The sequence below is a fragment of the Actinoplanes italicus genome (genome assembly GCF_003001815.1).
Lineage (GTDB): Bacteria > Actinomycetota > Actinomycetes > Mycobacteriales > Micromonosporaceae > Actinoplanes > Actinoplanes italicus.
On record NZ_PVMZ01000002.1, the window covers coordinates 112,173 to 338,903 of the forward strand.

Genomic DNA, 226,731 nt, shown 5'->3' on the forward strand with positions numbered 1-226,731 from the left:
CTGAGTCCGCTGATGGCGGAGAAGGCGCCGATGGGGCTGATCGGTGAGGTCAAGGTGATCACTTCCCGAGGTTGATCGCGGCGGTGTACGACTCGCGGGCGCGGTCCACGACCGAGAGGTTCGCCTGGTAGGAACGCTGCGCCATCATGAGCTGGGCCATCTGGTCGCCCATGTCGATGTCCGGCCGGCGGACGTAGCCCTCGGCGTCGGCGAGGGGGTTGTCCGGCTCGTGCGCCAGGATCCCCTCGGCGCTGCCGTAGTGGATGCCGGCGACCTCGGCGCCGTTGCCGTCCTGCGCCGCGCGGGCCGCGACGTAACGGGCCTGGAATGCGTTCTCGCTGGTCCGCGTCGTGGTGTTGATGTTGGCGATGTTGTCGGACACCGCGTCCAGCCACTTGCGGTAGACGGTGACGCCGCTGCCCGCGACGCCGATCGCGTTGAAGATACTCATCCTCAGGCCCCCTTGATGGCTTCGCGCAGCAGGCTGTACTTGCCGTCCATCGCCCGGATGGCGAGGTTGTAGCGCATCGTGGTGTCGATGTGCGACAGCGTCTCCTGGTCGAGGTTGACGTTGTTGCCGTTGAGCCGGGTCGGCTCCAGCGACGTCAGCACACTCGGGGTGACCCCGGCCGGTGAGCGGCCCTGGGTGACGGCGCTCTGCAGCGCCTCCTCGAACTTGACCTTACGGGCCCGGTAGCCGGGGGTCTCGATGTTCGCGATGTTGTTGGCGATGGCCGTCTGGCGGGCGGCGAGGCCCGAAATGGCTACGCGCAGTGAAGACGACGAGCGGTCGTCGAACAAGGTTGTCTCCTCGGTTCGATCCGTTCCTGTCGCCGATCCTTGGCTTGGGGAAGATGAGCAATCCGTGCTCGTACCCTGCAGTTCGGCGAGCTCGCCGATCCGCTGAGTCCCAAGCGGTTGCCGGAAGGTTGCACGCGAAAAGGTCCCGGACCCCGTGCGGGGTCCGGGACCTTCGAAGTCCGGGACTACATGGCGCAATCCAGATATACGGGACGCTTTACCGCCTCGCCGGTCTCGATCCGGGAGGTCACCGCCATCTGCTGGCGATTCGCGGTGAGCCGCCGGGCGATCTCCTCGGCCACCGCCAGCTGGCGGGTGAGGATCCCGTCGGCCCGCGGCTTGAGGTCCAGCGGCAGCGCGCCCAGCTCGGTGGGAGGCCGCCACAGGTTCGACGGCGGCGTCTCGGCCATCCGTCGCTCGTCGGCGAGCATCGTCTCGACCGCGAGGACGTCCATCTCCAGGTCGTCGAGCGCCGCGGTCCAGGCGGCCCGCCAGTCGATCGCGTTCGACGTGGCAGTACTCATGTCGAGGCCGAGGCGGCGTCGCGCCACGCGTCGCGCAGCGGCTCCAGCAGCGTCCGGCAGGAGGCCACACGGTCGGCGTCCCGCTTGATGTTCGCACCGATCAGCTCGGTCAGGATGAAGCCGTACAGACTCGCCAGGCCGGGAGCACCCTCCCAGGCGTCCACGTCGAGAGTGACCCGCAGCTCGAGGACGATCTCCTGCGCGTGGGTGATCTTCTCGTTGGCGAGGACCCGGTCCTCGTTGCGGAGCGCCTCCTCACCGTGCATGAGGTCGAGGATCAGGCGGTCGTACAGCATGATCAGCAGTCGCGCCGGCGAGGCCGTGTTGATCGAGTCCTGAAGATAGCGGTCGCGGAGGTTCGGTGCGCTCATGGAAGTCCCTCGGTCGATGGCGGGCGGTTGACGGCGGGTGAAGGTCGTCAGCCCAGGCTCGCAATCTGGCCCGAGAGCCAGCTCGACTGGTTGTTCAATTTGCCGAGCGAGGTCTCGAGCGCCGCGTACTGCCGCTGCAGAGCCTCGCGCCGGGACAGCAGACGGACATCCCAGTTGCTGATCTGGCCGTTCAGTGACTCGATCTCGCTCTTGCGGCCGGTGATGACGTCGGTGACGGTTCCCGATTGCTTGTTGGTGAGAATCTTCAGGTTGCCGCCGAAGGTGATGCCGGCTTCCTGCGCCAGGGCGGGGTCCTCAGCGAAGGTCTCGCGGAACTTGGATTCCTTGTACTGCAGCAGGCCGTCCTGATCGAGGCTGATTCCGAGCCGGCTGAGCGATGGGCCGTTCGTGCCGAAGTCGAACGGTTCGGTCACCACCTTGCCGTCGGCGTCGAGCGTCCTCTTGACGGTCAGACCGTTGCTGATCTCGCCGAGCAGGTTGCCGACCATCTGCCGGATGGTGAAGTCGCCGGTCAGCGGCGAGCCTTTTCGGGTCTCCGGGTCGAACGCGGTCTGGGTCTTGATCTCTTTGAGCGCCTCGTTGGTGGAATCGACGAAGGCCTGGAACTTGGCGGAGATCGCGGCCACGTCGACCGTCGAGTCGACGGTGACGTCGTCCTCCACCTTCGAGACCGTGAGTGCGACGCCGGGCATGACCCCGTTGAAGGTGTTGGTGCTGCTCGTGACCTTGTAGGCGGTGGCGCCGCTGTCCGGGTTGACCTCGATCACGGCGTCGGTGGCGACGGTGGTGGCCGGATCGGTGGCCACGCCGCTATCCGGGTCGGTCAGCCCCAGGCCGTTGAACCCGACCAGCTCGAACCCGTTCTCAGCGCCCGCCTTCGATCCGGTGAGTTGAAGGATGCCCTCGTTGCCGTTGGTCTTGACGACATAGGCGCGGACGCCGATGTCCTTGCTGTTGATCGCCGCGGCCAGGTTCTCGGCTGTGGGAGCCGGCGGCGGTGTCCCGTCGAGCGTGATGGTGTGGGTGGCCGTGGGCGAGGCGACGCCGGTGCCGTCGTTACTTCCGATCCTGATGTCGAACGACGAGGGCAGTACGTTGTCGGCGGCGGTGTCGACCCGCAGAATCGTGGACTGGGCGCGGGCCACCGACTTCACGTCGAAGGTGATGCTGCCGGCCATGCCGTTGAAGCCGCTGCCGCCCGTGGCCTTCACCGACTCGGAGCTCGACTCGGCCTTCATCGTGCGCCAGGTGTCGAGCCGGCCGAGGCTGTCGGCGGCCGACTTGGCGGCCTTGAGCTTGGTGTTGATCGTCTGGTAGGCGGAGACGGCGGTCTGGGCGGTCTCGACCTTGGTTTTGAGTTTCGTCTGCGGGGCGGCCTCGACCTGCATCATCTGCTGGATCATCGAGGAGGTGCTGAGACCGCTGACGAGACCGTCGACAGAGCTGGCCACGGGAACCTACTTTCCTACCGAGGATCACTACGGAATGGGGGTAGCCGGCTGGGCGTGCCGGCTACCCCCACCTCTTCGGTCGTTGGTGCTCAGGATTCAGTTGCTGTGAGTCGCTATTCGGTTGTTCAGCGGAGCAGCGACAGCACGTTCTGCGAGGCCTGGTTCGCCTGCGACAGCATCGAGGTGCCGGCCTGGGTGAGGATCTGGTTGCGGGTGAACCCGACCATCTCCTGCGCCATGTCGGTGTCGCGGATACGCGACTCCGACGCGGACAGGTTCTCGACCGCCACGTTGAGGTTGTTGATGGTGTGCTCGAAGCGGTTCTGGTGGGCACCCAGCTTGGCCCGGGTGTCCGAGACCGACTGGATGGCGACGTCGAGCGCCTCCATCGCCTCCGCGGCGCCGGTCTTTCCGCCGTTGTTCGCGGCGGTCTTGGTCAGGTCCAGGTTGCTCAGGCCGAGCGTCTTCGAGTCGATCTTGCCGAGGCCGACGTTCAGGGTCTCACCGGAGTTGGCACCGATCTGGAACGCCCCCGGCGTCGCGTTCCCCTTGGGGTCCGACGGGCCGGAGATGCCGAGGTCGCTGGCGGTGAGTTCGAAGTCGGCCGTGCCGGAGGCCGTGAAGGTGGTCTCGCCGGTCGACGCGTTGAACTCGGCCGTGAGTTCGACCGTCAGGTCGAGGCCCTCATTCTTGATGGCTGTGGAGATGGCGCTGTTGACCTGCGACGCGAGTGCCTGCGGGCTGAGCGCCTTGTTGTTGGCGTCCACGGTGGAGACGTCCGCGAGGGTGAGCGTCGTCGTGCTGCCGTCCTTCCCGGTGACCGCGAGCGTCATGCCGGTCAGCGGCGTAGTCAGGCCCCCGACGCCGGAGACGGCCGGGGTGGGCGGGGTGCCGGTGGTGGCCGCGGTGCCCGCGAGGGTGCCGGACTTCTCGGCCACCATGCCGAAGGACCCGTCGAGCAGCTTCGACTTACCGAACGAGGTGGTCTCGCTGACTCGGTCGATCTCCGAGGCGAGCTGCGAGAACTCGGCGTTCGCAGCCTTCTTCGCGCTCTCGTCGAGGGACGCGTTGTTGGACTGCACGGCCAGGTCGCGCATGCGCTGGAGCATGCTGGTGACCTCGTTGAGCGCACCCTCGGAGGTCTGCACGACGCTGATCGCGTCCTGAGCGTTGCGGACCGCGACCTTGAGGCCGCCGGTCTGCGCACGCAGGCCCTCGGAGATCGAGAGGCCGGCCGCGTCGTCTGCCGCCCGGTTGATGCGGAAACCGCTGGAGAGCTTCTCGAGCGACTTCGACATCTGGTTGTCGGTGACCGACAGGTTCCGGTAGGCGTTCTGCGCAGCGATGTTCTGGTTGATGCGGAGACCCATGGGTGATTCCTCCTTGACTGGGGTCTTTTGCCGGCCCGTCCATGAGCCGTGGTCGTACGCCACATCCCATCGGCGGGTCGCCGAGAGGCCATGAGAATTCTCCGAGATTTTTTCGGGCTTTTAGGGCGAACCGGAGAAGTGCTGATCGGGGGAAACCGCTCAGCGGCACGGCGGATGTGCCGACCTGTCCGAATGAGCGGGTCCGCCGAGGGGGTGAGCCCGACGAGCTGTACGACGGAGGACCGGGTGAGCCTGACCGACCTGGCCAGTGTCCTCTGGCGCTCACGCGAGCTGCTGGAGATGCTGCTGTTCAAGCTTGAGGAGGAGCAATTGCTCCTCGCGTCCAACCGGTCCCGCTGGCTCAGCCACGCCACCCGTGAGGTGGAGGTGGTCCTGGATCAGATCAGGCAGACGGAGGTCATCCGCGCGGCGTACTCCCAGGAGGTCGCCATCGAGCTGGGCCTGTCGGCCGACGCGTCGCTCGGCGAGCTGGCCGACGCCGCGCCGGACCCCTGGTCGGAGCTGTTGCACCAGCACCGCAAAGCCTTCCTGATGTTGACGTCGGAGATCCGGGCCCTGGCCGACGTCAATCGCGACCTGCTCACCGCGGGACAGCGCGCGGCTCGCGAAACCATGCTCGCGTTCGCTGAGACTGTGGAAACGTACGGACCGCAGGGCCAGACCGTCAGCGGCGCCGTGCGGCGCCCCACCCTGGTTGATGAGGCGATCTGATGGGCAGCACATTCGGCGGACTCAACACGGCACTCACGTCTCTGTACGCGCAGCGCAGGGGCCTGGACGTCACGGGCCAGAACATCGCGAACGCCAACACCGAGGGGTACACCCGGCAGCGCGTCGTGATGCATGCGCAGAACGCCAACCTGGTGCCCGGCATCTACGCGACCACCGACGCGGTCGGCAGCGGGGTCACCGTCTCCTCGGTCGAGCGGCTGCGCAACTCGGCGCTCGACCATCGGAGCTACACCGAGCACGCGAACTCGGCCTATCACAACGAGCGGGCCGGGGCGCACGCGCTGATCGAGGACGTCTTCGGGGAACCGAGCGACACCGCCCTGCAGGCCCGGCTCCAGGACATGTGGGACGGCTGGAACGCGGTCGCCGCCAACCCGTCGCAGAAAGCGCCGAAGGCGGCTCTGCTGGAGCAGGCGACCACGGTCGCGGCCTCCCTCAACGACGCGGCCGGTGCTCTGAACAGTCAGTACGAGTCGACCAGGGCCGGGTTGGAGACCTATGTCGGCGAGGTCAACAAGACGGCTGCCTCGATCGCCCGGCTGAACCAGGAGATCGTGGTGGCCACCCAGGCCGGCCTGCAGGCGAACGAGCTGATGGATCAGCGGGGCATGCAGATCCAGAAACTCGCCGAGCTGGCCGGTGCCACGGCCACGGAAATGCCGAACGGCGCCACCAGCGTCTACATCGGAAGCGCCCAGGTGGTCGCCGAGTTCAACTCCCGGACGATCGCCATCGCTCAGCCGGCCGCGAACCGGATCGAGGATCTGGCCAACTACAACGTCAGTCTACGGTGGACGGATCTTCCGCCCGAGGTGTCGGTGGACGTCGGCGGAACCATGGGTTCGCAGGTGGAGCTGCTCGCGAGGGACGGCACTCTGGCCGGCTGGTCGAAGCGGCTGGACGACGTGGCCACGACACTGGCGACGACGGTCAACAGCGTGCACAACGGCACGGCTCTGGACGCCGACGGCAACCCGATGCCCGCCTACGGGGTGGACGGTAGCTCCGGCCTCGACTTCTTCGTGGAACGCAACGGCCGCGTGGACGCCGACGGCCGTCCGGTGATCAACGCCGCGACCATCACCGTCAATCAGGACCTGTTGAACAACGTCGACAAGCTCGCGGTCTCGTCGGGTGACCCGACCGGTCAGGCTCCACCGGGACTCAAGGTGCTGGACGGCAACCGCGCGGACGCCCTGGCCGACCTGGCCGACTCCCGTACCGGGGCCGACGCGACGTACCAGCAGCTGATCGGCGACCTCGGGGTGGCGTCGCAGTCCTCGATCCGTCGCCGTGACATCCAGAACGCCGTGACCGATCAGGTCGACGCCGCGCGGGACGCCGAATCCGGGGTCAACCTCGACGAGGAGATGACCAACCTGCTGACCTACCAGCGTGGATACGAGGCGGCCTCCCGCGTGCTGACGACGATCGACTCGATGCTCGACCAGCTCATCAACCGCACCGGTCTGGTCGGCAGGTAAGGGGGAGACCTGATGAGTATGAGCCCGCGAGTCACCGAGAGCAGTACTCGCACCCGGACGATGGCCAGTCTGCAACGGAACCTGGGCCGGACGCAGGAGGCGATGGACCAGATCTCCAGCGGCAAGCAGCTGCGCCGGCCGTCGGATTCACCGACCGGCACGGTGACCGCGCTGCAGTTGCGCGGCGAGGTGCGTGCGAACAAGAAGTACTCGGTCAACGCCGACGACGCAATGGGCCGGCTCGGCACGGTGCAGGACACCCTGCAGAGCGTCACGGACCGCCTCCAGAAGGTGCGTCAGCTGACCCTCGAGGCGTCGAGCAGCGGCGGGCAGAGCACTCCGGAGGCGAACCGGGCCCGGGCGGTGGAGATCGAACAGATCAAAGGAACTCTCGTTCAGTACGCGAACACAAAGTACCTGGATCGGCCCGTGTTCGGTGGGTCCACTCCGGACGCGACGGCGTACACCACGGGAGGCACGTACGAGGGCGAGATAGCCGGCGAGACGCTACGTGCCATCGGTCCCAACGCCAAGGTGCGAGTCGAGGTCCGTGGGCCGGAGGTGTTCGGCGAGGAAGTCGTGCAGGACGAGAACGGCAACGACGTCACGAACGAGGCACAACTCTTCCGAGTCCTGGACCGGCTCTCGACGGCCATGCGCGAAGGAGATTACAAGACCATCCAGACTGGCCTGGAAAACCTCGATAAAGCCACTGAAATTGTGAAGTCAACCCTTTCCGACGTTGGCGCCCGATACAATCGGGTTACACAGATGAAGCAGTCCGCAGAGGATCGCTTGATGTCCGTGTCGTCGCAGCTGTCCGATATCGAGGATGTCGACCTGCCCAAGGCGATCATGGAATTGCAACTCCAGCAGACCTCGTATCAGGCCGCCCTGGCCGCCACGGCCAAGGTGATCCAGCCCTCGCTCATCGATTTCCTGAGGTGACCATGACTACTCGCACCGCGTCCCGACCGATTGAGGCCACCATGACCGACCCGTCGCTGGGGTTGCCGACCATCTCGATGGCGGTGCCCATGCCGGGTTTCCCGGGGCACCGGGAATTCGTTCTGGTGCGGCTCAACGACGACGGTCTGCTGTACGCGTTCACGTCCATCGAGAACCCGGAGCTCCGCTTCCTGGTGGCCCCGCCGGAGCCGTTCTTCCCGGACTACGCCCCGGAGATCGAGAACGCGGTGTTCGCGGCCCTGAACACGAAGGACCCGGACCGGCTGCTGCTGCTCACGGTCATCACGGCGAGCGAGAACGAGACCACGGCCAACCTGCTCGCACCGATCGTGGTGGACCGCGACAGCATGCGTGCCATGCAGGTCGTCCTCTCCGGGTCGGGCTACCCGGTCCGGGCGATCATGAACCGGCACTTCTGACCCTCCCTCGGCGGGCGCGGTCGCGTTAACCTCGCGGCCGCGCCTTTGCTGTGGCGTTCCATGGATGGAGGAGGGCACCGATGCTTGTGCTGACCCGCCGGGCCGGCGAGAGCGTGATGATCGGCGACGACGTCGTCATCACGGTGCTCGAGGCGCGTGGTGACGTCATCCGGTTGGGCATCCAGGCTCCGCGGGACGTGCAGGTGCACCGCGAGGAGGTCTACCGCGAACTGCAGGAGGCCAACCGGGCGGCCGCGTCACCCACCGAGGACGCCGTCCACGCGCTCACCAGGATGCTCGAGAAGCCGGATACGCCGGACTGACGAAGACGAGGACAAACGCCCGCCGCGATCATCGCGGCGGGCGTTTCTAGCTCCTGAGCTGCACCGGCCGCTGACCCCGGAGACAACGTCCGGGCCGCACTCTCATCATCGGCGGGAGAGACCCGTCCCTGTCAGCCGGGGAGAGAGTGTGGGCGCAGAGCGCGAATCAGTGATCGGTGGCGGTGCGGTCGGCACGGCCTGCGCACTGGATCTGGCGGTGGACGCGCACGTGCACACCGGGTTCGCGGCCGGCCGGGATGCCGTCGGTGTGGTGGTCTCGGCCGCGGACCAGGTTGGCCTGACGGCACTGACCTTCGCCGACCAGGCCGGCCCGGAGACCACGTGGCTGTCGGCGTACGCCGACGCCGTGCGCCGGGCCCGGCACCGTACCGAGATGACCCTGCGGGTCGCCGCCGAGGTGGAGGTGGTCCGCCCGGACGGCTGGCTGGCGCTGCCGCCGGACCTGGCCCCGCTGGACGCGCTCTCGGTGGCGGTCTCCGGCCTGCCGGTCGAGGGCGAGCTGTTCACCCCGCGCGAGGTGCGCGACCGTCTGGACACCGGCCGGCTCGTCCCGGCGCAGGTGGCGGAACTGCTGGTGGCGGCGACCGTGAAGGGCCTGGAGCGGGCGTCCCGGTACGTGCCGGCGCAGCTGGCCCGCCCGCTGACACTGCTGGGTCAGGCCGGTCTGGACGACTCCGCTGTCACGCCCGAGCTGATCGCCGAGCTGGCCTCCGCGTGCCGGACCACGGGATCGGTGGTCGAGGTCAGCGAGGCCTGGCGCAGCCCGTCCCCGCGAGTGGTGGAGATGCTGCTCGACGCGGGTGTCCCGGTGGTGCCGGCGAGCGACGCCCGGTACGCCGTCGAGGTGGGTCGCTGGCACTACCTGCGACGTGTCTGAGTAGAACAGCGAAACCGAACACGATTGGCACTCGTCTCCGTACTCTCTGTCATGCCAGCACTTCAGCATGGGAGAGTTGCGATGAGCATGGTTCAGCAGGCTATCGAGGTCAGTGCCCCCGTCCACACGGTGTATGAGCAGCTCGCGGCGTTCGAGAACTACCCCCGTTTCATGACCGGTGTGCGGCAGGTGACGTCGATCGGTGCCGACCAGACCCACTGGATCATGGACGTCGACGGGAAGCGCCGCGAGTTCGACGCTCAGATCATCGAACGGTCGCCGGACGAACGGGTCTCCTGGTCGACCATGGAGGGCCCGCTGCTCGCGGAGACGATCACGCTGCGCCCGATGGGTGAGACGAAGACCCAGGTCGTCGCCCAGCTGGAAGCGGACATCGCCTTCCTCATGCCCAGCGACCGGCACGGCCAGGAATCCCTGAACCGCCGCCTCAAGGCCGACCTGACGACGTTCAAGGGTCTGGTGGAGAGCGGCGTGTTGGGCGGCCGGCCGATCCCGCACAGCGGCGTGAGCACCAGGCCCCTGTCCGGGCGGCAGCACACCCTGATCCCCGGCGTCGGTACGGACACCCCGTCGCCCGCCGCGGTGGCCGCGCGCATCCGCAACCGCAACGCCGGTTCCGGCCCGGGGGCCGGCTGGGACAACGGCGCTGTCGGCACCGCCAGGATGGGCGGCCACAGCACCGGCACCGACATGTGGGGCAACGGCGTGATCAACGAGGAAGAGCGCGGTTGAGTGAGCTGTATCTGACTGCTTCGCGGGCCCGGTGACGTTCACGTCGCCGGGTCTCTTCGTTCAGCTGGCGGCGGCCTCGAGGGTGACCACCATGCGGGCTCCGCGCGGTTCGGCATGCTCGTAGCGGACCGACCCGCCGTTCGCCTCGACCAGGTGCCGCGCGATGAACAGGCCGAGCCCGGCGCCCCGGATGAAACGCCCGAACAGATTGGGCAGCACGTCGGCCGGGATGCCGGCGCCGCTGTCCTGCACCGCGAGGCGTACCGTCCCGCCGTTCTCCCGGCCGGCCTCGATGTGGATCGGCGGCGCCCCGTGGGTGAGAGCGTTCTTCAGCAGGTTCTCCACCACGACGGTGAGGTGGCCGCGGTCGGCGAGCGCCGCCACCTCCTCGTCGATGACGATCTCGACGTCGCCGCTGCCACTGGTGTCCCCGCAGACCGTCTCGACCACCTCGAGCAGGGGCACCGGCACGCGCCGGGCGGTGACCGTCCCGGTGTCCAGGCGGAAGAGCAGCTGGAGGTCGTTCATCATCTTGATGAGCCGCCGGGTGTTCTTGTCGATCTTCGTGGCCAGCTCGAGCCGGATGTCCTCGGGCAGGTCGGCCCAGTCGGCGCAGAGCAGTTCGGCGAGGCTGGCGATCGAGCTGATCGGCTGCGCCACGTCGTGGGTCAGCATCGAGGTCAGGTCGTTCTTGAAGGCCAGGGCCGCGGCCAGCTCTGCGTTGCCGCGCTCCAGCTCGGCGGCGTGCTCGGTGAGCGCCTCTTCGGCCTGTTTGCGCTCGGCGATGTCGATGTAGGTGGCCACGTACCCGCGTGGGGTGCCGGCCGCGTCCGGGATGGCCGCCATGGTGGCGAGCACCGGGACGCCGGTGCCGTCGGCGCGGGGCAGCAGCCAGTCGCCGCCGGTGCCGGGTGGCGGGAGCGGCGGCGCGTCCTCGGGCGGGTGGTCGTGGCCGGTCAGCTCGCGCCAGCGGCGGTTCACGTCGATGACCCGGTAATTGGCGTCGAGGACCATGACGGCCTCGTTCATCGACTGCAGCAGGGTCTGTGCGAAGTCCTGCCGCTCCTTCAGCTCGGCCACGAGGTGCCGTTGACGCTGGTCGGCGTCGTCCAGAGTGCGGACGAGATAGGCGAGCAGGGCGAGCAGCGCGAGGGCGGCGAGGATCACGCCGGTGCTCACTGCGGCCACCGGGCGGCTTGAACCGGTCCGCGCGGCGAACGCGCTGACCAGGGCGGCGACGATGGGAGCGGCGATCAGGGCGGGCGCCAGCCGACGGACGGCGGCGCGCGGCCCGGTGTCGTCGAGGGTGTGCAGCGGTCCCGTCTCGGGCCGGGCCAGGATGGTGCCCGTGGCCAGGCAGAGCAGCGCTCCGGCCAGGTAGGGCGGCATGACGCTGTCCGGTCCGCGGCCGGGTGGGAAGGCCGGTTCGAAGAGTCGGGGCACCAGGGCGACCAGCGCGATGATGGCGGCGCCCAGCAGTAGTGGGTCGGCGACCCGGAATGCGATCCCGCCGCCCTGCCGGGGCACGCGCAGATCCAGGCAGGCCAGGGCCAGCCCGGATAGGGCGGTGGCCACCGCCGCGGCGGGATGGGTGTCGAGGGCGGCGGCGCCCGCGCCGGTGGCGGCAAGCGCGAGCAGCGCCGCCGCCACGGCACGTAGCCGACCGGCACGAACGCCGGTCACCGGGATCACCTGGAGCATCAGGGCGATTCCGGCCGGAATCAGGGCCGGCGCGGGCCCGGTGCCGGACGTGTGCAGGGCGCCGAAAACGGCGACCGTGACTCCGGCGCACCCGGCGGTCAGCCGGGACAGCCTGCCCACGTCACGCGCCGCGATATGCACAAATACCCCCAAGACGTGAGGGAAAGAGCATAACGCGGGCCACCCGGGTGAGCGGTTACTTGCCCGCCCAGTCGAAACCGTCCTCCAGGCGGATCTTGCTGGCCACCTTGGCGATGTCGGCGCGGTGACGGTTGGCGTGGTGCCCGCAGAAGGCCAGGTCCCCACCGCTGGTCAGCACGACCTCCAGCTTGGCGGCCGCCCCACAACGATCGCAGCGCTCGGTCATCTCACCGACGGTGTCGATCTCGGGCGACAGCAGTGCGGTCATATCGCTCTCCTTGCTCGGTAGCGGTAGTCGGTAGCGGTGCAGCGGTGCTGACAGCGAGAAGTTCGGCCCTCCGCACGGTCGGCTTAGAGGTTCGAGGTGTGATCCGGCCGCCGGAATCGTGCAACCGGGCCACAACTCACACGAACCCGAGGGCGCTACCGGCCCTCTCCAACATTGCCCTCAGCTGCTTTCGGCATGCCCCCCAGGCCGGAATGAAAAGACGACCTGAGAACACGACCGAGAGGACCCACTTCATATGTTCGGTAACGACGCCCGCCGCCTGTCCATCCGACTGACCGTTGCCGCGAGCGCCGCCACCGTCACCCTCTGGGGTCTGACCGGGCCGGCCGTCGCCGCGCCGGTCGCGCCCGCAGTGGGAACCATCGCCGGGGCCGGCGTGGAGGGCGCCATCCCGGGTAGCTACATCGTCGTCCTGAAGCCCGGCTCCGAGGCTTCGAGCGAGCTGGTCCGCAAGTACGGCGGCAAGGTCGCCGACGACTACCGGTCCGCCGTGCGCGGCTTCCACCTGGAGGCCACCGCCGGCCAGGCACGCCGCCTGGCCGCGGACCCGTCCGTCGAGTTCGTCGAGCAGGACGCCACCATCACCACCACGGCCGTGAAGGCCACCCAGGCCAAGAAGCTCACCTGGGGTCTGGACCGCCTCGACCAGCGCAAGCTCCCGCTGTCGAAGTCCTACACCTACAAGTCCGCGTCCGCGGTCACCGCGTACGTGATCGACACCGGCGTCCGGGTCGGCCACAAGGAGTTCGGTGGCCGGGCCGGCAACGGGTGGGACTTCGTCGACGGCGACGCGGTCGCCAACGACTGCCACGGGCACGGCACGCACGTCGCCGGCACGATCGGCGGCGCCACCTACGGCGTGGCCAAGGACGTCAAGATCGTCGCCCTGCGGGTGCTCGGCTGTGACGGCTCCGGCTCGTTCTCCGACTTCGTCGCGGCCGTCGACTGGGTGACCAAGAACGCCAACCGCCCCGCCGTGGCGAACATGAGCCTGGGCGGTCCGGTCAGCAAGGCGCTCGACGCGGCCGTCAAGCGTTCCGTCGACAGCGGTGTCACCTACGCGGTCGCCGCCGGCAACGAGAGCAAGAACGCCTGCAAGGGCTCGCCCGCCGCGGCTCCGGACGCGATCACGGTCGGCGCGGTGGACTCGGCCGACGCCCGGCCCGCCTTCTCCAACTACGGCAAGTGCCTGGACATCTTCGCTCCCGGCGTGGACATCAAGTCGGCCGGCAAGGCCTCGGACACTGCGGTGCAGACGATGAGCGGCACCTCGATGGCGTCGCCGCACGTGGCCGGCGCGGCCGCCCTCGCCCTCGCCGCGCACCCGGACTGGACGCCCCGTCAGGTTCGTGACGACCTGGTCGCCAACGCCGGTTCGGGCCTGGTCCGCAACCCGGGCAAGGGCTCGCCGAACCGCCTGCTCTACACCGGTCACCTCAACACCAACTGAAACCCGGCTGTGTCGCACCGCTGTCTCAGCGCCGCTGAGACAGCGGTGGCGCACAGCCACGAAACGCCGTACGCCGGGCCACCCGGGCGGATAGCGTGAGAGCGACCCCAGCCCGAGGAGGACCCAGATGTCCGAGGCGCCGGTCGCCGAGAGGCCGACAGTCCTGGTCGTCGACGACGAGGAGGATCTGCGCGACATCATGCGCCGCATGCTGGAGCGGCGCGGGTACACCACGTCGGCTGCCGGCGATCAGGACGAGGCCATCTCGATCTGCCGCGATCATCCCGGCAAGATCGACGCGTTGATCACCGATCTGACCCTGCCCGGTGCTTCCGGGGGCGACCTGGCGAAGACCATCCGGGACCTGCGTCCCGGCATCGGCGTGGTCTTCGTCTCCGGACTGCCCAAGGACATCGCGGTCAGTAAGGGCGAGATCGGCGAGGACGACGTGCTGGTGAAGAAGCCGTTCACCGCCGACGCCCTGCTCGAGGCGCTGAAGTCGGCGATCGGCGGCGACTAGGCCGACGGGACGGGCCAGGGGAGCGTCAGCTCGCCGAGCCGCCACCGGGCCGGACCGTCGAGCACCGGCCAGCCCTCGGCGCGCATCCGCCGGACCGTGGCCTGCCAGCGCTGCCTCGGCCCGAACGGCGTCGCCTCGGTCTCCCACGCCCGGCTCAGCGCCCGCAGCAACTCGTGCACCGGATGACCGGGCACGTTGTGGTGGATCAGAGCCTTCGGCAGCCGTTCGGCGAAGACCGCCGGATGCTCGAACGCCGGCAGCCGCGCCGACAGGGTCAGCGTCGACGGGACACCGTCCTCGACGACCGTCCAGGTGGCGATCCTGCCCAGCTCGTCGCAGGTGCCCTCGACCAGCAGCGCGCCGGTGGCGGTCATCGTCCGCCACGCCGCGGCCACCTCGTCCTCGGCGTACTGACGCAGCACGTTGAACGCCCGCACCACCACCGGCGTGAGCCCGGCCAGCTCGAACCCGCCGCGCCGGAACTCCAGCCACGGCGGGTCCGCGAACGGCAGCGCGTCGCTCACCCGTACCGGATCGATCTCCAGACCGACCACCGCGACGTCGGCGCGCACCGAGGCGGCGAGACGGTCCCGCAGCTCCACCGCCGTCACCGGGGTGGCGCCATAGCCCAGATCGACCACGAGCGGCTGCGCCGCTTCCTTCAAGAGCCCACCGCATCGGTACGAGATGAAGTTGTCCACCCGCCGGAGCCGGTTCGGGTTGGTCGTGCCCCGGGTGATCGCACCGATCGGCCTGACCACCGTTACTGCTCCCGGTGCACCTTGTGCTGCGCGGCCTGGGCGATCGGCCGGACCACGAGCCGGTCGACGTTGACGTGCTGCGGGCGGGTGGCGGCCCAGGCGATGCAGTCGGCGATGTCGTCGGCGACCAGCGGCTCGCTCACCCCGGCGTAGACGGAGTCGGCGCGCCCCTGATCGCCGCCGAAGCGGTTGAGTGCGAACTCGTCGGTGCGCACCATGCCGGGGTCGATCTCGATCACCCGGACGGGCCGGCCGCAGAGTTCCAGCCGCAGTGTCCCGACGAGGGCGGTCTCGGCGTGCTTGGCCGCGACGTAACCGCCACCGCCCTCGTACGGCGTGAAGGCCGCCGTGGACCCGACCGTCACGATCGTGCCGCGGCCGCTCGCCTCCAATGCCGGCAGCAGAGCCTTGGTGACCCGCAGGGTGCCGAGCACGTTCACGTCGTACATCCATTGCCAGTCGTCGACCGACCCGGACTCCACCGGGTCGGCGCCGCGGGCGCCACCGGCGTTGTTGACCAGGAGGGTGACCGGAGCGCCGAGCCCGGCGACCGCGGTGGCGAGATCGGCCACCGAATCGTCGGAGGTGACGTCGCACTCGATCGCGGTGGCGTTCGCGCCGATCTCCTTGACCAGCGCTTCCAGCCGGTCGGCGCGCCGTGCCGCGACCACGACGTGGTATCCCTCCCCGGCCAGACGGCGTGCCGTCGCCGCTCCGATCCCGCTCGATGCCCCGGTGACCACTGCGATGTTCTGCATATCCCGATTCTCGTCCATGAGGAGATTCCCGCCGCGCGATCAATGACCTGGATCACCCCGGGTCGGCTGTGTGGTGGTTCGCGGTGGGCCGATGGGGAAGATGAACCTTGGCGTAACAACAATTCTGTATATCCGACACACGAGGGAGTCAGCGTGGCTGAGCTACGGGCCGGCGGCGGATGGCCGACTCCCCGCCGGATCGCCACCCTCTCCGTGCACACCTCGCCCCTGGAACAACCGGGCACCGGTGACGCGGGCGGCATGAACGTCTACATCGTGGAGATCACCAAGCGGCTCGCCGAGCGCGGCGTCGAGGTGGAGATCTTCACCCGCGCCACCGCCGGTGACCTGCCGCCGGTCGTCGAGATGGCGCCGGGTGTGCACGTGCGTCACGTCACCGCGGGGCCGTACGAGGGCCTGGCCAAGGAGGAGCTGCCGGCTCAGCTGTGCGCCTTCACCAACGGCGTGCTGCAGGCCGAGGCCGCGCACCCGCCGGGCCACTACGACCTGATCCACTCGCACTACTGGCTGTCCGGGCAGGTCGGCTGGCTGGCGCGGGAGCGCTGGGGCGTGCCGCACGTGCACACCGCGCACACCCTCGCCAAGGTCAAGAACAGGTTCATCGCGACCGGTGACCGGCCCGAGCCGAAGGCCCGGGTGATCGGCGAGGAGCAGGTGGTCGCGGCGTCCGACCGGCTTGTGGCCAACACCGGCTTCGAGGCGCAGGACCTGATCACCCACTACGAGGCCGACCCGTCCCTGGTCAGTGTCGTGGAGCCGGGCGTGGACCTGCGGCGGTTCCGGCCGGGCGCGGCGGACCGGGCCCGGTTCGGTCTGCCCGAGCGCGGCCGGATCATCGCCTTCGTGGGTCGCATCCAGCCGCTCAAGGCGCCGGACGTGCTGATCGCCGCGCTGGCCGAGATGCGGGCCTCCGGCTCCGACGCCACCCTGGTGATCTGCGGCGGCCCGAGTGGCAGCGGCCTGGACCGGCCGTCCTCGCTGATCGAGCTGGCCGCGACGCTCGGCGTGACCGGATCGGTGGTGTTCCTGCCCCCGCAGACCGGCGACGACCTCGCCGCCCTCTACCGGGCCGCCGATCTGGTCGCGGTGCCGTCCTACAACGAGTCGTTCGGCCTGGTGGCGCTCGAGGCACAGGCCTGCGGTACGCCGGTGGTGGCGGCCGCGGTCGGCGGTCTGGTCACCGCGGTGCGCGACGGGGTCAGCGGCGTGCTCATCGACGGTCACGACCCGAGGGACTGGGCGAAGGTGCTGGACCGGCTGCTCGACGCGCCGGCCCATCGGCACCGTCTGGCCGCCGGCGCGGTCGTCCACGCGTCGCAGTTCTCCTGGAATCGCACGGCCGACACTCTGCTACAGGTCTACCGTGACGCGGTGGCACAGCATCGGGCGCTGATCACGGCGCGACTCGAAAGGGCGTCCTGCGCATGGTGACCGAACTGATCGAACGGGCCCTGTCCGAGCGGGAGCTCGACTGGGAGGCGACCGGCGACGGGTCCTATGTGGTCACGCTCCCCGGCACGCACAAGCTGAAGACCGCCTGCAACCTGATCGTCGGCGAGCACTCGCTGCGGATCGAGGCGTTCGTCATGCGGCGGCCCGACGAGCGGCACGAGGACCTGTGGGCCTGGCTGCTGCGCCGTAACGCCCGGATGTACGGCGTCGCGTTCTCTATCGACACGGCCGGTGACGTCTACCTGACCGGACGGGTGTCGCTGAAGGGCCTGGACGCCGACGAGCTGGACCGGTTGCTCGGATCGGTGCTCACCTATGCCGACGAGTCGTTCGACACCATGCTGGAGATCGGCTTCGGTACGTCGATCCGCCGTGAATGGGACTGGCGCGTCAAACGGGGTGAGTCGACGGCGAACCTGCAGGCGTTCCGGCATCTGATGGAGGACGCCGACTGACCCGCGGCGACGCTTTCTGATCATCAAGAGCCGTCTATCCGTACCGCCCGGTCCATTGTGGTGTTGCGGTGGGTAATCGCGATCCGATCGTGTTCTTCACCGATCGTGTCCGTCGCCGATGTGTGGATCGCGAGCGCCCTGGGTACTGCCAGTCTCCTGGCGATGTCCTGAGGATTCCCTGGAGCTCTGGGAGTCTGGTTCGACGGCCGTCTAGACTCGTGCGCCCATTTGCCGCTGCCGGGTTACTGAACGGTAGTTGTCGTGATTTCTTCCCATCCGAGAGAACCCGGAAGAGTGATTGGGTACTCGTCCGATCGGTTGGTAGTTGGTGAATGTGACGGTTGAGACAGATGTCGACACGAAATCGGCTTGTGAGGGTTGCACGCCCCAACTAGCGTGGTCGATGGACGCCGAGCCGTTAGTTCGGGGAACGGGTCGATCAGCAATGATCGCCGCGGATCGGCGTTTGGGGACGGGTGGCATGAGCCGTTGGGGGACGGCGCGACCCGAGACCGGCGGTAAGTGCGGGCGGCGCCTATGGGGATGGGTGTCGCCCGCCGCCGCCGGCGCTTTTGTTTCCGGCTTGTTTCTGCCGTTCACTTATTGGTCATGCTCGGATCGCTTTCTGTCGATGCACCCCGGCTAATGGGCACGACGACTGCAGAAATCCGCTTTCCCGCCAAGGCGACACAGCCGGGGTTGATCTTCAGGCGATGGCCTCCGCGCGAGCGGACTCCTCCTCCTGCGCGATCCGCAGCCGCATCGCCCGCCGGGCCCTGGCCGGACCGGCCGTCAGGTGACCCGCCGCGACCACGACGCACAGGACGAAGCAACCGCCCCAGAGCACGGCGCCACCGGCCTTCTGCAGGACCAGGCCGCCCAGGATCGGGGCCAGCGCGGTGCCGGCGGACCAGGCGAGCGAGTTGAGGCCCTGGTACCGGCCGCGCAGGCTGGGCGGGGCCAGGGCTGCCACGGTGGCCGCGTTGCTGGGGGACTGCAGCATCTCGCCCAGCGTCCAGATGATCACTGTCAAGGCGTACATGATGGGGGTCTCGGCAAGAGCGACCAGCCCGAAACCGGAACCCATCAGCAGTGCCGCGACCGCCAGGACCTTGGCGCTGTCCCGGCCCTCGATCAGTTTCGGGACGAAGAGCTGACCGGAGACGATCAGAACGCCGTTCACCGCGATGACCGTGCCGTATGTGGCGGCGGTGTGCCCGTCGGCCAGCATGCTGATCGGCAGTGTCGACAGGTGCTGCAGGACGACCAGCACCACGATGAAGGTGAGCAGCAGGTAGACCGCGTAGTTGCCGTCGCGCAGCGCCGTGCCGAGGCCGCCGGGCTCCGCCTTGCGCCCCGGGCTCCGGGCCGGACGTGTCTCAGCCAGGAAGATCGCGGTGATGGTCGCGGTGATCAGCGTGGTGGCCGCGTCGCCGGCGAAGAGCAGCAGGTAGTCGACCTTCGCGGCGAAGCCCGCGATGACGGCCGCGAGGGCGAAACCCAGGTTGATCGCCCAGTAGTTCAGCGAGAACGCCCGGACCCGGTCCCGTTCCGGCACGATGTCGATCATCATGGCCGAGAAGGCCGGCCGGACCGCCTCGGAGAAGAGGCCGAGGAGGAAGGTCGCCACGGCGATCTGCGGGTACGTCTGCGCGAACCCCAGGGCCAGCATCAGCGCGGCCGCGCCGAACTGTGCGATCAGCATGGTCGGGCGACGTCCCCAGCGGTCGGCCAGGACGCCGCCGCCGAGCGTGCCGATGGCGCCGCCGACACCGTAGAAGCCCAGGATCAGGCCGGCCTGGCTCTGCGAGAACCCGCGCTCGGCGGTCAGGTAGATACTCAGGAAGAGCACCGCGAACGATCCGACCCGGTTGATCAGGGTGCCGGTCCACAGGAACCAGAACTGCCGGGGCAGTCCACCGGCGGCCTGCCGTAACCAACCTCGCACGATCGTCTCCCCGTAAGTAGTCGGCGCCGTTTATTCCCTTACATCCGACGTTGCGGCGCAAGCGGGTTTCGGTGTGGTGGCGGACACGTACCGGGTGGCCCGCACAGGCGGCCACGGCTCGGGGGAAGATGTGGTCATGACTGGAACACTGGTGCTGCTGCGGCACGGCAACAGCGAGTGGAACGCCAAGAACCTCTTCACCGGCTGGGTCGACGTGGACCTGGACGCCAAGGGTGAGGGTGAGGCCCGGCGTGGCGGCGAGCTTCTCAAGGAGCAGGGGGTGCTGCCCGACGTGGTGCACACCAGCCTTCTTCGGCGTGCGATCCGGACCAGTGAGATCGCGCTGCACATCGCGGACCGGCACTGGATCCCGGTGAAGCGTCACTGGCGCCTCAACGAGCGCCACTACGGCGCCCTGCAGGGCAAGGACAAGAAGCAGACTTTGGAGACGTACGGCGAGGAGCAGTTCATGCTCTGGCGCCGGTCGTACGACGTCCCGCCGCCGCCGATCGAGGCGGACTCGGAGTACTCCCAGGGCGGCGACCCGCGTTACGCCGACCTCGCCCCGGAGACCCTGCCGAAGGCGGAGTGCCTGAAGGATGTGCTGGTGCGGGCCCTGCCCTACTGGTACGACGCGATCGTCCCCGACCTGCGTGCCGGCAAGACGGTCCTGGTCGCGGCGCACGGCAACTCGCTGCGCGCGATTGTGAAGCACCTCGACGACATCTCCGACGAGGCGATCGCCGGCCTCAACATCCCGACCGGCATCCCGCTGCGCTACGACCTGGACGACAACCTGCGCCCCATCACCAAGGGCGGCACCTACCTCGACCCGGTAGCCGCCAAGGAGGCCGCCGCGGCGGTGGCCAACCAGGGCAAGAAGTAACAACGACGGGAGCCGGGACACCCCCGTGGTGCCCCGGCTCCCGGATCTCCGGGCTCGCGCCCGAGATCGACCTCAGTCCTCGCTGACCACCGTCTCGCCCGTGACCAGGTAGATCAGGTGCTCGCCGATGTTGACGGCGTGGTCGGCGTAGCGCTCGTAGAAGCGGCCCAGCAGGGCGCCGTCGATCGCGGTCTCCGCGCCGTACGGCCAGTCGTCGGCCAGCATGATCTTGAAGAGGGCGCGCTCGAGGTCGTCCATCGCGTCGTCGTCGGACTCGAGCTGGGCCGCGCCCTCGGCGTTCGGCTTGGCGATCAGTGTGGTGATCTTCTCGGCCATCTGGTCGGCGACCTCGGCCATCCCCTTGAACGTGGGCCGCAGCTCGGCCGGCACGGCCGGTGACGGGTGACGCCGGGCGGCGGTCTTCGCCACGTGTTCGGCCAGGTCGCCCATCCGCTCCAGGTCGGCGCCGATGTGCAGCGCCGTGATGACGCGTCGCAGGTCGGACGCGACCGGCGCCTGCCGGGCGATGGTGTCCGCGACCTTCAGCTCGACCTGCTCGTAGATCGCGTCGACCTCGGAGTCGCGTTCGATGACCGACTGGGCGGCCTTCAGGTCGGCGGTCAGCAGCGCCGACGTCGCCTTGCGCAGCGCCGCGCGGACCGACTCCGCCATCGTCACCAGCAGGCGGCTCACCTCGACCAGATCGGCCTGGTACTCCTCGCGCATGTCCTCAAGTCCTCTTTCCCTGGCGGCGGCCGTTGTGCCGCGACCCAGGCTATGGGCGTGGGACAGCCGCAACATGAACACCGGTGAACGAGGGCGGGCCTGGTGGTGAACATTATTCGACGTGCGCCCGATTTGCCGTAATGGCCCTGTGGTTCAGGTAAACAATGACCCTACGATCGCGGGGTGGAGTGGGAATACGCCGTCGGCATGGTTTCTGCCGCGCTCGCCGTCGGTGTGGGAGCGGGGCTGGTCCTTGCCCGGATTCGCCGACCGGGTGGATCGGTCCTGGGCGGGTCCCCGGAGGGGAGAACCGCCATCGAACCGGACGACGACCGCCCGGCGGGCAAACACGGCCTGAAAGGGCTCGGCCGCAAGAGTCTCGACTCGCTACGGGTGGGTGTCGTCGTCCTCGACGCGGACGACCATCCGGTGCTGGTCAACCCGGCCGCCCGTGCGATGGGGCTGCTCCGTTCCGGCGGGGCTCCCGGCACCATCGCGGCCCATCCGATCCTGCGCACCCTGGCCGGTCAGGTCCGGCGCACCGGTGTACGCCGGGAGGTCGAGCTCGATCTTCCGCGGGGCCGGGCCGGCGGCGGGCACGCCCCGCTCGGGTTGCACCTGCGGGCCGTGGCGCTGAACGCGACCCACGTCGCGGTCGAGGCCGCGGACGTGACCGAGGCGCACCGGCTGGCCCGGGTCCGCCGTGACTTCGTGGCGAACGTGAGTCACGAGCTCAAGACTCCGATCGGCGCGCTCCAGCTGCTGGCCGAGGCGCTGCTCGACGCCACGCAACTGCCCGAGGCGGCTCTTGAGTCGCAGTCCGAGGACCTGCTGGCGGCGCGGCGCTTCGCCGAGCGCATCCATCACGAGTCCGCCCGGATGGGGCGTCTGGTGAACGAGTTGCTCGAGCTGACCCGGCTGCAGGGTGCGGAGCCGCTGCCGAACCCGGAGCCGGTCTCGCTGGACTGGGTGATCGCCGAGGTGGTCGACCGCACCCGGACGACGTCGTCGGCGAAGGGCATCGAGATCACGTACGACGGGGCCAAGGGCACCATGGCGTACGGCAACGACAGCCAGATCGCCACCGCCGTCACCAACCTGGTCGAGAACGCCATCGCGTACTCGGGCGAGGACACCAAGGTCTCGATCACCATGCGTAACAGCGACGACTGGATCGAGATCGACGTCACGGACCAGGGCATCGGTATCGCCCCGCAGGACGTCGAGCGCGTCTTCGAACGGTTCTACCGCGCTGATCAGGCCCGTTCCCGGTCCACCGGCGGCACCGGCCTGGGCCTCGCCATCGTCAAGCACATCGCCACCAACCACGGCGGCCGCGTCGACGTGACCAGTTCACTCGGTGACGGTTCTACGTTCACCCTGCGCCTACCGGCGCGACCCCCGGAAGCCCCCTCGTCGTCACCGACGGCGATTGAGATCGAGTCCGGTGTGGCCGGGCGCTGAGCCCATCCACCGACGACGGAAGGAACTTCATTGGCCCGCGTGCTCGTGGTCGAAGACGAGGAGTCGTTCTCCGACGCCCTGTCGTACATGCTGCGCAAAGAGGGTTTCGAGGTGTCGGTCGCAGCGACCGGGACCTCCGCCCTGACGCAGTTCGACCGGACCGGCGCCGACATCGTGCTGCTCGACCTCATGCTGCCGGAGATGTCCGGTACCGAGGTGTGCCGGCAGTTGCGGCAGCGTTCGGCGGTACCGATCATCATGGTGACCGCCCGGGACAGCGAGATCGACAAGGTCGTCGGTCTGGAGATCGGTGCGGACGACTACGTCACCAAGCCGTACTCGCCTCGTGAGCTGGTCGCCCGGATCCGTGCGGTGCTCCGCCGGCAGGGCACCGAGGCTGCCGAGGTCACCACGCCGACCCTGGCGGCCGGCCCGGTCCGGATGGATGTCGAACGCCACGTCGTGACGGTCGACGGCGGTGGGGTGCAGCTGCCGCTGAAGGAGTTCGAGCTGCTCGAACTGCTGCTGCGCAACGCCGGCCGGGTGCTCACCCGCGGCCAGCTGATCGACCGGGTGTGGGGCGCCGACTACGTCGGTGACACCAAGACCCTGGACGTGCACGTCAAGCGGTTGCGTTCCAAGGTGGAGCCGGAGCCGTCGGCGCCGCGTTACATCGTCACCGTTCGAGGACTCGGCTACAAATTCGAACCGTGATCAATCCTTGCCTGTTGACATCCTGTCATGGGACTATGGAGTGGTCGGGTGGCCCGCCCGTGATCGGGTCACCCGACGCTTCTCGGCGCTTGCCGGGTGGATGGCGACCAGGCCGGCCCTGAGCCGGTTCGCGCAGAGCTCGGCCAGCTTCTCGTAAGCCGCCACCCCGACGAGCTCGGTCAGCTCCGGGCCGTAGGTGACATACATCGGCTCGGTCCCCACGTGAGCGTCCGGCGACGATGTGCACCACCAGGCCAGATCGTGGCCGCCCGGCCCCCAGCCGCGCCGGTCGAACTCACTCAACGTGGACTGCAGCAGCTTCGTGCCGTCCGGGCGGGTGATCCAGTCCTGCTCGCGGCGGACGGGGAGCTGCCAGCAGACGTCCGGCTTGTACTTGAGCGGATGCACACCGTCCCGCAGCGCCTGCGCGTGCAGGGCGCAGCCACCGCCGCCCTCGAAGCCGGCCTCGTTGAGGAACACGCAGGGGCCGTCGGCGGAGCGGGTGGCCGTACGTCGCGCGGGTTTGCTGCCGTCGACGGTGTCCACCTCGGTGTAATTCTTGAACCCGCGACGGTAGTGCTGCCAGGTCTGCGGCGTGAGTTTCGCTGCCGCCGCCTTCACCCGGTTCTCGTCGTCCGCGTCGGTGAAGAACGCCCCGTGCGAGCAGCAGCCGTCCTCGGCGCGGCCCGGCAGGATGCCCCGGCACGCGGAGCCGAACACGCAGGTCCAGCGGGAGAGGAGCCACGTCAGGTCGGCCCGGACCAGGTGCTGCTCGTCGGCGGGATCGAGGAACTCGATCCACTCGCGAGGGAAGTCGAGCGGTACTTCCCGGCGTGGTGTCGCGCGGCTCATCCGGCTCAGCGTACGCCCACCGGTGGATCATGACCGTTTAGAGCTGATATATCCGGCCCTGTTGCACGCGGCTACGCTTGGGGGCGTGACTTCCCGCGTACCCGTGCTTCTCTCCAGCTCCTCGGTCTTCCCGGAGCCGACCGCGGCGGCGTTCGAGATGGCGGCCACGGTCGGCTACGACGGTCTCGAGGTCATGGTGTGGACCGACGCCGTCAGCCAGGACGCCGGCGCCCTCAAGGGGCTGGCCGACCACTACGACGTGCCGGTCCTCTCGGTGCACGCCCCCTGCCTGCTCGTGACCCAGCGGGTGTGGAGCTCCGACCCGTGGGAGCGGCTGTCCCGCGCCGCCCAGCTCGCCGAGACGCTCGGCGCGCCGACCGTGGTCGTGCACCCGCCGTTCCGCTGGCAGGGTGATTACGCGCGCAACTTCGCCGAGGGCCTGATGAGGGTCCGTGGCCGGCACCCGGATCTGACCTTCGCGGTGGAGAACATGTTCCCGGTCAAGATGGCCGGCCGCTGGGTGGTGCCCTACAACCCCGGCTGGGACCCGACCGAGACCGGCTTCGACGCCTACACGCTCGATCTCTCGCACTGTGCCGCCAGCCGCATCGACGCGCTGGAGATGGCCGACAGGATGGGCGCCGGCATGCGGCACGTGCACCTCGGCGACGGGACCGGCGAGGGCCGCGACGAGCACCTGGTGCCGGGCCGGGGCAATCAGCCCTGTGCCGAACTGCTGCGATCGCTGGCCGGCCGCGGGTTCACCGGCTCGGTGGCGCTCGAGATCAACACGCGCAAGGCGGCGAGCCGGCCGGCCCGTGAGGCTGACCTGCGTGAGGCGCTGGAGTTCGCCCGGCTGCACCTCGAGCCGAGCAAAGCGGTCACGCAGGGGTGAGGTTCTCCGCGGCGCGCTTGCGGGCGCGGTGCGCCGCCACGTGCGACCGGGTCGCGCAGCGCTCCGAGCAGAAGCGGCGGCAGTTGTTGGACGACGTGTCGAGATAGACGTTGCCGCAGCGTTCGTCGGCGCAGATGCCGAACCGGGCGCTGCCGTACTCGCAGAGCCAGACCGACAGGCCCCAGACGGCGCCCGCGAGGTACTCGGCGCTGACCGAGGAACCGCGGCTGGTCACGTGCATGTGCCAGTCGCTCGCGTCGTGACCGGAGATGCGTGGCTGCACCGGGTACGCCTCGAGGAGGCCGTTCAACTCGCGCACGGCCTCGTTGTCCTGTCCGGTGGTGCCGAACTCGAAGACCTCACGCAGCCGGCGCTGGGCGCGGCGGAACGTCACCAGGTCCTTCTCGGCGACCTGGTCGCGCATGTATGCCTGCTCGCCGGAGAACAGGGCCCGCAACCCGGCGAGATCGTCCAGGCCCGCGTTGACGAGGTCGATCGCGGTCCGGGCGTACGCATCGAAGTTCACCCGACAACGGTAGCCGCACCGGGCCCGATGGGGCACGTATGTGTTGCCCGGCGTCCGGACCAGGTCCGAAGGTTACGCTCGGCGCATGCTCCGTTCCCTGTTTCTCGCCGCGGCCGGCTCCGCCCGGATCGGGCGCCTTGTCGAGTCCGCCCCGGTCAGCCGCGGCATCGTGCAGCGCTTCGTCGCCGGGCAGAGCACCGACGAGGTTCTGCAGGTCAGTCGCGAGTTGGCCGACGACGGCCTGACCGTCAGTCTCGATCATCTGGGTGAGGACACCCGGACCATAGAGCAGGCGGTGGCCGCCCGCGACGAGTACCTCTCGGTCCTCGGACGGCTCAAGGGCGCCGGACTCACTCCGGCGGTCGAGGTCAGCGTGAAGCTCTCGGCCCTCGGCCAGAGGATCGACGAGAAATTGGCGTACGAGCACGCGCGCGCCGTCTGTGCCGCGGCGGCGGAGGCCGGCACCACCGTCACGCTGGACGCCGAGGATCACGTCTCCACGGACGCCACCCTGGAGACCCTCGTCGAGCTGCGCCGCGACTACCCGTCGACCGGCGCCGCTCTGCAGGCGCACCTGCGCCGGACCGAGGGGGACTGCCGGGAACTGTCCACGGCCGGCTCGCGGGTGCGGTTGTGCAAGGGCGCCTACGCGGAGCCGGAGTCGGTGGCGTTCCAGTCCGCGCTCGACGTGGACAAGTCGTTCGTGCGCTGCCTGAACATCCTGATGTCGGGGGAGTGCTACCCGATGGTGGCGACCCACGACCCGCGGCTGATCGCGATCGCCGAGGACCGGGCCCGCTGGTTCGACCGTTCCCCCGCGGAGTACGAGTTCCAGATGCTCTACGGCGTCCGCCCCGAGGAGCAGTCCCGGCTGCTGGGCAACGGCCACACGGTGCGGATCTACCTGCCGTACGGCGCCGAGTGGTACGGCTACCTGATGCGCCGTCTCGCCGACCGCCCGGCGAACGTGGGCTTCCTGGCACGCGCGGTGACGTCTCGGAAATAAAGGTCCATACCACCACGTATCCGGCGTGTCGGGCTTGACTTTTTCTGGGCATTTCACGGAACGTATCGCGTTGGTCACAGCCGTATCGATACCGTTCTGATGACACGCACGTCGTCCCCGCGGCGTCCGGGAGCCACCGGCCGCGGCGGATCGTGCCAGTGAGAGGATCGGTGCGACGAGATGACGGGTCCAGCCCAGACCGAGGAACGACTCTCGGAGGTACGGTTTCTGACCGTGGCCGAGGTGGCCGCGCTGATGCGGGTTTCCAAGATGACCGTCTACCGGCTCGTGCACGGCGGTGACCTCACCGCTGTCCGGGTCGGACGTTCGTTCCGGGTGCCCGAGCACGCGGTGCACGAGTATCTTCGCGGCGCCTTCTCGCAAAGCGCCTGACGACCGGGGTCGTGTTGGCCCGACGGGAACGTGCCGGTACGCTGGACCGGTTGGTTCCCGGGTCTACGCGCGCCGTGCACATGGCGCCGCTGCTCCGGGCGCCGTCCCAGTCCGGGGCCGGCCGTGCGCCGGGCCCACCCAACATGGTTTCTCGAGAGGCTTTTCGTATGGGCTCCGTGGTCAAGAAGCGCCGCAAGCGTATGGCGAAGAAGAAGCACCGCAAGCTGCTGCGCAAGACCCGCGTCCAGCGTCGCCGTCTCGGCAAGTGACCGCCGGCCGGGTTGAATTCCCGGCTGTCGGCGGCACTTGCCGTCTGTTAGAGGCCGCGCATCGAAGGGTGCACCCGTGGTGACCTCACCGCCCAGCGTCGTCGTGGTCACCGGAGTCAGCCGTTTTCTCGGCGCTCGGGTGGCCGCCCGCCTCGCCGCGGATCCTCGTATCGACCGTGTCGTCGGTCTGGATCCGCACGACCCGCCTGCACGCCTTCTGGGCCTGCTCGAGGGGGTCGAGCGGATCCGGGCCGACGCACGTGCGGCCACCGAGGCCATCGCCGATCTCGGCGCCGAAGCCGTCGTGCACCTGGCAGTGACCAGCGTGCCCGACGCGAAGCACGGCGGCCGCGCGGCGATGAAAGAACAGAACGTCATCGGCACCATGCAGGTGCTGGCCGCGGCCCAGGGTGCGCCCGGGCTGCGCAAACTCGTGGTGCGTTCGTCCACCGCCGCCTACGGCGCCTCGTTCCGCGACCCGGCGGTCTTCACCGAGGACACCGAGCCGCGCGCCGTGCCGCGTGGCGCGTTCGCCCGAGACATCCTCGACATCGAGGGGTACGTCCGCGGATTCCGCCGGCGCCGGTCCGAGGTCGCGGCGACCGTCCTGCGCTTCGCCCCCATGATCAGCTCGTCCGCTGAGACGTCGCTGACCCGCTACTTCGCACAGCCCGTCGTGCCGACCGTGCTCGGCCGCGACGCTCGGCTGCAGTTCGTGCACGTCGAGGACGCGCTGGAGATCCTGCACCGCGCGGTGACCGAGGACCACCCGGGCACCTTCAACGTCGCCGGCTCCGGTGTCCTGATGCTCTCCCAGGCCGTGCGCCGGGCCGGCCGGATCTCGCTGCCGCTGCCCGAGCCGGCCCTCTCCACCGGCGCGGCCATGCTCCGCAACCTCGGCGTCGAGCAGATCGGCATGGACCAGATCGACCTCTTCGTCCACGGCCGGGTGGTCGACACGACCCGCCTGGTCCGGGAGTTCGGCTTCACCCCGCGTACCACGGTCGAGGCGTTCGAGGAGTTCATCAAGACACACGCGGACGGTTCCACGCTGACCGCGGACCGGCTGGCCGCGGCCGAGAACGCGATCCTGGACGGCATCCGCCGGGTCCGGGCCGCGGCGGCCGAGACCTCCCCGGCTGCGGGACGGGAGACGCCGTGAGCCAGGACGAGTACCGCGACATGCTGCCCGGCCACACCGAGTTCAAGCTGCCCGAGCCACCACCGGTGCAGCGGGTCAACGGCCGGCGTCCGATTCCCGAGAAGGGCGAGCCGATGCCGCAGGCGCCGGAGCCCACCACCGCTGCGGCCACCCTGGACGTCTGGGACCAGCGGATCGCCGACGGCCTGGCCTTTCTGCGGCGGCGACTGGCCGGGGCGTACGAGGTGGACGAGTTCGGCTTCGATCCGGAGCTGACCGATGCCCTCTTCCACCCGCTGCTGAAGATCCTTTACCGCGACTGGTTCCGGACCGAGGTGTTCGGCATCGAGAACGTGCCGGCTGACGGCAGTGCGCTGGTGGTGGGCAATCACTCCGGCACGATCGCGCTGGACGCCCTGATGCTCACCGTCGCCATCCGCGACAAGCACCCGGACAACCGGCACCTGCGCCTGCTCGGTGCCGACCTGGTCTTCCGGATGCCGGTGATGAGCGAGATGGCCCGGGCGGCCGGTGCGACCGTCGCCTGCAACCCGGACGCCGAGCGCCTGATGAACTCGGGTCAGCTGGTCGGCGTCTTCCCGGAGGGCTTCAAGGGCATCGGTAAGCACTTCTCCGAGCGTTACAAGCTGCAGCGCTTCGGCCGCGGCGGGTTCGTGTCGGCGGCTCTGCGCACCGGTACCCCGATCGTGCCGGTCGCGATCGTCGGTGCCGAGGAGATCTATCCGATCCTGGCCGACCTCAAGCCGCTGGCCCGCCTGCTCGGTATTCCGTACTTCCCCGTCACCCCGACCTTCCCCATGCTGGGGCCGCTGGGCATGGTCCCGCTGCCGAGCAAGTGGCTGATCGAGTTCTGCCCGCCGATCCCGACCGCGCACCTCACCGAGTTCGCGGACGATCCGCTGGTCGTCTACAACCTCGCCGATCAGGTACGCGAGACGATCCAGGCGACCCTGCACGAGTTGCTGGAGAAGCGGCCGGACCCCTTCGGGCCGTGAACGTGAGTGAGTGCCAATCTTCTGGAGCCGCCCACCCGTCCGTCCTATAGTGACGGTTGAGGGGCGGCCCCGGAGTGTTGAGCTCCGGCACCGCCCCTCGCCACGTTCTCGAGCAGGCCGTTCCTGATCAGAAAAGGTCGCCGAGCAGTCCGCCCAGGACTCCCTCGTCCTCTTCGCTCTTCGGTTTGTCGGTCGTGCCGAAGGGCTCGGCCGGTGCCTGGGTGTCGGTGCCGTCCGTGGCGGTCGGCGTCGCACCCGGGGCGGTGGACTTGCCCGGCACGACGGTCTGACCGGTCGTTCCCGGGTCCGCCGTGGCGCCCGACTTGGTCGGCTTCGGCGTCGTGGCCTGGCCGTTCTGCCGGTTGCCGGTCTTGCTGTGACCACCCTGCGGTGACGTCGCCGCGGTGTCACCGTCATCGGTGGCCGGGCAGTCGCGCAGCTTGGGCCCGAGCGCGTCGGAACCGGCCGTGGTGACCTTGTCGCAGCCCAGTCCGGATCGCAGGGCCTCGGCACGGTCGACGACGTCCTTCAGCAGGCCCAGCGACACGGTCGCCCGCTCGCGGTTGGCCGCGGAGAGCTTCTCCAGGGCCGGCGCGAACGTACCGCGCTGGTCACCGACGAAGTCGTCCAGTGTTGCCAGCGGCTTGCCGTTGCGCTGGGACACCGCCGACGTGGTGAGCAGCCGGACTCCCTTGCGGGTGTCGGCGTCCATGTCGTCCAGCACCAGCGCGAACTCCGGCTCGTCACCGGCCATCGCGACCGCCTCGGAGAGCCGGGTCCGAGCGAAGTCCAGCGACAGCTGCCCCCGCGTCACGTCGGATCCGGCGATCGCCAGCTGGGCGCGCTCGGTCTGGCGTTTGACGCTGTAGAGGGCGTCGCCTGGCGACGCGCTCTCGCTCGCCGCGGAGATCCCCGACACGGCCATCGCACCGGCGGCGACACCGATGACGATCGCCCCGCGGGCCCGGATCCGGCGGCCGAACAGTGAACGGCGGCCGGCGGGTTCGACGACGGGTTCGGGATCGGCTTCGGCGGCGGTCCGCCCGATGCCGTCCCGCTCGGCCGTGGCGACCAGCATGGCGCGCAGGCCGACGCGGAACTCGGAGTCGACCGGTGCGCCGGGCCCGGCAGTGGAGAGCCGGTTGCTTATGGCGACCAGCCGGTTGATCTCCTCGTCGGCCTGCCCACGACTGTGGTGCCGACGGGCGCCACCGGCGTCGTCGATAAGTTCCGCGAAGCGCTCGGCACTCCGGGAGTTCGGGAATGCGAACTTCACCGTGGGCACCTCCCCTCGCTCGTGACTGTCTCGCCGGCCTGCGGGCCGGCGTCGGCGACCGGACCGTGTGCCACGGTCCCGGGTCGCATCCGGACAAACGCGCGACACGCGGCCCCGGTTACGGGTGCGAGGCGTTGCCATCGGGTATCGGAGATCGACATCTTCGGGTGTGCGATCAAGATTGGAACCCGTCGGGCAGGAGCCGGTTCAGGGCGCGGACCGCCCGGTACTGCAGGGCCTTGATGGCACCCTCGTTCTTGCCCATGGTCTGCGCGGTCTCGGCGACCGAGAAGCCCTGCAGGAACCGGAGCACGATGCATTCCTGCTGCTCCGGGTTGAGCTGCTTGACCGCGGTGAGCAGGGCGACGTTGGTGATGTGGTCGACCACCGCGGACTCCGGGCTGCCCTCCGGGCCCCGGTCCTCGCGGTCGGCGTCGAGCACGTCGCCGGTCGTCACCTCGAGGCGGTAACGGCCTGACTTGAAGTGGTCGGCGACCAGGTTCCGGGCGATGGTGACGAGCCAGGCGCCGAGGTCGCGGCCCTGCCAGGTGAAGCTGCCGATGCGCTTGAGCGCACGCAGGAACGTGTCCGAGGTGAGATCCTCGGCGAGCTGCCGGTTGCCCACGCGGAAATAGACGAACCGGAAGACCGTGTCGACGTAACGGTCGTAGATCAGGCCGAAAGCCTCGGCCTCGCCGGCCTGGGCGCGTTCGACCAGGGCCCACACCTCGGCCGCGGGGTCGCCCCGGTCGGGCCTGGCCTTGGGTGGCGCGGACTCGGTCGGCGGGCCGGTGGTGCTCTGGGTCGGGAGGACCACGGTGTGGTCGCCGGCGACGGTCTCGCCCTCACCGATGTTGGAGCGCTGGCCCGCGGTGGGCTGCGCCGGTGGCCGTGGTGCGCCGGCCCGGCCGCCTCCGTTGCCCTTGCCGGCGTGCGGTGACGCGACGGCGGGCGGTCCGTTCAACGGGCGCCGGCTGCCGGTCTGCTTGGAGCTGTCGCCCCGGATGGCGTTGACGATCATCCCTCCTGAATCCCGCAGGGCGTTCAGGCCCTCGGTCAGCGCGTGCCGGGCCGCGATGACATCGCGGTGGTACGAGTCGTCCGCGTACACATGAGTCACTGCGCCTCCTCAGCCCGGCGGGCCTCCGGCGACAGTGAATCCGTCCCGCCAGACGTGAATTCACCGTAATTCCGTGCTTTGTAGGGCACAGCGGCCTCCTCGGGATGAGGGTCGGTCACTCAGAACAAAGTGGTCAATCACAACAAAATGGGTGAGCAACCGGCAAGAGTGCCAGCCTGCTTCACCCGTTGGTGTGTATTCCGTTACACAGAGCGGAAGTATTGCCGACTTCGGACACGAGGAGTCGCACACCGTGTGCGCTGAGCGCAAAGCCGCGAAACGCGCAGATCACGGCAACCCTCGTCAAGGTCACCATGGCGGAACAAGCCGCATCCCGGACGGACCGCCTGTCCGACACCCCGGTCGGGAGCCGTTTGTGCCAGACTCGGGCCTCGTGGAGGAACCCGCCCGTGACCCGGTCGCCGAGGCCGCCGGACGTCGCCCCGACCGGCTCGCACTGATCGCCGGCGACACCGTCGTCACCTGGGCGGAACTGGACACCCGGGTGTCCGCTGCCGCCCGCTGGATCGCTTCCCGCACCGCCCCCGGCGATCGAGTGGCGTTGCTGCTCGGCAACACCGTCGAGTTCGTCGTCGTCTATTTCGGAACGTTGCGCGCCGGCCGTGTCGCGGTGCCCCTCAACCCCGGCTACACCGCCGACGAGCGCGAGCACGCGATCACCGACTCCGGCGCCGCACTGATCGTGGACGGACCGCCGGACACCGCGGGAACGGGCGACACGCCAGCTGTACCGAAAAGTAATGATCTTGCGGTTTTGCTCTACACCTCGGGCACCAGCGGGCGTCCGAAGGGCGCGATGCTCACCCACGCCGCACTCGCCGCCAACCATGACCAGCTGGATCGCATCGATCCACCGGTGGTCGGCCCGGACGACGTGGTACTGCTCGCCGTGCCGTTCTTCCATGCCTACGGGCTGAACACCGGGCTCGGCAGCGTCGCACACCACGCGGCGACCGGCGTGCTCGCCGAGCGTTTCGACCCGGCGGACTCCCTCGAACTGATCGCACGGCACTCGGTGACCGTCGCGGTCGGGGTGCCGGGGATGTATCAGGCCTGGCTCGGGCGGCCCGGAGCAGCCGAGGCGCTGCGTGGTGTGCGGACAGCGGTGTGCGGCGCGGCGCCGCTGGACACCGGCGTCGCGACGCGCTTCCGCGAACTGACCGGCAGGGCCATCCTGATCGGGTACGGCCTGACCGAGACCGCCCCGGTGCTGACCACGACCGCGGTGAGCGACCGGGACAAGCGGGGCTCGATCGGCCGGCCGCTGCCCGGCGTCGAACTGCTGCTGCGGACGAGCTCCGGATCCGAGCTGTGGCGCGACGGCACCGCCTCGGTCGACGAGGACCTGGAGGTCGCCGGGTCGGCCGGCACCGACCCCGGCGAGATCGTGGTGCGCGGCCCCAACCTGTTCCTCGGGTACTGGCCGGACGGTCGCGAGGGCCCCGGGCCGGACGGCTGGTGGCCCACCGGGGACGTGGCGTACGCCGACGGCGACGGCGACCTGGTGCTGGTCGATCGGATCGGCGAGCTGATCCTGGTGAACGGCTTCAACGTCTACCCGGCGGAGATCGAACGGGTGCTGATGGCGCATCCGCGGGTGACCGGGGTGGCCGTGGTCGGGGTGCCGGACACCGTGACCGGGCAGCGGCCGCACGCGTACGTCACCGTCATCGGTGACCCCGCGCCCACCCCGACCGAGCTGCAGGTGTACTGCGCAACCCGGCTGGCCCGGTTCAAGCTGCCCGGTGTCGAGCTGGTGGACGGGTTGCCGCGAACGGTGATCGGCAAGGTACGGAAGAGGGACCTGTGAGACTGACTCTGATCAGCCGGGTGGGCTGCCACCTGTGCGAGGTTGCCGAGCAGACGCTGGACCGGATCGCGCCCGGTGGGTGGCGCAAGGTCGACGTGGACTCCGACATCGAACTCGAGCGTGAGTACGGCGATCGCGTGCCCGTGCTGCTGCTGGACGGCAAGGAGCACGGCTACTGGCGGATCGAGGAGGAGCGCCTGCTCCGGGATTTGGCTCGACAGCCCGGTGAGCCCCGCCTGTAGGTTCTGGCGGGTGACTGAAAAGCATCTCGTCTGGGACTGGAACGGAACCCTTCTCGACGATCTTCATCTGGTCGTGTCGTCGAGCAACGTCGCCTTCGCCTCGGCCGGCGGCCGTGATGTGGACGCGGACGAGCACCGGCGGGCCTTCCGGCGTCCGGTCGCCGACTTCTACGCGGAGATGCTCGGCCGGGCGATCGACGAGGAGGAGTTCGGCCGTCTGGACCAGATCTTCCACGACGCGTACCGCGTGGGACTGACCGACGTCTCACTGGCCGCCGACGCGCAGGCCGCCATCAAGGCCTGGCCGGGCAGCCAGTCGCTGCTGTCCATGTGGTTCCACCACGAGCTGGTCCCGGCGGTCGACAGCTACGGGCTGAGCGGCCTGTTCGCCCGGATCGACGGGCTGCAGGCCGAGCTGGGCGGCGGGTTCAAGGCCGCACACCTAGCCGCCCACCTGGCCGAGCTCGGCGTGGCCGGCGCCGACGTGGTGATGATCGGCGATTCGCTCGACGACGCCGACGCGGCCGAGTCGGTCGGGGGCCGGGCGGTGCTCTACGCCGGCGGGTTCACCGATCCCGCACGGTTGCGTGAATCCGGCCGTCCGGTCGCCGACACGCTGGTAGAGGCGGTAAAGATGGCCATGTCACTCTGAGCTGAGTGGCCCTGGCGGGGTAGGAGCGGTAATACTCGACAGGTCGGCCCGACTAACACAGCCGGGTCGATCTTGTCCAATTGTCCCGACAAGATCGCGATTTGTGCACGCCTTCACAAGCGCCTACTCTGTGACTCCGACGAGCCCCGCTACCACAGCCACCCCACGAGGGTTTCACCGGTATCGCACAGACAGGGCTCACCGCAGGTTCGCCTCGTCGGCACGGAGTCAGATGAGCCAGCAGCGTCACGGAAGCACGCCCGGCGGAGCCGATGGCGTCCCGGCCTTCCCGGATCTCCCGGAGGCGACCATCGCGCGACTTCCGGAGTACCTGCGCGCCCTCCATCACCTCGCCGAGACGGGCGCCGAGACGGTCTCCAGCGAGGGACTCGCCGCGGCCGCCGGGGTCAACTCGGCCAAGCTCCGCAAGGATCTTTCGCACCTGGGGTCGTACGGCACTCGCGGCGTCGGATATGACGTCGCGCTGCTCATCGACCAGATCGAGTACATCCTGGGTCTCGACAAGAACCGTGCGGTCTGCCTGGTCGGCGTCGGCAACCTCGGTCACGCGCTGGCCGGCTACGCCGGATTCGCCAGCCGCGGCTTCCGGGTGGTGGCGCTCTTCGACGCCGACCCGAAGAAGGTGGGCGAGGAGATAAACGGCCTCGCCGTGCGGCACATCGACGATCTGGAGCGGGTCGCGGTGGAGGAGTCCATCGCGATCGGTGTGATAGCCACTCCGCCCGGCACCGCCCAGGCGGTCGCCGACGCGCTGGTCGCGGCAGGTGTGACAAGCATCCTCAACTTCGCCCCGGGGGTTTTGTCGGTGCCGTCCAACGTCGATGTCCGTAAGGTGGATCTCGCCATCGAGCTGCAGATCCTTTCTTTTCACGAGCACCGCAAAGCGTCCTTGACCGCGCTGCCCGGCGGCCGGGCACCCGCAGTGGCCAACGGCGATCAGGAGGCGGTCGGTTCGTGAATCTCCTCAGCATCGGCGCGTCCTACCGCACGGCTGACGTCGCGGTCCTGGAACGCCTCGCCATTCCCGAGTCCGGCGTCCCCGAGCTGCTGCAGCGTCTCGTCGCGCAGCCGTACGTGGGTGAGGCGGTCGTCGTCTCCACCTGCAACCGGGTCGAGGTCTACGCGGCGGTCAGCGGTTTCCACGGCGGCCTCGGCGACATCTGCAACGTGCTGTCCGAGCACTCCGGCATCCCGGCCAGCGAGCTCGCCGGCCACCTGTACGTGCACTACGGCGAGGCGGCGGTCCGCCACTCGTTCCGGGTGTCGTCCGGCCTCGACTCGATGGTCGTCGGCGAGGCGCAGATCCTCGGGCAGCTTCGCGACGCGTACCACTCCGCCACCGAGGTCGACTCGGCCGGCCGCCTGCTGCACGAGCTGATGCAGCAGGCGCTGCGGGTCGGCAAGCGGGCACACGCCGAGACCGGCATCGACAAGGCGGGCCAGAGCGTCGTGACGGCCGCCCTCGATGTCGCCGCCGAGCACCTGGGTGGCGACCTCACCGGCCGTTCCGCGCTGGTCGTGGGCGCCGGCGCCATGGGCGCGCTGTCGGTCGCCACGCTGACCCGCAGTGGCGTCGGTCCGCTACGGATCACCAACCGCAGCCACGAGCGGGCCGACCGGCTCGCCGAGGCCTACGGCGCGATCGCGGTCCCGATCGAGCAGCTCGACGAGGTGCTGCGCGAGGTCGACATCGTGGTGTGCGCGACCGCCTCCACCGAGCCCGTGCTGACCCGGGCACGCCTGGAACGCGCCGGCAAGGAGCTGGTCGTCCTCGACCTGGCCGTGCCCCGCGACGTGGCGCCCGACGCCGTCGGCCTGCCCGGCGTGCTCATCGTCGACATCGACAGCCTGGCCAACAGCCGCCGCAGCAACCCGGCGGCCGCCGAGACCGCGGCGGTCGAGCAGATCGTCGCCGTCGAGGTCGACAACTTCCTCGGCTGGCTGCGCGGCGCCGAGATCGCCCCCACCGTGGCCGCTCTGCGGACCCGGGCCGAGGAGGTCGTCTCCGCCGAGATGCGCAAGCTGATGTCCCGGCGGCCGGAATTCACCGAGGAGCAGCGGGCCGACGTTTCCCGTACCCTGCACCGGGTCGTCCAGCAGCTGCTGCACTCGCCGACCGTGCGGGTCCGTCAGCTCGCCGCCGAACCCGGCGGTGACCAGTACGCGGCCCTGCTCCGCGAGCTGTTCGACCTCGATGTCCCGCTCGCCACGCACGCGGACGCCGTACCCGAGATCGGAGGCCGCTCATGACCGCGCTTCGCCTTGGCACCCGGGGCAGCGCCCTGGCGCTCACCCAGTCCCAGATGGTGGCCGACGCCCTGACCGCCGCGACCGGCCGCCAGGTCGAGCTGGTCCGGATCGTCACACCGGGCGACCGGTCCAGTGCCCCGATCGCCCGCATCGGCGTCGGTGTGTTCGTGTCCGCGCTGCGTGACGCGCTGCTGGCCGACGAGATCGACTTCGCCGTCCATTCGTACAAGGACCTGCCCACGGCCGCGCATCCGCAGCTGCACATCGCCGCGATCCCGCCGCGTGAGGACCCCCGTGACGCCCTGATCGCCCGCGACGGTCTGACGCTGGCGGAGCTGCCGCCGGGATCGTCCATCGGTACCGGTGCGGTGCGCCGAATCGCGCAACTGCACGCCTTGGGCCTAGAGTTGCAGGTCACGCCGATCCGAGGGAACGTCGACTCGCGCATCGCCCGGGTACTCGGACCCGAGGCCGACCTCGATGCCGTCGTTCTCGCCCGGGCCGGTGTGGCGCGCCTCGGCCGATCGGCGGAGATCACCGAGACGCTCGACCCGATGCTCATGCTGCCCGCCCCGGCTCAGGGTGCGCTGGCCGTGGAGTGCCGGGCCGACGACACCGACCTGATCGAGTTGCTGTCCGCTCTCGATCACGCACCGACCCGTGCCGCCGTGCTGGCGGAACGGTCGATGCTTGCCACGCTCGAGGCCGGGTGCTCCGCCCCGGTCGCGGCACACGCCGAGATCGCCGAAGGCGATGACGGTGACGAGATTTACCTGCGCGGTGCGGTGATCAGCCCGGATGGTGTCCGAGCCGTCCGACTGTCGCGCACCGGAACGCCCGCCGGCGCGGCGGAGATCGGCAAGGCGCTTGCCATCGATCTCCTCGACGCCGGAGCCGATACCCTGATGGGGAGCACAGAATGACCACCCGCACCGCCCGTAAGCCAGCCGGACGCATCGCGTTCATCGGCGCCGGACCCGGCGACCCGGAGCTGCTGACCCGCCGCGCGTACGCGGCGCTGACCGATGCCGACCAGGTGGTCTACGACCGCGGCGTGCCCGATTCCCTGCTCAGCGCGATCCGCTCCGACGCCAAGGAGGACGCGCAGTTCAGCCCGGCCGAGGGCGCCCCCGGCGACGTCGCCAAGGTGCTGCTCTCCGCGGCCAAGTCCGGCCTGTCGGCAGTGCACCTGGTCGCCGGTGACCCGTTCGGCCACGACTCGGTGGTCAAGGAGGTGCAGGCGGTCGCGCGGACCGCCGTGCACTTCGAGGTCATCCCCGGTATCGGTCAGGCCGAGGGCGTCGCCGCCTACGCCGGGGTGCCGCTGCCCGGCGTGCGCATCTCCGCCGACGTCGACGACGTCACCAACCTGGACTTCGACGCGCTCGCCGCGGCCGCCCAGAAGGGCTCCTTCGCGGTGGCCGTGGACGCCGGTGACCTCGCCGCCGTCCGCGACGGCCTGCTCGCCGCGGGTGTCGAGCCGGGTGTCCCGGTCGGCGTGACCGGCGACGGCACCGGCGAGACGCAGTACACCACCACCTCGACCGTGGACAGCTTCGTCGCTGCCGCGCTCGGCTTCACCGGCCGGGTCGTCCTCACCGTCGGCTCCGACGTCGCCGAGCGCGACTCGCTGAGCTGGTGGGAGAACCGGCCGCTGTACGGCTGGAAGGTGCTCGTCCCGCGGACCAAGGAGCAGGCCGGCGCCATGTCCGCCCGGCTCCGTGCCTACGGCGCCATCCCGTGCGAGGTGCCGACCATCGCGGTCGAGCCGCCGCGCACCCCGGCCCAGATGGAGCGGGCCGTCAAGGGCCTGGTCGACGGCCGGTACGCCTGGGTGATCTTCACCTCGGTCAACGCGGTCCGCGCGGTCTGGGAGAAGTTCGGCGAGCACGGCCTCGACGCCCGTCACTTCGGCGGTGTGAAGATCGCCTGCATCGGTGAGGCGACCGCCGACGCGGTGCGCGCGTTCGGCATCCAGCCGGAGCTGATCCCGTCCGGGGAGCAGTCCTCCGACGGTCTGCTGGCCGAGTTCTCGCCGCACGACGAGATCCTCGACCCGGTCGGCCGGGTGCTGCTGCCGCGCGCCGACATCGCGACCGAGACGCTCGCGGCCGGTCTCATCGAGCGCGGCTGGGAGGTGGACGACGTCACGGCGTACCGGACCGTCCGCGCCGCCCCGCCGCCCGCCGAGATCCGGGACGCGATCAAGTCCGGCGGTTTCGACGCGGTGCTGTTCACCTCGTCCTCGACCGTGCGGAACCTGGTCGGCATCGCCGGCAAGCCGCACGCTCGTACGGTCGTCGCGGTGATCGGCCCGAAGACCGCCGAGACCGCTGTCGAGTTCGGCCTGCGGGTCGACACCCAGCCGCAGAACGCCTCGGTTCCGGACCTGGTCGAGGCGCTCGCCGAGTACGCCCTCGAGCTGCGCGAGAAGCTGGCCGCCATGCCGGCCAAGCAGCGCCGCGGTTCCAAGGTGCAGGGCCCGACGGCTCTCCGCTTCCGCTGATGTTCCGGCGAAGCGCGCCGACGTGCGAGTCGGCGCGCTTCGCCGTTTCTGCTTCGCTTTCTTAGGAGCGCTCGATGTCCTTCCCTGACATCCGCCCGCGCCGCCTGCGGCGTACACCCGCCATCCGCCGCCTGGTCGAGGAGACGCGCGTCGCCCCGTCCGAGCTGATCCTGCCGATGTTCCTCAAGGAGGGACTGACCGAGCCGAAGCCGATCAGCTCGCTGCCCGGCGTCGTCCAGCACAGCCGCGAGTCCCTGCGCAAAGCCGCGGCTGAGGCGGTCAGCGCGGGCATCGGCGGTCTCATGCTGTTCGGCGTGCCGGACAACGGCAACAAGGACGAGACCGGCTCGGCCGGCCTCGACCCGGACGGCATCCTCAACGTCGGCATCCGTGACCTCCGGGCCGAACTGGGCGACAGCACGGTCATCATGAGCGACCTATGCCTGGACGAGTTCACCTCGCACGGCCACTGTGGTGTGCTCGCCGCCGACGGCTCGGTCGACAACGACGCCACCCTCGCGATCTACGGGGAGATGGCGGTCGCGCAGGCCGACGCCGGCGCCCACATGGTCGGTCCGTCCGGCATGATGGACGGTCAGATCGGCGTGATCCGCAAGGCCCTCGACGCGGCCGGACATCAGGACGTCGCGATCCTCGCCTACTCGGCGAAGTACGCCGGAGCGTTCTATGGCCCGTTCCGCGAGGCCGTCGAGTCAACGCTGCAGGGTGACCGCCGCCAGTACCAGCAGGACCCGCCGAACCTCCGTGAGGCGCTGCGTGAGGTCGACCTGGACGTGGCCGAGGGCGCCGACATCGTCATGGTCAAGCCGGCGCTGCCGTACCTGGACGTCATCGCCGCCATCCGGGACCGGGTGACCGTTCCGGTCGCCGCCTACCAGGTGTCCGGCGAGTACGCGATGGTCGAGGCGGCCGCCGCGAACGGCTGGATCGACCGGGAGCGGGTCATCCTCGAGTCGCTGACGTCGATCAAGCGGGCCGGCGCCCAGATGACGCTGACGTACTGGGCCACCGAGGCGGCCCGGCTGCTGCGCTAGCCGACTCCGCTTCGCTCCGCCGCAAACGCCTTGTAACCGGTGACGAGGCAGGCGATTTCCCGCCACCGCCAACGCCGCGGTGTCGACAAATCGCTTGCCTCGTCACCGGCGGCGTTTGCGGCTGATTCGACTCTGTTGGGGTTCGATCGTTTCAGTCCTTGGGCTCTAGGAACTGGACCAGCTGCGTGACGTCGGCGATGTACTCGAACCAGTCGCGGTCGGACTGGTAGCCCAGCTCGGCGTTGACCTTGAGCATCGACTCGTTGTGCTGAGCGTTCCAGGTCTGCACCTGACACAGCGTCGGCTCGGCGGAGCGCAGCTCGAACAGCATCCGCGCCTTGATCGCCCGGTCGATGCCGTAGCCGCGGTGCTCCCGGGCGACGATCGTGTCGTACTGGTCGGCACGCTCGGGATGCTGCGCCGGGACGACCACCTCGGTCAGCCCGGCCACCTCACCGCTCGCCTCGTGGATGGCGAGGACGATGAACGGCTTCAGGCCACGTTTGTGCAGCGTGTCGATGGACTCCCGCAGGCGCTGCGGGTCGGACGAGCGCGGCGCCAGGTCCAGGTCGTCGTCGTCGCGCTGCGCCTCGGCCTTCGCCTGCGCGTAGGCGGCGAGCAGATGGTCCGGTGGGCCGCCCGGGTGGTACTCGACCCGGTAGCCGGTGCTGATTCCGCTGGCCATGCTGCCGAGCGCCAACCAGTCCACGGTGTCCAGATTGAGGACACTGCGCGTCTCCACATACTCCCGCTCGAACCGGAGCGACTCGTAGAACGGGATCGCCGCGGTGCCGCCTATCGCCTCGACCCCGATCGACGAGAAACCCTCCAGATAGGCTCGGCGTGCCGCCACCGCGACCAGCTGCCGGCCGAGCCCGCGACGGCGCAGTTCAGGCCGGACCAGCACCTCGAGCACCCCGATGTCGCCGAGCAGCAGGATGTTGACGTGCCCGAAGATCTTGCTCTCACCCTCGGGAAGACGATCGTCCTCAGCCACCCAGGTGATCCGCCGCTCGCCGGGCATGGTCTCGGCGAGGTACTCCCTGACCTGCACATCCCGCCAGGGTGGATCATCCGGAAGATCGGCCGCCAGGACCGCGTTCACCGTCTCCACGAGCGAGTTGATCTCGGTCGCGGACGCGGAGCGGGGATCCCATTCACGCACCCTCACGGGTACATCGTGCCGTTTGTGAGAACTCTAGGGAAGTGCTGGCCACGCAAAAGTACATCTGCGCTCACGCAGCGTCGCGACAAGCGCCGATGTCCCGGCGGTCCTGATCAGGCCCGGCTCCGCTTCCCGTAGTCGTCGGCAGTGCTGAAAACCTTCTCGGCGTACGGGCGGACGGCGTTGTACGACAGGATCGCGTCCCACCAGGCGTCGGCCTTGGACAGGTCGCGCCCGCCCTTGCAGAGGTAGGTCGCCGCGGTCAGCGCCGCGTCGTCGATGTCGTTCGGGTTCGCCACACCGTCGCGGTCGGCGTCGACCGCCGTCGCCGTCCACGTCGCCGGGATGAACTGCATCGGCCCGATCGCCCGGTCATAGGTGGTGTCCTTGTCGAGCACACCGCGGTCGGTGTCGGCGATCAGCTGCCGGCCGCCCTGCCCGTCCAGCGGCAGTCCCAGGATCGTCGGCTGGGCCACTCCGTCCGCGCCGAGAACCGCGCCGTTGTAGCTGCCGTGCGACGACTCCACCTTGCCGATCGCGGCCAGTGTGGTCCAGCTCAGCCGGCAGGCAGGTGTGGTCTGTGCGGCGACCAGCTCGGCATAGCCGTAGGCCTGCACCGCCACCACGGGAATCCCGACCCGGGTGCCGATCTGCTCGGCCCAGCCCGCCAGAGCGTCGGCCGGGCGGGCCGCGTTCACAGTGGCCGGAGGGACGCCCGGCAGCCCGGTTGCACCGGGCAGTCCCGTGGCGCCCGGCAGGCCGGTAGCGCCCGGCAGCCCTGTGGCGCCCGGCAGGCCGGTGGCACCCGGAAGACCGGTGGTCGCGCCGGGCAGGCCGCCCGGGGACGACCACACCGGCGGCGGAATCGAACCCTGAACACCCTCGCCGAATGCCGGAGTGGCACTGGGCGTGGGCTTCACCTCCAGCGCCTTGGGCACCAGGTAGGCACCCGAGGTGACGGCCAGCGTGACGAGCCCCGCGACCACCACGCCGGGAACGACCACGCGCCCGCTGGGCCCACGGGTCCAGGTGGCGACACCGCGCGCCGCGCGGCCGGTCGCGTGCAACGGCCGGAACCGCCGCTTCGCCTTCGCCTTCCCCGCCCCCACCGCGGCATCGCCGTCGGCCGCCTTGCCATCCGTGCCCGGGGCTGACTTACCACCCTCGCCGGACGCCGCCTTACCGTCTCCGGTCGCTGTGTCGCCCTCGGCCTTGCCGCCGTCAGCCTTCTTGGCGTCACCGGCCGTCTTGCCGTCCGCGACCGCTGTGGTACTCACGGCCGTCTTGGCGTCTGCGCCTGTCTTGACGTCCCCAGCCGCTTTGGCGTCTCCGGCCGTCCCGGCGTCTCCGGCCTTCTCGTCGGCTGCGGCTGTTCCGCCGTCTCCGAGCGTGGCGGCTTCGCGGTCCTCTGGTGCGGGCGACTTGTCCGCTGTGGTCTTTTTGTCAACGCCGGGCTTGGCAACGGACACCGAGGTTGCCGGGCCGCCCTCGCTCACGGCGGACGCTGACGTTGCCGGGCCACCGTCAGCCTTCGAATCCGTCGCGGAGGGCTTCGCGTCGGGCTTGCCCGTGGAAGTCGCCTCACCCGCCGCTTGAAGCTTGGGCTCGGGGTCGGAACCGGCTGGCTTCGTCGGTGCCGCGCCGCCGGACTTCGCCTCGGCGGCAGTCTGAGGCCCTGACTCGGAGTCGGTGCCGGTCGGCTTCGTGCCCGTCTCGGCGGCGGATCTCGCCTCGCCCTCGCTCCCGGCTCCAGCTTCGGCCGCATCACCGGCGGCCGGTGCCGCCCCGACGCGGGGCCCGGCGCCGATTTCGGGCCCGGCTCCAACCTTCGGAACTCCGGCACCTGAGGCGCTGCCGGCACCTGAGGCGCTGCCGGCACCTGAGGCGCCGCCCGAGGCCGAGGATCCGGCCGCGGGAGAGACGCCGTCCGCCCCCGAGACGCCGACCCGCGAGGCATCGCCGGACGCACTGCCCGGGCGGGACGAGCCGACAGTGCCGGAGGAGGGCTGCGCCTGGCTGGGAACGGGCGGAACCGGCGGCAGCGGCGAGGCGGTGCGCGGAACACCCGGAGCCGCACCGGAACTGGCCAGCGGCCCGCCCTGATGCGGCGCCGCGGCCCGCAGCTCCGGCTGCTCTGCTGGGTTCTTCTGTGCCTCCGCCACGGCTAGACCCTACCCGCCGGAAACCACTAACGGGGAGGTCGAACAGGGCCTGTGGACAACTAACGGGGAGGTCGAACAGGGCCTGTGGACAACTACCCGGCAACGACTCGGGAACTCCTCGTGCGCCGCCGCCCGTACGGGTCCTACGCTGGTCGGATGCCGCGTTATGAGTTCCGGTGCCGCGCGTGTGGCGCCACCTTCGAGGTCAGTCGCCCGATGCGGGAGGCGTCCGCCCCGGCGTCCTGCCCGCAGGGTCACGGCGACACCGTCAAGCTGCTGTCCACTGTCGCCGTGACGGGTCGTGGCGGCGCGGCCTCGCCGGCGCCCTCCGCCGGCGGCGGTGGCTGCTGCGGCGGAGGTTGTGGCTGTTGATCGCCGGATGATCAGTGTCGACTTCGGCCGGTGACGCTCTCCTCGCTGCCGGTGCCGATTTCATTGCCCCGTACGGGTACACCCGTTCGTCCCAGCGGTTTTGGCCGACCGCGGCGTTTCCGCGTTCGATCTCTTTCGTTACGAGACGCGTAGTCCCGTATGCCTCCGGTCGATGTGGCGATCAGGATGTCCTCCGTAAGGGGTCGGCCATGGCGGGCACATGATTACCGTCCGTTTCTACGATGGGCGGTGACGCAGAGGTACGGCAGCATGAGTCGCGACTTCCCAAAGGGGGCGGAGGTTCCACCGTGTCGGCACGGATCGAGCTACCCAGTGGCCTGGTGACCTTTATGTTCACCGACATCGAGGGCTCGACACGGCTCGCCCGGATGCTCGGTGACGCGTACCGGAATGTTCTCGGAGCGCACCGGGCGGTGCTACGCCACGTGTTTGATGACTTCGGTGGTGTCGAGCTCCTCACGGAGGGTGACTCATTCTTCGTCGCCTTCTCGAACGCCGACGCGGCGGTCGCGGCGTGTGTCGAGGCACAGCGCCGCCTGTCCGCTCACGACTGGCCGCGCCGGGACGCGGTCCCACGGGTCCGGATGGGACTCCATACAGGCCGGGCCGTTCCGGTCGGCCAGGAGTACGCCAGCGCCGAAGTGCACCGCGCGGCCCGGGTGTCCGCCGCCGCCCATGGTGGGCAGGTGCTCTGCTCGGAGGCGACCGCCCTGGCGGTGACCGCCACTTACGCCGCCACGACCGGCGGGACGACCGGCACCGCGGCCGCGGCCACGCTGGCCACCGTGGATCTGCTCGACCTGGGCGCCTTCCGGCTGCGCGGCTTCGACGACGACGAGCGGCTGTTCCAGGTGATGGCCCCGGGCCTGGATCGCGACTTCCCCCGTCCGCGGACCGCCGAGGCGCCGCGGCACAACCTTCCGGCCGAGCACACCCCGTTCGTCGGCCGCCGTGCCGAGATGACCGAGCTGGCCGAGCTGATCAGCCGGAACCGTCTGGTCACGGTCGTCGGCCCGGGCGGCTCGGGCAAGACGCGACTCACGCACGCCGTGGCCGATCAGCTGCTTCCGGCGTACCCCGGTGGAGTCTGGACGATCGATGCGGCGAGCGCCGCGCAAGGCCTGCCGACCGCTCTCGCCGCGGCCCTGGGTCTGCGGCCGGAGCCGGGCCGGCCGATGATCGACACGGTGGTCGAGCAGTGTGCCGAGCGCCGCATGCTGGTGCTTCTGCAGACGTGCGACGCGGCGCCGGCGTTGACCGTGGCGCTGGTGCACCGGCTTCTCAGCCGCTGCCGCCGTCTCGACGTGATGGCCACCGGCCGGGCGCCGATCGCGCTCGCCGGGGAGACCGTGTGGCGGATTCCGCCGCTGGTGCCGGCCGACGCGTTCGCCCTGCTCCGGGACCGGGCGGCGGCCGCGCAGGGCGGGCACCCGGGTGACGGTGACCCGCAGCTGGCGAAGCTGGCGGCCCGGCTGGAAGGTTCGCCGCTGGCAATCCAGCTCGCCGCGGCCCGGCTGCGTCTGCTGCCGGCCGAGCAGCTGGCCCGGCGTCTCGACGACCCGCTCGGCGCCCTCGACAACGACGCTGCCGGTGACGGCCGGCACGCCAGCCTCACCAATAATCTGACCTGGTCGTATCGCACCCTCGGCAGCCGTGCCGCCGACCTGCTGCGCCGTCTGGCCGTCTTCACCGGGCCGGTGGATCTCGCGACCGTCGAATGGTGCGACCCGGAGGGGCTGAGCGCGCTCTCCGAACTCGCCGACAAGTCGCTGGTCGAGGTGACGCCGGGCCCGCGGTACCGGTTGTCCGACCAGGTCCGGGCGTACGCGCTGCGCCGGCTGACCGCGACCGGCGACGAACCGGCGGTCCGTGACCGTCATCTGACCTGGTCACTGCACGTGCTCGACCGAGTCACCGTCGACCTCGACGATCAGGTCCGCACAACCTCTCTGGCCGAGCTGAGCCCGTACGTCGCCGAGTGGCAGGCCGCGCTGCGCTGGACGTCGGCCACCGGCAGGGTGGCGGCCGGGCTGCGGCTCGCGGTCGCCCTCGACCCGTGGTGGCGTGAGCACGGCGACGTCGAGGAGGGCCGTGAGCTGCTGGCCGAGCTGTTCCGGCATCTGCCCGAGGATGCGGCGGTGACGGTTCCGGCGTCGGATCTCGCGGCAGCCTGTCTGGTGTGGGCGGGGCTCACCGCCGACCGGTCCGAACGGGAGCGTCTGCTGGCCCGTGGCCGGGCCGCGGCGGAGCACTCCGGTGACCCGGCGCTGCTGATCCGGGCCCAGGCCGCCGGTCTGGCGCTGCCCGGCGACGACCCGGTCGCCGCCGAGCGGGCCTGCCGTGACGTGATCGGCCTGGCGGAGCGGTCCGGTGTCCCGAACGCCGGGTTCCCCGCCGTGCTGGCCCTGGCCGAGCTGCTCTGGCGGCGCGAGGCGCTGACCGAGGCGGCCGAGGTGCTCGGCGCGGCCCGTCATCTGGAGGCGGCCCGTCCCGAGGACCGGGGCCGCCGGGCCGTCGACTGGCTGCTCGGCATGGTCGCGCTCCGGCGCGGTGACCTGGTGGCGGCACACGACCATCTGGTGGTGGCACTGCGCTCGCGGCTGCGGCACGGGTTCCGGGGCGCGGCGGCCGACGCGGTCGCGGCGATCGCGGTCCGATGTGTGCTCGGTGGTGACCCGGCGACCGCGACGGTGCTCTTCGGCGGGGCGGAGGCGGCGCGCGGCGCGCGGCGTACCGAGTCGTTCGGCGCCTTCTGGTCGGCGCATCAGACGTCGCTGCGCGAGGCGCTCGGCGATGCGGCCTTCGACGCGGCGTACGCCGACGGGGCCGGGCTCGGTTTCGACCGGATAGTGGCGATGGCACTGGCGGTGGAGCACCCGGACCTCGAGGACGGCGCCGCCCGGTTCGCGCAGATCGTACGATGAATCAGGCTTTGACCAGCAACCGGACCGCCTCGTAGTAGGTGAAGGCGATGCTGTTGCAGAACGGCTGCGCCATCAGCGCGCGACCGTCGCACACGCGGCGCAGATCAGCCCGGAAGACCTCGTCGAGGCGGTCCTTGTGGCGAGCGAGGTCGCCGCGGTAGTTGCGGTAGCCGAAGTCGTGGTGCCGGCAGGCGTTCCCGAAGTCGAAGCCGATCGGGGTGTCCGGGGCCCGCGTGCAGAGGTCGCTGGACCAGTCGAACCGGTGTTCCGCCCAGCGCGCCCGGTCGAGCCGCGCGGCGTTCCAGGCCGCCGTGCTGGCCGCCGTAGGCTGGGTCCAGCTCGACAGGAGAGCCTGCCGGTCCATCGACGACGCCCGTGCCGGCGCGGCCGGTGTCAGGGTGAGGAACAGCAGCGCGGCGACCGCGGCATTACGCATGTGGGACCTCCGACGTTCAGCCGGTGACGGATGTGATGTCCTGGGACACGTCGTCAAGCTTGACCGTTAAGGTGATCGCGTGCGGGCGGTTCCATGATTCATCTACCTAGGGTCCGTCAGGGACCTCTGGCAGCCCTCGGGCTCCGGATGCTGGCGGCGTGCGCCCTGGTCCTGGCGGCGGTCACGGTGGTCTACCTCGACCGGGACGGCTATCGGGACAACTACGATGAGACCCTGACCCTGCTCGACTGCTTCTACTACGCGGTCGTCTCGCTCTCCACCACCGGCTACGGCGACATCACGCCGGTGACCCAGCCCGCCCGTCTGGTGAACGTCCTTTTCATCACCCCGGCGCGGGTCCTCTTCCTGATCATCCTGGTCGGCACCACACTGGAGGTGCTTACCGACCAGTACCGCAAGGGCCTGCGGGTCAGCCGGTGGAGGCGCAAGTTGAAGGACCATGTGATCATCTGCGGTTACGGCACCAAGGGCCGGGCCGCGGTCGCCGCACTCCTCGAGACCGGGTACGACAAGTCCCGGATCGTCATCGTGGAGAATCGGGAGGTCGGCGTACGCCAAGCCGCAGCCAGCGGTTTCGTCGTCATCGAGGGCGATGCCACCCGATCGGCGGTGCTCAACGACGCCGACGTGAAGAACGCCAAGTCGGTGATCATCGCGACCGACCGGGACGAGTCCTCGGTGCTGATCACGCTGACCGTCCGCCAGCTGACGGCCGGACAGGTCCGGATCATCGCGGCGGTCCGCGAGCAGGAGAACGCCGCCCTGCTCAAGCAGAGCGGCGCCCACCACGTCATCGTGTCGTCGTCCACGGCCGGCCGGCTGCTCGGCCTGACCACCACCGCGCCGCCGTTGATCGACGTGGTGGAGGACCTTCTCACCCCGGGCCAGGGCATGGCGCTGGCGATGCGGTCGGCGGAGCGGTCCGAGGTGGGCCGCAACCCACGCGAGCTGCTGACCCTGGTGGTGGCCCTGATCCGGCGCGGCAAGGTGCTGCCGCTCGGTGGCGAGCAGGCCGTCACGATCGAGACCGGCGACCTGCTCGTCTACATCCGCGACGACGAGTCGGTTTCCAACGGGGTGTCCGTCTAGAGGATCGTCCAGGTGTCACCGGCGTTGAGGAGACCGTCGAGCATCTCCTCGGGCGTGCCGGTGGCCTGCGCCTTGGCGTCGAGCACCTGCTTGCGGACGATCTCGTCGTAGGACGGCCGCTTGACGCTGCGGAACACCCCGATCGGTGTGGTGCTCAGGTCCGACCCGGAGAGCCGGCTGAGCGCGAACGCGTACGCCGGGTCGTCCACGGTGGCGTCGTGGATGAGCGGCGTGCCGCCCTCCTGCACCTTCAGGCCGAAGCTGCCCTCGGGGTGCACCACGTTGAGGTTGCCGACGGTGATCGGCTCGCCCTGCTCCAGGCGGATCAGGTGCGCGTCCCTCGTGGTGGAGTCCTTGATCAGGTCGAAGGCGCCGTCGTTGAAGATGTTGCAGTTCTGGTAGATCTCGACGAACGCCGAACCCTCGTGCTCAGCCGCCGCCCGCAGCACCGACTGCAGGTGCTTGGCGTCGGAGTCGATGGTCCGGGCCACGAAGGTGGCCTCGGCGCCCAGCGCCAGCGAGAGCGGGTTGAACGGCGTGTCCGCCGAGCCGGTCGGCGTCGACTTGGTGATCTTGCCGATTTCCGAGGTCGGGGAGTACTGACCCTTGGTGAGCCCGTAGATCCGGTTGTTGAACAGCAGGATCTTCAGGTTCACGTTGCGGCGCAGCGCGTGGATCAGGTGGTTGCCGCCGATCGACAGCGCGTCGCCGTCACCGGTCACCACCCAGACGTTCAGGTCGGGGCGGGACGCGGACAGCCCGGTCGCGATCGCCGGGGCACGGCCGTGGATCGAGTGCATCCCGTACGTGTTCATGTAGTACGGGAAGCGGGACGAGCACCCGATGCCGGAGACGAACACGATCTTCTCGCGCGGGATGCCCAGCTCCGGCATGAACCGTTGCATGGCCGCGAGGATCGAGTAGTCCCCGCAGCCGGGGCACCAGCGGACCTCCTGATCGGACTTGAAGTCCTTGGCGGTCAGTTTCAGAGCGACCGTCTCAGCCATTCTTGACCACGTCCTCCAGCATGCTCTCCAGCGTCGCGGCGGTGAACGGCAGGCCGCTGATCTGGTTGAACGGAACCGCGTCGACCAGGTATCGCGACCGGATCACGGCGGCGAGCTGACCCAGGTTCATCTCCGGGACGACCACCTTGTCGTACGCCCGGAGCACCTCACCGAGGTTGGCCGGCAGGGGTGAGAGGTGCCGCAGATGTGCCTGCGCGATGGTGAGGCCGCGCTGGCGCAGCGCACGGCAGGCCGCGCCGATCGGACCGTAGGTCGAGCCCCAGCCGAGCACCAGCACCCTCGCGGCCTCGGACGGGTCCTCGACGTCGACGTCGGGCACCGGGATCGCGTCGATGCGGGCTTGCCGGGTGCGCACCATGAACTCGTGGTTCGCCGGGTCGTACGAGATGTCCCCGGTCTTGTCGGCCTTCTCCAGACCGCCGATCCGGTGCTCCAGGCCGGGCGTCCCGGGCACGGCCCACGGCCGGGCCATGGTCTCCGGATCACGCAGGTACGGCAGGAACTTCCCGTCGTCGGTGTTGGGTGCCGTCGCGAAGTCCACCCGCAGGTCGGGCAGCTCGCTGACGGACGGCAGCAGCCACGGCTCCGAACCGTTGGCCACGTAGTTGTCGGACAGCAGGATGACCGGGGTGCGGTAGGTCAGCGCGATCCGGGCCGCCTCCAGCGCCGCGTGGAAGCAGTCGGACGGCGACTTCGGGGCGATCACCGCGAGCGGTGCCTCCCCGTGCCGGCCGAACAGCGCCATGTTGAGGTCGGCCTGCTCGGTCTTGGTCGGCATGCCGGTCGACGGGCCGGCCCGCTGCACGTCCACGATCACCAGCGGCAGCTCGAGAGCGATGGCGAGCGAGATGGTCTCGCCCTTGAGCGCCACGCCCGGCCCCGAGGTGGTGGTGACGCCCAGTGCACCGCCGTAGGCCGCGCCGAGCGCCGCGCCGATGGCCGCGATCTCGTCCTCGGCCTGCATCGTGGTGACGCCGAACCGCTTGTGCTTGGAGAGCTCGTGCAGGATGTCCGAGGCCGGCGTGATCGGGTAGGCGCCGAGGAACACCGGCAGCCCCGACCGGACCGCGGAGGCCACCAGCCCGAGCGCGAGCGCCTGGTTGCCGGTGATGTTGCGGTACGTGCCGGGTGGCATCTTCGCCGGTTTGATCTCGTAGCGGACCGAGAACGCCTCGGTCGTCTCGCCGTAGTTCCATCCGGCCTGGAACGCCGTCTTGTTCGCCGCGACCAGGTCGGGCCGTTTGGCGAACTTGCGCTCCAGGAACCGCAGCGTCGACTCGAACGGCCGCGAGTACATCCAGCTGAGCAGACCCAGCGCGAACATGTTCTTGGCGCGCTCGCCGTCCTTCTTCGAGACGCCGCTCTCGGCCAGCGCGCCTAGGGTCAGGGAGGTGAGTGCCACCGGGTGGATCGCGAACTCGTCGAGCGAGCCGTCCTCCAGGGGACTGACGGCGTAACCGACCTTGGCGAGGTTGCGGCGCGTGAACTCGTCGGTGTTGACGATGATGTCGGCACCGGCCGGCAGGTCGGCCACGTTGGCCTTGAGCGCCGCGGGGTTCATGGCGACGAGCACGTTGGGCGCGTCACCGGGGGTCAGGATGTCGTAGTCGGCGAAGTGGACCTGGAAACTCGAGACGCCTGGCAGGGTCCCCGCTGGGGCGCGGATCTCCGCCGGAAAGTTGGGAAGCGTCGAGATGTCGTTGCCGAGCTGGGCTGTCTCCGACGTGAACCGGTCACCGGTGAGCTGCATACCGTCGCCGGAGTCGCCGGCGAAACGGATGACTACCCGGTCCAGTCGTTCGACGCGCTTCGCGGGAGCGGCCACGATTCAACCTCCAAAAGGCGCGGTCCGGCGGCTTCATGACTGTCGATGAGCCGGCCCGCAAATCGTCACTTCCACACTACGTCGCCGCTCCTTACGAAGGGGCCGCGGACCGTCGCCTACGGTAGCGATCCGGTGCACTGATCAGCTAGTGCTCTTGGGTAGGCTGCACGATCGTGGAGGGATATCTGGGCTCCTATGCCGTCCTCGGGCTCGTGCTGGCCGCCGGGGTGCTGCTGTTCGTGGCCGCGTTCGGGGCGAACCGGCTGCTCAGTCCGGCCCGTCCGGCGGAGCCGTCCGGAAAGCGGATCTCCTACGAGAGCGGCATCGACCCGGTCGGCGGCGACTGGGCGCAGGCGCAGATCAGGTACTACGTCTACGCGTACCTATATGTACTTTTCGCCGTTGAAGCCGTATTTCTCTTCCCATGGGCGTTGATCTTCGATCGTCCCGGTTTCGGTGGTCTTGCCATCGCGGAGATGGGCATCTTCGTGGCCGTCCTGGCACTCGGCATCCTCTACGCCTGGCGTAAGAAGATCCTCAACTGGACGTGAGGCCGGCGAGTCCGGACGGGTGGCGGGCTCGCCACCGGAAAGCGGACATGTCAACATCGTGCGCATGGGTCAGCTTCTGCTCTTCATTGTCGTGGCGCTCGTCGTCGCGACGATCGTCTTCGGCGTGACCGTCCTACTGAGCGGGAGCGACCCCGGCCTGACCCCGGTCGAGCCCGACGGCCGTGCGGTGCCGCTGCCCAGCGACCGCCCGCTCGGCGAGGACGACATCAGCGCCACCAGGTTCGACACCGTCTGGCGGGGCTACCGGATGGCGCAGGTCGACCAGGCGCTGCAGCGCGCGGCGTACGACATCGGCTACAAGAGCGAGCTGATCGGCGTGCTCGAGGCGGAGGTCGTCGCGCTGCGCGAGGGCCGCACCGAGGACGCCGACGCGCTGCGCAAGGCCCGTGAGGCGGCGCTCGTCCCGGCCGCGCAGGTTCCGCCGGCTCCCGAGACGCCGGTCATCCCGATGGCGCCCTCGCCGGACGAGAACGTGCCCGCGGACGATCCCGAGCCGGTGGAGAAACGATGAGCAACGACTCGGAGGCGGGCCCAGGTTCGCAAGCGGGCCCCGGGGAGTTCACCGCCACGGTGATCGTCAACGCGCCCGCGCCGAAGGTCTTCACCGCCTTCCTGAACTGGGAGAAGCAGTCCGACTGGATCCCGTTCACCCGGGTCCGGGTCGTCGAGGGCGACGGTGGCGAGGGCAGTCTGGTCGAGGCCGTCACCACGATCGGCCCGGCGGTCCTCCGCGACGAATTGCGGGTGATCAAGGTCAACGCGCCGTACGAGGTCCGCGTCGTGCACTGCGGCAAGGTGCTCAAGGGTCCCGGCGCCATGCGCTGCACCGCGATGTCCGGCGACCGGACCCAGATCGTGCTGCACGAGTGGTTCCACCTCCCGGCCGGCCCGGTCGGGAAGATCGCCTGGCCGGTCCTCTGGCCGGGTTCGAAGCTCGGCTTCACCGGCGCGCTCAAGCGGTTCGCACGGCTGGTCGAGCAGGGCCGCCTGCCGTGACCGACACCGGGATCGTGATCGGCGCCGACGGGCGCCCACGGTGCTTCTGGGGCGGCAGCACGCCCGACTATGCGACCTACCACGACGACGAGTGGGGCAAGCCGGTCCGCGGTGACGATGCGCTCTTCGAGCGGCTCACTCTGGAGGCCTTCCAGTCCGGCCTGTCGTGGATCACGATCCTGCGCAAGCGGCCGGCGTTCCGGACCGCCTTCGCCGGATTCTCGATCGAGAAGGTCGCCGAGTTCACCGAGGCCGACGCCGAGCGCCTGATGGCCGACCCCGGCATCGTCCGGAACCGGATGAAGGTCGACGCTGCCCTGCACAACGCCCGGGTGGCCGTCGAGCTGGACCTGACCGAGCTGCTCTGGTCGTTCGCCCCGGTACCGCGGTCCCGGCCGAAGACGCGTGCCGACGTCCCGGCGGTCACGCCGGAGTCCACCGCCATGGCCAAGGCGCTCAAGAAGCGCGGCTTCAAATTCGTCGGACCGACCACGGCGTACGCGTTGATGCAGGCCACCGGCATGGTCGACGACCACCTCACGGACTGCTGGGTGCCCGTGGTGAGATGACACCATGGCTCAGTTCGTGGTGATCATTCCGGAAGGGCAGTGGGCGACCGAGCGGTTGTTCCAGCACGATGCGGTGACCGTTCCGGCCTCCGTCGCGGCCGAGGTCGGCGACGAGGTCCTGCTGGTGGCCGAGGAACAGGTCGTGGCGCTGGCCCGGGTGGAGAAGGCGGACGGCGAGCTCGCCCTGGCCTACCTGCGTCGCGCTTTCGACGAGCCGGTTCCCGTCGCTCTCTCCGAGGGCCCGGTCGACGAGGCGACGTTCCGGCGGTTCGCCGAGCGGCTCGGCGCCCCCGCCGACAGAAAGCCCTGGCTGGTCAGCGTGGCGATGCCGATCGAGGCGGCGAACCCGGCCGAGGCCGTGCGCCAGTTCTGGTCGCACGTGCTGGAGCTCGGCCCCGCCGAGCTGCCGACGTACGTCTGGCCGTCCGGTGACGAGCTGGCCATGCAGGCCTTCGTCCTCGGGGCCGAGGCGAACCAGGACCCCGAGGAGGAGGACGAGGACGAGTAGTCCTCAGCGGCCCTGGTAGGTCGGCTTCTGCTTGTTCAGGAAGGCGGTCACGGCGGCCTGGTGGTCGGCGGTCGCACCGCAGATCGACTGGGCCTGCGCCTCGGCCGCCAGGGCGTCCGACAGGGTGCCGGCGTCACCGATGGACAGCTCGCGCTTGATCGCGCCGTAGGCGATCGTCGGACCCGCGGCCAGCCGTGCGGCGAGCTCCTGGGCCCGTGGCAGCACCTGCTCGTCGTCCTCCAGCAGTTCGGTGAGCATCCCGATCCGGGACGCCTCGTCCGACTTGACCGGGCGGGCCAGCAGCAGCAGCTCGACCGCCCGGGCGTGGCCCACGATCCGCGGCAGCGACCAGGAGATGCCGCTGTCGCCGGCCAGGCCCACGTTGGCGAACGCCATCAGGAAGGTGGTCTTCGGGCCGCCGATCCGGAAGTCGGCGAGAAGGGACAGCGAGGCGCCCGCTCCGGCGGCCATCCCGCGAACTGCGGCGACCACCGGCTTCGGCATGCTCGCGAGCCGCTGGGCGATCGGGTTGTAGTGCGCCTGCACGGTGTTCAGGTCGGTGGAGCCGGCCTCGAGCAGGGCCGCGTGCTCCTTGAGGTCCTGGCCGCCGCTGAAGTTGCCGCCGGCGCCGGCGAGCACGATCGCCCGGCAGGATCGGTCGCTCTCCAGCTGGGCGAGGGTGTCCCGCAGCGCCTCCTTGAGGTCGACGGTGAACGAGTTCATCGCCTCGGGGCGGTTGAGGGTCAGGGTGACGACCGCGTCAGTGCGGTCGACGATTAGGGAATCCGCCCTTAGTCCGTTCATGGGTGGTGGGTGGGGCGGTTGGATGGCGGTCATGGTTCTGAGAATCCCACACGTCATCCACGCGCGGCGGTTGCAGGCAACGTTCCACGTGCCGGTCCGCGGCCGGGCGCAGCCTGGTCGCGTACTTGTCGAAGAACGTCGCGGCCTTCACACCGGGCCAGCCGGGAGGCAGCAGCGCGGACGGCAGCTGGGGGTCGTGGAAGAGGAACGAGCGCCACGCGTGCACCAGGCGGAACCGGGCCGCGTACGCCTCCTCGTCGGTGCTACGTGGAGTGATCGCCTTGACGACGGGCTGTAGCTCGTCGACGAACTGCTCGTACGACTGCCCGATCCGGCCGAGGTCCCAGGCCCGGGTGACGATGTCCGAGCCGGCGGTGTGGCTGGCGCTGAACCGTGCGTGATCAATGTCGCCGAGCACCGACTCGACCTCCTCGGAGGCCCTCGGTGCCACCCACACCTGATCGCTGAGCGTTCCGTAGCCCAGATAGGTGAGCCGCAGCGCGTCCTGCCGCGGGATCGGCTCGTGCAACAGGATCATGTCGAAGCGGCCGTCCCAGCCGCCGCGACCGGTCCGGTACACCCGGGCGGCCGCCTCGTCGAGCCGTCGCGCGGCTTTCGGGGTGAGCAGATAACCCGGTCCGGAGGCCAGACGTAGCGGATTCAACCATCCCTGTCGCACCATTCGCGACACTGCGGTACGGACCGCCGGGGCCGCGATGTCGAGCGGAGCGAGCAGCCTCACCAGGGCCGCGACCGGCGCTCGGGAGCCGCGAGCGCGCAGGTAGTCGCCGTACAGGTCGAAGAGTGCGGACCGCGCCTGCATGACCGCACATTGTGACAGCCCGAAAGACGATATGCTAGACGCTGTCACATCCGCCCGGGCTGGGTTTGGGTTCGCCGGTGTTCATCAGGGAAAATGTTTGATCGGCACGGTGGGTCGCGACGCGTGAACACGCGAAAACGGCCTGAGCGGGCCGCCGGTCGGAAACGAGCACCGCGTCGCGTGGGGCTGAGCACGTGACGAGGCTGCTGGCATTCCAGGAGCAAGTGGCTGTGGGGCAACCCACCGACCCTGACGTAGGTCTGAGGGGAGACAAGATGGCGGCGATGAAGCCGCGGACGGGCGATGGTCCGCTGGAGGTCACCAAGGAGGGTCGTGGCATCGTCATGCGCGTCCCGCTGGAAGGTGGTGGCCGTCTCGTCGTTGAGATGACTCCGGACGAGGCCAACGCGCTGGGTGACGCGTTGAAGTCGATCGCCGGCTGACGTTTCACGCGAGCCCGCCGGTACGGTACCGCCCGTACCGGCGGGCTTTCCACGTCTTACGGAAAGGTCATCCTCCCGTGTTCGACATCCGATTGACGGACGTCTCCGACGACACGTCCACCCGGCTCGTCCCGGTGGGACCGGAACTGGACGCCGAGGCGTCCGCGCTGGCCGCCGCCACCGAGGAGGCCGGTGCCGCGGGGCGGATCACGGCGTTCCCGCGTCCGTTGCGGCAGCCGTCCCGGGTTCTGCTCGTCGGCATCGGCGATGGCGGTGAGGCAGACTGGCGTGCCGCCGGCGCCGCGGCGATCCGGGAGGTGGCCGACGACGAGGCGCTCGAGGTCCACCTGCCGGCCGGCACCGCGGCCTCGTCGGTGCGCGGTCTCGCCGAGGGCCTCTGGCTGGGCGGCTACCGATACCGTGACGCGCCTCGAGAACCACGAACCCGAGAGGTCCGGATCTTCGGTTCCTCACACGCTGAAAGCCTCACCGAGGCGCGGATCACGGCCCGGGCGGCCTGGCTCGCCCGTGATCTCACCAACACCCCGTCGTCGGTGAAGAACCCGGAGTGGTTCGCGGCCCAGGTCGTGGCCGAGGCGGCGACCCGCCCGGGCCTGACCGTGACCGTGCGGGCCGGGGACGAGCTCGAGCGCTTCGGCGGCCTGCGAGCGGTCGGCGCCGGCTCGGTGTCACCACCCCGGTTCGTCGAGGTGTCCTGGCAGCCGCCCGGAGCGACCACCCACGTGGTACTGGTCGGCAAGGGCATCACCTTCGACACCGGCGGCATCTCGATCAAGCCGCGCGACGCGATGAAGCTGATGAAGAAGGACATGGGCGGGGCCGCTGCCGTGGTCGGCGCCGTGCTCGGCGTCGCGGACCTGGGCCTCGGCCTGCGGGTGACCGCGCTCGTGCCGCTCGCGGAGAACGCGGTCAGCGGATCGGCCTTCCGGCCCGGCGACGTGATCACCCACTACGACGGCTCGACCAGCGAGAACACCAACTCCGACGCGGAGGGCCGGATCGTGCTGGCCGACGCGCTCGCGTACGCAGCCGACGTGCTGCACCCCGATCTGGTGCTCAACCTGGCGACCCTGACCGGTGCCAACGCCGTCGCGCTGGGCAAACGCACGGCCGCCCTCTTCAGCCCGTGGGACGACCTGGCCGAGGCGCTGGCCGAGGCGGGCACGGCGACGGGGGAGCGGATGTGGCGGCTGCCGCTCTGCGACGACTACGTCGACAACCTGCGCAGCGACATCGCCGACCGGATCAGCGCACCGGCCGGGCCGGGCTCGGTGATGGCCGCCCTGTTCCTACGTGACTTCTTCGGCGACGCCCGCTGGGCCCACCTGGACATGTCGGCGCCCAGCTGGTCGGAGTCGCACGAACTCGAGCTGACCAAGGGCGCCACCGGCTGGGGCGCCCGGATGCTGCTCGGTTACCTCTCAGCGCTTGACCGCGGTCAGCAGGCCGGCACCTGACGGGATCACCGCCGGGATCCAGTCCTCCGACTCGCGGATCGCCTTCACGGTCTCCCGGATCGTGAGGGTGTCCACGTCGCGGGCGGACGGGTCGTTGATCCGGCCACCGGCGTGCGCCCCGTTGACGATCAGCACGCCGCCGGTCCGCAGCAGGCGCAGGGCGGCCTCGGTGCAGGCGGCGAATTCGGTGGTGTCGGCGTCGACGAAGATCAGGTCGTACGCGCCGTCGGCGAGCCGGGGAAGCACGTCCAGGGCGCGGCCGCTGATGATCCGGGTACGCGACGGGGCGTACCCCGCCTCCAGGAAGACCCGTCGGGCGATCCGCTGGTGCTCGTGCTCGACGTCGATCGTGGTGAGGACCCCGTCCGGGCGCATCCCACGCAGCAGCCAGATGCCGCTGACGCCCGTGCCGGTGCCGATCTCGACCACAGCCTTGGCGCTGCCCGCGGCGGCCAGCAGGCGCAGCACGGAGCCGGCGCCGGGGGAGACACAGGGCAGGCCGAGCTCGTGCGCGAGGGCACGCGCGGTCTGCAGAACCGGGTCCTCGGTGGCGTAGGTCTCGGCGAACGGCATTGACTGCGCCGCCGGCTGACCGAATGAACGAGCGGGACCGATGATGACGACCTCCGTACGGCAGTGGATGCCGCGGCGAACCGCGCACATCGGATAAGAGAGTAGAGCGATGTTCTCCGGTGATGCACTGCGCCGTCGATGGATAAACAGCCCACTCGGCGCACGTGCGGACCCGTGGCAAGGTGTGAACCGGTGGATCCGTGTCATCCTGGATGCGCGGAGCCGGTCGAGCGGAGTGGAGGCACCGACGTGACCGACGGCTGGAACTGGAGCCGCCCGCCGGCGCAACCTGCCCCCGGCGAGCCGCCACAGCCGCCGCACCCGTCGGCCTGGTGGTCCGGTGGGCAGACGGACCCGTGGCGCGATCCCTACGCCCCGGCGGCCATCGTGCTGCCGTCCTCACCCGCGGCCGAGGGCCCCCGGCTCGAGACGCCGCCCGACCCCGACGCGCCGCGCCGCCGGATCGCCCCGATCCTGCTGATCTGCCTGCTCACAGCCCTGATGGCAGGTGGGGTCGGCGGCACTCTCGGGTTCGTCTTCGCGGTCAAGGGTGGGTACGCCTCGAACGCCGGCACCCAGCTCGGAGCCCCCGGGCCGAACACTCCGGAGTCGGCCAAGCGCGCGCCCGAGTCGCTCGCCGGGGTCGCCGAGCGCGTCCAGCCGAGCGTCGTCACGGTCCGGGTGAGCGGGGCGATCGGCTCCGGTTTCGTGGTCTCCGCCAACGGCTACGTGATCACCAACGACCACGTGGTGGAGGGGGCCGACGACACCCTCTCGGTCGCCTTCCACGACGGCTCCACGGCCGCGGCGACGCTCGTCGGACGCGACCCGGAGTCCGACCTCGCAGTGATCAAAGTCGCAAAGGAGGGCCTGATTCCGGTCACCCTCGGAAACTCCGACGAGATTGCCGTCGGTGACCCGGTGCTTGCTTTCGGTTCACCCTTGGCGCTGGTCAACACCGTGACCGCCGGCATCGTGAGCGCCCTCGACCGGACCATCCAGGCGGGCGAGGAGACCGGGACCACCCGCTACTACGCGGCCATCCAGACCGACGCCGCGGTCAACCAGGGCAACTCGGGCGGCCCGCTGGTGGACGCGTCCGGTCAGGTCGTCGGGGTCAACTCGGTGATCCGTTCGGTCGGTGGCAGCACCACCGAGGCCGGCAACATCGGCCTCGCCTTCGCCATCCCGATCAACCAGGCCAAGCGGATCGCCGAGGACATCATCGACACCGGCAAGGCCCGGCGCACCGTGATCGGCGCCGAGGTGATGACCGGGGAGTCGGCCTCCGGAGCCCGGCTGCGCAGCGTCCAGCCGGCCGGTCCGGCCGCGACCGCGGGCCTGCGCGCCGGCGACGTGGTCATCAAACTGGACGGGCATCCCCTGGAGGACGGCACCAGCCTGATCGCCATGGTCCGCAAGTACGCTCCGGGTTCGGTCGTCGCCGTCGAGTACCGCCGCGGCACCAAGGCCGCGTCGGCCTCCGTGACGCTTGCCGCGGACACGAATTGATGGTCCGGGTGGGCTGCGGCCGCACAGCGAGCGTGCGTACCCTTGGCGCGGGAAGCTTGGGAGGCCGGACGTGTTCGAGAATCTGAACTGGTGGGAGATCGGCGCGCTGCTCATGCTGGCGCTGCTGATCTTCGGGGAGCGGCTCCCCAAGGTGATCGGTGACGGCCTCCGCATGCTGCGTGGCCTGCGCAGCATGGCTCAGAACGCGACCAGCGACCTGAGCCGCGAGCTCGGCACCGACATCCAGCTCGAAGACCTGCACCCGAAGGCGTTCATCCGCAAGCATCTGCTCAGCGAGGAGGACGAGGCAGCGATCCGCAAGCCGCTGCAGAGCCTTCTCGACGACGTGAAGCAGGACCTCAACGGCGTCAAGACCGAGCTTTCCGACGTCGCCAAGGCCGCCGACCTCAAGAGCGCCACACAGACGACCGCGCCGGCCGAGGCTCCTCGACCGGCGCAGCGTTTCGACCTCGACGCTACGTAGACCTCAGCCGCGCTTGGCGGTGACCATGAGGCCCAGCGGCTTGCCGACCAGGGACTCCCGGCGGATCGCCAGCTTGTCGGCCACGCCGTCCAGGGCCTTCGCGGCCGGGGCGTCCGGCTCGGCCAGCACGATCGGCGTGCCGCCGTCGCCGGCCTCACGGACCCGGGTGTCCAGCGGGATCTGACCGAGCAGTTCGACCCGGGCGCCGATGGTGGTGCTCAGCGAGTCGGCCACGGTCTGGCCGCCGCCCGCGCCGAAGACCTCCATGCGTGAACCGTCCGGCAGCTCCAGCCACGACATGTTCTCCACCACACCGACCAGGCGCTGGTGGGTCTGCAGGGCGATCGCCCCGGCTCGCTCGGCGACCTCGGCGGCTGCCATCTGCGGGGTGGTGACGACCAGGATCTCCGCGTTCGGCAGCAGCTGGGCCAGGGAGATGGCCACGTCACCGGTGCCCGGAGGCAGGTCGAGCAGCAGCACGTCCAGGTCGCCCCAGTAGACGTCGGCGAGGAACTGCTGGAGCGCCCGGTGCAGCATCGGGCCACGCCAGACCACCGCGGCGTTGCCGGCCGTGAACATGCCGATCGAGATCACCTTCACGCCGTGCGACTGCGGCGGCATGATCATTTCCTCGACGCGGGTGGGCCGGCCCTCGACGCCGAGCATCCGCGGCACCGAGTGGCCGTAGATGTCCGCGTCGATCACGCCGACCGACAGGCCCCGCTTGGCGAGAGCCGCGGCCAGGTTCACGGTGACGCTCGACTTGCCGACGCCGCCCTTGCCGCTGGCCACCGCGTACACCCTGGTCCGGGAACCCGGCTGGGCGAACGGGATGACCGGTTCTGCGGACTCGCCACCCCCGCGCAGGGTGGTCTGCAGCGCCTTGCGCTGCTCGTCGGTCATCACGCCGAAGTTGATCTCGACCCGGTCGATGCCGGGGATCTTCGTGACGGCGGCGGTGATGTCGTTGTTCAGCTTGTCCCGCAGCGGGCAGCCGGCAACGGTGAGCAGCAGGTCGACCTTGACCAGGCCGTCGCTCACGGTGAAGCCCGAGACCATGCCGAGGTCGGTGATCGGGCGGCGGATCTCGGGGTCGTCCACGGTCGCCAGAGCGGCCTGGATGGCGTCCTCGAGCGTGGGTGCAGGAGCGGACATGCAGCCCATGCTACGTCGAGGTCAGGAGTGCTCCTCGTCCCAGTCGCTACGCGCCCGCTTCTCGCGCCTCAACGCCGCCTCATCCAGCTCGTCGGCGAGACGGGACAGCTCCGAGCGCAGGAAGTCCCTGGTGGCGACCTCGCCGAGCGCGATCCGCAGGGCGGCGATCTCCCGGGTCAGGAACTCGGTGTCCGCCTTCTGCATCGCCGCGCGACGACGATCCTCGTCCATGGCGAGACGGTCCCGGTCCGTCTGCCGATTCTGGGCCAGAAGGATCAACGGGGCGGCGTACGACGCTTGCAGCGACAGGATCAGGGTGAGGAACGTGAAGGTGTACGGGTCGAACCGCATGTTCTTCGGAGCGAGGGTGTTCCACGCGAACCAGGCGGCGATCACCACCGTCATGTAGACGATGAACTTCGCCGTGCCCATGTACCGCGCGATCCCCTCCGACCAGCGGCCGAACGCCTCCGGGTCGAATTTGGGAAGTTGCACCCGGCCCGGGTCGCGGGGCTGGTCCAGACGGTCTCTGCGTTGATCGTTCACGCGGCCCCCTCGTCCTGGGCGTCCCGGTCACGCCAGTCCCGCGGCAGCGAGTGGTCGAGCACGTCGTCGACGGTGACCGCACCCAGGAGCCGGTTCGTCGAGTCCACCACCGGCATCGCCACCAGGTCGTACGTCGCCATGCGCCGGGTTATCTCGAGCAGCCCCGTATCGGTCCGCAGCGGGTCGATCCCGCTGTCCACCAGCGCGCCGACCATCGAGGCCGGCGGCTCCCGCAGCAACCGCTGGAAATGCACCATGCCCAGGTACCTACCCGTCGGCGTGGCATTCGGCGCACGGGCCACGAAGACCTGCGCGGCGATCACCGGTGACAGCTCCGCGTTCCGGATCCGGGCCAGCGCCTCGGCAACCGTGGCGTCCGGGGTGAGGATCACCGGCTCGGAGGTCATCACACTGCCGGCGGTGCCCGGCCGATAGCTCATCAGCTGCCGCACCGGGGCCGCCTCCTCCGGCTCCATCAGGTCGAGCAGCACCGCCTGCTCGGTCTTCGGGAGCTCGGCCAGCAGGTCGGCGGCGTCGTCCGGGTCCATCCGCTCCAGCACGTCGGCGGCCCGTTCCCGTTCCAGCGCCACCAGGATCTCCACCTGGTCGTGCTCGGGCAGTTCCTCCAGCACGTCGGCCAGGCGCCGGTCGTTCATGGCGGCGGCCACCTCGTTACGCCGGGCGTCCGGAAGGTCCTGCAGCGCGTTGGCGACGTCGGCCGGCCGCATCTGGTCCAGCAGCGCGATCAGATTGGCGGTGCCCTGGGCGTCGGCCGGGCCGACCAGGCCGCGGACCCGGTCGTACTCCGCCTGGTAGACGTGCCCACGCCGGGTCAGCCGCCCGGTGTGCTCCCGGACCGCCACCCGCGTGATGATCCACTCGGTGTTCCGGTTCAGCTCCATGCCGAGGTCCAGCACGGTCGCGGAATGCTCCGGCCCGTCGCCCTGCTCCGGCTGCACGGTCACCCGGCGATCCAGCAGGTCCTCCAGGATCAGCAGCTCGTTCGGCCGTTTCTCGAACCGGCGCAGGTTCAGCGAGCCGGTCGCGAGCACGACCGCCTCGGCGTCCATGCTCGTGATCCGCCCGATCGGCAGGAAGATCCGGCGCCGCAGGGCCATCTCGGCGACCAGACCGACGACCTGCGGCGGGCGATTCGTGGTGCGCAGCCGGACCACCGCGTCCCGGACCCGCCCGACACGATCGCCGTTGGGGTCGAACACCGGCAGGCCGGCGAGGCGCGCCAGATAAACCCTCGTCCCCATGGTCACGCCCTCAGACTAGGTTAGGGTCCGGACATGTCAGGAGTGGCGTACGAGATCGTCGACGTGTTCACGGATCGGCCGTTCGCCGGCAATCCGCTGGCCGTGGTGTTCGGCGGCGCGAAACTGGCCACCGATCAGATGCAGGCGCTGGCCGCCGAGTTCAACCTTTCGGAGACGGTGTTCCTGCTCCCGCCGTCCACGGCCGAGGCCACGTACCGGGTCCGGATCTTCACCCCGACCCTGGAACTGCCGTTCGCCGGGCACCCGAGCGTCGGTGCGGCGGTCACCGCGATGCGCCGCGGCCTCTTCGACGCCGGTCCGGTGATCCAGGAGTGCGGTGCCGGTCTGCTGCCGATCACCGTCACCGCCGGGGGTGCGGCCACGCTGACCGGCGCCACGCCCCGGCTCGGCGATCCCCTGGATCCGGCGCCGTTGCTCGCCGCGGCAGGCCTGACGGCCGCCGATTTCGCGGGCGATCCTCCGGGCGGTGTGGCTGCCGCGCGTTCGGCGGGCTGTGGTCTCGATTGGATCTTTCTTCCGGTACGCGGGGAGGCGCTCGCCCGGGTCCGGGTGAACCCCCGGGCCGCCGAGGAGGCGGGCTGTGCCGATCTGAGCGTGTTCGCGTGGTCGGGCACCGAGGCGCACGCCCGCGTCTTCTCCTCCACCTGGACCGTCGACGAGGACCCGGCCACCGGCTCGGCCGCTCTGGGCCTCGGCGTGTGGCTGGTGGCCGCCGGTCGGCTGCCGGGCGACGGCACCTCGACGTATCGCATCCACCAGGGCGTCGAGATGAAGCGCCCGTCCCGCCTCGAATGCACGGTGACCGCCTCGGCCGGAGTGGCCACCTCCGTAACCGTCACCGGCCACGTCCATCCCGTGGCCGCCGGCCAGATCGCCGTCCCGCCGTTCATAGGCTGACGGCCGCAACCTGCTGTGTCATACCGCTGTCTCAGGCGCTGTGAGACTGCGGTGAGGCCCAGCCGGAGAGAGGTGAGGTCAGCGCCTGGTGACCCGGTGGAGGCGGAAGGGCTTGCGGGTCTCGACCCTGGCCGGAGTGTCGCGGGGCGGTTCGGCGTGCGAGTCGGCCGGGAGATCGGCGGTGCCCGACGCGGTCTCCGTCGCGGGGGTGAGCAGCACGACCGCGCAGTCGTCGGCCGCCCAGCGCGCGACGACCTCGTCGGCGCCGCCACTGGCGTTGAGGCGCTTGCCGGCGAGCTGGGGGGCCACCTCGGTCCATTGGTCGGAACCGGGGATGATCCGGGTCACCGTGGCCTCGGTGACCACGATGAGGCCGCCGTGATCACCGCGCAGCCGGACGGTGGCCCGCTGAGCCTCGGCCAGCCCCGGTGCGAACTGCTCACCGGGACCGCTGACGACCGCCAGCGACGCCTCCACCGGCATGCACCAGAGGGCGTAGGCCGGGCCGTCCGCCACGGAGATCCAGGCGACGGCGGCCTTCTTGATCGCCTCTTCCAGCACTCCAGCACTCACCGGGCCATCCTCCCACGTGCGCCCCTACAGGAGCGCCGGAACCGGGTCGACCAAGGCCAGCACCTCGGTGAGCGAGCGGACCGTACGCCCGGCGAAGTTGGTGTCGGCATCGAAGACCAGGTGATTGGCGAGATCGGGAGCCGCCAGCCGGACCGGGGTCATGCCGACGGCAGCGGCGCCGGTGAGTTCGTAACTGCCACCGTCGCCGACGTAGAGGCAGTCCTGCGGAGCGACGCCGAGGCGATCACAAGCGGCCAGATAGATCTCCGGGTCCGGTTTGCAGACGCCCAGTTCGACCGAGTAGATCTGAGCGTCGAGCAGTGGTGCCACGGCGAGTCCGGGCAGGAAGGCCGGGAGTTCGTGGGTGCAGTCACTGACCACCGCGGTGCGTATGCCCCGGCTCCGGATAGCGGTGAGAGCACTGACCGCTTCCGGTCGTAACTGGGTGTCCGCCCGCAGCGCGTCCACCCTGGCCGGCATGGCCGCCCGGATCGCGCCGGGGCGTGGGCGGCCACCGGCCTGCTCGATCACCCAGCGTAGGGTGGCCTCCGCAGAGCCGTACCGGCCACAGGCCCGGGCACGGAAGGTTCGGTCGAGGACGCCGGTCACGGCCTCCGGGTCGGCACCGAGCGACCGGGCGATGTCGGCGTGTTGCGGACCACGCTGCACAGATCGGGTCAAGGTGCCGAAAAAGTCAAACACGACCGCACGGTACGCGGGCATGCAGATCGTCCTCCTGGACATCGAAGGGTGGAAACCGTCAGTGAGCCGTCGGTGACTGTAGCGAGTCCGTCACTGTCCGCCAATAGACAGTTACCAACTGTCCGGTATCACCCCGCAAGAAGCGATGGCCGGGGATGAATGTGCGCTCATCAGGTCAAGTGGCGGCCCCGACGATCCTGGCGTTGACCGTCGCGGTGCTGGCCGTCTCGTCGTCTGCGCCGCTCATCGCGTTCGCGGCCGCGCCCGCGTTGGCCATCGCGTTCTGGCGCAACAGCCTCGCCACGCTGGTGCTGACCCCGATCGCGCTGGGCCCGCGCCGCGACGAGGTCCGCCGGGCGTCGCGTGGCCGGGCCGGAATGTTCTGTGTGCTGGCTGGGCTGACCCTGTCCCTGCACTTCGCCACCTGGATGCCGAGCGTGCAGCTCGGGTCGGTGGCCACCGCGACCGCGCTCGTCGCCACCCAGCCGGTGTGGCAGGGCCTGATCGCGGCGGCGCAGGGCCGGCGGCCGTCGGGGGCCCAGTGGCTGGGCATCGGACTCGCGGTGGCCGGGGCGGCCTGGGCGACCGGCGTCGACCTCGGAGTCTCGGCGCAGGCCGTGTTCGCCGACGTGCTGGCCCTGCTCGGGGCGCTCGCGGCGGCGGTCTACACGGCGTTCGGCGAGCGGGCCCGGGCCGAGCTGAGCACCACCACCTACACCTGGATCTGCTACGGCACGTGCGGGATCGTGCTGCTCGGGGTGTGCCTGACGTTCGGCGTGCCGCTCGGCGGTTACGACGGCCGTACCTGGGCCGCGATCCTGGCACTCGTAGCCGGTGCCCAGTTGCTCGGCCACTCGATGTTCAACTACGCCCTGCAGCACACCTCGGCGACCACGGTGAGCGTGCTGATCCTGCTCGAGGTGCCGGGAGCGGCGTTCCTCGCCTGGTGGTGGCTGGGGCAGGTGCCGCGGGCCGAGTCGCTGCCGGGGTTGTTCCTACTGGTGGCGGGGGTGGCCGTCGTCATCCTGGGTCAGGCCTCTTTCAAGCTAATTCGTCGCTGATGTGATCAATTCTCCCGGTCGAGGGCGAAACGTCGACACTTGCCGCTCGTTGTCCCGGGCGGGTATTGAAGGGGGATGCCATGCATCGCGAACGAGTGGTCCGGCTGCTGCTCGCCGGGGCGCTCGTCATGACGGCTCCCGGCTGCGGCGAGGACACCGGCGGCGAGACCGGCCGGCGGACCGGGCTGACCGGCGGCTGGCGGACGGCCGGCTGCGAGTTCAGCCGGCCGGCGCAGTACACGACGGTCGGTGCGCGGCGCATGACGGTCACACCGCCGCGGCTCGCCGCCGCGATGGAACGGATCGACCGGGGCGGGCGTGAGCGTTTCGCCGCCAGCTTCGCGGGTCTCGAGGTCGATCAGACTCGGGTACGCGCCATCGTGTACCGGGTTCCTTCGGCGGCCTTCGACGACTTCATCCGGGCTGGTGCGGAGGACTCGTGCATCGTGGTGCGTGACGCCGCCCACGGAGTGGCCGAGCTCACCACCTGGCACGACCGGGTGGTCGCCGACCTGTCGTACTGGGTCGGGCAGGGCATCGAGATCAGCACCGTGGGCAGCCGGCACGACGGCGCCGGCGTCGAGATCGGCACCCCCGACATCGAGGCCACCCGCGGCGCTCTGCTGGCCCGCTACGGTGACGAGGCACCGCTGATCTTCGTCGAGGAGGGCCCGGTACGCCCGCTGTCCGCGGGCTGATCACACCACCTGCCGGGAGCCGGATTTCACGGTGTCGGATAGCGGTCGCCGGGAACGCCACAGTGACACGATGTTTGCCCCGGCTTGCCGGACCAGGCAGGATCGCCGCATGGTCTTCGACGCCCGTTCCACCGGGGGTAGCCCGTCCCGGCGCGACACCACACGCCCCGCCGCCGGACGACCACCACGCTCCGGCACGCCCGGCTCCGATCCGGATCGCCCGTCCGGCAATGACATGCAGGACCTCGTCGAGGCCGAGCTCGTTGAGGTGTCCGGCGACGCGCCGGTGACCCTGCGCCTGGACGGCAAGGTCGCCCTGGTGACCGGCGCGGGCAGCCCGGACGGCATCGGTTACGCGACCGCCCGCCGCCTGCGTGACCTCGGTGCACGGGTGGCGATCGTCTCCACCACCCGCCGCATCCACGACCGTGCCTCCGAGCTCGGCGTCACCGGCTTCGTGGCCGACCTCACCGACGAGTCCGAGGTCGGCGCCCTCGCCGACGCGATCTCGGATCAGCTCGGCGACGTCGAGGTGCTGGTCAACAACGCCGGTCTGGCGAGCCGGGCCAGCCCCGAGGTGCTCCGCCCGGTGGCTCAGCTCACCTACGACGAGTGGAAGGCCGAGATCGACCGGAACCTGAGCACCGCGTTCCTGTGCAGCCGCGCCTTCTGCGGCAGCATGTCGGAGCAGGGCTGGGGCCGGATCGTCAACCTGGCCGCCACCGCCGGACCGGTGAACGCGCTGCCCACCGAGGCTGCCTACGCCGCGGCGAAAGCGGGCGTGGTCGGCCTGACCCGGGCGCTGGCGATGGAATTGGTCGCCGACGGCATCAACGTCAACTGTGTGGCACCCGGCACGATCTACACGGCCGCTTCCACGGTGACCGAGATCAAGCAGGGCCTGGGTACGCCGATCGGCCGTCCCGGAACGCCCGACGAGGTCGCCGCCGCGGTGGCGTTCCTCTGCTCGCCGGCAGCCTCGTACATCACCGGCCAGATGCTGGTCGTCGACGGGGGCAACAGCGTCCGCGAGGCCCAGTTCCGCTGAGACGACACGGGTGGACCGGCCCCTGTCCGGGACCGGTCCACCCGTCGTGTCAGAACGTGGAGGAGTTCGCGGCCCCGGAGCCGATCGCCGCGATGATCACGACCACGTAGAAGATGATGCCCAGCAGGCCGAGCGCGCTCAGAATGTAGCCGACCCAGAGGCCGGCCGTGGCCAGGCCGTCGCCGTCCTCGCCGGTCTCCCGGATCTGCTTCTTGGCGACGTGCCCGAGCACCACGCCGACCGGCGCGCTGATGCAGGTCAGTACTCCGGCGACGGAACAGATCAGGGAAGCGATGGCCAGGCCGTTGGTGCGCTGTGCCGCGCCGTAGGGCGGGTACGGTACGCCGTAGGCGGGCGGCGGCTGGCCGAACGGGGACTTGTCGGGCGGCGGGTAGCCGGGCGGCGGACCGTAGGCCGGTGGCGGCTGGCCGTACGCCGGTGGCTGCTGCCCGTAGGCCGGCGGCGGGCCGTAACCGGGCGGCGGCGGGTACGCGCCGGAGCCGCTCGACGGTGCCGGACTCGACGGCGTGTAGGGCGGCGGGTACGGCAGCGTCGGGTCGTGTGGCGGCGGTTGCACCGGCTGATAGGGATCCGGCGGCCCGCTGGCCGGGGGATAGGTCATGGAACGTCCTCCTCGAGTCCTCGCACCGTACATGCGGTAGAGGACGCAGACAGCGTACGAGTGCGTGTCACCGTGAGACGACGGCTTTTCGACCGCTTTCCATACCCGGATCAGGACAGCCGGGTGTGCCGGCCGACCGCGCGTTCGACGGCGATGCACCGGTCCTCGACGTAGTCGATGCCGGCCTCCTCGGCGATCCGCCGTGCCTCGGCCGAGACGATGCCGCTCTGCAGCCACACCGCCGGCGCCTTCACGGTCACCGCCTGCCGCACCACCTCCACGGCGTCGCGCGACGGCCGGAAGATGTTCACCAGGTCGACGGGCTCGTCGAGGTCGGCCAGCGTCGGCACCGTGGGGATGCCGAACACCTCGTCCACGAAGGGGTTGACCGGGATGACCCGCCACCCGTGCCGGACCAGTTGCAGCGGCACGGTGTGCGCCGCCTTGAGGGGGTCGCGGGACGCTCCGACGACCGCGATGACCTGTGCCTCTGCCAGGATCTGCTGAGCACTCCGCATCCGTCGACTCTATGTCGTGACGCGGTTGGGTGGCTTCCCGTGCACGTCTCTCGCCATCCGGGCCCACCCCCTCACCGCACGTTCAGCGGGCCGCTTCGCCGTACGTTCAACGCGCCGCTTCACCGCACGTTCAACGCGCCGCTTCACAGCATGTCCAGCCGGTCGCTTCACAGCAGACTCAGCTGGTCGCCACGGGATGGCCGGGGACCTGGTCCGGCGGCCACCTCGCGGGCCGTGACCGGCGACGGCCGGTGCAGCCCGTGCCTGCGGGCCGCCATCCGGACCCGGGCGTTGATCTCGTCCTGGTAGGCCCGTGGAAGGTACGAGCCGTTGCCGAAGAGTTCCCGGTACCGCGGCCGCAGTTGTGGGTGCTCGCGACCGATCCACGCTGCGTACCACTCGCGGGCACCGGGGCGCAGATGCAGCGGAAGCGGGGTGACGCCGGTCGCGCCGGCCGCGGCGATCCCGGCCACGGTCTCGTCGATCGACTCCTCGGTGTCGGTGAGGCCGGGCAGGATCGGAGCCATCAGCACGCCGACCCGGAAGCCGGCGTCGGTGAGCCGGCGGATCGCCTCGAGCCGCCGGTGCGGGCTCGGTGTGCCGGGCTCGGCCGACCGCCAGACCGTCTCGTCCACGAAGCCGACCGAGAAGGACAGGCCCACCCGGGTCACCTCGGCCGCCTGGCGCAGCAGGTCGAGGTCGCGCAGGATCAGCGTGCCCTTGGTGAGGATCGAGAACGGGTTGGCGTGGTCGCGCAGCGCCGCCAGGATCTCCGGCATCAGCCGGTAACGTCCCTCGGCCCGCTGGTAGACGTCGACATTGGTGCCCATCGCGATCGGCGCACCGGACCACCGCGGTGCGGCCAGCTCGCGGCGGATGAGCTCACCGGCGTTCACCTTCACCACGACGCGGGTGTCGAAGTCGTGTCCGGCGTCGAGGTCGAGGTAGGTGTGCGTGTTGCGGGCGAAGCAGTTGTGACTGACCACGCCGTCGGCGATGAAGTCACCGGTGCCGGTCGAGATGTCGAACAGCGGCAGGGTCAGCCCGAGTTCCTCGATGTCGGCCACCGCCAGCCGCCGCTCCCGGCGCACACCCACCCCGGAGGCGTCCAGCGGCCGCATCGATGCCCCGGTCAGGTGCCGGAAGCGCAGGGCGGCCTCGAGGTGGCGCTCGGTCTCCACCCGGCCGGCACAGCCGGGGCGGACCCGGCCCGGACCGCGGGCGGCCAGACCGAGACAGGTCAGCGCCTCGGCCACCCGGCGAAGGTAGGCCGCGTCGCCGCTCTCGAACACCACGGCCAGCCGGTCGGTGCGGCCCACCGCGCCGAAGGCTCCGGCCAGGAACCCACGGAACCAGTCACCGGTGGGCATCTCCGGCCAGCGCACCGCCTCGGTGAGGGAGACGTCGTCGAGGTAGCCGTCCGCCCGGATCCAGGCGTCGCTCTCGACGGCCGTCCCGGCGTCGGCCGCGTCGCCGCGGACCAGGCCGCAGACGAAACCGGCCTGATAGTCGGGGGACTCCTTGGGCGGGTCGGCGAAGCGGCCCACACCGAACATCAGGTCACCGACGGCCAGTGCCGGCTGGTGCGGCTCGGCGGGGCTGACGTGCCGCCAGCCGCGGTCGGTCAGGAATCGGTGATCGCCGCTGGACACCAGGCGGGTGCCGTCGGCCAGGGTGACCCGGAACGCGGGCTTGGTGGTCTGCCAGTGGTCGAGCACGGTGGTCGGCACATAGCGGCGGTGCGCCCCGGCTCCCATGGTGCCCATCACCGAGTCACCCGGCCGGATCTCGGCGAGCGGCCGGGTGGAGCCGTCCGCGAGCAGGATCGGGGTGTCACCGGCGAGGCAGTAGGTGCATGCGTGGGAGCAACCGCGATAGGGGTTGACGGTCCACTCGAACGGCACGCTCGACGTACCTGGAACCCGGTTGATCAGGGATTTCGCGCGAACCTCGTAGAAGGTCATGCCCGCGAAGCCGGGTGTGTCGAAGGTGCGGACGGTCGCGTCGGGCAGCGCCAGCGGCAGGGGTGGAGCCGCTGGCACTGCCCTGTCCGGGAGCGAGCCGTCGTCGGGCCGAGCCGACAGGTTGGACCATCGCATGGCCGCTATTCGAACACATGTTCTAGATCGTGTCCATGACCTTCCTCGAACAGGTGTACAAACAGGAGCGTACGACGAAGGCCCGCGGATCGGGTGATCCGCGGGCCTTTCGTTCAGACTTTCGTCAGCTGCGCGCCGTGGCCGGCTCGTCCTTGGCCGGTGCCTTGGCAACCTCTGCGGGAGCCTTGGTGGCCTCGGCCGGAGCCTTGGTGGCCTCGGCGGGCTCGCTGTGCGCGCCCTTGCGGTGTGCGGCCATCTGCTCGCGCACCTCGTCCATGTCCAGCTCCTCGACCTTCTCGATCAGGCTCTCGAGGGCCGGCTCGGGGAGCGCGCCAGGCTGGGCGAAGACCACGACACCGTCGCGGACAGCCATGATCGTGGGGATGGAGCGGATGCCGAACTTCTCCGCGAGCAGCTGCTCGGCCTCGGTGTCGACCTTGCCGAAGGTGATCTCCGGGTGCTTCTCCGAGGAGCGCTCGTAGGTCGGCGCGAAGCGGACGCAGGGCCCGCACCAGCTGGCCCAGAAGTCGACCAGGACGATGCCGTCCTTGTTGGTGACCTCGTCGAAGTTCGCTGCGGTCAGCGTAACCGTCGCCATGATGCCTCCGTCTGCGGGAATCGCTTTCGTCGGGTGAAACTCCGGGTACCCACTCATCATTCCCGTCCCGAGCGTCCCGACACGTGTCGTGCGGCACCTCTCGGGCGTGACCCGGGTCCGTACCCGCAATCGACACGGGCGCCTCATCGTAACTGAAAGTAGGCGCTTGGTGTCTGGTTGCTGACACGATCGAGTTGGTGTTTCCGTCCATGATCGTGTGATCTAGGTGATTTGCCCAGGCCGTGCCGCGACTATGGGAGCGATCCCGACGGGAGTCTAAAACAGTTAACTAACCTAAAAGTGAGCTGGCTCACAATTGAAAGTCCTTCACATGGATACGCACGGTAAGGCAAACTCTTTCCCAACAGAGCGTGGGCGGCGGGTGCCGGGGAGGGCCCCGCCGCTCATTGCGTCTCCTGCCGAATTCTCCGGCGCCTGTTCCCGTGTCGTCTCCGGGTGCGTCTCCCGTTGTCGATCACCTCGCGATGACCTCCGGACGAATCGGTAGCCTAACGCCCCATGACCACGGGCGAGGACCAATTCACCGAGGTCGGCGTGGGCCCGTGGGAGGGCGAGCCGCCGACCGGCGACCACTGGGATCCCGAGCTGCTGGCTCACGGGGACCGGCGCAATGTGGTGGACCGGTACCGCTACTGGACCCGCGAGGCCGTGGTGGCCGATCTCGACACGCGCCGTCACGGGTTCCATGTGGCGATCGAGAACTGGCAGCACGACTTCAACATCGGCACGGTCGTACGGAACGCGAACGCCTTCCTGGCCGCGGAGGTCCACATCGTCGGCCAACGGCGGTGGAACCGGCGCGGCGCCATGGTCACCGACCGGTACCAGCACGTGCGGCACCACCCTTCGATCGAGGACTTCGTGGCGTGGGCCGCCGACGCCGACCTGCCGATCATCGGCATCGACAACCTGCCCGGCTCCCGCCCGATGGAGACGACCGTGCTGCCGGCGCGCTGCGTGCTGCTGTTCGGTCAGGAGGGGCCAGGCCTCTCCGATCCGGCGAGGAAGGCCTGCGCCGAGCTCTTCTCCATCGCCCAGTACGGCTCGACCCGCTCGATCAACGCCGGTGTGGCCAGCGGCATCGCCATGCACGCCTGGATCCGGGCACACGCCGGCCCACCTCCCGGGTGACCCGGATCGGCCTGTCTTCGGCCGATTCGCTTGACGCCGCGCCGCGCGACCAGCACGGTATGGAGTGTGGGTGTCACGGTGAGTTGCCCTAGATGCGCTGCTCAGGTCCGGAAGCCGGATCTGATGCACAGCAGCTGGCGGTGCGACAACTGTGGCGACGTTCCGCCGTTCCACGTAGCCGAGCACATCAGCGCGGAGATAGTCGGAACGGTGCTGCGGGAGTCGGCGTCGAGCGCGGAGCGGATACCGCTCTGGTGTCCCTGGCCGCTGCCGTCCGGGTGGATGGTCACCGGGGCGGGGTGGTCGGGTGATGACCGCTTCGGGGTCCGGGCGACGGTCCTCGCGTGTAGCGGTCCGGAGCCGCTCGGCGGCGGGCCGGCAGACCTGGTCCTGATCGCTGAGCAGCCCGGTGTCGGCCTGGGTACGCGATTCGCCGGGATACCCGGGATCGATCCCGGACACCTGCTCTCCGAGGCTCTGGCCGACCGTGGTTCACACGCCGGTCCACATGCGAAGATCAAGGCGGCTGGGCATCCCACTCCACTGTGGTGTGTCAAGTCACCCGAGGATCGCAGCGCCTACGTGAGTGAGGCAAAAGGAATGTGGCTCTATGCGGTAGCGTGGCCCGCGAGCGCGGGCTATCTTCTCGCGGAGCACGTCGTCCTGCACGACCTCTCCGAGGGCGTGCCGCCTGAGCTCGTGTTCGGAGCGCCGTCGCCCTACCTGCATGGCCGCGCCTAATCCCTAGGTGGTGACCTGCAGCTATGGCAATCGACTTTCTGGCCACTTTGTTCACACCAAGCGACGAAGCTGATACCGTCAGTATTGCCGCGGCGCTGAACGCAACCCGCACCGGAGGAGAAGGCCCGCCATGATCAAGAAGGTTCTCACCTGGCTTGGCATTGCATTCTTGATCTTCTTCATCGCCTTCAACCCGAGCTCGGCCGCGGCGGTGTTCGAGTCACTCGGAGGCACGATCGCCGACATCGCCGAGGGCTTCGGCACTTTCTTCACCGACCTCGTCGCATAGCATCTCTACATGGATCCTGGTGAGCCGCGCGACCCGCGAGGTGAGGGTGCACGTCGCCCTCAGGACGACGATGAGAGCTACGGGTGGAGAGACCCCGCTCTGGACGACGATCCTGATTTCACGGACGCCGATCCCTATGCGGACGATCCGGCGTATGCGCGGCGCCGCCGCTCGCCCGACGACGTCTTCGACGAGACGGACGAGTACGAGGCGCCCAGCTTCACCGCCGAGGAACTCGAAGGGCTCGACCGCGGCGGTGGGCCACGGCGCTTCCTCCCGCTGGAGGACGAGCCGACCACACTGGTCGCCCGCTACCTGTTCCCCACCGAGCGCTATCGCGGCGAGTGGAAACGGCACTGGATCCACCTCGCCAAGCCGATCGGCATCGGTGCCGGGGCCACACTTCTTCTCGGCTACCTCGCCGGCTTCCTGACCAAGCAGGACATCAACGGTCTGGTGACCGTCGCCGTCCTCATCTGGCTCGGGGTGATCAGCTGGGTGGCCTGGGAGGTCTTCGACTGGTACTTCGACAGGTTCATCCTCACCAACAAGCGCGTGATGGTGGTCAACGGGATCATCACCCGCAAGGTGGCGATGATGCCCCTCCTGCGGGTGACCGACATGAAGTACGAGCAGTCCGCTCTGGGCCGCATGCTCAGCTACGGGACGTTCGTGCTGGAGTCGGCCGGTCAGGACCAGGCACTGCGCGAGGTCAAGCACCTGCCCAACCCCAACGAGCTCTACCTGCGCGTGGTCGAGGAGATGTACGAACCGCAGGCTGTCGAGGCGCGGCTCGGCAAGGACGACGAGGGCGACGACGCCTGAGTCGGTGGTGCCGCCATCACGGGTGACGGCCGGCGGTAGCGTGACGGTGATGACCAGTATCGACCTGCACTGTCACTCGACCGCCAGCGACGGCACGCTCACCCCGGCCGGACTGGTCCGGGCGGGGGTCGCCGCCGGGCTGGACGTCATGGCGATCACCGACCACGACACCACCGGCGGCTGGGCCGAGGCCGCCGCGGCCCGGCCCGAGGGCATGCGGCTGGTGCGCGGCGCCGAACTGTCCTGCCGATGGCACGGTGTGGAGCCGGGGATCCCTCTGCACCTGCTCGCCTACCTCTTCGACCCGGCCGAGCCGGTGCTCGCCGGTGAGCTGGCCCGGCTGCGCGAGGACCGGGAGCAGCGCGCCGAGAAGATCGTCATCAAGCTGCGCGCCGACGGGGTGCCGATCACCTGGGAAGAGGTGTACGGATACGCGGCCGGTGGCTCGGTGGGGCGGCCGCACATCGCGCAGGCGCTGATCAGAGCCGGTCTCGTCACCACCACCAGCGAGGCTTTCGCGTCGGCGTGGCTGGGCGCGCGTTACTTCGTACCCAAATCTGATCTTGATGTTTTCGATGCCGTGCGGGCCGTGCGGGAGGCCGGTGGGGTAGCCGTGTTCGCGCATCCCCGGGCCTCGAAACGCGGGCGGGTCGTGCCGGACGAGCTGATCGTCGAGCTGGCCGAGGCCGGTCTGTTCGGCCTGGAGGCCGATCATGAGGACCACTCACCCGCCGAGCGGGCCCAGGTGCGGGCGCTGGCGGAACGGCTCGGCCTGGTCGTCACGGGATCGTCCGATTTCCACGGTACGCACAAGACGGTCCAGCTCGGTGCTTTTCAGACACGGCCCGAGGCGTACGAGAAGATCGTCTCCGCCGCGACCGGCGTGCCGGTCCTCGGGTGACGCTCGCCGCACCGGCCTACGTCGTTGCGGTGACGACCCCTAACCTGCTCGGGTGAACCTCAAGCTGTTCGGCGAATTCTTCGTGACGCTGCTGGTCATCGTCGACCCGCCCGGCATGGTCCCGGTCTTCCTCGCGCTGACCGGCTCCCTGCCCGCGAAAGCCCGCAACCGGGCCGGCACCCAGGCCGTGCTGCTCGCCCTCGGCGTGATCATCGGCTTCGCCGTCGCCGGACAGACGCTGCTCGACTACCTGCACGTCCAGCTTCCCGCCCTGCAGGCCGCCGGTGGTCTGCTGCTCGTTCTGGTTGCGTTGCAGCTGCTCACCGGCAAGACCGACGAGCCGGCGGAACAGGCCGGCACCAGCAATGTGGCCCTCGTGCCGATCGGCACCCCGCTGCTGGCCGGGCCGGGCGCCATCGTCGCCACCATGCTCTTCGTGCAGCGGGCCGAGGGCCCCGACGAGTACCTGGTCCTGGCCGCCGCGATCCTCGCCGTGATGGCCTGCGTCTGGCTGGTGCTGCGCTTCTCCGGTGTCATCGTCCGGCTGCTGCGTCCGGCCGGGATCGAGGTTCTCACGCGCATCGCCGGGCTGCTTCTCGCCGCCATCGCGGTTCAGCTGATCGCCGACGCTGTGTTCGCCTTCGTCAAGACGTACTCCGCCCTGCCCTGAGACTTGTTCTTCGCCCTGCTTTTCTTGTTCTTCCTCCGCCTCCGCCCTGCGCCTTCTGCCTCCGGCCTTCGTCAACTTTTGTTCCCCGCTTCCCGTCACCCTCCCTCCGGTGTTTTGTCCTTTTCGTTCCTTGGGTCGGCAGGGCGGTCGTGCGGTTTTGTCAGGGGGTGCTGGCAGGATGGTCGCGTGCCCCCCACTCGTTCCCGTGCCACCAGGTCAGCGGTTCCCGAGCAGCTCGGCTTCGCCGGCATGCCCGAGCGGCTCTTCGTCTGCACGCCGAGCAAGCTCGGGGCGTATACGGACTGCCCACGGCGATACCGATACTCGTACATCGACCGGCCGGTCCCGCCGAAGGGCCCACCCTGGGCGCACAACTCCCTCGGCGCCAGCGTGCACACCGCGCTGAAGAACTGGTACTCCTTGCCCGCGGAGCGCCGCGCGGCCGAGGCGCTGCCCACCCTGCTCAAGGCGACCTGGGTGCGTGAGGGTTACCGCGACGTTGACCAGGAGCGGGCCGTCTACCGCCGGGCGCTCGACTGGCTGGAGAGCTATGTGGCGACCCTCGACCCGGAGGACGAGCCACTCGGGGTCGAGCGCGTCGTCGCCGCCAAGACCGCGGTCCTGGCACTGAACGGCCGCGCCGACCGGATCGACACCCGGGTCGGTGAGGCCGGGCCCGAATCCGTGATCGTCGACTACAAGACCGGCCGCTCCGGGCTCTCCGCCGACGACGCTCGCGGATCACAGGCGCTCGCGCTGTACGCGTTCGCCGCCGAGCGGATGTTCCGGCGACCGTGCCGTCGCGTCGAGCTGCACCACCTTCCGACCGGCACGGTGGTGGCCCACGAGCACACGGAGGAGTCCCTGGCCCGGCAGGTCCGGCGGGCCGAGGAGACGGCACAGGACATCATGGCCGCCGAGAAGGCCGTGGCGGCGGGTGCCGATCCGGACACGGAGTTCCCCGTCAATCCGGGTTCACTGTGCGGGTGGTGCGACTTCCGCAAGGTGTGCCCGGCCGGAGCCGAGGCCGCGGCCAAGGACCCATGGACGGCCGTCGAGCACCTGAGCCCGGCGCCGGGCGTGGGCGGGCAGGCCGGCTAGCGCGGCGACCACCAGCCTTCGCCGGGGCAGCCCGGGGCAGAAACCTGGACCGATACGCGACCGCCAACCCGGTCGACGTTCATGGCCATCGCACCAGCTTCCTGTGGCGGGGCAGGCTCAGCCCTCACCTTGTGGCGGGGCCGGCACCCTTGCCGGCCCTCGCGCCGGCCCGGAAACGTATGCGGTGCTTGTTCGAACCGGCTCGCCTCTCAGGTCAGTCCGGCTCGTTCCATGGCTTCCCGGCGTAGCGGAGCCATCTGGTACTGCTTCGGGAGCGTCGCCATGACCGTGGCGATCAGGGCTCGCAGGCCGCGGACCGATAGAGCGGCGGCCAGGTCGGTGGTCGGCCACCCGAGACCGCCGTAAATCTTGCGGGCCCAGCCCGGCAGCAGGCCGATCGCCGTGCCGGCGACGCCGAGATAGGCCCAGCGGGCCGGGCCCAGGCTCAGGCCGAGGCGCAGGGGTAGCCCACCCCAATGCTCGGGCACCGGTGGCACGGTCAGGAACAGGGCCGTCTCCGCGCTGTCCCGGGTGAGGCTCAGCTCCGGGCGCATCGCCTCGAAGTACGCCGCGACCTCGGCGGCGGTGGAGGGGACGGTCGCCGGGTCCAGGCCCACCAGCTCGGCGGAGCGCAGCTGTTCGGTGTAGTAGCCGTCCACCTCGTCGGCGGTCAGCCGTACCCCGGCTCGTACCGCTGTCGTCAGGAACGACTCCACCTCGGCGACATGCACCCAACGCAGGAGGTCGGGCTCGTCGATCCGGAACCGTTCACCGGTCGCCGGGTCGACCGCCGACATCCCGGCGTGCAGCCGCCGCAGCCGGCTCGCGGCCAGCTCCACCTCGTCGGTACTGCCGTAGATGACCGTGCCGACGTAGTTGGAGGTGCGCAGCAGCCGCCCCCAGGGGTCGGCGCGGTACCCGGAGTTCTGCGATATGCCGGCCACCGCCCGTGGGTGCAGGGCCTGCAGATAGAGCGACCGTAGGCCGCCGAGCATCAGGATTGGCTCCCGGTGCAACTTCCACGTGACCGAGTCCGGTCCGAACAGCCCGATGTCTCCTGACATGCCATCCAGCGTGCCACGGCCGGCGCCGAAGGTCAGGATCCAGTCGTCGCCCGTCGTACCTCGCCCATGGTCCGTTGGTCCTCGGCGCGTTCGTCGGCCCTCGCGTTTCCGTTCGGCCCCGGCCCTCGCCGCGTTCGTCGGTCTTCGTCCGTCGACGCCCGGTCAGGAAGCCAGGTCGGCGGTGCGGCGGGCTTTGCAGGCCGGGCACAGGCCCCAGAAGGTGATCTCGGCCTCGTCGAGGTCGAAGCCGTGCAGCTCGGAGGGCAACAGGCACGGTCGCTCGCCGACCGCGCAGTCGACGTCGGTGATCGCGCCACAGCCGCGGCAGACGATGTGGTGGTGATTGTCGCCGGCCCGCGACTCGTATCGCGCGGGGCTGCCGGCCGGTTCGATGCGCCTGGCCAGACCGGCCCGGGTCAGTGCGCCGAGAACGTCATAGATCGCCTGGGTGGAGACCGAGTCGATCCGGGACCTCACCTGCTGGGCGATCTCGTCGACCTCCAGATGGCCGCCGCCGGTCAGAACCTCGAGCACGGCGAGGCGTGGACGGGTGACACGCAACCCGTGTTCACGCAGCAGTTCCTCACCGGTCGACATGCGTCCATGACAACACGTCACCTCCGATTCACCAACCCGGATGGTGGTCACATCGATCGGCGCTCCGTACAGCGCGTTTCGATCACGACTTGCTCAGGGGATAGTTGCGCCGTCAGACGACTCCTAAGCTTGCCTTCACCCGGATCGCCACCGCCCGGATCGAGGAGGAATGGTGCTAGACCAGGTCAACGGTTTGCCAGTACATGTCCTTGTGCTGCACGCCGCAGTCATCTTCGTGCCCCTGCTCGGTCTGGGCGCCGTCGTCTACGGCTTCTTCGCCGCTCTGCGACCCAGAATCGGCTGGGCGGTGGCACTGCTGGCCATCGTCGCGCCGGTCGCCGCCTTGATCACCAAGCTGTCCGGGACCGAGTTCTACAACCGCCTGCTCAGCGAGGAACGCGTCTCCCCGGCGGGCAAGGTGATCCTCGACGGGCACATGGAGAACGGAACAATCACGCTCTGGCTCACGCTCGCGCTGGGCGTGGTCAGCCTGGTCCTGTTCGCTCTGACCGCCCGCAACCCGCGCGCCCTGCCGAAGATCGCCGACATCGCGTTCGGCGTGGTCCTGCTGGTGCTGGCCGGCTTGAGCGCCTGGTACCTCTTCGAGACCGGCGATTCCGGCGCGACGGCCGTATGGGGCACCTACTGACCGTTCGTCTCGGCCTTGGTTACTGCGTCTGGGCCTCGGCTGCTTGATCTCGGCCCTGGCAGCTGCGGCGGGGTCTCGGCTGCTTGGTCTCGGCCTTTGCCGTAGGGGCCGTGACGGCTCATTCCGGCTCCCGGTCAGCTCTGCCCCGCTCCTGACCGGGAGTTCCGGAGCAGCCCGCCCAGCACGCGGTGCCCCGCGCCCGCCGCGCGGGGGCGGGCTCATGTTCCCCAGGCCGAGGCGATACGGCTCGCCGGACCGGCGACCTCAGGCGCGTGTGGTGCCTCGGCGTGGGCCAGACGCCGGACCGGTTGTGTCGTTCCGGATCCGAACGGCCCGTGGGCATGTGTGTCGCCCGGGCGCGGGTCGGTCACCCGGCGGGTGTCGTCTCGGCGTGGTTGTCAAAAGACGACGCGGGCGCAGAGCAGGCAGACGACGATCAGCGCAATCGCTCCGGCCACCAGGCCGACGCCGTAGGTGACGGTGCGCGCCGAGCCCTCCGCCTCGTCCAGCGCCTCGAAATCTTGAGGCGGCATGCGGCGGGGCGGTGGAGGGTGCGCGATGGTCGGCGGCCGCCACCCGGCCGGGGGTGGATCGGCGCGCGGCGGCCCCGGGTAGTCGGCGGGCCGGGCCGTCGGCGGGGTCTCACTCCGCCTGGGCGGCTCTGCGGCCGGATCGGGGCGCTGCCAGTACGCGTCATCGTCCGGGACGCTGGTGGGGGAACTCACGTTCACCGACGGTACAACCGGAGGGGGACGACGGCTGCGCCGCTGTCGGCTTACCCTCGTAGTCGTGGACATCCTGGATGACCCTGAGCGTGACAACGACGCGGAGCGCGAGGTCGACTTCGAGTCCGAAGAAGCTCCGGTGCTGCCCGAACAGACCCGTGACGACACCGAGCGAGGCTGGGGTGAGCAGTCCTGGTCGAACGACGACCGTCTGCTCGAAGACCGTCCGCCGCACTGGGGCTGATCACGCCTGACTCCCACACCCGTCCGGCGGCTCCACCCGTCCGGCGACCCTTCGTCGTGGCTGTGGCAGCCTTTCGACGGCTCCGCCCGTCCGGCGTCTCCGACCGGCCATCGATTTCGTCGCGTGAGGGCCGTCCGGCGTCTCTGACCGCCAGCGATTTCGTCGCGTGGGGGCCGTCCGGCGTCTCTGACCGGCCAGCGATTTCGTCGTCGCTGTGGGGGCCGGTCGGCGGCTTGGTCGGTCGGCGACCTCGTCCTGCATGCGTAGGCCGTCCGGTGGGACTGGTTCTCAGCGGCCGGGTTTGGGCCTGGCAGGACGTCAGCCGGGACGGATCACGATCGCGAAACCCCGGCCCGTGGCGGACACCGCGCGTTGAGCCTCGTCGGGGCCGAGCGCGAGGAGCAGCCCGCCGGTCGCTGGGTCGTCGGCGCCGGTCACCTCCAGGACCAGTGCGGCGCTCGCCACCGCCACGGTCCGGTCGCGGTCGCGGTCGCGGTCGCCGTCGATCCGGAGCAGGTCCACCCGATTTCCGGGACGGACCACGGTCAGGGCCGTGGGGTCGGCCAGCCGCACCGGGACCCCGACGCTTCCCGCCGGGATCGCCCGCGTGTTCCCCGCGGAGCCGGACGCCGGCGTGACCGGTGTGGCCGCGCTCGAGGACCGGGGTGCCGTCACGGGGGCGACGCAGGTCGTCGGTTGCAGCCACAGCACCGCTGCTGCTGTGAACAGCAACACGGCGGCCGAGAACAGCCGGAGTAGCGTGCCGCGGCCTGGCCGGCGCCAGCGCACCGGGTCGAGACGTTCATCGGCCGGTGCCGGGTCCTTGCGGGGCATCAGAACTCCAGAATCTCGCTACACCTGCTCCGGGACCGCCGGCGGCCGCGTGACGCCTTCTCGCAGCGTTCGGCCAGCGGTTGTGGCGACGTTAGGCCGACCGGGGCAGGTGCTGCCGAGCTCCCTGTGGACAACCGCGGATTGTGGATAACTCCGCTCCGCGCCGAAGAGGGTGTTAAACCTGTTTCCCGAGGGGCTGATGGAGTGTCGAGCCGCCAGGAGCCTCATTGGCCGCGGCCTACTCGTGCCCTTGAGAAACGGGCTTGGACACCAGCCCTCGACTGAGGTGGAGGCTTCGGCTGGGAGACGGCTGCGGCGCCGTGGCCGGGCTAGCAAGGCCGTGGCCGGGCTAGCAATGTGGTGCGGCCGAGTGGGCAGAACGGCCGGCGAGCAAAGAGGTGGGCTGGTGAGGAATCGCGTGAGCCGGGGAGACGTGTTCCGGGATTGCTGTTGCCGGGTGAGCGACCGGCCAGGGGGGCGACGTGGTTCCCGTGAAGTTGAAGGAGTCCTGGGATCGAAGGCCCGGGTGAGCGAATGGCCCCGGGGAGCGAGGCGGCCGGGGAGCGAGGCGGCCGGGGAGCGAGGAGGCCGGGATGAAGAAGGGCTGCGCGGGCATGAGGCGGGCCGACGAGGGAGCGCGGGAGCGACATGGCTCAGGGGAGCGACGCGACCGGGTGAGCCGGATGGGAGCGACGCGACCGGGTGAGCCGGATGGGAGCGACGCAACCGGCTGAGGTGGTGGGCCGCAGGGCATGAGGGCGCGGACTGGAGGCGCTGGAAAGGCCGCGCGCCGGACCGGAGAACCGGCCCGGCGCGAGCGGTGGAACGGTGAGCGGCGTAGCTCAGGAGGCCGCGGCCGCCTTGCTGCCGCTGCTGCCCGAAGACGAGGACGAGGACGAACTCGTGCTGCTGCTCGACGAGGAGGACGACGAGGACGTCGAGCTCGAGGACGACGTCGATGTGGTCGAGGTCTCCGGCTTCTTGGCTGCGGCGTCACCGGAGCCGCTGGCACTGCCGCTGGCCGACTTCTCGGCGCTCACGTTTCCGGAGCGGGAGTCGTTGCGGTAGAAGCCCGAGCCCTTGAAGACGATGCCGACCGAGTTGAAGACCTTGCGCAGTTTGCCCTGGCAGTTCGGGCACTCGGTGAGTGCCGGGTCGGAGAAGGACTGCACGGCTTCAAGCTGTTCACCGCACTCGGTGCAGGCGTACTGGTAGGTGGGCACGGCTCCTCCGGATCAATCGGCTGCTGGCACTCGCCAACTCCGAGTGCCAATGTTGCGGCATCGGAGGTCAATTCGTCCACTCGGCGCCCGGCCTGAGGCCGAAGCATGGCGTGGGCGATGTCACATCGGCCGGTGATCGAGGGCGCTGGTAGGCAGGTGGAAGGCCGGTGGAAGAGGTCGGTGGGAGAGGCCGCCGGTGGGGGTGATCACGGCGTTCACGCGGCGGTCGTGGGGTTCGGCGGGCACGTCGTCGACGTCCTCACCGTCATGCAGGAGGGCTACGGTCAGCGGGCCGTACCGAGGCAGGTGCGCCACGGTCTGAGAGTCCGGCTGTGGCGAGCCGGACCTGGCCGGTGGGTCCGGCTGTGGCGAGCGGTACGCGGTCTGAGGGTCCGGCTGTGGCGAGCGAGACCTGACCGGTGGGTCCGGCTGTGGCGAGCGGGACGCGGTCTGGGGGTTCGGCTGTGGCGAGCGGGACGCGGTCAGGGCGTCCGGCTGGGGCAAGCGGGCCAGGGCCCGGTCGTAGGAGCCGCCGCCCCGGCCCATCCGGGTGCCGTCGCGTCCGACCGCGAGCGCCGGCACGAGCAGCAGGTCGACCGTGCGGACCGCGTTGACGCCGAACCGCGGGCCGGACGGTTCGAGGAGTCCGCGTGGGCCCGCGACCAGTGTGGCGGTCGGCGTCAGCTCCGCCCAGTCCAGGTCGTTGTCGGGCAGCAGGACGGGCAGCAGCAGCCGTCCGCCGGGCGGGAGCGCGGCCAGCAGGCGGGCCGGAAGGTCGGGTCCGCCCGGTTCGGAGCCGATCGGCACGTAGGCGGCAATCGAACGGGCGCGCGTAGCCCGTACCAGAGCATGGGTTTGATCTTGAATCTCTGCCGCTGCGGCCGCCCTGGCGGTGACCGGAAGTGATCGACGCGCCGTGAGCAGTTGAGTGCGTAGCGCGATCTTGATTTGTGATGATTTTTCGGCGGCAGGGGTTAAATCCGACATGCAACACCCCCTGTTGGAAACCGGCAAACGGCACACACTATGTCAGCATCGCTGAAAAGAGGGCCACCTCCAGGAGGATGCGTGACACTACGTGGCCGGCTGACCAGCGCATTCTTGGTGGTCGTGCTCGGTCCGGTCCTGCTCGGGTCGATCTTCGTCGCTGTCACCGTCGGGGCCGTGAACCGGGAACGGACCACCGAGCGCCTCGACCACGCGGCGACCACCGTCAGTGTCGCGGTCGGCGCGATCTGCCGCCAGCTGCAAGCTTCGGCGGACGCGGTCGCCGTGGTTCCGGCAGAGAGCCGGCGTGCGGTCGCCGACCAGCTGGTCGCCCGGGGGTTGGCCACCGAGATTCTGGTGACCGATCCGGAACAGCCGAATCTGGGACGTTCCGCGACGACCGGCGACCCCGGTGGGGCGGGCCGGGATTGCGCCGATCCGGGTGCAGGCGAACCGAGCCGGGTGAGCGCGTCGGCGTACGCCCAGGATGTCACCGTGATCGCCGCCCAGCGGATCGACGCCGCATTGCTGGACCGGCTGGGTGAGGCCGCGGGTGTCGCCGTCACGCTCGGCGCCGATGTGCCGGGAGCCGCCGGGACCGCGCGTCGTGACCTGCGCGCCGAGCCCGGCCGCCCGGTGCCGCTCACGCTGACCGTGCCCACCGGCGAACCCACCTTCCGATACCTGGCGCTGCTGCTGATCGTGCTGGTCACCGCGGCCGTCGCGGTGCTGGCCGCCCGATGGCTGGCGCGTTCGACGACCCGGCCGCTCGGTGATCTGGCCTGGGCGGCCGACCGGGTCGCCAACGGTGACCTGGACACACGTGTGCCGATTCCGCGGCCGGACGAGCTGGGACGGCTGGCCGGGACGTTCAACCGGATGACGCGGGAGTTGCAGTCGTACGTGCAGGCGCTGACCGCCAGCCGGGACCAGTTGCGGCGGCATCTGGCGATCCTCGGCGACACCCTGTCCAGCACCCACGACCTGGACCGGATCCTGCCGGTGATCCTGCGCACCGCGATGACCGCGACCAGCGCGCGGGCCGGGCTGATCCTGCTCACCGATCCGGCCGACGGGCGGCTGGCGGCACGCTGCGGATTCGGGCTGGCCGGCGACTGGGACATGCCCGGTGCCGAACTGCCGCACCGGGCCGTGCTCGGCACGGTGGCGGCCACCGGGTCACCCTTGCGGGGTAACACGGGCCAGCCGGCGTGTGAGTCGTATCTCGCTGTGCCGATCTGTGCGCCGCCGGACGAGGAGGCCGGTCCGGAGGAGGGCACGCTGGGCGTGCTGGCGCTCTTCGACCGCCTGGGCGGCGCTTCCTTCGAGGACACCGACCTGCGTACGCTGCGCACCTTCGCCGGGCAGGCGGGGGTGGCGGTGCACAACGTGCGTGTCCACGAGGAGGCACAACGTCTCTCGTTGACCGATCCGCTGACCGGACTCTGGAACTACCGTTATCTGCGCGAGGTGCTGCGCCGCGAGGTGGAGCGGGCGAGCCGGTTCGGCCGGATGCTCACCGTCCTGGTCCTCGACCTGGACCACTTCAAGGAGGTGAACGACACGTACGGCCACACGGCGGGCGATCAGGTGCTGGGCGAGTTCGCCCGGCGGATCCGGATCGGCCTGCGCGAGGTCGACGTGGCGTTCCGGCAGGGTGGGGAGGAGTTCGTGGTGCTGCTGCCGGAGACGGACGCGTACGGCGGGGTGATAGTCGCCGAGCGGCTGGGCGCCGCAGTCCGCGACCGGCCGGTGCTGGTGGAACCCCGGCGGCCCGGCCTGCCCGACCGCATCCCGATCAGCGTCTCGATCGGCATCGCGGTCTTCCCCGAACACGGCGCGACGGCCCAGGAGGTGCTGGACGCCGCCGACGAGGCGCTGTACGCGGCGAAGAACGCCGGGCGGGACACGTATCGGCTCGCCGTTCGGGTTTCCCGGGGTGGGACGGAGGGGCATCTGGATCCAGCGACCGCCGTCACCGGAGGGCCGCAGCCGCCGCGACATGGCCGTGGCCGATAGTCTCGCGGCATGCCAGGGCCACTCGCGGCATGCCAGGGGCACGAACCAGCGAAGGTGAAGTGACTGAATGACGACGAAGCGCGCCGTCAAGGCGGTGATCCCGGCCGCCGGACTCGCCACCCGATTCCTGCCGGCCACGAAGGCCGTGCCCAAGGAACTGCTGCCGGTCGTCGACCGGCCGGTTCTGCAGTACATCGTCGAGGAGGCCGCGGCCGCCGGCATCACCGACGTGCTGCTGGTCACCGGGCGGGGCAAGACCGCGATGGTGGACCACTTCGACAGGCGTCCCGACGTGGAGGCCCGGCTCGAGGAGAAGGGCGACAAGGAGCGTCTCGCCGCGGTCCGCCGGTCCAGCGAACTCGCCGACATCTACACCGTGCGCCAGGGCGAGCCGCTCGGTCTCGGCCACGCGGTCGGCACGGCCGCCTCGCACGTCGGCGACAACCCGTTCGCGGTGCTGCTCGGCGACGAGTTCGTCGAGGAGGACAAGCCGCTGCTGCCGGCCATGCTCGACCTGCAGGCGAAGACCGGCGGCATCGTGCTCGCCTTCATGGAGGTCGCGCCGCACGAGACCTCGCGGTACGGCATCGCCTCCATCCGTGAGAGCGATCTGGGCGAGGACGTCGTCGAGGTCACCGGCCTGGTCGAGAAGCCGTCGCCCGAGGAGGCCCCGAGCAACCTGGCGGTGCTAGGCCGCTACGTGCTGCCCGGCAAGATCTTCGGCGTGATCGCCGACACCAAGCCCGGTAACGGCGGCGAGATCCAGCTCACCGACGCGATGGCGACGATGCTCGCCGACGGCGTGCCGGTGCACGGCATCGTCTACCGCGGCCACCGGTACGACACCGGCATGCCGCTCGGCTACCTCCAGGCCGTCGTCCAGCTCGCGGTGCAGCGGCCCGATCTGGGCGAGGAGTTCCGGGCCTGGCTTACCGAATTCATCGGCGGCCGGAAGGGATGACCGCCACGGCCGATCGCGAGGCGGCCGCTTCCAACGAGCTGATGCCTCTAGCCGAGTACCTGGGCAGCGTGCTGCGCAGGCTCCGCGCGCTGCCTCCGCTCGACCTCGATCTCACCCAGGCGCACGGGAACGTGCTCGCGGCCGACGTGGTCGCGCCGCACCCGTTCCCGGCGTTCGACCAGGCCGCGATCGACGGGTACGCGGCCCGATGGGAAGACCTGGCCGGTGCCGGGCGCATCGGGTCGCACCCGTCGTTCGGGCAGTTCGAGAACACCGCCCGCACGGTCCGGCTGAACGTGGTCGGCGACATGGGCGCGGCGCACTGGCGACCGGTCCGGCTAACCCCGGGCACCTGCTTCTCGGTGGCCGCCGGTGCACCGCTGCCGCTCGGCGCCGACGTGGTCGTCCCGATCCACTGGACCGACCAGGGCATGGCGGCCGTGGAGATCCTGCACGCGCCGAAACGGGGCTCCGGCGTACGGCGGGCCGGTGAGGAGATCGCCGTCGGGCAGCTCCTCGCCGCCGCCGGTTCGTACGTGACCCCGCCCATGGTGGCGGTCTTCGCCGCCTCCGGCATCGGGCACGTCATGGTCCGGCCCAGCCCGCGGGTCGTCGTCGTGGCGACCGGCGACGAACTCGTCGACGTGGGCCGGCCCAGCCAGCCCGGACAGGTCGTCGACGCCAACTCGCACGCGCTCACGGCGGCCGCGGTGGAGGCGGGCGCGATGGCGTACCGGATCGGCATCTGCGACGACGACCCGGAAGGCCTGCGCGGCCTGCTGGAGGACCAGACGTTGCGCGCCGACCTGATCATCACGACCGGCGGCACCGGCACCGGACCGGGCGACATGCTGCGCCGGGTGCTGTCGCGTCCCGGCCCGGGGCGCGGCAACGTCGAGTTCACCGACGTCGCGCTCTGCCCCGGCACCGCGCTCGGATTCGGCACGGTCGGCGGCGAGGAGGTCCCGGTGGTGTGCCTGCCGGGTGAGCCGGGCGCCGCGCTGATCGGCTTCGAGGTGCTGGCCCGGCCGGTGATCCAGCTGCTCGCCGGTGCGGAGCCGGTGTTCCGGCCCGGGATCAAGGCACACCTGCTGGAGACGGTCTCCTCGCCCGGCGGGCTGCGCGAGTTCCGGCCGGCGCACGTGGCGGAACGGCGGGGCGGTGGTTACACGGTGCAGCCGCTCGCCGGTGGGCCGTACACTCTCTCCGGTCTGGCCGAGGCGAACGGCCTGCTGGTACTCGGCGAACGGGTCACCACAGCTGCCGCGGGCTCGACCGTCGACGTTCTGCTGCTCGACCGGAGGCGATGAATGCTGGGGGCCACCACGCCCGGATGGCCCGCTGTACTGGCGGACGGGGCCGTGCTGCTGCGGCCGTACAAACGTAGTGACGCCCGCGACTGGTCCGAGGTCCGTGTCGCCAACCAGACCTGGCTGGCTCCCTGGGAGTCGGCGCCGCCCGGCCCGTGGGCGGAGATGAACTCGCCGCGCGCTTTCGGATACGTCTACCGCGACATGAAACGGGCCGCCCGTAACGGCGACAGCATGCCGTTCGCCGTCTGCCTGGTCGAGGACGGCCGGGAACGTCTCGTCGGGCACGTCAACCTGGGAAACATCGTGCGGCGGGCGTTCGCGTCGGCGTACGCCGGCTACTGGGTCGATCATCGGGTCGCCGGCCGCGGTGTCATACCGACCGCGCTCGCCCTGGCCGTCGACCACGCCTTCGGGCCGGGCGGACTGCACCGCATAGAGGTCAACATCCGGCCGGAGAACGGGCCGAGCCGCCGGGTCGTCGAGAAACTGGGCTTCCGAGAAGAGGCTTACCACCAGCGCTACATGCACATCGACGGTGGTTGGCGCGATCACCTCGGTTACGCCATGACCAGCGAGGAGATCGCCGCCGAGGGCGGCCTGCTGGCACGCTGGCGACGGGTACGCACGTCGAACTGATCTTGAACGTCAGAACGCTACCGGCGCGGCGCGCGAGATATCACCGCTACCGCCCGTAACCTCACGTTCGTCGTGTCATTTCACGTGTCATTCGTCGTGGCGGATCGGAGAGGTCACGGTGCCGACCTCGGTGCTCCTCGCCGTCCTCGCCGCGGCAGGCCTGCTCGCCCTCGCCCCGGCCCTCGTCCGCCGGTACGACGCCACCGAGCGCCTCGCCGCGGAGCGGGCGTCGTCGACGGCGCGGGTGCTGCAGCGCCGGCGCCGGATCCGCACCGTGCCCGGACGCCGACCGATCAACCCCGCGCGCGAGGTCACGGTTACGGTTCCCGCCCCAACGGGTGATCCCGCTCCCGCCCCCGAGCGGCGTCTCCGCCTGGTCACCGGCAAGCGTCCACCCCGGCGCGTCCCGGAACGCCGGGGCACCCCCGCGGTCGTCCGCCGCCGTCGCGTCTTCGCCGCGCTTGTCCTGCTCAACGCCATCGAACTGGTCGGTGTCGTCGCGGTCGGACCCGGCTTCTGGATCAGCTTCGCGGTCACCGGCAGTCTGCTCGCGCTCTATCTCGTACACCTGCGCAACCGCGCCATCGCCGACCGCCGTCGCCGTCGCGTCCAGGCCCGCGAGGCCGCCTGGCTCGCCGCCCGCCAGGCCGAGGTCCGCCGCGAACAGGCCCGCCGCGCCGCCGCCCGCCGCGAGGCCCAGCGGCGTCTGGCCGCCCAGCGCGAAGCCGTCCGGCGTGCGGCGATGGGCCTCGACCGGGAACCGTCCGACCTTCCGGTCGCCGCCAACGGCGGCTCGGTCTCCTATCGCCGGCGGGGCGGTCTGCGAGGTCGTGCCTACGAGGCGGGTGGGCGGCACCACAACGCCTCATGATCATTTTGTACGGAAGGGAGCGCCGGTCAAACGCAGCCGACCCCGTCCCGTGCCTCCCCGGCGACGCGGGCGGGACTCACGCTCCCAGGGCCGCCATCCGGGCTGTTGCCCTCCCGGGCGTCGCCGGTGTCGCCGGGCCGATCTTGTGCGTTTGTGGTGGGTCGGGCGGCGCAACCTAACAAGATCTGCTTGGAACCGGGTGGCGGCGCACCGCCGCTGCGAAGATCCACCCGGCCGGACGTGTCGGGGTGGGGTGGTTCGCGGGGTGCTTCGTGGACCTGTTAACCTTTCAACGGTTCCAAGGTGACGACGTCACCAGACGACCAGGGGGCTGTGGCGCAGTCTGGTAGCGCACCTCGTTCGCATCGAGGGGGTCTGGGGTTCAAATCCCCACAGCTCCACCCCTTTCAACGCCTGGACTTCGGTCCAGGCGTTTTTGTGTTTGAAACTCCGCTCGCTTGTCGTTCAGTTTCTGCCCCTGTTCAAATAAAATGAACGGCGTGCAAAACCGAACAGGCGTTGGCTTCGACGAAGTGGAGCGTCGGCTTGAGCTCGCTCAGGCGCGCCTGCAGGAGTTCGGCGTGAGGCTGTCGAGAGAGCCCGATCACGCCCGGCCGGACAGCGGCGCGGATGCGGTCATCACCCTGTCGCGGGGCGACGCCAGGAGCGTTTACGCGGTTCAGGTGAAGTCGTCGATGACGCTGACCGCCCTCGCCCACGGCAGATACATGGGGACTGATCCTCTGCTGGTGATCGGGGACCGGATCACTCGCCGGAGCGCCGAGGCCTTCCGTGAGGCGAACATCCAGTTCGTCGATGCGGCAGGCAATGCTTTCGTCGCCTTCGATGGCGTGTTCGTCGATGTGCGCGGCCGTGTCGATCCGGTCGCGCACGACCGTGATAACCGATCCCTGGTCGCCGGCGTGCAGGAGCCGAACCTCTTCAGCCGGAGCCGCGCCCAGGTGATCATGGCGCTTCTCGCCTGGCCGGAGCTCATCGGCGGGCAGCGCCGGGAGATCGCCGCCGTTGCGGGAACCTCCCTGGGACAGACGCACGATGTGCTCAAGCACCTGACTGCCGCGGGTTACCTGTCGGGGAGTTCGAAGAAGCCGGCCCGATTCGGCGAGTTGCTCGACCTGTGGACCGCCGCCTACTCGACCGGCCTCGGTCCGCGCCTTCACCTCGCCCGGTTCTCCGGTGATCCCGGTCGGCCGATGACGACGGAGCAGCCCGCCTATCTGAGTGGTGAGTCGGCCGACGGTGTCGACATCGCTCGTCCGGCGACGTTGACCGTCTACCTGAGCTCCTGGGATCCGAAACTCGCGATCGTCAATCGCTGGAGCACGAACCCGGATCGGGTGCCCAACGTCTTCGTTCGCCGGAAGTTCTGGGTTTCGCCGCGCCCGTCCGACGAGGACGTTACGGCGGGGCCGCAGAACGCGCCCTGGCCATTGATCTACGCCGACCTGATGGCGGCCGGAGATCCCCGTCTCACCGAGGTGGCCAAGACATGGAGGGCCCGATTTGCTCGACCTGACTGGAGTTGATCCGACGTTCCTCGACGTGGTCGACAGGGTGACGACGGAGCTTATGGCGAAGTCGGAGCGGCTGAAATCCGGCGAGGTTTTGCTGGTGGGAGCCCACTGCCGCGACATCCTGCAGAGCGCCTTCGGGTTCGAGTTCCCCCTGCGGGTCACGTCCGACATCGACCTCGGGCTTGCGGTCGCAAACTGGGCGGCCTACGACGAGCTGGTCACGAAGCTTCGACCGGCCGGTAACACCGGCATCCGGTTCCAGGTCGGGCAGACGATCGCTGATCTGATGCCCTTCGGTTCGGTGGAGGACCCACCCGGCACGGTGGCGCCCACAACCCGCCGCGCGCCGATCAGTGTGTGGGGCTTCACCGAGGTCTTCGCGGCCGCCCTTGAGTTGCGGCTGCCGAACGCGGGAACCATCCGAATGCCGACCGCCGCCGGCTACGCCGCACTGAAGCTGGCAGCCTGGCTTGATCGCAGCGCATACGGCGAGTACAAGGACGCATCCGATATCGCTACGGTCGTCTACTGGTATTCCAGGTCGCCCGCTGTGGCGACCCGTCTCTACGAGACCGTGCAGGGCCAGGAGCTACTGGTCGAGGAAGACCTGGACGACTCCGCGACGGCGGCCCGCCTTCTCGGCGTGGACATCGCCGACCTCATCGGCGCCGAGCGGCTGTCCGAGATCGTCGAGCGCTGGCCCGCCTCGCCCAGAGGGCTGTTGATTCACCACATGAACGTGACGAACGCGGCGGACTGGCCGGATTCGCCGGAACGGCGGCAGGTGTTGCTCCGGGCTGTCGAGCGCGGCTTGCGGCTCGGCCCTGAGGCGGCGGCCTGGTGAAGCCGGATCGGCACGGTGACGGCGGAGCAGAACCCGCGGACCTGCACGCCCGGTCGTGGCTACAGCGCCATCGATCTGCGGGTGGACACGGACAGTTCGGGGCACGCGGTGGACGTGTCGTCGATCGGGGACGCCAACGGTGCGGTCGCCTTTGCGATCCTGCGCCGGTGAACGGGAACGGCCCCCGCCCCTGCAGGGGCGGGGGCCGTGTCGAGAGTTCTTACCAGTTGCCGAGCACGAGGCGGCCGGCCACGTTGTTCAGGTTGTACGAGCCGCTGTTGTACCAGACCCGGGCGGCGTAGTTGCCGTTGCGCCAGACGTAGTAGGAGAAGGTGCCGTCGGCCTGCTGGTACGCCATGACGATGTCGTCCTTGCCGTCGCCGTCGACGTCGGCGGCCGCCATCCGGTTGCCGACGTTGCTGAGGCGGAACGAGCCGGAGTCGTAGTCGCTGGTGCGGTTGAACGAGTCGCCGTCGGAGAGCCAGCGGTACGTCCGCATGGTGCCGTCGCCCTGGTCGTACGCCATCGCGGGTTCGGCTTTGCCGTCGCCGTTGAAGTCGCCGAGCACCAGTCGGCCGGCCACCCTGGCGAAGTTGTACGAGCCGCTGTCGTACCAGACGCTGGCGGCGGAGTTGCCGTTGCGCCACACGTAGTAGGAGAACGTGCCGTCCGGCTGCTGGTACGCCATGACGATGTCGTCCTTGCCGTCGCCGTTGACGTCGCCGGAGGCCATGCGATCGCCGACGTTGCTCAGCTGGAAGGAGCCGGAGTCGTAGTCGCTGGTGCGGTTGAACGAGTTGCCGTCGGAGAGCCAGCGGTAGATGCGCATGGTGCCGTCGCCCTGGTCGTACGCCATGGCGGGTTCGGCCTTCTTGTCGCCGTTGAAGTCGCCGAGCACGAGGCGGCCGCCGACCCGGCCGAGGCCGAAGGATCCGCTGGTGTACCAGACGCTGGCGGCGGAGTTGCCGTTGCGCCACACGTAGAACGAGAAGGTGCCGTCGGCCTGCTGGTAGGCCATGACCACGTCGTCCTTGCCGTCGCCGTTGACGTCGCCGGAGGCCATCCGGTCGCCGACGTTGCTGAGGCGGAAGGAGCCGGAGTCGTAGTCGCTGGTGCGGTTGAACGAGTTGCCGTCGGAGAGCCAGCGGTAGATGCGCATGGTGCCGTCGCCCTGGTCGTACGCCATCGCCGGCTCGGAGCCGGTTGCCGGCTTCGGCGGGGCCGGCTGCGTGGGGGAGGCCGCGATCTTCGTGTACCGCCGCGCCACGTAGCTGGTGGCCCGGTGGCTGTCGATGGTGCCGGAGTCGATCGACGCCGTCCGGATCTTCACCGGGGTCGACCCGAAGGTGTAGTAGGTGAAGTGCCGGCGGTCTGTCTTCCAGCTCTTGAAGAGGACCACGTGCTTCGCGGCGATGTTGAGGATGTCGCCGGGCTGCAGGTCCGACTTGCTGATCTGGTTCGAATAGTTGTGCAGTGTCCGCGTGCTGGGGTCGGCGTTGAGGTGCCAGGCCATACCCACGTAGCCGGAGCAGTCGCGCCGGTACTTGCGGGTGTGTGTGGGGTCCCACGCGAACGCCTTCTGGCTGTACGGGCCGGGCTGGTTGTCGACCCAGCCCTGGGCGCGCCGCATGATCTCGGCCCGGGTGATCGGCCCGCCGACCGAGGAGGCCGCGAGTGCGGAGACCTTGCCGCTGTCGGAACTCTGGGTGGCTGCGGGTTCCTCGTCCTCCCCCGGATCGTCGTCGGGGAGGTCTTCGCCCGGGTCGTTGATCTGGCAGCCTTCGAGCTGTGCCGCGAGGTCGGTGGGCACGGTCTCGTCGCAGACTCCGCCGGAGCCGACGTTGAGCGGCTTCCAGCGCAGCGCGGCGTCCTCGTAGCGGAACAGCACGAACGACGCGTCGTACTCGCCTTCCGCCGGAACGACTGCGGTGACCCAGGGCAGGGCGCAACTCACGCTCTCCAGTACGGCCGGATTGCCGGCCGCCTCGTCGAGGAGCGGATCGGCCCGTAGGTCGGTGAGCAGGGTGCCCGCGGTGGGGCACCCCGGAGCCGCCGCGGCCGCCTGGGCCGGGATCCCGCCCGGAATCGTGAGGGCACCCGCCAACGCGAGCGCCGTCATGAGCGTGAGTCTGTTTGTCTTGAGCATGGCCGTCCTCCCCGTTAATCGATCAATGTCGATCTGCGAACGCGGACGCCGCCCCGGATCGGATCGATCTGTGGCTGCGTCAGGTGGAGGTTATGTAGCGGGGTGAATCCCGTGCGCGTCCAGAATCAAGAATTCGATGGTCAGCCGAGCGCGCGGACGGCCACGGTCTCGCCGTCGACGACCTCGCCGGTGGGGCGGAAGCCGAGCTTGGCGTAGAACGCGGCCGGGCCACCCTCGCGTGCGTGGTAGGTGACGTACGCCTCGGTGCCACCGCGGGCGCGGATCTCGGCGCAGACGGCCTCGACGGCGAAGGAGCCGTAACCGCGGCCCTGCTGTGCGGCGGCGATGTTGAGGCGCCAGAGGCCGGAGCGCCGGTCGGTGTCGTCCGGGTCGGTCCACGGGATGTCGAGGAACGCCATCACGAAACCGACGAGCTGGTCGTCGTCGTAGACGAGGCGTGGCCAGGCCTGTTCGCCGTAGACGTACGCCTCGGCCAGGGATTTGACGACGGGTGCGACGAGGTCGGCCTGATCGGGGCGGACCGACAGCTCCAGGGCCGCCTCGTAGTTGCGTGGATCGATCGTCCGCAGTTCCATGGCGGGAAGGTTAGCGGTGGAGGTGGAACGAGGCGATCTCCTCCACCCGGGTACGCGTGATGCCGGCGAGCTGTTCCACGGCGAGCGGATGCCCGGTCGGTTCGAGTTCGATGTACGGCAACTGCCCGACGGCCCTGGTGTGCACGTTGGTCCGCAGGTTGAGCGTCGGAGGGTCGTACCCGGCGATGATGTTGGAAAGCCAGCCGAAGTAGGGCGGTTCCTTCTCCCGGCCGGGTTGCTCCCACACGTCGACCGCCCTGGTGAAGCTGGGCCGGCTCAGCGAGACCCACATGCTGTAGGTGAAGATGTCACCGGTGTCCCACACCGGCAGTTCGATCAGGCCGCGGATGAAGAACTGCTCCCCGGATATGACGCACAGGTCGCCGTCGAGCAGGCAACCTTCCTGATCCGCCATCTCCGGCCGCCAGTAGTCGGGGGCCGGTGCGGCGAAGCTGAGCGGCGGGCCGTCGTGGGTGGCGCCGCACGTTCCGCAGACGAACTGCTCGGTGCTCATGGGCGCGAAGCATAACCGCTCGTCAGGAGCCTGCGCTGAGCTGCCAGTTCCGGGAGAAATGCGAGAATTGCTACTTTTGGGTGGTACCTCTGAAGCAAGTCTCGGAGGTGACGCCACATGAAAGCACCACTGCCCGACAACGAGATCGAGCGGCTGGCCGCACTCTACTCACTCGACATCCTCGACAGCCCGCCGGAGAAGGACTTCGACGACATCGTCGCGCTCGCCGCCGGCGTGTGCGAGACACCGACGGCAGCAGTCAGCCTGGTCGACGCGGACCGTCAGTGGGCCAAGGCCAGCACGGGGGTGGAGCTGGCGGAGACTTCGCGGGACGTGTCGTTCTGCGCCCACGCCATCCTCGGCCGCGACCTGATGGTGGTCCCGGACGCCCGCGAGGACGCCCGGTTCGCCGACAACCCGCTGGTGACGGCCACGAACGGGATCCGCTTCTACGCGGGGGCGCCGCTGCTCACCACCGACGGATTCGCGCTCGGCACGCTGTGCGTGATGGACACCGTGCCACGCCGGCTGGACGTCGAGCAGCAGCAGGCGCTGCGCGCGCTTGCCCGGCAGGTCACCGCCCAGCTGGAACTGCGCCGGTACGCGTTCGCGCTGGCCAACACCACGGCACGGCTGCAGGAGCTGGAACGCCGCAAGGACGATCTGGCCGGGCTGGTCGGCGGGGAGCTACGGTCGTCGCTGCGGCTGATGTCGGCGTATCTGGACCGGCTCGGCGACACCGGTTATCACGACATGGAGATGGCCGATCTGGTCGGCCGGGCCACGGCGGCGCACGTGCGTGGGTTCCGTGAGCTGATCGACCACCTGACCACGATGGCCGACGCCGGGCTGGGCGGGGACAGCCTGCACATGCGGCAGTGCGATCTGACCAGGGTCACCCAGCGGGCGGTGGAGGCGGTCCGGCCGATCGCTGCCAGCAAGCACATCTGGATCCTCAACCAGGCCGGTGGTCCGTCGCTGCCGATTATCGCCGACCCGGTGCGCCTCGAACAGGTGCTGACGCACCTGCTCTTCGCGGCGGTGAAATACACACCGGAGGGCGGCCGGGTCCGGGTGGGTACGGAGATGGAGTCGGGCCCGACGGTACGGCTCGACGACATGGACCTGCCCGACGGAATGCGCCCCGACCTGTTCCCGCATCTGTACTACGGCGCCATCGCGAACCCGGCGGACGTTCCGGGACCGGACCGTGGGCTGGCGGTGGCGAAACGGATCCTCGACGCGCACCACGCCACGGTGGCGCTGTCCGACCGCCCGGGGGACGGCACCTCGCTGCACGTCGTCTTCCCGTACGCGGAGATGTCGCCGTCCGAGCTGATCCGGGACCTGGCGGTCGCCTGAACCGCGGAACCCGCCCCCGATCGGCTGCAGTTCGATCGGGGGCGGGCCGGCCTCAGAGCCGTTCCCGCACGTCGTCCGGCACGACCTGGGACGGCACCGGCGGGGCGACCGCCCGCCCGACGGGACCCCGGTACGGGTCGTCACCGACCGGTGGCCAGGTCTCCACCACGGGAGCCACCGAAGGCTCGGCCGAATACGGCGGCGTGGGCGGAGGTGAGGGTGCCGGCGGAGGTGGGGGTGCCGTGGACCGGGGCGCCAGGCCGGTGCGGTTGAGCTTGTGCCAGCGCAGTCGTCCGCCGGTGAGAGCCGTAGTGGCCGACTGCAGCAGCACGAGGTACATCAGCTGCCGGTAGGCGAATTGCTGCAAAGGCAGCTTGAGCAGCGGCTTGAGCGACTCCCGGTCCATCCGGAACGCGACCGCCGCGGTGAACAGCTGCAGGGCCAGCATGCCGAACCAGGCGGTGACGGTCTCGTGCAGCTCCCAGAAGACCAGGCCGTACACGAGCATGATGTCGACCACCGGGGCGAGCATCGGCAACGCCAGCCCGAACAGCGCCAGGAACGGCAGCCCCACCCGGCCGAACCGTCCGGACGGCCCGGAGTCGAACATCGCCTTGCGGTGCTTCCACATCGCCTGCATGGTCCCGTAGCTCCACCGGTACCGCTGCCGGTAGAGCTGTTCCATCGTGGTCGGCGCCTCGGTCCAGGCCCGGGCGTTCTCCTCGTAGACGACGCGCCAGCCGGCCCGGCAGAACGCCATGGTGACGTCGGTGTCCTCGGCCAGGGTCTCGTCGCTGACGCCGCCGACCTGGTTGAGCGCCTGCCGCCGGAACGCGCCGATCGCGCCCGGGACGGTGGGCATGCAGTTCATCACCTCGTAGAGGCGGCGGTCCAGGTTGAAGCCGATGACGTACTCGATGTGCTGCCAGAGGGCGACCGTGGTCTCCCGGTTGCCGACCTTGACGTTGCCGGCGACCGCGCCGACCGTGGGGTCGGCGAACGGCTGGACCAGCAGGCGCAGCGAGTCCTCCTCGAAGACGGTGTCGCCGTCGACCATGACGATCAGGTCGTGCCGGGCCAGGGCCACACCGGTGTTGAGGGCGTTCGGCTTGCCGCCGTTGGGCACCCGGACCACGCGCACGTTGGGGAGGGCCATCCGTTCGACCAGATCGGCGGTGCCGTCGGTGGACCCGTCATCGACGACGACCACCTCGATCTCGGTGTGGTCGCCGCCGGCCAGCGATCGGACGGCGGCCTCGATGCCCTCCTTCTCGTTGTAGGCGGGCACGATCACCGAGACCGGCTCGGTCACCGGTGGACCCCATGCCCAGTCCGGTCTGCGGCGCTGCCGGGCGTGCCGGGTGGCGAGGACCAGCAGCAGGAGCGTACGGCCGATGGTGAGCGACCCGACCACGAGGAAGAGGGCGCCGATCACGGTGACCAGGCCGTCGGCGAGGCCCACGGTCCAGAGCAGGGCCGTGCCCCGCAACCGGTCGCCGTCCGGCGCCGGCGGGTTGAGTGGCAGCGGCGCCGCCGTCTTCTCCCGGATGCCGAGGTTGAGGCCCTCGGTGACGGTGGTGAAGCGGTAGCCGCGGGCCTTCATCCGCGGGATGAACTCGTCGAGGGCCGCGACGGTCTGCGCGCGGTCGCCACCGGAGTCGTGGAACAGGATGACCGCCGACTGCCCGTCGGGCGGTGTGGCGTTCTCGATGATCTTCTGCGGACCGGGGCGCCGCCAGTCGTTGCTGTCCGTGTCGTTGACCACGACCAGGTAGCCGAGGGCGCCCGCTTCCTTGATCAGTTTCCAGTTGGTCTCGTCGATCGCGGCGTTCTTCGAGGAGTACGGGAACCGGGCCAGGTTGGTCCGTACGCCGGTGGCCTTGGCGATCGCCATCTGGTTCTGGGACAGCTCGAGCTCCCGCCGCCACGGGGCGAGCCGTTGCATGTTCGGGTGGGTGAAGGTGTGCAGGCCGATCTCGTTGCCGTCCTCGACGACCCGCCGGGCCAGGTCCGGATGCCGGGCGACCTGGGATCCGACCATGAAGAAGGTGCCCTGTGCGTCGTGCCTGCGCAGTACCTCGAGCACCTTCGCCGTCCAGGCCGGGTCGGGCCCGTCGTCGAAGGTGAGGGCGATGGTGCGGTCCGGCAGCCGGGTGGTGCTCTCCTGACCGCCGGTCGTGTTGATGATCGGTCCGCCGCGCAGCACGGCGGCCGGCACTCCGGCCTGGTCGCCGACCTCGGTCTCGACGTGATCGCCGGCGAACTCGGCGTTGATGTAGGCCTGGACGATCAGTACGGCCACGAACGACCCGGCGAGCAGGGAGCCGAGGAGCACCCGCGGCCGGGGCAGGATGCGCCGGCGGCCGGCCGGGCGGGCCCGGTGGCCGGGACCGGCGCTCACGGCGCGGCCCGGGTGCTCGGCACGGCCGCGTCCGCGGGGTCGTGGTCGGCGGCCGGCCGCGACGGGGTGGGCGTGTCGGTGGGCGCGGTGGTGACGGTGGTGACCGGGCCGCTGGTCTCCGGTACGGGTCCGCCGCCGCCGGTGCCGCCGCTGTCCGGGTTCTGCACGACCGGCGGCGGGACCGGCTCGACCGGTGTGCCGGAGCCGGGGCCGGGCTCGGGCTCCTGGCTCACGGATCCGGACTCGACCGGTTTGGTGACCGGCCCGGCCGGCGAGCGGGACGGCGACGGACTGGGGCTCGGTGACTTCGTCGTTTTCCCGGATGTCCGCGGTGTCGCGGAGGGGGACGGGCGCGTGCCGGTGGCGTTGCGGTGCGTCGACTCGACGACCGGCCGTGCCGTGGTGGCGCTCGGCGACGGCGGCGGTGTGCGGGTGGGCCGCGGGGCCGGCTCGTCGTCGTCGGACTCCTCGTCGAAGACGGGGAACGGCAGCACGGCGCTCGAGCTGACCGGGCCGCCGGCGAGACTGACGCTGACCAGGCCACCGTAGGCGACCAGGAGGACGCCGAAGGCCAGGGCGACGCCACGGAGGACTCGGCTGCGTCGTCCGGTGGAGTCCACGAACACCGGCGCGGGCTCCGGTACGGCGATCACTTCCGTGTCGGGGAAGTGAGGGTCGACGTTGTGCGGGGTCTTGGGCTCCTGCGAAGTCACGCGGCGAAGCTTAAGAACATTTATTGCGATCTTGGCACAGATCACTCACAAGGGTGACAGGCCGCTGATTACATGAAATGGGACGAAATGGTGGTGCGTCAGGTTTGGCCCGGTGGGGACGGGTGTGCCGGCCCGGTCCGCCATTTCGCTGAGCTGCGGTGCGGTGCGAAAACAAATGAGGTTACGCGGTTTTGCTCGCCAATTTGTTGTCGCATTCCCGACTGTTTTAACGAGCAGATCTCACAAAGAGATAAGGACCTTAAGCGAGATTAGAGCGTATTGTCCGAATCTCTGGGATGGTGGGAGCACCGCCACAATCTCGGGCCGGCACCCGTTGTGCGCGACATCTCCGCTCGTTAAGCTCTTCTTGCGCGCCCCAATCGCCCGCTTCCCCCGTGGCAGGCGATCGGGGCGCGCCCTTTCGTTTTCCGGCGAGTCCGACCGGATCCGGGCGGGCCCGGCTAGATCCAGCGGCCGCCCAGCCACATCCGCACCGACCAATCGTCGTACGGCATGAGCGTGCCCACAAAAACCGGGTAGAAGTAGGCGAAACAAAGCGCAACCAGGACGACGTACGTGGACACGACGACCGTGCCCACCAGTTGCCGGTCGGTCCGCGCCGCGCCGGTCGCCATCCCCTCCGTCGGCGTCATGATCGCCCCGAGGACGTAGACCACCGCGAGGATCAGGAACGGCAGCGCCGGCATCGCGTAGAAGGCGAACATGGTCCGGCCGTCCTTGACCGCGAAGTAGAACCACGGCAGCAGCCCGGCGGCGACCCCGGTCATGATCGCGTAGGCCCGCCAGTCGCGCCGCGCGACGCCGAACCAGGCCAGCGCGCCCAGCGCCGGCAGGAACGACCACCACAGGATCGGCGTGCCGACCAGCAGGATCTCGGCCGCGCAGCTCGCCGCCCCGCAGGTGCCGGCGGACGACCAGTAGAACGCCACCGGCCGCCCGAGCAGCAGCCACTGCCACGGCCACGACTGGTAGGTGTGCTTCTGCGTCAGTCCGGTGTGGAACTTGAACGCTTCCTTGTGGTAGTGGATCAGGTTGAGCAGGTCACCGATGACCGGCGGCTCGCTCCAGCCGTTGTCGGCCCGGTAGTGCCGGTAGTAGCCGTTGTCGGTGACGAACCAGCCGGTCCAGCTGGCCAGGTAGACCACGATCGACAGGACGAAGGTGAGCGCGAGCCAGCCGATGTCGCCGAGGATCCCGGCGATGATCGGGCCGCGGACCCCGGCGGACCGGCGGGCCTGCGAGCGCCAGACGAGGACCAGCGCCGCGAAGAACGGGGCGAAGAACAGGGCACTCCACTTGACACTGCACGCCATCCCGAAGCAGATGCCGGAGACGAGCAGCCACCACGGGATGAACCGGGGGATGTGCGGTGTGGCCGACGGGTCGTATCCGCGCTCCAGCGCCCGCTGCCAGTTGCGCCGGTAGTGGTCGCGGTCGAGCACCAGCGCGGCGAACGTCATCAGGATGAACAGGCCGATGAAGATGTCCAGCAGCGAGGTGCGCGACAGGACCAGCTGGAAACCGTCCAGCGCCATCAGCAGACCCGCGATCCCGGCCAGCACGATCGAGTGGAACAGCCGGTAGGCGACCCGGATCAGGATCATCACCATCAGCGTGCCGGCGACCGCGGTGGAGAACCGCCAGCCCATCTCGGTGTTGCCGTAGATCATCTCGCCGAGCGCGATCAGCCACTTGCCCAGCGGCGGGTGCACCACGTAGGCGGCGCCGTTGGTCTTCTCGTCCCACTCGATGCCGTGCTGCAGCATGTCCCAGGCGTCGGTCGGGTAGTACACCTCGTCGAAGATGTAGCCCTTCGGCTTGTCCACCCCGGCGAACCGCAGGACCCCGGCGACCACCGTGATGATCACGGTGACCAGCCACGAGTACGGGTCGAACCGGCGGTCCAGCGTCGACAGGCGCCGCCGGACCACCGCTGGGAGGACGCGCACGCCCGGGGACGACTCCGCCCCGGTGGGGGAGTCCGCGGTGGTGAGTTCTGTCTCAGCTGTCGCCGCCGTCGTCACCCCGCGATCGTAGGCCCAGGCGCTGAGAACCGACGCCCGCCGTCGGCGCGTCCTGACATGTGATGGACTTTTCCGATGCCTGATGCAGAAGAACCCGGCGGCAGGGTCGTCCTGGCGGGCGCGCCGCTGGGCAACACCGGCGACGCCTCGACCCGGTTGCGCGAGGTCCTGGCCTCGGCGGACGTCGTCGCCGCGGAGGACACCCGGCGCCTGGCCCGGCTCGCCAAGGATCTCGGCGTGACGGTGCGCGGGCGGGTGGTCTCCTACTTCGAGGGCAACGACGAACGGCGTACCCCCGAATTGGTCGAAGCCCTTCGATCCGGTGCCGTCGTCGCCGTGGTGACCGACGGTGGCATGCCGAGTGTCTCCGACCCCGGCTACCGCCTGGTCCGTGCCGCGCTCGACGCTGGATTCCCGGTGACCGCGGCGCCGGGCCCCAGCGCCGTGACCACCGCACTGGCACTGTCCGGCCTGCCCAGCGACCGTTTCGTTTTCGAGGGCTTCCTGCCACGCTCCGGCTCCGGTCGCCGGTCCCGGCTGCGCGAGCTCGCCGCCGAGCCGCGCACGCTGGTCTTCTTCGAGGCCCCGCATCGGATCAAGGGCGCGCTGGAGGATCTGGCGGCGACCTTCGGCGCGGACCGCCCGGCCGCGATCTGCCGGGAGCTGACCAAGACGTACGAGGAGATCCGCCGCGACACCCTGGGCGCTCTGGCCGAGGGCGCGGCCCAGGATCCGCCGCGCGGCGAGATCACGCTGGTGGTGGCTGGTGCGCCGGCCGGTCCGCCGGCCGCGCCCGGCGACGATGAGCTACGGGAGGCGGTGGCCCGGCGCGAGGCCGGCGGGGAGAGCCGCCGGGACGCGATCCAGGCCGTCGCCGACGCCTACGGTCTGCGTAGGCGCGCGGTCTACGCCCTGGTCCATGAAAAGCCCTGACCTTCTAGTACGCGGAGACGAGTTCTAGTACGCGGAGACGAGGAACCCACCGAGCAGGAGCAGCGGCCCGAGGAAACTGGCGATCGTCGCGGACCGCCGGGTCGGCCGGGTCGGCAGCCGCCGTGCGCCGGTGGCCTCCGCGATGCCGTAACCACAGATCAGCACGAGCAGGAAGCCGAGTCCCCAGCGCAGGTGCATGAGCGGCCCGGCCGGTGCGGTGTAGACCTGGCCGCTGTCCGGGCTCACCATCCGGGCCGGGGAGACCGCGCCCGGGTGCCGCCGGTCGCCGTCGATGCCGAGCAGGGTGACCTGCGACACCGTGGAGCCGCCGTCGGCGGTGGCGAACCGTCCGGTGCAGCGCTGGGTCAGCCCGTCGCCCTGGCAGAGCGTCGTCGTCGCGTACCCCCGGTCGCCGTGCCCGACCGCCAGCCAGAACGGCTCCGCGCTGACCCAGCCGAAGAAGGCCGCCACCAGGCTCAGCACGACCAGGCAGAACAGCGCGGTCAGCGGGTTGTGGGCCGGTGGGCGCCGGCGCCTGCCGGGTGGCCGGTCGTGGCCGGCGGCCTCGGCGGCGGCCCGCTGCTCCTCGGTGAGCCAGAACGGCGAGTTCTCCATCCGTTCCAGCCGGGCCTCGACCTCGGGTTCGCCGAGCACCTCGGGCAGCGGCGTGACGCCCGGCCGGGCGACCCGCTCCGGCTCGATGATCATCAGCTCCCCGGCGGTGGCGAGTCGTGATCCGCCCGGGGGCTCGGCGGGTGGCGGTTCGGCCAGGTGCCGGGTGAGGTCACGGACCCCGGCGGCGTGCGCCGCGGCGACGGGCGGGCCGGCGTCGGCCTCGTCCGGGCCGGCCTCCGCGTGCCACCAGGCGTCCTCGGCATCGGACAGGGTCCACGGGTTGCCCTGATCGCTGGGCGTTTCCCCTGGTTGTGGAACGTTTCCGGTCACCTGCCCATTGAACGCCGGAGGCCTGCGGTGAGCACGTCAATGATCGGGCGTGTCGGGACAAATCGGCACAGCGGCGCGGCGGGCGGCAATCCGTTCGCGGGCCGCCGCGAGCGGTCACTACGCTTGTACGTCATGAGTCACGTTCTCGCCGCGGTCGCCTGGCCCTACGCCAACGGCCCGCGCCACATCGGTCATGTCTCCGGCTTCGGGGTGCCCTCCGACGTTTTCAGCCGGTACATGCGGATGGCCGGCCACGACGTGCTCATGGTGTCCGGCACCGACGAGCACGGCACCCCGATCCAGGTGCAGGCCGACGCCGACGGGGTGACCCCGCGGCAGCTCGCCGACCGCTACAACCGGGTGATCGTGGAGGACCTGCACGGCCTGGGCCTGTCCTACGACCTGTTCACCCGCACCACCACCCGCAACCACTACGCCGTCGTGCAGGAGCTGTTCGAGGGGCTGCACCACAACGGCTACATCGTCGCCCGCACCACGCTCGGCGCGATCTCCCCGTCCACCGGCCGCACCCTGCCCGACCGCTACATCGAGGGCACCTGCCCGATCTGCGGTTACGAGGGCGCCCGCGGCGACCAGTGCGACAACTGCGGCAACCAGCTCGACCCGGAGCAGCTGGTCAACCCGCGCTCGCGGATCAACGGCGAAACCCCGCAGTTCGTCGAGACCGAGCACTTCTTCCTCGACCTGCCGGCGTTCGCCGAGGCGATCGGGGCCTGGCTGGACCGCCGGGAGAACTGGCGGCCCAACGTCCTCAAGTTCTCCCGCAACCTGCTCGACGACCTGCAGCCCCGGGCCATCACCCGTGACCTCGAGTGGGGCGTGCCGATCCCGCTGGACGGCTGGCGCGACCGCAACGACAAGCGCATCTACGTCTGGTTCGACGCGGTCATCGGCTACCTGTCGGCGTCCATCGAGTGGGCGCGGCGCACCGGCGACCCGGAGGCGTGGCGGCAGTGGTGGTCGGCCGACGCGCAGGGCAAGGACGCGCTCGGCTACTACTTCATGGGCAAGGACAACATCGTCTTCCACTCGGTGATCTGGCCGGCGTTGCTGCTCGGCTACTCCGGTGAGGGCGACAAGGCGGGCGACGCCGGATCGCTGGGCAGGCTCAACCTGCCGACCGAGGTCGTCTCCAGCGAGTATCTGACGATGGAGGGCAAGAAGTTCTCCTCCTCGCGCCGCGTGGTCATCTACGTGCGCGACTTCCTGGAGCGCTACGACGCCGACGCCCTGCGCTACTTCATCGCGGCCGCCGGACCGGAGTCCAACGACACCGACTTCACCTGGGCCGAGTTCGTCCGGCGCAACAACGACGAGCTGGTCGCCGGCTGGGGCAACCTGGTCAACAGGTCGGTCTCGATGGCCGCGAAGAACTTCGGTGAGATCCCGGCCGCCGGTGAGCTGACCGCCGAGGACCGTGCCGTGCTGGAGGTGTCCAGGGCCGGTTTCGCCACGGTCGGCGAGCTGATCGGCAAGCACCGGCAGAAAGCGGCGATCGGCGAGGCGATGCGGGTCGTGGCCGAGGCCAACAAGTACCTCTCCGAGCAGGCCCCGTGGAAGCTGAAGTCCGACGAGGACAAGCCGCGGCAGGCCACCGTGCTGCACGTGGCGCTGCAGGTGATCAGTGACGCGAACACGCTGCTCACCCCGTTCCTGCCGCACTCCGCGCAGAAGGTGTTCGAGCTGCTCGGCGGCGAGGGCGTGCACGCGCCGATGCCGCGTATCGAGGAGGTCGAGGACCTCGACGGCGGCCCCGGCTACCCGATCCTGACCGGCGACTACACGACCGGCGCCCGCTGGGAGTCGGTGCCGATCACCGCGGGCACTCCGCTGGCCGCCCCGAAACCGGTGTTCCGCAAGCTCGACCCGTCAGTCGTCGAGGAGGAGCTGGCCCGCCTCGGCAACGACGAATCCTGACCGGACCGCACATGCGATGCCCGCCGGGACGGCGTTCCCGGCGGGCATCGGCGTTGTGAGACAACCGTCAGAACTGGTAGGCGATGTCCGCGATGTGATGCTCGGTCAGCTCGTCGACCGGCGCCCACGCCTCGTAGATACCCCGCTCGTAGCACCGGGCGCCGACCGCGTTGACCGTGTCGGCGTCCGGGCGCAGCAGCCGCAGCCGGGCCCACGTCTCGTCACGCTGCAGCACCCAGCACGGCACCCCGCGCCACCGTGCCTGCTCGGCACGCCGCGACAGCGTCTGCACCGGATACCGGGCGGCCCGGGTCAGCGCCCGCACCCGGAACTCACCGGGTGGGTCGGCGACCGCCTCGTACTCGTTGTCGTCGATCCGCCCGACCAGCCGTGCCGAAGCCGTCGCGCTGCACGGCACGTACTCCCGGTCCGGGCTTCCGCCGGGGATCCCGGACAGCAGCCCACGCCATCGCGGCCCGGCCAGCCGCAGCCATCCGTGCTGCTCCGGCTGATACGTGTACAGCACCACCTCGTCGCCGCCCGGCAGGTACGCCAGCAACTGCGCGTTCGCCGACAGCGGCAGGTCCGCGAAACCGGCCGTCACGTACTCCGGGATCAGATCGTCGGTGCTCGGTGTGAACCCGGTGCCGAGCACCATCGCCCCGATCCGTGAATGCGCCGGCAGCGCCGGCAGCCCCGGCTGCGACGGCCCGGCCGGCACCTCGTAGTCGAGCGGGTCCACGGCCCGCCAGCGCAGCGCGAACGTGACATTGTCGTCGGACATGCCGTCGGTGCGCAGCAGCCCCAGCTGCCCCGGCTCGGTCAGGTGGGCGATGTCGCACGAGCGGTAACAGAACCCATACGGCAACCAGCCGCCGAGATGCCCGGCGACCTGCGCGGGAGAGAGAATCTTCGTCATCCGCGTGCCCCGCCGCACCGCCGCGGTCGCCCGGATCCGGCGCATCTCGGCATCGTCCCGGTAAGCGACGGACTGGCTCATCGACTGCACCTGCTGCCAGTCGAGGCCACGACGCAGCGGCGCCATCAGAGGCGGGTCGAGCGGGTCGGTGCCCAGCTCACTGTCCTCACCTGTCACGGTCACGGCCCGCAACCTAAGTGATCCCGGTGGATATCGGATGAACACGAGGTTGCCGGAAATGTCGACGTGCACAATGTCTCACATGCCTTCGTCACCCTCCGGTCAGTCTCCTTCAGACCGCCGCCGCGCCAAGGAGTCCCGCCGAGCAGGCGAGTTCCCGCCGGCCCCGGAACCGCTCGCGGTCCCGGTCTTCGACAGCCACACCCACCTCGACCTCACCGTGCAGGAAGCCGGTGTCCCCGGAGAGGGTGACCCGATCGAGGTGCTGATCGCCGCCGCGGCCAAGAGCGGCGTCGACCGGCTGGTCCAGGTTGGAGTCGACGTCGCCTCGTCCCGCTGGGGCGCCGACCTGGCCGACGCACACGGTCAGGTGCTGGCCGCGGTCGCGCTGCACCCCAACGAGGCGCCGCGTCTCTCCGACCTGGACGAGGCGCTGCGGCAGATCGAGGCACTGGCCGCCCGCCCCCGCGTCCGCGGCGTCGGCGAGACCGGGCTCGACACCTTCCGTACCGGCGAGGACGGCCGCGCCGCGCAGGAGGAGAGCTTCCGTGCCCACATCGCCATCGCCAAGCGCCACGACAAGGCACTGATCATCCACGACCGGGACGCGCACGCCGACGTCCTGCGCGTCCTCGACGACGAGGGCGCCCCCGACCGGGTCGTCCTGCACTGCTTCTCCGGCGACGCGGAATTCGCGGCCGAATGCGTCCGCCGCGGCTACTACCTCAGCTTCGCCGGAACCGTCACCTTCGCCAGCGCCGCGGCCCTCCGCGAGGCAGCCGCTATCACTCCGCCCGGGCAGATGATGGTCGAGACCGACGCTCCGTACCTCACCCCCACCCCCTACCGGGGACGACCCAACGCCTCCTACCTCATCCCGATCACCATGCGGGCCCTCGCCGACGCCTCCGGCACCGACCTCGACACCCTCTGCGCCACCGTCTCCGCGAACGGCACCGAGGTCTTCGGCTCCTGGACCTGAAAACCCCTTCGTGTGTACGACCTGAGCGAACCGTGCGAGGCCGGGTCGTCGGTCGGTGTCCAAGGGCCCGGACCGCTCACCGTAGGCTCTGGCGCATGGCGGAGACACTTCTCGGCCCGGCGGAGATCCGGGACCTGGCCGCGCGCCTGGGCGTGGCGCCGACCAAGAAGCTCGGCCAGAACTTCCTGCACGACCCCAACACCATCCGGCGCATCGTCGCCGCGGCCGCCCTGCGCCCCGGCGACGTCGCCCTGGAGGTCGGCCCCGGCCTCGGTTCCCTCACCCTCGGCCTGGTCGGCGCGGTACGCCACGTGCACGCCGTCGAGATCGACCCCACCCTGGCGGAAGCCCTGCCCGAGACCGTCACCGCGCCGCATCTGACCGTCCACCGGGCCGACGCCCTCAGGATCACCGGCGACCGCTTCGACCCCGCCCCCACCATGCTGGTGGCGAACCTGCCCTACAACGTCGCCGTCCCGGTCGTCCTGCACCTGCTCGCCGAACTGCCCTCCCTCCGCGGCGGTCTCGTCATGGTGCAGAAGGAGGTCGCCGACCGGCTCACCGCCGGACCCGGCTCCAAGGTCTACGGCGTGCCCTCGGTCAAACTCGCCTGGTACGCCGAGGCGAAACCGGCCGGCAAGGTGCCGCCCGCCGTCTTCTGGCCCGTGCCCAACGTGGACTCCGGCCTGGTCGCGTTCACCCTCCGCCAACCACCGGCCGGAGCCACCCGCGCCGATGTGTTCGCGGTCGTCGACGCCGCCTTCGCCCAGCGCCGCAAGACGCTGCGCGCCGCCCTGGCCGGCTGGGCCGGCGGCCCCGGCCGGGCCGAAGCCGTTCTGCGCGCGGCCGGGATCAGCCCGCAGGCCCGCGGCGAGGCCCTCACCGTCGGCGAGTTCGCCGCGATCGCGGCAGCGGCGAAACAGGCGGCTCCCGGCGGTAAGCTCGGCCCGTCCGACGCGCAGCCCGAGGAGACGAACTGATGACGGAGGCGTGGGGACCGGACGACGACGAGCCCCGTCCGCATCGCGGACCGGTCAAGGTCCGCGTCCCGGCGAAGATCAACCTCCACCTCGGGGTCGGCCCCCTGCGGCCCGACGGCTACCACGAGCTGAACACCGTCTACCACGCGATCAGCCTCTTCGACGAGCTCACCGCTCGCCGCGGCGACACCCTCAGCCTCACCATGGAGGGCGAGGGCACCGGCGAACTCGAACTCGACGAGAGCAACCTGATCATCCGCGCCGCCCGGGCCCTCGCCGCCCGCGCCCGCGTCCCCGCCTACGCCCGTCTGCACCTGCGCAAGAGCATCCCGCTCGCTGGTGGCCTGGCCGGCGGCAGCGCCGACGCCGCCGCCACCCTCATCGCCTGCGACCTGCTCTGGGGCCTCGGCATGTCCCGCGACGACCTCGCCGAGGTCGGCGCCCAGCTCGGCTCCGACATCCCGTTCCTGCTGCATGGCGGCACCGCCCTCGGCACCGGCCACGGCGAGGCCGTCAGCCCCATCCTCGCCCGTCCCACCATCTGGCACTGGGCCGTCGCCGTCGCCGACGGCGGACTCTCCACCCCCGCCGTCTACCGCGAACTCGACCGGCTCCGCGCCGCCGACCGGCCCCTGCCGCCCACCCCGCTCGGCAGCCCCGACCAGCTGATGGCCGCCATGCGCCAGCGCGACCCCGAAGTCCTCGGCGCGGCCCTCGGCAACGACCTCCAGGCCGCCGCCCTCTCCCTGCGACCCCAGCTCGCCGACGTGCTCAAAGCCGGCCACGAGGCGGGCGCCATCACCGGACTCGTCTCCGGCTCCGGCCCCACCTGCGTCTTCCTGGCTGCCGACGCCGCACACGCCCAGGAGATCGCCGCCGGCCTCACCGCGTCGAAGACCTGCCGCACGGCGGTCACCGCGCGCGGACCCCAGCCCGGCGCGCGGGTAATCTAGACGCATCGTGGCCAACATCATCAACCTGGACCGGGTCAGCAAAGGTTACGGCGCCGCCGGCCAACTGCTCACCGACGTGTCGCTCGGCCTGGACGACGACGCCCGCATCGGCATCGTCGGCCTCAACGGCGCCGGCAAATCAACCCTTCTCCGCATGCTCGCCAAGAGCGAGGAACCCGACTCCGGGCGCGTCACCCACCGCCGTGATCTGAGGGTCGCGACGCTGCCGCAGACCCTCAACCTGGCCGGTGACCTCACCGTCCGCGACGTCGTCCTCGGCACCGCCTGGCTGCCGCAGAGCATGGGCGCCGAGCACGAGTGGGCCGGCGACGCCGGTGTCCGTACCATCCTCGACGGCCTCGGCATGGGCCACCTCGGCCTCGACACTCCCGTCGGCCCGATGTCCGGCGGCGAGCGCCGCCGCGTCGCCCTCGCCGCCCTCCTCGTCCGCGACAGCGACCTGCTCATCCTCGACGAGCCCACCAACCACCTCGACGTCGCCGGCGTCGACTGGCTCGCCAAGCACCTGCTCACCCGCAAGGGCGCCCTGCTCGTCGTCACGCACGACCGCTGGTTCCTCGACGCCGTCTGCACCATGACGTGGGAGGTCGTCGACGAGCAGGTGCACACCTATGAGGGCGGTTACGCCGCCTGGGTGCTGACCCGCGCCGAACGCCAGCGCATCGCCGCCACCGTCGAGGCCCGCCGGCAGAACCTGCTCCGCAAGGAGATCGCCTGGCTGCGCCGCGGCCCGCCGGCCCGCACCTCCAAGCCGAAATTCCGGATCGACGCCGCCAACGCCCTGATCGCCGACGTCCCACCCGTCCGCGACAACGTCAGCCTCCAGCGACTGGCCACCACCCGGCTCGGCAAGCAGGTCTACGACCTGGAAAACGTCTCACTCGACGCCGGCCCCAAACCGATCTTCCGCGACCTCACCTGGCAGGTCGGCCCCGGCGACCGCATCGCCATCCTGGGCGCCAACGGAGCCGGCAAGACCACCCTGTTGCGCCTGCTCGCCGGCGTCACCACACCCGACGGCGGCCGGCTCGTCACCGGCAGCACGGTCCGGCCCGCGTTCCTCTCCCAGGAACTCAAGGAACTCCCCGGACACCTGCGCCTGCTCGAAGCCGTCGAGGAGGTCGCCAAACGCGTCAAACTCGGCGACCGCGAACTCTCCGCCGGCCAGCTCGCCGAAGTGTTCGGATTCACCGACAAGCGGATCTGGACACCCGTCAGCGACCTCTCCGGCGGCGAACGCCGGCGCCTGCAGATGCTGCGGCTGCTCGCCACCGAGCCCAACGTGCTGCTGCTCGACGAACCCACCAACGACCTCGACACCGACACCCTCGCGTCGCTCGAGGACCTGCTCGACTCCTGGCCCGGCACCATGATCGTCGCCAGCCACGACCGCTACCTCGTTGAACGCGTCACCGACACCGTCTACGGCATGTTCGGCGACGGACGGCTCGTGCACCTGCCCGGCGGCATCGACGAATACCTCGCCCGAGTAGCCACTCCGGGTGCTCCGGGCGTACCCGCCAAGGGTGTCTCCGAAGCGTCACCCGCCGCAAGCGGCCTCTCCTCCGGTGAGCTCCGCCAGGCCCGCAAAGACCTGGCCCGTCTGGAACGCCAGATGGACAAGCTCACCGAGAAAGAAGCCAAGATCAACGAAAGCCTGGCGGAGTACGGCAGCGACTACGACAAACTCGTCGAGCTCGAAGCCCAGCTCAAAGCCGTCCAGCAGGAGAAGGCCGAAGCCGAGGAGGCATGGCTGCTCCTGGCCGAACAGGTCGGCGACAGCTGATCCGCAGCGGGCGAAATGCCATCCGGGGGGTGTGCCTGCGCCGCTTGTCGGGGATACGCGAGAATCTGCACGGAAGACACCCGACCTTGGAGACGGAACCATGGCGCACACCCCGGTCAATCACCCGCTACGGCCGATCTACCGGATCGTCGGCTTCATCGTCGGCGCCTACCTCGTCGCCTACGGCGTCATCGGCCTCATCGCCACGTCCGGTGAGGCATTCACCGGCCCCGGCATCCGCGTCCTCGGACAGGGCAGCAACATGCTCTGGTCCATCGTCTCCCTCGCCGTCGGCGCCCTCGTCCTGCTCGGCACCGTCGTCGGCAAGAACATCGACGTCGTCGTCGACCAGTACCTCGGCTGGGGCCTTCTCGTCCTCGGCAGCTACGAACTCTGCGTGCTCCGCACCGACGACGTGAACTTCTTCGGCTTCACCATGTCCACCGTCGTCGTCACCTACCTCGCCGGCCTGCTGCTGATCACCGTCAGCCTCTACAGCAAGTCCGCGCCCCAGTCCCAGGCAGGCGCGCCCCGCCAGGTCCGCGAAGGCCGCACCGCCTGACCCGTCCCGCGCCGGGTCCGCTCAGCGGGCCCGGCGGGTCTCTCTTAGCGGACCCGGCGAGTCGTCAAACCCGGCTTCGCCTCCAGATGCGACAACCCGTTCCACGCCAGATTCACCAGATGCGCGGCCACCATCTCCTTCTTCGGCTTCCGCGCCTCCCGCCACCACTGCCCCACCAGCGCAACCATCCCCACCAGCGCCTGTGAATACAACTCCGCGAACCGCGGATCCAGGCCACGGCTCTTGAACTCCGCGCCCAGGATGTGCTCCACCTGATGCGCCACGTCGTTCATCACGCTGGAGAAACTCCCCGACGCCGACAACAACGGTGAATTGCGGACCAGCACCTGAAAACCGTGCGGCTCCTCATCGATGTAATCCAGCAGAGCCAACGCCGCCTGCTCCAGCAACTCCCGCGGATGCCCCGCCGTCAACGCGGCCGCTATCCGATCGAGCAGAGCCCGCACCTCACGGTCCACCACCACCGCATACAGGCCCTCCTTGCCGCCGAAGTGCTCATAGACCACCGGCTTCGACACCTTCGCCCGCGCCGCCACCTCTTCCACGCTGGTCGCGTCGTACCCCCGCTCGGCGAACAACTGCCGGCCGATCGTGATCAGCTGCTCGCGCCGCTGAGCGGCCGGCATCCGAACCCGCGGCCGCTGCTTCTCGCCGCCGTCACCCTGCTCTGTCACCCGGGTCATCCTGCCAGCAACGGCCCACCCATCATGTCTGTCCGATTCGTCGCCTTCCGCGCCGTTCTGCCTTGCCCTCCCGCTTCTTTGCCGGTCCCGCCTTTCCCTCCTGTTTCTCCGTCCCTTCTGCTTTCTCCTACCGGCCCGCCCGTCCCGCCTCCCGCTCCGTCCTTGCCGGCGGTTTTGCTCTGTCGTTCTGCCCGTCCTGCCTTCAGCTCCGTCCTTGCCGTCGGTTTTGCTCTGTCGTTCTGCTCGTCCGGCCTTCCGCTCCGTCCTTGCCGTCGGTTCGCTTTGCCGCTTTGCCGCTTTGCGGATTTGCCGCATTGCTGCACTGCCGCGCTGCCCGTCCCGCCCTCCCGTTCCGCTTCTCCGCCGGTCCTGCCTCGCCGCCGGTCCTGCCTTCCCCGCCCGCTTCTCCGCCCCGTCCTGCCTTCCCCGACCCCCTTTCCGCCGACCCCGCTTCCCCTCCCGCCTCAACTTGCGTGGTGACTTGTGGTTTGCCGGTGGGCGCGGGTCACCACGGTGCCGACTGGTGTGATGCGCGTGGTGACTTGTGGTTTGCGGGTGGGTGTAGATCACCACGCGGGGGTGTGGGCGGCCTTGCGTGGTGACTTGTGGTTTGCCGGTGGGCGCGGGTCACCACGGTGCCGACTGGTGTGATGCGCGTGGTGACTTGTGGTTTGCGGGTGGGCGTAGGTCACCACGCGGGGGTGTGGGGGGCCGTGCGTGGTGACTGTGGTTTGCGGGTGGGCGTAGATCACCACGCTGCCGGGCGGAATGCTCGGCGTGGGGTTGAGCGGACCGCGGATCACCCTGCGCTTTGAGGGCGGTGATCCGCGGTCTGGGGCGTCGCGGAGTTCGGAAATGGCGAAACTCGAGGCGTCCTAAGCGCATGCGTGGAGATCTGAGCGCAAGTGGGAGCGGCGGCGGTGGCGGTGGCGGTGGGTTGCGGGTCGGTAGTTGGCGTGAGTAATGTTGTCGCATGCAAGCTGCCAGTGCGCCTAGTAGTTCAGGGACAAGCGCCCGCAAGCGGCAGGCCGCTGCCGAGCTGCGCATGGCCGGATGGTCGATCAATGACATCGCGGTTCGGATGGGAATCGCCAAGTCGACTGCGTTCGCCTGGGTACGCCATGTGCCGTCCGATCCCGCCAGCGCGCGAGCTCAACAAAGACGTGAGCTGGCGAGGCAGCGCATCGCGGACCGCTGGGACCGTTTTCGTGAGGAACGTGAGCGGCATCAGGCCGGGGTTCGTGCCGTGGCAGCTGCGGCGGTCGGTGGTGTGTCCGAGCGGGACGTGCTGCTCCTCGGCGCCATCGCCTATCGGTGTGCGAACGGGAGGGCGCGGACGGACCGTTTCGTCTTCGTCAGTGATGACCCCGGCCCGCTGCTTCTGGTTCTGAGGTTCTTGCGACTGCACGGGTACGACCCGGGCGATCTGACGTATCGGGTGAGCGTCCGCAGTGCGGCCGACGCGGAGGCGGCCGTCGACTGGTGGGCCCGTGTCCTGTCGATCCCCCGTGAGTGCTTCCGGAAAGCGGCGGTCAGGAAGCGTGTGCCCAGCGGCGACCGGCACGGTTGCTTGGCCGTCATGGCTCCGAGGAGCCGCGAACTCTGCTGGCGGGCGGAGGGTGTCGTTCGCGCGGTCGTGGGTGAGGCCTCGTCCGCTTATCGCGATCGTCTGGACGACCGCTAGGCTGTCGGGAGAACCATTCGGCCGTGGTGTAATTGGCAACACTCTTGGTTTTGGTCCAAGCTTTCCGGGTTCGAGTCCTGGCGGCCGAGCAACTTCTGTGGTAAAGCGAACCGGATGGTCAAGGGGTGACGGGACGTCGCCCCTTGTACGCCACCGCCAATCAATGGAGTTGCGCGTGAGCCAGGCCCCCAGCCGTACCGTTGTCGTCCTCGCCGCCGGTGAGGGGAAGCGGATGAAGTCCGCGACACCCAAGGTTCTGCAGCCTCTGCTGGGCCGCACCCTGCTCGGCCATGTGCTGGCCGTCGCGCAGGCGATCCACACCGACCGGACCGTGGTGGTCGTCGGGCACAAGGCGGACGAGGTCGGCGCGTTCCTGGCCGAGGCCGCGCCGGAGGCGACGCCGGTGCTGCAGGCGGAGCAGAACGGCACGGGTCACGCGGTGCGGATCGCTCTGGACGCGACGCCCGATCTGACCGGCACCGTGGTGGTGCTCAGTGGTGATGTGCCGCTGTTGCGCCCGGAGACGGTGGAGGCGCTGCTGGCCACGCATGAGCGGGCGGGCGCGGCGGCGACGGTGCTGAGCGCCGAGGTGGATGTGCCGGGTGGTCTGGGCCGGATCGTGCGTGGTGTGGACGGCAATCTGGAGCGGATCGTCGAGGCGAAGGACGCGAGTGACGCGGAGCGCCGGATCCGGGAGATCAATTCGGGGATCTACGCGTTCGACGCGGTGTTGCTGCGGGAGGCGCTGGGCAAGCTGTCGACGGACAACGCGCAGGGCGAGGAGTACCTGACCGACGTCTTCGGGATTCTGGCGTCGCAGGGTCATCCGGTGGCGATCGAGGTGGCGGAGTTCGCCTTCGAGACGCTGGGCTGCAACGACCGCGCGGAGTTGTCGAAGCTGCGGGTGCTGATGCGCGATCGGGTGAACGAGACGTGGATGCGGTCGGGTGTGCTGCTGCTGGATCCGGCGACGACGTGGATCGATGTGACGGCGACGCTGGAGCCGGACGCGGTCGTCGATCAGAATTCGCAGATCCTGGGGTCGAGTTCGGTGGCGACGGGCGCGGTGGTCGGTCCGGACACGACGTTGATCGACACTGCGGTGGCCGAGGGCGCGACGGTTCTGCGGACGCATTCGATCGGTGCGGTGATCGGTCCTGAGGCGTCGGTGGGGCCGTATTCGTTCCTGCGTCCGGGGACGCGGCTGGCGCGTAAGGCGAAGATCGGCGGGTTCGTCGAGGCGAAGAACGCCGAGCTGGGTGAGGGCGCGAAGGTGCCGCATCTGACCTATGTGGGTGACGCGTCGATCGGCGCGCGGGCGAACATCGGTGCGGGCACGATCTTCGCGAACTATGACGGCGTGAGGAAGAGCCGGACGACGGTGGGGGAGGCGGCGTTCGTCGGTTCGGACACGGTCCTGATCGCTCCGGTGGAGATCGGTCCGGGTGCATATGTGGCGGCCGGCAGCGCGGTGGCGAAGGATGTTCCGGCGGGGAATCTGGGTGTGACACGGGCGCAGCAGCGCAACATCGAGGGCTGGACGGCCCGGAAACGGCCGGGCACAGTGTCGGCGGCTGCGGCGGAGGCTGCGAATATCACCTCTGAGCAGGAGTGATCCAGCTGGGGTGAGGCATGCCACGCGAGGGCCTCGAAACGTGGCGGTTACGTTGCCGCAAGGGATACTTGACTGCGAACCCCACCCCCTATCCACGGGAGCAGCGAGTCGATGGGCAGCATCGTCGCCGAGAACCGTAAGAGTCTGATGCTTTTCTCCGGTCGGGGTTTCCCCGAGCTGGCGGAGGAGATCGGCCAGGTGCTCGGCGTGGCGCCGACGCCGTCTGATTCGTATGAGTTCGCCAACGGAGAGATTTTCGTCCGGTTCAAGGAGTCGGTGCGCGGCTCGGATGCCTTCGTGGTGCAGTCGGTCACCGAGGGGGTGAACCGCTGGGTCATGGAGACCCTGATCATGATCGACGCGTTGAAGCGTGGGTCGGCGAAGCGGATCACCGTGGTGTTGCCGTTCTACCCGTATTCGCGTCAGGACAAGAAGCACCGTGGCCGGGAGCCGATCTCGGCTCGTCTGGTGGCTGACCTGCTGAAGACGGCGGGGGCCAACCGGATTCTGACCGTCGATCTGCACACGGCACAGATCCAGGGGTTCTTCGACGGTCCGGTGGATCACCTGTTCGCGATGGACACGCTGGCCGACTACGTGCAGAAGAAGTACGCGGGCCGGCCGATGACCGTGGTGGCGCCGGATTCGGGCCGGGTGCGGGTGGCGGAGCGGTGGACGGACCGGCTGGGTGGTTGCCCGCTGGCGTTCATCCACAAGACGCGTGACCCGTTGAAGCCGAATCAGGTGGTGGCGAACCGGGTGGTCGGTGAGGTCGAGGGCCGGGTGTGCCTGATCGTCGACGACATGATCGACACTGGTGGCACGATCGCGAAGGCCGCGGACATCCTGTTCCAGGAGGGTGCGGCGGATGTGATCGTGGCGTCGACGCACGCGCTGTTGTCGGATCCGGCGACGGAGCGGCTGAAGAACAGCAAGATCAGTGAGTTGGTGGTGACGAACACGTTGCCGCTGTCGCCGGAGAAGCGGCTCGACAAGATCACTGTGTTGTCGATCGCGCCGTTGTTGGCGCGGGCGATCCGTGAGGTGTTCGACGACGGATCGGTCACCACTTTGTTCGGTGGTCTCAGCTAGCAGGACTCACGGAGGGGCGCCTGCCGGGCGGCGGGCGCCTTTATCGTCTGGTGCAACTTGCACCAGGAGGTTGGTTTTTTCGCAGGCGTCGTCAGCGGGGCGGACCCGCTGACCGATGCACGATCGTGGCAGGTAAGCTAGTGCGGTTGCCACGGCGAGGGTGCTTCGTGGGCTGTTGAGGTTCGCAGCCTGCTCGAGGCGCCGTCATCGACGCGGTGCTCCGGGCCTGTGCCCAGCGCGCCCTCTTGCCCGGCAGCGCCGAAACACCGTTACCTCTGACGGCCCGCACCGCCAGAGGTCGCCACCGCAGCACTGCCGGATACCGCAGCCGCAGACTTAGACGCAGCCCGCATCGAAGAGTTTCAGGAGTTTCCCCGTGTCCGAGGTAAAGATCAGCGCCGAGCCCCGCACCGAGTTCGGCAAGGGTGGTGCTCGCCGCACGCGCCGGGCCGGCCTCGTGCCTGCCGTGCTGTACGGCCACGGCGAGAAGCCGCAGCACATCGCCCTTCCGGCCCGTGAGTTCGCCGCCGCCATTCGTCATGGCGGCATCAACCAGATCTTCACGATCGACATCGCCGGCAACTCGGGCGCCACGCTCGCGCTGCCGAAGGCGATCCAGCGTGACCCGATTCGTGACACGTTCGAGCACGTGGACCTGCTCATCGTGAAGCGCGGCGAGAAGATCCAGGTCGACGTTCAGGTCACCCTGACCGGTGAGGCCGCCAAGAACACCCTGATCGTGCACGAGTCGAACACGGTCGCCGTGGTCGCCGACGCGTTGCACCTGCCGTCCGAGCTGGAGGCCTCGATCGACGGCCTCGAGGCGGGCTCGCACATCACCGCTGGTGACGTGAAGCTGCCGAAGGGCGTCGAGCTCGCCGTCGACGCCGAGACGGTGCTCGCGATCATCAACGCGGCCCAGTCGAACGAGGAGGCTCCGGCCGAGGACGAGGCTCCGGCCGAGGGCGACAGCGCGGAGTAAGTCCGTCTCGCAGCAGCGGTAAGCCAGTGATCAGGGAAAGTGCCGGACGGCACTTTCCCTGATGTGTATGTGGAGGCTTTTGTGGTGGACGAGGCGCCGTGGCTGGTCGTCGGTCTGGGTAACCCGGGCCGGGAGTACGCCGGTAACCGGCACAACGTGGGTTTCATGGTGGCAGATCTGCTGGCGTCGCGGGTGGGCGCGAAGTTCGGCCGGGCGAAGCGCGCGCAGACCGAGGTCGCCGAGGGGCGGCTCGGGTTCGGTGGGCCGAAGCTGGTGCTGTTGAAGCCGCTGACGTACATGAACCTGTCGGGGACGCCGGTGGTGTCGCTCGCGCAGTTCTTCAAAGTGCCGGTGGCGAATGTGATCGCGGTGCATGATGAGCTGGATGTGCCGTTCGGGCAGATTAGGGCGAAACGAGGCGGAGGCGAAGGCGGTCACAACGGGCTCCGCTCGATGTCGAAGTCGCTCGCGAGCAAGGAGTACGCGCGGGTGCGTTTCGGGATCGGCCGGCCTCCGGGGCGGCAGGATCCGGCGGACTACGTGCTCTCCGACTTCTCCGCGGTGGAGCGCAAGGAGCTGGACTTCCTGGTGGACCGGGCGGCCGATGTGGCGGAGGCGATCGTCGTCGAGGGCGTCGAGTGGGCGCAGAACCGGTATCACGGGACTTGATCTCCATCTGACGATGCCGTGACGCTGCCCGCGGTCGTCCGTTGGTCACTCGGACGCACGATTTTCGGTGCGGGGCCGATGTGACGGGAGGGTTCGAGGGATGTCGCAGAACGTGTCCGAGGACCGGGCGGACGCGTTGACGGAACCCACGGTTGCGCTGCCGCAGGTGTCGCCGCCGCCGGGTTACGGAGCGGCGAATCATCCGCCCGGCAATCAGGGCCCGCAACGGCCGGCGGTACGGCGCGGCAGCCGTAACCGCCGGATTCCGGGCCCGGCGGCGGGTGTGGAGAACGCACCGCCGCGTGTGGTGAGCGGGGAGCCGGATCCCGCCCGCAACCAGGCGATGGACCGGCTGATGCGTGGTGGCCGCAACCGGTCGGTGGCGGCGCGCCCGGCGAGCCGGCCGTTCGTGCGGACGCGGGGCCGGCACGCGGCGATGTCGCGGCGGCAGGACTGGGAGCGCCGCTATGTGCGGGCCCTGGTGCTGGCCGATCTGACTGCCGGTGTGGTGGCGGGGGCGGCGACGTTCAGTGCCCGGTTCGGGTACTCGGTCACCGACTGGAACCGCACCTACCTGATCTGGTCGGCGCTCATGCCGGTGGCACTGCTGCTGGTGCTGGTGGCGGCCCGGGCGTACGAGCGGCGGTACCTGTTCGTCGGCTCGGACGAGTACCAGCGGGTGCTGCGTGGTGGGGCGGGTCTGATCGGTGGTGCGGCCGTCGTGTCGTACGCCCTCAATCTTGATCTTGCCCGGTCGTATGTCCTGGTGGCGTTTCCGCTGGCGATAGCCGCGATCGTGGTGCTGCGTTTCGTGCTGCGTAAGCGGCTGCACTGGGCCCGGGCGCGGGGGGAGAACCTCCGCCGGGTGATCGTGGTCGGTCACGAGCTGTCGGTCATCGGGATCACCCGGCAGTTGCGCCGCGAGCGGTATCACGGTCTGGAGGTGGTGGGCGCCTGCCTGCCGCCGGGTGCGGACGGTATCGGGGTGACCGATCTGCCGGTGTACGGGTCGTTCGACGACGTGGCGAGCGCGGTGTGCCGGGCGGACGCGGACACCGTGGTGGTGTTGAGCTGCCCGGAGCTGGACGGGGCGGCGGTGCGCCGGCTGGCGTGGCGGCTGGAGCGCGACGAGGTCGATCTCGTGGTGGCCAGCACGCTGGTGGACGTGGCCGGGGCGCGGACCACGATCCGGCCGTTCGACGGCCTGCCGATGCTGCATGTCGAGCATCCCCGGCTGCACGGGGGGTCACGGCTGGTGAAAGAGCTGGTCGACCGGGTCGGCGCCCTGCTTCTGCTGATCCTTCTCGGTCCTGTGCTCCTGAGCGTGGCGCTCTGCGTGGGCCTTACGTCCCGTGGCCCGGTACTCTTTCGCCAGGTGCGCGTGGGACGTGACGGCCGTTTGTTCCGGATCTTCAAGTTCCGCAGCATGTACGTCGATGCCGAGGCACGGCTTGCCGAGCTGAGGCACCTCAACGAGCACGACGGTGTGCTCTTCAAAATCCGCGACGACCCGCGTGTCACCCCGGTCGGGCGGTGGTTGCGCAGGTTCTCGCTGGACGAGCTGCCGCAGCTGCTGAACGTCCTGTCGGGGCGCATGTCGCTGGTCGGTCCGAGGCCGCCGCTGCCGACCGAGGCAGCCGCGTACGCCGACGACGTGCGGCGCCGGCTTGCCGTCAAGCCGGGGATGACCGGTCTCTGGCAGGTGTCGGGCCGGTCGGACCTCTCCTGGGAGGAGGCGGTCCGGCTGGATCTGCGCTATGTCGAGAACTGGTCGCTGAGCCTGGATCTGGTGATCCTGCTCAGGACGGTGACCGCCGTGGTGCGGTCGTCGGGAGCGTACTGACAGGCGCGTACTGGAGTGAGGAGCGAGAGATGAGCGAGCAGACGAAGGCGTCGGCACGCATAACGGTGGCACGAGACGCCGGTGAGGGCGGTACTCCACCGGTCAACGACTCCGCCTTCGCTCGCTGGCTCGCCGACCGTGCCGGACAGCTTCTGCTCCAGGTCCGTGCGGAGGTCGGTCACGAGGACGGCAAGGCTCTCAAGGCCGCCGGTGACCAGGCCGCCCATGAACTGCTGCGGGCCGAGCTGGCCCGCTGGCGCCCGGCCGACGCGGTGTTGTCCGAGGAGGACGAGCAGTCGCGTGTCGCCTGGACCGAGGGCAACCGCCCGGACCGGCTGGGCAGCAACCGGGTCTGGATCGTGGATCCGCTGGACGGCACCCGCGAGTTCTCCGAGGAGGGCCGCGACGACTGGGCCGTGCACGTGGCGCTGTGGACGGCCGACTCGTCGGCTCCGGCCCGGCTGACCGCGGGCGCGGTGGCGATGCCGGCCCGGCACTGCACGCTCGCCACCGATCAGCCGCCGGCGTACCCGCCGATGCCGCTGGAGTCGGCGACGGGTGGTTCGATCCGGATCGCGGCGAGCCGGACCCGGCCGCCGGCGTTCGTGACGGCGCTGGCCGAAGGTCTGGGTGCCGAGCTGGTGCCGATGGGCTCGGCCGGGGTGAAGATCGCCGCGGTGATCAACGGAGAGGCGGACGCGTACGTGCACGCCGGCGGGCAGTACGAGTGGGACTCGGCCGCACCGGTCGCTGTGGCATTGGCCACGGGGTTGCATGCGTCACGTGTCGACGGCAGCCCTCTGGCCTATAACCAGGCGGATCCGAAGTTGCCCGACCTGGTCGTCTGTCGCAAGGATCTCGCTCCTCGGTTGCTTGCTGCGTTGCAGAGGCATCTTCCGTAACAATGACGTCTGCCCTGCCGGCCGACACCGGAGAAAGGTCTGGGGACAGAAACCCATGAGCCAGACGAAGCCCTATCGCGTCTCGCATCTGGATGCGCTCGAAGCCGAGAGCATCTTCATCATGCGGGAGGTCATGGCCGAGTTCGAGCGCCCCGCGCTGCTCTTCTCCGGCGGCAAGGACTCGATCGTGATGCTGCGCCTCGCGGAGAAGGCGTTCGCGCCGGCGCGCGTCCCGTTCCCGGTCATGCACATCGACACCGGTCACAACTTCGCCGAGGTGCTGGAGTACCGCGACTCCCGGGTCGCCACCCTCGGACTGAACCTGGTGGTCGCCAGCGTCCAGGAGGCGATCGACACCGGCCTGGTCCGCGAGCTGCCGGACGGCACCCGCAACCGGATCCAGACGCCGGTGCTGCTCGCCGCCCAGGAGAAATACCGGTTCGACGCTCTCTTCGGCGGCGCCCGCCGCGACGAGGAGAAGGCCCGCGCCAAGGAGCGGATGTTCAGCTTCCGTGACGAGTTCGGCCAGTGGGACCCGAAGAACCAGCGGCCCGAGCTGTGGGCGCTGTACAACGGGCGGCACCACCCGGGCGAGTCGATCCGGGTGTTCCCGCTGTCCAACTGGACCGAGCTGGACGTCTGGCACTACATCGCCAAGGAGAACATCCCACTGCCGAGCATCTACTACGCCCACGACCGTGAGGTCGTCGAGCGCAACGGGATGTTCTACGCGGTCAACGAGTTCATCCGGCTGCGTGACGGTGAGACGTCCGAGGTCCGCCGTGTGCGGTACCGGACGGTCGGCGACGCGTCGCAGACCGCGGCCGTGCTGTCGGAGGCCGACACCGTCGAGAAGGTGATCGACGAGGTCGCTGCGACCCGGATCACCGAGCGTGGCGCGACCCGTGGCGACGACAAGGTCAGCGAAGCCGCGATGGAAGACCGTAAGCGAGAGGGTTACTTCTGATGAGCCAGGCAGTTCTCGAGCCTGACGCCGCCGCCTCGCGCGGCATGGACCTGCTGCGGTTCGCCACCGCCGGCAGCGTCGACGACGGCAAGTCCACCCTCATCGGCCGGCTGCTGTACGACACCAAGACGATCTTCGAGGACCAGCTCGAGGCCGTGGAGAGCGCCAGCGCGTCCCGCGGCGACGAGTACACGAACCTCGCGCTGCTCACCGACGGCCTGCGCGCCGAGCGGGAGCAGGGCATCACGATCGACGTGGCGTACCGGTACTTCGCGACGCCGCGGCGCAAGTTCATCATCGCCGACACCCCGGGCCACATTCAGTACACCCGGAACATGGTGACCGGCGCGTCCACCGCCGACCTGGCGCTGATCCTGGTCGACGCCCGTAAGGGCCTGGTCGAGCAGTCCCGCCGGCACGCCTTCCTGACGAGCCTGCTGCGGGTGCCGCACCTGGTCCTCTGCGTCAACAAGATGGACCTGGTCGACTGGGACCAGAAGGTGTTCGAGCGGATCGCCGACGAGTTCACCTCGTTCGCCGCGAAACTCGACGCCCCGGACCTCACGATCATCCCGATCTCCGCGCTGAACGGCGACAACATCGCCAGCCGCTCGGAGAACTCGCCGTGGTACGAGGGCCCTTCGCTGCTGCACCACCTGGAGCACGTGCACATCGCCAGTGACCGCAACCTGGTCGACGTGCGGTTCCCGGTGCAGTACGTGATCCGCCCGCAGTCGACCACGGTCACCGACTACCGCGGCTACGCCGGTCAGGTCGCCTCCGGCATCCTCAAGCCCGGTGACGACGTGATGGTCCTGCCCTCCGGTCTGACCAGCACCATCGCGGCGATCGAGACCGCCGACGGCCCGGTCGACGAGGCGTTCCCGCCGATGTCGGTGACGGTTCGCCTCAACGACGAGATCGACATCTCGCGCGGTGACATGATCTGCCGCCCGCACAACGCGCCGGCCGCCGCCCAGGACATCGAGGCGATGATCTGCTGGATGGACGAGACGGCCCCGCTGAGGGTCGGCGGCAAGTACGCGATCAAGCACACCACCCGCAGCGCCCGCGCCGTGGTCCGCGGTCTGCAGTACCGCCTGGATGTGAACACTCTGCACCGCGACGAGAGCGCCGGTGAGCTGAGCCTCAACGAGATCGGCCGGGTCAAGCTGCGCACGACCGTGCCGCTGCTCGCCGACGAGTACCGGCGCAACCGCACCACGGGCGGCTTCATCCTGATCGACGAGGGCACTCACCGCACGGTCGGCGCCGGAATCATCATCGAGGCGCGCTAGCGCGCTAGCGCGCCCCCATCGAGAACAGCGCGTTGGACAGGATCGTCGCCCAGACGACCTTTCCGCTCTCGATGGGGACGGCGCCCCACCGGGACGCGGTCTGCTGGACCGTCCGCAGTCCGCGGCCCCGCTCGTCGAGCGGCAGGTCCGGGCGCGGACGGGACACCGGCACCATCCGCGGCAGCCGCGGGTCGCCGTCGGTCACCGACAGGTGCAGCCCGGAGCCGCGGCGATGCACGGCCACCCGGATCTCCGTACCCGCGTGTTCGAGAGCGTTGGTCACGAGTTCCGACATGACGAGCCGGCAGCGATGCAGCAGGTGAGTCAAACCCCAGCCCAGGCACGCGTCGCTGACCAGGTTGCGGGCCAGGCTCGGCGCCTCCGGGTCGGGCTGCAGAGTCGCCGTGAGCCGCTGTTCGCCGGGTATCCGGCCGGCCAGCGCCACCCGGGCCTGTCCCACCTTGGCGTAGACGGGCAGGTAACGGCCCACGCCGAGGGACTGCATGCGATCGGCGAGCGGCAGATCGGGCGGCACGCACAGGGCCAGGTGAATCGGGGGTTCCAGACCGGCGGCGACCTGCCGGGCGGTCGTCCACACGGGCGCGCTCTCGCTGTGCGGGTCGTGCAGCCCGGACAGATCCACGATCAGGCCGTCGGGCTGTTCGGTGAAGCACCGCCGCAGGGTCACGGCCGCGTCGAGGCACAGTTGGGCATCCCACTGGCCGTGGACCGTGAGCAGTGGGACGGCGACATCCTCGGAGGTGTCGACGACGACGCCGGAACCTCGCACGGTGTCATCGTGAAGATACGGTGGGCTGACCCCCATGCTGGACACCATAACCGCTGGCCCGCCCGTTGAGCCTCTGGTCTCGCTCCTGCGGGTGATCAGGTGAACGGCTGACCGGGACCCCTCAGATGAGGTGGCCCCGGCGGTCCGTCCGATCATCGTCAGAGGCGGGTCGCGCCCGGTCCGGCGGTCGCCACCCAGCTGGTGGGGGCGGTGAAACCCTTCTGCTCGTACGCCTCCGCGACCGCGGCCGCCGTCGTGTCGGCCCGGTCGGCGTCGATCAGGGCCAGTACACAGCCGCCGAAACCGCCGCCGGTCATCCGCGCTCCGTACGCGCCGGCCGTGAGCGCCGACTCGACCGCCACGTCCACCTGGTCCACGGTGATCTCGAAGTCGTCGCGCATCGACGCGTGCGACGCCGTCAGCAGCGGGCCGATCTCGCGGACCCGGCCGGAGCGCAGCAGCGACACGGTGTCGAGGACGCGCTGGTTCTCGGTGACGATGTGCCTGGCGCGGCGGCGCAGCACGTCGTCGTCCAGCCGTTCCAGCGCCTGTGGCAGGTCGGCCGTGGAAACGTCGCGCAGGGCCGCCACGCCGAGGGTGGCGGCGGCCGCCTCGCAGCTCTTGCGGCGTTCGCCGTACTCGCCGTCGACGTGCTGGTGCGGCGCGTTGCTGTTGATCACCAGGATGGCCAGGCCCTCGGCGGCCAGGTCGAACGGGATCTGGTCGATCTCGTAGCTGCGGCAGTCCAGGAACAGGGCCCGGCCCTCACGGCAGCGGATCGACGCGGACTGGTCGAGGATGCCGGTGGGTGCCCCGACGTACACGTTCTCGGCCCGCTGCGCGATGGCCGGTCGGCGCTCCAGCGGCACGTCAAGGCCGCCGAGGTCGATCAGAGCGGTCAGTACAGCCGACTCCAGGGCCGCCGAAGACGAAAGACCCGACCCCAGCGGTACGTCCGACGCGATCGCGATCCGTGCCGGCGGCACCTCGAACCCGGCGTCGCGCAGCGCCCACACCACTCCGGCGACGTACGCGCCCCAGCCCGTCACGTCACCCGGCTCGGTGACACCGAACGTGATCGGTTCGGTCGCCAGGGTCGAACACACCGACCAGCGACCGTCCGGGGCCGGTCCGGCGGCCGCGACCGTGCGCTGCGGCAGCGCGAAGGGCAGCACGAACCCGTCGTTGTAGTCGGTGTGCTCGCCGATCAGGTTGACCCGGCCGGGCGCCGCCCACAGCCCGGCCGGCTCTGTCCCGTACGCCTCGATGAAGGTTTTGAGGGCCGTCTCGGAAATGCCACTCATGCCACGTGCTTCCGGTAGAAGGTCCAAGCGTCGCCGATCATGTCCTGCAGCGTGTTCTTCGCGGGTGTCCAGCCCAGGTCCTCGCGGGCCCGCGCCGACGAGGCGACCAGGGTGGCCGGATCGCCGTCACGCCGCGCCGCGATCTCGACCGGGATCTCGGCGCCGGTGACCGCACGCGCGGCCTCGACGACCTGCCGGTTGGAGAAGCCGTTGCCGTTGCCCAGGTTGTAGATCCGGTGCTCACCGGCGACCGTCGCGTCCAGGGCCAGCAGGTGCGCACGGGCCAGGTCCTCGACGTGGATGTAGTCGCGCACACAGGTGCCGTCGGCGGTGGGGTAGTCGTCGCCGAACAGCTGCAGTTTCTCCCGCTTGCCGGCGGCCACCTGCAGGGTGATCGGGATCAGGTGCGTCTCCGGGTCGTGCCGCTCGCCGATCTCGTGACCGTCGCTGATGTACGCGCCGGCCACGTTGAAGTACCGCAGCGACACCGCGGCCAGGCCGTGTGCGAACGTCTCGGACGTCAGAGCCAGGTCGAAGGTCAGCTTCGTCGACCCGTACGTGCTGGTGGGGGCTTTGATCGCGGTCTCGGTGATCGGCAGCTCGACCGGGTTGCCGTAGACCGCGGCCGTGGAGGAGAAGATGATCCGCGGTACCTTCGCGGCACGCACCGCGTCGAGCAGCGCCAGCGACTTGACCACGTTCTCGTGCCAGTACAGCTCCGGCTTGGCCATCGACTCACCGGCCGCGATCAGTCCGGCGAAGTGCAGGACGGCGTCGAAGCCGGCGTCCGGCGTCAGCACCTGAGCGGCGTCGGCGATGTCCGCCTCCACGAATGTGGCATCGGGGGCGACCGCCTCGCGGAAGCCGGTGCGCAGGCTGTCCAGGACGACGACCTCGTGGCCCGCGTCCAGCAGCAGCCTGCTGGTCACGCTGCCGACGTAGCCGGCGCCTCCGGTGACGAGCAGTTTCACGACTCGGCCCTTTCTCTGGGTAGGACAGACCTAGAATTCCCCATAATCGATCAAAGGTCAACAGGTTCGAACATTGCCGCGGCCGGGTAGGGGATTCGCGATTCCCGGGCCGGGACTGACACAATGGCGGCCATGTCCGACGTTGCCCGCCGCCCGCGAGTGCTCTCCGGCATCCAGCCGACCGCCGACTCCTTCCACCTCGGCAACTACCTGGGCGCGGTGCGCAACTGGGTGGCGATGCAGGATACGCACGACGCGTTCTACTGCGTGGTGGACCTGCACGCCATCACCATGGGACATGATCCGGAAGCTCTCCGTAACCGTAGCCGGATTTCCGCCGCCCAGCTGCTGGCACTCGGGCTCGACCCGGAGCGCTGCACCCTGTTCGTGCAGTCCCACGTGCCCGAGCACGCGCAGCTCGGCTGGGTGCTCAGCTGCATCACCGGGTTCGGCGAGGCCGGCCGGATGGTCCAGTTCAAGGACAAGTCCACCAAGGCCGGTCAGGACAGCACCAGCGTCGGGCTCTTCACCTACCCGATCCTGCAGGCCGCCGACATCCTGCTCTACCAGGCCGACCAGGTCCCGGTCGGCGAGGACCAGCGCCAGCACCTCGAGCTGACCCGCGACCTGGCCCAGCGGTTCAACACCCGGTTCGGCAAGACGTTCACCGTGCCCTCGCCGTACATCGTGAAGGACACCGCGAAGATCCTCGACCTGCAGGATCCGGCGATCAAGATGTCGAAGTCGGCCTCCTCGCCGAACGGCATCATCGAGCTGCTCGACGACCCGGCCCGCTCGGCCAAGAAGATCAAGTCCGCGGTCACCGACACCGGGCGTGAGATCCTCTACGACGAGGAGAACAAGCCCGGCGTCAGCAACCTGCTGACCATCTACGCGGCGCTCACCGGCCGGGCCATCGACGAGCTTCTCGAGGCGTACGACGGACGCGGTTACGGCGACCTAAAGAAGGACCTCGCCGAGGTGCTGCTCGAGTTCGTCAAGCCGATCCAGGAGCGCACCCGGCTCTACCTGGACGACCCCGGTCAGCTCGACAAGGTGCTCGCGGTCGGCGCCGAGAAGGCACGGGCGGTCGCCGCGACCACCCTCGCCTCGGCGTACCGGAACGTGGGTTTCCTCAGCCCCGCCCGCGAAGCCTGAACCGGATGTCCGAGCTCGGAAGGCTCACCCGCATCGGGGTGGCGATCAACATCCCGGAGCCGTGGGGCTCGGCCCTCACCCGGCGGCGCGCCGAGGCGGGCGACCCGCAGGCCGCCTGGATCCCGGCGCACGTCACGCTCCTCGGCCCCACCGAGGTGGCCGAGGACGCATTGCCGGCCGTGGAGAAACACCTGGAGGCGGCCGCGTCCGCGCAGCGGCCGTTCACCATCCACCTGCGCGGGACGGGAACGTTCCGGCCGGTCACCGAGGTGGTTTTCGTGACGCTGGCCCAGGGCATCAGCGAGTGTGAGTTGCTGGCGGAGGCGATCACCCGCTCGGACGACATCAACCGGGACACCCGCTTCCCGTACCACCCGCATGTCACCGTGGCCCAGGACGTGCCGCCGCCGGCACTGGACGCGGTCTTCGAGGACCTGGCCGGATTCTCGTGCCGGTTCGAGGTGGCCTCGTTCACCCTGTTCTCGCACGGCGGCGAAGGACCCTGGCGGCCACGCCGGGACTTCCCGCTCGGCAGCTGAAGTGTCCGATACGGTCGGCCCGTGAATCCGATCGACCGGGCCTATGACGCGACCGCGGCCCGGATCCTGGCGGTGCGCTACCGGTCGCCGTACTTCGACCACTTCTGCCGGGCCATCCTGCGCTATGAGGACGTTCAGGGTGGCCGGCTCGCCGCCGCGATCGCCTACTACGGATTCTTCGCGGTCTTCGCGCTGCTGCTGATCGGTTACTCGGTCTTCGGCTGGCTGCTCACCGCAAACGTCCAGCTGCTCGGCCTGGTGCGCGACTTCCTCCACCAGAACCTGCCGTTCCTCGACATCCAGGCGATCCTGGAGAGCAAGGGCAGCGTCGGCATCGTCGGCATCCTCGGGCTGACCTTCACCGGTATCGGCTGGGTCGAGGCGATCCGCTCCTCGCAGCGACTGATCTGGCAGTTGCGGGAGCAACCCGGCTACTTCGGGGTGCGCCAGGTCGTGGACCTGGTCGTGCTGATCGGGCTCCTGCTCCTGCTGGCCCTGTCCCAGCTCGCCGTCTACGGGCTGGAGCGCCTGCTGCACTGGCTCGCCGGCGGCGGCTTCTCGGCCGTGCTGTCCGTGGTCAGCTGGGTGCTCACCCTCGGCGTCAACATGATGCTGGCGGCGGCTCTGCTCGCTGCCGTGCCCCGGTTGCGGATGACCGCCCGGCGGATGGCACCGCCGGTGCTGCAGGTCGGCATCGGGCTCCTGCTGCTCAACACGATCGGCAAGACGTTCGTCGAGATCGTCCAGCGCAATCCGGCGTACGGCCTGGTCGGTTCCGCCGTCGGCGCGCTGGTCTATCTCTACGTCTTCAACCAGCTGCTGTTGTTCGGCGCGGCCTGGGCAGCGACCAGCCCGCACGGCCGGGTGGTCGATCTGTCAGCTGACGACAAGACCGCCCCCGTGGGGCAAAACACCTGGATTCGGCACGACCGCCCGCGATGATGGGCCGATGGGCACCCTCGTGACGTTGCACCTGCCACCCGGCTCGCCGATCGCCGAGCAGCCATGGGTCATCACCATCGGCTCCCTGGACGACCTGGAGGAGTGGGAGCCGATCGTCTGCGGGCCCTACGAGCACCAGCACGCACTCGCCCTGGCCCGCGCCGTGGTCTCCGACGACGACCTGATGGCCGTGGTCGAGCCGATGCTCCCGCTGGACGGTGTCGACGCGATCCGCAGGGAGATCGATCTGGCCCGGGCCGCGGCCGAGGGCACAGCCGCAGAGGATCCAGCCGCCGAGGACTTTGCGAAGCTGACCCCGCAGGAGTATCCCGGCGCCCCGCCCGAGCCCGCCGAGGTGCACTCCGGCTGGCGGCGGATAGCCGGGAAACTGACCGCCTGAGCGCGCTGGGATACTGATCCCCGTGTTGATCAACAAGCGCTGGGCGGCGTTCCTGATCGCGGTGGGCGTCTGGACATGGGTCATCTGGCCCCGCTTCGGGCTCGCCATCTGGAACGACGACCGCTCCTTCGACGGCGGGACACCCACCGCGTTCCTCTGGGTGCACGCCCTCCTGATCACCGCCTCACTGGCGATCGGCACGACGGTCGGCGTCCTCGGTGTCAAGGCATGGCGGCGCGCTGAACGTTAACTCAGTGTTTCGTGTCATGGGCGCAATTCACTCCTGAACCAGCCGAAAGCGACGTGCCATCAGCAGGGTGATTGCGGCGGTATAACGGTGCGCCAACAGTCCGTACCGATGTCCGGTCTCCGTACTGGCCCGGGGATACGCTCCCGACCTGAGATTCACCCGAGTAACAGGACCTCGGTGTGCAGCGGAAGGAGGGCGTCTTGCGCCCAGTACGTGGGAAGCGGATCGTGGCGATTCTCGCGGCAGGTGGGCTGACGCTCGCTGCCGCCGCATGTGGTGAGGCGCCGAAGGAGACCACTCCCGGCGCCGGCTCCAGCAGCGCCGCGGCCGCTTACAAGGCCTGCATGGTCACCGACCTCGGTGGCATCGACGACAAGTCGTTCAACGCGTCGGCCTGGGCCGGCCTGCAGGCTGCCCAGAAGGAGTCCCCGAACGTCGACCCGAAGTACGTGGCGTCCTCCTCCGAGGCCGACTACGAGCCCGGCCTGCGCGGCTACGTCACGCAGAGCTGCAACTTCATCCTCGCCGTCGGCGGTCTGATGGGCGAGGTGACCACCAAGGTCGCCAAGGAGAGCGCGAGCTCCCAGTTCGGCATCGTCGACAGCGTCAGCGGCAACAGCAACGTCTACCCGATGCAGTTCGCGACCCACCAGGCCGCGTTCCTCGCCGGCTACCTGGCCGCGGGCTACTCGAAGTCCGGCAAGGTAGCCACCTACGGCGGTCTGAAGATCGCCCCGGTGACCATCTTCATGGACGGCTTCGCCGACGGCGTCGCCCACTACAACCAGGTCAAGGGCAAGAAGATCGAGGTCCTGGGCTGGAACAAGGCAACCCAGAACGGCAGCTTCGCCGAGAGCTTCATCGACCAGAACAAGGGCAAGAGCGTCACCCAGACCCTGGTCGGCCAGGGTGCTGACGTGGTCATGCCGGTCGCCGGCGGCACCGGCCTGGGCACCGCCCAGGTCGCCAAGGACTCCGGCGGCAAGGTCTCGGTCATCTGGGTCGACCAGGACGGCTGCACCAGCGCCGCGCAGTACTGCGACGTCTTCCTGAGCACCGTCGTCAAGAACATCGAGGACGCGGTGAAGCAGGCCGTCGTCAAGGGCGCCAAGGGTGAGGCCCTCGCGGCTGCCCCCGGTTACCTGGGCACGCTGGAGAACGAAGGCGTCTCGCTCGCCCCGTTCAACAGCTTCGACAGCAAGGTCGACCCCACCCTGAAGACCGAGCTCGAGAAGCTGAAGGCCGACATCATCGCCGGCACCGTCAAGGTCGAGTCGGTCAGCGCGCCGAAGTGACCCTCGGGTAGGTAACATCTGGCCGCCGCCCGGCCGCGGGTCAACACCCGCAGCCGAGCGGCGGCTCGCGTTCCACCGTCCACCAGGCCAGTCACGAAGTCGGGAGATTCCGCTGAAACTGGAACTGCGCGGCATCACCAAGCGCTTCGGCGACCTGGTGGCCAACGACCACATCGACATCACCGTCGAACCCGGCGAGGTGCACGCTCTGCTCGGCGAGAACGGCGCCGGCAAGTCGACGCTGATGAATCAGCTGTACGGCCTGTTGCAGCCGGACGAGGGCCAGATCGTCGTCAACGACGAACCCCGTGTCTTCAAGAGCCCTCGCGACGCCATCTCCGCCGGCATCGGCATGGTGCACCAGCACTTCATGCTGGTCCCGGTCTTCACCGTGGCGGAGAACATCGCGCTCGGCGCCGAGGAGGTGCGTGGCGGGCCGCTCGGCTGGCTCGACCGGCGCCGCTCCCGGCAGGACGTCATCGAGACCTCCCGCAAGTACGGCCTCCCGGTCGACCCCGACGCGCTGGTCGAGGACCTTCCCGTCGGCGCACAGCAGCGCGTCGAGATCGTCAAGGCACTGACCCGCGAGGTCGACCTGCTGATCCTCGACGAGCCGACCGCCGTGCTCACGCCGCAGGAGACCGAGGAACTGCTCGCGGTGATGCGCTCGCTCACCGCCATGGGCAAGTCCATCGTCTTCATCACGCACAAGCTCAAAGAGGTCAAGGCGATCGCCGACCGGATCACCGTGGTGCGCCGCGGCAAGATCGTCGGCACCGCCAGCCCCGACACCAGCGAGGACGAGCTGGCCGCCCTGATGGTCGGCCGTGCCGTGAGCCTCGAGGTGCAGAAGACCCCGGCCGAGCCCGGCCGCACCGTCCTCAAGGTCACCGGCCTGGTCGCCGACGACGACCGCGGCATCCGCGCGGTGGACGGCGTCGACCTGGAGGTCCGCGCCGGTGAGGTGCTGGGCATCGCCGGCGTGCAGGGCAACGGCCAGACCGAGCTGGTCGAGGCCGTGATGGGCCTGCGCGAGGTACGGGCCGGCACGATCCGTCTCGAGGACGACGACCTGGTCGGGATGAGCACCAAGAAGGTGCTGCGGTCCGGTGTCGGCTACATCCCCGAGGACCGCAGCCACGACGGCGTCGTCAAGGAGTTCTCCGTCGCGGAGAACCTGGTCCTGGACATGTACGACCACGCGCCCTACGGCAACGCGTTCAGCATCGACCTGAGCAGGGTGGGCGCCAACGCCCAGGAGCGGATCGAGCAGTTCGACATCCGCTGCCAGTCGTCGTCCACCCCCGTCGGCACCCTGTCCGGCGGCAACCAGCAGAAGGTCGTGGTGGCCCGGGAGATGTCCCGGCCGCTGCGGCTGTTCATCGCGTCCCAGCCCACCCGTGGTGTGGACGTCGGCTCGATCGAGTTCATCCACAGCCGGATCATCCACGAGCGCGACCAGGGCACCGCGGTGCTGGTGGTCTCCAGCGAACTGGACGAGGTGGTCGGCCTCGCGGACCGGATCGCGGTCATGTACCGCGGCCGGATCCTGGCCATCGTCTCGCCGGACACGCCGCGCGAGGAGATCGGTCTGCTCATGGCCGGCATCACCGGCGACACGCCGGAGGGGGAGAAGTGACCGGGTTCCTGCGGAGACTCTGGTCCGCGAACAACGTCACGCTGACGTTCCTGTCGATGATCCTGGCCGTGATCATCGGCGCGGTCCTGATCATCATCTCGGACGCGGACGTGCTGGCGAAGTTCGGCTACTTCACCGCCCGTCCGAGTGACGCCCTGAACGCGAGCTGGCTGCTGGTCGCCACCGCGTACGGCGACCTGCTCAAAGGTGCCCTCGGCGACCCGGCGGTGTTCTCCGCCTGGTTCGCCGGCACCGCCACCTGGCAGCAGGCCCTCACCCCGCTGTCGGAGACGCTGACGTACGCGGCGCCACTGGTCTTCACCGGCCTGTCGGTCGCCCTCGCATTCCGCGGCGGCCTGTTCAACATCGGCGCCCAGGGCCAGGCCGTCCTCGGCTGCCTCGCCGCCGGTGTCGCCGGCTTCACCTTCGGCCTGCCGATCGTGCTGAACCTGATCGTCGCGCTGGTCGCCGGCGTCGTCGGTGGCGCTCTGTGGGGCTTCATCCCGGGCTTCCTCAAGGCCCGGACCGGCGCCCACGAGGTGATCACCACGATCATGCTCAACTACACGGCCGGTCTGTTCCTGTCCTGGCTGGTCATCCAGAAGGGTGTCCAGGCGCCGGGCCGCACCGACGCGATCAGCAAGTCGGTCGCCGAGTCGGCGATGCTGCCGTCGCCCGGCGGGGTGCTCCGGGTCCACCTCGGCATCATCCTCGCGGTGCTGGTCACGGTCGGGGTCGCCTGGCTGCTGAACCGGTCGGCGTTCGGCTTCGAGCTGCGCGCCGTGGGGTCCAACCCGCACGCCGCGAAGACCGCCGGCATCAGCGTCAGCAAGACGTACGTGCTGCTCATGGCGATCGCCGGTGGCCTGGCCGGTCTCGGCGGCGCCGTTCAGGTGCTGGGCACCGCACACGCGCTGACCCCCGCGGTGGCCGGCAACATCGGCTTCGACGGCCTCCTCGTCGCCCTGCTGGGGCGTAACCGGCCGTGGAGCACGTTCTTCGCCGCGCTGCTGTTCGGCGCCCTACGGGCCGGCGGCAACCGGATGCAGTCCTTCTCCGGGATCTCGCTGGAGCTGGTCACCGTGCTCCAGGCCCTCATCGTCATCTTCATCGCCGCCCCCGCCCTGGTGAAAGCGATCTTCCGACTGCGTGCCGCCCGTGCTGCCGGGCTCGGCGCCTCCCTGGCGAAGGGCTGAGGACATGTCGACCGCGACTGTGGAGAACCTGCCCGAGGTCGTCGCGCCGGAGCCGTTCTGGACCCGGCAGCGCCGACTCGGCCTGGCCCTCATCCTGATCGGCGGCCTGGCCGCCGTGCTGTTCGGCTCGCTGGCGCCGGGCGAGGACGCCCGTTTCACGCTCAGCGAGGACTCCGAGGGCGCCGCGCTCTCGATCGACGGTCAGTTCGGCGCGATCCTCTTCGGGCTGCTCGCCGCGGCCGCCGGTGGCGTGCTCTTCGCCGGCCTGGCCAAACGCTGGTCCAACGCCCTGCTCAGCGCCGGCATCCTGGCCTTCGTGCTCTCCTTCCTCTGTTGGCAGGTGGCGGGCGAGTTCATGCCTCTGGTGGACACCACCGACGGCACGCTCCAGCTGGCCCTGCCCCTGATCCTGGGCGCGCTCGCCGGCGTGCTCGGTGAGCGGTCGGGTGTGGTCAACGTGGCCATCGAGGGCCAGTTCCTGATGGGCGCCTTCGGCGGAGCCCTGATCGGCACCATGGCCGGCAGCGTCTGGGCCGGCCTGATCAGCGCGGCGATCGGCGGCGTGATCATCGCGGCGATCCTGGCCGTCCTGTCGATCCGCTACCTGGTCGACCAGACCGTCGTCGGCATGGTGCTGAACCTGTTCGCCCTCGGCATCACCGGCTTCCTCTACGAGCGGCTGATGCAGCCCGACGCGCAGACCTACAACCAGCCGCCGCAGATGCCGGAGTGGCGCATCCCCGGGCTGGCCGACATCCCGGTCATCGGCCCGGTGCTCTTCGAGGCGAACCTGCTGGTCTGGATCGCGCTCGCCCTCGTCGTGCTGATCCACTTCGGGCTCAGCCGGACCCGGTGGGGCCTGCGGACCCGGGCGGTCGGCGAGCACCCGACCGCAGCCGACACGGTCGGCATCCGGGTGCGTGGCCTGCGATACCTGAACGTGCTGCTCGGCGGCGTGGTCGCGGGGATCGGCGGGGCGTACTTCACACTGGTGGCGACCGGCAGCTTCACCAAGAACATGACCGCGGGCGCGGGCTTCATCGCTCTGGCCGCGCTCATCTTCGGCCGGTTCACCCCGGTCGGGGCGTTCGGGGCGGCGCTGTTCTTCGGGTTCGCCCAGAAGCTGGCCACGTACCTGGGCGCGATCGAGAGCCCGGTGCCGAGCCAGTTCCTGAACATGCTGCCCTATCTCGCGACGCTCATCGCCGTGGCGGGACTGGTCGGCCGGGTCCGCGCTCCGGCAGCGGACGGTCTGCCGTACGTCAAGGGCTGAAAAGGTGCCGAGGTAAAAGCGTCCCGTCCGTACGGCAGAATCGGCTTCATGGAGATCGACTGGGCGGCCCTGCGGGCTGCCGCCATCGAGACGATGCGGCGGGCCTACACGCCGGTGTCCGACTTCCCGGTCGGTGTCGCCGGCCTGGTCGACGACGGCCGGGTGATCGTCGGCTGCAACGTGGAGAACGCGTCCCTCGGGATGACCCTGTGCGCCGAGTGCGGCCTGGTCAGCTCGCTGCACGCGACCGGCGGCGGCCGGCTCGTGGCGATCTCGTGCGTGGACGCCACCGGCGCCCCGCTGATGCCGTGCGGTCGCTGCCGCCAGCTGCTCTGGGAGCACGGCGGCCCGGAACTGCTGGTCGAGGCGCTGCCCCGGCCGCTGCGGATGACCGAGCTGCTGCCGCACGCGTTCGGCTACGAGGACATGGAACGGGTCACCGGCCCGGTCGGCGCCGCCGACGTACCGGCTGAGCTGGCCAAGTGGCGCGGACGCGGCACCGTCTTCGTCCACCCGGACCTTTCCGGCGGCGCGACGATCTGGACGGGCTACTGGGAGCGGTCGTCCGGCGAGCCCGGAACGGCCGAGGAGAAGGGCATCCTGGAGGAGGCGCCGAACCTGCCCACCGCGGCCGCCGCGGTGGCCTGGGGGCTGGTACGCACTCCACGGGTCGTGGTGGTCGATGCCGAGGGCGGCCTGTCCTGGGCGGGTGAGGGAGAAGCCCCCGAGGGCATCCCGCAGCGTTGGGAAGAACAGCAATGAGCGAGCTTGCGAGCGAATCATCGGGCTCAGTCCCTGACTCATGGCGGCGCCGGAGCGCAGCGGAGGTGACGGCATGAGCGCTACTACAGCGGTGGACGTCATCCGGGCCAAGCGGGACGGCCAGGTGCTGACCGACGCCCAGATCGACTGGGTGGTCGACGCATACACCAGGGGTGTCGTCGCCGACGAGCAGATGTCGGCGCTGGCCATGGCGATCCTGCTGCGCGGCATGACGCCCGCCGAGATCGCCCGCTGGACCGCCGCGATGATCGCCAGCGGCGAACGGCTCGATCTCTCCACGGTGTCCCGGCCCACCGCCGACAAGCACTCCACCGGCGGTGTCGGTGACAAGATCACCCTGCCGCTCACCCCGCTGGTCGCGGCCTGCGGCGTCGCGGTGCCCCAGCTGTCCGGCCGCGGCCTCGGCCACACCGGCGGCACCCTGGACAAACTCGAGTCGATCGCCGGCTGGCAGGCCCGCATCTCCAATGACCAGTTCAAGAGCCAGCTGCAGGACATCGGCGCGGTCATCTGCGCCGCGGGCGAGGGCCTGGCCCCCGCCGACCGCAAGCTGTACGCCCTCCGCGACGTCACCGGCACCGTCGAGGCCATCCCGCTGATCGCCAGCTCCATCATGAGCAAGAAGATCGCCGAGGGCACCGGCGCGCTGGTGCTGGACGTCAAGGTCGGCACCGGCGCGTTCATGAAGGACCTGGCGACCGCCCGCGAGCTCGCCCGCACCATGGTCCAGCTCGGCAAGGACAGCGGCGTCACCACGGTCGCCCTCCTCACCGACATGAGCACCCCGCTCGGCCTCGCGATCGGCAACGCCAACGAGGTCGCCGAGTCGGTGGAGGTGCTCGCCGGAGGCGGGCCGTCCGATGTGGTGGATCTCACCCTCGCCCTGGCCCGGGAGATGCTGGCCGCCGCCGGGGTCGACGCCGACCCGGAGAAGGCGCTCGCCTCCGGAGCCGCGATGGACACGTGGCGGGCCATGATCCGTGCACAGGGCGGCGACCCGGACGCACCGCTGCCCACCGCCGCGCACACCGAGGTGCTCCGGGCCGACTCCGACGGTGTCGTGACCTCGATCGACGCGTACGGCGTCGGCATCGCCGCCTGGCGTCTCGGCGCCGGACGCGCCCGTAAGGAGGACCCGGTGAGCTTCGGCGCCGGGGTCCAGCTGCGGGTCCGCCCGGGCGACCGGGTCCGGGCCGGCGACGTGTTGCTGGAGCTCCGCGCTGATGACGAGTCGCGGATCCCGGCGGCCCGGGACGACGCGGCCGGTGCGATCGTCCTCGGCACCGAGCCGCCGGCCCCTTCCCCGCTCCTGCTCGACCGCATAGCCTGAGCCGCCATGCAGAAGGCCGTCCCCGACCCCCGCGCGGTCCGCGAGGCGAGTCTCGACGAACTGGCGCGCCTCGGCCTGCCTCTGCCCCCGCTGGCGTTCCCGCTCGTCTGGGAGGCGGGTGACACCGTCGAGCTGCGCCCCACCGCGGAACTGGAGGCCCGGGCCGCGGTGCTGCACGTCGTCGTCGCCCGCTGCTTCGGCATGCCCACCGAGGCGGCGATGAGCTGGCTGCTCGGCTCGCACCTGGTCGAGCAGGTCACACCGCCGGAGTGGCAGTTCGTGATCGGGGCGAAGGGCGACCACCGCTCGTTCGTGCTGCACCACGACGCGGTCTTCGCGCTGGCCTGGCTGCTCGGCCTGAGCCGGCACCTGGATCCCACGGTGCCGCCGGACGACCGGATGATGGCCCAGATGCCGGACCTGCCGGCCGGGGAGACCTTCGCCAGCTGGCGGTCCCGGTCGCTGGTCGCGCTCCGGGACCCGGCCGAGGCGGCGGTCCTGCTGGATCTCTACTACTGCCTGGACTGGGCCTTCCAGGAGGCCGAGCAGAACGGCCGGCCACTGCCCGGCGAGGTCGACAGCAACGCCATCGGCCAGCGCCGGTGGGCACTGGAGTGGGCGGTGATCCTCAAAGGTCCGTACCACGACGACCCGCCGGAGTGGGAAGAGGTCGATCTCTCCGTCTGACCGGACCCTTTCAACGTGGCCGCCACACCGCCACGTCGACGGCGGCCGTCACCGTCAGGTCACGGGTCGGCAGGTCCTCCACCGGCACGTGGCGGGCGCTCGGGGTCATCCCGATCAGCGTGCGCGCCTCGGCCGCGGTCAGCTTGAGCTCGCGCCGCAGCGTCGTGCCCGCCTCGAGCGCGAAGTGATCACCCAGGCTGCCGCTGACCCGGGCCGCCTTGTCCGGGTCCACCTGGATCAGGCCGTGCGCGGTCACCAGTTCGGACAGATGGTCGGCGGCCGGGGTGACCACCAGCAGCAACCCGTCGGACCGGAGCACCCGGTAGAACTCCGGCCCGTTGCGCGGGGAGAAGACGTTCACGATCACGCTCGCGGCCGCGTCCGCGACCGGCAGCGGCCGCCAAAGGTCGGTCAGCACCGCCGCGGCCCGCGGATGCGCCCGTGCGGCCCGCCGCAGGGCCGGTTTGGACACGTCCAGCCCGATCCCGACGGCCTCCGGCGAGTCCTCCAGGAAACGGCTCAGGTAGTCGCCGGTGCCGGTGCCCGCGTCGAGCACGAGCCCGCCGGTCCGGTGCCGGGCCAGAGCCGCTGCGATGAACGAGTAGTGCCCGGCGGCCAGGAAACCGGCGCGGTCGGCCACCATCTGGGCGCTGTCGCCGGTGTGCGGCAGACGCCCGGCGCTCAGGTCGACGTACCCCTGGCGGGCCATGTCGAAGCTGTGCCGGCGCGGGCAGCGCAGCGACCGGTCCTCGCGGGCGAGTGGCTCCCGGCACACCGGGCACCGCAGATGCGGAATTGCTCCGTCGATCATCAAGGGCTTCCTACTAGGCTCTTCTGATGGCTGGCATCGCACATTCCGACATCATCAAGGCGCCGAAGGTTCTGCTGCACGACCATCTGGACGGCGGCCTGCGGCCGGCCACCATCGTCGAACTGGCCGGGGCGGTCGGTCACCAGCTGCCGTCCACCGATCCGGAACGCCTCGGCGAGTGGTTCGTCGCGGCCGCCGACTCCGGCTCGCTGGAACGGTACCTGGAGACCTTCGCCCACACGGTGGCCGTGATGCAGACCGAGGAGGGCCTGCACCGGGTCGCCAAGGAGTGCGCCCTCGACCTGTCCGCCGACGGCGTCGTCTACGCCGAGATCCGGTATGCCCCCGAGCAGCACCTGGAGCGCGGTCTCACGCTGGACCGGGTGGTCGAGGCCGTGCATGCCGGCTTCCGTGAGGGTTGCGCCGAGGCCGCGGCGAACGGCCGGCCCATCCGGATTGGCACGCTGCTGACGGCCATGCGGCACGCCGCCCGATCGCAGGAGATCGCCGAGCTGGCGGTTCGGTACCGGGACACCGGTGTGGTCGGTTTCGACATCGCCGGCGCCGAGGCCGGGTTCCCTCCCACCCGGCACCTGGACGCCTTCGAGTACCTGCAGCGGGAGAACTTCCACTTCACCATCCACGCCGGCGAGGCGTTCGGCCTCCCGTCGATCTGGCAGGCCATCCAGTGGTGCGGCGCGGACCGGCTCGGTCACGGTGTACGCCTGGTCGACGACATCACCCCCACCACGGCCGGCCCGAGTGCCCCGTCGATGACCGGCGGTACCCATTCGGCCCCGCCGGTGCTGGGTCGTCTCGCGTCGTACGTGCGCGACAAGCGGATCCCGCTGGAGATGTGCCCGTCGTCGAACGTCCAGACCGGCGCCGCCCCGTCGATCGCCGAGCACCCGATCAAACTGCTGCACGATCTCCGGTTCCGGGTCACGGTCAACACCGACAACCGGCTGATGAGCGGTACGTCGATGTCACGGGAGATGACCCTGCTGACGGAGGCGTTCGGTTGGGGCTGGATGGAACTGCAGTGGTTGACCATCAATGCCATGAAGAGCGCGTTCATCCCGTACGACGAACGCCTGGTCCTGATCAACGAGGTGATCAAGCCGGCGTACGCCAAATTGCTGGCATGAGATCCCGCCATATCAGGTCATAACCGGATCTGAATGAACGTACGTCAAAAGAAATCGGCCGTCCGACTCTGGAGCCCCGCCGTTCGGCTAGACTGCCGCCTGCAAAGTCGGCATACTCTGGCACCTCGCCTTGCCGATCGCGGGGAACCGAGTCATCGTCACTTCTATCGCGATCGACTACGATCGGGACCCGGTCGGCGTGCACCCACCCCCCAATGCTGCGCCGACCGAGTAAGTGACCTTGAGAGATGTGCGGCTCCACAGGCAGTGATATTGAGACCGGCGATGTCCAACTACGAGGTTGCAACATCGCGTCACACAACCGGTCCGTGTCCGCCTGCTCTTTCTCTTTGACACTTGTCGTGATGGAATCTCGGGGGCCCGACGTCGGCGAGTCGGCCGTGTGCGGTGCCTGGCGAGCCGAATGCCGGGCCCGAATCAGGAGGACGGTGACGTGAGCAAGCGCCCTAACAGCGCGAATGGCGTCATGTCGCGTCTCAGTCGACCCGCGGGTCGACTCCGAGACCTACCCATCTGGTCCAAACTTGGGCTGATCATGCTGGTGCCGACGGTGGCAACGATCGTCGTCGGTGTCAACGGCCTCGTGGAGCAGATCGACGAAGCCAGTAACGCGGACCGGGCACGCACTCTCTCGGTGCTCTCCGAGGCTGCCGGTGGTCTGGTGGACCAGCTGCAGGCCGAGCGGACCTACGGCATCATGATCGCGGTCAGCGACAAGAACACCGACCCGTTCAAGAATGCGGTCAAGCTCTACAACCAGGAGCACCCCGAGACCGACAAGGCCAAGACTCCGTACCTTCAGCAGAACACCGCGCTCGAGGACGTTCCCGACAACGTCGGCACTCTGCTGCTCCGGCTGGACCGCAACCTGGAGGACCTGCCGGTCTTCCGGAGCCGCGCCGCCAAGGGCGACGAGGACCTCGGCAACGTCAAGAAGACGTACGACTCCCTCATCGAGGACCTGCTCAAGGTCCGCGACATCTCCGCGCAGCTGGCCTTCGACCAGGAGCTGAGCGATCACCTGCGGGTCGTCGCCTCGGTCGCCCGGGCCAAGGACTTCATCGCCCAGCAGCGTTTCATCGGCCAGCAGATCGTCGACGCTCAGAAGTTCGACAACGAGCTGCGCCGGGACATGCTGCAGACCAAGACCGGTTACGGGCTGGCGATCGAGACTCTCAACTCGGTCGGCACGCCGGAGGAGATCGCATACTTCGGCAACACGGTCACCGGTGTGAAGCGCCAGGCCGCGGAGAACTACGCCGACCCGCTGGAGTACCGGCCGGCCCAGGCCACCGGCGACCTCGCGTTCAACTCGGCCCAGTGGGAAGAAGCCCTGGCCGGCTACAACGAGCTGTTCCGTCAGGTCGAGATCCAGTTCGACAAGCAGATCGTGAACGACGCCACGGCGCTGCGCGACGAGACGAACCAGGACGTCTTCCTGCGGACCAGTCTCCTGCTCAGCATGCTCCTGCTGGCCATCCTCTTCGCGTGGTTGGTCGCCCGATCGATGGCCCGATCGCTGCGTGAGCTGCGCCAGGGTGCCCTCGCGGTCGCCCAGTTCGGTCTGCCGCACGCGGTGAGCCGGCTGCGTGACCCGGCGCTCTCCGCGTCGCTCACCCCGGCCCAGGTCGCAGACCAGATCGCCGAGCCACTCCCGGTGCGCAGCCGGGACGAGTTCGGGCAGGTGACCGAGGCGTTCAACGCGGTTCACCTCGAGGCGGTCCGCACCGCGGCCGAGCAGGCCGCACTCCGTGCCTCCGTCGCGACGATGTTCGTCAACCTCGCCCGCCGTTCGCAGATCCTGGTCGACCGGCTCATCGGTCACCTGGACCGTCTGGAGCGCGGCGAGGAGGACCCGGACCGTCTGGCCGAGCTCTTCCAGCTCGACCACCTGGCCACCCGAATGCGTCGTAACGACGAGAACCTTCTGGTTCTCGCGGGCGCCGACTCGACCCGTGTGCAGCGCGAGCCCGCCGCTCTGATCGACGTGCTCCGCGCCGCTCAGTCCGAGGTCGAGCACTACACCCGCATCGAGTTCGGCATGATCGACCGGGACATCGAGGTGGCGGCGCACGCCGTCAACGACATGGTCCACCTGGTCGCCGAGCTCTTCGACAACGCGACCGCGTTCTCCCCGCCGAACTCCAACGTCCTGGTCGAGGCCCGGCGCATCGGTGAGAACGCCGTGCTGACCGTCGAGGACCACGGCATCGGCATCAGCCGGGAGCAGCTCCGCGATCTCAACGAGCGGCTGGCGAACCCGCCGACCGTGGACGTCGCGGTCTCCCGGATGATGGGCCTCGTCGTGGTCGCCCGGCTGGCGAACCGGCACGCGGTGCGTGTCGAGCTCCGGCCGGCGGATCGCGAGCGTGGCACCGTCGCCGAGGTGGGTCTGCCCGTGTCGGTCCTGGCCGCGGCGGCCACCGCCCAGGTTCAGGGTCGCAGCCCGTACGACAATGGCCCCGGCTCCGGCCTTCCGGGCTTCGGCGAGCCGCTGGCCCTCGAGAGCGGCTACCCCGGTCCCAACGGGAACAACGGATCCAACGGATCGGTCCCGGCCTGGTCGGACCTCACCGGAGCGGCTCCGGCCGGCTTCGGCGGGTTCAACGCCGGTGGCTACAACGGCAACGGCAACGGCTCGGCCAACGGATTCCACGGCCCGCGCAGCAACGAGGTCATCCCGCCGCTACCGTCGGGCCCTCAGGGCTTCGCCGGTCTGGACGAGCTGGCCCAGCGCCGCAACGGTGGTGACTTCCGTCCCGACGGTGACACCAACGGCTACGGGGCGACCATCCCTCGCCAGCTGCCGTCCAACCCGAACGCGTTCATGCCGCCGGTGTCAGCACCCCCGGTTCCGCCGATCTCGGCGCCTCCGGTCTCGTCGGCCCCGCCGGTGTCGGCCGCTCCGATCTCCCCGGGCCCGTCCGCGCCGACCTCGGCCTCCCCGATCTCCGGATCGCCGGCCGACCCGCGTGGGCATTACGCCTCGGCGCCTCCGGCCTGGCCGCCGGTCGCCGCCGAACGTGAGCTCGCCACCCCGCACGTGCCGGAGAACCTGGCCGCCGCGCTCGACATGACCGCCGAGATCCCGCGGTACCGCCCGGAGAACTTCGAGCCCCAGCCGCAGGTGGCACGCCCGACCAACCCGCAGACGGCGCCGGTCTCCCCGTCGCCCGTACTGCCGCCCGTGCCGGACCCGGCGGAGGCCCAGGCCACCGCAGCCGCGCAGATGGCATCGGCCCGTGAGGGCGCGGTCCCGTTCGCGGACGAGACCATGGAGCTGCCGATCTTCCGGGAGCTGGAGTCGGCGTGGTTCACCACGACGCCCGGCGCGGAACCGGCGCGCCCCAAGGTCTCCGGTGTCGGCGAGGAATCGGTCGTCTCCCAGCGCATCCCGACCGGCGAGCCCACCCGCACCACGGGTGTGCCCCAGCAGGCGGCGTCTCCGGAGTCCCGCAACCTCGATCCGGCTACTGTTGGCGCACCGGCCGCGGCGGCGGCCGGCTACACCAACGGGGGCGCCCCCGCGGCGAACCCGTGGCGGACCGCTGCCGACGACGGTTGGCAGGCTGCCCGGATGGCAGCCGAGGCGCCGATCGACACCACGACAACGGCGGGCCTGCCTAAGCGCACGCCGATGGCTCAACTCGTCCCCGGCGGTGTCGACCGGGGCGGTACCTCCGTCCAGCGCCGTACTCCCGAGGGGGTTCGCGGGCTACTCTCCGCTTACCACCGCGGTGTGCAGCGCGGTCGCACCAAGGAACAATCGACCAACCTGGAGGACACTCCGGGAGGGCAGCAGCCCTCGCAGGCTGGCAAGGAGCATGAGGCATGACATCTACGCAGGATCTTGGTTGGCTTCTCGCCAACTTCGCTGACCGCGTTCCCGGGGTCGCGCACGCGATCGCGGTCTCCGCCGATGGGCTGCTCCTGGCGTCCTCGCGGGACCTTCCCCGGGACCGCGCCGACCAGTTGGCGGCCATCGCGTCCGGCCTGGTGAGCCTGACGCAGGGCGCCGCGCGATGCTTTGAGGGTGGCGCCGTCCTCCAGACGGTCGTCGAGATGGACAACGGTTTCCTGTTCCTGATGTCCATCTCCGACGGCTCGTCGTTCGCGGTTCTCGCGGCGCGCAGCTGTGATGTCGGTCAGGTCGGCTACGAGATGGCCCTCCTGGTCGACCGGGTCGGCGAGGCTCTCACTCCCGCGCCGCGCTCGGCGGCCGGGGTGCTGGGCTGAACCGATAGTGGGCCGGCAGCATTCACGGGTTTGCCTGGGGTTTTCCGCCACGGGTACGCTCAGCCGGCTACTGGTAAAAGCTTTGATAACCAATACACTTCGAGGGGCCGAGGGAGGGGTTGACGGTGACGATGCCTGAACGCGATGAGCCGACTGGCGCGCTGGTCAGGCCGTACGCCATGACCCGCGGTCGGACCCGGCCGAAGCTTGAGATAGCGCTGGAAGCGCTGGTCGAGACAACCGTGCGCGGCCGTTCTGGGATCAGTCGCGGCGGACAGGGTGGAAGCGAGCATCAGTACATCGCGGCGATGTGCGACGGCGGCAGAGTTCAGTCGCTCGCCGAGATCGCCGCACGCATGCAACTGCCGCTCGGTGTGGCACGTGTGATCGTCGCGGACATGGCCTCTGACGGTCTGGTCGCGGTTTACGAGCCCACCTCGCTCGAAGACGAGACTGACGCGGTAGGCACGGAACTGCTGGAAAGGGTGCTGAGTGGACTTCGCAGGCTCTGACATGTCGCACCGTCCCGCTGCGGGACGCGTGACATCGGCGAAGATTGTCATCGCCGGTGGCTTCGGCGTCGGTAAGACGACGCTGGTGGGGTCGGTCTCCGAGATCACCCCGCTCACCACTGAGGCGATCATGACCTCGGCCGGTGTGGGTGTCGACGACAACCGGCAGGTGCCGGGCAAGATGACCACCACCGTGGCCATGGACTTCGGCCGGATCAGCATCGACCGAGACCTGATCCTCTACCTCTTCGGAACACCTGGCCAGACGCGGTTCTGGTTCATGTGGGACGAGCTGGTCCGGGGTGCCATCGGAGCGGTCGTCATGGTGGACACGCGTCGGCTCGCCGACTGCTTCGCCGCCATCGACTTCTTCGAGCACCGCCGGTTGCCGTACCTTGTGGCGATCAACTGCTTCGACGGCATGCAGTACCACAACGCGCAGGACGTGCGGGACGCTTTGGCGGTCTCGAGCGACGTGCCCGTCGTGAGCTGCGACGCCCGTAACCGTGAGTCGACGAAGAACGTCCTCATCTCGCTGGTCGAGTATGTGTTGACGATGCGTCGCACCCGCGCAACGGCACCTGCCTGAGCAGCAGCTTCACCCGACTCGGTCAGCACAGCGCCCGTCTGACTAAGCGGTCGGAAGCCCCGCTCCGCCAGCTGGAACACTCCACCGGCCGGAGCGGGGCTTTCGCGCGCTTTCCGGCCGTTCGCCATCGTATATGAGTGATCACCCGTTGTCATGGTTCGATCCCAGCAGACGGATCAACCCGGCCAGGTCGTCGATGCGATGTTCCGGCAGGTACGAGTCCGGGTCGGTCCGCAGCGCGGCCACCGCCGGATGGGCCGCGTTCGTCACGAGCACCGGCCGCATGCCGGCCCGGCGGGCGCCGTCGTGCTCACGGCTGCCGCCGTCACCCACGAACCAGCACTCAGCGGCCGGCACACCCAGTCGGGCGGCGGCCGTGGCGTACAACCGGGGGTCGGGTTTGCGGTGGCCCTCTCGCCAGGAGAACACCGGTGCGTCGATGCGCGACGCGTAGACGGTCTGCGGCCACGCCTCGCAGAGCTCACTGGAACAATCGCTGAGGAGCCCCAGACGGTAGCCGTCCGCCCGGAGGTGGTCGAGTACCCCGATGGCCTCCGGACGCGGCGTGCGGACCCGCTCAGCGCCCGCATGATGGGTCGCCACCGCCCGGTCCAGGGTCTCGTCGTCCGGATCGACGCCACAGAGCCGGGCCATCGCGAGGAGCGTCGCCCGGGTCCCGCCGTAGGCGCCGATGATCCGCTCCGGGAAGCTGCCGCTCATGACGGCCCAGAAGTGTTCCGGCGGCACTCCGAGCGCCTGCGCGGTGGCCGTGAACGTCTCCCTCCGCAGGCTCTCGGCCGAGGGGTCGGTGAGCGTGCCGAAGAAGTCGAAGATGATCGCCCGCATCCCGACATCATCAGCTGTACGCATACCACTTCAACGACCGACCGGCGCCGGGCCGCCTCACACGGTGTCCGTGCTCCGGAAATGGCGGAAGGCCGCGCCCGATGGGTCGCGGCCTTCCGTTTTCCTGTCCGAGGGGGCGGTCAGCGTCCGCCGTACCCCGCGTTGTTGTTCCGGTATTCGTCGGCGGGCTGCCCGTCGCGGCTGAAGTCCCAGCCGCCGGCGGCCTCCCGGCCCGGCCGTCCACCCATCGCGAACCCGCCGATCTCCTGACCGCGCCGCCAGCCACGGAAGTAGCCGGTGGTGTGGGCGGCGATCGACGCGGCGTCGCGGACGATCCGCAGCGGACGCTCCTCGCGCAGCGGCGAACCGGGCACCAGGTTGGCCTGGGGCACCCGCTTCGGCAGACCGGCCGAGGTCTCGGCGGCGACGGCCGGGGTGGCCGCCTTCTGCGCCGCGCGCCAGCCGCTGTCGTTCGGGTTGGACCAGTTGACGTCGCTCTCGCCGGAGTCGTCGTGACCGGTGAACCAGGCCGAGCGGGCGGCCGCGAAGATCAGCAGGTCGCCGTCGCTGCTGTCGGCGGGAACCGGCGGCGCGCTGCTGCGGTCCAGGGCTGTGATCCTGGGCGCCCGCTCACCGTCGGCGTTCCGCATCGGCGGGGTGCCGCCGATCTGGTCGAGTCCGGGGAGACGAGCCCGGCCGGTGCCGTTCCTCGCCTGGTCGACGAGGCGCAGCGCGGGCTCTTTCGGCATCTGGAGCGGGGCCGGCTCGTCCGGCATGTCCTGCCAGGGCGGACGGACCCGGCCACCGGACGGCGAGCTGACCGGCGCGGCCGACGGTGACGGGCGCGACGAGGTCGGCCGGGACGGCAGGTCTGACCGCGACGGCAGGTCCGAACGCGACGGCAGGTCTGACCGCGACGGCAGGTCCGAACGCGACGACAGGTCCGAACGTGACGAGGCCGGACGCGACGAGGCGGGACGGGACGAGGTCGGCCGGGACGGCAGGTCCGAGCGGGACGGCGGCGTCGCCCGCGACGGCAGATCCGGGCGGGTGGCTTCGTCCTTCTCCGTGTTCAAAAGAGGCCAGTTGGCCCGCGAACCGGGCTCGGCCGGCTCCGCGCCGGGCCGCTGCGACTGCATCGGCAGGCTGAAGTCGGTGGGGCCGGCGGACGAGCCGTTGGCGGCCGGCTGCCGGGTGGACGGGCGCGGCGGGATGACCGTGCGCTGACGTTCGGCCCGGGCCCGGGTGAGCTCGGCGTTGCTCAGGGTCGCGCGGAACGGCTCGCCGGCGTCGGCCGGTGTGGATCCGCCGATCGGCGGCACCGACGACGGAGTTGCGGGGTTGCGCGCGCCCGGAACCGGCCGGGAACCCGGAGTGATCGGGGTCATGCCCGGCGGAGGCGGCGGAACCGACACGGGCCGGTTCATCGGGTTGCTGGAACGACCGGGCAGGCCGTTCGCCGCGGCCGGGGCGATCGGCGGCGGCGCGATCGGGTCGGGTGCGACCGGCGGAGGGGTCATCGGCTGCGGAAGCGCGGGGCCGGCGCCGGTGGAGGCGGGCTCGGGGCGGCCACGGCGGGCGAACCGGGAGCCGTTGTCGGCACTCGGCACGGGCTGCAGTGGCGCGGGCTCGGTGCCGCGGCGGGCACTGCGGCGGCCGACGCCGGGGTTGCCCACCGGCGGAGTGGCCCGGGCGGCGAGGGTGCCGACCAGGGCGGAGCAGGCGGCGTCACAGGAGCGGATCGCCGAGATCGACTGGCGGACCGCCTCGGCGGCGGCCGGGGCGAGGGACTTGTTGACGCCACCGCGGCGCGGCGACTCGCTGATTGCCACGTGCAGGGCGGTGACGGCGGCGACCATCTCGTTCTCGCTGCCGACGCCGGCGCGGGCCAGCTCGGCCGCGATCTCGCGGATGTTGTGCGTCGGGTCACCGGCCCGGCCGGTCAGACGGCCGGGCTCGGGGACCGCGTCGAGGACGGCGAGAGCCACCGGGTGTGCCGGGTCCGGGTACGCCCGGAGGGCGGCCGGGTACAGCTCGCGCAGGACCTCGCGAAGTGCGACGGCGGAGGCGTTCCGCCCGTTCAGCATGGCCACGTGCGCCGCCAGGACGGGCTTGTAACTGACCAGCTCGCGCGGTGCCGGAAGGGTCACCGCGGCGATGGCGCCGGCCTGCAGGGCCCGGGCCAGGCCGACCGCCCGGCGGGCGGCCAGCGGCGCGGAGATCTCCTCGGGGGAGTCGTCGTCGGAGAAACGCTCGGCGAAGTCGTCGGCGTCGTCGTCGTCGACCACCACCAGTGGTCGGCCGGCCGCGGTGAGCAGCGAGGTGACGACGTGGTCGTCGCTGTCGGCGGCGACCGCCGCGTCGCTGAAGCCCGTCGTCCGTTCCACGAGCAGCGTCCCCAGGTGGGCATAGCCCGTCGGGTCGTCGCTGATCTCGTGGACGCCGAGCAGCCGGCCTGCGTCGTCCACCACGGCGATGGTCAGCGGCGCGGCCGAAGCCGAACGCACCGAATCATCAGCCGACGCCAGACCGCAGTACACGCGCACGAGCGCCACGGCGTCGTCCTCCTCCCCGGGGGTGCTTCTCTGTGGCCAAGAATTGATGTTCCCTGGTAATCGGTCAGTCACGCCAGTCCACAGCGGCAGAGATCTTGCCGATCACCGAACGCCAACCGAGACTCGCCTGCTGCGCACCGATCTTCTTCAACCGGCGGCGCCCGAAGAATCCACCCATACCGCCCTTCTCCGCGGTCCGGAGGGATTCGTCCAGGTCGTCCAGCGGCGAACCGGGCGCCAATGCCAGGATCACCGGTTTGATGCGGAGTGCGTAACCCAGGTCGCGGGCCACTTCGCCGGCGTTGATGAGCAGCGGCAGATCCCACGTGTCGTGACCGCCGCGCAGGTTCTCCACGACGAGGTCGAGCTCGTAGCGGTTCTCCGGCAGCGGGTCGATGTCGCTCGACTGTACCCGGTCGGCCAGGTCACCCCAGGTGTCCAATTGTGCGAGATCGTGGGGAGCACCCGAACGAAGGAAGGAGACGAGCGATTCGGTGCTCTTGAAAGCGAGCAGTCGGCCCTTGTGGCTGAGGAACATGGGTACTTCCTCGTCAGCCTCCTGGGCCGGGGCCTCGTCCTCGAAGTCGGCCGGGTCCGGCTCCTCGGCGGACTCGGACTTCTTGTCGTCGTCCTCGGCGAGGAGTGCCTGGTACTCCTCGTCGACGATGAGCTCCTCCTCTTCCGCCTCCGCCTCGGCACGCCGCTTGCGGGCCTCGAAAGGATCATCCTCGTCGACCACGACCTCGGTGGGCTCGAGCTCGGACGCCTTCCGGTACGCGCGGAGGGTCAGACCGACCCCGCCCGGCAGGGCGATCTCCACCGGCTCGACGCGGACTTGTTCCCAAAGCTCCCGCCCGGAGGTCCCCTCGGACGAGGGCTTCTCGGCCACCGGCGCGGACGCCTCGGGCTCGTCGGACTGGCTGGTCACGGTGACCTCCGGGTGATCTGGGGGTGGTACGGACGGGTGACTCTGGGCACACACCCTAGTCGGCAACGCTGTGTGACAACCGCCCCGGTGGGCTCAGTAGCCCTTCGGATGCCACACGGTCTTCGTCTCCAGTAGCGCCGTCATCGGCCGCAGGCCCGGATCGGCGGTGAAGTCGATCGCTGCCTGTGGCCGGATCACCCTCTTCAGACTGCCTGCGGCGGCCCGTTCGAGTTCGGCGGCCAGCTCCTCGTGCTCCACCCCGGTGAGATCGAGGGCGTTCACGTCGTCGTGCGCGGCGAGCCACGGCGCGGTCTCGGCATACCGCCCGGTGAGCAGGTTCACCACGCCGCCGGGCACGTCGGAGGTGGCCAGCACCTCGGCCAGGGAGATGGCGATCTGCGGGCCGGCGGCCAGAACGACCACGGTGTTCCCGGTCACGATCGCCGGGGCGATCACACTCACCAGCCCGAGCAGGGAGCCCGGCGCGACCACGGCGACGACGCCGGTCGGCTCCGGCGCGGAGATGTTGAAGAACGGCCCGGCCACCGGATTCGCTCCACCGGCCACCTGGGCGATCTTGTCGGACCATCCCGCGTACCACACCCAGCGGTCGACGGCCGCGCTCAGCTCGCTGTCGGAGACGCCCAGCGCGGTGAACTCGGCACGGCGCGCCTCCAGCATCTCGGCGATGCGATAAAGGACCTGACCTCGGTTGTACGCCGTGGCGGCGGCCCATTTCGGCTGTGCGGCGCGGGCCGCGAGCACCGCGTCACGGGCGTCCTTGCGCGAGGCGAGGGACACGTTGTCGCCGTCCACCACGAAGGTCCGTCCTGACTCGCTGCGCGGGAACTTGCCGCCGATGTAGAGCTTGTACGTCTTGCGCACCGTGAGCCGGCCGGGCTCGGGAGCGGGAGACTTGACTGACTTAGGCAAGGTACGCCTCCAGGCCGTGCCGGCCACCCTCGCGGCCGTAGCCGGACTCCTTGTAGCCGCCGAACGGCGACGCCGGGTCGAACTTGTTGAACGTGTTGGCCCAGACCACCCCGGCCCGGAGTTTGTCGGCGACGGCGAGGATCCGCGAGCCCTTCTCGGTCCAGATGCCGGCGGACAGGCCGTACGGCGTGTTGTTGGCCTTGGCGACAGCCTCGTCGGGAGTCCGGAAGGTGAGCACCGACAGCACCGGCCCGAAGATCTCCTCGCGCGCGATCCGATGCGCCTGCGTGACACCCGTGAAGATCGTCGGCGCGAACCAGAACCCCCGGTCCGGCAGCGGACACTCCGGCGACCAGCGCTCAGCGCCTTCCGCCGCCCCGATGTCCGACAACTCCTTGATGCGGGCGAGCTGCGCCGCCGAGTTGATCGCGCCGATGTCGGTGTTCTTGTCGAGCGGGTCACCGACGCGCAGCGTGGCCATGCGCCGTTTCAGGGACGTGAGCAATTCCTCGGCGATGGACTCCTGCACCAGCAGCCGCGAGCCTGCGCAGCAGACGTGCCCCTGGTTGAAGAAGATGCCGTTCACGATGCCCTCGACGGCCTGATCGATCGGGGCGTCGTCGAACACGATGTTCGCCGCCTTGCCGCCGAGTTCCAGGGTGAGGCGCTTGCCGGTGCCCGCCACCGAGCGGGCGATCTCCCGGCCCACCTCGGTCGAGCCGGTGAAGGCGACCTTGCTCACATCGGGGTGCTCGACGAGGTAGGCACCCGTGTCGCCGGCCCCGGTGACGATGTTGACCACGCCCGGCGGCAGCTCGGCCTGACGGCAGACGTCGGCGAAGAACAGCGCCGACAGCGGGGTGGTCTCGGCCGGCTTGAGCACCACGGTGTTGCCGGTGGCGAGCGCGGGCGCGATCTTCCAGGCCAGCATGAGCAGCGGGAAGTTCCACGGGATGACCTGCCCGGCCACACCCAGCGGCTTCGGGTCGGGGCCGAAACCCGCGTACGCCAGCTTGTCGGCCCAGCCCGCGTAGTAGAAGAAGTGCGCCGCCACGAGCGGCAGGTCGACGTCGCGGGACTCCCGGATCGGCTTGCCGTTGTCCAGCGACTCCAGGACGGCCAGCTCGCGGGACCGCTCCTGGATGATCCGGGCGATCCGGAAGAGATACTTGGCGCGTTCCGCCCCGGGCAGCGCCGACCAGGTGCCGAAGGCGCGGCGGGCGGCCGCGACGGCCCGGTCGATGTCCTCGGGCCCGGCGACGGAGATCTCGGCCAGCACCTCCTCGGTGGCCGGGTTGACCGTCTTGAGGACGTTGCCGTCCTTGCCGCCGTCGAACTCACCGTCGATGAACAGACCGTAGGACCCGGCGATGTCGACTACGGAACGGGATTCCGGTGCGGGCGCGTATTCGAACATGGGGCCTTCCCAATGCGGTTCGGGTGTTGCTGCGGAGCCACCTGACGGCAGCTCAGTCCAGGGTGAAGTAGTCCGGGCCGGCGTAGTGGCCGGTCGTCAGCTTGGTGCGCTGCATGAGCAGGTCGTTGAGCAGCGAGGAGGCGCCGAACCGGAACCGGTCGGGGTCGAGCCACTCGTCGCCGACGGTCTCGTTGATCAGCACGAGGTACTTGATGGCGTCCTTGGTGGTCTTGATGCCTCCGGCCGGTTTGACGCCGATGATCCGGCCGTGCCGCTCCCGGAAGTCGCGGACCGCCTCGAGCATCACCAGCGTGATCGGCAGGGTGGCGTTGACCGCCACCTTGCCGGTCGAGGTCTTGATGAAGTCGGCACCGGCCAGCATGGCGAGCCAGGAAGCACGACGGATGTTGTCGTACGTCCCCAGCTCGCCGGTCTCCAGGATGACCTTGAGGTGGGCCCCGCCGCACGCCTCCTTGACCGCCACGATCTCGTCGAAGACGTGCCGGTAGTCGCCGGCCAGGAACGCCCCCCGGCTGATCACCATGTCGATCTCGTCGGCGCCCGCGGCCACCGCGTCACGGGTGTCGGCCAGCTTGACCTCGAGCGGCGCCTGCCCGGACGGGAAGGCGGTCGCCACGCTGGCCAGATGCACGCCCGAACCGGCCAGCGCCTCGGCCGCGACCTTGACCATCGCCGGGTAGACGCAGATCGCCGCGACCGGCGGGCAGGAGGCGTCGGCCGGGTCGGGCCGTCTCGCCTTGGCGCACAGCGCACGCACCTTGCCGGGCGTGTCGGCGCCCTCGAGCGTGGTCAGGTCGACCATGCGGATCGCCAGGTCGATGGCCTTCGCCTTGGAGCTCGTCTTGATCGACCGGGTGGCGAGCGCCGCCGCCCGCGCCTCGACGCCCACCTTGTCGACCCCCGGGAGGCCGTGCAGGAATGAGCGGAGATCGGACAGTCCGGCGGACGCTGTCACAGTCATGAAAGCGATTCTACGCAACCCTGTGACAGTTGATCTTGGTTGAGCGATAGGTTGTCAGCCGTGGACGTCCTTGTCGTAGATCATCCCCTGGCCCAGACCCGGCTCACCGCGATGCGCCGCACCGAGACCGAATCCGGTGTCTTCCGCGCGTCCCTGCACGAGCTCACCACCATGGTGGTCTACGAGGCGGCCCGTCTCTTCGCCGTCGAGAAGTACCCCATCGAGACGCCGGTCGCGCCCACCGAGGGCACCCGCCTGGCCAACCCGCCGCTGATCGTCCCGGTCCTCCGCGCCGGTCTCGGCATGGCCGACGCCGCGCTGGCGCTGCTCCCCGAGTCGTCGATGGGCTTCGTCGGCCTGGCCCGCGACGAGGAGACCCACGAGCCGCGCGCCTACATGGAGTCGCTGCCCACCGACCTGACCGGCCAGCCGGTGCTCGTCCTCGACCCGATGCTGGCCACCGGCGGCTCCCTGCTGCACTGCTGCCGCCTGCTCGCCGAACGCGGCTGCACCGACATCATCATCTGCTGCGTCCTGGCCGCCCCCGAGGGCGTCAAGCGCCTGGCCGACTCCGGTCTCCCACTGCGCCTGATCACCGCGTCGATCGACCAGGGTCTCAACGAGAAGGCCTACATCGTGCCCGGCCTCGGCGACGCCGGCGACCGTCAGTTCGGCGGCATGCGCCGCTTCTGACCAACCCATCCGGTACGGCCACACCCGCCCCACCAGCCCCGTGTGGTGAGCTGTGCCCGCGGGTGAGCCGCAGTTCACCACGCGGTCCGCTCCCGCCGCTTGTGTGGTGAGCTGTGCCCGCGGGTGAGCCGTAGTTCACCACGCGGTCCGCTCCCGCCGCTTGTGTGGTGAGCTGTGCCCGCGGGTGAGCCGCAGTTCACCACGCGGTCCGCGTTCGCCCGTGGGGTCACGGGGAGCGCAGGGGTGGCCGTACCGCTAGAGGGTGGTGAAGTCCCAGCTCACGGCCTTACCGGCGGTGAAAGGCATGACGCCGTGGAAGACCTGGGGTGTCGTGGCGAAGACGAGTGGCAGGAAGTGGCGGTCGGACTCCCACATCGGGTGCTTGCCGGCCAGGATCTCCTCGACCGGCATCCAGTGGAGGCTGCCCTCGTCGTTCGACGTGTGCGGGTCACCGGTCCACTCGGTGACGCGGAAGAGGAAGCCGAACCAGTTCTCGCCGTTGCGGCCGAAACCGGGCCACGAGACGGTGCCGGCCAGCTCGATGCCGGTGCAGTCGAGCCCGGCCTCCTCGTGGATCTCGCGGCGCAGGCCGGCCACCACGTCCTCGCCGGGTTCGAGCTTGCCGCCCAGGCCGTTGTAGTAGCCGTAGTGGATGTCGTCCGGCCGCGCGTCGCGCCGGATCATCAGCACCTGCTGCCGGTCGGGGGAGAGGACGTAACCGAGCGTGGCCAGGATCGCTTGCACCGCAGCACCCTAACCGGCGGCGGGGTCGTCCCCCGCCACCGGTCCCGATGTCAGCGGTCGAGCAGCGCGAACAGCGCTTCCCACCGGGCGACGATGCTGTCGGGGGTGAAGCGCTGCACCGACTCACGGCCCGCGGCGCCGAGGCGGCCGCGCAGCTCGCGGTCGGTGATCAGCCGGTCGAGGCCGGCCGCGAAACCGGGCACGTTACCGGCGGTGACGACGAGGCCGCCGCTGACCTCGTCGTGGATCAGTTCGCGGATGCCGGGGGCGCAGTCGAACGCGACGGTCGGCAGGCCGTACGCCATCGCCTCCATCACCGCGATCGGGAAACCCTCCTCGCGCGACGGCAACGCGTAGACCGAGGCAGAGCTGAGGGCACCGTCGATGTCGCTGGTCTTGCCCTGGAACAGCTCCTGGTCGTCGAGGCCGAGACCGCGCGCCTGGGTGCGCAGCGCCTGTTCGTCCGGCCCGGCGCCGAAGATCTTCAGCTTCCAGTCGGGGTGCCGCGGGCCGACGACCGCCCACGCCTCGAGCAGCATGTCGATGCCCTTGTCGTGGGAGAGCCGGCGCAGCGTGACCACGGTCTTCTCGTCGAGCGTGGGCAGCGTCTTCGGCACGGTCATCAGCGGGTTCGGCATGGCGCCGACGTTGGACATGCCGGCCCGGGCCCACGCGTCGGCGTCGGCGTCGGTGAGCGAGAGGTGGATGTCCATGTCGGCGTAGAACTTGAGCACCCGGTTGTAGCGGCTGCTGTTCTTGCACGCCTCGAACGACTCGTGCGACATGCCGATGACCTGCATGCCCTTGGTGTCGGCGGCGGCCACCCACTCACCGGCCCACACCTGGGAGGCGATCACCACGGCGCCGGGCCCGGAGGCGGTGCGCAGGATCTCGTTGAGACGGGCCACACCGCCCTCGAAGATCTGCTGCCGCTTGCGCGCCTGCAACGCCCGGCTCGGGTTGAGCGCGGCCGCACCGGACACCTTGCGGCGGCGCGGCAGCTGCTCGGCGTGCAGGGTGAACGTCTCGTACGGCAGGTCGGAGCCGAAGTCGCGGTAGTCGCTGGCCGGTTCCATGCCGATCAGCCGGACCCGGTGCCCCCGCGCGGTGAACAGCCGCGAGATGTCGTGCACCCACTGGGTCAGGCCGCCCAGCTCGTTGATGCTGTTGCAGACGACGAAGATGTCCCGGTGCTCAGCCACGACGGTCACCGGTCCGGAAGAAGCGGTCGACGACTGCCTTGGCGGCCTGCCCGGTGTCGAACTCGCCGAACTCGGCGACGAATTCGCGACGTTTGCCGGCGAAGGCGTCGGCGTTGCCGTCCAGGTCTGCGATGGCGGCGATCAGTTCCTCCGATGTACGGGTGAGCGGACCGGGCGCGGTCGAGTCGAGATCGAAGTACGATCCGCGGCTGCTGCCCACGTAGTCGTCGTAGTCCGGCACGTGGAAGATCATCGGCCGGTCGAGCAGCGAGTAGTCGAACATCAGTGACGAGTAGTCGGTGATCAGCGCGTCGGAGATCTGCATCAGCGGGGTCACGTCGTGCACGTTCGCCACGTTACGGACCGAGTGGCCGTACGCCGGAGGCAGCGCGAACGACACCAGGTAGTGCGGGCGCACCAGCAGGATCGTGTCGTCGCCGAACCGATGGACGAACTCGTCGAGGTCGAACGGCAGTTCGAGCCCGGAGCGCCGGTTGACCTCCTCCGGCCGGAACGTCGGCGCGTAGAGCACCACCCGTCGGCCGTCGGTGATGCCGAGCTTCTTGCGCAGCTTGGCGAGCTCGGAGTCGTTGCCGCCGTTGACCAGCGCGTCGTTACGCGGGTAGCCGCTGCGCAGCAGCTCGGCGCCGACCCGCATGCCCTTGGTCAGGGTGCGCACGTCGTGCTCCGAGCGGACCAGGAAGTAGTCGAACCGGTCGATCGCCGCCTGCCACTTGTTCTGCTGCGTCTCGGTCTGCGCCTTGATGGTCGCCTCGTCGAAGCCCATCCGCTTGAACGCCGAGCCGTGCCACGTCTGGATGTAGGTGGTCTCCGGGCGCTTGCGCAGGTCGTGCGGGAAGCCCTGGTTGTCGATCCAGAACTCGGCCTGACCGAGCGCCTGCAGGTAGCTCCACGAGTTGCGGCGCACCAGTTTCGCGTCCGACGGGAAACCGGTCGGGTGTTCGGCGTACGCCCAGATGGGGGTGAACTTGATGCCCTGCCGGCGCATCTCCTCGTAGATGGCGCGCGGGCTGTCCGAGAACTGCTTGCCCATGTGGCTCTCGAAGACCACGGTGCCCTTCTTGACGGGCATCTTGAGGAACACGTTCTCGTACCAGGCGAGCTTCGTCGCCCGGTTGTTGCGGCGCTGTCGCAGCGAACGCTGCAGGTCGGCGGCGCGCTGCCAGGCCCGGCTGCCGAAGCTGGTGTTGCGGACTCCGGCGATCGCGGCCGAGCCCACCTTGGCGGCGCTGCCGTCGGCCTCCTGGCGCAGGGCCACGTTGCCGCTGTCGGTCTGGTAACCCTGCAGCAGGTCGGAGGTGAGGCGGCTGAGTTTCGGGCGGGTCGGCAGCCGCAGCGCCTCGACCACGTCCTCCTCGGCGAAGAGGGCCAGGTCGGCGCCCTCACCGCCGACCGAGACGTGCAGCCGCAGGGAGTACGTCGGGTCGATGAGCCCGATCGGGCGGAGCAGTTTCTCGGGCGTGAACGTGACGCTCCAGCCGACCCGCTGCTCGTCGACGGCCAGCTGCGCCTTGGTCTTGAACACCCGCCGCTTGCTGCGCCGCTCCTCGAAGACGAGCTGTGCCTTCGGCGCCGACTCGACGGTGATCCGGCCGACCGGGTTGGTGAACGAGCCGGTCAGGGTGACCACGTCGCCGTCGCGGTGCACGCTGTCGATGCGGGCGCCGATGCGCAGCTTGCCGAGCGGGCCGTCCTGGAATCCCATCTCCGTGACGTCGAGGACCTCGCGGCCCAGCGGGTCGTCCAGGTGCCGGTCGCCCCAGTAGACCCGGCCGTCCCGGACGACCAGGTCGACGGTCAGATGCGGCTGGATCGGCCGCGGCGCCATGTAGTCGTGCACCGCGGCGACACCGTGGTAGTCGCCCTCCCGGACCAGGTAGGCCGCCATCGCAGGCAGTGGCTTGGCCTGCCGGAACGCCTCCTCCTGAATGGTCTGCAGGTAGGGGCGGGCGGCGTCGACCAGGGCCCGCTGGTTCTCCTCGGGCAGGGCGCTCAGCTTGGAGAGGTGGACGCGCAGGTCGTTCTCGATGAACCGGACGTCCTTCTGCAGCCGCAGGTCACCGGCGGCGTGCGCCTCGAGCAGGTCGTCGATCTTGCGGGTGACGATGATCCGGTCGGTGATGTTGCGGATGTCGGCGGCGCGGCGGGTGATCGAGAGGTTCGCGGCCTTGCGCTCGATGTTCCACGTGTAGATCCGCTGCGGGATGACCGCGATCTTCTTCGCGGCGAGGTAGGCGTGCGCCGAGAACAGGTTGTCCTCGTAGAGCCGATCCTCCAGGAAGACCAGGTTCTCCCGGGTCAGGAAGTCGTGCCGGTAGAGCTTGTTGGTCGACAGCACGTCGTAGAGCAGCTCGGGCTGGTCGCGCAGGCTCTCGTAGACCACCTTGCTCTGTACCAGCCAGGGCATCCACGACGTCTCCTTGCCGGTGGCCACGTCGTGCCGCACGCACCGGCCGATGACCATGTCGGCCTCGCTCTGCTCGGCCATCGCCACCATGTTGCGGCAGGCGTGCGGGTCGAGCACGTCGTCGCTGTCCAGGAACATGATGAACCGGCCGCGCGCGGCCGCGATGCCCGCGTTGCGGGGGGCGCCGCAGTGACCCGAGTTGGCCGGGAGGCGGATGAACTTGACGACGTCAGGGTGTTGCGCGACCAGCCGCTCGACCACCTCCGGGGTGCCGTCGGTGCTGTGGTCGTCGACCACGATGATCTCGTGGCTGCGCAACGACTGATCAAGAACCGACTGAACAGCGGTGGCGACCCGCCCGGCGTCGTTGTAAACAATGACCACGACTGTGACGTCAGGAGGCCTGGGCTGGGACGAGGTCACGGTTGACGTGGTCCTTTCTACAAAGCTGTCGGCCACTCGCATCACCGGCGCAACCGATGCTGGGCAGGGGGTGTGCCTGAGGGCGGTCAGCATCATAGGTTACAGCCCGTTGTCTCACGTCCTGCCGACGATCAAGGCGTCGGTGAATGTCCGGCCGATCGGTGACGCCATGTGGTACGACCGGCGTAGGGCCACCGGGGTTGCCCGGGACCGTCATCCGAGTCGGCTAGCCTGTCACGGATTTTCGTGACCAGGGAGGACGTTCGTGAAGGTTCTGATCGCGGGTGGTGCGGGTTTCATCGGCAGCACAATCGCGTCCTGTCTGCTCGATGCCGGCCACGAGCCGGTCATCCTGGACAATCTGGTCACCGGCCGCCGTGAGTTCTGTGAGGGCCGGTCGTTCTACCTGGGTGATATCGCCGACAGTGCGGTCCTCGACCGGATCTTCGAGGACCACCCGGACATCAGCGCGGTCGTGCACTGCGCGGCGCTGATCGTCGTGCCCGAGTCGGTGGAGCGCCCGATCCACTACTACCGGGAGAACGTCGCCAAGACCCTGGAATTCGTCGACCACCTGATCGCCAAGGGCGTCACCCGGCTGCTGTTCAGCTCGTCGGCGTCGATCTACCAGCCCGGCGAGGACTTCACCGTCGACGAGGGTTCGAACCTCACGGCGCTCAGCCCGTACGCGCGGACCAAGCTGATCGTCGAGCAGATGCTCTCCGACATCACCGCGGCCACTCCGCTGAACGTCCTGTCACTGCGCTACTTCAACCCGATCGGCTCCGACCCGAAGATGCGGACCGGCCTGCAACTGCGGTCGCCCAGCCACGCGCTCGGCAAGCTGATCGAGGTCTACCGGGAGGGGCAGCCGTTCCCGGTGACCGGCGTCGACTACCCGACCCGCGACGGCTCCGGCATCCGCGACTACGTGCACGTCTGGGATCTGGCCGGCGCCCACCTGCGGGCGCTCGAGGAGTTCGACGAGCTGCCCTTCGAGCAGGGCTCCCTGGCGATCAACCTGGGCACCGGCACGGGCACCACGGTGCTGGAGTTCGTCGAGGCGTTCAACCAGGTCGCCGACCGCCCGGTGGAGATCGAGCGGGCCCCGCGCCGCCCCGGAGACTCGGCCGGCGCGTACACCCGCAGCACCCGCGCGGCCGATCTGCTGGGGTGGCGGGCCGAGCACTCGGTGGCCGACGGCATCCGTGATTCGCTGGCCTGGTTCGCTCAGCGCGAAAGAATCCTGCCGGATCTCGCCCGTTAGTTCCTCAACCCGTGGCAACGGCTGAGTGCGCCCGGATCGTAGGACCGTCCCGGATCTGACCGACCTGGGGATCGGACCGGATGACCCGGGCCACTATCGTTGCCATACATGACCCCCATCCCGCTCGCCGAGGAACTTCTGCTCCTCGCGTATGACGACCAGACCGGAAAGGCCACGGGCTCCCGCATCGGGCTCGATCTGGGCATGGCCGCCGCGGTGCTGATCGACCTGGCGTTGGCCAACCGGATCGCCTACGCGGCCGACGGCCACCTGACGGTCGTCGACGCCACCCCGCTCGGTGACCCGGTCGCCGACGCGGTGCTGAAGAAGGTGGCGACCGAGGAGCCGCACACGCCCGCCCAGTGGCTGCAGCGACTCCGGCACCGGCTGCGCACGCGGGTCCTGGAGGACCTGTGTGCCCGGGGCGTCGTGCAGGACGTGGACGAGACCCAGCTCGGTGTCATCCACGTGCACCGCTACCCGACCACGGACCCGGCCTACGAAGCCGAGATCCGGGCCCGGCTTGCCGCCGCGCTGATCGGCAACACCCTGCCCGACGAGCGGACGGCCGCGCTGGCCACGCTGCTCGTCGCGGCGCGGATGGAGCCGGCTCTGAAGCTCCCGGCCGACGAGGTCGACCGGGCGCACGAGCGGCTCGCCGAGATCGCCAGCAACGCCGGCTTCGTCGGTGACGTGACCCTGGAGGACTCCATCGTGCGGCCGAGCGTCGCGCTGGTGGTGGCCACCCTGGGCAAGGCGATCCAGGCCGCGCTGGGCGCTCCCAAGCCGATCTGATCCGTCTCCCGGGGCTTCCTCACGAAGCCCCGGGACGATTCACGACACGCCTCGCCACACGCCTCACTACACGCCGAGCGTTGCCGCGATCTCGGTGCGCAGTCCTTTCAGATCCGATGCTGCGCGGGTACGGCCGGTCGCCGGGTCACCTTCGACGACCACCTCGAGGTACGCCTTGAGTTTCGGCTCGGTACCCGACGGCCGGATGACGACCCGGGCCGTGGCGGTGCGGAAGGTCAGCACGTCGTTCTCGGGCAGCAGGTCCGCCACCTCGGTGACCGGTGCTCCGAGAAGCGTGACGGGCGGGTTGCTCCGGGCCCGTGACATCGCCAGGCCGATCTCGGCCAGGTCGTCCACCCGGACCGACAGCTGATCGGTGGCGTGCAGCCCGAACTCGGCGGCCAGCTCGTCCAGCCGGTTGGCGAGGGTGCGCCCCTCCGCCTTGAGCCCGGCGGCCAGCTCGGCGACCGTCAGCGCGGCCGTCACCCCGTCCTTGTCGCGGACCAGCGCCGGGGCCACGCAGTACCCGAGCGCCTCCTCGTAGCCGAACGCCAGATCCTCGGCGGCGCGCACGATCCACTTGAAGCCGGTCAGCGTCTCCGCATAGGGCACGCCACGAGCCGCGCACAGGCGGCCCAGCAGCGACGACGAGACGATCGTGGTGGCGTACAGGCCGGGGACGCCACGGCGGATCAGATGGTCCGCCAGCAGGACACCCAGCTCGTCACCGCGCAGCGGGCGCCAGCCGTCGCCGGCCGGGATCGCCACGGCGCAGCGGTCGGCGTCCGGGTCGTTGGCGACGGCCAGGTCCGCGCCCGTGTCCGCGGCCAGCGCCAGGAGCAGGTCCATCGCTCCCGGTTCCTCCGGGTTCGGGAACGCCACGGTCGGGAACTCGGGATCGGGTTCGGCCTGTTCGGCGACGACCGCGGGCGGCGGGAACCCGGCGGCGGCGAACGCCGCGGTCGTGGTCGACGCGCCCACGCCGTGCATCGGGGTGTACGCGATGGCCAGGTCACGCGGGCCGTCCTCGGACAGGACCGCGGCGGCGCTCCGGACGTACCCCTGAAGGATCTCGTCGCCGAGGACCGTGCCCGGACCGCCCAGCGGGACCGCGTCGGCGCTCGCCACCGCCCGGATGGCCGCCTCGATGCCGGCGTCGGCCGGTGGCACGATCTGCGCCCCGGCGCCCGCCGGACCACCCAGGCCGGTGCCCAGATAGACCTTGTATCCGTTGTCCTGCGGCGGATTGTGGCTGGCCGTGACCATCACACCGGCGACCGCGCCGAGCGCGCGCACCGCGTAGGCCAGCACCGGCGTCGGCAGCGGCCCCGGCAGCAGCAGCGCCTCCCGGCCGGCCCCGGTGGCGACCTCGGCGGTCCGCTCGGCGAACTGCCGGGAGCCGTGGCGCGCGTCGTATCCGATGACGAGCGGCCCCTCGCCGCCCTGCGCCGCGAGCCAGCCGATCAGACCGGCCGCGGCACGCGTGACCACGGCGAGGTTCATGCCGTTCGGCCCGGCGCGCAACCGGCCGCGCAGGCCCGCCGTCCCGAACGTGAGCGGTCCGGAGAACCGGTCGCTCAGCTCGGCGGCGGTGCCCGGCAGGCCGTCGAGGACCGCGCGTAACTCGGCCCGGCTCACCGGATCGGGATCGTCGGCGAGCCACGCTTCGGCCCGTGCGATCAGGTCAACATCAACTTGTGGTGCCATCAGGGATTGATAGCACAGCCGCGTCACAGGCTCAGCTGGAACGTCTCCGCCATGACGTCGTAGTACTTCTTGTACTCGGCGAACTTCGCGTCCGTCGTGGTCAGGTAGAACGAGTACATCTTGTTGTTGACCAGGGTCATCCGCCAGATGCCGTGACGCATCTGGTCACCCTCGCCACAGGTGTACTCGAACTCGGCGCCCGGGTTGCCGGCGACCGTCACCTCCTGGTTGGCGACCGGCTGGAACGGGTCGGGGCAGGTCTTGCCCTTCTTCAGCCCCGCCGGCGCGGTCTGGGTGACGAACTTGGTCGGCGTGACCTTGCCCGGCTCGACGAGGATGCGCACCTTGGTGGTCTTGTCGTCGGGATGGATGTACTCGACGTAGACGCCGCCCGCGGCCCGCGTCCAGCCGGCCGGCACCTTCACGCTGACGGCTTCGTTGCCCTTGTAGTCCTGCGTCGGGAAGTCGACGGCGGCCGTGGTCGGCTGCGGCGCCGCGGTCACCGGCGGCGTCTTGGTCTCGTCCGAGCCACTCATGGCGAAGACCAGGACCAGGACCAGGACCACGGCGGCGGCCGCGCCACCGGAGATCAGCTGCTTGTTGCGCGGCCACGACTTGAAGGTGGCGACGGCACGCCCGCTGGTCTCCTTCGCGGTGCCGACCACCTTGTCGATCGCGGCACGGCGCTTGGCGGCCGGGCTCGTCACCACGGTGCCCGGACGGGCGCCGCCGGCCTGCTGCTGGCTCCAGGCACCCTGCGGCGGGACGACTGCGGTCGTGTCACCGCCGGCACGACGGCCGTTGTCGGGCAGCTTGTGGGCCGGCATCGCGCCGGTCGGCATGATCGCGCCCGGACCCTGCTGCGGGACGGGCGGCTCGGGGGCGCGGCGCCGGCCCCCGCCGGAGTTCTGCTGCTCCAGTTTCGCCAGGTGATCGGTGAGCGACTCACCGGGAGCCAGCATCGCGCGGCCGCCGATCTGGCCGCTCGGCTGCGGCGGGATCGGCTGGGTCGCGGCCGGAGCCGGGCTGGTCGGTCGCGGCGACGGCACCACCGAGTAGGGGTCGGTCATCATGTGCGGCGGGTTCTTGCTGGCCAGCGGGCCGGCCAGCTGCTGCCGCAGGATGGTGCGGGCGGTCTGCACGTCCATCCGCTGAGCCGGGTTCTTCTCCAGCAGGCCCATCAGTACCGGGGCCAGCGAACCGGCCCGGACCACCGGGGCGGGCGGGTCCTCGACGACCGAGTGCATGGTCTCGATCGGGTCGCCCTTGTCGAACGGCGGACGGCCCTCGATCGCGGTGTAGAGCGTGACACCCAGCGAGAACAGGTCGCTCGGCGGGCCGAAGTCGTGGCCCATGGCCCGCTCCGGCGAGATGAAGTGCGGCGAGCCCAGCACCATGCCCGGCGTGGTCAGCTGCACGTCGGTGGGCATCCGGGCGACACCGAAGTCGGTCAGCACGCAGCGGCCGTCACCGCAGATCAGCACGTTGGCCGGCTTGACGTCGCGGTGCAGCACACCGTGCGCGTGGGCCACCTCGAGCGCGCCGAGCAGGGCGATGCCGATCTTGGCGACGACGCGCGGGGAGACCGGGCCGTCCTCGATCACCATGTCGGCGAGGCTGCGAGCGTCCAGCAGCTCCATCACGATCCACGGCCGGCCGTTCTCGTGCACGACGTCGTAGACCTGCACCACGGCCGGGTGCTGCAGCGCGGCCGCGGCCCGGGCCTCGCGCATGGTCCGCTCATACATCGCGTCCCGGTCGCTCGGCGCCAGACCGGGCGGCAGGATGACCTCCTTGATGGCCACGTCGCGGCGCAGCAGCGTGTCAGCCGCGCGCCACACCGTTCCCATGCCGCCGTGACCCACCGCGGCGCGCAGCGTGTATCGCCCGCCGATGAGGGTGCCCGGGGCGGCCCGTCCGCTGGGGGGAGCCGCGTTACCGCCGCTCCACGTCGGAGATTGAGTCACTGAGGATGCCGCCCGGGGGGTATAGGGGCTGTCGACCAACCCCGCTATCTTGCCTGCCGTCACCCCCCGAATGAAAGTCGCGGCGCCACTGTTCACGACACTTCGACCCTCTGTGATGGCCGAGTGGCCGAGGGTTGACGACCGTGGGACGCAGGGTGGCAAATTCCTCACGGTCGGACGCCTTAACGAGTCTTAGGATTCGTCGTGTGAATGCAGAGTCGGGGTTCCCCATCAAGCCGGTGTACGGCCCTGCCGACGTGCCCGCGGGCGCCGGAGCCGAAGAGCCCGGCGAGTACCCGTACACCCGTGGCGTCTATCCGACGATGTACACCAAACGGCCGTGGACCATGCGGCAGTACGCCGGTTTCGGCACCGCCGCCGAGTCGAACGCCCGCTACCACCAGCTGCTCGCGGCCGGGACCATGGGCCTTTCGGTCGCCTTCGATCTGCCCACCCAGATGGGTTACGACTCGGACGACACGATCGCGCACGGCGAGGTCGGCAAGGTGGGCGTGGCGATCGACTCGATCGACGACATGCGGCTGCTCTTCAAGGACATCCCACTGGACCGGGTGTCCACCTCGATGACGATCAACGCGCCCGGCTCGGTGCTGCTGCTGCTCTACCAGCTGGTCGCCGAGGAGCAGGGTGTCCCCGGATCGGCTCTGCAGGGCACGATCCAGAACGACATCCTCAAGGAGTACATCGCCCGCGGGACGTACATCTTCCCGCCGAAACCGTCGCTGCGGCTGGTGGCCGACACCTTCGCGTACTGCCGGGCCGAGATCCCGAAGTGGAACACCATCTCGATCTCCGGCTACCACATGGCCGAGGCCGGCGCCTCACCCGCGCAGGAGATCGCGTTCACCCTGGCCAACGGCATTGAGTACGTCCGCGCCGCGATCGCTGCGGGCCTGGCCGTCGACGACTTCGCGCCCCGGCTGTCGTTCTTCTTCGTGGCCCGGACCACCCTGCTCGAGGAGATCGCCAAGTTCCGGGCGGCGCGGCGGATGTGGGCGCGGATCATGCGCGACGAGTTCGGTGCCAAGGACCCGAAGTCGCTGATGCTGCGCTTCCACACGCAGACCGCCGGCGTGCAGCTCACCGCCCAGCAGCCCGAGGTCAACCTCATCCGGGTGGCGATCCAGGCGCTCGGCGCGATCGCCGGCGGCACCCAGTCGCTGCACACCAACTCGTACGACGAGGCGCTCGCCCTGCCCACCGAGAAGTCCGCCCGGCTCGCGCTGCGGACCCAGCAGGTGCTCGCCTACGAGAGCGGGCTGACCGGGACCGTGGACCCGTTCGCCGGCTCCTACGCGGTCGAGGCGCTGACCGACGCCGTCGAGCGGGAGGCCACCGCGCTTATCGACCGGGTCTTCGAGTACGGCTCCGCCGTCGACGCGATCGAGCAGGGCTTCCAGAAGGGCGAGATCGAGGCGTCCGCGTACCGGATCGCCACCGAGATCGACTCCGGGGAGCGCGTGGTCGTGGGCGTGAACCGGTTCGCCGCCGAGTCGGAGGAGAAGTACGAGCCGCTGCGCGTCGACCCCGCGATCGAGGCCGCTCAGGTCGCCCGGCTCGCAAGGCTCCGGGCCGAGCGCGACGGCGACGCTGTCCAGGACGCATTGAAAGATCTGGCGAAGGCCGCCGCCGGAACGGTGAACGTCCTACCGTTGATGAAAGAGGCCTTGCGTCTGCGTGCCACGGTGGGGGAGGTGTGTCACACCCTCCGCGGGGTATGGGGCGTGCACCGCCCCGTCGAGCGGTTCTGAGCTGCTCGACGTACCAGTAGTGTGTCGCGTCACCTCCGCGATCCACTACCCGTTGAGGGGTTGGCGGGCCGGGACGATCTCCCGTGTGCCCGCCTGACCTCGGTCGGGGCGTGAGCACCTCTTTACGTGACCGTTACACAGCGTCACCACAATCGGGACTAAGCTGTCGCGCGTTGCGTAAACCGACGAAATTCGAGAGTGATACGGAAGCCGACGTGACTGCAGCTCTGGAGGCGCCCGAGGGCGTCGATACGGCGTGGCCCGGGCAACTGCCCGGCACCGACCCCCTTCCCGGCCGGCTCGACCGCTGGCTCGCCGCGAGGGGCGCCGAGCTCGTAGCCATTCGCCGGCACATTCACGCGCATCCCGAGCCGTCACACTCCGAATTCGAGACCGCCGCCCTGATCGCCCGGGAGCTCTCGGTCGCCGGCCTCAGCCCGCGGATGATGCCGCGCGGCAACGGTGTCATCTGCGACATCGGCACCGGTGAGCGGACCATCGCGTTCCGGGCCGACATCGACTCGCTGCCGCTGCGGGACCTCAAGGACGTTCCGTACCGCAGCACCGTCGACGGGCAGGCGCACGCCTGCGGCCACGACGTGCACACCACCATCGTGCTCGGCCTCGGCATGGCCCTGGCCCAGCTGGACGAGCAGGGGCTGCTGCCCGGCCGGGTCCGGCTGATCTTCCAGCCGGCCGAGGAGGCGATGCCGTCCGGCGCGCCCGAGGTGATCGCCGCCGGTGGGCTCAAGGACGTCGACGCGATCTACGCGCTGCACTGCTACCCGCAGCTGCCGGCCGGCCTGGTCGGCGTGCGTTCCGGGCCGTTCACCGCGGCCGCCGACGCCGTCGAGGTCAGGCTCAGCGGACCGGGCGGGCACACCGCGCGGCCGCACCTCACCGCCGATCTGGTGAACGCGCTCGGCCGGATCATCGTGGACGTCCCGTCGCTGCTCAGCCGCCGGATGGACCCGCGGGCCGGGCTGTCGCTGGTCTGGGGCGCGGTCCACGCCGGGCAGGCGTTCAACGCCATCCCCGGCGCGGGCGAGGTCCGCGGCACGGTCCGGGTGCTCAGCCTGGAGGCGTGGCGGGAGGCGCCCGACCTGATCACCAAGCTGATCCGGGACGTGGTCGCGCCTACCGGTGCCGAGGTCGACATCAACTACATCCGCGGGGTCCCGCCGGTGATCAACGACCGGATGGCGTCGGCGGTCATCGCGGGTGCGGCCGGTGCCGCTCTCGGCGCCGACCGGGTGGTGGAGGCCGAGCTCAGCATGGGCGGCGAGGACTTCGCGTTCTATCTGGAGCACGTGCCCGGCGCGATGATCCGGCTCGGCACCGCCCGGCCCGGCTCCGACGTCCGCCACGACCTGCACCAGGGCGACTTCGACGTCGACGAGAGCTGCATCGGCCACGGCGTGCGGGTGATGGCCCACACGGCGCTGGCGGCCCTGTCCACGGGCGCTTTCTAAACCTTTCATCGGGTACGTCCGGAGCCGCGAACCCAGGTTCGCGGCTCCGGACGTACACCCACTCAGTTGGTCGAAGTCGGCGCCTCGGCAGCCACCGGCACCACCGCCGCGGGGGCGGGACGACGGCGGTTACGGCGCAGGAAGTGGATGATCGCCCACGCCGGGACGCCCAGCGCGATGATCCACGGCAGCAGCGCGCCGAGCAGGGTGAGCAGCACGCCGAGTGAGGCGACCAGGGCGTTCCAGCCGCCCGAGAGTCCGGCCAGGAAGCCCGGCGGCTCGTCGTTGTCGTCGGCCGGGGTGGCCTGCGGGTCGAGCAGGACCACCGTGATCGTGGAGAGCGCCGTGAGGTCGGACAGGCGGCGCTTCTTGCCCTCGAGCGCGGCCAGGTCGGACTCCCGGGAGGCCACCTCGCGCTCCAGCATCACCAGGTCTTCCAGCGTCTTGGCCTGGGCGAGCAGACGCTTGCCGCTCTCCAGCCGGGCCTTCTGCACCTCGATCCGGGCGTCCAGGTCGACGACCTGCTCGGTGACGTCCTCGGTGTTGATCCCGCGGTTCTCCTCCTCGCCGAGGCCGGCCAGCTGGTCGACCACCGCGGTGAACTTGTCGGCCGGGATGCGCAGCTTGATCGTCGCGGTGTCCGAGCCGGAACCACCGCTGTGCCGTTCGTCACCGCCGACGAATCCGCCGGAGCCCGCCGCGATGCCGGTGACCTTGGCGGCGGCCGCGTTGACGTCGTCCACCCGGATCGTGATCGACCCGGTGTAGATGATCGACCGCTGATCGATCCGCAGGTCGGGCGCCTGCGCCGTGGTGTCCTTGCCCTCAGCCGGTGCGGCGTCCGCCATCGCGCCGTTCTTCTGCTCGGCGGCCCCGCCGCCCTCGGCGTTCGCCTGTGCCGGTTCACGGGCCGCCGGTGCGCCCCCGCTGCTGGTCTGGTCGTATGAGTCAGCGCCGCAGCCGGCGAGCAGAAGGCCCACCAGCGACACCGCGAAGATTCCCCGTTTTCTCATGGCAGCTCCGATCTCATGTCTTCACTGACCGGTGGGACGTGCGGCATGCACCTCCCGGTTCCGGCAGACTGCGAGGTGAACGGTTACAAGTCAGTAGCGGAGGGGTCCCGTGCGCGTCACGAAGTTCACGCATTCCTGCCTGCGCGTCGAAGGCGCCGGCGTGCTCGTCGTAGATCCTGGTGAATTCTCCGAAGCGTCCGCATTGGACGGCGCGGACGCGGTGCTCATCACCCACGAGCACTTCGATCACGTGGACGTCGCGGCCGTGACGGCGGCCGTCGCCCGCCGGCCGGAGCTGCGGATCTTCGCGCACGAGGCGGTGACGGCGCTGCTCGGCGAGGTGGCCGGCGCGACCACCGCGGTCGAGCAGGGGCAGGAGTTCGAGGCCGCCGGTTACCGCGTGCGGGCCTTCGGCGGGCAGCACGCGATCATCCATCCGTACGTGCCGGTCTTCGCGAACCTGGGGTTCCTGATCGACGACGGCGGGTCCAACCTCTACCACCCGGGTGACTCCTTCGTGGCGCCGGACGTCGAGGTGCAGACGCTCTTCGTACCGCTGAACGCGCCGTGGGCGACGATCGCCGAGTCCCTGGAGTTCGTCCGCGGCGTCCGGCCCGAGCGCGCCTTCGCCCTGCACGACGGGCTGGTCAACGAGCGTGGCGCGGCCGTCTACGGCAAACACCTGGAGAGCTTCTCCGAGACGAGGTTCCAGCAGGTCGCGCCGGGCAGTGTGCTGGACTGACGTACGTGCTGACCGTCGATGTCGTGGTCCGGCGCCTCTACGAGGACTCGCCGGAGGGTTTCGTCGCGGCCCGTGCCGCCGCGATCGAGGACGCCCGCAAGGCAGGTGACCGCGAGGCCGCCAAGCGGCTCGCCGCGCTGAAGAAACCCACCGTCGCGGCATGGGTGGTCAACCTGGTGGCGCTGCGCCGGCCCGAGCTGCTCGACGAGCTGGTCGGGCTCTCGACGGCGCTGCGGGCCGCTCAGCGCGAGCTGCAGGGCGACCAGTTGCGGGAACTGTCGACCCAGCGGCGGAAGTTCGTCTCGTCGCTGGTCGGCGCCGCCCGCAAGCTGGCCGTCGAGTCCGGTTCCGCGGCCGGGAAGCTGCCGCTCGGCGATGTGGAGGCGACGTTCACGGCGGCGCTGGCCGATCCGGAGATCGCCGAGCAGGTGCGGTCGGGCCGGCTGATCCGGGCCGTCAGCTACGCCGGTTTCGGAGAGGTGCCGAAACCGCGGCTGCGCCTGGTGACGGACGACGACCCGGTTCCGGAAGCCGAGCCGGCGCCCGCTCCGGTGGCGGCCCCGGAGATCGACCACCGGCGCCGCGAGCTCGAACGACGACGGCGCGAGCTGGACCGTGAGCTCGGCGCCGCGATGGCCGACGAACGCCGTGCCGACATCCGGCTGGAACGCGCCGAGGAGGCCGAGCGCGACGCCGGTCACCTGGTCGAGGACCTCGACGCGGAACTGGCCGAGCTGGAACGCCGCCGCACCGAGGCGGTGGCCGACGTGGCGCGTCGCAAGGCGGCCCGCCGCGCCGCCGAGCGGGAGTCGGCCGCGGCCCGCCGCCGGGTGGGCGACGTGCAGGCAGCGCTCGACGACCTGACCTGACCCCGTTCGCGGGGAGCGTTCTCTTTGGACTGTCCGGGAGATTTTCTTTAGACGGTCAGGGGGAGCAGAATCGGGCGGTGACCCCCGAACAGGCCGCCGCCAACGCTCGCACGGGACTCGCCTCGATCCTCCGGGCGTTCTCGGAGTCACCGCGGACGCTGCAGGGCGCGCGGCTGCTCGGCCTCTCCGGCTGGGCGTACCACGTCTCCGCCCGGGCCGGGGCGCTCGGCGAGGTCAGGTCCGAGACGGTGGCCGCGGTGCTGGCCTTCATAGCGCCGGAGGCGGTCACCGACGGCTGGGAGGCGGCGGTCAAGGCGTCCGCCCCGAGCGAGGTCGCCAAGTGGCATCTGGGCGAGCTGTGCAAGTGGGGCGCCGACCAGCTCGGCGGGTTTCCCCGGCTGGTGCGCCTGCTCGACCTGGCCGGCCGGGTGACCGACCGGGTGGACACCGCGGGGCTGCCGCTGTTCGCGGCCTGGCGGGCGATGCCCGTGCCCGACGTCACGCCCGGCGCGCGGGCCGCCGTGCTGCTGCATCTGCTGCACGAGCACCGGCTGGGCGTGCACGTCATGGCGGTCCGGGCCAGCGGGCTCACCCCGCTCGAGGCGATCATCGCGGGTCCCGAGGGCGAGACCGGTGCGGTGGCCCTCGGCTGGCAGGCGCCCTACCCGCCGGCCGGGCCGCTGATCCGTCGGCTGATCTGGGCCGAGGCGGTGGCCGATTCGCTGGCCGGGCAGGCGTACGCGGCCCTTGATCAGGCCGAACGCGTCGAGTTCACCGGGCTGCTGGAGTCGCTGGGCCATCGGCTGGCTCGCTGAAATCGGTTGAGGGACGAACCGTAGTCGTGTTGCGATGCCCGGATGACGGAACTTCCCCTCGGCTGGACGACGCGCCGGCCCACCCTTGACGACGTGCCCGCGATTCTCGAGCTGGTGCACGCCAGTGACATCGCCGCGGTGGGGGAGCCCGACTTCACCAGCGACGAGGTCCGCGAGGAGCTCACCACCCCCAACACCGACATGTCCCGTGACTGCTGGCTCGCGCTCGACGACGCCGGCAAGGTCGTCGGCTGGGCCTATCCCGGCAACTCGACCGGCGGCACCCGCGACTTCGCCAACGTGTACTTCTGGCCCGGCAGTGGTCTTCCCGCCCTGAAACCGCTGCTCGAGCTTCTGATGGCCCGGATGGTGGAGCGGGCCGCCGAGCTGGGCCATCAGACCTATGAGGTACGTTCCGGCGCGATCCCGGGCGAGACCGAGCTGATCGAGACCCTGACTGAGGCGGGCTTCGTCTTCCTCAAGCAGTTCGCCCGCATGCAGATGTCGCTCGACGGGGTGTCCCCGGTCGCGCCCGAGCCGCCGGCCGGCATCACCGTGCGCCCGGTCCGTCACGACGACGAGGACGAGCTGCGGGCCTTCCACGCGGTGATCGAGGAGGCCTTCGTCGACTCCGATCACCGGGCCATGCCGTTCGACGGCTGGCGTGAGCAGATCTCCAAGCCCGGCACCCCGTTCGACGAGTGGTTCGTCGCCGAGGCGGACGGGCGGATCGTCGGCTCGCTGCAGTCCACCGACGGCGGCGGGGACAGCGACGAGGGCTGGGTGAAGCACCTGGCCGTGCTCCGGACGCAGCGGAAGCAGGGTGTCGGCGAGGCGCTGCTGCGCCGGGCCTTCGCGGCGTACGCCGCGAAGGGCCGCCCGAAGGCGGGGCTCGGCGTCGATCTGGCGAACCCGACCGACGCCGCGAGCCTCTACTTCAAGGTCGGCATGGAAGCGCTGTACCGGGCCAACATCTACCGCACCACGGTGGAGGCGACCGGCGCCTGAGATGGCGTCTGCGTCTCCGGAGCGGTCCGCGGGGCCGGTGGCAGTGCTCTGCCGCCGGTCTCGCCGCTGCGGTCGAGCCAGCGCTTCGGCGTGTGCTTGCGCCACCACTTCTCGGCCGGCTCCTCCACGAACGTGAAGAGCGCCCAGCAGATCGCGTTGATCACCAGGGCCATGCCGATCAGCGTGAAGATCACCGCGTTGTTGTCCGGCATCCGGCCGAACTCGTACGTCGCCAGCCGGCTGATCGAGTGATGGACCAGATAGAAGCTGTACGACCACAGGCCGAGCATGATCAGCAGCTTGTTGTTCAGGACCCCGCGATGTCCCTTGATCTCCCGCTGCACGAACGACAGCATGATCAGGGCGGACAGGACGCCCACGATCGGGCGCATCGCGAACTCCATCTGGTGCTCGACGAAGTTCGAGAAGTCCCAGCGCTCCTGGAAGTACAGGTACGTCCAGCCGCCCAGCAGCGCGATCGGGACGATCGGGCGCAGCGGCAGGCGCCAGCCGCGCTGCACGGCCAGCGCGACGGTCATGCCGAGCAGGAACTCCGGCAGGTACACGAGCGGGTGACGCATCACCCAGCGGGCCATCGCCGGTTCCAGGTTCGCGTCGGCGATCCAGTTCACCGCGTACATCCCGAAGAGGGCGAGGCCGGTCGTCAGGGCCAGCCAGCGGGTCCGCATCCGGACGGCGATCCGGGCGGCCAGCGGGAACAGCGCGTAGAAGAGCAGCTCGACGCTGAGGGTCCAGGTCACCGGGTTGCCCGGCAGGGTCGGTTCGACGCCGGGGAACCAGGCCTGCACCAGGAACACCGACGCGATCACACTGGGCCAGTCGATGTCCTGCTTCGCCGCGATGTAGAACGCGTAGATGGCGAGCGGCAGCACGACCAGGTGGACCGGCCAGATCCGGCCGATGCGGCGCCAGTAGAAGACCATGGGGTGCTCACGGGGCTTGAAGACCCACATCATCAGAAACCCGGACAGCACGAAGAAGAACGTGACACCGTGCCCGCCGATCCCCGAGAACGGGAACAGCGCCGGTGACCGCCCGAATCCGGTCTTGCCGCCGAGGCCGGTGAAGTGGTGAGCGAACACTGCGAAGGCCGCGAAGAACCGCAGGCTCGTCAACGAGTCCAGGCGCTTCGGAATCGCGGCGCCCGCGGTGGCCCGGAGGCCGTTCATGAGCATAGGTATGTGATCGACTTCTGCGAGATGGCGGAAGGGTGACGGAAGTGCGAACACTAGTACAACCGTCGATCGAGTGGTAGGCGAGAACGTCTCGCCTGCTCAACCGCCTAGACCTCGGGAGAAGCCGTTCCGGTGGGCCGGCCGCGCAGATCGGCGACGTAGTCGTCCGGCGCACCCGCCTTCTCTGCGGCGTTCGCGATCTCCGACAGGTACCAGGCGGTCGGAAGACCGCCCTCGTAACCGGCGAAGACGTACACCCATGCGGGTACGTCACCGTCGAGCGTCGATACACGCACGGTTACCTTCTGGTACGCCCCCGCAGTCACGCCCTCGACTTCGTCGAGCTGTGCGGCGTCCCAGGGGTGGACGTCGTAGAGGGAGACGAAGACCCTGTCGCCTGGCGACTCCACGATCGTCGTGACCGCCCCCTCCCAGCCGATTTCTCCCTCACCGGCGAAGGTGAGGCGCCAGCCTTCCACCCACCCCACGCCGACCATCGGCGAGTGTGGGCAGTAGGCCAGCATGCGGGCCGGATCCATGTTCGAGCCATACGCGGCGTAGTGACGCACGGCGACGACGATAGTCGTAGCGAGCGGTGGTGAGAATATGAAGAGTGCGTGTCGGCACGTCTAATGGTTTTTGGAGGTCGGTTTGTCGTGAGTCGGATCGTGATCATCGGTGGCGGACCAGGCGGATATGAGGCGGCTCTGGTCGCGGCACAGCTCGGGGCGGACGTCACGCTCGTCGAGGCGGAGGGCCCGGGCGGTGCGTGCGTCCTCACCGACTGCGTGCCGTCCAAGACCTTCATCGCGAGTTCCGAGGTGATGACCGGTTACCGCCACGAGGAGCGGTTCGGGATCCGCTCCTCCGGCCTGTCCGGCGTGAGCGTTGACGCCAAGGCGGTCAACGAGCGGGTCAAGAAGCTCGCCCTCGCCCAGTCCGGTGACATCCAGACCAAACTGATCAAAGCCGGGGTCAATGTCGTACGGGGCCGGGCGCGACTCGGAGAGGACCGGCTCGGTCACACCCATGAGGTCCTGATCACCCCGGACGGTGGGGACACCTACCCGGTCGAGGCGAGCACCGTCCTGCTGGCCACCGGCGCCACCCCGCGGGTGCTGCCCACGGCACGGCCGGACGGCGAGCGGATCCTCGACTGGCGGCAGGTGTGGGACCTGGAGGAGCTGCCCAGTCACCTCATCGTCATCGGCTCCGGCGTGACCGGCGCCGAGTTCGCCAGCGCCTACCTGGCGATGGGCGTGAAGGTGACGCTCATCTCCAGCCGGGAACGGGTCATGCCGCACGAGGACGCCGACGCCGCGATGGCGATCGAGCGGGTCTTCCGCGAGCGAGGCATGACGATCCACAGCCAGTCCCGCGGCGACTCGGTCGTCAACACCGGCGACGGCGTGCTGGTGACCCTCTCCGACGGGCGGACCGTCGAGGGGTCGCACTGCCTCATGGCCGTCGGGGCCATCCCCAACACGGCCGAGCTGGGGCTGCGGGAGTACGGCGTGGACGTCTCCGAGGGCGGCTACGTGACCGTCGACCGCGTGTCGCGTACCAACGTCCCGGGAATCTATGCCGCCGGTGACTGCACCGGTGTCCTGCCGCTCGCCAGCGTGGCGGCCATGCAGGGCCGGATCGCGATCTGGCACGCCATGGGCGAGGCCGTGGCCCCGCTGCGTCTGCGGACCGTCTCGGCGAACGTCTTCACCGACCCCGAGCTGGCCAACGTCGGCGTCTCGCAGAACGAGGTCGACTCCGGGCGGTTCCCGGCCCGTCAGGTGATGCTGCCGCTCACCGGCAACGCACGGGCCAAGATGTCCGGGCTGCAGGACGGGTTCGTGAAACTGTTCTGCCGTCCTGGTACCGGCCAGATCGTCGGCGGTGTCGTGGTGGCACCGAAGGCGAGCGAGCTGATCCTGCCGATCACCATGGCGATCGAGAACAACCTGACCGTCGATCAGCTGGCGCACACCATCACGATCTACCCGTCACTTTCGGGGTCTATCGCGGAGGCGGCGCGGCAGCTGATGCAGCACGAGATCCAGTAACGGACTCACCGCCGCCGGCGGCGGGCTCTCTGTCGCCGGCGCCGGGCCCGCTGCCTCCGAAACCGGGCTCGCTGCCTTTGAAACCGGGCTCTCTGTCGCCGGAACCGGACTCTCTGCCTCCGAAGAGGGCGAGGATCCAGCCGGCTGTGCCGAAGATCACTGCGGCGATGGCGGCCAGGGCGAAGACCTGCCAGGCGGACTGGGTGATCGCGGTACCCCCGAGGTGCCCGACCAGTCCGCCGTAGGCGGCCCAGCCCAGCGCTGCCGCGCCGTCGTACCCGACGAAACTGCGGATCGGGTAGCCGGTGCGGCCCGCGTTGTAGCCGGAGGCCATCCGGCCGCCGGGGACGAACCGGCAGAGCAGCATCACCAGCGGTCCCGGCCGGCGCAGCCCACGGGTGAAGCGCTCGGCCGCCCGTCTGGTCCGGGACTCGTGTTCCTCGCCACGCAGCCCGAAGCGGGCCGCCAGCGAGCCGAACCGGTCGCCGGTCGAGCGGCCAAGCACGAAGGCGATGCCGTCACCGGCGAACATGCCGATCGTGCCGACGGCGATCACCAGGCCCAGGTCGAGGGCGCCGTAAACGGTCAGGGCCCCGGACGTGATCATGATGGCCTGGGTGGGTACCACCGGCACCAACGCGTCGATCGCCAGGAACGCGAACAGGGCGAGGTAGGCCCATGCCGGGTTCGCCAGCATGCTCAGCAGTTCGGTCATCGTGCGGCCACCTCGCGACTTCAGGACTCCCGGCATTCTGCTTCAGGCGGGCTGAGAGAGCGCTGTGTTCCACCGCCCGCACTCAGTGGCGCCCGTGGCGGCAGGCACTCGGAGGGCTCCACTTTTCGCCGGGCGCCGGTGCCCGGCGTACGGTTGGACCGGCCCGCGCCGGACCACCGGCGTGCGGCCGCGGGCCGTCGGTAGGTCCCGTATCGACGGCCCGCACCTCGTGACATCTCGTGCCATGAAGAACGCCCGGGGATGACCCCGGGCGTCGGCTCTTCACACGATCAGTTGATCTCGCCTCAGTTGATCTCGCAGAGGACCGTCCCGGCGGTGACCGTGGCCCCCGGCTCGACGGACAGGCCCGCCACCGTGCCGGCCTTGTGCGCCTGAATCGGCTGCTCCATCTTCATCGCCTCGATCACCACGATGGTGTCCCCCTCGGCGACCTCGTCACCGTTCTGCACCGCGACCTTGACGATCGTGCCCTGCATCGGTGCGGTCAGACCGCCCGTGGTCACCTTGCTCTGCGCCTTGCCTCCAGCGCGGGCCGGACTCCGCCTGGGGGTGGAGCTCGTAGCCGTACCGGAAGAAAGGTTTTTGGGAAGTCGCACCTCGATGCGTCGCCCGCCGACCTCGACCACGACGGTCTCGCGTTCTTCCTTCTCGCCGTCAGGCGCCGCGGGCGCCGCGAACGGCGGCACCTCGTTGGCCCACTCCGTCTCGATCCACCGGGTGTGCACGGTGAACGGCTCCCCGGTGAACGCCTCGTCGCGGATCACCGCCCGGTGGAACGGCAGCACCGTCGCGATGCCCTCGATGACCGTCTCGTCGAGCACCCGCCGCGACCGCTCCAGAGCCTCCGCCCGGGTCGCGCCCGTCACGATGATCTTGGCGAGCATCGAGTCGAAGTTCCCGCCGATCACGCTGCCGCTCTCGACACCCGAATCGACCCGCACGCCCGGCCCCGACGGCCAGGACAACGCGGTGACCGTGCCCGGCGCCGGCAGGAAGTTACGCCCCGCGTCCTCGCCGTTGATCCGGAACTCGATCGCGTGCCCGCGCGGCTCCGGATCCTCGGTGAACCGCAGTTCCTCCCCCTCCGCGATCCGGAACTGCTCACGCACCAGGTCGACACCGGTCGTCTCCTCGCTGACCGGGTGCTCCACCTGCAGGCGCGTGTTCACCTCGAGAAACGAGATCGTCCCGTCCTGGCCGACCAGATACTCGACGGTCCCGGCGCCGTGGTAGCCGGCCTCCCGGCAGATCGCCTTGGCGCTCTCGTGGATCTTCTTGCGCTGCTCGTCACTCAAGAACGGTGCCGGAGCCTCCTCAACCAGCTTCTGGTGCCGGCGCTGCAACGAACAGTCACGTGTGCCGACGACCACCACGTTGCCGTGCGTGTCCGCCAGGACCTGAGCCTCCACATGCCGGGGCCGATCCAGGTAGCGCTCCACGAAGCACTCGCCACGCCCGAACGCGGCCACCGCCTCCCGCGTGGCGCTCTCGAACAGCGCCGGGATCTCCTCGATCGTCCGCGCCACCTTCAGACCGCGGCCACCACCGCCGAACGCGGCCTTGATCGCCACCGGCAGCCCGTGCTCCTCGGCGAACGCCACGATCTCGGCCGCGTCCGCCGCCGGATCGGCCGTCCCCGGAACCAGCGGCGCACCCGCACGCTGCGCGATGTGCCGCGCCGTGACCTTGTCGCCGAGATCGCGGATCGCCTGCGGCGTCGGTCCGATCCAGGTCAGATCCGCATCGAGTACGGCCTGCGCGAACTCGGCGTTCTCCGACAGGAAGCCGTAGCCCGGATGAACCCCGTCGGCCCCGCTCCGCGCCGCGACGTCGAGCAGCTTGTCGATGCGGAGATAGGTCTCGGCGGCGGTCTCACCGTCCAGCGCGTAAGCCTCATCGGCCAGGCGCGCATGCAGCGCGTCCCGGTCACTGTCGGCGTAGACGGCGACGCTCGTGAGGCCGGCGTCCTTGCAGGCCCGGATGACCCGGAGGGCGATCTCGCCACGGTTGGCGATCAATATCTTCCGCACGGCTATGAGCCTAACGGTTCCTCAGGTCGTTCCGGACCGATGAATCCCCACAGTTCCGGATCGTTCCCCGCTCTCGGCCCCTTGAGCGGCAAGTTAATCCTGGTTCGTCGATTTTGGCCGCCCAGACCGTGCGAAGTTTCACTCTGCCGTATCCGTCACTCCGGCCGCCCATGGCCTGCCTGTCATCCCGCGTCGGCCTGTGGCCCGCGTCAGCCTGCCGCCGTTTCCTCGGCCCGACGCCGTTCCGTCGGCTGTCCTGCTGCCTGTGGCCCGCGCTGGTCCGCCTGTCGGCTGTCCTGCTGCCTGTGGCCCACGCCGGTTCCCCGCCGGCGTCCCGTCGGCGGCAGTCTTACTGCCTGTGGCCCGCGCCCTCCCGTCAGCCGTCCCGCCAGGCGTCATTTCGGCGCGTCGTTGCCTCGGGCTCGCGATGTTTATCGTTCGTAGTTCCCGGCTGATCGATCGGCATTGGCTTGCGCCCCTTTCCCGGCGTGGGAAGCGGCCATATCTCAATGCCCGGCTCAAAACCCAGGCACGATGATCATCCAGCCCAGGGATGTTGTTGTTCCGGCTCGTCACAACTCGAGTCCACGGACGGCGGCCGTCGTCGTTCCCATGCCGGCCCAGCACCATGGCTGGTTCATCGCATGGATCGATCAGCGCCTACTGACCGAGGCTGCAGGTGCGTGCTCCGGCCTACGCGACAGGAGCCGTACTCCGTGTCGTGGTTCAGCGCCGCCAGAGAGAGGTGATCGGAATGTTCATGTCGGCGAGCAGTCGTCGCAGCAGCGGCAGCGATAGCCCGATGACGTTCCCCGGGTCCCCTTCGATCCGCTCGACGAACGCGCCGCCCCGGCCGTCCAGCGTGAACGCCCCGGCCACCTGAAGGGGCTCACCGGACGCGACATAGGCCTCGATCTCGGCGTCGGTGACGTCAGCGAAGTGCACCGTGGTGGTACCGACGGCCTCTGCCTGAAGCCCACTGACCAGCCCGGTCAGGTGATGTCCGGTGTGCAGCACACCCGACTTCCCGCGCATGGCAGTCCAGCGCTTGACCGCCTCGTCCGCGTCGGCCGGCTTGCCGAACACCTCACCCTCGAACGCCAGCACCGAATCACACCCGAGCACCAGAGCCGCCGGATCGGCCGGCAGCTCAGCCGCAACGGTCCGCGCTTTCATCCGAGCCAGTGCCAGGCTGGTCGTGTACGCATCCTCGGTGTCGACGACGCTCTCATCCACACCACTGACGATGACCTCGGCGTCGATCCCGGCCCCGGTGAGCAGCGCCCGCCGGGCAGGGCTGGCCGAAGCAAGAATCAGGCGGTACGCGATGTCGGTCTGCACGACAAACGAGCCTACAAGCCCCACGGATATAAAACCGTGAGCAAGCAGCGTGTTTCAGCCCCGATCTCCACTAAACCGCCGACCTTCCCCAGACAGGCCCCAGCGCAGCCGGCAGCGACCTTCACACCGCTCCTACCTGCTCAGCCACCTTGCTAGGTGTTCCGACCCCCGGCCAATTTCGCTCAAGTTCTGGCCTTCGGGCCGTACTGCACATGTGCAGAATCCGGTCCCTCCTGCCGCACGTCCGGCCGGAAGGGGAAGCCCTCGACAGCGTGCGCCGGGGTTCGAACGCTGCCTAAGCGAGTGGCGGCGACGTCTCGGATCGCCTCCGTCGGCGCACCAGAAGAGCGAGAACCGCTCCCAGAGCGATAACCGCAGCCCCAATTCCCGCGAGCACAGGAACGGCCGAACTGGAAGACTCAGTCGAAGGCGAAGCCCCAGCCGACGGCTCGCTTCCGGTCGGTGCTGATGCTCCCGCCGACACCGAGCCACCCACGGTTGGAGCGGCAGAACCCGACCCGGCGCCAGCCGACGGATCCAGCGGGGGAACCTCAGCGGTCAGCGCTTTGACGATGTCGAGCACCCCGTATCCGCACTGGTCATCCCGCCCAGGCGGTCCGTTGTCCTTGGCCGTAGCAGTAAGGCGATGAATAACCTCAGGAGCCGAAAGCTCGGGAAACTTGGCCCGCACAAGAGCGGCCGCCCCTGAAACAATCGCCGTCGCCTGGGAAGTTCCCTGCCCCTTGGCGTATTTGTCGTGTAGATCCGTTGTGACCATATCGACCCCAGGAGCACAGATTCCGACCTTGGGATCTGTGATTGAGAACTTTGCAACATCGCCATTGCGGTCGATCGCGCCGACGGCCAGGACGTCGGGTAATGCGGCGGGGAAAGCCATGTTCAGATCTTCTGATTTATTGCCTGCTGCGGCTACCACAACGGAATCAACTCGAGCCGCAGCGTCAATAGAGGCATTAAGCTCCCTGGAGCGAGGAACGGATCCGGATACGCTAATCACGTCCGCGCCCGATGACGCTGCCCATTTGATGCCGGCCGGAACGCCAAGACCATTAGGTTCTTTACCGGCAGCTCGAACTGGGATCAATGAAGCGTCCGGGGCTACGCCAACCGCGCCGCTATTTCCTGCACGTCCGTGTGCAGCGACGAGGCCAGCCATGCGAGTGCCGTGACCATTCGCATCAGACTGCCCAGTGCCGTCACCTCCGGGACTGGTATCGGTTCCTTGCTTAAGGTTCCTGGCAAGATCTCGATGTGGAGAAATGCCGGTGTCGACAATGGCGACGGAAACGCCGGTGCCCCTGGTGATCTGATGCGCTTGGTCGAGACTTAGATACTCAATGAACCATTGGGCATCCCGCACTTCATCCGCAGATGCAGGGAGCGCAGGATATAGGACGCATAAGGCAGCAGTTGCGGCGGCCGCCATCAATTTTCTGCCAGCGAACACCTATCGGCCACCGATGGTCGGACCAGGGTCGATTCGCTGCTCGGATGCTGGGAGTAGCACCGGATCCATCCCACTTCCAGTTTCCCAGGGGTTATCCGGATCCCATCGCTGAGATTCATTGTCATCGCTCCGTCTTGAGGTCGAGCGCTGCCCGGGGCGGGACATAGCCTCTTGGCCGATCATGCCGCCAATCGGGTTAATCCTCTGTCCGCCGCGAGTGGATGCCCCTAGCTGCCCACCGCGGGTAGACGGTGATCCCCCCATGGGCGGAGTCCCACCGATCAGTCCGCCATGCAGCGGTGACGTTCCTCGCGTTCCGGCTGTGGGCGGAACTGTGCCGAACGGAGCGCTATTTGTGGTGGGAGTGCGAGGGAGTGTGGTTGATGACGGAGGGCTTTGCGGCGGCGGGTAGCCCAGTGAGTCGGGGGCGTTGATACTCGGTGTGAACGTGTTGGGTCCAGGTGGCGGACCGATGGCCGGTAAAGGTGCCGGTGTTTGCTTCGTGCCGCCGAGGACTGGGCCTTCGACCGGCTTCCTTCCGGGTGTTGAAGGATCGGTCTTCCCGTTGTTTCGCTCAGTCGGAGTTCCTTTGACTCCAGTTCCTGAAGAGCGCGGCCTTGACATCTGGGCAGAAGTGGTCGTGCGCCCTGACGACGGCATGCCGCCTGGAAGTAGTGGACTGATCCCGCCGGGATTGAAAGCCTCGTTCGCATCGTCGCGAATAAGATTTGGGTTATAAGGACGGGGAGCGGTGAGGGACATCTGGGCGGTGGCGAGTTCAGCGCTGAGCCCCGTCATCAAGCCCGCCGCCTGGAGGCGCAGCTGTTCCTGTCTGCCATCCGCAACCGGGGACGGCGGGGGAGGAGGCGCTACTGCCTTCCCGTAGGCGCGTGGCCTATCCCGCATCTCTTCCGCGTACTTTGTGAGGGCGTCAGCGTTGGCGTCGTGTTCCCTCTTAAGGGACTCAAGGCGCCGCTTGGCGTCGTCGACCGCGGCGATGGCGGTCGAGTAAGCGGTGTAGTTGGCGATCGCCGCCTCGAACGTCTCGTTGAGGCTCTCGATCAGGTGGTCGAGGCGTTCGACGTAGGCCCGCGCGGCCTTGCTGCGCTCCGGCGGCCACGCCGTGATCAGCTTTTCCTTGTACTTCTCGACCTGGGCCTTGTGCATGAGGACCAGTTCGTATGACTGCCGCCACCCTTGGAGCGCCTGCTGGTGCGGGGCGCTGTCGTGGTACTGGAGCATGTCCCACATGTTGGGGACGTCCATGAAGTAGAAGCGGTCCTTGCTGTCGCCGGCCCCGCCGCCGTCGTAGAGGGGCATCAGGCGTCACCATTTCCCTCGAAAGCGGCCTGCACGTCGGACAGCTTGGCCCGGGCGAAGGCGTCAGCGCCGCGGTACTTGGCGCTGATCTCCTCGGCGGAGGTGGCGAACTGGTAGGTGCCCGCGACGTAGCCGTCCACGTTCCGGAAGGTCGCGTCCTGGACCTGCTGGTGAGCGCCCAGGAACAGGAACAGCTCGTAGAACTCACCGCCGTTCGGGAGTTCGGCCAGCATGTTCTCGGCGACCTGGTTGGCGTGTGGGACGTAGTTCTCTTCCAGGTCGGCCTTCAGGCCGGCCGCGAACTCCTCCATCGCCGCGATGTCCGCCTCGATGCCTTCGATGTCGCTGAGGTCGTAGTTGTCGACCGTGCTCTTCGGCACAGGTTCGTTGTCTACAGGCATCGGCGAGCCTCCCATCGACGACCGGCGAATAACCTCTGAGAGGTTAGCGAATCCTCGCGCCCGCTACCGCCCCCTGTGGATGACGCCTAGCGGGGGAGGCCGGAGGTCTGCCAGTTGCGCGGACCGGCTCCGGGGCGGGACGATCGGATCCAGTCTGAGATGGGTTGCGTCGGTGTGGCGTAATTGACCGAAGTGGATCGAGATGCCAGGATGGCGACGAGCGCCGCGACCTCATGATCGTCTAGTCTTCCTCGTACGACGCTGACCAGCGGTTCCTCATTCATCAACCGAGCGTACGACGGCTACCCGGAGATCCGGTGACACGTGTCCCACACTCGGCTGATCAATTCGCGGCCGCTCGACAGAACCAGGTATTTTCTGCGTGATGTCTTCTTCTCCCCCACTCGTTGTCGCTGATCGGTACCGGCTCGTCGCGCCGCTCGGTCAGGGCGGGATGGGACGTGTCTGGCGCGCGACCGATGTCGTCCTGCACCGAGAAGTGGCGATCAAGGAGCTCGTGCCGCCGCCGGGGCTGACTCCGGCCGAGCGGCAGGAGATGCGCGAGCGCTCCCTTCGCGAGGCGCGCGCCATCGCCCGGCTCAACAACATCAACGTGGTGCGCGTCTTCGACGTGCTCAGCACGGATGCCGACCCGTGGATCGTGATGGAGTACGTTCCGTCGCGTTCCCTCCAGGACACCCTGGCGCAGGACGGGCCGTTCAACGCGCTGCGCTCGGCGGAGATCGGCCTCGGCGTGCTGAACGCGCTGCGGGCCGCCCACCGCAACGGCGTCGTGCACCGTGACGTCAAGCCCGGCAACGTCCTGCTCGGCGCTGACGGCCGTGTGGTGCTGACCGATTTCGGTCTCGCCACGGTGCCGGGCGACCCGAACGTGACTCGCACCGGCCTGGTGCTGGGCTCGCCCGCCTACATCGCTCCGGAGCGTGCCCGCGACGGCACGGCCGGTCCTGCCGCCGACCTCTGGTCGCTCGGCGCGACGCTCTACGCGGCGGTCGAGGGCCAGTCTCCGTTCGCGCGCCCGTCGGCGATCGCCACGCTGGCCGCGCTGGCGACGGAGAACGTGCCGGTCGCGCGGAACGCGGGCCCGCTCAAGCCGGTGCTGAACGGCCTGCTGCGCAAGGATCCGGCGCACCGCATCAACGCCGAGGAGGCGGAGCGGCTGCTGTCACGGGCGGCCGGTCGGCGCTCCAAGATCACGTTCCCGATGAGTCCGTCGATGCGCCGGCCCGGTGTGGGTCGGGAGCGCCCGTCGTTGCCCACCGGCCCGGGTGGACCGCCGGTGCTGCCCGGTTCGGGGTGGGCTACCGCTACGGGTTCGGCTCCGGTCGTACCCAATCCTCGCCCTCCTGTCGTCCAGCCTCCCGCAGCCGATGGGCGTCCGCCGCATTTCGCGGCGGGCAAGGCGCCGGTCAGCCAGCCGCCGGAGACCCCGCGACGCGGTGCGAAACCTCTGGACCCGACGCGCCTCGACACGGCGCCGGTCCGAGACGATCAAAATCCTTTCTCCGGTACGGGTAAAGCGCCCGCTTCCGGTGCCGCGCAGTCACACCGTCCCGGCCAGGCGCAGGTCCCGCCACGCCCACCGGCGTCGGGAACCACCCCACCCGCCTCGGGGACTGCCCGGCCCGGTTTCGGAGCCGCACCGCCGGCGTCGGGCACCGCCCGGCCGAGGCCGGGAAGCAGCATGCCGACCGGGACCACCTCGGGAAGTAACACGCCGACCGGGACCACGTCAGGAAGCAGCACGCCGGACGGGACCGCTGCGAAGCCGCCGACGGTGGGTAGCAGTTCCGCGCCGACCAACGCGCTGCGCACCGGTTTCACGGCTGCCGATGTGGCCGCCAACCGTCGTAAGAAGGCCGCGCCCGAGCACGAGCATTCGCTGGCGCAGGCGACGTCCGGCTATCCGGTGGTGACGCCGCGTAATGCTCAGTCCGCCGAGCCGGAAGTACCGTCCGACTCGGAGAAGGCCCCGGACGAGGACCTTCAAAAGGTCCACGACGAGGGTCAGCCGGACACGCAGGGCAAAGACGGGGACGCGGGGACCGGTCAGGAGCAGTCGTCCGCCGAGGACGAATCGCAGGCGGAGACCGTCGCGGAGCCCACCGCGAGCGGCGACGCCACCACCGGCGAGGCCACCACTGACGAGGCCGCGACCGACGAGGCGCAGGACGTGGCGGACAGCGAGACGGCGACGTCCGCGGACGCCGCCGATGCTGTGACCGACGTCACTGAGACCGCAGAGCCGGAAGAATCGTCCGAGACGACGGCAGCCGAGACGACGGCCGCCGAGACGACGGCAGCCGAGCCCGAGGCGGCCGAGAAGCCGGCCGCCGAGGACAAGACATCCGTCGTCGCCGTGCCGGCGCAGGCTGAGGAGAAGACCTCGCTGCTGCTTCCGGCAGCGCGCCCGCAGCTGCCCGCCGAGGACAAGACGTCGGTGCTGAAGCCGCCCGCCGAGGATCGGACGTCGGTGCTCAAGCCGGCCGACGACGACCGCACCTCGGTGGTCAGCATGCCGCCGCGCCGGCGGATCATCACGGCCACCGAGCCGGCGACGCAGGTCGTCGGCGACGTCGAGTCGGATCCCGGGTTCGCCCGGCCGAGCCGTCCGGCGTGGACGCCGATGCAGATGCGCCCGGTGGAGCGCCGCGGCGGGATCACGATCCTCGGCACCACGCTGACCCGCAGGCAGGCCGCGATCGGTTTCGGCATCGTGCTGACGTTCCTGCTGCTCGTAGGCATCATCGTGGTGCAGGCGTTCGGCGACGAGGGCACGGGCGACCAGGATGTGAAGAAGGCCGGCACGGTTCCCGGCGCGTCCGTCCCGGCCCAGACCGGCGGCAAGCCGGCTGACCCCGGCACGAAGGACCCCGCGCAGGGGCAGTCGAGCGCTCCCGCGTCGCCTAGTTCGCCGCCCGCCTCCAGCGCTCCGGCGACCGGTGGCGTTCCGGCCGGCTGGCGCCTGCACAAGGGTTCCGGCTACAGCTTCCCGGTTCCGGACAATGCCCGGAACAGCGGCGGCGGCGACGCCACCCTCGAGTGGGGCAAGGGTCGGCAGATGCGTGTGGACGTCGTGTCCGGAAAGAACGATCCGGTCGACTACCTGAGCCGGGACAGCACCATCGGCTACAACCGCGTCGGACCCACGCCGCTGGAGTTCCACGGCAAGGCGGCCGACATGCAGTACTACCGCAACACCGGCGGCAACACCCAGCAGCGCGTGGTGCGGCGGGTCATCAGCACGAACACCACGACGTACGTGCTGACCTGGTACACCGAGGCCGACGACTGGGAAGCGGCCAAGGCCGACCTCGAGAAGATCTACCAGGGGTTCTCCCTCAAGTAGACGGCGTGGTGTCACCTCCATGCGTGAGATCCGGTTGGCTGGGTAGTTATCCAGCATCACGGATGGAGGTGCATCATGAACTGCCGACGGCACGGCAGTAAGCCCACGATCGCCCTGTGGATGCTGGTGGCAGCGGCTGACGTCGCGATCATCATGGCGTCCACCGGCCTGCTCGTCGCGCTGCTGCTCCTGACCGCACTCACGGTGATCATCGGCGGCGGTGTGTACGCGGCGCGCTCGATCGGCGTCCGCGAGCCGCAGCCCGCGAAGGCAGTGGTCAGGCGACGGGCGTAGCCGGATCGGCTACAGTCCCCGGGGTGTTGTCGATCGACGGTGTGACAGATCTCTGGGATCAACTGCTCGGTGCACAGCCCGATCCCCCCGGGATGCTGGTGCTGGTCACCGCTGTGGCCGGGTTCCTCGCGGTGGCGATCCGGCCGGTGTGGCGGGTGGCCCGCAACGCCGTCACGATCGCGCACGAGGGCGGGCACGCCCTGTTCGCCCTGCTGACCGGGCGCAAGCTACGTGGTATCCGTCTCGAGTTCGACACGTCCGGCCTGACCCTGTCGGCCGGCCGTCCGACCGGCTTCGGCATGATCCTCACCCTGCTCGGTGGCTACATCGCCCCGTCGCTGGTGGGTGTGCTGGGCGCCTGGCTGCTCGGCGGCAACCGGATCACGCTGCTGCTCTGGCTCGCGGTGGTGCTGCTGCTCCTCATGCTGATCAACATCAGGAACTTCTTCGGCGTGGTGTCGCTGCTGGTAACGGGTGCCATCGTGTTCGCGGTGTCGTGGTACGCGGCGCCGGAGACCCAGGCCGCTTTCGCGTACGCCGGAGTCTGGTTCCTGCTCTTCGGCGGTGTCCGCCCGGTCTTCGAGCTGCAGAGCCTGCGCAGCCGCGGCCGGATGCGCGACTCGGACGCCGACCAGCTGTCCAGGTTGACCCACCTGCCGGCCCTGTTCTGGGTGGGCGTCTTCCTCATCGTCAACCTGGTCGCCCTGCTGGCCGGCGCCTTCCTGCTAGCCGGCCAGTGGCTCCCCGACACCCTCCCCACCACATAACTCGTGGACGCAAAACGCCGCCGGTGTCGAGGCAAGTGATTTGCCGACGCCCAGCGGGGTTTGCTGGGTGGCGGGAAATCGCCTGCCTCGACACCGGTTACAAGGCGTTTTGCCGCGGAGCGAAGCGGAGCCAGCCGGCTCAGCTTTGCCGCGGAGCGACGCGGAGCCAGCCGGCTCAGCTTTGCCGCGGAGCGACGCGGAGCCGGCCGGCTCAGTTACAGCGGGATGTTGCCGTGCTTCTTCGGGGGCAGGGTCTCTCGCTTGGTGCGCAGCATCCGCAGGGCCCGGGTGACCTGGGCGCGGGTCTGTGACGGCTGGATGACCGCGTCGACGTAACCGCGCTCGGCCGCGATGTACGGGTTGGCGAGCGTGTCCTCGTACTCCTGGATGAGTTCGGTGCGCCGCTGCGCCGGGTCCTCGGCCGACGCGAGTTCACCCCGGTACAGGATGTTGACCGCGCCCTGGGCGCCCATCACGGCGATCTGCGCGGTGGGCCACGCGAAGTTGACGTCGGCTCCGAGGTGCTTGGAGCCCATCACGTCGTACGCCCCGCCGTACGCCTTACGGGTGATGACCGTGACCTTCGGGACGGTCGCCTCCGCGTACGCGTAGATGAGCTTCGCGCCACGCCGGATGATGCCGTCCCATTCCTGGCCGGTGCCGGGCAGGAAGCCGGGTACGTCGACGAAGGTCAGCACCGGGATGTTGAACGCGTCACACGTACGCACGAATCGGGCTGCTTTTTCCGATGCGGCGATGTCGAGCGTGCCCGCGAGGCTCATCGGCTGGTTGGCGACCACGCCGACCGGCCGGCCCTCGACCCGTCCGAAGCCGACCACGATGTTCTGCGCGTAGAGCGGCTGGACCTCGAGGAACTCGTCGACGACGGTCTCGACGACCTTCTTGATGTCGTACGGCTGGTTCGGCGAGTCCGGGATGAGGGTGTCGAGGGAGTGGTCGTCGGGGGTCTCGCCGGCGGAGTCGAAGGCGAGGGGCTCGTCGAGGTTGTTGCTGGGCAGGTAGGAGAGCAGCGCACGGACGTACTCGATCGCGTCCTCTTCGTCGCTGGCCAGGTAGTGCGCGTTGCCGCTGCGGGTGTTGTGGGTGCGGGCCCCGCCCAGTTCCTCCATGCCGACCTCTTCACCGGTGACCGTCTTGATGACGTCGGGTCCGGTGATGAACATGTGCGAGGTCTGGTCGACCATGACGGTGAAGTCGGTGATCGCGGGGGAGTAGACGGCGCCGCCCGCGCACGGGCCCATGATCAGCGAGATCTGCGGGATGACGCCACTGGCCCGGACGTTGCGGAAGAAGATGTCGGCGTACAGGCCGAGCGCGACCACGCCCTCCTGGATGCGGGCGCCGCCGGAGTCGTTGATCCCGATGATCGGGCAGCCGATCTTCATGGCCAGGTCGAGCACCTTGACGATCTTCTCGCCGAAGACCTCGCCGAGGGAGCCGCCGAAGACCGTGAAGTCCTGGGAGAAGACGCACACCTGCCGGCCGTCGATGGTGCCGTGACCGGTGACCACGCCGTCGCCGTACGGCCGGTTCTTCTCCAGGCCGAAGGCCGTGGACCGGTGCCTGGCGAGTTCGTCGAGCTCCACGAAGGAGTCCTTGTCGAGCAGGAGCTCGATGCGTTCGCGGGCCGTCTTCTTGCCGCGGGCGTGCTGTTTCTCGATGGCACGCTCGGAGCCGGCGTGCACGGCTTCCTCGCTGCGGCGGGTGAGATCGGCGAGCTTACCGGCGGTGGTGTGGATGTCGGGCTCTGTGGTCACGAAGGTCTCCACGCTCTTCAGGCGGCCTAACACTCGTTAAGGCAACGATCAGCATCGTAACCGGGAGGCGTCGCACACGGAGGGCGTCGAGACGCGTGCGTTTCATACCCAATGCCCCATTCGTTACTCCCGGCGTGACGAACTGGATGACCGCGGCCGGGCTCGCCTTCATCGCAGGCGGCCTCGCCACACTGATCAGCTTCCGCGCCGTGATTTTCGGTGGTGGTGCTCGTCGGGCGAACCGGGCCGGCTCATCCCCTCGCCGCCGGCGGTCGGAAGCCGTCGCGAGGTCCGCACCGGGACCTCGCGTGACGATGGACGCCGCCGCGGCCGAGGGTGACGAGCCCCGGGCCAGGCGGCGAAGGCTGGCCGCCGCCTTCAGCGGGCGGCCCGCCGAGGGTGTCGGCGGGCAGACCCCCGAGGGCGAGGCGAGCGCCAGCGGACTGGCGTCGATCGGGCTTGCCGACGAGGACGAGGACGATTTGCGACGGTACGGCTACGACGACTACGACCCGGGCGAGGACGACGACCGCGACCCGGAACCGGACTCGGCGTACGACGGTGACGAGCGCCTGGGCTACGAGGACGGCTACCTCGAGGACGCCTCGTGGCCGCCGCGCCGCCGTCGCCGCGACCCCGAACCGGACGGCCCGGCCTGGGCCCGGCGGGACGTCGAGAGTCCCGGCGGATACGCCGGCCGGCTCGGCGACGCGGACGACCGGCCGCTGCCCGACTGGGACTGGCCGCGCTACAGCGACGTCGACGACAGCCCGCCGGCCGGCGACTACTGGACCCCGGTGCCGGACCTGTACGCGCCGCCCGAGCTGGACGCGCTGCCGCCGGTGCCCGACTACGAGCCCGCCACCGGCTTCGACCTGCCCGCGGGGCCGGCCGAACCGCTCGGCCCGGTCCCGGAGTGGCCGCCGCGCGAGCGACGCGTGCGGCTGCCCCTATCGTGGGCCGAGCGCGACGAGCAGGAGGGCGCGGAGAACCGTCCGAGCCCCCGGCCCCGCCCGGCTCCGCCGTACGCGGGAAGGCACAGCGCCGGCCCGAACTAAGCTCATCCGATGGGCTACACCGAACTCGACCGGCCGCCGTTGTCCGCGCGGGCACTGACACGCGCTCTCGTCGTACCGGGTGGGTTGTGGTCGAAGTTCGACGTGCGGGACGAGACCGGCTCGACGAACGCCGATGCCGCGGCCGCCGCCGCGGCCGGCGCGCCGGAAGGGCTCGTGGTGGTGGCCGAGAGCCAGCTGGCCGGGCGCGGGCGGCGGGATCGGCAGTGGACGTCACCGCCGCGGGCCGGTCTCACCGTCAGCGTGCTGCTCCGGCCCGGCTCGACCGGCCGTACCGAGCGAAGCGAGGGCCGGGAGGGCATGCCCGAGCCGCACGGGCCCGGGGTGCCGCCGTCCGCTTACGGCTGGTTGCCGCTGCTCGCCGGGGTGGCGCTGGTCGAGGCGGTGGCCCGGATCGGCGAGGTGGAGTCCGCACTGAAGTGGCCCAACGACCTGCTGATCGACGAACGCAAGTGCGCCGGCATCCTGGCGGAGGTCGCCGGTGACGCGGTCGTGATCGGGATCGGGGTGAACGTCAGCACCCGGGCCGACGAGCTGCCCGAGACGACCGGCGTGCCGGCCACCTCCCTGCTGGTGGCGGGCGCTGCCAGCACCGATCGCAGCCCGTTGCTGCGGGCCCTGCTGAGAAGCATGGCGCGGTGGTACGAAGGCTGGCGCGAGGCCGGTGGCGACGCCGAGATGTGCGGGCTGCTCGCCGCCTACCAGCGGCACTGCGCGACGATCGGCCGCCGGGTTCGGGTGCTGCTGCCGGGCGGCGCCGAGCGGACCGGCGAGGCGGTCACCGTGGACTCCGACGGTCAGCTGGTGATCCGTACGGAGGAAGGTGTCGAATTCCGCGTCTCGGCGGGGGACGTCCTGCACGTACGCTGACTTGCGTGGCGTTCCCGGAGGATGTGCTCGCGGACGAGGAGGAGATCGTCCTCCACCTGCGTCCGCACTGGAAGGCGGCGGTGGCCCCGACCGTGGTGCTGCTGCTTGCCCTGACCGGCCTGATCATGGGCTGGGTGATGCTGCCCGCGACCGAGGGCGGCCGGATCGGCCTGGGCCTGGTCGCCGCCATCATGCTGTACTACGGCGGCCGTTACGGGGCCTACCCGTGGCTTGCGTGGCGCTGCACGGAGTACGTGCTGACCGGCGAACGGCTGCTGATGCAGTGGGGCGTGGTCGACCGGCAGCGGCGTGACCTGCCGCTGAACCGGGTGAACGACCACTCGCTGACCCAGTCCCTGCTGGACCGTGTGCTCGGCAGCGGGACCCTGACCGTCGACTCCATCGGGGACCAGCGGGTGGTGCTGGCCGGGGTGCCCGCCGCGCAGCTGGTGCAGACCACCCTCTACGAGCTGATCGAGCTCGCGCCGGCGGACGAGGAGGAGGAAGCGGAAGAGCAGCCTCAGCGTGGATCGAGTTCGGGCCGCAGCTCGAGGTGAGCCACGCTGCCCGGCTCGTCGATCGCGCTGAGCTCGGCGAACCCGGCGGTCGCGTCCATGTCGGTGATGGCGCCCTCGTGGCCGTCGACCGGCGGCTTGAGGAAGACGAACGTCCGGTACGCCCAGAAGCGGAAGATCGTGCCGATCACGATGCCGATCGTCGTCATGCCGAGCAGCTGCAGCTTGTCGTCGTGCTCGGAGAGGCCGAAGCCGTACTTGCCGAGCGCCGTCATGCCGGACTGGATGACCATGCCGATCAGGTTGAACCCGAAGAACAGGGTGTACTCCCGGCGCAGCGCGGTCCGGGTGTGGTGCCGGTAGGTCCAGTAGCGGTTCGCCACGTAAGCCAGCGTGGTCGTGATGACGGTCGCGAGAACGCTGGCCTTGACCGGGCCGATCCCCATGGCCACCCAGCAGATCGCCAGGTAGAGCAGGGTGTTTCCGGCGCCGATGATGCCGAAGGCGATGGCTTCGGGAGCGAGGCGGCGGAGGCGTTCCGTCAGCATGCTGGCTGAAGGCATTGGGCAACCTTACGCGAATGGGGGCGATTACGCCGAGTCACTGTGAGACTGACGACGGCGCCGTCACGCTTCCGGTGGCCGGGGCGTCGGTGACCCGGAAGACGAATCGGCGGTAGGACCAGAAGCGGAACATCGTACCCAGTACGGTGCCCACGCCTACGCCGGCGATGTTGTCGGCGAGTGGGCTCTGCAGTGCCGGCCAGATCTGGCCCAGGCCGTAGTGGCTGATGGCCAGGCATGCCAGGGCGATACCCAGTCCGATCAGGTTCAGTACGAAGAAGGTCGTGTACTGGCGTGCCATGTTCGTGTGCTCGCCGTCGCGCCAGGTCCAGAAACGGTTGCCGAAGAACGCGACCGTGGTGGCCACCACGGTGGAGCACGTCTTGGCGGTCAGCGACTCGAGGCCCGACGACAGCAGGACGTTGAAGAGCACCAGGTCGATGGTGAAAGCCGTCCCGCCGACGATTCCGAATTTGCCCAACTCGTGGACGAGTCCCGTGATCCGGGTGCGCAGGTCGGTCGCCTGGGGAGGTTTCGGGGGCACGGGTCCGAGGGTACCGGGGCAGGTCACGCTCCGCCGTTCTCGTTGCCGGGTCTTAACCGGACGTCTCGGCATGGTGACGCTGACGATACGGAGCGTTACGGAAGCTGTCGATTTCGCGGATCTCGGCGAGCCGGTCGCGGCAGTCGGAGCACCAGCCGAGATGGGTACGCATGCGATGCGCGTCCCGTGCGGCGAGCCGTCCGCGCACCTGTCCGCCCAGCCGCTCGCCGGCCCACCGGCACTCCGGATGCTCGGCCGCGGCCACGTGCTGCTGCAGATAGAGGCTGCGCAGTCCCTCCCGTGCTCGGTGAGCCAGGACCGCGACCGCGTTCGGGGTCAGGCCCATCCGCGGGGCCAGCTCCGCCGGGGTGCTGCCCTCCACCTCGGTCTGCCACAGCACGTCGCGCCAGCGTTCCGGGAGCTGACGGAACGCGGCGGCCGCGAAGGTGCGTTCCAGCCGGTCCAGGGCCGGGTCGGTGAACGGTTCGCCCGCGTCGTACCGGGTCAGGTCGTCGGTGAACTCCAGTCGCCGGTCCGAGCGGGCCCGCTGGTAACAGAGGTGCCGCATCGTGGTGTGCAGGTAGGCGCGGAACGCGACCAGCGGCCCGCGACCGGCGCGCAGCGTCGCGAAGACCTTGGCAAAGGTCTCGGCCACCAGGTCGTCGACGTCGGCGGGGTCGTGAACCAGTCCGTAGGCGAACTTGCGGGCTGCCGTGTGGTGCCGCTCGTAGAGCGTCCCGTACGCGGCGGTGTCGCCGGCCCGGACGGCGGCGAGCAGGCCGGTGTCCGAGTCCGCGTCGTTGCCCGGGATCGTCATTCCGCCTCCTGTGGCCGGAACTGCGAGGAAAGCCCGATTACGCGAAAGTCTAAGCCGTTAAGTCCTTTTTGTGAAAGTTGTCGAGAGTGACGGTGTGGCTCGGCCCGAACGGGGCGGCTTGCGCACAGTTGCGCTTTGCGGCGAAGAATCGCTCGTCTGCGCGCAAAGCCACCAAAGATTGTGCGGTTGTCCACAGGATTAGCCGATGAACTCAATGCTCAGTCGGGCTTACGCTGACGTGACTCCCCCATGACAGACCGGATTGCCCGGTTGGTCAGTCATAGGTCAGTGCCGACCGAAGGAGCTTCACCTTGACTCAGCCCCCTACCTCGCACCCGCGTCTACTCGCGTGGATCGACGAGGTCGCCGCCCTGACCACGCCCGACCGCATCGTCTGGTGTGACGGTTCCGAGGCCGAGTGGACCCGTCTCACCGACGAGCTCGTCGAGACCGGCGCGCTGGTACGCCTCGACGACAGGAAGAAGCCGAACTCGTTCTGGGCGCGCACCGACCCGTCCGACGTGGCTCGGGTCGAGGAGCGCACCTTCATCTGCTCGGCCGACGAGGCCGACGCCGGTCCCACCAACAACTGGATGGCGCCGGCCGAGATGAAGCAGCTGATGACGGGGCTCTACAAGGGCTGCATGACGGGCCGGACGATGTACGTCGTCCCGTTCTGCATGGGCCCGCTCGACGCGGCTGAGCCGATGTTCGGCGTCGAGCTCACCGACAGCCCGTACGTCGTGGCCAGCATGCGGATCATGACCCGGATGGGCGCCGAGGTCCTCAAGGTGATGGGCGACGACGCGGACTTCGTGCCGGCACTGCACTCGATCGGCGCGCCGCTGTCACCGGGCGAGGAGGACGTCGCCTGGCCGTGCAACGAGACCAAGTACATCTCCCACTTCCCGGAGACCCGGGAGATCTGGTCGTTCGGCTCGGGTTACGGGGGCAACTCGCTGCTGGGCAAGAAGTGCTTCGCGCTCCGGATCGCCAGCGTGGCCGCCCGCGACGAGGGCTGGCTCGCCGAGCACATGCTGATCATGAAGGTGACCTCGCCGGAGGGCGTCGTCCGGTACATCGCCGGCGCGTTCCCGTCCGCCTGCGGCAAGACCAACCTCGCGATGCTGGACCCGACTCTCGACGGGTGGAAGGTCGAGACCATCGGTGACGACATCGCGTGGATGCGGTTCGGTTCCGACGGGCGGCTCTGGGCCACCAACCCCGAGTTCGGACTGTTCGGCGTCGCGCCCGGCACCGACTTCCACACCAACCCGAACGCGATGCGCACGCTGGCCAAGGGCAACTCGGTCTTCACCAACGTGGCGCTCACCGACGACGGCGACATCTGGTGGGAGGGCATGGGCGAGCCGCCCGCGCACCTGACCGACTGGAAGGGCCAGGACTGGACGCCCGACTCGGACGCCGTCTCCAGCCACCCGAACAGCCGCTTCTGCACCCCGATCGAGCAGTGCCCGATCCTCGCCGACGAGTATCACGACCCGCGCGGCGTGCCGATCGACGCGATTCTCTTCGGCGGCCGCCGCAAGACCACCGTCCCGCTCGTCAGCGAGGCCCGCGACTGGGTGCACGGCGTCTATCTCGGCGCGACCCTGTCGTCGGAGACCACCGCGGCCGCGGTCGGTCAGGTCGGCGTGGTCCGCCGCGACCCGATGGCGATGCTGCCGTTCATCGGCTACCACGCCGGTGACTACTTCCAGCACTGGATCGACATGGCCAAGGGCGCGTCCGGCGACGCCGCCAAGCTGCCGAAGGTGTTCTACGTCAACTGGTTCCGCCGCGGTGACCAGGGCCAGTTCCTGTGGCCGGGCTTCGGCGAGAACAGCCGTGTCCTCAAGTGGGTGTGCGAGCGCCTCGACGGCAAGGCCGACGCCGTGGAGACGCCGATCGGTCACGTGCCCACGCCCGAGGCCCTCGACCTGACCGGCCTCGACATCGACCCGGCCGACCTGGCGGCGGCGCTGCGGGTCGACACCGAGGAGTGGCAGGCGGAGATCCCGCAGGTCACCGAGTGGTTCAACAGGTTCGGCGACAAGCTCCCGGCCGTTCTCTGGGCCGAGCTCGACGCGCTGAAGGCGCGGCTCGCCGACGCATGACTCCGCGTTGGTCCCCGCCACGGCAACGGCGCCGCGGCGGGGGCCGGCCGGTCATCCGGTCGGCCGATGCGTTCGATGCACGATCGGGCGCATCACGGCCGAATATGGTCCCACGGCGGGCCGCCCCGCTTGAGCCTCTGGCGCGGGTGGCTACGCTTTGGGGTGATGAGTCTGCGTTCTCTGGTCTACACCTTTTACGAGCGGCGGCTGGCGGGGAAGCTGGCCGGTAAACCCGTGCCCAAACACATCGGCGTGATGTGCGACGGCAACCGCCGGTGGGCCCGGGAGATGGGCTTCGTCGACCCGAACGACGGCCATCGTGTCGGCGCGACGCGTGTCAAGGAGCTGCTGACCTGGTGTGACCAGGCCGGAATCGAGCACGTGACGCTCTATCTGCTGGCCACCGACAACCTGCGCCGCCCGGCGTCGGAGCTGGACCCCCTCGTGAAGATCATCGAGGATCTGGCCACCGAGCTGGCCGAGGAGGGCAACCCCTGGCGGCTGCGCATGGTCGGCGCCCTCGACATCCTGCCCGCGCCGACGGCGGCGACGCTGAAGGCCGCCCAGGAGAAGACCCGCGACCGCTGCGACGGCGTCGAGGTCAACATGGCCGTGGGTTACGGCGGCCGCCGCGAGATCACCGACGCGGTCCGCTCACTGCTCTACGAACACGCCGCGACCGGCGGCACCATCGAGGAGCTCGCCGAGATCCTCGACGTCGAGCACATCGCCGAACACCTCTACACCCGCGGCCAGCCCGACCCCGATCTGGTCATCCGCACGAGCGGCGAACAGCGCCTGTCCGGCTTCCTGCTCTGGCAGTCGGCGCACTCGGAGTTCTACTTCCACGACGCCAACTGGCCCGACTTCCGCCGCATCGACTTCCTGCGAGCGTTGCGCTCCTACGCCAGCCGCCAGCGACGCTACGGAGCCTGACCGCCGGTCGGTGCGGCTGGGCGGTCATCTCCCGCTTCTTAAAAACACCCATATCGTACGAGCTACCGAGCCCTCAACCGCACCAGCCACGTCCCGTGGCATCGAAGCGACGTCCGCGGCTGGTCGCGGCCCCCAGCGCCCCTTTCGGGCTGCATCGGTGGTCACCCAACCCCTAGCCCGCGTGGTGAGTTGCGGCTCGCCTGTGGGCGCAGTTCACCACGCGGCCGGTTTCGCGGCGCCGTGTGGTGAGTTGCGGCTCGCCTGCGGGCGTAGTTCACCACGCAGCTGGTTTCGCGGCGCCGTGTGGTGAGTTGCGGTTTGCCTGTGGGCGTAGTTCACCACGCGGCTGGTTTGGTGGCGCCGCGTGGTGAGTTGCGGCTTGTGTGTGGGCGTAAGCGCCCGCACGGGTGGCGGATGCGGTGACCCGACGCCTCAGCCCGAAAGGGGCGCTGAGGCCGCGACCAGCCGCGGACGTCGCTTGGGAGCCCCGGGACGGGGCCGGTGCGGTTGGGCGCGTTCCAGCCGTACCAGAGAAAGGTCTTAGAAGCGCCGTAGGCCCTCGGTGAGGAAGGCCGCCACCGCGTCCGGCGACTCGAGGGTGAGGTCCGCGGCGCTGGACACCTCGGCACCGGTCTCCGGGTTGGCGACCGCGACCGCCATGCCGAAGAAGCCCGGGTCGACTGCCTCCCGGGCGCGCAGCGCGTCGAACGCCTTGATGTCGGACATGTCGTCACCGAAATACCAGGCGCAACCGGCGTTGCGGACGCCCTCGGTGATGACCATGCCCTTGTCCTGATCGACCGGCGGCTTGAGCTCGACCACCATGCGACCCCGCTGGGTGCGCAGCCCGAGGCGTTCGGCCTGCTCGTGGGCCCAGCGCTCGACGACGGGCGCGTGCTCGGGGGCGGTGCGGTAGTGCAGGGCCACGGAGAGCCGCTTGTATTCCACGAGGGTCTCGGCGGGCAGCTCGGCACGGGCCTGGTCGGCCAGGGAGGCCATCGCCGGCACGAAGTCGAGGGCGGCCGGCTCGGTGACGACCTGGCCGTCGTGCCAGACCTCGAGGCCGTAGAGGCCGTGCAGGTCGACGTTTCCGAGCGTCTCGAAGCGGGACCGCAGGAAACTGACCGGACGGGCGGAGACGATCGCCACACGGGCGACCGACTCGGCCAGACGCTCGAGCACGCCCAGGACGGACGGCACCGGCTGTGAGGCGTCCGGGTCGTCGGTGACCGGCGAAAGGACACCGTCGAAGTCGAAGAAGAAGGTGGTCGCGGAGGCTCGTGAAGCCGTGAACGCCCACGCCTCGTCGGTGGTCAGCGGATGTGTCGGACGTGCGCTCTCTGCCACGGAAGTCAGATTACCCGCGGAAGGTCGCCTTTTAAGCCCGCCGATCCAAGGGTGCGGCCGTCATCACCCCCACGGGATGGATATTGCGCTCTACCGCGGGACGTAGTTGACCGCTAGCGTTTGAGTCATGGCGCGGGGTCGTCCCGGGCCAGCCGGTCGGCCCGGACCTGCGACGACTGCGCCACGGGGACCGCAATCCGACTCCGTGCAGAGGGCCGGCGACCGGTAGGTGGCGGACCGCGGGCGGACCGGGTTGCACGCCCGCTGGAGCAGGCCTGTGACATCTCGCCGTACCGATGCCGGGGTCGATGCGAACCCGGCCGACAAGGTCTCCAGCCGTGCCACGACGGGTCGCCGTAAGACCCGGGACCGGCACGCCGACGCGGAACCCGCCACTGCCGGCAGGGTCTTCGTCCTGGACACCTCGGTCCTGCTGTCCGACCCGGCGGCGTTCCGCCGGTTCACCGACCACGAGGTGGTCGTGCCGCTCGTGGTCATCTCCGAGCTGGAGGGGAAACGTCACCACCCCGAACTGGGCTGGTTCGCGCGGCAGGCGCTGCGCATGCTCGACGAGCTGCGGATCAAGTTCGGCCGCCTGGATCAGCCGGTGCTCTGCAACGACGAGGGCGGCACGCTGCGGGTCGAGCTGAACCACGCCGATCAGAGCGTGCTGCCGCAGGGCTTCCGCAACGACTCGAACGACACCCGCATCCTGTCGGTGGCGCTCGGGCTGGCCGCGGAGGGCCGTGAGGTCACGCTGGTCAGCAAGGACATGCCGCTGCGGGTGAAGGCCGCCTCGGTGGGTCTGACCGCCGACGAGTACCGGCACGGCCAGGCCAGCGACCCCACCTGGACCGGCATGGCCGATCTGCAGCTCTCCGAGGAGCAGGTGACCTCCCTCTACTCCGGTGAGGAGCTGGAGGTCGAGGATGCGGAGAACCTGCCCTGCCACACCGGCCTGGTGATCCACTCGCCGCGCGGCTCGGCCCTGGCCAGGGTCAACCCCGACAAGACCATCAGGTTGGTACGCGGTGACCGTGACGCGTTCGGTCTGCGCGGGCGTTCGGCGGAGCAGCGGGTGGCGCTGGACATCCTGCTCGACGAGCAGATCGGCATCGTCTCGCTCGGTGGCCGGGCCGGCACCGGCAAGTCGGCGCTGGCCCTGTGCGCGGGCCTGGAGGCGACGATGGAGCGCAACCGCCACAAGAAGGTGGTGGTGTTCCGTCCGCTCTACGCGGTCGGCGGCCAGGAGCTCGGCTACCTGCCCGGCAGCGAGGCGGAGAAGATGTCGCCGTGGGCGCAGGCGGTCTTCGACACGCTCGGCGCGGTGGTGCACGGCAACGTGGTCGACGAGGTGCTGGCCCGCGGCATGCTCGAGGTGCTGCCGCTGACTCACATCCGCGGCCGGAGCCTGCACGACGCGTTCGTGATCGTCGACGAGGCGCAGTCGCTGGAACGCAACGTGCTGCTGACCGTGCTCTCCCGGATCGGGCAGAACTCGCGGGTCGTGCTGACCCACGACGTCGCCCAGCGGGACAACCTGAGGGTGGGCCGGCACGACGGCGTCACCGCGGTGATCGAGGCGCTGAAGGGGCACCCCATCTTCGCCCACGTAACCCTCACGCGGTCGGAGCGTTCGCCGATTGCTGAGGTAGTGACGGACCTCTTGGAGGAAATCCCGCTGTAGTGAATCTTTAGAACGCCAGCGTGGTGATTTAGTGCCGGATTCACCCGGTAAGTCTTGTGACTAAAGTCACATCACCGCGCTGGCGTTTCACATCCACTTCACGTTGCGCCATGGTGTTCGGCGTGCAACTCGCGGCGCGGTCCGCCCTTTCCGGGCGATGACGCGCCGCTTCCTTGCCCCCGACGAAGGGACTCTTCGTGAAGCGGCTGTGGAGCCGGATGGGTGTCCGTGCGGCCTCGGTCGGTCTGCTCGTGCTGGGTCTCACCGGCGGGGTGTACCTCGGGCAGAACCGGGACGTCCAGCAGCAGACCGTCGAAGCTCAGCTCGTCGTGCAGGCCAACGAGGACGAGATGCGGCTGCTCAAGGAGCGCCAGGCTGATCACGCCGCCGCGCGGGCGCACCGCGTGGTCGCCGAGCAGGCCGCCGCCGCCAAGGCCGCCACCGAGGTGAAGGCCGCCGCGTCCAAGGCCCGGACGCTGGAGAAGGAAGTCATCGAGGCCAAGGAAGAGGAGAAGGCCAAGAAGGCTGAGGAGGCCGGCGGTCCGGTCGCCTACACCGGCGAGATCCCCGAGTCCTGCAACGAGTACAGCGGCAGCCGCAAGGTCGGTTGCGCCCTGATGCTCGACGAGGGCTTCGGTCTCGACCAGTTCCCCTGCCTGGACAAGCTGTGGAAGAAGGAGAGTGGCTGGAACTACAAGGCCCTCAACAACAGCTCCGGAGCGTACGGGATCCCGCAGGCTCTGCCGGGTGACAAGATGGCCTCGGCGGGCTCGGACTGGAAGACGAACCCGGCCACCCAGATCGAGTGGGGCCTCGGCTACATCAAGGGCCGCTACGGCACTCCCTGCAAGGCCTGGAGCCACTCGCAGAACGTCGGCTGGTACTGATACACCCGGCTGGTGCTGACAGAACGTCGGACGGGGCTGCGCGGCGATCCGCGCGGCCCCGTTTTGCTGTGATCAAATGTCGGTATGGTCCGGAAAGTGGCGCTATGTCTGTTGGTGGTTGCGCTCTCGGGAACGACTGAAGCACCGGCACGGGCCGACACCGGATGGACACCGGTACGCGAGGTGGTCGGCGGGAAGGTCGCCGGCGACGGCAGATTCCCCTGGGCGGTCCGGCTCTCGATGGGCTGCGGCGGAGCCTTGACCGCGCCGCGGGTCGTGCTCACTGCCGGGCACTGTGTCGGACCGACCGGACCCAACGACCGGATCACCGTGACCGCCGGATCCATCGACCTCGACTCCCGTACCGCTGTGTCGGTCAAATCGGTCGAGGTGTACCGCTCGCCCGATTTCATCACCGAGACCCGCGGCGACGACTGGGCCGTCGTCCGGCTGGAACGCGAGCTGCCGCTGCCCACCCTGCCGCTCACTCCCGACGACGTCGACACCGGCACGTTCACCGTGATGGGCTGGGGGCAGACCCGGGAGGCGTCGCCGCAGCAGGAACGCCGCCTGCACTACGCGACCGTGCCGACGATCCCCGACGCCGAGTGCACGGCCGCGTACCGCCGGGCCGGCGTGGAACTGGTCCAGGACGAATCCATCTGCGCCGGGCGGCGCGGCGTCGACACCTGCCAGGGCGACTCGGGAGGCCCGATGGTCCGCCGCGACCGGCTCGGACGCTGGGTGCAGGTCGGCATCGTCAGCTGGGGGCTGGGCTGCGCCCGCGACGGGTACTTCGGTGTCTACACGCAGATCGCGAAGTTCCGTACCGAGATCGAGGACGCTGTCCGCCGGATGAGCTGACAACTCGACTGGCCGCTCTGGCCCGCTCCTGCGACCATCGATGCATGGGATACGGGTGGGCGGCGGGTGCGAGCACGGACGAGGCCGGACGGTTCGGCACCGATGGTTTCTACGCGGCGCTGGGCCGCGCGTTCGTGACCATGTGCGCGGTGGTCCCGGCCCTGTTCCTGATCGAGGTGATCGACGTCGCGCTCGGGCCCGGCACCCTCGACGTGGCCGGCGGCATCATCCCGCACTCGATCGAGGGCATCGACGGCATCCTGTTCAGCCCGTTCCTGCACGACGGGTGGGAACACCTCTACGGCAACGCCGTCCCGCTCATCCTGCTCGGCACGTTCGTCCTGGCCGGCGGGGTACGCCGGTTCATCTGGTCGACCGTGCTGATCATGCTGGTGGCCGGCATCGGCGTCTGGTTCATCGGCGAATCCGGCACCGTGGTGGTCGGCGCCAGCGGCGTCATCTTCGGCTACCTCGGCCTGCTGCTGGCCCGCGGTCTGGTCGAGCGCAGCTGGTGGAACTTCGCGGTGGCCCTGTTCATCGGCCTTCTCTACTGGTACCAGCTGTTCAACGTGCTCCCCACCGACCAGCGGATCTCCTGGCAGGGGCACCTGCTGGGCCTGGTCGGCGGCGTCCTCGCAGCGATCTTCTTCCGCCGCCGCTAGCCGCCCCGCTACGCGCGCCCTTTCCTCTTCGCGATCTTGTGAGGTTCGGGTGGGACGTCCCACCCGAACCTCACAAGATCTGCGGAAGGTTGGGCCTAGGCCAGCGGAACCGTCGGCAGGTGGCCGTCGAAGTCGACGGCGGAGTACAGCGCCAGCTTCTCCAGCCGGTGGTACGAGTCGATGACCCGGATCGTGCCGCTCTTGGACCGCATCACGATCGACTGCGTGTGCGCGCCGCCGGAGCGGTAGCGGACACCCTTGAGCAGGTCACCGCTGGTGACGCCGGTGGCCACGAAGAAGCAGTTGTCACCGGTGACCAGGTCGTCGGTGGTGAGCACACGGTCGAGGTCGTGACCCGCGGCGAGCGCCTTCTCGCGCTCGGCGTCGTCGAGCGGCCACAGCTTCGCCTGGATCATGCCGCCGAGACACTTGAGTGCACACGCTGCGGTGATTCCCTCGGGGGTGCCGCCGATGCCCATGAGCACGTCGACGTCGGACTCCGAACGGGCCGCCGAGATGGCGCCCGCGATGTCGCCGTCCGAGATGAACTTGATGTTGGCGCCCGCCTGCCGTACCTCCTCGACGAGCTTGGCGTGCCGGGGGCGGTCCAGGATGCACACCGTGACGTCGGAGACGCTGGAACGCTTGGCCTTCGCGATGCGGCGCAGGTTCTCCGTCACGCCGGCGTCGATGTCGACGACGTCGGCGCAGTCCGGCCCGACGGCGATCTTGTCCATGTAGAAGACGGCACTCGGGTCGAACATGGCGCCGCGCTCGGCGACCGCGAGCACCGCGATGGAACCGGGCATGCCCTTGCTCATCAGCGTGGTGCCGTCGATCGGGTCGACCGCGACGTCCACCTCCGGGCCGGTGCCGTCGCCGACCTGCTCGCCGTTGAAGAGCATGGGCGCTTCGTCCTTCTCGCCCTCGCCGATGACGACGACGCCGCGCATCTGGATCGAGTTGATGAGCTTGCGCATGGCGTCGACGGCGGCGCCGTCACCGCCGTTCTTGTCGCCTCGCCCGACCCATCGACCGGCGGCCATGGCGGCCGCTTCGGTGACGCGGACGAGGTCGAGGGCGATGTTGCGGTCGAGATCCTGAGGGACTCGGGCGGGCACGGCGGCCTCCTCGCGACGTTGCGGGGTTGACTCTGTCCCGCGGGTCCCGCACGGCTGCGGGATCCGCGGGACGGAACCACGGTGATTACCCGATCCTGGCATCCGAGGACGTGCCAAGTCTTGCTTCAGCGACGTGGTTAACAATGGGGTTCGTGGAACCCGCCCCCGAATCGCCCGCCCCGCGCCTGTCAGCCCGGGAGGGACGCCGCCCCCGCGACATGATCATCTCGCTGGTGGTGCTGCTGGTGCCGATCGCCCTGATCCTGACGTTCTACCGGGTCGTGCTGGAGGGCGACCGGCCGTTGTCGAAGGACCCGACCTCGGCGATCGAGCTGGCGAGCCGTGAGTTCCCGGTCCTAGTGCCGTCCGGTCTCGGCGAGGACTGGCACCTCACGTCGGCGAACTTCCAGCGCGTGGACGGTGGGGCGACCCTGCGGATCGGTTACGTCGATCCGGACAAGAAGCCGATCCTGCTGATCCAGAGCAGCGTCGACTCGGCCACCCTGGTCCCGGCCGAGGTCGGCGCCGAGGGTACGCGGATCGGCACCTACCGCACCGCGAACAGCACCTGGATGCAGTACACCGGCCGTCCGGGCGAGTCCGCGCTGATCCAGACACAGCCGGACCGCACCATCCTGATCATCGGACCGGAAAGCGCCACCGGCAGCATCGAGAAGCTGGCCTCCTCGACCTCCTGACCCGTCACTCGTCGGCGCGGGCGGCGCGAGCCGCCTCGATGCGTTCCCGGGCGCCGTCGAGCCAGCGCTGGCAGATGTCGGCCAGCCGCTCCCCGCGCTCCCACAGGGCCAGCGACTCCTCCAGGGTGCCGCCGCCCTGTTCCAGGCGCTCGACCACGCCGGCCAGCTCGGTGCGGGCCTGCTCGTAGGACAGTTTCTCGTCGGTCATCAGCTCTCCATCACTGCCGCTCGCAGCTCGCCCTCGGCGAGCCGGATCCGAAGAAGGTCGTCCGCGCCCACCTCGTCCGCGGCGCGGACCACCTGGCCGTCGGGACGTTGCACGATCGCGTAGCCGCGCTCCAGCGTCTTGGCCGGTGACAGGGCACGCAGCCGGGCCACCGTGTGCTCCAGCGCGTCGTCGGCCCGGCGCAGCCGGTGGTCGAGACTGCGTACGGCCCGGTCACGCAGGCCGGTCACGTCGGCGGCCCGCTGGTCGATCAGCACCTCGGGCCGGGCCAGCACCGGCCGGGACCGCCACGCGTCGATCCGGTGCCGCTCCCGGTCGATCATGGTTGCGACCGCCCGGTCGAGACGCCCGCGGGCCTGCCCGATCATCCGCTGCTCGTCGGCCAGGTCGGGCACGATCCGCTTCGCGGCGTCGGTCGGCGTGGAGGCGCGCAGGTCGGCGACGTAGTCGAGCAGCGGCGCGTCGGTCTCGTGGCCGATCGCGCTGACCACCGGGGTGCGCGCGGCGAACACGGCCCGGCACAGCGCCTCGTCGGAGAACGGCAGCAGGTCCTCCACACTGCCGCCGCCCCGGGCGATCACGATCACGTCGACGGTGTCGTCGCCGTCGAGGACCTTCAGCGCGTCGAGGATCTGCGCCACCGCGGTCGGCCCCTGCACCGGCACGTTGATCACCCGGAAGTCGACCGACGGCCACCGGCGCCGCGAATTCATCAGCACGTCCCGCTCGGCGGCGCTGGCCCGGCCCGTGATCAACCCGATCCGGCCGGGCAGGAACGGCAGCCGCCGCTTGCGTTCGCGGGCGAACAGACCCTCGGCGGCGAGCAGGCGTTTCAGTTTCTCCAGCCGGGCCAGCAGCTCACCGACGCCGACCTGGCGAACCTCGTCGGCGCGCAGGCTCAGGGTGCCGCGGCCGGGATAGAACTCCGGTTTCGCGTGCAGGGTGACCCGGGCGCCCTCGGCCAGGTCGGGAGCACCGGCGTGGATCACGTCGTGGCTGGTGGTGACGGTCAGGCTGAGGTCGGCCGACGGGTCACGCAGGGTCAGGAAGACCACGTTGGAGCCGGGACGGCGGTTGATCTGCGCCACCTGCCCGTCGACCCAGACCCAGCCGAGCCGGCTGATCCAGGCGGTGATCTTCTGGCTGACCACGCGGACCGGCCACGGCTCGTCGGCGGAGCTGCGCGGCGTGCTCTCGGGCTCGTTCACCCGGCCAGATTACGTAAGCCCACCGACATTCTCGCCGGTGCGATCCGGGGTGGCGGACATCGCGCCGGGTTCGGCGTGACCCGCGTACCGGCTCAGATCGACCGCCGTGCGGCGTTCCGGCAGTCGTCGTTCGACCAGAGCGAGGATCACCACGGCCAGCAGACCGGCGCACGCCCAGAAGATCAGGTCGGCGGCCAGATACAGCGGTTCGACGTGGAGGCCGCCGCCGGTGCCGAGGAACGGGAACGGGTAGCCGTGCCGCCCCGAGTCACCGGCCATGCAGCATCCGGACGAGTCGGGCACGGTCGTCACCACGATCCCCGCCGCCACCAGCGCGGCCGCGACGAGGTGACCGGCACGCCCCGGGAAGGGCCGGTGCCGCAACAACAGCAGCACACCACCGATCGCGATCATCACGTGGAACACCAGATAGGCGGAGGTCAGGCCGCCGTCGATCTCGACCGCCAGGTTCAGCAGGCCGATCCCGAGCAGGAACCAGCCGGTCATCACGCGGAGCACGGCCGGGATCGATGGCCACAGCTCCGCACTCATGAAAAGAAGTATCTCGCCCGATTCGTCGGATCCGGACCGAAACGGACTACGCGGGCCGCTCCCGGTTACGGCGTGTCACCAGACCGATCAAAACCACCAACACCAATCCGGCGTACGCCCACAAGCTCACATCCACGACGAGCCGGAGCAGGTCGTACCCCCACCCGTCGGCGACCGCCTGCCGCCGTGCCTGCTCGAAGTCGTCCGCCACGGAGCCGCGCCCCACCCACTCGAACGGCCAGCCCCGGCCCTCGGACCAGGCGAACATCCCGCCCGTGGAGACCGACCGCGCGGCCAGCCCGGCCGCCGTTCCGACGAGCCCGGCCACCACCGAGACCACGACGACCAGCCGGACGGGCAGCTCGATCCGCCGCCACAGCAGCATGACCAGCCCGCCGCCGGCGAGCGCCGACCCCACGAACACGTCCCTCACGTTCGCCGAGCTGAAGGTCATGAACAGCCACAACAGGCCGACCGTGAGGCTGATCTGACCCACGGTGATGCGGAGTATCCGTACCGGGCTGACGTTCATGACCGCGCAGTATGCACCGCCTGTGCCACTCGTCTCGTCAGAGGCGGGTGCGAGCCGGGCCACGTACCATGGTCGGGTGACTGAAGCTCGTAAGCGGGTGTTGCTCGCCAAGCCGCGTGGCTACTGCGCCGGCGTCGACCGCGCCGTGCAGACCGTCGAGGAGGCGCTGAAGCTCTACGGCGCCCCGGTCTACGTGCGCAAGCAGATCGTGCACAACAAGCACGTGGTCAACACGCTCGAGGCCCGCGGCGCGATCTTCGTGGAGGAGAACTACGAGGTCCCCGAGGGGGCGACCGTCGTCTTCTCCGCCCACGGCGTGGCGCCCGAGGTCCACGATCAGGCCCGCGAGCGCAACCTCAAGGCCATCGACGCCACGTGCCCCCTGGTCACCAAGGTGCACCACGAGGCCCGCCGGTTCGCCTCCGAGGACTACGACATCCTGCTCATCGGTCACGAGGGCCACGAGGAGGTCATCGGCACCGCCGGTGAGGCGCCCGCCCACATCCAGCTCGTCGACGGCCCCGACGACGTCGACAACGTCGTCGTCCGCGACCCGTCCAAGGTCGTCTGGCTGTCCCAGACGACCCTGTCGGTCGACGAGACCATGGAGACCGTGGCCCGCCTCAAGACCCGGCTGCCGCTGCTCCAGTCGCCGCCCAGCGACGACATCTGCTACGCGACCTCCAACCGCCAGCACGTGATCAAGGAGATCGCACCGGAGTGCGACGTCGTCATCGTCGTCGGCTCCACCAACTCGTCGAACTCGGTGCGGCTCGTCGAGGTCGCCCTCGGCGCGGGCGCCAGGGCCGGCCACCTGGTCGACTACGCCTCCGAGATCAAGGACGAGTGGCTGACCGGCGCCACCACGGTCGGTGTCTCCTCCGGCGCCAGCGTCCCCGACGAACTCGTCATGGAGGTGCTCGCCCACCTGGCCGAACGCGGCTTCGGCGAGGTCACCGAGTTCACGACCGCCGAGGAGCGGCTCACCTTCTCCCTCCCGCAGGAGCTGCGGCGCGACATGAAGGCCGCGGCTGCCGCCGCTGCCGCCGCCGGCTGAACCCGGGCGCCCGCGGCTGTTCCTTTCCCGGCCGCTTCACTTCCTCCCGGCTAGCTGAATTCGGGCGCCTGTGGCTGACGAGGGGCGATCTCCACCTGCACCGGTGTGAGCAACTCCTCGTCGGACACGCCCATCTCGGCCAGTTTGCGGGCGCTGACCAGCACCCGTGACTCCAGCGAACCGACCGCCCGGTTGTACGCGGTGACCGCGCCCGCCAGCGACGTCCCCAGCTTGTCCACATGGTCGCCCAGCGTGGACAGCCGGCCGTAGAGCTCCCGGGCCAGGCCGTGCACCGCCGCGGCGTTGCGGGTCAGTGCCTCCTGCCGCCACGAGTAGGCGACCGTCCGCAGCATCGCGATCAGCGTCGCGGGGGTGGCCAGCACGATACTGCGCCGGAACGCGTGCTCCATCAGGGACGGATCCCGCTGCAGCGCCGCGTCCAGGAACGGGTCGGCCGGCACGAACAGCACCACGAAGTCGGGTGTCGACTCGAACGCCGACCAGTACTTCTTCCCGGACAGCGCGTCCACGTGCGCCCGCAGATGCCGGGCGTGCTGGTCGAGATGGCCGTCGCGGGTGTGCTCGTCACGAGCCTCCATCGCGGACAGATAGCCCTCCAGCGGAGCCTTCGCGTCGACCACCACGGTCCGGCCGCCGTGCAGACGCACCAGCAGGTCCGGGCGTACTCCCTGATCGTCGGTCGAAGCCGTCACCTGCTCGGCGAAATCGCAGTGCTCCAGCAGTCCCGCCGCCTCCACGATCCGGCGCAGCTGATGCTCACCCCACCGGCCACGCACCTGCGGAGCCCGCAGCGCGGCCACCAGCTGCCGCGTCTCGGTGCGCAGCTCACCGGAGACCGCGCCCATCGCCCGCACCTGTTCACGCAGCTCGGCGTAGGCGTCGATGCGGTCGTGCTCCAGCTGGGCGACGCGCTGCTCGTACCGCCGGAGGGTGTCGTGCAGCGGCGCCACCGCCCGGGCCACCGCCTCCTGGGACTGGGCGGTCGCCTCATAGGACAGTGCCCGCAGCGACTGCTCCAGCCGCTGTTCACCGTCGCGCGCCGCGGCCAGTGTCGCCTCCAGCCGGGCTATGTCGGTCGCCGCCCGGGCCCGCGCGGCGAGCCAGCCGATCGCACCCCCGGCAGCGAGACAGACGAATACGACGGCGAGTGTCGAGAAGGTCACTACAGCAGGTTGCCAGAAAGCGGGGGTAGCTTGGAAAACATGATGAGCGTGTTGCTGATCTTGGCGATCGTCGCGTTGGCAGTCCTCGCGATCGCCGCACTACAGCGCGGTGGCGAAACCCGGCGGCAGACACAGCTCGACGACGCCCGGGCCGACGCCCAACGATGGTACGAGCGCCTCGGCGGTCAGGTGATGAACCTCAGCTCCGACGACCCGGCAGCCCGGCAGGCACTGGCCGACGCAGGCGAACGCTACAACGCGGCCGGCGGCCAGTTGCAGACCGCCAACACGGTCCGCCAGTTCGAGCTGGCCCGCGAATCGGCGCTGGAGGGCCTCACCTACGTACGGGCGGCCCGCGTCGCCATGGGCATCGACCCCGGCCCCGACCTCCCACCGCTCAGCGCCGCCCACGACACCGGCCGCCTCACCCGCGACCGCGAGGTGACCGTCGAGGGCCACTCCTACCGGGCGGGCCCCATGCCCGGCCGCGACACCCCCTACTACTACCCGGGCGGCCGCGTGCAGGGCCGCCCCGTCCCGGCGGGCTGGTACTCCACACCGGTGTGGAAGACGGCACTCGGCGCCGGGGCCGGAGTCCTCGGCGGCATGCTCATCTTCGACGCCCTGTTCTCGCCCGAGTTCGGCGACGTCGGCGGCTTCGGAGACACCGACTTCGCCGGCGGCGACCCCGGCGACCTCGGCGGCGATTTCGGAGCCGGCGACTTCGGCGGCTTCGACTTCTAGGCAGCTCTCGGATCCGGGGTCAGGCCTTCCGCGTAATCCCGGGTCTGCCGGACGATCACGACGGGCGGTTCCGCTTGCCGCCTCCCTCCGCCCGCCCGCAAGTGGCGGGACGCACGCCTGGCCTTGCTTGTCTGCCTGGATTGCGCGTGGATCTTGTGCGGATGCGGTTGTTGCCGTGGATCCCGTGCAGCACTTGTCGCCCCGTCGAGGCGCCCTGGCCGAGTCGCGCCGTCGAGTCGCCCTGCCGAGTCGCTCCGTCGAGTCGCCCTGGCGAGTCGCCCCGTCGAGTCGCCCTGGGGATGAAAAGCGCTCACCATCAGCAGGTCGTTGTAGACCTTGGGGATTTGTGGTCGCCTGGACGGCCCATTCGCGCAAGATCGCCGCGACCGGAGGCGAGGACGCGGGCAACAGGCGGCCTCGGTCCCGATAGCTCTCTAACGCCGCAGGTGCCGGTTGATCTGGCGACGCAGCGCGCGCGGGCTGGGCCAGATCTGGGTGAGGTCCGCAGTGAAAGCCGGACCACGTGGCGTATCAGTCAACGCCGGGCCACCCGCGTCGCCCTCCTGCACCGGATGGACGCTGTCCAGATCCGCCGGCACCACATCCAGAACCGTTCGCAGACCGTCCCGGCGAATCACCACAGCCGCGATGTCCGCCCAGTCCAGCAGGATCGGATCGGACGCCTGCGCGGCCAGCTCCAACCCTCCGGACGACACCCGCACCCAGGTCGTGAGGGCAGCCCGCGCCGACAACGCGTACGCCCCCGCCACCGCGCCGCCGACCAGCACGGCCTGCGCGGCGGTCACCCACCAGGGGTCACCGCTGTCCCCGGCGATCCACCCCACGATGGGAGAGACCGCCAGATAGGCGACCATCAGCACGGCGAACACCATGACGAAGGTCCGGACCGGCGACGACCGGAACAACACCGCGTCCCGGGCCGGGGCCCGGACCTCCTCAGGCGCGATCGACATGCCTCCTATGGTGGCCGCCCGCCTCAGAACGCGCAGGCGATCACCAGTTCCGGAGTCCGGTCCCGGAGCAGGTCCAGCTTGCCGATCCGGGCCGCCGCCCGGAAATCACCGTCGATCGACTCGAGCCGGTCCAGCAGATCCGCCGGGCCGAGCGCCTCCGCCAGCGGAATCTCCGTCTTCATCGACACCTTCCGGTCCGACTTGGCCCGCCGGACCTGCCGCAGCGCCTCACCGGCAAGATCCAGCAGCGAAGGATCACTCTCCGGAGCAACCCGGGTCAGCTCGTACTTCGTCGGCCAGGTCGCCCGGTGCACCGAGCCGTACCGCCACCAGGACCAGATCTCCTCGGCGACGAACGGCAGGAACGGCGCGAACAGCCGCAACAGCACCGACAAGCCGGAAGCGAGCGCCGCCCGCGCCGAGTCACCGGCCGGCCCCGGTGCGTACGCCCGGTTCTTGATCAGCTCGATGTAGTCGTCACAGAACGTCCAGAAGAACGTCTCCGTCGCCTGCAACGCGTCGGTGTGCTGATACTCCTCGAACGCCGTCGTCGCCGTGACGAGGACCTCGGCCAGCCGGCCGAGCATCGCCCGGTCCAGCGGCTCGGTGACCGGATGCCGCAGCGCGTCCGCCGCGCCGAGGCCCAACGCGAACCTCGACGCGTTCAGCAGCTTCGTCGCGAGCCGCCGTCCGACCTTCAGCTGGGCCGGCTCGAACGCGAGATCCGCGCCCGGACGGCCGCTCGCCGCCCAGTAACGGACCGCGTCCGACCCGTACTGCTCAAGCAGTTGAATCGGTGTCTCGACGGCGTTGCCCAGTGATTTGGAGATCTTCTTGTGGTCCGGGTCGAGGATCCAGCCGGACAGGACCGCCCGCCGCCACGGCAACGAGTCACCCAGCTGCCCGGCCCGCAGGACCGACGAGAACAGCCAGGTCCGGATGATCTCCTGACCCTGTGGGCGCAGATCCATCGGATAGGTACGGGCGTGCAGATCCGGGTCGGTGCTCCAGCCCGTGACGATGTGCGGTGTCAACGACGACGTCGCCCACGTGTCCATGACGTCCGGATCGGCCGTGAACCCGCCCGGAACGTCCCGCTGCTCCTCGGTGAATCCGGGCGGGCAGTCCGACGACGGATCGACCGGCAGCGCCTCATCGGCCGGAACCAGCAACCGGTCGTAGACCGGCTCACCGGAGGCGTCCAGCGGATACCAGACCGGGATCGGGACACCGAAGAACCGCTGCCGGCTGATCAGCCAATCACCGGTCAGTCCGCCGACCCAGTGGTCGTACCGATGACGCATGTTCTCCGGAACCCAGCGCAATTCCCGGCCCCGGGCCAGCAGCTCCTCCCGCAGCTCGGCGTCACGGCTGCCGTTGCGGATGAACCACTGCCGGCTCGTGACGATCTCCAGCGGCCGATCGCCGCGCTCGTAGAACTTGACCGGATGCGTGATCGGCCTCGGCTCCCCGAGCAGATCGCCGGACTCCCGCAGGAGCCGGACGACCTCCGCCCGGGCGGCGTTCACCGTCAGGCCGGCCAGACCCTGGTAGGCCGCGACGGGGACACCCGCCGGCGCGTCCGGCAGGAACCGGCCGTCGCGCCCCAGGACGACCCGGGTGTCCAGGGCCAGATCGCGCCACCACGTGACATCGGCCAGGTCGCCGAAGGTGCAGACCATCGCTATGCCCGTACCCTTGTCGGCTGCTGCAAGCGGATGCGCCCGAACCGGGACCTCGACGTCGAAGAACGGGGTGCGGACCGACGTGACACCCGCGAAGCGGGGGTCGCCGGGATGATGGACCAGCGCGACACACGCGGGCAGCAGCTCCGGCCGGGTCGTGTCGATCTCGATCGGCCCGTCCGGTCCGTGGAAACGCAGCCGATGGTACGCACCGGGACGTTCCCGATCCTCCAGCTCGGCCTGCGCGACCGCGGTCCGGAAGCCGATGTCCCACAGCGTCGGCGCCTCCGCCGTGTACGCCTGTCCCGCCGCCAGATTCGCGAGGAACGCCCGCTGCGAGACGGCCCGCGCCGTGTCACCGATCGTCGTGTACGTCAGTCCCCAGTCGACGGACAGCCCCAGCCGCCGCCACAGCTCCTCGAACCCCTTCTCGTCCTCGACGGTCAGCCGCCCGCACAGCTCGACGAAATTGCGCCGTGAGATCGAGACCGGCTCCTTCGGCGCCGTGACCGGCGGCTCCCACGAAGGGTCGTACGGCAGCGACGGATCGCACCGGACCCCGAACAGGTGCTGAACCCGGCGTTCGGTCGGCAGCCCGTTGTCGTCGAAGCCCATCGGGTAGAAGACCGCCTTGCCGCGCATCCGCTGGAACCGCGCGACCGTGTCGGTGTGCGTGTACGAGAAGACGTGCCCGACATGCAGCGAGCCGGATACGGTCGGCGGAGGTGTGTCGATCGCATACACGTCGGCCCGCTCCTTGGAACGGTCGAACGCGTACGTACCCTCCTCCTGCCAGCGCGGCGCCCACTTCGCCTCGAGCCCGTCCAGAGACGGCCGCTCGGGGAGACCGTGGCGCCCGGTTCCCGTATCAGTCATGCCGGTCAGCGTAGGACCGGCACCCGCGGGCCGCCACGCGATTAGGCATCGGCCGACTCATGCCGCAGCAGCCACTCCTTGACGTGCAGGCCCCAGCGGTAGCCGCCGAGCGACCCGTCGGTCCGCAGCACCCGATGACACGGCGTGAACAGCGCGACCGGATTGCGGGCACACGCGGCCGCGGCCGCACGAATCGCCGCCGGACGGCCGGACAGATCCGCGAAGCCCGTGTACGTCACAGGGGAACCCGGTTTGATGTCACGCATCACCCGCCAAGCGTGTGCCATGAACTCACCGGCGGTGTGCTGCTCCACCCGGACCGCGTCGATCGCCGTCAGGTCACCGTCGAGGTAGGCGCGGACAGCCGTGCCCACCCCGCCCGGATCACCCGGCTCCACAGGCTCGAGCAACACCGGATGCACCAGTTTCATCAGCTCCGCCACGTCGGTGGTGAAGCCCGCCGCGCGCACCGCGCCGGCCCTGCTGACCACCATCGTGAACGGGCCGACCGGGGTGTCCAAAGTCGAATGAAGCAACATCGTTTCCTCCTGGGTCGAGGTCTTGGAGCATGGCCGGTTCGCGCGGCCTGCGGGGTGCCGAACACCCGGGCTGTGGATAACCGCGAGGGCACTTTCAGCAATGTGGACAACGGCCACCCGGGGCGAGCGGCGGGTATGTTCGGTCAGGCGGCACGCCACAGGCGGATCAACGCGTAAGACCGCCAGGGACGCCAGCGTTCGGCGTGTGTGGCCAGGGCCTTCGCCGTGCCGGGGAGGCCGACGGCCTCGGCGCCGCGCCGGGCCGCCAGGTCGGTGGGCAGGAAGACGTCGGGGTCGCCGATCGCGCGCATGGTGACGTAACCGGCGGTCCACGGGCCGATGCCGGGCAGCTCGGTGAGACGGGCGACGGTCTCTGCTCGGTCGGCACCCGGGTCGAGGTCGAGTTTGCCGTCGGCCACGGCCTCGGCGAGGGCTCGGATCGTGGCGCGGCGTGCGGCCGGCATGCCGAACGCGGAGTCGGGTAACGCGGCGATGGCGCTCGCCGCCGGGAAACCGGTGAGCTGTCCGGTCGCGGTGGTTTGGGGGATGGGGGTGGGCTCCCCCAGAGCAGGCGACCCACCACCGACCGCCCGGATCATCCGCCCCAGCGTCGTCCGAGCCCCAGCAACACTCACCTGTTGCCCCACCACCGCCCGAACGGCCATCTCGAACCCGTCCACAGCCCGAGGCACCCGCACCCCCGGCTCCGCCGCAATCGCCGCCCCGAGCGCAGGATCCGCCCCCAGCAGCCCGTCCACCGCCACCGGATCAGCGTCCAGATCGAACAGCCGCCGGCACCGAGCCACCGCTGGCGCGAGATCCCGCACATCCCCGAGTCGGAGGGTCGCATGCACCCAGCGTTCTCCCGGCGTGAGCACCACTTCAGCGTTCCCGTGGGGAAGAACCAGCCCTCGGCGGTACGCCCCGTCGACCACCTCGTCGACGCCGGGCAGCGTCCGGCCCGCGAAGAACTCGAGCAGCGAGCCGGCATGCAACGGCGGCCGGTACGCGAGTCGCAGGCTGACGACACCGGCCTCGCCCCGATCGCTGGCGGACTGCTTCTCCCGCATCTGGCTGGGCGACCGTGCGTACACCTCGAGCATCGTGTCGTTGAACTGCCGCACGCTGCCGAACCCGGCGGCGAACGCGATGTCGGCGAGCCCGAGCCGGGTCGTCTCGACGAGGATCCGCGCCGTCTGCGCCCGTTGTGCGCGGGCGAGGGCGAGCGGCCCGGCGCCGAGTTCGGTGGTGAGCATCCGGTTGAGGTGTCGTTCGGTGTATCCGAGCCGTGCCGCGAGCCCGGGCACGCCCTCCCGGTCGACGACCCCGTCACCGATGAGGCGCATGGCCCGCCCGACGGTGTCGGCGCGGGTGTCCCACTCGGGGGAGCCGGGCGCGGCGTCGGGGCGGCATCGCCGGCAGGCGCGGAATCCGCCGCGCTGGGCGGCCGCCGCGCTGACGTAGAACGTGACGTTCTCCCGTTTCGGGGTGACCGCCGGGCACGACGGCCGGCAGTAGATGCCGGTGGTCCGTACGGCCGTGTAGAAGCATCCGTCGAACCGCGGGTCGCGGCTGTCGACGGCCCGGTAACAGTGTTCGAAGTCCAGCTCCATGCCATCGAGTCTGCTCTCGCGTGACGCCGATGGCTGGCGGGATTCGGACACGACCGTGAGGGCGGTGGGTTGAGCCGCACCCATTGCGACATCAGCCCTGTGCTGGGTGATCATCTCGGCTGTCTCTGAGGCGCGAGCCCCGGCGTGTGGCTCCTTCTCGGGCAGGGAGAGGTGCTCATGTCACTGCCGGCCGATCAATCTGGCCGAGGTGGGGTGCTCGTATCACTGCTGACCGATCAGCTTGGTGTGGAAGAGGTCCGGAGTCGGCAGGTGTCAACCGAGGTTGACGATGGTCGAGTCTGTCAACTACGGTTGACGGCATGATGGCGCAAGCGGCAAGGACGGACATCCGGTGGCGTGCCCTCGGCGGCGGCCCCAAGGTCGTGCTCCTGCACGGCGGCATGCAGACCTCGGACAACTTCGGGAAACTCGCCCGGTCGCTCGCGGCCACGTTCACCGTCTACGTGCCTGATCGGCGCGGCCGGGGCCTCAGCGGTCCGGCGAAACACGGGCACGGGCTCCGGGCCGAGATCGACGACCTTGCGGCGGTGCTCGAGGAGACCGGGGCGCGCAACGTCTTCGGCCTCAGCTCCGGCGCGGTCATCGCGCTGCGTGCGGCCATGGAGCTGCCGATCGAACGCCTCGCGCTCTACGAGCCACCGCTCAAGCACGGCGATCACGATCCGCTCGCCTGGCTGCCGAGATACGAGAAGGAGCTCTCCCGGGGCCGGCGGGCCGCCGCGTTCGTCACGGTCTCCAAAGGCACAGGCGGTTTGCGGTACGTTCCACGCGCGGCCATGATCCCGCTGCTGGGACTCGTGATCCGTGCCGGCGAGGGTAAACGGATCGGCGACCTGATCCCGACGATGCGCCTGGACGCCGCCGTCGTCGAGGAGGCGGCCGGACCGCTCGGCACGTATGCGGCGGTCACCGCGGACACGCTCCTGCTGGGTGGGGACCGCTCCCCGGCGTACCTCACCGGGGTCTTGAACGGCCTGGAACCCGTCCTGCCGAGAGTGCGCCGGGTGACCCTGACCGGGGTCGGGCACCTCGCCGCCGACGACAGCGGCAAGCCGGAGCTGGTCGCGGCCGAGCTGCGGAAGTTCTTCCGCTGAACGGGTCGCGGATGGGCACTGCGTAGACTGGCGTTCCGTGAGCCTCACCATCGGAATCGTCGGCCTGCCCAACGTCGGCAAGAGCACCCTGTTCAACGCCCTCACCAAGAACGACGTGCTCGCCGCGAACTACCCGTTCGCGACGATCGAGCCCAACGTCGGCGTGGTGGGGCTGCCCGACGAGCGGCTGGGCAAGCTGGCCGAGATGTTCGGCAGCGAGAAGATCCTGCCGGCGCCGGTGAGCTTCGTCGACATCGCGGGCCTGGTCCGTGGTGCGTCCAAGGGCCAGGGCCGGGGCAACGCGTTCCTCGCGAACATCCGCGACGCGTCCGCGATCTGCCAGGTGGTGCGGGCCTTCTCCGACCCGAACGTGCTGCACGTCGACGGCAAGGTGTCGCCGTCCGACGACATCGAGACGATCAACACCGAGCTGATCCTCGCCGACCTGCAGACCGTCGAGAAGGCGCTGCCGCGTCTGCAGAAAGAAGCGAAGCTCAAGAAGGAGAAGGCCGCCACGGTGGCTGCCGCCGAGGGCGCGTTCAAGCTGCTCAACGACGGCATCACGCTCTACCAGGGCGCCGCTGCCGCCGGCGTCGAGCTGGACCTGCTGGCCGAGCTGCACCTGCTCACCACCAAGCCTTTCCTGTACGTGTTCAACGTCGACGAGGCCGAGCTGGGCAACGAGACGTTCCTCGACGAGCTGCGCGCCCTCGTCGCGCCGGCCGAGGCCGTCTTCATGGACGCGAAGATCGAGTCCGAGCTGATCGAGTTGGACGAGGCCGACGCCCTGGAGCTGCTCCAGTCCACTGGCCAGTCCGAGCCCGGCCTGAACCGGCTGATCCGTGTCGGCTTCGACACTCTCGGCCTGCAGACCTACCTGACGGCCGGCCCGAAGGAGGCCCGCGCCTGGACGGTCCCGGTCGGCGCGACCGCTCCCGAGGCTGCCGGAGTCATCCACTCCGACTTCCAGCGCGGCTTCATCAAGGCCGAGATCGTCAGCTACGACGACCTGGTCGCCGCCGGCTCCATGTCCGCGGCGAAGGCCGCCGGCAAGGTCCGCATGGAGGGCAAGGACTACATCATGAAGGACGGCGACGTCGTCGAGTTCCGCTTCAACGTCTGACTTCGCCACGGCCCTGCATGGCGCCGGAGAGGTGGATCGAGGGTTCGACGAAGGAGTGTGCCCGACGCAGTGCCGGCCTGATGAAAGCGGCGACGCTGCACGGGCACAACTACGCAGGGTTCGGGTCATCGGGCTGTAGCCGGCCCGCGGTAATTGTCTGAGGACCGGGCGGCTGGTCGGCTACATTCCGGCGCATGGCCGAGATCTATGTGAGTACGGACGTCGAGGCGGACGGCCCGATCCCGGGTCGTAACTCGATGCTGAGTTTCGCGTCCGCCGCCTTCGACGCCGACGGCACGATGGTCGGCACGTTCACCGCGAACCTGGACACCCTTCCCGGGGCGGTCGCGGACCCGGGCACGATGGCCTGGTGGGGCCGGAACCCGGAGGCGTGGCAGGCCTGCCGGGCCGAGCTGCGGGAGCCCGGCGAGGCGATGGCCGACTATCGCGCCTGGCTGGAGGCGCTGCCGGGCAAGCCGGTGTTCGTGGGCTACCCGGCGGCGTTCGACTTCATGTTCGTCTACTGGTACCTCATCCGGTTCACCGGCGTCAGCCCGTTCTCCCACTCGGCGCTCGACATGAAATCGTTCGCGATGGCGGTGCTCGGCACCGAGTTCCGCGGCACGGTCAAACGCACCATGCCGCGCGCCTGGTTCGGCCCCGGCCGGCACACCCACGTGGCCCTCGACGACGCGATCGAGCAGGGCGAACTGTGGATCGCCATGCGCCGCGCCGCCCGCTCGCGCTGACGGGGCGCCGGTCAGCAGAACTGCGTCCGCACGACCCGGTCGCCGTCGTCCAGCCAAGCGTGCACGACACCATCGAGCGGGCGCAGCGGGTGGTCGCCCCGGACCAGCCGGAGCCGGGCTCGTGAGATCCCGTCCGACTCCAGTTCGGCGGCGGTCCGTCCCGCGCTGACGCGGGCCAGCCAGGCCGCGTCACGGCTCAGTCTCCGCCGGAGCAGGGCGATGTGCCGTACGCCGAGGTCGTCGATCCGGAACGGGAACCCGCGGTGTCTCTCGGCGAGCCAGCCGCATCTCCACATGCCGTGATCGGTGCTCCACCAGTCGACGCTGTGCTCGGACTCCGTACCGGGAAAGGGGTGGGGGTTGGCGTCTTCTCCGGCGCCGGCCAGGGCGGCGTCGCGCCCGTCACAGAACTCGCAGGTCTCGTCGGCGTTGTGCATGGCGCTCATCTCACCGTTGAGGGCGAGACCGAGGTGCGTTTCGCGGGTACGCAGCCATTTGCGGACGTCGGCGGCCTGCTGGGCGTCCTCTTTGGAGCTGTACATCGGCAGGCCGCTGCCGCCGTTCAGGGGCTGGCCCATGGCGGCGTAGACCGCCGGACTCCAGACCGGTCTGACCCGGTAGTTGACCAGGCGATCGGTGTTCATCACGAGCCGGATCAGGCTCCGGCCTCCGCTTCTGCGGCGCGTGCCGACCACATGGCGCTGGTCACCACCATCACCCCAGACGATCGGCAAGACCCAGACCTTTGCCCCGGGTACGAAGTGACGTGTGCCCGGTCGCTTCGTGTCCGTCTGCTGGCGGGTGAACGTCTCCCGGCTCACATTCGCGACGACACCCCAGGTCAGCGGCTCAACCGATGCAGGTCTCTCGATCACCCCGCGATTGAATCAGTGCGCTCACGAGCGTCGGGGGACAAGACCGTCACGCTCGGCCTCATCGGCTTTGAAGCGTCCGGTCGGGTTCGAAGGGTGCCGTGATCACCACGACGTCCGGCTCGGGACGGTTGCGCTCGTCGAGCCGTACCGTCATCGCGCGTTCCACTTCGAAGCGCTGTCATGCGACTAGGTTAGCGAATCGGGACCGCGAGGAGCCGTTCGTAGCAGACCGACACATCCGAGCCGGTGTACGGGCCGAACAGGGGGATCTCGTGGTATCCCTCGCGTTCGTAGAAGCGCATCGCGTCCGGCTGGGCCGGGCCGGTCTCGAGTCTGATCGTGGTCCAGCCCCGCTCGACGGCAGCCGACTCCAGGGCTCGGAGGATCGCTGTGGAGACGCCGGAGCCGCGGCTGTCCGGAGTGACGTACATACGCTTGACCTCAGCGGACGTTGGATCGAGGCGCCGCAGGGCGCCGCAGCCGACCGCCGTTCCGGACGAGTTGGTGGCGACCAGGAACAGGTCGATGTCGGCGGCGGAAGGCGGCGTGCCCGGCTCGTGGTCGTCGCTTCCGTAGCGGGCGTCGAGCTCGGTGCGCTGGGCGGTGCGCAGTGCGGCGCCGGCGGGGTCGTCCCACGGGCGGGCTTCGATGGTCCAGGTCATGACATCCTCCATTCGGAACAGGTGTTACGGTAACAGGCGTTACGGATCGAGGAGGGTGCGACGCGTGTCACGTACGGCTGATCGGTCCGCGCAGGGCGAAGCCCTGTCCCGGGCGGTGTGGAGCGTGCTCGCCGGACAGGGTCTGGAACGGCTCACCGTCCGGGCCGTCGCGACGGCCGCCGGATGCACGACAGGTCTGGTCATGCACCGGTTCCCGAACCGGCAGGCGCTGTTGCTGCACGCCCGGCAACTGCTGCACGAGATGACCCGTGCCCGGGTCGAGGCCCTGGAGGCGGAGGCGGCGACACCTCGGGTGGCGTTGCGGGCGGTCCTGCACCAGGGCATGGCCCTCGACGAGCAGACCCGCCAGGAGGCGATCGTCTGGATGGGCTTCCTCGCCGCAGCCGTCGCCGACGACCAGCTGATCGAGGAGCATCGCCGCAACAACCGAGCCTGGCGGGAACGGGTCGAGCGCCTGACCGCGGCGGCCGCTCCGGAGTGGACGGCCGCCCGGGTCTCCGCGGTCGCCCTGGCGCTGATCACCATGGCGGAGGGGGTGGCCGTCTACGCGGCCGCCGACCCTGCCGCCTTCCCTCCCGCAGACCAGGAAAGCATGCTCGACGCCGCCCTCGTCGCCTTCGAGCTCGCCGACGGGGATGGGGAGGGCTAGACACCTTCTACGGTCAGAGTCTGAGGCTGGTGGGGATAGCCATGTCCCGGACCACCTGATCGCCCAGCCGTGCCCGGCGACCCCTTCCGCGGGCTGTTGATCGCGCAGCCGTGGGCGGCGACCCCTTCCCCGGGCTGTTGATCGCGCAGCCGTGCCCGGCGACCCCTTCCCCGGGCTGTTGATCGCGCAGCCGTGCCCGGCGACCCCTTCCCCGGGCTGTTGATCGCCCAGCCGTGCCCGGCGAACCCTTCCCCGGGCTGTTGATCGCCCAGCCGTGGCCGGTGAACCCTTCCCCGGACCGCTTGATCGCCCAGCCGTGGGCGGCGAATCCTTTACCGGGCCAGAGGCAGCGATATCCCGGAGCCGGGCTCCGAAAACGGCCGTAGTTGATCGTCCAGCACCGGGTCGCGGCGGTAACCGACTCCCGGAGCCACGACGGGGACGCCAGGCCATCAGCCGACCGAACGCCACCACGGCTCAGACGGATGCGGCTGACGGGCCGGGAACCCCGACCGCGAAAGCTCTTTAGAGCCGGACTAGAGCAGGGCCGGAAAGACCGTTCCGGCGATCAGTGCGCCGACCATGGCGCCGACGATCACCTGGGCCGGTGTGTGCGCGGTCAGCCGGACCCGGGCCCAGCAGCCGAGCAGCACCAGCGGCACGCCGAGCAGCACGACCGGGCCGTAGACGACGGTCAGCGCGGCCACCGTGCCGGACGCGACACCCGCGTGGATGGACATCTTCCACCAGTGCGTGACCAGGGCGAACACCGCGAGCCCGACGCCGCCGGTGGTGAGCAGCGCGAGCACCTCGCCGGGGGCGCCGAGGGCGAGCAGCAGGAGCAGGCCGGCGACCAGTGAGGCGGTGCCGAAGAGCAGGGGGATGCGGCGGTCGGCGCGTTCCGGGATGTGATGGTTGGTGAGGCGGCCCTTGCGTACGCCGTGCAGCACGTAGCCGAGCGGAATGACCGCGGCGAACAGTGCGCCGGGCAGACCCCACCAGCGGGAGACGCCGGGTGTCTCGCCGGCGTGCCATCCCACGGTGAGCAGCAGTACGGCCACGAGCACGGCCGGTGCGAGTACTTCCGAGACGACGACCGCGATCCGGTCGAGCACGCCCGGCGCACGGGTCCGGACGTCATCGGCAGCAGCGTTGATCACCGTTGCATCATCCCAAGCCGAACACGCCGGTGAGGCGACGCGAAACGCCGCCGATCAGGTGTCGGCGGGTGCCGCGTGGCCGAGGGTGGAGCAAGGCGGTCAGGTGTCGGCGGGTGCCGCGTGGCCGAGGGTGGAGCAAGGCGGTCAGGTGTCGGCGGCCATCGCGGCGAACGCGTCGGCCAGGCGGCGCAGGTCGAGGCCCTCGAGGTGGTCGAAGATGTGCCGGCGGACGCTGGCCAGGTGCGTCGGCCAGGCCTCCCGCAGCCGGGCCATCCCCTTCTCGGTGAGGACCGCGTTGGCGCCGCGGGCGTCCTCCTCGCAGCGGATGCGGCGCAGGTAGCCGCCGGACTCGAGCTTGGCGGCGAGGCGTGTCATGCCGCTCAGTGACATGTCGCACGCCGTAGCGAGTTCGCTCATTCGCATGAGCTGGCCGGGAGTTTCGGAGAGATGGCGCAAAACCGTGTACTCACTGGCGGACATGCGTTGCTCGCGAACCAGATCGGCGTCGAGGGCACGTGGCATGACCTGCAGGAATCGGCCGAGTGCGCGCATCATGGCCTCTTCGTCGGGACTGAGTGGCGCGAGTGCGTGCATGGTCCCGATCGTACGGCGACGGCGCATCCCGGCCGGCCCGGCGACTCTGCGCCTCGCCGGGGTAACGCGTGAGCCTGGTCTCGGGGCGCGGGCGTCAGCATTTCGGGTGACGCTTGTCGGCTTGCCTGCGGGCCGGAGAAAGTCACAATGCTTTGGTGCAAAACCAGACAACTAGTGACTCTTTGCAGCAACTGCTCGAAATGCCACGAAAGTCTTGGTGGGCCCGGCTGCCGTTCGGTGTCCGGATGGCCGCGGGCGCGAGTGCGATGTTCGTGGTCGTCGGCGGTGGCGTGGCCGGCGCGGTATCCACCATGACCAGTCCAGGATCGGAGAGCGTCAGCACCACGGCCCGTGCGGCCGAGGCCGACCTCGGCGCCCCGATGCTGGAGGAGAGCCCGGAGGTGGTCAGCCGGGCGGCGGCCGCGGCCGAACCGTTGCCCGAGCGGCCCGGCGAGACGCCACCGGTAGCCACCACGACCCCGGCTCCGGCGCGGACCGCCGCGCCGGCCGATCACCTGAGCCGTGTCCGGGTGGCCGACCAGCGGGCCGACCGGACCGGGCCGCGTGCTGCCCGTACGCTCGCCCAGGCCCCATCGCGACGGAAGGCGGCGGCCGAGCCGATCGTCACCACCCGGACGGACGTGGAGACCCGGGTCGTCCCGTTCGACACGCAGGTGGTGCGGGACTCCTCGCTGCCCCGCGGCGTCCGTCAGGTGCGGGTCGCCGGATCGCCCGGCGAGCAGACGCTGCGCTACCTGGTCACGACGACCGACGGACGGCCGACCGCGCGCAGGCTGCTGAGCAGCTCGGTCACCCGCAAGCCGCAGAACCGTGTGGTGGCGCTCGGCGCGGCCCGCAAGCCGGCCCCGGAACCGGTGTGTGATCAGGCGCTGGGCCTGTGCCTGCCGTTCGGGCGCACCGCGGTCTGCCCGTCCGACGGTTCGGCCGCGGGCGTGTCCCCCCTGCCGCCGGCCGCGGGCGCTCTGCCGCCCGAGGAGACCGGCGAGATCCTGATCGCCGAGGAGGACCTGGAACTGCTGGGTCCGGAGGGTCTGGACGCGGTACGCCTGGAACCCGCGACACTGTGTTGACGGTCACCCACGATTGCGTCCGGGCCGGTCGGGGGACACGGTAACGGCATGGCTCTGACCGACACCGGCCTGGCCGATCTGGCCCAGCGGCTGCTCACCGTGCCCGGCGTCGTCGGGGTGGTCCTCGGCGGCAGCCGGGCCCGGGGCACGCACACCGAGGACTCCGACTACGACCTGGGCCTCTACTACCGGGCGCCGCTGGACACCGGCCGGCTCGGCGAGCTGGCCGAGGAGGTCGCCGGGCGGGGCAGCGGGGTGACCGCGACCGGCGGCTGGGGTCCGTGGGTGGACGGCGGCGGCTGGCTGCGGATCGACGGTCACCACGTGGACTGGATCTACCGTGACCTGGACCGGGTCGAGCGCTGCTGGGCCGAGGCGGAGCAGGGACGATACGCCTTCCACGTGCAGGCCGGTCATCCACTCGGGGTGGCCGACTTCTCGTACCCCGGTGAATTGGCTCTGGCCCGGGTCCTCGCCGATCCGACCGGAGATCTCGAGACCCTGCGTGGCCGCGTCCGGGTCTATCCGCGGGCGCTCTCGAAGGCCCTGGTGGCAGGGCTGTGGGAGGCCGACTTCCTGCTCGGCGTGTCGCGCAAGGCGGTGTCCCGTGGCGACAGCGCCTATGTGGCCGGTTGTCTGTTCCGGGTGGCCGGGGTGTGTGCCCACGCGCTGCACGGGGCGGCCGGACGCTGGCTGATCAACGAGAAGGGCGCGATCGCAGCGGCCGGGGCGCTGCCGGACGCTCCGGAGCGCTTCAAGGCGCGGGCCGACGCGGTCTTCGCGGCGGTCGACGGCGATCCGGTGCACCTCAGCACCGCGATCGATCTGATGGCGGATCTCGTCCTGGAGACCACCGACGCGTGCGCGATGATGCTGCGGTGACCGCTGACGTACCCACCATCCTTGCCACCAGCGCCTCCTTCCGTCCGGGCCGGCACGGCCTGCTCGACATGCGGCCCGGCCCGATCCACCACCTCGCCGCCGAACTGGCCGGTGCGCCGAAGACGCCGAAGATCTGCTTCCTGGCCCAGGCCACCGGCGATCCGCAGGAACGCATCGGAGCCTTCTACTCGGCGTTCGCGGGCACCGGATTCACCGCGTCGCACCTGCAGCTGTTCCCGATGCCGAACATCGCCGACATGCGTGCGCACCTGCTCGCCCAGGACGTCATCTGGGTCGGCGGCGGCAGCGTCGCGAACCTGTGCGCGGTCTGGCGGGTGCACGGCCTCGACGAGATCCTGCACGAGGCCTGGCAGGCCGGGGTGGTGCTCAGCGGCGTCTCGGCCGGCTCGATCTGCTGGCACACCGGCGGCAGCACCGACAGCTTCGGGTACGACCTGCGCGGCTTCACCGACGGGCTGGGCTTCCTGCCGTACAGCAACGGCGTCCACTACGACGCCGAGGAGCAGCGGCGGCCCAAGATGCACGAGCTCATCGGCAAGGCGATCCTGCCGGACGGCTACGCCACCGACGACGGTGCGGGGCTGATCTACCGGGGCACGTCACTGTCCGAGGCGGTCGCCGACCATGAGGGGCCTTTGGCGTACGAGTTGAAGCGTGCCGCCGACGGCACGGTGACCGAGACGCCCTTGCCGACCCGCGTCCTCACCTAGGCTGGAGGCGTTGGGACTTCGGAGTCCACCCGTTTTGTTTGAGGAGAGCCATGTCCGACCGGACCGGTAAGGGCGGCGAAGGCGGTAGCTGACGCTCGTGGTTTCGCCGCGGCGACCGGTCGTCAGTGCAGGGCGACCGTGGCGAGACCCACCAGCACCGCCGACAGCAGCATCGCGACCGCGAAGATGGCGTTGTGACCGATCAGGAGGCGCCGTCGCGGCTGGCCACCCTCGCCTCCGTGCGTGATGCCGACCGGATCGAGGTTGTGGCCGAACATCTCGGCCCGGTACCTCCGGGTCAACGGCCTCTGCAGGTGGGTCAGCACCGGTGATCGCCTCCGGGGGGAATGAGGATCGATTCTGGTGGAACTCCCGGTAGCATGCGGCGGGCAGGAAACCGGGAGCAACGGTTACCAGCCAGTAACCGTCGCGGGTGGTCCGGAGTGGCATGGTCAGTGGGCTGATCGGACAAGGGATATCGGGCGAACAGCCGTCCCTGCCCGTGCCTAGTCACTCTTTATGAGGATTTGTCGGTAAGGATCGTTTCGACATCATTGGGACGATGCCGGAGACTCCGACGATCTCTCACACCCTGTTCAGGGGCACCCTGAACGTCTCGGTCGTGCTCATCGGCCTGACGTCGGGTATCGCGCAGCTCACCGAGATACCCACCCGGATCGCCCAGTGGGCCCTCACCGCCGTCTTCCTGGCCTGCCTGCTCTACTTCGTGGTCCGTCTGTGGCAGCTGGCCTTCGTCGTCAAGATCCGTGAGCTGAAGGCCGACCTGCAGGACGCCACCGGCCTGCTCGCGATCCAGCAGGCCGGCCATCAGCACTACCTGGACGCCATCCAGCGGATCAGCGAGCGGGAGAAGCCGCTGTTCTCGGAGACCCTCGAGGTTCTGGTCTCGATCGGTGTCGACCACGACAGCGACCGCATCGTGGAGAAGCGGATCACCACCCCGGAACCGCTGGTCACGCACCGGACCATGCGCCCGATCGTGCCGACCGACACCGACCGGCTGACCCGGCTCGACGAGATCTCGTTCAAGACGCTGCGGCCGGTCGGCGGCACCATCACCGCGCTGCCGCTGGAGCAGAGCCGCCTGCTGCGTGTCTGGCTGATCTTCGATCCCGCGATGACGACGCCTACCGAGTGGCAGGTCGAATACCTGCCGCGCGGACTGTGGAACCCGCTGCGCGAACGTGGCTGGGACCAGCTCGTCTGGGAGGACCGGCTGCCCACCGCCAGTGGAACACCTTCGGCGTTCACCCGGTTCCAGGTCACCTTCAGCTTCCCGGACAGCGATCAGCCGCCGAGCGTCAAGGAGCGGCAAGGGTACGGCTGGATCAGCGAACCGGAACGCGACGCGCGCGGCCGGTGGGAGGTGGTCTGGCTCGACGAGAAGCCCGCCGGCCGCCGGTACGTCTGGGATCTCACGCAGGCGGTCGGCGGGCGCTGATCAGGTTCAGGAGGCCTGGCTGAGGATCAGGTTGTGCACGTGGTGCGCCTTGTCCGACCCGCGGAACTCGATCTCGTAACTGGCCGTGCCGACCGTGATGGCGATGGTGCCCGAGGAGAAGAACTGGCCGGCCCAGCTCTTGTTGCTCACCACGCTGACGCTGCTGACCTTGGAGTAGGGAATGCTGGTGATCGCGAACCGCTTCCCCACGTAAGACTGGTCCTGGATGATGATCCGGCGGTTCGTGAGGCCGATGAAGCCGGTCCCGGCACCGATCGCGTCATAGACGGCGATGATCTGCTCGCCCTCCAGCAGGCCGCTCTGGATCTGCTCGAGCTGACCCTTGTTGTCGTACACCACGTCAGTCATGCGGCGCAGCGTAGTCCTCTTGATCTCAGGGCCTCTCGACGACCGTACGGTAGAAATCCTCGATCCGGGCCGCGAGGGTCACCTCACCGTCGGTGATGGTGCCGCCGTCCTGCGGACCGAGACTGATCTGAGTGTGACCGTTATATCGCCGG

Annotated in this window: 220 protein-coding genes, 2 tRNA genes and 5 pseudogenes (2 of these 227 running past the window's edge); 131 read left to right on the forward strand and 96 right to left on the reverse strand. The window is 69.8% G+C overall.

What is annotated here, in order from left to right:
* The 7 genes from fliE to CLV67_RS04460 form a co-directional block, all read right to left on the reverse strand.
* Window positions 1–62 carry the beginning of a flagellar hook-basal body complex protein FliE gene (gene fliE / locus CLV67_RS04430; protein ID WP_239166036.1) on the reverse strand. It extends 298 nt beyond the left edge of the window, so 62 of the gene's 360 nt are visible here — the first part of the coding sequence; it begins with the start codon at window positions 60–62; its stop codon lies off the left edge, out of view.
* A complete protein-coding gene (locus tag CLV67_RS04435) occupies window positions 59–451 on the reverse strand; it encodes a flagellar basal body rod protein FlgC (RefSeq protein ID WP_106315863.1) in 393 nt (130 codons plus the stop codon). Before CLV67_RS04435 ends, fliE begins: the two co-directional genes overlap by 4 nt.
* Before the next feature lie 2 nt (window positions 452–453).
* Window positions 454–801, reverse strand: a complete 348-nt coding sequence (locus CLV67_RS04440) for a flagellar basal body rod protein FlgB (protein WP_106315864.1) — start codon at window positions 799–801, stop codon at window positions 454–456.
* A 185-nt stretch (window positions 802–986) separates the two neighbouring features.
* Window positions 987–1,325, reverse strand: a complete 339-nt coding sequence (locus CLV67_RS04445) for a hypothetical protein (protein WP_106316424.1) — start codon at window positions 1,323–1,325, stop codon at window positions 987–989.
* Window positions 1,322–1,696 carry a flagellar export chaperone FliS gene (gene fliS, locus CLV67_RS04450; protein WP_106315865.1) on the reverse strand — a complete coding sequence of 125 codons (375 nt, stop codon included), beginning with the start codon at window positions 1,694–1,696 and terminating at the stop codon, window positions 1,322–1,324. Before fliS ends, CLV67_RS04445 begins: the two co-directional genes overlap by 4 nt.
* A 47-nt stretch (window positions 1,697–1,743) precedes the next feature.
* Window positions 1,744–3,168: a flagellar filament capping protein FliD gene (gene fliD, locus CLV67_RS04455; protein WP_106315866.1), complete on the reverse strand. Its 1,425-nt coding sequence runs from the start codon at window positions 3,166–3,168 to the stop codon at window positions 1,744–1,746.
* Between the two features lie 125 nt (window positions 3,169–3,293).
* Window positions 3,294–4,538 (reverse strand): flagellin N-terminal helical domain-containing protein, encoded by a 1,245-nt coding sequence (locus CLV67_RS04460; RefSeq protein ID WP_106315867.1) that lies wholly within the window; start codon window positions 4,536–4,538, stop codon window positions 3,294–3,296.
* Between the two features lie 246 nt (window positions 4,539–4,784).
* Between CLV67_RS04460 and CLV67_RS04465 the strand changes: the two genes are divergently transcribed.
* From CLV67_RS04465 to CLV67_RS04495, 7 genes are all read left to right on the forward strand, one after another.
* Window positions 4,785–5,270, forward strand: coding sequence for a flagellar protein FlgN (locus tag CLV67_RS04465; RefSeq protein ID WP_106316425.1), 486 nt, complete (start codon window positions 4,785–4,787; stop codon window positions 5,268–5,270).
* Entirely contained in the window at window positions 5,270–6,775 is a 1,506-nt protein-coding gene (gene flgK / locus CLV67_RS04470; RefSeq protein ID WP_106315868.1) for a flagellar hook-associated protein FlgK, read from the forward strand. The genes CLV67_RS04465 and flgK overlap by 1 nt, the downstream gene beginning before the upstream one ends.
* A gap of 60 nt (window positions 6,776–6,835) precedes the next feature.
* Entirely contained in the window at window positions 6,836–7,723 is an 888-nt protein-coding gene (locus tag CLV67_RS04475) for a flagellin N-terminal helical domain-containing protein (protein WP_282958701.1), read from the forward strand.
* A gap of 41 nt (window positions 7,724–7,764) precedes the next feature.
* Entirely contained in the window at window positions 7,765–8,163 is a 399-nt protein-coding gene (gene fliW / locus CLV67_RS04480) for a flagellar assembly protein FliW (protein ID WP_239166034.1), read from the forward strand.
* Between the two features lie 80 nt (window positions 8,164–8,243).
* Complete coding sequence (csrA, locus tag CLV67_RS54150) at window positions 8,244–8,486, forward strand: carbon storage regulator CsrA (RefSeq protein WP_106315871.1); 243 nt, start codon at window positions 8,244–8,246, stop codon at window positions 8,484–8,486.
* A 148-nt stretch (window positions 8,487–8,634) separates the two neighbouring features.
* Window positions 8,635–9,384: a hydrolase gene (locus CLV67_RS04490; protein WP_106315872.1), complete on the forward strand. Its 750-nt coding sequence runs from the start codon at window positions 8,635–8,637 to the stop codon at window positions 9,382–9,384.
* An 81-nt stretch (window positions 9,385–9,465) separates the two neighbouring features.
* Entirely contained in the window at window positions 9,466–10,137 is a 672-nt protein-coding gene (locus CLV67_RS04495; RefSeq protein ID WP_239166033.1) for an SRPBCC family protein, read from the forward strand.
* A 60-nt stretch (window positions 10,138–10,197) separates the two neighbouring features.
* On the opposite strand, the gene CLV67_RS04500 is transcribed toward CLV67_RS04495, so the two are convergent.
* Both CLV67_RS04500 and CLV67_RS04505 read right to left on the reverse strand, forming a co-directional pair.
* Window positions 10,198–11,979: a sensor histidine kinase gene (locus CLV67_RS04500; protein WP_106315873.1), complete on the reverse strand. Its 1,782-nt coding sequence runs from the start codon at window positions 11,977–11,979 to the stop codon at window positions 10,198–10,200.
* Between the two features lie 55 nt (window positions 11,980–12,034).
* Window positions 12,035–12,247: a DUF7455 domain-containing protein gene (locus CLV67_RS04505; RefSeq protein WP_106315874.1), complete on the reverse strand. Its 213-nt coding sequence runs from the start codon at window positions 12,245–12,247 to the stop codon at window positions 12,035–12,037.
* Between the two features lie 256 nt (window positions 12,248–12,503).
* On the opposite strand from CLV67_RS04505, the gene CLV67_RS04510 reads away from it, so the two are divergent.
* Together CLV67_RS04510 and CLV67_RS04515 are read left to right on the forward strand one after the other, a co-directional pair.
* Window positions 12,504–13,718: a S8 family peptidase gene (locus CLV67_RS04510; RefSeq protein ID WP_106315875.1), complete on the forward strand. Its 1,215-nt coding sequence runs from the start codon at window positions 12,504–12,506 to the stop codon at window positions 13,716–13,718.
* A gap of 127 nt (window positions 13,719–13,845) precedes the next feature.
* On the forward strand, window positions 13,846–14,238 hold the full coding sequence (locus CLV67_RS04515; protein ID WP_106315876.1) for a response regulator: 393 nt from the start codon (window positions 13,846–13,848) through the stop codon (window positions 14,236–14,238).
* Here the strand turns inward: CLV67_RS04515 and CLV67_RS04520 are convergent.
* Together CLV67_RS04520 and CLV67_RS04525 are read right to left on the reverse strand one after the other, a co-directional pair.
* Window positions 14,235–14,999 (reverse strand): SAM-dependent methyltransferase, encoded by a 765-nt coding sequence (locus CLV67_RS04520; protein ID WP_106315877.1) that lies wholly within the window; start codon window positions 14,997–14,999, stop codon window positions 14,235–14,237. The two genes, CLV67_RS04515 and CLV67_RS04520, sit on opposite strands and share 4 nt — an antisense overlap.
* Window positions 15,000–15,001: 2 nt before the next feature.
* Window positions 15,002–15,757 carry an SDR family oxidoreductase gene (locus CLV67_RS04525; protein WP_106315878.1) on the reverse strand — a complete coding sequence of 252 codons (756 nt, stop codon included), beginning with the start codon at window positions 15,755–15,757 and terminating at the stop codon, window positions 15,002–15,004.
* Window positions 15,758–15,910: 153 nt separating this feature from the next.
* On the opposite strand from CLV67_RS04525, the gene mshA reads away from it, so the two are divergent.
* Both mshA and CLV67_RS04535 read left to right on the forward strand, forming a co-directional pair.
* Entirely contained in the window at window positions 15,911–17,209 is a 1,299-nt protein-coding gene (gene mshA, locus CLV67_RS04530; RefSeq protein ID WP_239166032.1) for a D-inositol-3-phosphate glycosyltransferase, read from the forward strand.
* Complete coding sequence (locus CLV67_RS04535) at window positions 17,203–17,685, forward strand: type III secretion system chaperone family protein (protein ID WP_106315880.1); 483 nt, start codon at window positions 17,203–17,205, stop codon at window positions 17,683–17,685. Before mshA ends, CLV67_RS04535 begins: the two co-directional genes overlap by 7 nt.
* 706 nt (window positions 17,686–18,391) lie before the next feature.
* On the opposite strand, the gene CLV67_RS04540 is transcribed toward CLV67_RS04535, so the two are convergent.
* On the reverse strand, window positions 18,392–19,633 hold the full coding sequence (locus tag CLV67_RS04540; RefSeq protein WP_106315881.1) for an MDR family MFS transporter: 1,242 nt from the start codon (window positions 19,631–19,633) through the stop codon (window positions 18,392–18,394).
* A 136-nt stretch (window positions 19,634–19,769) separates the two neighbouring features.
* On the opposite strand from CLV67_RS04540, the gene CLV67_RS04545 reads away from it, so the two are divergent.
* Window positions 19,770–20,519: a phosphoglyceromutase gene (locus tag CLV67_RS04545; RefSeq protein WP_106315882.1), complete on the forward strand. Its 750-nt coding sequence runs from the start codon at window positions 19,770–19,772 to the stop codon at window positions 20,517–20,519.
* 72 nt (window positions 20,520–20,591) lie between these two features.
* Here CLV67_RS04545 and phoU read toward each other — a convergent pair whose 3' ends face one another.
* On the reverse strand, window positions 20,592–21,245 hold the full coding sequence (phoU, locus tag CLV67_RS04550) for a phosphate signaling complex protein PhoU (RefSeq protein WP_106315883.1): 654 nt from the start codon (window positions 21,243–21,245) through the stop codon (window positions 20,592–20,594).
* A 183-nt stretch (window positions 21,246–21,428) separates the two neighbouring features.
* On the opposite strand from phoU, the gene CLV67_RS04555 reads away from it, so the two are divergent.
* Both CLV67_RS04555 and CLV67_RS04560 read left to right on the forward strand, forming a co-directional pair.
* A complete protein-coding gene (locus CLV67_RS04555; RefSeq protein ID WP_373873121.1) occupies window positions 21,429–22,709 on the forward strand; it encodes a sensor histidine kinase in 1,281 nt (426 codons plus the stop codon).
* A gap of 30 nt (window positions 22,710–22,739) precedes the next feature.
* Window positions 22,740–23,423, forward strand: coding sequence for a response regulator transcription factor (locus CLV67_RS04560; RefSeq protein ID WP_106315884.1), 684 nt, complete (start codon window positions 22,740–22,742; stop codon window positions 23,421–23,423).
* A gap of 33 nt (window positions 23,424–23,456) precedes the next feature.
* Here CLV67_RS04560 and CLV67_RS04565 read toward each other — a convergent pair whose 3' ends face one another.
* Window positions 23,457–24,275 carry a DUF3109 family protein gene (locus CLV67_RS04565; protein WP_106315885.1) on the reverse strand — a complete coding sequence of 273 codons (819 nt, stop codon included), beginning with the start codon at window positions 24,273–24,275 and terminating at the stop codon, window positions 23,457–23,459.
* An 85-nt stretch (window positions 24,276–24,360) separates the two neighbouring features.
* On the opposite strand from CLV67_RS04565, the gene CLV67_RS04570 reads away from it, so the two are divergent.
* Window positions 24,361–25,170, forward strand: coding sequence for a sugar phosphate isomerase/epimerase family protein (locus CLV67_RS04570; RefSeq protein WP_106315886.1), 810 nt, complete (start codon window positions 24,361–24,363; stop codon window positions 25,168–25,170).
* Here the strand turns inward: CLV67_RS04570 and CLV67_RS04575 are convergent.
* Complete coding sequence (locus CLV67_RS04575) at window positions 25,157–25,696, reverse strand: CGNR zinc finger domain-containing protein (protein WP_106315887.1); 540 nt, start codon at window positions 25,694–25,696, stop codon at window positions 25,157–25,159. The two genes, CLV67_RS04570 and CLV67_RS04575, sit on opposite strands and share 14 nt — an antisense overlap.
* An 85-nt stretch (window positions 25,697–25,781) precedes the next feature.
* On the opposite strand from CLV67_RS04575, the gene CLV67_RS04580 reads away from it, so the two are divergent.
* The 5 genes from CLV67_RS04580 (at window position 25,782) to CLV67_RS04600 (ending at window position 29,521) form a co-directional block, all read left to right on the forward strand.
* Entirely contained in the window at window positions 25,782–26,702 is a 921-nt protein-coding gene (locus CLV67_RS04580; protein ID WP_106315888.1) for a proline dehydrogenase family protein, read from the forward strand.
* Between the two features lie 180 nt (window positions 26,703–26,882).
* A complete protein-coding gene (locus CLV67_RS04585; RefSeq protein WP_014447695.1) occupies window positions 26,883–27,095 on the forward strand; it encodes a helix-turn-helix domain-containing protein in 213 nt (70 codons plus the stop codon).
* A 167-nt stretch (window positions 27,096–27,262) separates the two neighbouring features.
* On the forward strand, window positions 27,263–27,364 hold the full coding sequence (locus CLV67_RS04590) for a 30S ribosomal protein bS22 (RefSeq protein WP_007465623.1): 102 nt from the start codon (window positions 27,263–27,265) through the stop codon (window positions 27,362–27,364).
* 76 nt (window positions 27,365–27,440) lie between these two features.
* Complete coding sequence (locus tag CLV67_RS04595) at window positions 27,441–28,526, forward strand: NAD-dependent epimerase/dehydratase family protein (RefSeq protein ID WP_106315889.1); 1,086 nt, start codon at window positions 27,441–27,443, stop codon at window positions 28,524–28,526.
* Window positions 28,523–29,521 carry a lysophospholipid acyltransferase family protein gene (locus CLV67_RS04600; RefSeq protein ID WP_106315890.1) on the forward strand — a complete coding sequence of 333 codons (999 nt, stop codon included), beginning with the start codon at window positions 28,523–28,525 and terminating at the stop codon, window positions 29,519–29,521. The genes CLV67_RS04595 and CLV67_RS04600 overlap by 4 nt, the downstream gene beginning before the upstream one ends.
* A gap of 421 nt (window positions 29,522–29,942) precedes the next feature.
* On the opposite strand, the pseudogene CLV67_RS04605 reads toward CLV67_RS04600, so the two are convergent.
* Together CLV67_RS04605 and CLV67_RS04610 are read right to left on the reverse strand one after the other, a co-directional pair.
* Window positions 29,943–30,797 (reverse strand): annotated as a pseudogene (locus tag CLV67_RS04605) (DUF5667 domain-containing protein); the annotation flags it as partial.
* A gap of 175 nt (window positions 30,798–30,972) precedes the next feature.
* Window positions 30,973–31,917 carry an ECF subfamily RNA polymerase sigma factor, BldN family gene (locus tag CLV67_RS04610; RefSeq protein ID WP_106315892.1) on the reverse strand — a complete coding sequence of 315 codons (945 nt, stop codon included), beginning with the start codon at window positions 31,915–31,917 and terminating at the stop codon, window positions 30,973–30,975.
* Window positions 31,918–32,311: 394 nt separating this feature from the next.
* Here CLV67_RS04610 and CLV67_RS04615 point away from each other — a divergent pair, with 394 nt between their 5' ends.
* The 8 genes from CLV67_RS04615 to hemB all read left to right on the forward strand — a co-directional run bounded on the left by CLV67_RS04615 (window position 32,312) and on the right by hemB (window position 40,474).
* Window positions 32,312–33,748, forward strand: coding sequence for a class I adenylate-forming enzyme family protein (locus CLV67_RS04615; protein WP_106315893.1), 1,437 nt, complete (start codon window positions 32,312–32,314; stop codon window positions 33,746–33,748).
* Complete coding sequence (locus CLV67_RS04620; RefSeq protein WP_106315894.1) at window positions 33,745–33,990, forward strand: glutaredoxin family protein; 246 nt, start codon at window positions 33,745–33,747, stop codon at window positions 33,988–33,990. Before CLV67_RS04615 ends, CLV67_RS04620 begins: the two co-directional genes overlap by 4 nt.
* A gap of 10 nt (window positions 33,991–34,000) precedes the next feature.
* On the forward strand, window positions 34,001–34,642 hold the full coding sequence (locus CLV67_RS04625; RefSeq protein WP_106315895.1) for an HAD family hydrolase: 642 nt from the start codon (window positions 34,001–34,003) through the stop codon (window positions 34,640–34,642).
* 232 nt (window positions 34,643–34,874) lie between these two features.
* On the forward strand, window positions 34,875–35,621 hold the full coding sequence (locus CLV67_RS04630; RefSeq protein ID WP_106315896.1) for a redox-sensing transcriptional repressor Rex: 747 nt from the start codon (window positions 34,875–34,877) through the stop codon (window positions 35,619–35,621).
* Complete coding sequence (locus tag CLV67_RS04635) at window positions 35,618–36,913, forward strand: glutamyl-tRNA reductase (RefSeq protein WP_106315897.1); 1,296 nt, start codon at window positions 35,618–35,620, stop codon at window positions 36,911–36,913. Before CLV67_RS04630 ends, CLV67_RS04635 begins: the two co-directional genes overlap by 4 nt.
* Window positions 36,910–37,836: a hydroxymethylbilane synthase gene (hemC, locus tag CLV67_RS04640; RefSeq protein WP_106315898.1), complete on the forward strand. Its 927-nt coding sequence runs from the start codon at window positions 36,910–36,912 to the stop codon at window positions 37,834–37,836. Before CLV67_RS04635 ends, hemC begins: the two co-directional genes overlap by 4 nt.
* On the forward strand, window positions 37,833–39,419 hold the full coding sequence (locus tag CLV67_RS04645) for a bifunctional uroporphyrinogen-III C-methyltransferase/uroporphyrinogen-III synthase (protein WP_106315899.1): 1,587 nt from the start codon (window positions 37,833–37,835) through the stop codon (window positions 39,417–39,419). The genes hemC and CLV67_RS04645 overlap by 4 nt, the downstream gene beginning before the upstream one ends.
* 74 nt (window positions 39,420–39,493) lie before the next feature.
* Complete coding sequence (gene hemB / locus CLV67_RS04650) at window positions 39,494–40,474, forward strand: porphobilinogen synthase (protein ID WP_106315900.1); 981 nt, start codon at window positions 39,494–39,496, stop codon at window positions 40,472–40,474.
* Between the two features lie 151 nt (window positions 40,475–40,625).
* Here the strand turns inward: hemB and CLV67_RS04655 are convergent, their stop codons facing one another.
* On the reverse strand, window positions 40,626–41,645 hold the full coding sequence (locus CLV67_RS04655) for a GNAT family N-acetyltransferase (protein ID WP_106315901.1): 1,020 nt from the start codon (window positions 41,643–41,645) through the stop codon (window positions 40,626–40,628).
* A 107-nt stretch (window positions 41,646–41,752) separates the two neighbouring features.
* Window positions 41,753–42,916, reverse strand: a complete 1,164-nt coding sequence (locus CLV67_RS04660; RefSeq protein ID WP_106315902.1) for a lytic murein transglycosylase — start codon at window positions 42,914–42,916, stop codon at window positions 41,753–41,755.
* A 1,041-nt stretch (window positions 42,917–43,957) separates the two neighbouring features.
* Here CLV67_RS04660 and CLV67_RS04665 point away from each other — a divergent pair.
* The gene (locus CLV67_RS04665) at window positions 43,958–44,173 is read left to right on the forward strand and encodes an FmdB family zinc ribbon protein (RefSeq protein WP_106316428.1); all 216 of its coding nucleotides are present in this window, start codon (window positions 43,958–43,960) and stop codon (window positions 44,171–44,173) included.
* Window positions 44,174–44,481: 308 nt separating this feature from the next.
* Window positions 44,482–47,118, forward strand: coding sequence for an ATP-binding protein (locus CLV67_RS04670; protein WP_106315903.1), 2,637 nt, complete (start codon window positions 44,482–44,484; stop codon window positions 47,116–47,118).
* Window position 47,119: 1 nt separating this feature from the next.
* Here the strand turns inward: CLV67_RS04670 and CLV67_RS04675 are convergent, their stop codons facing one another.
* Entirely contained in the window at window positions 47,120–47,554 is a 435-nt protein-coding gene (locus CLV67_RS04675) for a phospholipase A2 (protein ID WP_106315904.1), read from the reverse strand.
* 93 nt (window positions 47,555–47,647) lie between these two features.
* On the opposite strand from CLV67_RS04675, the gene CLV67_RS04680 reads away from it, so the two are divergent.
* Window positions 47,648–48,664, forward strand: a complete 1,017-nt coding sequence (locus CLV67_RS04680) for a potassium channel family protein (protein ID WP_106315905.1) — start codon at window positions 47,648–47,650, stop codon at window positions 48,662–48,664.
* On the opposite strand, the gene CLV67_RS04685 is transcribed toward CLV67_RS04680, so the two are convergent.
* Window positions 48,661–49,671, reverse strand: coding sequence for a 2-oxoacid:ferredoxin oxidoreductase subunit beta (locus CLV67_RS04685; RefSeq protein ID WP_106315906.1), 1,011 nt, complete (start codon window positions 49,669–49,671; stop codon window positions 48,661–48,663). The two genes, CLV67_RS04680 and CLV67_RS04685, sit on opposite strands and share 4 nt — an antisense overlap.
* A complete protein-coding gene (locus tag CLV67_RS04690) occupies window positions 49,664–51,442 on the reverse strand; it encodes a 2-oxoacid:acceptor oxidoreductase subunit alpha (protein ID WP_239166045.1) in 1,779 nt (592 codons plus the stop codon). Before CLV67_RS04690 ends, CLV67_RS04685 begins: the two co-directional genes overlap by 8 nt.
* 248 nt (window positions 51,443–51,690) lie before the next feature.
* Between CLV67_RS04690 and ndhC the strand changes: the two genes are divergently transcribed.
* From ndhC to CLV67_RS04715, 5 genes are all read left to right on the forward strand, one after another.
* Entirely contained in the window at window positions 51,691–52,068 is a 378-nt protein-coding gene (gene ndhC / locus CLV67_RS04695) for an NADH-quinone oxidoreductase subunit A (RefSeq protein WP_106315908.1), read from the forward strand.
* 64 nt (window positions 52,069–52,132) lie between these two features.
* Window positions 52,133–52,600, forward strand: coding sequence for a DivIVA domain-containing protein (locus tag CLV67_RS04700; protein WP_106315909.1), 468 nt, complete (start codon window positions 52,133–52,135; stop codon window positions 52,598–52,600).
* Window positions 52,597–53,085 (forward strand): SRPBCC family protein, encoded by a 489-nt coding sequence (locus CLV67_RS04705; protein ID WP_106315910.1) that lies wholly within the window; start codon window positions 52,597–52,599, stop codon window positions 53,083–53,085. The genes CLV67_RS04700 and CLV67_RS04705 overlap by 4 nt, the downstream gene beginning before the upstream one ends.
* The gene (locus CLV67_RS04710) at window positions 53,082–53,654 is read left to right on the forward strand and encodes a DNA-3-methyladenine glycosylase I (protein WP_275414871.1); all 573 of its coding nucleotides are present in this window, start codon (window positions 53,082–53,084) and stop codon (window positions 53,652–53,654) included. The genes CLV67_RS04705 and CLV67_RS04710 overlap by 4 nt, the downstream gene beginning before the upstream one ends.
* Window positions 53,655–53,658: 4 nt before the next feature.
* Complete coding sequence (locus tag CLV67_RS04715) at window positions 53,659–54,162, forward strand: hypothetical protein (protein ID WP_106315911.1); 504 nt, start codon at window positions 53,659–53,661, stop codon at window positions 54,160–54,162.
* Window positions 54,163–54,165: 3 nt separating this feature from the next.
* On the opposite strand, the gene CLV67_RS04720 is transcribed toward CLV67_RS04715, so the two are convergent.
* Window positions 54,166–54,966 carry an enoyl-CoA hydratase/isomerase family protein gene (locus CLV67_RS04720; RefSeq protein ID WP_106315912.1) on the reverse strand — a complete coding sequence of 267 codons (801 nt, stop codon included), beginning with the start codon at window positions 54,964–54,966 and terminating at the stop codon, window positions 54,166–54,168.
* Between the two features lie 73 nt (window positions 54,967–55,039).
* Window positions 55,040–55,789: pseudogene (locus CLV67_RS04725) on the reverse strand (PaaX family transcriptional regulator); the annotation flags it as partial.
* Between the two features lie 275 nt (window positions 55,790–56,064).
* Here CLV67_RS04725 and CLV67_RS04730 point away from each other — a divergent pair.
* Window positions 56,065–56,232, forward strand: a complete 168-nt coding sequence (locus tag CLV67_RS04730; protein WP_014447667.1) for a DUF3117 domain-containing protein — start codon at window positions 56,065–56,067, stop codon at window positions 56,230–56,232.
* Between the two features lie 77 nt (window positions 56,233–56,309).
* The gene (locus CLV67_RS04735) at window positions 56,310–57,710 is read left to right on the forward strand and encodes a leucyl aminopeptidase family protein (protein ID WP_106315914.1); all 1,401 of its coding nucleotides are present in this window, start codon (window positions 56,310–56,312) and stop codon (window positions 57,708–57,710) included.
* Here the strand turns inward: CLV67_RS04735 and CLV67_RS04740 are convergent.
* A complete protein-coding gene (locus CLV67_RS04740) occupies window positions 57,675–58,283 on the reverse strand; it encodes an O-methyltransferase (protein WP_106316430.1) in 609 nt (202 codons plus the stop codon). The genes CLV67_RS04735 and CLV67_RS04740 overlap by 36 nt on opposite strands.
* Window positions 58,284–58,532: 249 nt before the next feature.
* Between CLV67_RS04740 and CLV67_RS04745 the strand changes: the two genes are divergently transcribed.
* Together CLV67_RS04745 and CLV67_RS04750 are read left to right on the forward strand one after the other, a co-directional pair.
* The gene (locus tag CLV67_RS04745; protein WP_106315915.1) at window positions 58,533–59,795 is read left to right on the forward strand and encodes a S1C family serine protease; all 1,263 of its coding nucleotides are present in this window, start codon (window positions 58,533–58,535) and stop codon (window positions 59,793–59,795) included.
* A 70-nt stretch (window positions 59,796–59,865) separates the two neighbouring features.
* Window positions 59,866–60,279 carry a twin-arginine translocase TatA/TatE family subunit gene (locus CLV67_RS04750; RefSeq protein WP_106315916.1) on the forward strand — a complete coding sequence of 138 codons (414 nt, stop codon included), beginning with the start codon at window positions 59,866–59,868 and terminating at the stop codon, window positions 60,277–60,279.
* Window positions 60,280–60,282: 3 nt separating this feature from the next.
* Here CLV67_RS04750 and CLV67_RS04755 read toward each other — a convergent pair whose 3' ends face one another.
* Genes CLV67_RS04755 through CLV67_RS04765 form a run of 3 tightly spaced genes read right to left on the reverse strand, consistent with a single transcriptional unit; the run spans window position 60,283 to window position 63,248 of the window.
* Entirely contained in the window at window positions 60,283–61,434 is a 1,152-nt protein-coding gene (locus CLV67_RS04755; protein ID WP_106316431.1) for an Mrp/NBP35 family ATP-binding protein, read from the reverse strand.
* Window positions 61,435–61,455: 21 nt separating this feature from the next.
* Window positions 61,456–61,980, reverse strand: a complete 525-nt coding sequence (locus CLV67_RS04760) for a DUF1003 domain-containing protein (protein ID WP_106315917.1) — start codon at window positions 61,978–61,980, stop codon at window positions 61,456–61,458.
* Complete coding sequence (locus tag CLV67_RS04765; protein WP_106315918.1) at window positions 61,977–63,248, reverse strand: magnesium transporter MgtE N-terminal domain-containing protein; 1,272 nt, start codon at window positions 63,246–63,248, stop codon at window positions 61,977–61,979. Before CLV67_RS04765 ends, CLV67_RS04760 begins: the two co-directional genes overlap by 4 nt.
* Before the next feature lie 27 nt (window positions 63,249–63,275).
* Here CLV67_RS04765 and CLV67_RS04770 point away from each other — a divergent pair, with 27 nt between their 5' ends.
* The gene (locus CLV67_RS04770; RefSeq protein ID WP_106315919.1) at window positions 63,276–64,160 is read left to right on the forward strand and encodes a PhzF family phenazine biosynthesis protein; all 885 of its coding nucleotides are present in this window, start codon (window positions 63,276–63,278) and stop codon (window positions 64,158–64,160) included.
* A 78-nt stretch (window positions 64,161–64,238) separates the two neighbouring features.
* On the opposite strand, the gene CLV67_RS04775 is transcribed toward CLV67_RS04770, so the two are convergent.
* Window positions 64,239–64,733 (reverse strand): hypothetical protein, encoded by a 495-nt coding sequence (locus CLV67_RS04775; protein WP_106315920.1) that lies wholly within the window; start codon window positions 64,731–64,733, stop codon window positions 64,239–64,241.
* A 24-nt stretch (window positions 64,734–64,757) separates the two neighbouring features.
* Window positions 64,758–65,456, reverse strand: coding sequence for an HAD family hydrolase (locus CLV67_RS04780; protein ID WP_106315921.1), 699 nt, complete (start codon window positions 65,454–65,456; stop codon window positions 64,758–64,760).
* A gap of 134 nt (window positions 65,457–65,590) precedes the next feature.
* Between CLV67_RS04780 and CLV67_RS04785 the strand changes: the two genes are divergently transcribed.
* The 3 genes from CLV67_RS04785 to CLV67_RS04795 all read left to right on the forward strand — a co-directional run bounded on the left by CLV67_RS04785 (window position 65,591) and on the right by CLV67_RS04795 (window position 68,242).
* Window positions 65,591–66,496 carry a DMT family transporter gene (locus CLV67_RS04785; RefSeq protein WP_106315922.1) on the forward strand — a complete coding sequence of 302 codons (906 nt, stop codon included), beginning with the start codon at window positions 65,591–65,593 and terminating at the stop codon, window positions 66,494–66,496.
* Window positions 66,497–66,576: 80 nt separating this feature from the next.
* Window positions 66,577–67,194 carry a hypothetical protein gene (locus CLV67_RS04790; protein WP_106315923.1) on the forward strand — a complete coding sequence of 206 codons (618 nt, stop codon included), beginning with the start codon at window positions 66,577–66,579 and terminating at the stop codon, window positions 67,192–67,194.
* A 109-nt stretch (window positions 67,195–67,303) separates the two neighbouring features.
* Entirely contained in the window at window positions 67,304–68,242 is a 939-nt protein-coding gene (locus tag CLV67_RS04795; protein ID WP_106315924.1) for an SDR family NAD(P)-dependent oxidoreductase, read from the forward strand.
* A 49-nt stretch (window positions 68,243–68,291) separates the two neighbouring features.
* On the opposite strand, the gene CLV67_RS04800 is transcribed toward CLV67_RS04795, so the two are convergent.
* The 4 genes and pseudogenes from CLV67_RS04800 to trxA form a co-directional block, all read right to left on the reverse strand.
* Window positions 68,292–68,864, reverse strand: a complete 573-nt coding sequence (locus tag CLV67_RS04800) for a DUF4190 domain-containing protein (RefSeq protein ID WP_106315925.1) — start codon at window positions 68,862–68,864, stop codon at window positions 68,292–68,294.
* A 110-nt stretch (window positions 68,865–68,974) separates the two neighbouring features.
* Window positions 68,975–69,382 (reverse strand): CoA-binding protein, encoded by a 408-nt coding sequence (locus tag CLV67_RS04805; RefSeq protein ID WP_106315926.1) that lies wholly within the window; start codon window positions 69,380–69,382, stop codon window positions 68,975–68,977.
* 167 nt (window positions 69,383–69,549) lie between these two features.
* Complete coding sequence (locus CLV67_RS04810) at window positions 69,550–71,481, reverse strand: intein-containing Rv2578c family radical SAM protein (protein ID WP_106315927.1); 1,932 nt, start codon at window positions 71,479–71,481, stop codon at window positions 69,550–69,552.
* Between the two features lie 244 nt (window positions 71,482–71,725).
* Window positions 71,726–72,079: pseudogene (gene trxA / locus CLV67_RS04815) on the reverse strand (thioredoxin); the annotation flags it as partial.
* 519 nt (window positions 72,080–72,598) lie between these two features.
* On the opposite strand from trxA, the gene CLV67_RS04820 reads away from it, so the two are divergent.
* The 7 genes from CLV67_RS04820 (at window position 72,599) to CLV67_RS04845 (ending at window position 77,758) form a co-directional block, all read left to right on the forward strand.
* Complete coding sequence (locus CLV67_RS04820) at window positions 72,599–73,231, forward strand: TrmH family RNA methyltransferase (protein ID WP_106315928.1); 633 nt, start codon at window positions 72,599–72,601, stop codon at window positions 73,229–73,231.
* A gap of 78 nt (window positions 73,232–73,309) precedes the next feature.
* On the forward strand, window positions 73,310–73,972 hold the full coding sequence (locus tag CLV67_RS04825; protein WP_346265166.1) for a DUF6758 family protein: 663 nt from the start codon (window positions 73,310–73,312) through the stop codon (window positions 73,970–73,972).
* Between the two features lie 130 nt (window positions 73,973–74,102).
* The gene (locus tag CLV67_RS51680) at window positions 74,103–74,261 is read left to right on the forward strand and encodes a hypothetical protein (protein ID WP_170153748.1); all 159 of its coding nucleotides are present in this window, start codon (window positions 74,103–74,105) and stop codon (window positions 74,259–74,261) included.
* A gap of 9 nt (window positions 74,262–74,270) precedes the next feature.
* Window positions 74,271–75,086: a PH domain-containing protein gene (locus CLV67_RS04830; RefSeq protein ID WP_106315930.1), complete on the forward strand. Its 816-nt coding sequence runs from the start codon at window positions 74,271–74,273 to the stop codon at window positions 75,084–75,086.
* A 46-nt stretch (window positions 75,087–75,132) separates the two neighbouring features.
* Window positions 75,133–75,987 carry a PHP domain-containing protein gene (locus tag CLV67_RS04835; protein WP_106316432.1) on the forward strand — a complete coding sequence of 285 codons (855 nt, stop codon included), beginning with the start codon at window positions 75,133–75,135 and terminating at the stop codon, window positions 75,985–75,987.
* A gap of 52 nt (window positions 75,988–76,039) precedes the next feature.
* Complete coding sequence (locus CLV67_RS04840) at window positions 76,040–76,657, forward strand: MarC family protein (protein ID WP_106315931.1); 618 nt, start codon at window positions 76,040–76,042, stop codon at window positions 76,655–76,657.
* A 249-nt stretch (window positions 76,658–76,906) separates the two neighbouring features.
* Entirely contained in the window at window positions 76,907–77,758 is an 852-nt protein-coding gene (locus tag CLV67_RS04845) for a RecB family exonuclease (protein ID WP_106315932.1), read from the forward strand.
* Between the two features lie 209 nt (window positions 77,759–77,967).
* Here CLV67_RS04845 and CLV67_RS04850 read toward each other — a convergent pair whose 3' ends face one another.
* Both CLV67_RS04850 and CLV67_RS04855 read right to left on the reverse strand, forming a co-directional pair.
* Window positions 77,968–78,822 carry an oxygenase MpaB family protein gene (locus CLV67_RS04850; protein WP_203736879.1) on the reverse strand — a complete coding sequence of 285 codons (855 nt, stop codon included), beginning with the start codon at window positions 78,820–78,822 and terminating at the stop codon, window positions 77,968–77,970.
* A gap of 162 nt (window positions 78,823–78,984) precedes the next feature.
* Complete coding sequence (locus CLV67_RS04855) at window positions 78,985–79,419, reverse strand: Fur family transcriptional regulator (RefSeq protein WP_106315934.1); 435 nt, start codon at window positions 79,417–79,419, stop codon at window positions 78,985–78,987.
* Window positions 79,420–79,612: 193 nt separating this feature from the next.
* Between CLV67_RS04855 and CLV67_RS04860 the strand changes: the two genes are divergently transcribed.
* Window positions 79,613–80,068, forward strand: coding sequence for a hypothetical protein (locus CLV67_RS04860; RefSeq protein ID WP_239166031.1), 456 nt, complete (start codon window positions 79,613–79,615; stop codon window positions 80,066–80,068).
* A gap of 398 nt (window positions 80,069–80,466) precedes the next feature.
* Here CLV67_RS04860 and CLV67_RS04865 read toward each other — a convergent pair whose 3' ends face one another.
* On the reverse strand, window positions 80,467–80,793 hold the full coding sequence (locus tag CLV67_RS04865; protein WP_170153749.1) for a translation initiation factor 2: 327 nt from the start codon (window positions 80,791–80,793) through the stop codon (window positions 80,467–80,469).
* A gap of 64 nt (window positions 80,794–80,857) precedes the next feature.
* On the opposite strand from CLV67_RS04865, the gene CLV67_RS04870 reads away from it, so the two are divergent.
* The gene (locus CLV67_RS04870; RefSeq protein WP_106315937.1) at window positions 80,858–81,037 is read left to right on the forward strand and encodes a hypothetical protein; all 180 of its coding nucleotides are present in this window, start codon (window positions 80,858–80,860) and stop codon (window positions 81,035–81,037) included.
* A 318-nt stretch (window positions 81,038–81,355) separates the two neighbouring features.
* Here CLV67_RS04870 and CLV67_RS04875 read toward each other — a convergent pair whose 3' ends face one another.
* Window positions 81,356–81,871, reverse strand: a complete 516-nt coding sequence (locus tag CLV67_RS04875; RefSeq protein ID WP_106315938.1) for a hypothetical protein — start codon at window positions 81,869–81,871, stop codon at window positions 81,356–81,358.
* 828 nt (window positions 81,872–82,699) lie between these two features.
* Here CLV67_RS04875 and CLV67_RS53125 point away from each other — a divergent pair.
* Complete coding sequence (locus CLV67_RS53125) at window positions 82,700–82,939, forward strand: hypothetical protein (protein WP_239166047.1); 240 nt, start codon at window positions 82,700–82,702, stop codon at window positions 82,937–82,939.
* Window positions 82,940–82,953: 14 nt separating this feature from the next.
* Here CLV67_RS53125 and CLV67_RS54155 read toward each other — a convergent pair.
* Window positions 82,954–83,094 (reverse strand): annotated as a pseudogene (locus tag CLV67_RS54155) (FmdB family zinc ribbon protein); the annotation flags it as partial.
* Between the two features lie 120 nt (window positions 83,095–83,214).
* Window positions 83,215–84,081, reverse strand: a complete 867-nt coding sequence (locus CLV67_RS04890) for a 5-formyltetrahydrofolate cyclo-ligase (protein WP_239166030.1) — start codon at window positions 84,079–84,081, stop codon at window positions 83,215–83,217.
* Window positions 84,082–84,162: 81 nt separating this feature from the next.
* On the opposite strand from CLV67_RS04890, the gene CLV67_RS04895 reads away from it, so the two are divergent.
* The 9 genes from CLV67_RS04895 (at window position 84,163) to CLV67_RS51685 (ending at window position 92,431) form a co-directional block, all read left to right on the forward strand.
* The gene (locus tag CLV67_RS04895) at window positions 84,163–86,100 is read left to right on the forward strand and encodes a GGDEF domain-containing protein (RefSeq protein WP_203736878.1); all 1,938 of its coding nucleotides are present in this window, start codon (window positions 84,163–84,165) and stop codon (window positions 86,098–86,100) included.
* Window positions 86,101–86,167: 67 nt separating this feature from the next.
* The gene (locus CLV67_RS04900) at window positions 86,168–87,061 is read left to right on the forward strand and encodes a UTP--glucose-1-phosphate uridylyltransferase (protein ID WP_106315941.1); all 894 of its coding nucleotides are present in this window, start codon (window positions 86,168–86,170) and stop codon (window positions 87,059–87,061) included.
* Window positions 87,058–88,371 (forward strand): molybdopterin molybdotransferase MoeA, encoded by a 1,314-nt coding sequence (locus CLV67_RS04905; protein ID WP_106315942.1) that lies wholly within the window; start codon window positions 87,058–87,060, stop codon window positions 88,369–88,371. The genes CLV67_RS04900 and CLV67_RS04905 overlap by 4 nt, the downstream gene beginning before the upstream one ends.
* Window positions 88,372–89,010, forward strand: coding sequence for a GNAT family N-acetyltransferase (locus tag CLV67_RS04910; RefSeq protein ID WP_106315943.1), 639 nt, complete (start codon window positions 88,372–88,374; stop codon window positions 89,008–89,010). It begins immediately after the preceding gene.
* 118 nt (window positions 89,011–89,128) lie between these two features.
* The gene (gene sepX, locus CLV67_RS04915; protein WP_106315944.1) at window positions 89,129–89,881 is read left to right on the forward strand and encodes a divisome protein SepX/GlpR; all 753 of its coding nucleotides are present in this window, start codon (window positions 89,129–89,131) and stop codon (window positions 89,879–89,881) included.
* Window positions 89,882–90,208: 327 nt separating this feature from the next.
* Window positions 90,209–90,282 (forward strand) — tRNA-Ala (locus CLV67_RS04920).
* Window positions 90,283–90,381: 99 nt separating this feature from the next.
* Complete coding sequence (locus CLV67_RS04925) at window positions 90,382–91,428, forward strand: type IV toxin-antitoxin system AbiEi family antitoxin (protein WP_239166029.1); 1,047 nt, start codon at window positions 90,382–90,384, stop codon at window positions 91,426–91,428.
* Window positions 91,406–92,260, forward strand: a complete 855-nt coding sequence (locus tag CLV67_RS04930; protein WP_146168984.1) for a hypothetical protein — start codon at window positions 91,406–91,408, stop codon at window positions 92,258–92,260. Before CLV67_RS04925 ends, CLV67_RS04930 begins: the two co-directional genes overlap by 23 nt.
* 15 nt (window positions 92,261–92,275) lie before the next feature.
* On the forward strand, window positions 92,276–92,431 hold the full coding sequence (locus CLV67_RS51685) for a hypothetical protein (RefSeq protein ID WP_170153750.1): 156 nt from the start codon (window positions 92,276–92,278) through the stop codon (window positions 92,429–92,431).
* Between the two features lie 49 nt (window positions 92,432–92,480).
* On the opposite strand, the gene CLV67_RS04935 is transcribed toward CLV67_RS51685, so the two are convergent.
* The 3 genes from CLV67_RS04935 to CLV67_RS04945 all read right to left on the reverse strand — a co-directional run bounded on the left by CLV67_RS04935 (window position 92,481) and on the right by CLV67_RS04945 (window position 95,516).
* On the reverse strand, window positions 92,481–94,379 hold the full coding sequence (locus CLV67_RS04935) for a C40 family peptidase (RefSeq protein WP_170153751.1): 1,899 nt from the start codon (window positions 94,377–94,379) through the stop codon (window positions 92,481–92,483).
* Between the two features lie 167 nt (window positions 94,380–94,546).
* A complete protein-coding gene (locus CLV67_RS04940; RefSeq protein ID WP_106315948.1) occupies window positions 94,547–95,002 on the reverse strand; it encodes a GNAT family N-acetyltransferase in 456 nt (151 codons plus the stop codon).
* A gap of 10 nt (window positions 95,003–95,012) precedes the next feature.
* Complete coding sequence (locus CLV67_RS04945) at window positions 95,013–95,516, reverse strand: DUF2199 domain-containing protein (RefSeq protein ID WP_106315949.1); 504 nt, start codon at window positions 95,514–95,516, stop codon at window positions 95,013–95,015.
* A gap of 117 nt (window positions 95,517–95,633) precedes the next feature.
* Between CLV67_RS04945 and CLV67_RS04950 the strand changes: the two genes are divergently transcribed.
* Window positions 95,634–96,878: a GAF domain-containing sensor histidine kinase gene (locus CLV67_RS04950; protein ID WP_106315950.1), complete on the forward strand. Its 1,245-nt coding sequence runs from the start codon at window positions 95,634–95,636 to the stop codon at window positions 96,876–96,878.
* A gap of 52 nt (window positions 96,879–96,930) precedes the next feature.
* Here the strand turns inward: CLV67_RS04950 and CLV67_RS04955 are convergent, their stop codons facing one another.
* The 3 genes from CLV67_RS04955 to CLV67_RS04965 form a co-directional block, all read right to left on the reverse strand.
* The gene (locus CLV67_RS04955) at window positions 96,931–99,279 is read right to left on the reverse strand and encodes a bifunctional polysaccharide deacetylase/glycosyltransferase family 2 protein (RefSeq protein WP_106315951.1); all 2,349 of its coding nucleotides are present in this window, start codon (window positions 99,277–99,279) and stop codon (window positions 96,931–96,933) included.
* Entirely contained in the window at window positions 99,276–99,992 is a 717-nt protein-coding gene (locus CLV67_RS04960) for a hypothetical protein (RefSeq protein ID WP_106315952.1), read from the reverse strand. Before CLV67_RS04960 ends, CLV67_RS04955 begins: the two co-directional genes overlap by 4 nt.
* A gap of 461 nt (window positions 99,993–100,453) precedes the next feature.
* The gene (locus CLV67_RS04965; RefSeq protein ID WP_106315953.1) at window positions 100,454–102,037 is read right to left on the reverse strand and encodes a dolichyl-phosphate-mannose--protein mannosyltransferase; all 1,584 of its coding nucleotides are present in this window, start codon (window positions 102,035–102,037) and stop codon (window positions 100,454–100,456) included.
* A gap of 75 nt (window positions 102,038–102,112) precedes the next feature.
* Here CLV67_RS04965 and rsmI point away from each other — a divergent pair, with 75 nt between their 5' ends.
* Complete coding sequence (gene rsmI / locus CLV67_RS04970) at window positions 102,113–102,970, forward strand: 16S rRNA (cytidine(1402)-2'-O)-methyltransferase (RefSeq protein ID WP_106315954.1); 858 nt, start codon at window positions 102,113–102,115, stop codon at window positions 102,968–102,970.
* 24 nt (window positions 102,971–102,994) lie between these two features.
* Here the strand turns inward: rsmI and CLV67_RS04975 are convergent, their stop codons facing one another.
* On the reverse strand, window positions 102,995–103,915 hold the full coding sequence (locus CLV67_RS04975; RefSeq protein ID WP_170153752.1) for a hypothetical protein: 921 nt from the start codon (window positions 103,913–103,915) through the stop codon (window positions 102,995–102,997).
* 132 nt (window positions 103,916–104,047) lie between these two features.
* On the opposite strand from CLV67_RS04975, the gene metG reads away from it, so the two are divergent.
* Window positions 104,048–105,853: a methionine--tRNA ligase gene (metG, locus tag CLV67_RS04980; RefSeq protein ID WP_106315955.1), complete on the forward strand. Its 1,806-nt coding sequence runs from the start codon at window positions 104,048–104,050 to the stop codon at window positions 105,851–105,853.
* Window positions 105,854–105,920: 67 nt separating this feature from the next.
* Here metG and CLV67_RS04985 read toward each other — a convergent pair whose 3' ends face one another.
* A complete protein-coding gene (locus tag CLV67_RS04985) occupies window positions 105,921–106,955 on the reverse strand; it encodes a hypothetical protein (protein ID WP_106316434.1) in 1,035 nt (344 codons plus the stop codon).
* A gap of 79 nt (window positions 106,956–107,034) precedes the next feature.
* On the opposite strand from CLV67_RS04985, the gene CLV67_RS04990 reads away from it, so the two are divergent.
* From CLV67_RS04990 to CLV67_RS05010, 5 genes are all read left to right on the forward strand, one after another.
* The gene (locus CLV67_RS04990) at window positions 107,035–107,934 is read left to right on the forward strand and encodes a TatD family hydrolase (protein ID WP_106316435.1); all 900 of its coding nucleotides are present in this window, start codon (window positions 107,035–107,037) and stop codon (window positions 107,932–107,934) included.
* 95 nt (window positions 107,935–108,029) lie between these two features.
* The gene (gene rsmA, locus CLV67_RS04995; RefSeq protein WP_106315956.1) at window positions 108,030–108,914 is read left to right on the forward strand and encodes a 16S rRNA (adenine(1518)-N(6)/adenine(1519)-N(6))-dimethyltransferase RsmA; all 885 of its coding nucleotides are present in this window, start codon (window positions 108,030–108,032) and stop codon (window positions 108,912–108,914) included.
* On the forward strand, window positions 108,914–109,867 hold the full coding sequence (locus tag CLV67_RS05000) for a 4-(cytidine 5'-diphospho)-2-C-methyl-D-erythritol kinase (RefSeq protein WP_106315957.1): 954 nt from the start codon (window positions 108,914–108,916) through the stop codon (window positions 109,865–109,867). Before rsmA ends, CLV67_RS05000 begins: the two co-directional genes overlap by 1 nt.
* A 7-nt stretch (window positions 109,868–109,874) precedes the next feature.
* Window positions 109,875–111,674, forward strand: coding sequence for an ABC-F family ATP-binding cassette domain-containing protein (locus CLV67_RS05005; RefSeq protein WP_106315958.1), 1,800 nt, complete (start codon window positions 109,875–109,877; stop codon window positions 111,672–111,674).
* Window positions 111,675–111,774: 100 nt separating this feature from the next.
* Window positions 111,775–112,236, forward strand: a complete 462-nt coding sequence (locus tag CLV67_RS05010) for a DUF4383 domain-containing protein (protein ID WP_106315959.1) — start codon at window positions 111,775–111,777, stop codon at window positions 112,234–112,236.
* 44 nt (window positions 112,237–112,280) lie between these two features.
* On the opposite strand, the gene CLV67_RS05015 is transcribed toward CLV67_RS05010, so the two are convergent.
* On the reverse strand, window positions 112,281–112,883 hold the full coding sequence (locus CLV67_RS05015) for a TetR/AcrR family transcriptional regulator (RefSeq protein WP_203736876.1): 603 nt from the start codon (window positions 112,881–112,883) through the stop codon (window positions 112,281–112,283).
* Window positions 112,884–113,913: 1,030 nt separating this feature from the next.
* Between CLV67_RS05015 and CLV67_RS50925 the strand changes: the two genes are divergently transcribed.
* The 10 genes from CLV67_RS50925 (at window position 113,914) to cysN (ending at window position 123,992) form a co-directional block, all read left to right on the forward strand.
* A complete protein-coding gene (locus CLV67_RS50925; RefSeq protein ID WP_146168985.1) occupies window positions 113,914–114,624 on the forward strand; it encodes a helix-turn-helix domain-containing protein in 711 nt (236 codons plus the stop codon).
* A gap of 17 nt (window positions 114,625–114,641) precedes the next feature.
* Window positions 114,642–114,713: transfer RNA gene (locus CLV67_RS05025), tRNA-Gln, on the forward strand.
* An 86-nt stretch (window positions 114,714–114,799) separates the two neighbouring features.
* Window positions 114,800–116,239, forward strand: a complete 1,440-nt coding sequence (gene glmU / locus CLV67_RS05030; RefSeq protein WP_106315962.1) for a bifunctional UDP-N-acetylglucosamine diphosphorylase/glucosamine-1-phosphate N-acetyltransferase GlmU — start codon at window positions 114,800–114,802, stop codon at window positions 116,237–116,239.
* A gap of 111 nt (window positions 116,240–116,350) precedes the next feature.
* The gene (locus CLV67_RS05035) at window positions 116,351–117,331 is read left to right on the forward strand and encodes a ribose-phosphate diphosphokinase (protein WP_106315963.1); all 981 of its coding nucleotides are present in this window, start codon (window positions 116,351–116,353) and stop codon (window positions 117,329–117,331) included.
* Between the two features lie 376 nt (window positions 117,332–117,707).
* The gene (locus tag CLV67_RS05040) at window positions 117,708–118,313 is read left to right on the forward strand and encodes a 50S ribosomal protein L25/general stress protein Ctc (RefSeq protein ID WP_106315964.1); all 606 of its coding nucleotides are present in this window, start codon (window positions 117,708–117,710) and stop codon (window positions 118,311–118,313) included.
* Between the two features lie 81 nt (window positions 118,314–118,394).
* The gene (gene pth / locus CLV67_RS05045) at window positions 118,395–118,982 is read left to right on the forward strand and encodes an aminoacyl-tRNA hydrolase (RefSeq protein WP_106315965.1); all 588 of its coding nucleotides are present in this window, start codon (window positions 118,395–118,397) and stop codon (window positions 118,980–118,982) included.
* 100 nt (window positions 118,983–119,082) lie between these two features.
* Complete coding sequence (locus tag CLV67_RS05050; protein ID WP_106315966.1) at window positions 119,083–120,825, forward strand: sugar transferase; 1,743 nt, start codon at window positions 119,083–119,085, stop codon at window positions 120,823–120,825.
* Window positions 120,826–120,854: 29 nt separating this feature from the next.
* Complete coding sequence (locus CLV67_RS05055; protein ID WP_106315967.1) at window positions 120,855–121,727, forward strand: 3'(2'),5'-bisphosphate nucleotidase CysQ; 873 nt, start codon at window positions 120,855–120,857, stop codon at window positions 121,725–121,727.
* Between the two features lie 55 nt (window positions 121,728–121,782).
* Window positions 121,783–122,694, forward strand: a complete 912-nt coding sequence (cysD, locus tag CLV67_RS05060) for a sulfate adenylyltransferase subunit CysD (RefSeq protein ID WP_106315968.1) — start codon at window positions 121,783–121,785, stop codon at window positions 122,692–122,694.
* Entirely contained in the window at window positions 122,694–123,992 is a 1,299-nt protein-coding gene (gene cysN / locus CLV67_RS05065) for a sulfate adenylyltransferase subunit CysN (protein WP_106315969.1), read from the forward strand. The genes cysD and cysN overlap by 1 nt, the downstream gene beginning before the upstream one ends.
* A 4-nt stretch (window positions 123,993–123,996) precedes the next feature.
* Here cysN and CLV67_RS05070 read toward each other — a convergent pair whose 3' ends face one another.
* From CLV67_RS05070 to galE (CLV67_RS05080), 3 genes are all read right to left on the reverse strand, one after another.
* Window positions 123,997–124,782, reverse strand: coding sequence for an ATP-binding protein (locus CLV67_RS05070; RefSeq protein WP_239166028.1), 786 nt, complete (start codon window positions 124,780–124,782; stop codon window positions 123,997–123,999).
* A gap of 158 nt (window positions 124,783–124,940) precedes the next feature.
* A complete protein-coding gene (galK, locus tag CLV67_RS05075; protein WP_106315971.1) occupies window positions 124,941–126,086 on the reverse strand; it encodes a galactokinase in 1,146 nt (381 codons plus the stop codon).
* Window positions 126,083–127,057 carry a UDP-glucose 4-epimerase GalE gene (gene galE / locus CLV67_RS05080; protein WP_106315972.1) on the reverse strand — a complete coding sequence of 325 codons (975 nt, stop codon included), beginning with the start codon at window positions 127,055–127,057 and terminating at the stop codon, window positions 126,083–126,085. The genes galK and galE (CLV67_RS05080) overlap by 4 nt, the downstream gene beginning before the upstream one ends.
* A 132-nt stretch (window positions 127,058–127,189) precedes the next feature.
* Here galE (CLV67_RS05080) and trpS point away from each other — a divergent pair, with 132 nt between their 5' ends.
* From trpS to CLV67_RS05140, 12 genes are all read left to right on the forward strand, one after another.
* On the forward strand, window positions 127,190–128,215 hold the full coding sequence (gene trpS, locus CLV67_RS05085) for a tryptophan--tRNA ligase (protein WP_106315973.1): 1,026 nt from the start codon (window positions 127,190–127,192) through the stop codon (window positions 128,213–128,215).
* 5 nt (window positions 128,216–128,220) lie between these two features.
* A complete protein-coding gene (locus CLV67_RS05090; RefSeq protein ID WP_106315974.1) occupies window positions 128,221–128,754 on the forward strand; it encodes a 2'-5' RNA ligase family protein in 534 nt (177 codons plus the stop codon).
* Between the two features lie 21 nt (window positions 128,755–128,775).
* Window positions 128,776–129,696 carry a YihY/virulence factor BrkB family protein gene (locus CLV67_RS05095; protein ID WP_106315975.1) on the forward strand — a complete coding sequence of 307 codons (921 nt, stop codon included), beginning with the start codon at window positions 128,776–128,778 and terminating at the stop codon, window positions 129,694–129,696.
* A 7-nt stretch (window positions 129,697–129,703) separates the two neighbouring features.
* Window positions 129,704–130,096, forward strand: a complete 393-nt coding sequence (locus CLV67_RS05100) for a hypothetical protein (protein ID WP_106315976.1) — start codon at window positions 129,704–129,706, stop codon at window positions 130,094–130,096.
* Between the two features lie 22 nt (window positions 130,097–130,118).
* On the forward strand, window positions 130,119–130,346 hold the full coding sequence (locus CLV67_RS05105; protein WP_106315977.1) for an SCO4848 family membrane protein: 228 nt from the start codon (window positions 130,119–130,121) through the stop codon (window positions 130,344–130,346).
* A 200-nt stretch (window positions 130,347–130,546) separates the two neighbouring features.
* The gene (locus CLV67_RS05110) at window positions 130,547–131,641 is read left to right on the forward strand and encodes a BMP family lipoprotein (protein ID WP_106315978.1); all 1,095 of its coding nucleotides are present in this window, start codon (window positions 130,547–130,549) and stop codon (window positions 131,639–131,641) included.
* A gap of 157 nt (window positions 131,642–131,798) precedes the next feature.
* Window positions 131,799–133,280, forward strand: coding sequence for an ABC transporter ATP-binding protein (locus tag CLV67_RS05115; RefSeq protein ID WP_307833846.1), 1,482 nt, complete (start codon window positions 131,799–131,801; stop codon window positions 133,278–133,280).
* Complete coding sequence (locus CLV67_RS05120) at window positions 133,277–134,476, forward strand: ABC transporter permease (RefSeq protein ID WP_106315980.1); 1,200 nt, start codon at window positions 133,277–133,279, stop codon at window positions 134,474–134,476. The genes CLV67_RS05115 and CLV67_RS05120 overlap by 4 nt, the downstream gene beginning before the upstream one ends.
* A 4-nt stretch (window positions 134,477–134,480) precedes the next feature.
* Window positions 134,481–135,749, forward strand: a complete 1,269-nt coding sequence (locus CLV67_RS05125; RefSeq protein WP_106316436.1) for an ABC transporter permease — start codon at window positions 134,481–134,483, stop codon at window positions 135,747–135,749.
* Between the two features lie 48 nt (window positions 135,750–135,797).
* Window positions 135,798–136,511 carry a cytidine deaminase gene (locus CLV67_RS05130; protein ID WP_106315981.1) on the forward strand — a complete coding sequence of 238 codons (714 nt, stop codon included), beginning with the start codon at window positions 135,798–135,800 and terminating at the stop codon, window positions 136,509–136,511.
* 73 nt (window positions 136,512–136,584) lie between these two features.
* Complete coding sequence (locus CLV67_RS05135; protein ID WP_106316437.1) at window positions 136,585–137,862, forward strand: thymidine phosphorylase; 1,278 nt, start codon at window positions 136,585–136,587, stop codon at window positions 137,860–137,862.
* 6 nt (window positions 137,863–137,868) lie between these two features.
* A complete protein-coding gene (locus CLV67_RS05140; protein ID WP_106315982.1) occupies window positions 137,869–138,549 on the forward strand; it encodes a DUF4272 domain-containing protein in 681 nt (226 codons plus the stop codon).
* Window positions 138,550–138,559: 10 nt separating this feature from the next.
* On the opposite strand, the gene CLV67_RS05145 is transcribed toward CLV67_RS05140, so the two are convergent.
* The gene (locus tag CLV67_RS05145; RefSeq protein ID WP_346265168.1) at window positions 138,560–139,357 is read right to left on the reverse strand and encodes a putative RNA methyltransferase; all 798 of its coding nucleotides are present in this window, start codon (window positions 139,355–139,357) and stop codon (window positions 138,560–138,562) included.
* A 29-nt stretch (window positions 139,358–139,386) separates the two neighbouring features.
* On the opposite strand from CLV67_RS05145, the gene CLV67_RS05150 reads away from it, so the two are divergent.
* From CLV67_RS05150 to CLV67_RS05170, 5 genes are all read left to right on the forward strand, one after another.
* Window positions 139,387–140,508, forward strand: a complete 1,122-nt coding sequence (locus CLV67_RS05150) for an adenosine deaminase (protein ID WP_106315984.1) — start codon at window positions 139,387–139,389, stop codon at window positions 140,506–140,508.
* A gap of 454 nt (window positions 140,509–140,962) precedes the next feature.
* Window positions 140,963–144,364: a sensor histidine kinase gene (locus CLV67_RS05155; RefSeq protein WP_106316438.1), complete on the forward strand. Its 3,402-nt coding sequence runs from the start codon at window positions 140,963–140,965 to the stop codon at window positions 144,362–144,364.
* Entirely contained in the window at window positions 144,361–144,765 is a 405-nt protein-coding gene (locus CLV67_RS05160; RefSeq protein ID WP_067706828.1) for a roadblock/LC7 domain-containing protein, read from the forward strand. Before CLV67_RS05155 ends, CLV67_RS05160 begins: the two co-directional genes overlap by 4 nt.
* A gap of 131 nt (window positions 144,766–144,896) precedes the next feature.
* Window positions 144,897–145,277: a DUF742 domain-containing protein gene (locus CLV67_RS05165; protein WP_106315985.1), complete on the forward strand. Its 381-nt coding sequence runs from the start codon at window positions 144,897–144,899 to the stop codon at window positions 145,275–145,277.
* A gap of 1 nt (window position 145,278) precedes the next feature.
* Window positions 145,279–145,866, forward strand: a complete 588-nt coding sequence (locus CLV67_RS05170; protein WP_043533378.1) for a GTP-binding protein — start codon at window positions 145,279–145,281, stop codon at window positions 145,864–145,866.
* Between the two features lie 141 nt (window positions 145,867–146,007).
* Here the strand turns inward: CLV67_RS05170 and CLV67_RS05175 are convergent, their stop codons facing one another.
* The 6 genes from CLV67_RS05175 to deoC all read right to left on the reverse strand — a co-directional run bounded on the left by CLV67_RS05175 (window position 146,008) and on the right by deoC (window position 153,527).
* Window positions 146,008–146,712 (reverse strand): HAD family hydrolase, encoded by a 705-nt coding sequence (locus CLV67_RS05175; RefSeq protein ID WP_106315986.1) that lies wholly within the window; start codon window positions 146,710–146,712, stop codon window positions 146,008–146,010.
* Window positions 146,713–146,852: 140 nt separating this feature from the next.
* Complete coding sequence (locus CLV67_RS05180; RefSeq protein ID WP_106315987.1) at window positions 146,853–149,267, reverse strand: transposase; 2,415 nt, start codon at window positions 149,265–149,267, stop codon at window positions 146,853–146,855.
* A 64-nt stretch (window positions 149,268–149,331) separates the two neighbouring features.
* Window positions 149,332–150,195: a DNA primase gene (locus CLV67_RS05185; protein WP_106315988.1), complete on the reverse strand. Its 864-nt coding sequence runs from the start codon at window positions 150,193–150,195 to the stop codon at window positions 149,332–149,334.
* 93 nt (window positions 150,196–150,288) lie between these two features.
* Window positions 150,289–151,128, reverse strand: a complete 840-nt coding sequence (locus tag CLV67_RS05190) for an aldehyde dehydrogenase family protein (RefSeq protein ID WP_106316439.1) — start codon at window positions 151,126–151,128, stop codon at window positions 150,289–150,291.
* Window positions 151,121–152,545, reverse strand: a complete 1,425-nt coding sequence (locus tag CLV67_RS05195; protein ID WP_106315989.1) for an aldehyde dehydrogenase family protein — start codon at window positions 152,543–152,545, stop codon at window positions 151,121–151,123. Before CLV67_RS05195 ends, CLV67_RS05190 begins: the two co-directional genes overlap by 8 nt.
* A gap of 52 nt (window positions 152,546–152,597) precedes the next feature.
* On the reverse strand, window positions 152,598–153,527 hold the full coding sequence (gene deoC / locus CLV67_RS05200; protein ID WP_106315990.1) for a deoxyribose-phosphate aldolase: 930 nt from the start codon (window positions 153,525–153,527) through the stop codon (window positions 152,598–152,600).
* A gap of 60 nt (window positions 153,528–153,587) precedes the next feature.
* Here deoC and upp point away from each other — a divergent pair, with 60 nt between their 5' ends.
* Window positions 153,588–154,220 carry a uracil phosphoribosyltransferase gene (gene upp, locus CLV67_RS05205; RefSeq protein ID WP_106315991.1) on the forward strand — a complete coding sequence of 211 codons (633 nt, stop codon included), beginning with the start codon at window positions 153,588–153,590 and terminating at the stop codon, window positions 154,218–154,220.
* A gap of 255 nt (window positions 154,221–154,475) precedes the next feature.
* Here the strand turns inward: upp and CLV67_RS05210 are convergent, their stop codons facing one another.
* Genes CLV67_RS05210 through CLV67_RS05220 form a run of 3 tightly spaced genes read right to left on the reverse strand, consistent with a single transcriptional unit; the run spans window position 154,476 to window position 159,113 of the window.
* Window positions 154,476–154,964, reverse strand: coding sequence for an NUDIX hydrolase (locus tag CLV67_RS05210; RefSeq protein WP_106315992.1), 489 nt, complete (start codon window positions 154,962–154,964; stop codon window positions 154,476–154,478).
* 50 nt (window positions 154,965–155,014) lie between these two features.
* A complete protein-coding gene (locus tag CLV67_RS05215) occupies window positions 155,015–156,166 on the reverse strand; it encodes a glycosyltransferase (protein ID WP_203736875.1) in 1,152 nt (383 codons plus the stop codon).
* Complete coding sequence (locus tag CLV67_RS05220) at window positions 156,159–159,113, reverse strand: CDP-glycerol glycerophosphotransferase family protein (protein ID WP_106315994.1); 2,955 nt, start codon at window positions 159,111–159,113, stop codon at window positions 156,159–156,161. Before CLV67_RS05220 ends, CLV67_RS05215 begins: the two co-directional genes overlap by 8 nt.
* A gap of 169 nt (window positions 159,114–159,282) precedes the next feature.
* Here CLV67_RS05220 and galE (CLV67_RS05225) point away from each other — a divergent pair, with 169 nt between their 5' ends.
* Complete coding sequence (galE, locus tag CLV67_RS05225) at window positions 159,283–160,284, forward strand: UDP-glucose 4-epimerase GalE (protein WP_106315995.1); 1,002 nt, start codon at window positions 159,283–159,285, stop codon at window positions 160,282–160,284.
* 108 nt (window positions 160,285–160,392) lie between these two features.
* On the forward strand, window positions 160,393–161,079 hold the full coding sequence (locus tag CLV67_RS05230) for a GOLPH3/VPS74 family protein (RefSeq protein WP_106315996.1): 687 nt from the start codon (window positions 160,393–160,395) through the stop codon (window positions 161,077–161,079).
* A 66-nt stretch (window positions 161,080–161,145) separates the two neighbouring features.
* Here the strand turns inward: CLV67_RS05230 and CLV67_RS05235 are convergent, their stop codons facing one another.
* Window positions 161,146–162,786 carry a phospho-sugar mutase gene (locus tag CLV67_RS05235; protein ID WP_106315997.1) on the reverse strand — a complete coding sequence of 547 codons (1,641 nt, stop codon included), beginning with the start codon at window positions 162,784–162,786 and terminating at the stop codon, window positions 161,146–161,148.
* 23 nt (window positions 162,787–162,809) lie between these two features.
* Window positions 162,810–164,753, reverse strand: a complete 1,944-nt coding sequence (locus tag CLV67_RS05240; RefSeq protein WP_106315998.1) for a serine/threonine-protein kinase — start codon at window positions 164,751–164,753, stop codon at window positions 162,810–162,812.
* 206 nt (window positions 164,754–164,959) lie between these two features.
* Here CLV67_RS05240 and CLV67_RS05245 point away from each other — a divergent pair, with 206 nt between their 5' ends.
* Together CLV67_RS05245 and CLV67_RS05250 are read left to right on the forward strand one after the other, a co-directional pair.
* On the forward strand, window positions 164,960–166,525 hold the full coding sequence (locus CLV67_RS05245; protein ID WP_106315999.1) for an acyl-CoA mutase large subunit family protein: 1,566 nt from the start codon (window positions 164,960–164,962) through the stop codon (window positions 166,523–166,525).
* Window positions 166,526–166,740: 215 nt separating this feature from the next.
* Window positions 166,741–167,997 (forward strand): amidohydrolase, encoded by a 1,257-nt coding sequence (locus CLV67_RS05250; protein ID WP_106316000.1) that lies wholly within the window; start codon window positions 166,741–166,743, stop codon window positions 167,995–167,997.
* Window positions 167,998–168,059: 62 nt separating this feature from the next.
* Here the strand turns inward: CLV67_RS05250 and CLV67_RS05255 are convergent, their stop codons facing one another.
* Window positions 168,060–169,010 (reverse strand): DUF4349 domain-containing protein, encoded by a 951-nt coding sequence (locus CLV67_RS05255; protein WP_106316001.1) that lies wholly within the window; start codon window positions 169,008–169,010, stop codon window positions 168,060–168,062.
* 109 nt (window positions 169,011–169,119) lie between these two features.
* Here CLV67_RS05255 and CLV67_RS05260 point away from each other — a divergent pair, with 109 nt between their 5' ends.
* From CLV67_RS05260 to CLV67_RS05275, 4 genes are all read left to right on the forward strand, one after another.
* Entirely contained in the window at window positions 169,120–169,752 is a 633-nt protein-coding gene (locus CLV67_RS05260) for an MBL fold metallo-hydrolase (protein WP_106316002.1), read from the forward strand.
* A 5-nt stretch (window positions 169,753–169,757) separates the two neighbouring features.
* Complete coding sequence (locus tag CLV67_RS05265) at window positions 169,758–170,621, forward strand: hypothetical protein (RefSeq protein ID WP_106316003.1); 864 nt, start codon at window positions 169,758–169,760, stop codon at window positions 170,619–170,621.
* Window positions 170,622–170,698: 77 nt separating this feature from the next.
* Window positions 170,699–171,436, forward strand: a complete 738-nt coding sequence (locus CLV67_RS05270) for an SCO6745 family protein (protein ID WP_106316004.1) — start codon at window positions 170,699–170,701, stop codon at window positions 171,434–171,436.
* A gap of 42 nt (window positions 171,437–171,478) precedes the next feature.
* On the forward strand, window positions 171,479–172,444 hold the full coding sequence (locus CLV67_RS05275; protein ID WP_106316005.1) for a GNAT family N-acetyltransferase: 966 nt from the start codon (window positions 171,479–171,481) through the stop codon (window positions 172,442–172,444).
* Here the strand turns inward: CLV67_RS05275 and CLV67_RS05280 are convergent.
* Both CLV67_RS05280 and CLV67_RS05285 read right to left on the reverse strand, forming a co-directional pair.
* On the reverse strand, window positions 172,411–173,634 hold the full coding sequence (locus tag CLV67_RS05280; RefSeq protein ID WP_170153754.1) for an acyltransferase family protein: 1,224 nt from the start codon (window positions 173,632–173,634) through the stop codon (window positions 172,411–172,413). The genes CLV67_RS05275 and CLV67_RS05280 overlap by 34 nt on opposite strands.
* Window positions 173,635–173,747: 113 nt before the next feature.
* Window positions 173,748–174,209: a gamma-glutamylcyclotransferase gene (locus tag CLV67_RS05285; protein ID WP_106316007.1), complete on the reverse strand. Its 462-nt coding sequence runs from the start codon at window positions 174,207–174,209 to the stop codon at window positions 173,748–173,750.
* Window positions 174,210–174,296: 87 nt separating this feature from the next.
* On the opposite strand from CLV67_RS05285, the gene CLV67_RS05290 reads away from it, so the two are divergent.
* Window positions 174,297–175,697: an NAD(P)H-quinone dehydrogenase gene (locus CLV67_RS05290; RefSeq protein ID WP_106316008.1), complete on the forward strand. Its 1,401-nt coding sequence runs from the start codon at window positions 174,297–174,299 to the stop codon at window positions 175,695–175,697.
* On the opposite strand, the gene CLV67_RS05295 is transcribed toward CLV67_RS05290, so the two are convergent.
* From CLV67_RS05295 to CLV67_RS05320, 7 genes are all read right to left on the reverse strand, one after another.
* Entirely contained in the window at window positions 175,651–176,412 is a 762-nt protein-coding gene (locus CLV67_RS05295) for a DedA family protein (protein WP_106316009.1), read from the reverse strand. The genes CLV67_RS05290 and CLV67_RS05295 overlap by 47 nt on opposite strands.
* Window positions 176,413–176,717: 305 nt before the next feature.
* Entirely contained in the window at window positions 176,718–178,463 is a 1,746-nt protein-coding gene (locus tag CLV67_RS05300) for an acetyl/propionyl/methylcrotonyl-CoA carboxylase subunit alpha (protein WP_106316010.1), read from the reverse strand.
* 726 nt (window positions 178,464–179,189) lie between these two features.
* The gene (locus CLV67_RS05305) at window positions 179,190–179,804 is read right to left on the reverse strand and encodes a Maf family protein (protein WP_106316011.1); all 615 of its coding nucleotides are present in this window, start codon (window positions 179,802–179,804) and stop codon (window positions 179,190–179,192) included.
* A gap of 295 nt (window positions 179,805–180,099) precedes the next feature.
* A complete protein-coding gene (locus CLV67_RS54680) occupies window positions 180,100–181,251 on the reverse strand; it encodes a S8 family serine peptidase (RefSeq protein ID WP_106316012.1) in 1,152 nt (383 codons plus the stop codon).
* Window positions 181,252–181,272: 21 nt separating this feature from the next.
* Window positions 181,273–182,592 (reverse strand): hypothetical protein, encoded by a 1,320-nt coding sequence (locus CLV67_RS50930; protein WP_146168987.1) that lies wholly within the window; start codon window positions 182,590–182,592, stop codon window positions 181,273–181,275.
* On the reverse strand, window positions 182,592–182,993 hold the full coding sequence (locus CLV67_RS05315; RefSeq protein ID WP_146168988.1) for a hypothetical protein: 402 nt from the start codon (window positions 182,991–182,993) through the stop codon (window positions 182,592–182,594). Before CLV67_RS05315 ends, CLV67_RS50930 begins: the two co-directional genes overlap by 1 nt.
* A gap of 86 nt (window positions 182,994–183,079) precedes the next feature.
* On the reverse strand, window positions 183,080–183,277 hold the full coding sequence (locus CLV67_RS05320) for an acyl-CoA carboxylase subunit epsilon (RefSeq protein ID WP_106316014.1): 198 nt from the start codon (window positions 183,275–183,277) through the stop codon (window positions 183,080–183,082).
* 101 nt (window positions 183,278–183,378) lie between these two features.
* On the opposite strand from CLV67_RS05320, the pseudogene CLV67_RS53135 reads away from it, so the two are divergent.
* The 3 genes and pseudogenes from CLV67_RS53135 to CLV67_RS05340 form a co-directional block, all read left to right on the forward strand.
* Window positions 183,379–184,653, forward strand: a pseudogene (locus CLV67_RS53135) (serine/threonine-protein kinase); the annotation flags it as partial.
* Between the two features lie 1,785 nt (window positions 184,654–186,438).
* The gene (locus CLV67_RS05335; RefSeq protein WP_106316015.1) at window positions 186,439–186,657 is read left to right on the forward strand and encodes a hypothetical protein; all 219 of its coding nucleotides are present in this window, start codon (window positions 186,439–186,441) and stop codon (window positions 186,655–186,657) included.
* Between the two features lie 23 nt (window positions 186,658–186,680).
* Window positions 186,681–187,424, forward strand: a complete 744-nt coding sequence (locus CLV67_RS05340) for a M50 family metallopeptidase (protein ID WP_106316016.1) — start codon at window positions 186,681–186,683, stop codon at window positions 187,422–187,424.
* Between the two features lie 215 nt (window positions 187,425–187,639).
* On the opposite strand, the gene CLV67_RS05345 is transcribed toward CLV67_RS05340, so the two are convergent.
* A complete protein-coding gene (locus tag CLV67_RS05345; protein ID WP_106316441.1) occupies window positions 187,640–189,202 on the reverse strand; it encodes an acyl-CoA carboxylase subunit beta in 1,563 nt (520 codons plus the stop codon).
* A 308-nt stretch (window positions 189,203–189,510) separates the two neighbouring features.
* On the opposite strand from CLV67_RS05345, the gene CLV67_RS05350 reads away from it, so the two are divergent.
* The 3 genes from CLV67_RS05350 to CLV67_RS05360 are packed head-to-tail and all read left to right on the forward strand — an operon-like array spanning window position 189,511 to window position 191,705.
* The gene (locus CLV67_RS05350) at window positions 189,511–190,260 is read left to right on the forward strand and encodes a hypothetical protein (RefSeq protein WP_146168989.1); all 750 of its coding nucleotides are present in this window, start codon (window positions 189,511–189,513) and stop codon (window positions 190,258–190,260) included.
* Between the two features lie 9 nt (window positions 190,261–190,269).
* Entirely contained in the window at window positions 190,270–191,148 is an 879-nt protein-coding gene (locus tag CLV67_RS05355) for a biotin--[acetyl-CoA-carboxylase] ligase (RefSeq protein WP_106316018.1), read from the forward strand.
* A gap of 5 nt (window positions 191,149–191,153) precedes the next feature.
* Window positions 191,154–191,705 carry a PH domain-containing protein gene (locus CLV67_RS05360; protein ID WP_106316019.1) on the forward strand — a complete coding sequence of 184 codons (552 nt, stop codon included), beginning with the start codon at window positions 191,154–191,156 and terminating at the stop codon, window positions 191,703–191,705.
* On the opposite strand, the gene CLV67_RS05365 is transcribed toward CLV67_RS05360, so the two are convergent.
* The 3 genes from CLV67_RS05365 to CLV67_RS05375 are packed head-to-tail and all read right to left on the reverse strand — an operon-like array spanning window position 191,669 to window position 193,587.
* Window positions 191,669–192,226: a GtrA family protein gene (locus CLV67_RS05365; RefSeq protein WP_106316020.1), complete on the reverse strand. Its 558-nt coding sequence runs from the start codon at window positions 192,224–192,226 to the stop codon at window positions 191,669–191,671. The two genes, CLV67_RS05360 and CLV67_RS05365, sit on opposite strands and share 37 nt — an antisense overlap.
* A gap of 37 nt (window positions 192,227–192,263) precedes the next feature.
* The gene (locus CLV67_RS05370; protein WP_106316021.1) at window positions 192,264–192,842 is read right to left on the reverse strand and encodes a GtrA family protein; all 579 of its coding nucleotides are present in this window, start codon (window positions 192,840–192,842) and stop codon (window positions 192,264–192,266) included.
* A complete protein-coding gene (locus CLV67_RS05375; protein WP_106316022.1) occupies window positions 192,823–193,587 on the reverse strand; it encodes a sigma-70 family RNA polymerase sigma factor in 765 nt (254 codons plus the stop codon). The genes CLV67_RS05370 and CLV67_RS05375 overlap by 20 nt, the downstream gene beginning before the upstream one ends.
* Window positions 193,588–193,898: 311 nt before the next feature.
* Between CLV67_RS05375 and CLV67_RS05380 the strand changes: the two genes are divergently transcribed.
* Window positions 193,899–195,704 (forward strand): phosphoenolpyruvate carboxykinase (GTP), encoded by a 1,806-nt coding sequence (locus CLV67_RS05380; RefSeq protein ID WP_106316023.1) that lies wholly within the window; start codon window positions 193,899–193,901, stop codon window positions 195,702–195,704.
* 165 nt (window positions 195,705–195,869) lie between these two features.
* Window positions 195,870–196,640 carry an isoprenyl transferase gene (locus CLV67_RS05385; protein WP_106316024.1) on the forward strand — a complete coding sequence of 257 codons (771 nt, stop codon included), beginning with the start codon at window positions 195,870–195,872 and terminating at the stop codon, window positions 196,638–196,640.
* A gap of 540 nt (window positions 196,641–197,180) precedes the next feature.
* Here CLV67_RS05385 and otsB read toward each other — a convergent pair.
* Window positions 197,181–197,987, reverse strand: a complete 807-nt coding sequence (otsB, locus tag CLV67_RS05390) for a trehalose-phosphatase (RefSeq protein ID WP_106316025.1) — start codon at window positions 197,985–197,987, stop codon at window positions 197,181–197,183.
* 277 nt (window positions 197,988–198,264) lie between these two features.
* Here otsB and phoH2 point away from each other — a divergent pair, with 277 nt between their 5' ends.
* The 4 genes from phoH2 (at window position 198,265) to CLV67_RS05410 (ending at window position 202,087) form a co-directional block, all read left to right on the forward strand.
* On the forward strand, window positions 198,265–199,674 hold the full coding sequence (gene phoH2, locus CLV67_RS05395) for an RNA 5'-3' helicase PhoH2 (protein WP_106316026.1): 1,410 nt from the start codon (window positions 198,265–198,267) through the stop codon (window positions 199,672–199,674).
* 197 nt (window positions 199,675–199,871) lie between these two features.
* Window positions 199,872–200,561 carry an aggregation-promoting factor C-terminal-like domain-containing protein gene (locus CLV67_RS05400; RefSeq protein ID WP_203736874.1) on the forward strand — a complete coding sequence of 230 codons (690 nt, stop codon included), beginning with the start codon at window positions 199,872–199,874 and terminating at the stop codon, window positions 200,559–200,561.
* Window positions 200,562–200,657: 96 nt separating this feature from the next.
* Window positions 200,658–201,425, forward strand: coding sequence for a S1 family peptidase (locus CLV67_RS05405; RefSeq protein WP_239166026.1), 768 nt, complete (start codon window positions 200,658–200,660; stop codon window positions 201,423–201,425).
* A 44-nt stretch (window positions 201,426–201,469) separates the two neighbouring features.
* Window positions 201,470–202,087, forward strand: coding sequence for a rhomboid family intramembrane serine protease (locus CLV67_RS05410; RefSeq protein WP_106316029.1), 618 nt, complete (start codon window positions 201,470–201,472; stop codon window positions 202,085–202,087).
* Between the two features lie 95 nt (window positions 202,088–202,182).
* Here the strand turns inward: CLV67_RS05410 and glpX are convergent, their stop codons facing one another.
* Window positions 202,183–203,208 (reverse strand): class II fructose-bisphosphatase, encoded by a 1,026-nt coding sequence (gene glpX / locus CLV67_RS05415; RefSeq protein ID WP_106316030.1) that lies wholly within the window; start codon window positions 203,206–203,208, stop codon window positions 202,183–202,185.
* Window positions 203,209–203,351: 143 nt separating this feature from the next.
* On the opposite strand from glpX, the gene CLV67_RS05420 reads away from it, so the two are divergent.
* Window positions 203,352–203,906 carry a DUF4245 domain-containing protein gene (locus CLV67_RS05420; protein ID WP_239166025.1) on the forward strand — a complete coding sequence of 185 codons (555 nt, stop codon included), beginning with the start codon at window positions 203,352–203,354 and terminating at the stop codon, window positions 203,904–203,906.
* A 4-nt stretch (window positions 203,907–203,910) separates the two neighbouring features.
* On the opposite strand, the gene CLV67_RS05425 is transcribed toward CLV67_RS05420, so the two are convergent.
* From CLV67_RS05425 to CLV67_RS05440, 4 genes are read right to left on the reverse strand one after another with little or no spacing between them, the layout of a single operon-like run.
* Complete coding sequence (locus CLV67_RS05425) at window positions 203,911–204,114, reverse strand: exodeoxyribonuclease VII small subunit (protein WP_106316032.1); 204 nt, start codon at window positions 204,112–204,114, stop codon at window positions 203,911–203,913.
* Window positions 204,114–205,340 carry an exodeoxyribonuclease VII large subunit gene (gene xseA / locus CLV67_RS05430; protein WP_106316033.1) on the reverse strand — a complete coding sequence of 409 codons (1,227 nt, stop codon included), beginning with the start codon at window positions 205,338–205,340 and terminating at the stop codon, window positions 204,114–204,116. Before xseA ends, CLV67_RS05425 begins: the two co-directional genes overlap by 1 nt.
* A 9-nt stretch (window positions 205,341–205,349) precedes the next feature.
* Entirely contained in the window at window positions 205,350–205,892 is a 543-nt protein-coding gene (locus tag CLV67_RS05435) for a hypothetical protein (RefSeq protein WP_106316034.1), read from the reverse strand.
* A 46-nt stretch (window positions 205,893–205,938) separates the two neighbouring features.
* Window positions 205,939–206,424, reverse strand: a complete 486-nt coding sequence (locus tag CLV67_RS05440; protein ID WP_106316035.1) for a hypothetical protein — start codon at window positions 206,422–206,424, stop codon at window positions 205,939–205,941.
* Here CLV67_RS05440 and CLV67_RS05445 point away from each other — a divergent pair.
* Window positions 206,393–207,481, forward strand: coding sequence for a 4-hydroxy-3-methylbut-2-enyl diphosphate reductase (locus CLV67_RS05445; protein ID WP_373873120.1), 1,089 nt, complete (start codon window positions 206,393–206,395; stop codon window positions 207,479–207,481). The two genes, CLV67_RS05440 and CLV67_RS05445, sit on opposite strands and share 32 nt — an antisense overlap.
* A 50-nt stretch (window positions 207,482–207,531) precedes the next feature.
* Here CLV67_RS05445 and rmuC read toward each other — a convergent pair whose 3' ends face one another.
* A complete protein-coding gene (gene rmuC / locus CLV67_RS05450) occupies window positions 207,532–208,665 on the reverse strand; it encodes a DNA recombination protein RmuC (protein WP_106316037.1) in 1,134 nt (377 codons plus the stop codon).
* A 42-nt stretch (window positions 208,666–208,707) separates the two neighbouring features.
* On the opposite strand from rmuC, the gene CLV67_RS05455 reads away from it, so the two are divergent.
* Complete coding sequence (locus tag CLV67_RS05455; RefSeq protein WP_106316038.1) at window positions 208,708–209,409, forward strand: hypothetical protein; 702 nt, start codon at window positions 208,708–208,710, stop codon at window positions 209,407–209,409.
* 434 nt (window positions 209,410–209,843) lie between these two features.
* On the opposite strand, the gene CLV67_RS05460 is transcribed toward CLV67_RS05455, so the two are convergent.
* The 4 genes from CLV67_RS05460 to CLV67_RS05475 all read right to left on the reverse strand — a co-directional run bounded on the left by CLV67_RS05460 (window position 209,844) and on the right by CLV67_RS05475 (window position 215,096).
* Window positions 209,844–210,383, reverse strand: coding sequence for a hypothetical protein (locus tag CLV67_RS05460; RefSeq protein WP_106316039.1), 540 nt, complete (start codon window positions 210,381–210,383; stop codon window positions 209,844–209,846).
* 23 nt (window positions 210,384–210,406) lie between these two features.
* Window positions 210,407–212,944 carry a valine--tRNA ligase gene (gene valS / locus CLV67_RS05465; RefSeq protein WP_106316040.1) on the reverse strand — a complete coding sequence of 846 codons (2,538 nt, stop codon included), beginning with the start codon at window positions 212,942–212,944 and terminating at the stop codon, window positions 210,407–210,409.
* A 41-nt stretch (window positions 212,945–212,985) separates the two neighbouring features.
* The gene (locus CLV67_RS05470) at window positions 212,986–213,483 is read right to left on the reverse strand and encodes a methylated-DNA--[protein]-cysteine S-methyltransferase (protein ID WP_106316041.1); all 498 of its coding nucleotides are present in this window, start codon (window positions 213,481–213,483) and stop codon (window positions 212,986–212,988) included.
* Window positions 213,484–213,626: 143 nt separating this feature from the next.
* On the reverse strand, window positions 213,627–215,096 hold the full coding sequence (locus CLV67_RS05475; RefSeq protein ID WP_106316042.1) for a DNA-3-methyladenine glycosylase 2 family protein: 1,470 nt from the start codon (window positions 215,094–215,096) through the stop codon (window positions 213,627–213,629).
* Between the two features lie 320 nt (window positions 215,097–215,416).
* Between CLV67_RS05475 and CLV67_RS05480 the strand changes: the two genes are divergently transcribed.
* The 3 genes from CLV67_RS05480 to CLV67_RS05490 all read left to right on the forward strand — a co-directional run bounded on the left by CLV67_RS05480 (window position 215,417) and on the right by CLV67_RS05490 (window position 218,083).
* Window positions 215,417–216,211 carry an alpha/beta fold hydrolase gene (locus tag CLV67_RS05480; RefSeq protein ID WP_106316043.1) on the forward strand — a complete coding sequence of 265 codons (795 nt, stop codon included), beginning with the start codon at window positions 215,417–215,419 and terminating at the stop codon, window positions 216,209–216,211.
* Window positions 216,212–216,248: 37 nt separating this feature from the next.
* The gene (gene ychF, locus CLV67_RS05485) at window positions 216,249–217,334 is read left to right on the forward strand and encodes a redox-regulated ATPase YchF (RefSeq protein ID WP_106316044.1); all 1,086 of its coding nucleotides are present in this window, start codon (window positions 216,249–216,251) and stop codon (window positions 217,332–217,334) included.
* Between the two features lie 194 nt (window positions 217,335–217,528).
* Window positions 217,529–218,083 (forward strand): 3'-5' exonuclease family protein, encoded by a 555-nt coding sequence (locus CLV67_RS05490; protein WP_106316045.1) that lies wholly within the window; start codon window positions 217,529–217,531, stop codon window positions 218,081–218,083.
* A gap of 11 nt (window positions 218,084–218,094) precedes the next feature.
* Here the strand turns inward: CLV67_RS05490 and CLV67_RS05495 are convergent, their stop codons facing one another.
* Window positions 218,095–218,817 carry a hypothetical protein gene (locus tag CLV67_RS05495; protein WP_146168990.1) on the reverse strand — a complete coding sequence of 241 codons (723 nt, stop codon included), beginning with the start codon at window positions 218,815–218,817 and terminating at the stop codon, window positions 218,095–218,097.
* A gap of 332 nt (window positions 218,818–219,149) precedes the next feature.
* Window positions 219,150–219,620: a GNAT family N-acetyltransferase gene (locus CLV67_RS05505; RefSeq protein ID WP_106316047.1), complete on the reverse strand. Its 471-nt coding sequence runs from the start codon at window positions 219,618–219,620 to the stop codon at window positions 219,150–219,152.
* Window positions 219,621–219,684: 64 nt separating this feature from the next.
* On the opposite strand from CLV67_RS05505, the gene CLV67_RS05510 reads away from it, so the two are divergent.
* A complete protein-coding gene (locus CLV67_RS05510) occupies window positions 219,685–220,290 on the forward strand; it encodes a TetR family transcriptional regulator C-terminal domain-containing protein (protein ID WP_106316048.1) in 606 nt (201 codons plus the stop codon).
* Between the two features lie 536 nt (window positions 220,291–220,826).
* Here the strand turns inward: CLV67_RS05510 and CLV67_RS05515 are convergent.
* Together CLV67_RS05515 and CLV67_RS05520 are read right to left on the reverse strand one after the other, a co-directional pair.
* Window positions 220,827–221,450 carry a phosphoesterase PA-phosphatase gene (locus CLV67_RS05515; protein WP_239166020.1) on the reverse strand — a complete coding sequence of 208 codons (624 nt, stop codon included), beginning with the start codon at window positions 221,448–221,450 and terminating at the stop codon, window positions 220,827–220,829.
* Between the two features lie 144 nt (window positions 221,451–221,594).
* Entirely contained in the window at window positions 221,595–222,044 is a 450-nt protein-coding gene (locus tag CLV67_RS05520; RefSeq protein WP_239166019.1) for a MarR family winged helix-turn-helix transcriptional regulator, read from the reverse strand.
* 200 nt (window positions 222,045–222,244) lie between these two features.
* Here CLV67_RS05520 and CLV67_RS05525 point away from each other — a divergent pair, with 200 nt between their 5' ends.
* From CLV67_RS05525 to CLV67_RS05535, 3 genes are read left to right on the forward strand one after another with little or no spacing between them, the layout of a single operon-like run.
* Window positions 222,245–223,135: a G5 domain-containing protein gene (locus CLV67_RS05525; RefSeq protein WP_106316049.1), complete on the forward strand. Its 891-nt coding sequence runs from the start codon at window positions 222,245–222,247 to the stop codon at window positions 223,133–223,135.
* A 48-nt stretch (window positions 223,136–223,183) separates the two neighbouring features.
* Window positions 223,184–224,017: a nucleotidyltransferase domain-containing protein gene (locus tag CLV67_RS05530; RefSeq protein ID WP_106316050.1), complete on the forward strand. Its 834-nt coding sequence runs from the start codon at window positions 223,184–223,186 to the stop codon at window positions 224,015–224,017.
* Complete coding sequence (locus CLV67_RS05535; protein WP_106316051.1) at window positions 224,014–224,748, forward strand: Type 1 glutamine amidotransferase-like domain-containing protein; 735 nt, start codon at window positions 224,014–224,016, stop codon at window positions 224,746–224,748. Before CLV67_RS05530 ends, CLV67_RS05535 begins: the two co-directional genes overlap by 4 nt.
* A gap of 122 nt (window positions 224,749–224,870) precedes the next feature.
* Here the strand turns inward: CLV67_RS05535 and CLV67_RS05540 are convergent, their stop codons facing one another.
* Window positions 224,871–225,050 carry a hypothetical protein gene (locus CLV67_RS05540; protein WP_239166018.1) on the reverse strand — a complete coding sequence of 60 codons (180 nt, stop codon included), beginning with the start codon at window positions 225,048–225,050 and terminating at the stop codon, window positions 224,871–224,873.
* A gap of 260 nt (window positions 225,051–225,310) precedes the next feature.
* On the opposite strand from CLV67_RS05540, the gene CLV67_RS05545 reads away from it, so the two are divergent.
* Window positions 225,311–226,210: a hypothetical protein gene (locus CLV67_RS05545; protein WP_106316053.1), complete on the forward strand. Its 900-nt coding sequence runs from the start codon at window positions 225,311–225,313 to the stop codon at window positions 226,208–226,210.
* Window positions 226,211–226,216: 6 nt separating this feature from the next.
* On the opposite strand, the gene CLV67_RS05550 is transcribed toward CLV67_RS05545, so the two are convergent.
* On the reverse strand, window positions 226,217–226,579 hold the full coding sequence (locus CLV67_RS05550) for a PH domain-containing protein (protein ID WP_106316054.1): 363 nt from the start codon (window positions 226,577–226,579) through the stop codon (window positions 226,217–226,219).
* Window positions 226,580–226,604: 25 nt separating this feature from the next.
* A protein-coding gene (locus CLV67_RS05555) for a 4a-hydroxytetrahydrobiopterin dehydratase (RefSeq protein ID WP_106316055.1) crosses the window boundary here: on the reverse strand, window positions 226,605–226,731 show its 3' end. 185 nt of this gene lie beyond the right edge of the window; 127 of the gene's 312 nt are visible here — the last part of the coding sequence; its start codon lies beyond the right edge, outside the window; it ends in the stop codon at window positions 226,605–226,607.

Excerpts from the sequence above, each read along its gene's own strand:
- CLV67_RS05275 (WP_106316005.1), top strand. The coding sequence starts at position 171,479 with ATGACGGAACTTCCCCTCGGCTGGACGACGCGCCGGCCCACCCTTGAC.
- CLV67_RS04950 (WP_106315950.1), top strand. The coding sequence starts at position 95,634 with ATGAAAGCACCACTGCCCGACAACGAGATCGAGCGGCTGGCCGCACTC.
- CLV67_RS05295 (WP_106316009.1), bottom strand. The coding sequence starts at position 176,412 with ATGACCGAACTGCTGAGCATGCTGGCGAACCCGGCATGGGCCTACCTC.
- CLV67_RS04435 (WP_106315863.1), bottom strand. The coding sequence starts at position 451 with ATGAGTATCTTCAACGCGATCGGCGTCGCGGGCAGCGGCGTCACCGTC.
- trpS (WP_106315973.1), top strand. The coding sequence starts at position 127,190 with ATGTCCGACGTTGCCCGCCGCCCGCGAGTGCTCTCCGGCATCCAGCCG.
- CLV67_RS05050 (WP_106315966.1), top strand. The coding sequence starts at position 119,083 with ATGTCGCAGAACGTGTCCGAGGACCGGGCGGACGCGTTGACGGAACCC.
- CLV67_RS05125 (WP_106316436.1), top strand. The coding sequence starts at position 134,481 with ATGTCGACCGCGACTGTGGAGAACCTGCCCGAGGTCGTCGCGCCGGAG.
- CLV67_RS04940 (WP_106315948.1), bottom strand. The coding sequence starts at position 95,002 with ATGGAACTGCGGACGATCGATCCACGCAACTACGAGGCGGCCCTGGAG.
- fliS (WP_106315865.1), bottom strand. The coding sequence starts at position 1,696 with ATGAGCGCACCGAACCTCCGCGACCGCTATCTTCAGGACTCGATCAAC.
- CLV67_RS04495 (WP_239166033.1), top strand. The coding sequence starts at position 9,466 with ATGAGCATGGTTCAGCAGGCTATCGAGGTCAGTGCCCCCGTCCACACG.
- CLV67_RS05235 (WP_106315997.1), bottom strand. The coding sequence starts at position 162,786 with ATGGCACCACAAGTTGATGTTGACCTGATCGCACGGGCCGAAGCGTGG.
- phoU (WP_106315883.1), bottom strand. The coding sequence starts at position 21,245 with ATGCGCGAGGAGTACCAGGCCGATCTGGTCGAGGTGAGCCGCCTGCTG.
- rsmA (WP_106315956.1), top strand. The coding sequence starts at position 108,030 with ATGGCGGAGACACTTCTCGGCCCGGCGGAGATCCGGGACCTGGCCGCG.
- CLV67_RS05130 (WP_106315981.1), top strand. The coding sequence starts at position 135,798 with ATGGAGATCGACTGGGCGGCCCTGCGGGCTGCCGCCATCGAGACGATG.
- CLV67_RS04755 (WP_106316431.1), bottom strand. The coding sequence starts at position 61,434 with ATGTCCGCTCCTGCACCCACGCTCGAGGACGCCATCCAGGCCGCTCTG.
- CLV67_RS04630 (WP_106315896.1), top strand. The coding sequence starts at position 34,875 with ATGAGCCAGCAGCGTCACGGAAGCACGCCCGGCGGAGCCGATGGCGTC.
- CLV67_RS04900 (WP_106315941.1), top strand. The coding sequence starts at position 86,168 with ATGACGACGAAGCGCGCCGTCAAGGCGGTGATCCCGGCCGCCGGACTC.
- CLV67_RS05420 (WP_239166025.1), top strand. The coding sequence starts at position 203,352 with ATGGGGTTCGTGGAACCCGCCCCCGAATCGCCCGCCCCGCGCCTGTCA.
- CLV67_RS05055 (WP_106315967.1), top strand. The coding sequence starts at position 120,855 with ATGAGCGAGCAGACGAAGGCGTCGGCACGCATAACGGTGGCACGAGAC.
- CLV67_RS05140 (WP_106315982.1), top strand. The coding sequence starts at position 137,869 with ATGCAGAAGGCCGTCCCCGACCCCCGCGCGGTCCGCGAGGCGAGTCTC.
- CLV67_RS04460 (WP_106315867.1), bottom strand. The coding sequence starts at position 4,538 with ATGGGTCTCCGCATCAACCAGAACATCGCTGCGCAGAACGCCTACCGG.
- CLV67_RS04820 (WP_106315928.1), top strand. The coding sequence starts at position 72,599 with ATGACCACGGGCGAGGACCAATTCACCGAGGTCGGCGTGGGCCCGTGG.
- metG (WP_106315955.1), top strand. The coding sequence starts at position 104,048 with ATGAGTCACGTTCTCGCCGCGGTCGCCTGGCCCTACGCCAACGGCCCG.
- CLV67_RS04690 (WP_239166045.1), bottom strand. The coding sequence starts at position 51,442 with ATGCAGCTCACCGGTGACCGGTTCACGTCGGAGACAGCCCAGCTCGGC.
- CLV67_RS04800 (WP_106315925.1), bottom strand. The coding sequence starts at position 68,864 with ATGACCTATCCCCCGGCCAGCGGGCCGCCGGATCCCTATCAGCCGGTG.
- CLV67_RS05385 (WP_106316024.1), top strand. The coding sequence starts at position 195,870 with ATGAGTCTGCGTTCTCTGGTCTACACCTTTTACGAGCGGCGGCTGGCG.
- CLV67_RS04785 (WP_106315922.1), top strand. The coding sequence starts at position 65,591 with ATGAATGTGCGCTCATCAGGTCAAGTGGCGGCCCCGACGATCCTGGCG.
- CLV67_RS04580 (WP_106315888.1), top strand. The coding sequence starts at position 25,782 with ATGCTCCGTTCCCTGTTTCTCGCCGCGGCCGGCTCCGCCCGGATCGGG.
- CLV67_RS05520 (WP_239166019.1), bottom strand. The coding sequence starts at position 222,044 with ATGCACGCACTCGCGCCACTCAGTCCCGACGAAGAGGCCATGATGCGC.
- CLV67_RS04705 (WP_106315910.1), top strand. The coding sequence starts at position 52,597 with ATGAGCAACGACTCGGAGGCGGGCCCAGGTTCGCAAGCGGGCCCCGGG.
- CLV67_RS04545 (WP_106315882.1), top strand. The coding sequence starts at position 19,770 with ATGACTGGAACACTGGTGCTGCTGCGGCACGGCAACAGCGAGTGGAAC.
- CLV67_RS05015 (WP_203736876.1), bottom strand. The coding sequence starts at position 112,883 with ATGCCGGCCGCTCAGCGGCGCGAGCAGCTGATCACGATCGGCCGGCAG.
- CLV67_RS04780 (WP_106315921.1), bottom strand. The coding sequence starts at position 65,456 with ATGCCCGCGTACCGTGCGGTCGTGTTTGACTTTTTCGGCACCTTGACC.
- CLV67_RS05505 (WP_106316047.1), bottom strand. The coding sequence starts at position 219,620 with ATGACCTGGACCATCGAAGCCCGCCCGTGGGACGACCCCGCCGGCGCC.
- CLV67_RS04905 (WP_106315942.1), top strand. The coding sequence starts at position 87,058 with ATGACCGCCACGGCCGATCGCGAGGCGGCCGCTTCCAACGAGCTGATG.
- CLV67_RS05230 (WP_106315996.1), top strand. The coding sequence starts at position 160,393 with ATGACCCCCATCCCGCTCGCCGAGGAACTTCTGCTCCTCGCGTATGAC.
- CLV67_RS04665 (WP_106316428.1), top strand. The coding sequence starts at position 43,958 with ATGCCGCGTTATGAGTTCCGGTGCCGCGCGTGTGGCGCCACCTTCGAG.
- CLV67_RS05410 (WP_106316029.1), top strand. The coding sequence starts at position 201,470 with ATGGGATACGGGTGGGCGGCGGGTGCGAGCACGGACGAGGCCGGACGG.
- CLV67_RS04770 (WP_106315919.1), top strand. The coding sequence starts at position 63,276 with ATGTCAGGAGTGGCGTACGAGATCGTCGACGTGTTCACGGATCGGCCG.
- CLV67_RS04525 (WP_106315878.1), bottom strand. The coding sequence starts at position 15,757 with ATGCAGAACATCGCAGTGGTCACCGGGGCATCGAGCGGGATCGGAGCG.
- CLV67_RS05530 (WP_106316050.1), top strand. The coding sequence starts at position 223,184 with ATGGCTCTGACCGACACCGGCCTGGCCGATCTGGCCCAGCGGCTGCTC.
- CLV67_RS04845 (WP_106315932.1), top strand. The coding sequence starts at position 76,907 with ATGCCCGAGCGGCTCTTCGTCTGCACGCCGAGCAAGCTCGGGGCGTAT.
- CLV67_RS04675 (WP_106315904.1), bottom strand. The coding sequence starts at position 47,554 with ATGCGTAATGCCGCGGTCGCCGCGCTGCTGTTCCTCACCCTGACACCG.
- hemC (WP_106315898.1), top strand. The coding sequence starts at position 36,910 with ATGACCGCGCTTCGCCTTGGCACCCGGGGCAGCGCCCTGGCGCTCACC.
- CLV67_RS04505 (WP_106315874.1), bottom strand. The coding sequence starts at position 12,247 with ATGACCGCACTGCTGTCGCCCGAGATCGACACCGTCGGTGAGATGACC.
- CLV67_RS05480 (WP_106316043.1), top strand. The coding sequence starts at position 215,417 with ATGATGGCGCAAGCGGCAAGGACGGACATCCGGTGGCGTGCCCTCGGC.
- CLV67_RS04645 (WP_106315899.1), top strand. The coding sequence starts at position 37,833 with ATGACCACCCGCACCGCCCGTAAGCCAGCCGGACGCATCGCGTTCATC.
- CLV67_RS04565 (WP_106315885.1), bottom strand. The coding sequence starts at position 24,275 with ATGAGCCGCGCGACACCACGCCGGGAAGTACCGCTCGACTTCCCTCGC.
- deoC (WP_106315990.1), bottom strand. The coding sequence starts at position 153,527 with ATGACTGTGACAGCGTCCGCCGGACTGTCCGATCTCCGCTCATTCCTG.
- CLV67_RS05440 (WP_106316035.1), bottom strand. The coding sequence starts at position 206,424 with ATGAACGTCAGCCCGGTACGGATACTCCGCATCACCGTGGGTCAGATC.
- CLV67_RS05160 (WP_067706828.1), top strand. The coding sequence starts at position 144,361 with ATGACATCTACGCAGGATCTTGGTTGGCTTCTCGCCAACTTCGCTGAC.
- valS (WP_106316040.1), bottom strand. The coding sequence starts at position 212,944 with ATGACTGATACGGGAACCGGGCGCCACGGTCTCCCCGAGCGGCCGTCT.
- CLV67_RS04890 (WP_239166030.1), bottom strand. The coding sequence starts at position 84,081 with ATGTCGGATTTAACCCCTGCCGCCGAAAAATCATCACAAATCAAGATC.
- CLV67_RS04715 (WP_106315911.1), top strand. The coding sequence starts at position 53,659 with ATGGCTCAGTTCGTGGTGATCATTCCGGAAGGGCAGTGGGCGACCGAG.
- CLV67_RS04910 (WP_106315943.1), top strand. The coding sequence starts at position 88,372 with ATGCTGGGGGCCACCACGCCCGGATGGCCCGCTGTACTGGCGGACGGG.
- CLV67_RS04945 (WP_106315949.1), bottom strand. The coding sequence starts at position 95,516 with ATGAGCACCGAGCAGTTCGTCTGCGGAACGTGCGGCGCCACCCACGAC.
- CLV67_RS05000 (WP_106315957.1), top strand. The coding sequence starts at position 108,914 with ATGACGGAGGCGTGGGGACCGGACGACGACGAGCCCCGTCCGCATCGC.
- CLV67_RS05460 (WP_106316039.1), bottom strand. The coding sequence starts at position 210,383 with ATGTCGATCGCGCCTGAGGAGGTCCGGGCCCCGGCCCGGGACGCGGTG.
- galK (WP_106315971.1), bottom strand. The coding sequence starts at position 126,086 with ATGAGTGGCATTTCCGAGACGGCCCTCAAAACCTTCATCGAGGCGTAC.
- CLV67_RS04685 (WP_106315906.1), bottom strand. The coding sequence starts at position 49,671 with ATGGCTGAGACGGTCGCTCTGAAACTGACCGCCAAGGACTTCAAGTCC.
- CLV67_RS04830 (WP_106315930.1), top strand. The coding sequence starts at position 74,271 with ATGGATCCTGGTGAGCCGCGCGACCCGCGAGGTGAGGGTGCACGTCGC.
- CLV67_RS04855 (WP_106315934.1), bottom strand. The coding sequence starts at position 79,419 with ATGTCGACCGGTGAGGAACTGCTGCGTGAACACGGGTTGCGTGTCACC.
- CLV67_RS05320 (WP_106316014.1), bottom strand. The coding sequence starts at position 183,277 with ATGAATGAGGAACCGCTGGTCAGCGTCGTACGAGGAAGACTAGACGAT.
- csrA (WP_106315871.1), top strand. The coding sequence starts at position 8,244 with ATGCTTGTGCTGACCCGCCGGGCCGGCGAGAGCGTGATGATCGGCGAC.
- CLV67_RS04810 (WP_106315927.1), bottom strand. The coding sequence starts at position 71,481 with ATGCGATGGTCCAACCTGTCGGCTCGGCCCGACGACGGCTCGCTCCCG.
- CLV67_RS04590 (WP_007465623.1), top strand. The coding sequence starts at position 27,263 with ATGGGCTCCGTGGTCAAGAAGCGCCGCAAGCGTATGGCGAAGAAGAAG.
- CLV67_RS04535 (WP_106315880.1), top strand. The coding sequence starts at position 17,203 with ATGGTGACCGAACTGATCGAACGGGCCCTGTCCGAGCGGGAGCTCGAC.
- fliW (WP_239166034.1), top strand. The coding sequence starts at position 7,765 with ATGACCGACCCGTCGCTGGGGTTGCCGACCATCTCGATGGCGGTGCCC.
- CLV67_RS05280 (WP_170153754.1), bottom strand. The coding sequence starts at position 173,634 with ATGAACGGCCTCCGGGCCACCGCGGGCGCCGCGATTCCGAAGCGCCTG.
- CLV67_RS04740 (WP_106316430.1), bottom strand. The coding sequence starts at position 58,283 with ATGCCGTTCGCCGAGACCTACGCCACCGAGGACCCGGTTCTGCAGACC.
- CLV67_RS04475 (WP_282958701.1), top strand. The coding sequence starts at position 6,836 with ATGGCCAGTCTGCAACGGAACCTGGGCCGGACGCAGGAGGCGATGGAC.
- CLV67_RS50930 (WP_146168987.1), bottom strand. The coding sequence starts at position 182,592 with ATGCCCCTCTACGACGGCGGCGGGGCCGGCGACAGCAAGGACCGCTTC.
- CLV67_RS05335 (WP_106316015.1), top strand. The coding sequence starts at position 186,439 with ATGAACTGCCGACGGCACGGCAGTAAGCCCACGATCGCCCTGTGGATG.
- CLV67_RS04790 (WP_106315923.1), top strand. The coding sequence starts at position 66,577 with ATGCATCGCGAACGAGTGGTCCGGCTGCTGCTCGCCGGGGCGCTCGTC.
- CLV67_RS05175 (WP_106315986.1), bottom strand. The coding sequence starts at position 146,712 with ATGCGGGCGATCATCTTCGACTTCTTCGGCACGCTCACCGACCCCTCG.
- CLV67_RS05475 (WP_106316042.1), bottom strand. The coding sequence starts at position 215,096 with ATGGAGCTGGACTTCGAACACTGTTACCGGGCCGTCGACAGCCGCGAC.
- CLV67_RS04515 (WP_106315876.1), top strand. The coding sequence starts at position 13,846 with ATGTCCGAGGCGCCGGTCGCCGAGAGGCCGACAGTCCTGGTCGTCGAC.
- CLV67_RS04680 (WP_106315905.1), top strand. The coding sequence starts at position 47,648 with ATGATTCATCTACCTAGGGTCCGTCAGGGACCTCTGGCAGCCCTCGGG.
- CLV67_RS05370 (WP_106316021.1), bottom strand. The coding sequence starts at position 192,842 with ATGCCGAGACGTCCGGTTAAGACCCGGCAACGAGAACGGCGGAGCGTG.
- CLV67_RS05365 (WP_106316020.1), bottom strand. The coding sequence starts at position 192,226 with ATGCCTTCAGCCAGCATGCTGACGGAACGCCTCCGCCGCCTCGCTCCC.
- CLV67_RS05490 (WP_106316045.1), top strand. The coding sequence starts at position 217,529 with ATGGCCGAGATCTATGTGAGTACGGACGTCGAGGCGGACGGCCCGATC.
- CLV67_RS50925 (WP_146168985.1), top strand. The coding sequence starts at position 113,914 with ATGCAAGCTGCCAGTGCGCCTAGTAGTTCAGGGACAAGCGCCCGCAAG.
- CLV67_RS05435 (WP_106316034.1), bottom strand. The coding sequence starts at position 205,892 with ATGAGTGCGGAGCTGTGGCCATCGATCCCGGCCGTGCTCCGCGTGATG.
- flgK (WP_106315868.1), top strand. The coding sequence starts at position 5,270 with ATGGGCAGCACATTCGGCGGACTCAACACGGCACTCACGTCTCTGTAC.
- CLV67_RS05315 (WP_146168988.1), bottom strand. The coding sequence starts at position 182,993 with ATGCCTGTAGACAACGAACCTGTGCCGAAGAGCACGGTCGACAACTAC.
- CLV67_RS05220 (WP_106315994.1), bottom strand. The coding sequence starts at position 159,113 with ATGATGCTGACCGCCCTCAGGCACACCCCCTGCCCAGCATCGGTTGCG.
- CLV67_RS04585 (WP_014447695.1), top strand. The coding sequence starts at position 26,883 with ATGACGGGTCCAGCCCAGACCGAGGAACGACTCTCGGAGGTACGGTTT.
- CLV67_RS05355 (WP_106316018.1), top strand. The coding sequence starts at position 190,270 with ATGGGCTACACCGAACTCGACCGGCCGCCGTTGTCCGCGCGGGCACTG.
- CLV67_RS05525 (WP_106316049.1), top strand. The coding sequence starts at position 222,245 with ATGCCACGAAAGTCTTGGTGGGCCCGGCTGCCGTTCGGTGTCCGGATG.
- CLV67_RS05150 (WP_106315984.1), top strand. The coding sequence starts at position 139,387 with ATGGCTGGCATCGCACATTCCGACATCATCAAGGCGCCGAAGGTTCTG.
- CLV67_RS04875 (WP_106315938.1), bottom strand. The coding sequence starts at position 81,871 with ATGCCCCGCAAGGACCCGGCACCGGCCGATGAACGTCTCGACCCGGTG.
- CLV67_RS05375 (WP_106316022.1), bottom strand. The coding sequence starts at position 193,587 with ATGACGATCCCGGGCAACGACGCGGACTCGGACACCGGCCTGCTCGCC.
- CLV67_RS05550 (WP_106316054.1), bottom strand. The coding sequence starts at position 226,579 with ATGACTGACGTGGTGTACGACAACAAGGGTCAGCTCGAGCAGATCCAG.
- CLV67_RS05165 (WP_106315985.1), top strand. The coding sequence starts at position 144,897 with ATGCCTGAACGCGATGAGCCGACTGGCGCGCTGGTCAGGCCGTACGCC.
- CLV67_RS04850 (WP_203736879.1), bottom strand. The coding sequence starts at position 78,822 with ATGTCAGGAGACATCGGGCTGTTCGGACCGGACTCGGTCACGTGGAAG.
- CLV67_RS04935 (WP_170153751.1), bottom strand. The coding sequence starts at position 94,379 with ATGACGGCGCTCGCGTTGGCGGGTGCCCTCACGATTCCGGGCGGGATC.
- rsmI (WP_106315954.1), top strand. The coding sequence starts at position 102,113 with ATGCCTGATGCAGAAGAACCCGGCGGCAGGGTCGTCCTGGCGGGCGCG.
- CLV67_RS05545 (WP_106316053.1), top strand. The coding sequence starts at position 225,311 with ATGCCGGAGACTCCGACGATCTCTCACACCCTGTTCAGGGGCACCCTG.
- CLV67_RS05255 (WP_106316001.1), bottom strand. The coding sequence starts at position 169,010 with ATGAGAAAACGGGGAATCTTCGCGGTGTCGCTGGTGGGCCTTCTGCTC.
- CLV67_RS05035 (WP_106315963.1), top strand. The coding sequence starts at position 116,351 with ATGGGCAGCATCGTCGCCGAGAACCGTAAGAGTCTGATGCTTTTCTCC.
- CLV67_RS05425 (WP_106316032.1), bottom strand. The coding sequence starts at position 204,114 with ATGACCGACGAGAAACTGTCCTACGAGCAGGCCCGCACCGAGCTGGCC.
- hemB (WP_106315900.1), top strand. The coding sequence starts at position 39,494 with ATGTCCTTCCCTGACATCCGCCCGCGCCGCCTGCGGCGTACACCCGCC.
- CLV67_RS05010 (WP_106315959.1), top strand. The coding sequence starts at position 111,775 with ATGGCGCACACCCCGGTCAATCACCCGCTACGGCCGATCTACCGGATC.
- CLV67_RS05170 (WP_043533378.1), top strand. The coding sequence starts at position 145,279 with ATGTCGCACCGTCCCGCTGCGGGACGCGTGACATCGGCGAAGATTGTC.
- cysN (WP_106315969.1), top strand. The coding sequence starts at position 122,694 with ATGAGCCAGGCAGTTCTCGAGCCTGACGCCGCCGCCTCGCGCGGCATG.
- CLV67_RS05455 (WP_106316038.1), top strand. The coding sequence starts at position 208,708 with ATGAGCGTGTTGCTGATCTTGGCGATCGTCGCGTTGGCAGTCCTCGCG.
- CLV67_RS05470 (WP_106316041.1), bottom strand. The coding sequence starts at position 213,483 with ATGTTGCTTCATTCGACTTTGGACACCCCGGTCGGCCCGTTCACGATG.
- CLV67_RS04730 (WP_014447667.1), top strand. The coding sequence starts at position 56,065 with ATGGCGGCGATGAAGCCGCGGACGGGCGATGGTCCGCTGGAGGTCACC.
- CLV67_RS51680 (WP_170153748.1), top strand. The coding sequence starts at position 74,103 with ATGATCAAGAAGGTTCTCACCTGGCTTGGCATTGCATTCTTGATCTTC.
- CLV67_RS04990 (WP_106316435.1), top strand. The coding sequence starts at position 107,035 with ATGCCTTCGTCACCCTCCGGTCAGTCTCCTTCAGACCGCCGCCGCGCC.
- CLV67_RS05135 (WP_106316437.1), top strand. The coding sequence starts at position 136,585 with ATGAGCGCTACTACAGCGGTGGACGTCATCCGGGCCAAGCGGGACGGC.
- CLV67_RS04795 (WP_106315924.1), top strand. The coding sequence starts at position 67,304 with ATGGTCTTCGACGCCCGTTCCACCGGGGGTAGCCCGTCCCGGCGCGAC.
- CLV67_RS04510 (WP_106315875.1), top strand. The coding sequence starts at position 12,504 with ATGTTCGGTAACGACGCCCGCCGCCTGTCCATCCGACTGACCGTTGCC.
- CLV67_RS04720 (WP_106315912.1), bottom strand. The coding sequence starts at position 54,966 with ATGAACGGACTAAGGGCGGATTCCCTAATCGTCGACCGCACTGACGCG.
- CLV67_RS05100 (WP_106315976.1), top strand. The coding sequence starts at position 129,704 with ATGGGCACCCTCGTGACGTTGCACCTGCCACCCGGCTCGCCGATCGCC.
- CLV67_RS05090 (WP_106315974.1), top strand. The coding sequence starts at position 128,221 with ATGTCCGAGCTCGGAAGGCTCACCCGCATCGGGGTGGCGATCAACATC.
- CLV67_RS04445 (WP_106316424.1), bottom strand. The coding sequence starts at position 1,325 with ATGAGTACTGCCACGTCGAACGCGATCGACTGGCGGGCCGCCTGGACC.
- cysD (WP_106315968.1), top strand. The coding sequence starts at position 121,783 with ATGAGCCAGACGAAGCCCTATCGCGTCTCGCATCTGGATGCGCTCGAA.
- CLV67_RS05445 (WP_373873120.1), top strand. The coding sequence starts at position 206,393 with ATGCGGAGTATCCGTACCGGGCTGACGTTCATGACCGCGCAGTATGCA.
- CLV67_RS05195 (WP_106315989.1), bottom strand. The coding sequence starts at position 152,545 with ATGTTCGAATACGCGCCCGCACCGGAATCCCGTTCCGTAGTCGACATC.
- CLV67_RS04805 (WP_106315926.1), bottom strand. The coding sequence starts at position 69,382 with ATGCGGAGTGCTCAGCAGATCCTGGCAGAGGCACAGGTCATCGCGGTC.
- CLV67_RS54680 (WP_106316012.1), bottom strand. The coding sequence starts at position 181,251 with ATGGCGGCCGCCGCAACTGCTGCCTTATGCGTCCTATATCCTGCGCTC.
- CLV67_RS04700 (WP_106315909.1), top strand. The coding sequence starts at position 52,133 with ATGGGTCAGCTTCTGCTCTTCATTGTCGTGGCGCTCGTCGTCGCGACG.